General features: G+C 59.9%; 197 protein-coding genes and 17 pseudogenes. 110 read left to right on the forward strand and 104 right to left on the reverse strand.

The annotated features are described in order from the left end of the window. Window positions 1-71: 71 nt before the first annotated feature. Entirely contained in the window at window positions 72-341 is a 270-nt protein-coding gene (locus PQQ52_RS19110; protein WP_408214421.1) for a DUF1488 family protein, read from the reverse strand. 840 nt (window positions 342-1181) lie between these two features. Here PQQ52_RS19110 and PQQ52_RS19115 point away from each other — a divergent pair. Together PQQ52_RS19115 and PQQ52_RS19120 are read left to right on the forward strand one after the other, a co-directional pair. Then, window positions 1182-1463, forward strand: coding sequence for a type II toxin-antitoxin system CcdA family antitoxin (locus tag PQQ52_RS19115; RefSeq protein WP_408214424.1), 282 nt, complete (start codon window positions 1182-1184; stop codon window positions 1461-1463). A gap of 967 nt (window positions 1464-2430) precedes the next feature. Beyond that, window positions 2431-2823, forward strand: coding sequence for a hypothetical protein (locus PQQ52_RS19120; protein WP_408214426.1), 393 nt, complete (start codon window positions 2431-2433; stop codon window positions 2821-2823). An 84-nt stretch (window positions 2824-2907) separates the two neighbouring features. Here PQQ52_RS19120 and PQQ52_RS19125 read toward each other — a convergent pair whose 3' ends face one another. Next, entirely contained in the window at window positions 2908-3294 is a 387-nt protein-coding gene (locus tag PQQ52_RS19125; protein WP_408214429.1) for a hypothetical protein, read from the reverse strand. A gap of 185 nt (window positions 3295-3479) precedes the next feature. On the opposite strand from PQQ52_RS19125, the gene PQQ52_RS19130 reads away from it, so the two are divergent. Next, complete coding sequence (locus tag PQQ52_RS19130) at window positions 3480-4652, forward strand: acyltransferase family protein (RefSeq protein WP_408214431.1); 1173 nt, start codon at window positions 3480-3482, stop codon at window positions 4650-4652. A gap of 11 nt (window positions 4653-4663) precedes the next feature. Here the strand turns inward: PQQ52_RS19130 and PQQ52_RS19135 are convergent, their stop codons facing one another. The 5 genes from PQQ52_RS19135 to PQQ52_RS19155 all read right to left on the reverse strand — a co-directional run bounded on the left by PQQ52_RS19135 (window position 4664) and on the right by PQQ52_RS19155 (window position 11223). Further along, entirely contained in the window at window positions 4664-4879 is a 216-nt protein-coding gene (locus tag PQQ52_RS19135; RefSeq protein ID WP_408214434.1) for a hypothetical protein, read from the reverse strand. Window positions 4880-5173: 294 nt separating this feature from the next. Beyond that, a complete protein-coding gene (locus PQQ52_RS19140; protein ID WP_408214436.1) occupies window positions 5174-8140 on the reverse strand; it encodes a Tn3 family transposase in 2967 nt (988 codons plus the stop codon). Between the two features lie 197 nt (window positions 8141-8337). Continuing rightward, window positions 8338-9210, reverse strand: coding sequence for a DMT family transporter (locus tag PQQ52_RS19145; protein ID WP_408214439.1), 873 nt, complete (start codon window positions 9208-9210; stop codon window positions 8338-8340). Between the two features lie 19 nt (window positions 9211-9229). Continuing rightward, window positions 9230-9733 (reverse strand): methylated-DNA--[protein]-cysteine S-methyltransferase, encoded by a 504-nt coding sequence (locus PQQ52_RS19150; protein WP_408214441.1) that lies wholly within the window; start codon window positions 9731-9733, stop codon window positions 9230-9232. Then, entirely contained in the window at window positions 9730-11223 is a 1494-nt protein-coding gene (locus PQQ52_RS19155; RefSeq protein ID WP_408214444.1) for an AlkA N-terminal domain-containing protein, read from the reverse strand. Before PQQ52_RS19155 ends, PQQ52_RS19150 begins: the two co-directional genes overlap by 4 nt. Window positions 11224-11405: 182 nt before the next feature. Here PQQ52_RS19155 and PQQ52_RS19160 point away from each other — a divergent pair, with 182 nt between their 5' ends. Both PQQ52_RS19160 and PQQ52_RS19165 read left to right on the forward strand, forming a co-directional pair. Then, on the forward strand, window positions 11406-11981 hold the full coding sequence (locus tag PQQ52_RS19160) for a recombinase family protein (protein ID WP_075357336.1): 576 nt from the start codon (window positions 11406-11408) through the stop codon (window positions 11979-11981). 94 nt (window positions 11982-12075) lie between these two features. Then, window positions 12076-12369, forward strand: a pseudogene (locus PQQ52_RS19165) (CcdB family protein); the annotation flags it as partial. Between the two features lie 235 nt (window positions 12370-12604). Here PQQ52_RS19165 and PQQ52_RS19170 read toward each other — a convergent pair. Further along, window positions 12605-13031 (reverse strand): annotated as a pseudogene (locus tag PQQ52_RS19170) (IS6 family transposase); the annotation flags it as partial. Window positions 13032-13383: 352 nt separating this feature from the next. Here PQQ52_RS19170 and PQQ52_RS19175 point away from each other — a divergent pair. The 4 genes and pseudogenes from PQQ52_RS19175 to PQQ52_RS19190 all read left to right on the forward strand — a co-directional run. Further along, a pseudogene (locus PQQ52_RS19175) lies at window positions 13384-13710 on the forward strand (DDE-type integrase/transposase/recombinase); the annotation flags it as partial. An 800-nt stretch (window positions 13711-14510) separates the two neighbouring features. Beyond that, entirely contained in the window at window positions 14511-16208 is a 1698-nt protein-coding gene (locus PQQ52_RS19180) for an OmpA family protein (RefSeq protein ID WP_408214447.1), read from the forward strand. A 27-nt stretch (window positions 16209-16235) separates the two neighbouring features. Continuing rightward, window positions 16236-17825 carry a hypothetical protein gene (locus PQQ52_RS19185; RefSeq protein ID WP_408214449.1) on the forward strand — a complete coding sequence of 530 codons (1590 nt, stop codon included), beginning with the start codon at window positions 16236-16238 and terminating at the stop codon, window positions 17823-17825. Continuing rightward, window positions 17825-18697: a hypothetical protein gene (locus PQQ52_RS19190; protein ID WP_408214452.1), complete on the forward strand. Its 873-nt coding sequence runs from the start codon at window positions 17825-17827 to the stop codon at window positions 18695-18697. Before PQQ52_RS19185 ends, PQQ52_RS19190 begins: the two co-directional genes overlap by 1 nt. Before the next feature lie 666 nt (window positions 18698-19363). Here the strand turns inward: PQQ52_RS19190 and PQQ52_RS19195 are convergent. Then, a complete protein-coding gene (locus PQQ52_RS19195) occupies window positions 19364-20236 on the reverse strand; it encodes a DMT family transporter (RefSeq protein WP_408214455.1) in 873 nt (290 codons plus the stop codon). A 194-nt stretch (window positions 20237-20430) separates the two neighbouring features. Continuing rightward, window positions 20431-21870: a DNA-3-methyladenine glycosylase 2 family protein gene (locus tag PQQ52_RS19200; protein WP_408214458.1), complete on the reverse strand. Its 1440-nt coding sequence runs from the start codon at window positions 21868-21870 to the stop codon at window positions 20431-20433. A gap of 26 nt (window positions 21871-21896) precedes the next feature. Here PQQ52_RS19200 and PQQ52_RS19205 point away from each other — a divergent pair, with 26 nt between their 5' ends. Then, a complete protein-coding gene (locus PQQ52_RS19205) occupies window positions 21897-22115 on the forward strand; it encodes a hypothetical protein (protein ID WP_408214460.1) in 219 nt (72 codons plus the stop codon). A gap of 51 nt (window positions 22116-22166) precedes the next feature. Here the strand turns inward: PQQ52_RS19205 and PQQ52_RS19210 are convergent, their stop codons facing one another. Together PQQ52_RS19210 and PQQ52_RS19215 are read right to left on the reverse strand one after the other, a co-directional pair. After that, window positions 22167-22532: a PhzF family phenazine biosynthesis protein gene (locus tag PQQ52_RS19210; protein WP_408214463.1), complete on the reverse strand. Its 366-nt coding sequence runs from the start codon at window positions 22530-22532 to the stop codon at window positions 22167-22169. A 71-nt stretch (window positions 22533-22603) separates the two neighbouring features. After that, window positions 22604-22993, reverse strand: a pseudogene (locus tag PQQ52_RS19215) (PhzF family phenazine biosynthesis protein); the annotation flags it as partial. On the opposite strand from PQQ52_RS19215, the gene PQQ52_RS19220 reads away from it, so the two are divergent. After that, window positions 22955-23335, forward strand: coding sequence for a hypothetical protein (locus PQQ52_RS19220; protein WP_408214935.1), 381 nt, complete (start codon window positions 22955-22957; stop codon window positions 23333-23335). The pseudogene PQQ52_RS19215 and the gene PQQ52_RS19220 overlap by 39 nt on opposite strands. A gap of 276 nt (window positions 23336-23611) precedes the next feature. On the opposite strand, the gene PQQ52_RS19225 is transcribed toward PQQ52_RS19220, so the two are convergent. The 4 genes and pseudogenes from PQQ52_RS19225 to PQQ52_RS19240 all read right to left on the reverse strand — a co-directional run bounded on the left by PQQ52_RS19225 (window position 23612) and on the right by PQQ52_RS19240 (window position 25676). Beyond that, on the reverse strand, window positions 23612-23926 hold the full coding sequence (locus PQQ52_RS19225; RefSeq protein WP_408214464.1) for a hypothetical protein: 315 nt from the start codon (window positions 23924-23926) through the stop codon (window positions 23612-23614). A 132-nt stretch (window positions 23927-24058) separates the two neighbouring features. Then, window positions 24059-24217 carry a hypothetical protein gene (locus PQQ52_RS19230; protein WP_408214466.1) on the reverse strand — a complete coding sequence of 53 codons (159 nt, stop codon included), beginning with the start codon at window positions 24215-24217 and terminating at the stop codon, window positions 24059-24061. 39 nt (window positions 24218-24256) lie between these two features. Beyond that, window positions 24257-24964: pseudogene (locus PQQ52_RS19235) on the reverse strand (SDR family NAD(P)-dependent oxidoreductase). Window positions 24965-25109: 145 nt separating this feature from the next. Then, window positions 25110-25676, reverse strand: coding sequence for a phasin family protein (locus PQQ52_RS19240; protein ID WP_408214468.1), 567 nt, complete (start codon window positions 25674-25676; stop codon window positions 25110-25112). 304 nt (window positions 25677-25980) lie between these two features. Between PQQ52_RS19240 and PQQ52_RS19245 the strand changes: the two genes are divergently transcribed. Both PQQ52_RS19245 and PQQ52_RS19250 read left to right on the forward strand, forming a co-directional pair. Continuing rightward, window positions 25981-26145: a hypothetical protein gene (locus PQQ52_RS19245; RefSeq protein ID WP_408214470.1), complete on the forward strand. Its 165-nt coding sequence runs from the start codon at window positions 25981-25983 to the stop codon at window positions 26143-26145. 463 nt (window positions 26146-26608) lie between these two features. Beyond that, window positions 26609-26797, forward strand: a pseudogene (locus tag PQQ52_RS19250) (cold-shock protein); the annotation flags it as partial. Window positions 26798-26925: 128 nt separating this feature from the next. Here the strand turns inward: PQQ52_RS19250 and PQQ52_RS19255 are convergent. Continuing rightward, window positions 26926-27171 carry a hypothetical protein gene (locus PQQ52_RS19255; protein WP_408214473.1) on the reverse strand — a complete coding sequence of 82 codons (246 nt, stop codon included), beginning with the start codon at window positions 27169-27171 and terminating at the stop codon, window positions 26926-26928. A 391-nt stretch (window positions 27172-27562) separates the two neighbouring features. Then, window positions 27563-27962: pseudogene (locus tag PQQ52_RS19260) on the reverse strand (integration host factor subunit alpha). A 1086-nt stretch (window positions 27963-29048) separates the two neighbouring features. Here PQQ52_RS19260 and PQQ52_RS19265 point away from each other — a divergent pair. The 4 genes from PQQ52_RS19265 to PQQ52_RS19280 all read left to right on the forward strand — a co-directional run bounded on the left by PQQ52_RS19265 (window position 29049) and on the right by PQQ52_RS19280 (window position 30315). Then, entirely contained in the window at window positions 29049-29234 is a 186-nt protein-coding gene (locus PQQ52_RS19265) for a hypothetical protein (RefSeq protein ID WP_408214475.1), read from the forward strand. An 81-nt stretch (window positions 29235-29315) separates the two neighbouring features. Beyond that, window positions 29316-29750, forward strand: coding sequence for a universal stress protein (locus PQQ52_RS19270; protein ID WP_408214478.1), 435 nt, complete (start codon window positions 29316-29318; stop codon window positions 29748-29750). Between the two features lie 31 nt (window positions 29751-29781). Then, window positions 29782-30057: a hypothetical protein gene (locus PQQ52_RS19275; RefSeq protein ID WP_408214480.1), complete on the forward strand. Its 276-nt coding sequence runs from the start codon at window positions 29782-29784 to the stop codon at window positions 30055-30057. A 108-nt stretch (window positions 30058-30165) separates the two neighbouring features. Further along, window positions 30166-30315: a hypothetical protein gene (locus PQQ52_RS19280; protein ID WP_408214482.1), complete on the forward strand. Its 150-nt coding sequence runs from the start codon at window positions 30166-30168 to the stop codon at window positions 30313-30315. Here PQQ52_RS19280 and PQQ52_RS19285 read toward each other — a convergent pair. The 18 genes and pseudogenes from PQQ52_RS19285 to PQQ52_RS19370 all read right to left on the reverse strand — a co-directional run bounded on the left by PQQ52_RS19285 (window position 30300) and on the right by PQQ52_RS19370 (window position 50781). Beyond that, window positions 30300-30509, reverse strand: coding sequence for a hypothetical protein (locus tag PQQ52_RS19285; RefSeq protein WP_408214485.1), 210 nt, complete (start codon window positions 30507-30509; stop codon window positions 30300-30302). The genes PQQ52_RS19280 and PQQ52_RS19285 overlap by 16 nt on opposite strands. 540 nt (window positions 30510-31049) lie before the next feature. Then, window positions 31050-31400 (reverse strand): hypothetical protein, encoded by a 351-nt coding sequence (locus PQQ52_RS19290; RefSeq protein ID WP_408214488.1) that lies wholly within the window; start codon window positions 31398-31400, stop codon window positions 31050-31052. Between the two features lie 116 nt (window positions 31401-31516). Next, window positions 31517-32658: pseudogene (locus PQQ52_RS19295) on the reverse strand (sensor histidine kinase). 234 nt (window positions 32659-32892) lie between these two features. After that, entirely contained in the window at window positions 32893-33186 is a 294-nt protein-coding gene (locus PQQ52_RS19300) for a hypothetical protein (RefSeq protein ID WP_408214491.1), read from the reverse strand. A 40-nt stretch (window positions 33187-33226) separates the two neighbouring features. Then, window positions 33227-33532 (reverse strand): rolling circle replication-associated protein, encoded by a 306-nt coding sequence (locus tag PQQ52_RS19305; RefSeq protein WP_408214492.1) that lies wholly within the window; start codon window positions 33530-33532, stop codon window positions 33227-33229. A gap of 309 nt (window positions 33533-33841) precedes the next feature. After that, a complete protein-coding gene (locus PQQ52_RS19310) occupies window positions 33842-34384 on the reverse strand; it encodes a hypothetical protein (protein WP_408214494.1) in 543 nt (180 codons plus the stop codon). Window positions 34385-35083: 699 nt separating this feature from the next. Next, window positions 35084-35422, reverse strand: coding sequence for a DUF3579 domain-containing protein (locus tag PQQ52_RS19315; protein ID WP_408214497.1), 339 nt, complete (start codon window positions 35420-35422; stop codon window positions 35084-35086). Then, window positions 35419-37044: a methyl-accepting chemotaxis protein gene (locus tag PQQ52_RS19320; RefSeq protein WP_408214499.1), complete on the reverse strand. Its 1626-nt coding sequence runs from the start codon at window positions 37042-37044 to the stop codon at window positions 35419-35421. The genes PQQ52_RS19315 and PQQ52_RS19320 overlap by 4 nt, the downstream gene beginning before the upstream one ends. Before the next feature lie 113 nt (window positions 37045-37157). Further along, a complete protein-coding gene (locus PQQ52_RS19325; RefSeq protein ID WP_408214502.1) occupies window positions 37158-38288 on the reverse strand; it encodes a porin in 1131 nt (376 codons plus the stop codon). Between the two features lie 224 nt (window positions 38289-38512). Continuing rightward, the gene (locus tag PQQ52_RS19330; protein ID WP_408214505.1) at window positions 38513-39187 is read right to left on the reverse strand and encodes a response regulator; all 675 of its coding nucleotides are present in this window, start codon (window positions 39185-39187) and stop codon (window positions 38513-38515) included. A gap of 417 nt (window positions 39188-39604) precedes the next feature. Continuing rightward, complete coding sequence (locus PQQ52_RS19335; protein WP_408214508.1) at window positions 39605-40465, reverse strand: ABC transporter permease; 861 nt, start codon at window positions 40463-40465, stop codon at window positions 39605-39607. 40 nt (window positions 40466-40505) lie between these two features. Next, complete coding sequence (locus tag PQQ52_RS19340; protein WP_408214510.1) at window positions 40506-41303, reverse strand: ABC transporter ATP-binding protein; 798 nt, start codon at window positions 41301-41303, stop codon at window positions 40506-40508. Between the two features lie 99 nt (window positions 41304-41402). Beyond that, entirely contained in the window at window positions 41403-42416 is a 1014-nt protein-coding gene (locus PQQ52_RS19345) for an ABC transporter substrate-binding protein (RefSeq protein ID WP_408214513.1), read from the reverse strand. A gap of 2112 nt (window positions 42417-44528) precedes the next feature. Beyond that, a complete protein-coding gene (locus PQQ52_RS19350; protein WP_408214515.1) occupies window positions 44529-44765 on the reverse strand; it encodes a hypothetical protein in 237 nt (78 codons plus the stop codon). Between the two features lie 1286 nt (window positions 44766-46051). Then, entirely contained in the window at window positions 46052-46339 is a 288-nt protein-coding gene (locus PQQ52_RS19355) for a hypothetical protein (protein ID WP_408214518.1), read from the reverse strand. A 562-nt stretch (window positions 46340-46901) separates the two neighbouring features. Then, window positions 46902-47609: a phosphate signaling complex protein PhoU gene (gene phoU, locus PQQ52_RS19360; RefSeq protein WP_408214521.1), complete on the reverse strand. Its 708-nt coding sequence runs from the start codon at window positions 47607-47609 to the stop codon at window positions 46902-46904. Between the two features lie 1121 nt (window positions 47610-48730). Then, complete coding sequence (locus PQQ52_RS19365) at window positions 48731-50122, reverse strand: ATP-binding protein (RefSeq protein ID WP_408214523.1); 1392 nt, start codon at window positions 50120-50122, stop codon at window positions 48731-48733. After that, the gene (locus PQQ52_RS19370) at window positions 50119-50781 is read right to left on the reverse strand and encodes a response regulator (RefSeq protein ID WP_408214526.1); all 663 of its coding nucleotides are present in this window, start codon (window positions 50779-50781) and stop codon (window positions 50119-50121) included. The genes PQQ52_RS19365 and PQQ52_RS19370 overlap by 4 nt, the downstream gene beginning before the upstream one ends. Before the next feature lie 1052 nt (window positions 50782-51833). Between PQQ52_RS19370 and PQQ52_RS19375 the strand changes: the two genes are divergently transcribed. Both PQQ52_RS19375 and PQQ52_RS19380 read left to right on the forward strand, forming a co-directional pair. Next, entirely contained in the window at window positions 51834-52130 is a 297-nt protein-coding gene (locus PQQ52_RS19375) for a DUF4148 domain-containing protein (RefSeq protein WP_408214529.1), read from the forward strand. Window positions 52131-53704: 1574 nt separating this feature from the next. After that, window positions 53705-54028 (forward strand): DUF4148 domain-containing protein, encoded by a 324-nt coding sequence (locus tag PQQ52_RS19380; protein WP_408214532.1) that lies wholly within the window; start codon window positions 53705-53707, stop codon window positions 54026-54028. Window positions 54029-54869: 841 nt separating this feature from the next. Here the strand turns inward: PQQ52_RS19380 and PQQ52_RS19385 are convergent. From PQQ52_RS19385 to PQQ52_RS19465, 17 genes and pseudogenes are all read right to left on the reverse strand, one after another. Next, entirely contained in the window at window positions 54870-55601 is a 732-nt protein-coding gene (locus PQQ52_RS19385; protein WP_408214535.1) for a hypothetical protein, read from the reverse strand. Window positions 55602-55902: 301 nt separating this feature from the next. Beyond that, on the reverse strand, window positions 55903-56367 hold the full coding sequence (locus PQQ52_RS19390) for a helix-turn-helix domain-containing protein (protein ID WP_408214537.1): 465 nt from the start codon (window positions 56365-56367) through the stop codon (window positions 55903-55905). Window positions 56368-56897: 530 nt separating this feature from the next. Then, on the reverse strand, window positions 56898-57215 hold the full coding sequence (locus PQQ52_RS19395; RefSeq protein WP_408214540.1) for a P-II family nitrogen regulator: 318 nt from the start codon (window positions 57213-57215) through the stop codon (window positions 56898-56900). 43 nt (window positions 57216-57258) lie between these two features. Further along, window positions 57259-57825: a PCYCGC motif-containing (lipo)protein gene (locus PQQ52_RS19400; protein ID WP_408214543.1), complete on the reverse strand. Its 567-nt coding sequence runs from the start codon at window positions 57823-57825 to the stop codon at window positions 57259-57261. Window positions 57826-57855: 30 nt separating this feature from the next. Then, window positions 57856-58011, reverse strand: coding sequence for a hypothetical protein (locus PQQ52_RS19405; RefSeq protein ID WP_408214546.1), 156 nt, complete (start codon window positions 58009-58011; stop codon window positions 57856-57858). 91 nt (window positions 58012-58102) lie between these two features. Beyond that, window positions 58103-58330 (reverse strand): DUF2933 domain-containing protein, encoded by a 228-nt coding sequence (locus PQQ52_RS19410; protein ID WP_408214548.1) that lies wholly within the window; start codon window positions 58328-58330, stop codon window positions 58103-58105. A 54-nt stretch (window positions 58331-58384) separates the two neighbouring features. Next, a complete protein-coding gene (locus tag PQQ52_RS19415) occupies window positions 58385-58699 on the reverse strand; it encodes a hypothetical protein (protein WP_408214550.1) in 315 nt (104 codons plus the stop codon). A gap of 558 nt (window positions 58700-59257) precedes the next feature. Continuing rightward, the gene (gene dsbD / locus PQQ52_RS19420; protein WP_408214552.1) at window positions 59258-61027 is read right to left on the reverse strand and encodes a protein-disulfide reductase DsbD; all 1770 of its coding nucleotides are present in this window, start codon (window positions 61025-61027) and stop codon (window positions 59258-59260) included. Between the two features lie 886 nt (window positions 61028-61913). Continuing rightward, window positions 61914-62048: pseudogene (locus PQQ52_RS19425) on the reverse strand (DUF4148 domain-containing protein); the annotation flags it as partial. A 12-nt stretch (window positions 62049-62060) separates the two neighbouring features. Then, a complete protein-coding gene (locus PQQ52_RS19430) occupies window positions 62061-62234 on the reverse strand; it encodes a hypothetical protein (RefSeq protein WP_408214555.1) in 174 nt (57 codons plus the stop codon). Between the two features lie 331 nt (window positions 62235-62565). Further along, on the reverse strand, window positions 62566-63507 hold the full coding sequence (locus tag PQQ52_RS19435; protein WP_408214557.1) for a CopD family protein: 942 nt from the start codon (window positions 63505-63507) through the stop codon (window positions 62566-62568). After that, window positions 63507-63881, reverse strand: a complete 375-nt coding sequence (gene copC / locus PQQ52_RS19440) for a copper homeostasis periplasmic binding protein CopC (RefSeq protein WP_408214560.1) — start codon at window positions 63879-63881, stop codon at window positions 63507-63509. Before copC ends, PQQ52_RS19435 begins: the two co-directional genes overlap by 1 nt. Before the next feature lie 67 nt (window positions 63882-63948). Next, window positions 63949-64296 carry a copper-binding protein gene (locus PQQ52_RS19445; RefSeq protein WP_408214912.1) on the reverse strand — a complete coding sequence of 116 codons (348 nt, stop codon included), beginning with the start codon at window positions 64294-64296 and terminating at the stop codon, window positions 63949-63951. A 66-nt stretch (window positions 64297-64362) separates the two neighbouring features. After that, window positions 64363-65655: pseudogene (locus PQQ52_RS19450) on the reverse strand (multicopper oxidase domain-containing protein); the annotation flags it as partial. 1 nt (window position 65656) lies between these two features. Continuing rightward, window positions 65657-67090 carry a TolC family protein gene (locus PQQ52_RS19455; protein ID WP_408214563.1) on the reverse strand — a complete coding sequence of 478 codons (1434 nt, stop codon included), beginning with the start codon at window positions 67088-67090 and terminating at the stop codon, window positions 65657-65659. Further along, a complete protein-coding gene (locus PQQ52_RS19460; protein WP_408214566.1) occupies window positions 67087-67389 on the reverse strand; it encodes a hypothetical protein in 303 nt (100 codons plus the stop codon). The genes PQQ52_RS19455 and PQQ52_RS19460 overlap by 4 nt, the downstream gene beginning before the upstream one ends. 89 nt (window positions 67390-67478) lie before the next feature. Then, the gene (locus PQQ52_RS19465) at window positions 67479-67880 is read right to left on the reverse strand and encodes a DUF2946 family protein (protein ID WP_408214569.1); all 402 of its coding nucleotides are present in this window, start codon (window positions 67878-67880) and stop codon (window positions 67479-67481) included. A gap of 284 nt (window positions 67881-68164) precedes the next feature. Here PQQ52_RS19465 and PQQ52_RS19470 point away from each other — a divergent pair, with 284 nt between their 5' ends. From PQQ52_RS19470 to copM, 6 genes are all read left to right on the forward strand, one after another. After that, entirely contained in the window at window positions 68165-68836 is a 672-nt protein-coding gene (locus tag PQQ52_RS19470; protein ID WP_408214571.1) for a heavy metal response regulator transcription factor, read from the forward strand. After that, window positions 68833-70230, forward strand: coding sequence for a heavy metal sensor histidine kinase (locus tag PQQ52_RS19475; RefSeq protein WP_408214574.1), 1398 nt, complete (start codon window positions 68833-68835; stop codon window positions 70228-70230). Before PQQ52_RS19470 ends, PQQ52_RS19475 begins: the two co-directional genes overlap by 4 nt. A gap of 105 nt (window positions 70231-70335) precedes the next feature. Next, on the forward strand, window positions 70336-70533 hold the full coding sequence (locus PQQ52_RS19480) for a heavy-metal-associated domain-containing protein (protein WP_408214577.1): 198 nt from the start codon (window positions 70336-70338) through the stop codon (window positions 70531-70533). Between the two features lie 27 nt (window positions 70534-70560). Beyond that, window positions 70561-71523: a YVTN family beta-propeller repeat protein gene (locus tag PQQ52_RS19485; protein WP_408214580.1), complete on the forward strand. Its 963-nt coding sequence runs from the start codon at window positions 70561-70563 to the stop codon at window positions 71521-71523. 23 nt (window positions 71524-71546) lie between these two features. Further along, complete coding sequence (locus PQQ52_RS19490) at window positions 71547-72755, forward strand: permease (protein ID WP_408214583.1); 1209 nt, start codon at window positions 71547-71549, stop codon at window positions 72753-72755. Between the two features lie 23 nt (window positions 72756-72778). Continuing rightward, window positions 72779-73174 (forward strand): CopM family metallochaperone, encoded by a 396-nt coding sequence (gene copM, locus PQQ52_RS19495; RefSeq protein WP_408214585.1) that lies wholly within the window; start codon window positions 72779-72781, stop codon window positions 73172-73174. A 353-nt stretch (window positions 73175-73527) separates the two neighbouring features. Here the strand turns inward: copM and PQQ52_RS19500 are convergent, their stop codons facing one another. Genes PQQ52_RS19500 through PQQ52_RS19510 form a run of 3 tightly spaced genes read right to left on the reverse strand, consistent with a single transcriptional unit; the run spans window position 73528 to window position 75312 of the window. Next, a complete protein-coding gene (locus PQQ52_RS19500) occupies window positions 73528-73743 on the reverse strand; it encodes a DUF1289 domain-containing protein (RefSeq protein WP_408214588.1) in 216 nt (71 codons plus the stop codon). Between the two features lie 3 nt (window positions 73744-73746). Continuing rightward, entirely contained in the window at window positions 73747-75024 is a 1278-nt protein-coding gene (gene dmeF / locus PQQ52_RS19505) for a CDF family Co(II)/Ni(II) efflux transporter DmeF (protein ID WP_408214915.1), read from the reverse strand. A gap of 12 nt (window positions 75025-75036) precedes the next feature. Next, window positions 75037-75312 carry a metal/formaldehyde-sensitive transcriptional repressor gene (locus PQQ52_RS19510; RefSeq protein WP_408214590.1) on the reverse strand — a complete coding sequence of 92 codons (276 nt, stop codon included), beginning with the start codon at window positions 75310-75312 and terminating at the stop codon, window positions 75037-75039. 146 nt (window positions 75313-75458) lie between these two features. Here PQQ52_RS19510 and PQQ52_RS19515 point away from each other — a divergent pair, with 146 nt between their 5' ends. The 4 genes from PQQ52_RS19515 (at window position 75459) to PQQ52_RS19530 (ending at window position 77863) form a co-directional block, all read left to right on the forward strand. Continuing rightward, entirely contained in the window at window positions 75459-76520 is a 1062-nt protein-coding gene (locus tag PQQ52_RS19515; RefSeq protein WP_408214917.1) for a DMT family transporter, read from the forward strand. Window positions 76521-76624: 104 nt separating this feature from the next. Further along, window positions 76625-77242 carry a class I SAM-dependent methyltransferase gene (locus PQQ52_RS19520; protein ID WP_408214593.1) on the forward strand — a complete coding sequence of 206 codons (618 nt, stop codon included), beginning with the start codon at window positions 76625-76627 and terminating at the stop codon, window positions 77240-77242. 280 nt (window positions 77243-77522) lie between these two features. Continuing rightward, a complete protein-coding gene (locus PQQ52_RS19525) occupies window positions 77523-77618 on the forward strand; it encodes an ABC transporter ATP-binding protein C-terminal domain-containing protein (RefSeq protein WP_408214595.1) in 96 nt (31 codons plus the stop codon). After that, entirely contained in the window at window positions 77615-77863 is a 249-nt protein-coding gene (locus tag PQQ52_RS19530; RefSeq protein WP_408214598.1) for an ATP-binding cassette domain-containing protein, read from the forward strand. Before PQQ52_RS19525 ends, PQQ52_RS19530 begins: the two co-directional genes overlap by 4 nt. A 408-nt stretch (window positions 77864-78271) precedes the next feature. Here PQQ52_RS19530 and PQQ52_RS19535 read toward each other — a convergent pair whose 3' ends face one another. Next, window positions 78272-78667: a hypothetical protein gene (locus PQQ52_RS19535; protein WP_408214600.1), complete on the reverse strand. Its 396-nt coding sequence runs from the start codon at window positions 78665-78667 to the stop codon at window positions 78272-78274. Between the two features lie 1209 nt (window positions 78668-79876). Here PQQ52_RS19535 and PQQ52_RS19540 point away from each other — a divergent pair. Both PQQ52_RS19540 and PQQ52_RS19545 read left to right on the forward strand, forming a co-directional pair. Next, entirely contained in the window at window positions 79877-80122 is a 246-nt protein-coding gene (locus PQQ52_RS19540; RefSeq protein WP_408214603.1) for a plastocyanin/azurin family copper-binding protein, read from the forward strand. 1323 nt (window positions 80123-81445) lie between these two features. Further along, a complete protein-coding gene (locus tag PQQ52_RS19545) occupies window positions 81446-82369 on the forward strand; it encodes a class I SAM-dependent methyltransferase (RefSeq protein WP_408214606.1) in 924 nt (307 codons plus the stop codon). A 1840-nt stretch (window positions 82370-84209) separates the two neighbouring features. On the opposite strand, the gene PQQ52_RS19550 is transcribed toward PQQ52_RS19545, so the two are convergent. The 3 genes from PQQ52_RS19550 to PQQ52_RS19560 all read right to left on the reverse strand — a co-directional run bounded on the left by PQQ52_RS19550 (window position 84210) and on the right by PQQ52_RS19560 (window position 89418). Next, on the reverse strand, window positions 84210-84428 hold the full coding sequence (locus PQQ52_RS19550; RefSeq protein ID WP_408214609.1) for a hypothetical protein: 219 nt from the start codon (window positions 84426-84428) through the stop codon (window positions 84210-84212). 440 nt (window positions 84429-84868) lie between these two features. After that, a complete protein-coding gene (locus tag PQQ52_RS19555) occupies window positions 84869-85417 on the reverse strand; it encodes a cytochrome b (RefSeq protein ID WP_408214612.1) in 549 nt (182 codons plus the stop codon). Between the two features lie 2291 nt (window positions 85418-87708). Then, window positions 87709-89418: an ArnT family glycosyltransferase gene (locus PQQ52_RS19560; RefSeq protein ID WP_408214614.1), complete on the reverse strand. Its 1710-nt coding sequence runs from the start codon at window positions 89416-89418 to the stop codon at window positions 87709-87711. Window positions 89419-90321: 903 nt separating this feature from the next. Here PQQ52_RS19560 and PQQ52_RS19565 point away from each other — a divergent pair. The 14 genes from PQQ52_RS19565 to PQQ52_RS19630 all read left to right on the forward strand — a co-directional run bounded on the left by PQQ52_RS19565 (window position 90322) and on the right by PQQ52_RS19630 (window position 107620). After that, window positions 90322-91215, forward strand: a complete 894-nt coding sequence (locus PQQ52_RS19565; protein ID WP_408214616.1) for a LysR family transcriptional regulator — start codon at window positions 90322-90324, stop codon at window positions 91213-91215. A gap of 638 nt (window positions 91216-91853) precedes the next feature. Then, on the forward strand, window positions 91854-93023 hold the full coding sequence (locus PQQ52_RS19570; RefSeq protein ID WP_408214619.1) for a porin: 1170 nt from the start codon (window positions 91854-91856) through the stop codon (window positions 93021-93023). A 410-nt stretch (window positions 93024-93433) separates the two neighbouring features. Next, entirely contained in the window at window positions 93434-93745 is a 312-nt protein-coding gene (locus PQQ52_RS19575; protein ID WP_408214622.1) for a hypothetical protein, read from the forward strand. 611 nt (window positions 93746-94356) lie between these two features. Beyond that, complete coding sequence (locus tag PQQ52_RS19580) at window positions 94357-95046, forward strand: response regulator transcription factor (protein WP_408214625.1); 690 nt, start codon at window positions 94357-94359, stop codon at window positions 95044-95046. Beyond that, a complete protein-coding gene (locus PQQ52_RS19585; protein WP_408214628.1) occupies window positions 95030-96337 on the forward strand; it encodes a sensor histidine kinase in 1308 nt (435 codons plus the stop codon). Before PQQ52_RS19580 ends, PQQ52_RS19585 begins: the two co-directional genes overlap by 17 nt. A gap of 101 nt (window positions 96338-96438) precedes the next feature. Next, on the forward strand, window positions 96439-96726 hold the full coding sequence (locus tag PQQ52_RS19590) for a DUF4148 domain-containing protein (RefSeq protein ID WP_408214631.1): 288 nt from the start codon (window positions 96439-96441) through the stop codon (window positions 96724-96726). A gap of 358 nt (window positions 96727-97084) precedes the next feature. Next, on the forward strand, window positions 97085-98476 hold the full coding sequence (locus PQQ52_RS19595; RefSeq protein WP_408214634.1) for a TolC family protein: 1392 nt from the start codon (window positions 97085-97087) through the stop codon (window positions 98474-98476). Beyond that, window positions 98473-99537: an efflux RND transporter periplasmic adaptor subunit gene (locus PQQ52_RS19600; RefSeq protein ID WP_408214637.1), complete on the forward strand. Its 1065-nt coding sequence runs from the start codon at window positions 98473-98475 to the stop codon at window positions 99535-99537. The genes PQQ52_RS19595 and PQQ52_RS19600 overlap by 4 nt, the downstream gene beginning before the upstream one ends. A gap of 42 nt (window positions 99538-99579) precedes the next feature. Then, window positions 99580-102699, forward strand: coding sequence for an efflux RND transporter permease subunit (locus PQQ52_RS19605; protein ID WP_408214639.1), 3120 nt, complete (start codon window positions 99580-99582; stop codon window positions 102697-102699). Window positions 102700-102782: 83 nt separating this feature from the next. Continuing rightward, window positions 102783-103082, forward strand: coding sequence for a hypothetical protein (locus tag PQQ52_RS19610; RefSeq protein WP_408214642.1), 300 nt, complete (start codon window positions 102783-102785; stop codon window positions 103080-103082). A gap of 268 nt (window positions 103083-103350) precedes the next feature. Further along, a complete protein-coding gene (locus PQQ52_RS19615; RefSeq protein WP_408214645.1) occupies window positions 103351-105381 on the forward strand; it encodes a bifunctional DedA family/phosphatase PAP2 family protein in 2031 nt (676 codons plus the stop codon). Window positions 105382-105420: 39 nt separating this feature from the next. Then, window positions 105421-106023 (forward strand): phosphatase PAP2 family protein, encoded by a 603-nt coding sequence (locus PQQ52_RS19620; protein ID WP_408214648.1) that lies wholly within the window; start codon window positions 105421-105423, stop codon window positions 106021-106023. A gap of 17 nt (window positions 106024-106040) precedes the next feature. Further along, window positions 106041-106418, forward strand: a complete 378-nt coding sequence (locus PQQ52_RS19625) for an HAD family hydrolase (RefSeq protein ID WP_408214651.1) — start codon at window positions 106041-106043, stop codon at window positions 106416-106418. Beyond that, window positions 106415-107620, forward strand: coding sequence for an MFS transporter (locus tag PQQ52_RS19630; RefSeq protein ID WP_408214654.1), 1206 nt, complete (start codon window positions 106415-106417; stop codon window positions 107618-107620). Before PQQ52_RS19625 ends, PQQ52_RS19630 begins: the two co-directional genes overlap by 4 nt. A 631-nt stretch (window positions 107621-108251) precedes the next feature. On the opposite strand, the gene PQQ52_RS19635 is transcribed toward PQQ52_RS19630, so the two are convergent. After that, window positions 108252-108557: a PepSY domain-containing protein gene (locus tag PQQ52_RS19635; protein ID WP_408214657.1), complete on the reverse strand. Its 306-nt coding sequence runs from the start codon at window positions 108555-108557 to the stop codon at window positions 108252-108254. A gap of 204 nt (window positions 108558-108761) precedes the next feature. Here PQQ52_RS19635 and PQQ52_RS19640 point away from each other — a divergent pair, with 204 nt between their 5' ends. From PQQ52_RS19640 to PQQ52_RS19660, 5 genes are all read left to right on the forward strand, one after another. Beyond that, complete coding sequence (locus PQQ52_RS19640) at window positions 108762-109088, forward strand: DUF4148 domain-containing protein (RefSeq protein ID WP_408214659.1); 327 nt, start codon at window positions 108762-108764, stop codon at window positions 109086-109088. A gap of 195 nt (window positions 109089-109283) precedes the next feature. Beyond that, window positions 109284-110060 (forward strand): COG4705 family protein, encoded by a 777-nt coding sequence (locus tag PQQ52_RS19645; RefSeq protein WP_408214662.1) that lies wholly within the window; start codon window positions 109284-109286, stop codon window positions 110058-110060. Window positions 110061-110091: 31 nt separating this feature from the next. Beyond that, on the forward strand, window positions 110092-110838 hold the full coding sequence (locus tag PQQ52_RS19650) for a COG4705 family protein (RefSeq protein ID WP_408214665.1): 747 nt from the start codon (window positions 110092-110094) through the stop codon (window positions 110836-110838). A 21-nt stretch (window positions 110839-110859) separates the two neighbouring features. Next, window positions 110860-111525 carry a response regulator transcription factor gene (locus PQQ52_RS19655; RefSeq protein WP_408214667.1) on the forward strand — a complete coding sequence of 222 codons (666 nt, stop codon included), beginning with the start codon at window positions 110860-110862 and terminating at the stop codon, window positions 111523-111525. Next, the gene (locus PQQ52_RS19660; RefSeq protein WP_408214670.1) at window positions 111501-112883 is read left to right on the forward strand and encodes an ATP-binding protein; all 1383 of its coding nucleotides are present in this window, start codon (window positions 111501-111503) and stop codon (window positions 112881-112883) included. The genes PQQ52_RS19655 and PQQ52_RS19660 overlap by 25 nt, the downstream gene beginning before the upstream one ends. Before the next feature lie 834 nt (window positions 112884-113717). On the opposite strand, the gene PQQ52_RS19665 is transcribed toward PQQ52_RS19660, so the two are convergent. The 7 genes and pseudogenes from PQQ52_RS19665 to PQQ52_RS19695 all read right to left on the reverse strand — a co-directional run bounded on the left by PQQ52_RS19665 (window position 113718) and on the right by PQQ52_RS19695 (window position 121288). Then, complete coding sequence (locus tag PQQ52_RS19665; protein WP_408214673.1) at window positions 113718-114866, reverse strand: porin; 1149 nt, start codon at window positions 114864-114866, stop codon at window positions 113718-113720. Between the two features lie 201 nt (window positions 114867-115067). Next, a pseudogene (locus tag PQQ52_RS19670) lies at window positions 115068-115415 on the reverse strand (IS66 family transposase); the annotation flags it as partial. Between the two features lie 70 nt (window positions 115416-115485). Continuing rightward, window positions 115486-116013: pseudogene (locus PQQ52_RS19675) on the reverse strand (transposase); the annotation flags it as partial. Window positions 116014-116218: 205 nt separating this feature from the next. Next, window positions 116219-116731 carry a peptidoglycan-associated lipoprotein Pal gene (pal, locus tag PQQ52_RS19680; protein ID WP_408214676.1) on the reverse strand — a complete coding sequence of 171 codons (513 nt, stop codon included), beginning with the start codon at window positions 116729-116731 and terminating at the stop codon, window positions 116219-116221. A gap of 88 nt (window positions 116732-116819) precedes the next feature. Continuing rightward, window positions 116820-117131, reverse strand: coding sequence for a hypothetical protein (locus tag PQQ52_RS19685; RefSeq protein ID WP_408214679.1), 312 nt, complete (start codon window positions 117129-117131; stop codon window positions 116820-116822). Between the two features lie 594 nt (window positions 117132-117725). After that, window positions 117726-118697, reverse strand: a complete 972-nt coding sequence (locus PQQ52_RS19690) for a S1C family serine protease (protein WP_408214682.1) — start codon at window positions 118695-118697, stop codon at window positions 117726-117728. Window positions 118698-119767: 1070 nt separating this feature from the next. Then, complete coding sequence (locus PQQ52_RS19695) at window positions 119768-121288, reverse strand: sensor domain-containing diguanylate cyclase (RefSeq protein WP_408214685.1); 1521 nt, start codon at window positions 121286-121288, stop codon at window positions 119768-119770. 1412 nt (window positions 121289-122700) lie between these two features. Here PQQ52_RS19695 and pstS point away from each other — a divergent pair. Continuing rightward, on the forward strand, window positions 122701-123732 hold the full coding sequence (gene pstS / locus PQQ52_RS19700; protein ID WP_408214688.1) for a phosphate ABC transporter substrate-binding protein PstS: 1032 nt from the start codon (window positions 122701-122703) through the stop codon (window positions 123730-123732). Window positions 123733-126054: 2322 nt separating this feature from the next. Here the strand turns inward: pstS and PQQ52_RS19705 are convergent. Next, complete coding sequence (locus PQQ52_RS19705; RefSeq protein WP_408214691.1) at window positions 126055-126747, reverse strand: VIT1/CCC1 transporter family protein; 693 nt, start codon at window positions 126745-126747, stop codon at window positions 126055-126057. Window positions 126748-127207: 460 nt separating this feature from the next. Here PQQ52_RS19705 and PQQ52_RS19710 point away from each other — a divergent pair, with 460 nt between their 5' ends. Then, on the forward strand, window positions 127208-128554 hold the full coding sequence (locus tag PQQ52_RS19710; protein WP_408214694.1) for a PQQ-dependent sugar dehydrogenase: 1347 nt from the start codon (window positions 127208-127210) through the stop codon (window positions 128552-128554). A gap of 1686 nt (window positions 128555-130240) precedes the next feature. Here the strand turns inward: PQQ52_RS19710 and PQQ52_RS19715 are convergent. The 8 genes from PQQ52_RS19715 to PQQ52_RS19750 all read right to left on the reverse strand — a co-directional run bounded on the left by PQQ52_RS19715 (window position 130241) and on the right by PQQ52_RS19750 (window position 137095). Beyond that, a complete protein-coding gene (locus tag PQQ52_RS19715) occupies window positions 130241-130681 on the reverse strand; it encodes an SET domain-containing protein (protein ID WP_408214697.1) in 441 nt (146 codons plus the stop codon). Window positions 130682-130838: 157 nt separating this feature from the next. After that, window positions 130839-131045 carry a hypothetical protein gene (locus PQQ52_RS19720; protein ID WP_408214700.1) on the reverse strand — a complete coding sequence of 69 codons (207 nt, stop codon included), beginning with the start codon at window positions 131043-131045 and terminating at the stop codon, window positions 130839-130841. Between the two features lie 202 nt (window positions 131046-131247). Beyond that, window positions 131248-131526 carry an HU family DNA-binding protein gene (locus tag PQQ52_RS19725; protein ID WP_408214703.1) on the reverse strand — a complete coding sequence of 93 codons (279 nt, stop codon included), beginning with the start codon at window positions 131524-131526 and terminating at the stop codon, window positions 131248-131250. A 1277-nt stretch (window positions 131527-132803) separates the two neighbouring features. Beyond that, complete coding sequence (locus PQQ52_RS19730) at window positions 132804-132965, reverse strand: hypothetical protein (RefSeq protein WP_408214706.1); 162 nt, start codon at window positions 132963-132965, stop codon at window positions 132804-132806. A 22-nt stretch (window positions 132966-132987) separates the two neighbouring features. Further along, window positions 132988-136230: an LPD7 domain-containing protein gene (locus PQQ52_RS19735; RefSeq protein ID WP_408214709.1), complete on the reverse strand. Its 3243-nt coding sequence runs from the start codon at window positions 136228-136230 to the stop codon at window positions 132988-132990. Between the two features lie 3 nt (window positions 136231-136233). Beyond that, window positions 136234-136461 carry a hypothetical protein gene (locus PQQ52_RS19740; protein ID WP_408214712.1) on the reverse strand — a complete coding sequence of 76 codons (228 nt, stop codon included), beginning with the start codon at window positions 136459-136461 and terminating at the stop codon, window positions 136234-136236. An 11-nt stretch (window positions 136462-136472) separates the two neighbouring features. Continuing rightward, complete coding sequence (locus tag PQQ52_RS19745; RefSeq protein ID WP_408214715.1) at window positions 136473-136838, reverse strand: plasmid mobilization protein; 366 nt, start codon at window positions 136836-136838, stop codon at window positions 136473-136475. After that, the gene (locus PQQ52_RS19750; RefSeq protein ID WP_408214718.1) at window positions 136838-137095 is read right to left on the reverse strand and encodes a hypothetical protein; all 258 of its coding nucleotides are present in this window, start codon (window positions 137093-137095) and stop codon (window positions 136838-136840) included. The genes PQQ52_RS19745 and PQQ52_RS19750 overlap by 1 nt, the downstream gene beginning before the upstream one ends. A 328-nt stretch (window positions 137096-137423) precedes the next feature. Between PQQ52_RS19750 and PQQ52_RS19755 the strand changes: the two genes are divergently transcribed. Next, complete coding sequence (locus PQQ52_RS19755; protein WP_408214721.1) at window positions 137424-137933, forward strand: hypothetical protein; 510 nt, start codon at window positions 137424-137426, stop codon at window positions 137931-137933. A gap of 332 nt (window positions 137934-138265) precedes the next feature. On the opposite strand, the gene PQQ52_RS19760 is transcribed toward PQQ52_RS19755, so the two are convergent. Then, window positions 138266-140338 (reverse strand): ParB/RepB/Spo0J family partition protein, encoded by a 2073-nt coding sequence (locus PQQ52_RS19760; protein WP_408214724.1) that lies wholly within the window; start codon window positions 140336-140338, stop codon window positions 138266-138268. 209 nt (window positions 140339-140547) lie between these two features. On the opposite strand from PQQ52_RS19760, the gene PQQ52_RS19765 reads away from it, so the two are divergent. The 6 genes from PQQ52_RS19765 to PQQ52_RS19790 all read left to right on the forward strand — a co-directional run bounded on the left by PQQ52_RS19765 (window position 140548) and on the right by PQQ52_RS19790 (window position 142793). Further along, window positions 140548-140961, forward strand: coding sequence for an antirestriction protein (locus tag PQQ52_RS19765; RefSeq protein WP_408214727.1), 414 nt, complete (start codon window positions 140548-140550; stop codon window positions 140959-140961). A 56-nt stretch (window positions 140962-141017) separates the two neighbouring features. After that, the gene (locus tag PQQ52_RS19770) at window positions 141018-141326 is read left to right on the forward strand and encodes a hypothetical protein (RefSeq protein WP_408214730.1); all 309 of its coding nucleotides are present in this window, start codon (window positions 141018-141020) and stop codon (window positions 141324-141326) included. Then, window positions 141323-141517 (forward strand): hypothetical protein, encoded by a 195-nt coding sequence (locus tag PQQ52_RS19775; RefSeq protein ID WP_408214732.1) that lies wholly within the window; start codon window positions 141323-141325, stop codon window positions 141515-141517. Before PQQ52_RS19770 ends, PQQ52_RS19775 begins: the two co-directional genes overlap by 4 nt. 67 nt (window positions 141518-141584) lie before the next feature. Beyond that, window positions 141585-141812, forward strand: a complete 228-nt coding sequence (locus PQQ52_RS19780; protein WP_408214735.1) for a DUF3717 domain-containing protein — start codon at window positions 141585-141587, stop codon at window positions 141810-141812. 301 nt (window positions 141813-142113) lie between these two features. Further along, window positions 142114-142425, forward strand: coding sequence for an XRE family transcriptional regulator (locus PQQ52_RS19785; protein ID WP_408214738.1), 312 nt, complete (start codon window positions 142114-142116; stop codon window positions 142423-142425). Between the two features lie 116 nt (window positions 142426-142541). Then, a complete protein-coding gene (locus PQQ52_RS19790) occupies window positions 142542-142793 on the forward strand; it encodes a hypothetical protein (protein WP_408214740.1) in 252 nt (83 codons plus the stop codon). A 54-nt stretch (window positions 142794-142847) separates the two neighbouring features. Here PQQ52_RS19790 and PQQ52_RS19795 read toward each other — a convergent pair whose 3' ends face one another. The 8 genes from PQQ52_RS19795 to PQQ52_RS19830 form a co-directional block, all read right to left on the reverse strand. Next, window positions 142848-143327, reverse strand: a complete 480-nt coding sequence (locus tag PQQ52_RS19795; protein ID WP_408214743.1) for a hypothetical protein — start codon at window positions 143325-143327, stop codon at window positions 142848-142850. 192 nt (window positions 143328-143519) lie between these two features. Beyond that, window positions 143520-143837 (reverse strand): type II toxin-antitoxin system RelE/ParE family toxin, encoded by a 318-nt coding sequence (locus PQQ52_RS19800; protein WP_408214746.1) that lies wholly within the window; start codon window positions 143835-143837, stop codon window positions 143520-143522. Next, window positions 143834-144109 carry a type II toxin-antitoxin system ParD family antitoxin gene (locus PQQ52_RS19805; RefSeq protein WP_408214749.1) on the reverse strand — a complete coding sequence of 92 codons (276 nt, stop codon included), beginning with the start codon at window positions 144107-144109 and terminating at the stop codon, window positions 143834-143836. The genes PQQ52_RS19800 and PQQ52_RS19805 overlap by 4 nt, the downstream gene beginning before the upstream one ends. A 211-nt stretch (window positions 144110-144320) precedes the next feature. Next, window positions 144321-145541, reverse strand: a complete 1221-nt coding sequence (locus tag PQQ52_RS19810) for a Replication protein O (RefSeq protein WP_408214756.1) — start codon at window positions 145539-145541, stop codon at window positions 144321-144323. Between the two features lie 343 nt (window positions 145542-145884). Next, on the reverse strand, window positions 145885-146859 hold the full coding sequence (locus tag PQQ52_RS19815; protein ID WP_408214759.1) for a ParB/RepB/Spo0J family partition protein: 975 nt from the start codon (window positions 146857-146859) through the stop codon (window positions 145885-145887). Window positions 146860-146861: 2 nt separating this feature from the next. After that, window positions 146862-148043, reverse strand: coding sequence for an AAA family ATPase (locus PQQ52_RS19820; protein WP_408214762.1), 1182 nt, complete (start codon window positions 148041-148043; stop codon window positions 146862-146864). 227 nt (window positions 148044-148270) lie between these two features. Beyond that, the gene (locus PQQ52_RS19825; RefSeq protein ID WP_408214765.1) at window positions 148271-150193 is read right to left on the reverse strand and encodes a site-specific integrase; all 1923 of its coding nucleotides are present in this window, start codon (window positions 150191-150193) and stop codon (window positions 148271-148273) included. A gap of 13 nt (window positions 150194-150206) precedes the next feature. Then, complete coding sequence (locus PQQ52_RS19830; protein WP_408214768.1) at window positions 150207-151028, reverse strand: hypothetical protein; 822 nt, start codon at window positions 151026-151028, stop codon at window positions 150207-150209. A gap of 336 nt (window positions 151029-151364) precedes the next feature. Here PQQ52_RS19830 and PQQ52_RS19835 point away from each other — a divergent pair, with 336 nt between their 5' ends. The 3 genes from PQQ52_RS19835 (at window position 151365) to PQQ52_RS19845 (ending at window position 154767) form a co-directional block, all read left to right on the forward strand. Further along, the gene (locus tag PQQ52_RS19835) at window positions 151365-151643 is read left to right on the forward strand and encodes an HU family DNA-binding protein (protein ID WP_408214771.1); all 279 of its coding nucleotides are present in this window, start codon (window positions 151365-151367) and stop codon (window positions 151641-151643) included. After that, the gene (locus PQQ52_RS19840) at window positions 151640-152797 is read left to right on the forward strand and encodes a PDDEXK nuclease domain-containing protein (RefSeq protein WP_408214773.1); all 1158 of its coding nucleotides are present in this window, start codon (window positions 151640-151642) and stop codon (window positions 152795-152797) included. The genes PQQ52_RS19835 and PQQ52_RS19840 overlap by 4 nt, the downstream gene beginning before the upstream one ends. A gap of 539 nt (window positions 152798-153336) precedes the next feature. Further along, window positions 153337-154767 carry a sensor domain-containing diguanylate cyclase gene (locus tag PQQ52_RS19845; protein ID WP_408214920.1) on the forward strand — a complete coding sequence of 477 codons (1431 nt, stop codon included), beginning with the start codon at window positions 153337-153339 and terminating at the stop codon, window positions 154765-154767. A gap of 176 nt (window positions 154768-154943) precedes the next feature. Here PQQ52_RS19845 and PQQ52_RS19850 read toward each other — a convergent pair whose 3' ends face one another. Further along, on the reverse strand, window positions 154944-156215 hold the full coding sequence (locus PQQ52_RS19850; protein ID WP_408214776.1) for a helix-turn-helix domain-containing protein: 1272 nt from the start codon (window positions 156213-156215) through the stop codon (window positions 154944-154946). Window positions 156216-156948: 733 nt separating this feature from the next. On the opposite strand from PQQ52_RS19850, the gene PQQ52_RS19855 reads away from it, so the two are divergent. Then, window positions 156949-157251, forward strand: coding sequence for a transposase (locus PQQ52_RS19855; RefSeq protein WP_408214779.1), 303 nt, complete (start codon window positions 156949-156951; stop codon window positions 157249-157251). Window positions 157252-157849: 598 nt separating this feature from the next. On the opposite strand, the gene PQQ52_RS19860 is transcribed toward PQQ52_RS19855, so the two are convergent. The 5 genes from PQQ52_RS19860 to PQQ52_RS19880 all read right to left on the reverse strand — a co-directional run bounded on the left by PQQ52_RS19860 (window position 157850) and on the right by PQQ52_RS19880 (window position 165666). Then, window positions 157850-159145, reverse strand: a complete 1296-nt coding sequence (locus PQQ52_RS19860; RefSeq protein ID WP_408214781.1) for an NRAMP family divalent metal transporter — start codon at window positions 159143-159145, stop codon at window positions 157850-157852. 786 nt (window positions 159146-159931) lie between these two features. After that, window positions 159932-160375, reverse strand: a complete 444-nt coding sequence (locus PQQ52_RS19865; RefSeq protein ID WP_408214784.1) for a response regulator — start codon at window positions 160373-160375, stop codon at window positions 159932-159934. 145 nt (window positions 160376-160520) lie between these two features. Further along, window positions 160521-162503 (reverse strand): PAS domain-containing hybrid sensor histidine kinase/response regulator, encoded by a 1983-nt coding sequence (locus PQQ52_RS19870; RefSeq protein WP_408214922.1) that lies wholly within the window; start codon window positions 162501-162503, stop codon window positions 160521-160523. 12 nt (window positions 162504-162515) lie between these two features. Continuing rightward, complete coding sequence (locus PQQ52_RS19875; protein WP_408214787.1) at window positions 162516-163055, reverse strand: methanogen output domain 1-containing protein; 540 nt, start codon at window positions 163053-163055, stop codon at window positions 162516-162518. Window positions 163056-163416: 361 nt separating this feature from the next. Next, window positions 163417-165666, reverse strand: coding sequence for an ATP-binding protein (locus PQQ52_RS19880; protein ID WP_408214789.1), 2250 nt, complete (start codon window positions 165664-165666; stop codon window positions 163417-163419). Window positions 165667-167530: 1864 nt separating this feature from the next. Here PQQ52_RS19880 and PQQ52_RS19885 point away from each other — a divergent pair. The 7 genes and pseudogenes from PQQ52_RS19885 to PQQ52_RS19915 all read left to right on the forward strand — a co-directional run bounded on the left by PQQ52_RS19885 (window position 167531) and on the right by PQQ52_RS19915 (window position 175372). Then, complete coding sequence (locus tag PQQ52_RS19885; protein ID WP_408214791.1) at window positions 167531-169378, forward strand: thiamine pyrophosphate-requiring protein; 1848 nt, start codon at window positions 167531-167533, stop codon at window positions 169376-169378. A gap of 103 nt (window positions 169379-169481) precedes the next feature. Beyond that, a pseudogene (locus tag PQQ52_RS19890) lies at window positions 169482-169895 on the forward strand (GMC oxidoreductase); the annotation flags it as partial. Continuing rightward, window positions 169880-170905 carry a cytochrome c oxidase subunit II gene (gene coxB / locus PQQ52_RS19895; RefSeq protein ID WP_408214794.1) on the forward strand — a complete coding sequence of 342 codons (1026 nt, stop codon included), beginning with the start codon at window positions 169880-169882 and terminating at the stop codon, window positions 170903-170905. The pseudogene PQQ52_RS19890 and the gene coxB, both read left to right, overlap by 16 nt. Window positions 170906-170931: 26 nt before the next feature. Next, complete coding sequence (gene ctaD, locus PQQ52_RS19900) at window positions 170932-172923, forward strand: cytochrome c oxidase subunit I (protein WP_408214797.1); 1992 nt, start codon at window positions 170932-170934, stop codon at window positions 172921-172923. Next, on the forward strand, window positions 172916-173515 hold the full coding sequence (locus tag PQQ52_RS19905) for a cytochrome c oxidase subunit 3 (RefSeq protein WP_408214799.1): 600 nt from the start codon (window positions 172916-172918) through the stop codon (window positions 173513-173515). The genes ctaD and PQQ52_RS19905 overlap by 8 nt, the downstream gene beginning before the upstream one ends. 10 nt (window positions 173516-173525) lie before the next feature. Further along, complete coding sequence (locus PQQ52_RS19910) at window positions 173526-174026, forward strand: hypothetical protein (RefSeq protein ID WP_408214802.1); 501 nt, start codon at window positions 173526-173528, stop codon at window positions 174024-174026. Between the two features lie 5 nt (window positions 174027-174031). Continuing rightward, on the forward strand, window positions 174032-175372 hold the full coding sequence (locus tag PQQ52_RS19915; protein WP_408214925.1) for a c-type cytochrome: 1341 nt from the start codon (window positions 174032-174034) through the stop codon (window positions 175370-175372). Between the two features lie 81 nt (window positions 175373-175453). Here the strand turns inward: PQQ52_RS19915 and PQQ52_RS19920 are convergent, their stop codons facing one another. After that, the gene (locus PQQ52_RS19920) at window positions 175454-175981 is read right to left on the reverse strand and encodes a CinA family protein (RefSeq protein ID WP_408214805.1); all 528 of its coding nucleotides are present in this window, start codon (window positions 175979-175981) and stop codon (window positions 175454-175456) included. Window positions 175982-176334: 353 nt separating this feature from the next. Between PQQ52_RS19920 and PQQ52_RS19925 the strand changes: the two genes are divergently transcribed. Further along, a complete protein-coding gene (locus PQQ52_RS19925) occupies window positions 176335-178641 on the forward strand; it encodes an FdhF/YdeP family oxidoreductase (protein WP_408214808.1) in 2307 nt (768 codons plus the stop codon). A gap of 57 nt (window positions 178642-178698) precedes the next feature. Here the strand turns inward: PQQ52_RS19925 and PQQ52_RS19930 are convergent, their stop codons facing one another. Continuing rightward, the gene (locus PQQ52_RS19930) at window positions 178699-179286 is read right to left on the reverse strand and encodes a hemerythrin domain-containing protein (RefSeq protein WP_408214810.1); all 588 of its coding nucleotides are present in this window, start codon (window positions 179284-179286) and stop codon (window positions 178699-178701) included. A 710-nt stretch (window positions 179287-179996) separates the two neighbouring features. On the opposite strand from PQQ52_RS19930, the gene PQQ52_RS19935 reads away from it, so the two are divergent. The 5 genes from PQQ52_RS19935 (at window position 179997) to PQQ52_RS19955 (ending at window position 187808) form a co-directional block, all read left to right on the forward strand. Then, entirely contained in the window at window positions 179997-184160 is a 4164-nt protein-coding gene (locus PQQ52_RS19935) for a CheR family methyltransferase (protein WP_408214813.1), read from the forward strand. A 465-nt stretch (window positions 184161-184625) separates the two neighbouring features. Next, complete coding sequence (locus tag PQQ52_RS19940; protein WP_408214816.1) at window positions 184626-184922, forward strand: hypothetical protein; 297 nt, start codon at window positions 184626-184628, stop codon at window positions 184920-184922. A gap of 95 nt (window positions 184923-185017) precedes the next feature. Then, entirely contained in the window at window positions 185018-185533 is a 516-nt protein-coding gene (locus tag PQQ52_RS19945) for a hypothetical protein (RefSeq protein WP_408214818.1), read from the forward strand. Window positions 185534-185571: 38 nt separating this feature from the next. After that, window positions 185572-186474 carry an SDR family oxidoreductase gene (locus tag PQQ52_RS19950; RefSeq protein ID WP_408214821.1) on the forward strand — a complete coding sequence of 301 codons (903 nt, stop codon included), beginning with the start codon at window positions 185572-185574 and terminating at the stop codon, window positions 186472-186474. A gap of 83 nt (window positions 186475-186557) precedes the next feature. Further along, on the forward strand, window positions 186558-187808 hold the full coding sequence (locus tag PQQ52_RS19955) for a phosphatidylserine decarboxylase family protein (RefSeq protein ID WP_408214823.1): 1251 nt from the start codon (window positions 186558-186560) through the stop codon (window positions 187806-187808). Between the two features lie 111 nt (window positions 187809-187919). Here the strand turns inward: PQQ52_RS19955 and PQQ52_RS19960 are convergent, their stop codons facing one another. Next, window positions 187920-188426 carry a DUF421 domain-containing protein gene (locus tag PQQ52_RS19960; protein ID WP_408214826.1) on the reverse strand — a complete coding sequence of 169 codons (507 nt, stop codon included), beginning with the start codon at window positions 188424-188426 and terminating at the stop codon, window positions 187920-187922. A 251-nt stretch (window positions 188427-188677) separates the two neighbouring features. Then, window positions 188678-189271, reverse strand: a complete 594-nt coding sequence (locus tag PQQ52_RS19965; RefSeq protein WP_408214829.1) for a ParB-like protein — start codon at window positions 189269-189271, stop codon at window positions 188678-188680. 269 nt (window positions 189272-189540) lie between these two features. On the opposite strand from PQQ52_RS19965, the gene PQQ52_RS19970 reads away from it, so the two are divergent. The 3 genes and pseudogenes from PQQ52_RS19970 to PQQ52_RS19980 form a co-directional block, all read left to right on the forward strand. Further along, entirely contained in the window at window positions 189541-190035 is a 495-nt protein-coding gene (locus PQQ52_RS19970; RefSeq protein ID WP_408214832.1) for a YciE/YciF ferroxidase family protein, read from the forward strand. 402 nt (window positions 190036-190437) lie between these two features. Next, window positions 190438-190859: pseudogene (locus PQQ52_RS19975) on the forward strand (Hsp20/alpha crystallin family protein). Window positions 190860-190883: 24 nt separating this feature from the next. Continuing rightward, window positions 190884-191063: pseudogene (locus PQQ52_RS19980) on the forward strand (Hsp20/alpha crystallin family protein); the annotation flags it as partial. 184 nt (window positions 191064-191247) lie between these two features. Here the strand turns inward: PQQ52_RS19980 and PQQ52_RS19985 are convergent. The 5 genes and pseudogenes from PQQ52_RS19985 to imuA form a co-directional block, all read right to left on the reverse strand. Then, complete coding sequence (locus PQQ52_RS19985; RefSeq protein WP_408214927.1) at window positions 191248-191646, reverse strand: helix-turn-helix domain-containing protein; 399 nt, start codon at window positions 191644-191646, stop codon at window positions 191248-191250. 101 nt (window positions 191647-191747) lie between these two features. Beyond that, window positions 191748-192733 (reverse strand): annotated as a pseudogene (locus tag PQQ52_RS19990) (SOS response-associated peptidase family protein). Between the two features lie 46 nt (window positions 192734-192779). Continuing rightward, entirely contained in the window at window positions 192780-195923 is a 3144-nt protein-coding gene (locus tag PQQ52_RS19995; RefSeq protein ID WP_408214835.1) for an error-prone DNA polymerase, read from the reverse strand. A gap of 6 nt (window positions 195924-195929) precedes the next feature. Beyond that, window positions 195930-197399, reverse strand: coding sequence for a Y-family DNA polymerase (locus PQQ52_RS20000; RefSeq protein WP_408214837.1), 1470 nt, complete (start codon window positions 197397-197399; stop codon window positions 195930-195932). Then, entirely contained in the window at window positions 197320-198036 is a 717-nt protein-coding gene (gene imuA, locus PQQ52_RS20005) for a translesion DNA synthesis-associated protein ImuA (RefSeq protein WP_408214839.1), read from the reverse strand. The genes PQQ52_RS20000 and imuA overlap by 80 nt, the downstream gene beginning before the upstream one ends. 272 nt (window positions 198037-198308) lie before the next feature. On the opposite strand from imuA, the gene PQQ52_RS20010 reads away from it, so the two are divergent. The 4 genes from PQQ52_RS20010 (at window position 198309) to pxpA (ending at window position 203920) form a co-directional block, all read left to right on the forward strand. Then, window positions 198309-200612, forward strand: a complete 2304-nt coding sequence (locus PQQ52_RS20010) for a bifunctional diguanylate cyclase/phosphodiesterase (RefSeq protein WP_408214841.1) — start codon at window positions 198309-198311, stop codon at window positions 200610-200612. A 6-nt stretch (window positions 200613-200618) separates the two neighbouring features. Beyond that, window positions 200619-201656: a helix-turn-helix transcriptional regulator gene (locus tag PQQ52_RS20015; protein ID WP_408214843.1), complete on the forward strand. Its 1038-nt coding sequence runs from the start codon at window positions 200619-200621 to the stop codon at window positions 201654-201656. Between the two features lie 176 nt (window positions 201657-201832). Further along, on the forward strand, window positions 201833-202903 hold the full coding sequence (gene dctP, locus PQQ52_RS20020) for a TRAP transporter substrate-binding protein DctP (protein ID WP_408214846.1): 1071 nt from the start codon (window positions 201833-201835) through the stop codon (window positions 202901-202903). A 237-nt stretch (window positions 202904-203140) separates the two neighbouring features. Then, on the forward strand, window positions 203141-203920 hold the full coding sequence (gene pxpA / locus PQQ52_RS20025) for a 5-oxoprolinase subunit PxpA (protein WP_408214849.1): 780 nt from the start codon (window positions 203141-203143) through the stop codon (window positions 203918-203920). 8 nt (window positions 203921-203928) lie between these two features. On the opposite strand, the gene PQQ52_RS20030 is transcribed toward pxpA, so the two are convergent. Continuing rightward, window positions 203929-204327: a helix-turn-helix domain-containing protein gene (locus PQQ52_RS20030; protein ID WP_408214851.1), complete on the reverse strand. Its 399-nt coding sequence runs from the start codon at window positions 204325-204327 to the stop codon at window positions 203929-203931. Window positions 204328-204415: 88 nt separating this feature from the next. On the opposite strand from PQQ52_RS20030, the gene PQQ52_RS20035 reads away from it, so the two are divergent. The 22 genes from PQQ52_RS20035 to PQQ52_RS20140 all read left to right on the forward strand — a co-directional run bounded on the left by PQQ52_RS20035 (window position 204416) and on the right by PQQ52_RS20140 (window position 222260). Beyond that, window positions 204416-204664 carry a DNA-binding protein gene (locus PQQ52_RS20035; RefSeq protein WP_408214853.1) on the forward strand — a complete coding sequence of 83 codons (249 nt, stop codon included), beginning with the start codon at window positions 204416-204418 and terminating at the stop codon, window positions 204662-204664. 163 nt (window positions 204665-204827) lie between these two features. Beyond that, the gene (locus PQQ52_RS20040; RefSeq protein WP_408214855.1) at window positions 204828-205487 is read left to right on the forward strand and encodes a lytic transglycosylase domain-containing protein; all 660 of its coding nucleotides are present in this window, start codon (window positions 204828-204830) and stop codon (window positions 205485-205487) included. Between the two features lie 152 nt (window positions 205488-205639). Next, window positions 205640-205903 (forward strand): hypothetical protein, encoded by a 264-nt coding sequence (locus PQQ52_RS20045; protein ID WP_408214857.1) that lies wholly within the window; start codon window positions 205640-205642, stop codon window positions 205901-205903. 7 nt (window positions 205904-205910) lie between these two features. After that, the gene (locus PQQ52_RS20050; protein ID WP_408214859.1) at window positions 205911-206348 is read left to right on the forward strand and encodes a VirB3 family type IV secretion system protein; all 438 of its coding nucleotides are present in this window, start codon (window positions 205911-205913) and stop codon (window positions 206346-206348) included. Then, window positions 206348-208918 carry a VirB4 family type IV secretion system protein gene (locus tag PQQ52_RS20055; RefSeq protein ID WP_408214861.1) on the forward strand — a complete coding sequence of 857 codons (2571 nt, stop codon included), beginning with the start codon at window positions 206348-206350 and terminating at the stop codon, window positions 208916-208918. Before PQQ52_RS20050 ends, PQQ52_RS20055 begins: the two co-directional genes overlap by 1 nt. Before the next feature lie 25 nt (window positions 208919-208943). Further along, entirely contained in the window at window positions 208944-209717 is a 774-nt protein-coding gene (locus PQQ52_RS20060) for a TrbJ/VirB5 family protein (RefSeq protein WP_408214863.1), read from the forward strand. Next, the gene (locus PQQ52_RS20065) at window positions 209707-209952 is read left to right on the forward strand and encodes a hypothetical protein (protein WP_097397545.1); all 246 of its coding nucleotides are present in this window, start codon (window positions 209707-209709) and stop codon (window positions 209950-209952) included. The genes PQQ52_RS20060 and PQQ52_RS20065 overlap by 11 nt, the downstream gene beginning before the upstream one ends. A gap of 69 nt (window positions 209953-210021) precedes the next feature. Continuing rightward, window positions 210022-210894: a TrbL/VirB6 family protein gene (locus PQQ52_RS20070; RefSeq protein WP_408214930.1), complete on the forward strand. Its 873-nt coding sequence runs from the start codon at window positions 210022-210024 to the stop codon at window positions 210892-210894. 301 nt (window positions 210895-211195) lie between these two features. After that, complete coding sequence (locus tag PQQ52_RS20075) at window positions 211196-212029, forward strand: VirB8 family type IV secretion system protein (RefSeq protein WP_408214866.1); 834 nt, start codon at window positions 211196-211198, stop codon at window positions 212027-212029. Further along, window positions 212026-212937 (forward strand): TrbG/VirB9 family P-type conjugative transfer protein, encoded by a 912-nt coding sequence (locus tag PQQ52_RS20080; RefSeq protein WP_500862400.1) that lies wholly within the window; start codon window positions 212026-212028, stop codon window positions 212935-212937. The genes PQQ52_RS20075 and PQQ52_RS20080 overlap by 4 nt, the downstream gene beginning before the upstream one ends. 18 nt (window positions 212938-212955) lie before the next feature. Next, on the forward strand, window positions 212956-214299 hold the full coding sequence (locus PQQ52_RS20085) for a TraB/TrbI/VirB10 family type IV secretion system protein (RefSeq protein WP_408214868.1): 1344 nt from the start codon (window positions 212956-212958) through the stop codon (window positions 214297-214299). Window positions 214300-214310: 11 nt separating this feature from the next. Continuing rightward, complete coding sequence (locus PQQ52_RS20090; protein ID WP_408214870.1) at window positions 214311-214970, forward strand: hypothetical protein; 660 nt, start codon at window positions 214311-214313, stop codon at window positions 214968-214970. Between the two features lie 54 nt (window positions 214971-215024). Further along, the gene (gene virB11, locus PQQ52_RS20095) at window positions 215025-216065 is read left to right on the forward strand and encodes a P-type DNA transfer ATPase VirB11 (RefSeq protein WP_408214873.1); all 1041 of its coding nucleotides are present in this window, start codon (window positions 215025-215027) and stop codon (window positions 216063-216065) included. Further along, on the forward strand, window positions 216062-216325 hold the full coding sequence (locus PQQ52_RS20100; RefSeq protein ID WP_408214876.1) for a hypothetical protein: 264 nt from the start codon (window positions 216062-216064) through the stop codon (window positions 216323-216325). Before virB11 ends, PQQ52_RS20100 begins: the two co-directional genes overlap by 4 nt. Then, the gene (locus PQQ52_RS20105; protein ID WP_408214878.1) at window positions 216322-216549 is read left to right on the forward strand and encodes a DUF3717 domain-containing protein; all 228 of its coding nucleotides are present in this window, start codon (window positions 216322-216324) and stop codon (window positions 216547-216549) included. Before PQQ52_RS20100 ends, PQQ52_RS20105 begins: the two co-directional genes overlap by 4 nt. After that, window positions 216546-216836, forward strand: coding sequence for a hypothetical protein (locus PQQ52_RS20110; RefSeq protein WP_408214881.1), 291 nt, complete (start codon window positions 216546-216548; stop codon window positions 216834-216836). The genes PQQ52_RS20105 and PQQ52_RS20110 overlap by 4 nt, the downstream gene beginning before the upstream one ends. Window positions 216837-216892: 56 nt before the next feature. Continuing rightward, a complete protein-coding gene (locus PQQ52_RS20115) occupies window positions 216893-217249 on the forward strand; it encodes a hypothetical protein (protein WP_408214884.1) in 357 nt (118 codons plus the stop codon). Window positions 217250-217251: 2 nt separating this feature from the next. Then, window positions 217252-219033: a type IV secretory system conjugative DNA transfer family protein gene (locus PQQ52_RS20120; RefSeq protein ID WP_408214887.1), complete on the forward strand. Its 1782-nt coding sequence runs from the start codon at window positions 217252-217254 to the stop codon at window positions 219031-219033. Then, entirely contained in the window at window positions 219030-220694 is a 1665-nt protein-coding gene (locus PQQ52_RS20125; protein ID WP_408214890.1) for an LPD7 domain-containing protein, read from the forward strand. The genes PQQ52_RS20120 and PQQ52_RS20125 overlap by 4 nt, the downstream gene beginning before the upstream one ends. Window positions 220695-220770: 76 nt before the next feature. Continuing rightward, complete coding sequence (gene stbB, locus PQQ52_RS20130; protein WP_408214893.1) at window positions 220771-221481, forward strand: StbB family protein; 711 nt, start codon at window positions 220771-220773, stop codon at window positions 221479-221481. Then, window positions 221481-221933, forward strand: a complete 453-nt coding sequence (locus tag PQQ52_RS20135) for a hypothetical protein (RefSeq protein ID WP_408214895.1) — start codon at window positions 221481-221483, stop codon at window positions 221931-221933. Before stbB ends, PQQ52_RS20135 begins: the two co-directional genes overlap by 1 nt. A 12-nt stretch (window positions 221934-221945) precedes the next feature. Further along, window positions 221946-222260 (forward strand): TrbM/KikA/MpfK family conjugal transfer protein, encoded by a 315-nt coding sequence (locus tag PQQ52_RS20140; protein ID WP_408214897.1) that lies wholly within the window; start codon window positions 221946-221948, stop codon window positions 222258-222260. 294 nt (window positions 222261-222554) lie between these two features. On the opposite strand, the gene PQQ52_RS20145 is transcribed toward PQQ52_RS20140, so the two are convergent. Further along, on the reverse strand, window positions 222555-223418 hold the full coding sequence (locus PQQ52_RS20145; RefSeq protein ID WP_408214899.1) for a class I SAM-dependent methyltransferase: 864 nt from the start codon (window positions 223416-223418) through the stop codon (window positions 222555-222557). Between the two features lie 95 nt (window positions 223419-223513). Next, window positions 223514-224407: an NAD(P)/FAD-dependent oxidoreductase gene (locus PQQ52_RS20150; protein ID WP_408177958.1), complete on the reverse strand. Its 894-nt coding sequence runs from the start codon at window positions 224405-224407 to the stop codon at window positions 223514-223516. 260 nt (window positions 224408-224667) lie between these two features. Between PQQ52_RS20150 and PQQ52_RS20155 the strand changes: the two genes are divergently transcribed. The 5 genes and pseudogenes from PQQ52_RS20155 to PQQ52_RS20175 all read left to right on the forward strand — a co-directional run bounded on the left by PQQ52_RS20155 (window position 224668) and on the right by PQQ52_RS20175 (window position 227136). Then, a complete protein-coding gene (locus PQQ52_RS20155; protein ID WP_408214901.1) occupies window positions 224668-225300 on the forward strand; it encodes a TetR/AcrR family transcriptional regulator in 633 nt (210 codons plus the stop codon). Further along, window positions 225299-225408, forward strand: a pseudogene (locus PQQ52_RS20160) (IS5/IS1182 family transposase); the annotation flags it as partial. The gene PQQ52_RS20155 and the pseudogene PQQ52_RS20160, both read left to right, overlap by 2 nt. A 323-nt stretch (window positions 225409-225731) precedes the next feature. Continuing rightward, window positions 225732-226190, forward strand: coding sequence for a zinc-finger-containing protein (locus tag PQQ52_RS20165; RefSeq protein WP_408214903.1), 459 nt, complete (start codon window positions 225732-225734; stop codon window positions 226188-226190). Between the two features lie 44 nt (window positions 226191-226234). After that, complete coding sequence (locus tag PQQ52_RS20170; protein ID WP_408214906.1) at window positions 226235-226576, forward strand: hypothetical protein; 342 nt, start codon at window positions 226235-226237, stop codon at window positions 226574-226576. A gap of 182 nt (window positions 226577-226758) precedes the next feature. Then, window positions 226759-227136, forward strand: coding sequence for a hypothetical protein (locus PQQ52_RS20175; RefSeq protein ID WP_408214909.1), 378 nt, complete (start codon window positions 226759-226761; stop codon window positions 227134-227136). The last annotated feature ends 137 nt before the right edge of the window (window positions 227137-227273 follow it).

Genomic DNA, 227273 nt, shown 5'->3' on the forward strand with positions numbered 1-227273 from the left:
TGAACGGTCGTGCTTTTTGTGTGTATCAGAGACGCATCGCGACGCGACAGTCATCGTCAGCCAACGGTCGGTTACAGGGTCACGAAGTCGTTCACGGTCAGCCGCAGCGATTCGTCGGGCCGCGCAAGTAACTTTCTTTGTGCGACTGCGACGATGCGGTTGCGACCGCTTTCGAATGTCTTGAGTGTGCGTGCCGCGTCGGCGTCAGGCGGCAGCCAGAAGTGTCTTTCGAGTGCATCGCGTGCAACCGCGGCTTCGACCTCGCGCCCGCGGATCGACAGCACGAAAACCACAACGCGTCCGTCCGGCGACACGGCGGCCGCGCGATCAAGAACTTCCATGAAGCACCTCGACGATATTATTGGCGGCCTTTGTATTTGTACTGCGCCGCGCAGCAATTAATTTACCAGAAGTTGAAAGCCGGACGATCGTCAATGACACAACGATTCAACCTCACGAGGTATCCGCTATTAATCGCCACGCGACGTGCCTGCTCATTAATTTTTTCAGGTGGCCACGTGTTGTAGGTGGTTTCGTGTCTTGTGGTGTACGTAGTCGGGACAGATGGTTGGTTGCGTATTCGAAATCAACGTACCTCCTGATGGTGAGCTTTTCCGGGAGTCAACGTAAGCCACGATCTGGGGCATAGGTCGGCACCGCAGCGCGAAAACACCAATAAGGATGAGCGGGATTCAGCAGACAGAGGACTATTTTAACTAGATAGATAACTAAAAACTGATCACTTTAATTATGTAAAGTGCGAGACTTGGTCGATATGGTGCCGTTGCCGAGTCGGCGGTTTGAATAAATTTGTTCCCGTTTTTTGCAGAAACTGGTTCCTAGCCTCTAGACGTGAGACAAGCGCCGCGTGATACCGCGATCCCAGCCTCCCCGTCTGTCACGGCACGGGTACCCTCAAACGGGAGCGCTTTTATCGGTATTCAATTCGGCGCTGCATTGAGGCCTCCGGAAAAGCCACAAAATCGCCTCAAGCGCTGGTTTGGGGACAACTTGCTGCAAAGTGTCTTGAAGCAAACTTGTTCCCGGTACGTCTGCCAGCTGTAATTCGACTGGCCACGTGCGAGAATAAATTACGTGAGCCGACGGCTATTTCGGCCGCCGCTCCGCCTACGCACGGATGTGCGATACTATGCGCATGTTTATGCGCATAGGAATTGCACATGATTTCCGCACAAATTCGACAGACTGGCGAACCTCCCCTGTCACAACCGCCACGGAAAGCTACCCGCAAGCCTACAAACGTGTCTTTGCCAACCGATCTTCTTGACCGCGCGAAACAGTTGGACGTCAACATCTCGCGCGCCAGCGAACGGGGCCTGCGCGAGGAAGTTCACGAGGCTGAAGCGCGCGCGTGGGCAGCCCAGCACGCGGACTTCGTTGCCGAGCTGAACGCCCGCATCGAACACGACGGCCTGCCGCTCGACGAATACCGGATGTTCTGATGGCCCGTTTTGATCTGTACAGGGGTCGTTTCAGAATTCGGAAAAAATCGTACGCTAAGAGTTGGCCGGGGCCGTAGCGGCCTGAACTTGCCTGTGCCGACTTTAGCGTTGTTGCGCCACAGATAATCGTCGGTCAGGTTGATGTGTGCCCAGCTGTTGAAGTTTGCAAATTCCGCTAATGATGTCCTTTGATGCGCTAATCGTGCCATTGATTCTGCTAGCGCAGCTGTTCTACCACAACACGAACTCGCTGCCCGCACGACTGACTAAACGCAGGACGACGCCGCGCTGACCAACATCTACATAAGGGGGATGTTGAAGGCCGTCGAAGTGACACACAAAGTGCCATACAGTATGGCGCTTTTGATCTGTGCAGTAAGATGGGCACCTTCCGAAGATAAGGAAAAGACCTCTGGTATTTGTACTTGCTGCCGCCTTAGGCGAATGCACCTATTGCGCTCCTGTACAACCGCATTAGCCGAATCAGCGGACACGCCAAACGCGTTAGCAAAATCAACGGACATCCGAGCGTGCGTGCGTTGCTGAAGCGCAACGCCTAGAAAGGTATGCAAAACCGCCGCCATACCTTATTTCGCGGGGCCAAACTACAGCCTTACATTAGCGTAATCTATGGACACGATTAGCAGTTTCAAAGGACTTCAACACCAGCCCAGCGGCGACATGCAGTAACGTGTCAACCACCAAGTGTCCGTGACCGCGCAAGGCGCCGGTAGCGCGCTCCAGATGGACGACAGCCCGCATGGGTCGAGACACGCGCTGCGTGGTTCGATGCCGCCCGCGGTCGCAAGCGTCAGCGCCGCGAGCACGGTTGCGGCACAACAGCCCGCCCCCGAAGCAACGCGCAGGGGGAACGCCTAGACTGATGCACAGGTTTATCCACAAAAACTGTGGATAAGTTCGCGCCGTGGATTCACGTTGGATAGCGGCCTTTTTTTTGGAGGCCATTATGTTCAACGAGCAATCAACTGGTTCCGGAATTTTGTTCAAGGTCAGTAAAGACGTGCTGCTTGCGTCATCTGATTCGTGGGTCGGCAGCCTGCACACCGACTCACATATCGTTGTCGCATCGGCAACCGCGATATTCGGCAATGACCAACGTTTCACGGGTTTTCGATTGACGCTTGGCACGACCGACCACATCGGCCGTGGTTTGGGCTATTCCGCCGAAATCCGGCCGATAGGCCCGTTGTTCAGAGCTGCGCGGGCAGATCGCACATTCGAGAATCCGGACATGGATCAAGTGCTACAGGTGTCGGCTGTTTATGCGACCAACAGCGATGGGACGAGTAGGCTCGATGTTTCGATCGAGCCGATCGTGCGAGCTAGTGAAGCTGCGTGAATAGAGGGAGAGGCTTTTTGGCCGCTACAGAAGGGGAAAGACTTCGGCCTTTCCCCTTTTTTAAGAGTTTCGAAAGTCGAGCCGTTATCGCTTGCCGTCTGGGTGTATCACGAACGTTTCCGTGCGCGGACCATGCCATTTCGTGACTTCCGCGTCGATCATCAGACTGGACGATTTCAGGATTGTGCTCACCACTACATACAGTCGATCGGGATCGGGGCCGTACATATATAAATAGCCATCATTGCCGTCGATGTGGAATTCGGTCTCACCAAGTTCGCCAACACGTGCACGCTTTATCGCGCTTTCCAGCCGCTGTTCCAGGCTGCGAATTCGCGGCCGGTCCTTGGGGTAATAATCGAAATGGACCATCATTACCGGTCCCGGTGGCCTCTGTGGTTGTTCCGAAGCTGCGCTGCCTGCGAGCAAAACCATGCATAGGAACGTGACGAATACTTTTCTTCTCAGCATGGGTGCGATATCGTCTGCGAAATGAAGAACAATTGTGGACGATGTAAACAGTCCCGTCGAGCGTCCCTTTGCGGTCGCACTCGTGCCGACGATGTGGGTGCGTCTGCTGAGGCAGCCATCCGCTCGCGGGACGCATTGCTGCAGGTGCTACGGGCGCTTGCCAACGCGACGCCGGGACAAGCGGCATGAGCGCCGGCCCGCGTAATCCGCGGATCGATGCACTGCGCGGCGTGTCGATCCTGCTCGTCCTGCTGCATCACTTCAACATCGCTTACACACTGAGGGACACGGCCGTCGCGCGCACATTCGGCTGGGACGCCGTGCATGCCGTGGTCCGCAACGGCAACTACGGCGTCACGATGTTTTTCGTCATCTCGGGCTACCTGATCACGTCAAACGCGCGGCACCGATGGGGCTGTCTCGGTGCAATCGACGTGCGCACTTTCTATGTGTCGCGCATCGCGCGCATCATGCCATGCCTGTTTCTGCTACTCGTCCTCGTCAACGGGCTTGCTGCAGCCAGCGTGCCGATGTTCAGCAATCATGCGCCGCTCGGCGTGCCTGTGTCGTTTTGGCTCGTCAATCTGGCGTCGCTGACTTTCTGGATGAACGTGCTGATCGGCACATACGGCTGGGTCAATTACGCGCTTGGCGTGCTGTGGTCGCTGTCGGTCGAAGAGGTGTTCTACCTGTCGTTTCCACTGCTTTGCATCGCCCTGCGCCGCGAAGGGCGACTGCTCGCGTTCTGGGCGATCGTCGTCGCGATCGGCCCTGTATATCGTGCGACGCATTCAGGCGACGAAGGCGGATTTCTCTACGCGTACTTTGCATGTTTCGACGGAATCGCGATTGGTTGCTGTACGGCACTCCTGGCTGACCGGCCTCTGTGGCGCGCACTTACGGTGCGCACCGCGCAATGGCTGACGGTCGCCGGAATGACGGTTCTCTATCTTGTGTGGGCCATCGCGCAAAGCCATGTTTTCGGGGTAACCTGCATCGCGCTCGGCACCGCCGTGCTGCTGATCGGCGCGCACGCCAATGGTGCTCGCGGCAGCGCTCGGATACTGGCGCCGCTACGCTGGAGCGGCAAACTCAGCTACGAGCTTTATCTGTTCCATCTCGTTGTGCTCGGCGGGCTTCGCACGCTGTATCCGCCATCGGCGGCGCACGGGAATGAGAAACTTCTGTTGCTGGGCGTTTATCTGGTGCTGTCGGCTGCCGTGAGCACACTGATCGCGCGAGGCTATGCGACGCCTCTTAATCGCTTCGTTAAACGGCATTGGCTACGCGCCTCGGTGCGGGCTCCGGACGAACGCCGTCAGGCCAGGCCCCGAAACACGTCAGACTCGTCCAGTTGAGGTACGCGCGATCAGTCAAGGATCGAGCCGTAGCGGTCGATGATTCGGCCGAGCCGCTGACGCAGGCGCGTGAGCCTAGTTATGCGGTTGGCTCTGTCGCGTGTATTGTCCGATCCGGCTTCGATGAGCGTGATGAGGTGAAGCAGCTCCGCTGCCGCCTCACGCACTTTTTCCTGCCATCGGCGAGCGTCGCGGGCTGCGTCGCGCCGGCGTTTCGGCGGATTCATCGGTGCATCGGTGAGACGCCCGATAGCTCGGCACGCCTGCGCCTCGCTTCGTCGGCGGACTTAAAGTTGCCGTGCTCTGCGGCGGCCTGTTGCAATAGCCACACAGATTTCGCTCTGATGATGTGATTGGTGATGGTCCAGCCCGCCGCGTGAACGAATTCGTACGGGTTCGGTGCGTTGCCATCCATCAATATCTATTCCGCATGCTTTCTTGCCATTCATGGCTACCTGCAACCGTGATCGTGGTGATTATCATGTCAACGGGGTCTTCTCGGAATTCGGAAAAATCGTACGCTAAGGGTTAGCCAAGGGCCGTAGTGGTCTGAACTTGCCTGTTCCGACCTTGGCGCTGTTACGCCACAGATAATCGCCGGTCAAGTTGATGTGCTCCCAGCCCAGCGGCGACAGGTATTGCAGTAGCGCGTCGTCCACCAAGTGTCCGTGGCCGCGCAAGGCACCGGTAGCGCGCTCCAGATAGACGGTATTCCACAGCACGATGGCTGCGGTCACCAGATTGAGACCGCTGGCCCTGTAGCGCTGCTGCTCAAAGCTGCGATCACGGATTTCACCCAGGCGGTAGAAGAACACCGCCCTGGCTAGCGCGTTGCGGGCCTCGCCCTTATTCAGGCCGGCATGAACGCGGCGGCGCAGTTCCACGCTTTGCAGCCAGTCCAGGATGAACAACGTTCGCTCGATGCGGCCCAGCTCACGCAGAGCAACGGCCAGACCGTTTTGACGTGGATAGCTGCCGAGCTTGCGCAGCATCAGCGAGGCAGTCACCGTACCCTGCTTGATCGAGGTGGCCAGTCGAAGAATTTCGTCCCAATGGGCGCGAATGTGCTTGGTGTTCAGCGTGCCGCCGATCATGGGTTTTAGGGCGTCGTAGGTTTCGTCACCCTTCGGGAGGTACAGCTTGGTGTCGCCAAGGTCACGGATACGCGGCGCGAAGCGGAAGCCCAACAGGTGCATCAGGGCGAAAACATGGTCCGTGAAGCCCGCTGTGTCCGTGTAGTGCTCTTCGATCCGCAAGTCTGACTCGTGATACAGCAGACCGTCGAGCACGTAGGTCGAATCCCGAATGCCGACGTTGACGACCTTGCCGCTGAACGGCGCGTACTGATCGGAGATGTGCGTGTAGAACATCCGCCCCGGCTCGCCACCGTACTTCGGGTTAATGTGCCCGGTACTTTGGGCCTTGCCACCTGCCTTAAAGCGTTGGCCGTCCGATGATGACGTGGTGCCGTCGCCCCAGTTCCCGGCGAAGGGTTGGCGGAATTGGGCATTGACTAGCTCGGCGAGCGCTGTCGAGTAGGTTTCGTCCCGAATGTGCCAAGCTTGCAGCCACGATAGCTTGGCGTAGGTCGTGCCGGGGCACGACTCGGCCATCTTCGTCAGACCGAGGTTTATCCCGTCGGCAAGGATTGTCGTCAGCAGCAGTGTCTTATCCTTCGCAGTATCGTTGGTCTTGAGATGTGTGAAGTGCCGGGTGAAGCCCGTCCACTCATCAACCTCCATCAACAGCTCGGTGATCTTGACGTGCGGCAACAGCGCGGCCGACTGGTCGATCAGTGCTTGGGCGGCATCGGGCACGGCCGCGTCCAGCGGCGTGATTTTCAGTCCGGACGCCGTGATGAACGCGTCCGGCAGATCGTTGGCCGCCGCCATACGGTTAACTGTTGCGAGCTGCTGTTCCAGCAGCGACAGCCGCTCGTCCAGGTACTGGTCGCAGTCTGTGGGCACTGCCAGCGGTAATTCGCTGGTCAGTTTCAGGTAGGCGAATTTTTCGGCGGGCACGAGGTATTCGTCGAAATCCTTGAATTGGCGCGAGCCTTGTACCCAAATGTCACCCGAGCGTAGCGCATTCTTCAGCTCCGACAGTGCGCACAACTCGTAGTAACGCCGGTCGATGCCTTCGTTGGTGAGAACCAGTTTTGCCCAGCGCGGTTTGACGAATTCGGTCGGCGCGTCGGCAGGCACCTTCCGGGTGTTGTCGGTGTTCATGCCACGCAGCAAGTCGATGGCATCGAGCACGCCCTTCGCGGCAGGTGCCGCGCGTAGCGTAAGCACGGCCAGGAATTCCGGCGCATAACGGCGCAAAGTGGCGTAGCTTTCGCCGATGCGGTGCAGGAAATCGAAGCCTTCAGGCTGTGCAAGCTTCTGCGCCTCGCTGACGCTGGCGGCAAACGTCTCCCAGGGGAGCACGGACTCGATGGCCGCGAAAGGATCGCCACCGCTCTGCTTGGCATCGAGCAAGGCTTGGCCAATCCGTCCGTACAGGCGCACCTTGTCATTAATCGCCTTGCCCGAGGACTGGAACTGCTGCTGATGCTTATTTTTAGCGGCATTGAACAACTTTCCGATGATCCGGTCGTGCAGGTCAATGATTTCGTCGGTGACAGTGGCCATACCTTCGATAGCCAGCGCCACCAGCGTGGCATAGCGCCGCTGCGACTCGAACTTGGCCAGGTCCGCGGGCGTCATCTGTCCGCCCTCGCGGGCGATTTTGAGCAGGCGGTTTTGGTGTACCTGCCGGTCAATGCCGGCAGGTAGGTCGAGTGCTTGCAAGGTCTTGAGACGCTCAATGTGTTCGAGCATGTGGCGCGAGTTCGGTTTGGTGGGCGATTGGCGCAGCCAGGCCAGCCATGTCGTCTTGCTACCGTCCTTGCGTTTCAGCAAGTCGGCCAACCGCTGACGGTGAACGTCCGACAAGGGATCGGTTAAAACCGCGTAGATGCGCCGGTTGGCGCGCGTGATGGCCTCGGCGCATACGCGTTCAACGACATCCAATGCCGGGACGATGACGTGTTGCGCGCGCAGGGAATCCATCGCGTGCCCCGCGAGCACAAAACCTTTGTCGGTCTTTAAGGCGATTTCAGTCAACGCATGCACAGTTCGCCGAAATTGGGCCAGGCCGAACGGCATCAAGCCCAGGTAAGTACGCAGTTCGCGCAGATGTTCGCGCCGGGTTTCTTCTCGCTGGGCGTACTGCAGCCAGGATGCCGGGTCGATGCGCAGTTGCGTAGCGACCCACAGTAATAGCGACGACGGCACGACAGCATCGGTCGCCAATCCTTGTCCCGGGTAGCGAAGCAAGCAGAGCTGGATGGCGAAGCCCAGGCGATTCGGATTGCCGCGTCGCTGCCCGATCAACGATTGATCGGAATCGCTGAAGGTGTAATACCTGATCAATCCGTCTTCGGTGTCCGGCACGGCAAGTAAGTTATCGCGTTCCGTGACGGACAGGATAGAGCGGCGCGGCATGAGAGATCCCCGTAAGCGAGACTGCGATGTAGTGTCACTGAGAGTCTCCGCATCTCGAAACGACGCGATGCGTTAGAAAGTTCTCTTCACCCGCACAGGCAATGTGCCTTACGCCGATAAGGAACGGAATCGGGACCCAGCAGTTCGCCGCTCCGTTGCGGCAGTCATGTCATGCAATGCAGCGACCGAATGTTTGCTTAAGCCCTTTGGAATAGTCGCCACGATATTTTTCCACTCGTGATCGCCGTGCCGAGCAGCACAATCGCACCTCCTGCAAACATCATCGGCGTAATCTTTTCGCCCAAGAAGGCAGCGCCCCAAATTATCCCGAAAACGGGAATCAGAAAAGTTACTGACGCTGCATACGCAGCTCCGACGTTTTCCACGAGGCGGAAAAATAGTACATACGCAAAGCCGGTGCAGACAATTCCAAGTGCTGCGACGCACCCCCATGTCGACACCGAGATCGAGCGCGCTGGCCACAGCCATAGTGCCAGCGGCATCAGTACAAGCGAGGCGAAGAACTGGCTCCCGAAGGCGACCACGAACGGTTGCACTCCGGCCAGATGACGCTTGGAGTAGTTCACCGCGAACCCGTAGAACAGCGTGGCGACGAGCGCGGCCCCAATTGCCAACGGCACGCCCGATATACCCGCAACGAGGGTGTCACGCACCAACACGACAACGCCCAGAAAGCCGATCAGCATGCCGAAAATCTGCTGCCTTCCCATCGCCACTTGAAATCCGATGCTGGCAATCAGCGCAGCCCACAATGGGGTTGTCGCGTTCAGGACCGAATCCAATCCGGCGTTCACTGATAAGGTCGAATAGGCCAAAAGGCAAAACGGTATCGCCGAATTGGTGACACCGACGACCAATAGATGACCGACCTTGGCTCTGAATTGCCCGCGTGCCGCAGCCGATCGCATAATCGGTAGCAGTACGAGCGCCGCAATCCCGACGCGCAGCGCGATCAGTGGAATTGGGCCGAGTTCCGGTGTGGCGACGCGCATAAATAAAAACGATGCGCCCCATACTGCGGCCAGAGTAATCAGTTCAATGACGTTCATAAGAGTCGACTTTGTTTTGTCAGTGAGATGTAACGTGGAGGAAGCCACGACGTTCCATTGCGAGCAGTGCCTGTTTGCGTTCAATGCCGCCGGCATAGCCCGTTAGATCGCCCGTAGATGAGATAACGCGGTGGCATGGCACGATGATCGATATCGGGTTTTCACCATTGGCGCTTCCGATAGCGCGAGCTGCGCCGCTCGCTAGACCTATCCGCTGGGCTATCGCTCCATAGGAAGCGATCGTCCCGTAGGGAATCGCCGATAACTCTTGCCAGACGAGCCGCTGGAAAGCCGTTCCTCGAAGATAGAACGGCACCGTGAACACCCGGCGATCACCCGAAAAAAACTCGGCTAACTGCTCTCTAGCCTGTTGAATGACTGCGGGCAGGCGCTGGTGAGCAGTGACAACGGAAAGGGTTGGAAAATGCTTCTGACCAACGAAGAACAAGCCAGTTAGAAAATCATCTTCAGCACGCAAAACTATTTCGCCGAGTGGACTTGAAGCGCGATAGCAGGGGATCATTTGCGACTCTCTTCAGATTGCCTCCAGACGTGGAGCGTCGCGTATGCGCGCCAGGGTTCCCAACGGGCAGCGTGCTGTTTCAGCTTGGATGAATCGGGTTGGGCGAGTTGCCGTTTCAAAACTGCATCACCGTCCGGAAAAGCGTTGGGCCATGCAAGCGCCCGCATCGCGATGTATTGAACGGTCCATTCCCCGACGCCGCGAATTTTACGCAGCATCGAAAGCGTCTCCTCAAGCGGCGCCATAGGCTCTAGAACGATGCGCCGTGCTGCTACTCCCTGGGCGATGGAAATGATTGCTTCCGCTCGAATGCCCGTCATTCCGACGCTGACTAGCGCCGATGTCGGCAATTGGGCCAACGTAGCTGCGGACGGAAATGTTGTGGCAAGGCCATCCGGTGCTTCGGCGATCGCAGTTCCATAACGAGCTGCGATTCGAGACAAAATCGCCCGTGCGTGCGCGACCGAAATCTGCTGTCCGACGACCGCCCGCACGGCAATTTCGAACCCGTCGAATGCGCCTGGAACGCGCATTCCCGGTAGTTCTGCGGCAAGGTCACCGAGCTGTGCATCAATGAGGTCTGGCCTGGCACCTAGATCAAACAGCCGATTTATTCTGCCGAGGACCTGTCCAATGACCGGGGCAAGGTTCATTGGAACGGTCACCTCAACCGAGTGTCGCTCCGGAACGTTTTTCACGCTGATCCAGGCAGCAATCCGGCCTTTGCTGTGTTCAACCTCTACCGTGCGGCTGTACACCTCAGCGGCCAAGTGCTCGACACCGGAAATTTGACGTTGCGATAGGAAATCCAGTACCCCCGACCACGAGAATGGTGGTCGATATCCCAGTAAGAATGACAAGTTTTCACTGGCCGAGACGCTAGCTCCCTTCCTCAATCGAAGGGGGTTAAATCCATACCGCTTTAAAAATAGATCGTTGAACCGTCTGACGCTTCCGAATCCGGCGGTGAATGCAACGGTAGCGAGAGGAAGCGCTGTATCGGTCAGCAACCGCTTCGCCAAAAGGAGGCGTTGCGTTTGAGCGAACTCAACCATGGATACGCCATATTCGGTGGCGAAGATGCGTCGTAGATGCCGTTCAGTGACGCCGACTCGGTTCGCCAGGTCTTCGAGGGTCGATTCGTTTAAAAACCCGTCGCTAATCAGCGATGCGGTTGCCTTTGCCAGTCGACTAGAAACATCCAGCACGCCGTTCCCCGGAGCCAGTTCTGGTCGGCATCGCATGCAGGGGCGAAAGCCCGCTTTTTCGGCCGCCGCAGTCGATGGAAAAAACGAACAGTTCTGCGGCTTAGGCGGCCGCACGGGACAGACAACCCGACAGTAAATGCCCGTGGACGACACGGCCACGAAAAACCAACCGTCGAAACGGCGATCCCGCGAAAGCAAAGTCTGATAGCACGTGTCGGGATCTAAGTTCATGCCTCGAACTTTAAACGAACTGTCGCTTGGATTCTGGCCAAATTCGGACATGAGTATTTCGCGTCTGCTGCTCGCAGTGCCGTTCGCGAGCACCCTTGTCTCCGGCTTGCATGTCGCATAACTTGTAAAACTCGCGACATTTTTTGGATGCCCATCCCATAAGACTTTTGCATGTCGCTTATCTTTGTCGCGAGTGTTAGAATTTCTGCGACATATATTGCGACAGGTGCAACATGGTCAAGAAGATCGAAATTGGGCCGCTGATCGGCTATGCCCGAGTGTCCACCCAAGGCCAAGATCTCGCCCAGCAGCGAGGCACATTACGCGAGGCCGGCTGCACAAGGATCTTCGAAGAAAAGGTCAGTGGCGCGAAACGCGACAGGCCCGAGCTTGGCCGTCTACTTGAGCATCTCCGCGCCGGCGACGTGGTGACGGTCACCCGCCTTGATCGGTTGGCCCGGTCTACGCGCGACCTGCTGGACATCGCGGAACGTATCAAGGACGCCGGGGCGGGTCTGCGATCGCTGGCTGAACCGTGGGCTGACACGACCACTCCGGCCGGTCGCATGGTCCTCACCGTGTTCGCCGGTATGGCGGATTTCGAGCGATCCCTGATCGTGGAACGTACCAGCGCCGGACGGGTTGCCGCCAAAGCGCGCGGCGTACGCTTTGGCCCAACTCCAACACTTGATGCCGGACGTATCGTCCACGCGCGCCAGCTTATCGAGCAAGACGGAAAGCCTGTAGCTGAGGTTGCCCGCCTGCTTGGTGTCCATCGAGCCACGCTTTATCGGGCGCTCGAACGATGACGAGAAAGCATTGAACGGACGAGCGACCAGCCACACCGGCAACTGCTAGCGTACGATTTTTTCCGAATTCTGAGACGACCCCTACAACAACCCGTCATCCCGGTCCAGGGCGAAGTCGCCGTACCTCCTCGATGTACAGAGCGATCATCTCGACGGTCTGATCTCGCGGGTCGTTGTTCCGCTGACACGCGTGGCTGGCAATTACACACCCGGCAAAATCGCACAGGATCTGGCTCCGATCATCGAGATCGGTGGCGAGAAGTTCATATTGGAAACCCCATTCCTCGGCGCGATGAGAAGCAGTGAGCTTGGTCCCTCTACCGGAACACTCAAATCCGAACAGAACCGGGTTCTGGCCGCACTCGATCGTTTGTTCGGCGCTTACTGAGTAGTCTTGGCCGGAAATTACACCGGTCATACCTACTGCGCACATCAACTGCCGGAATTGGACTGACGATCATCCATAGTTGTCACCATTGTCCGAGAGGTGATGAGCGCGGCGGTTGTCCAGTTCGAGGAAGCAAAGCGGCGATAAGAAATTCAAAGCCCGGCCTGATCCGCTGGGCTTTTTCGCATCTACCGCCTGGCCATCCTTAACACTTCGTCACCCCTGATCGTCTTATGCTTGACGGATAGCTGCGCAACTGATCCGTGACGATCTTGCGCGGCACCGGGCTCGAACGCAGCACATGCTTGAAGAACCGTTTGGCTGCGGCTTTGTCGCGCCGCTTTTGTAGCAGGATGTCGAGTTCGGCACCATGCTCGTCTACCGCACGCCATAACAGATACGGCTCGCCTCGTAGCGTAACGAACATCTCGTCGAGGTGCCATGTGCTACCGGGCTTGCGCCGCGCAGCCTTCACCCGATGAGCCAAACCCTCGCCGCACTTGCCGCACCAACAGCGGATTGTCTCGATGACCCCGCGCTCGAAGAGTAGTTCCTCGATGTCGCGCAAGCTCAACTGAAAGCGAAAAATGCCAGCGCACAGCGCAACTGATGACCTCGGCTGGGAAACGATGACCGTGATACAGCGATTTCGATTTCTTCATCGCGCCATTTTCAGCGACCGCCCCAATAACCTGACACCCATTAGCGGGCCGAAATCAAGGGGCAAACTCATCCATTGCGAGGTGTGGTGGTGATGCTTTGTGAGATCACCACCACACCTCGCAATGCCTCTTCAACCGCTACCACGCTCCTTGCGGATTCGAATCGCGGCCAGGTTTTCGTTCGGTTGGCTGCGATCTGGATTGCGCCAGACACCCATCGGGATCAAGCAGGTGCGATACCACCGGCAACTGCCCTGGCGGCCTGCGCCGCCCCAGAAAACCGTCGGTTCCAGACTGTGACCTGACATTGGCAAAAGCCATGGCTATCTCACACGAGGTGAGCGCCAGCCCTGATCAGTTACGCAGCTATCTGGCGGCAAAAGCCCAGATTCCGCAGCTTACGAACGTGAAGCACGTATTCGTCAAAGCGGCCGCCCGGCTGAACAACCGCGCGGAGAATAGCCACCAACCGACACGTGAGCGCGAGCGTCGAATGCGCGGCTTTCGCGACCCGAAACGCACGCAGAAATTTCTCTCGTGCTACGGACCGATCCGGCAACATTTCGCTCTCAAGCGGCATTTGCTGCGCGCTTCACTCTATCGCAAACAACTCGCTACGCGATTCGTCGCGTGGTGCGACATCACCGAAATCGCCCAAAATCCGTCCTACGTCTTGTGAGGATACTCTTCCTGCCGTCTTTCCTCCTCAGCCTCGACGAGTTGACAAAGCCATTTTGAGCCATCGCGTCGATCGAGTTTTGAGCCGGGGTGGAAACCGGTCTGAATCAGGACCGGCTGTGAATAAGTGTATGGGTTTCCGGAGTGTTTGTTTTCCTTCGTGTGCGGTTCCATTGGGCGGCAAGCGATGATCAGATTGATCCGTTCGCGCTCGCACCGTCGGCTCTGCGCGCTGCTTAACGCTATCCGTCCTCGTTGGGTGTATCGAGCCAACTCCATACAGCGTGCTCTGCAATTCGGAGTCCCCGTGGATCTGGTCGCCCGTTACGCCGTCTGTCAGACGGATATCGCTGCCCGGTCGGCTTTGACGATGACCGACGTCTCGCTGATCCCGACGCCGAGCTGAAGGACGTCCTCGCTGCCGGGGCCCTCATCCATCTCATTGATCTCCAGATGCCCCTATCGATGCGCCACGTGCGACATCTGCTCAGACGAAGGTGAGATGCCAGCGCGCGGCTAAATCAAGTAGCAAGTCCGCGCATTCGCTCAGATTTCTTGCCGTAGGCAACCGGCCTCAACTTCTGCTCGTTGTTCGTCCGAACGACTGGCGCGACGACCCATTTACGGGTGGCCGGCAGGAAACATTATTTCTGTCGCCTGTGTAAATAGCGCGCTAAAGATATAAATATTCGTGCCGTTAACCAGATTTCGTGCACCAAAATCAAACAAGCGGTTCCGGTCTTCGGCCTGCCAATCGGTCAACCAGATAAGACTGGCCGTCGAATCTCAATAAGGACTTGAATGACGATTCGTAGCCCCATCGTGTTTGGCGTGGTTTTATGCGTCTCGGGATGTGCGATCAATCCACAAACCGGTCAACCTGAAGTCGCCGCCCCGGTTAAGTCCCAGTTCAACAGTATTTTCAATAGTGACGACCCGTGTTCGAACAACGACCGCAATATTGGCATTGCGGTTGGTGCGGTGGCCGGTGGCGTCGTCGGGTATCTCACTCGTGGTGCCAAAGGCGCCGCTGCTGGCGTGGTACTGGGAGCCGGCGGTGGTTTTCTCGTCGGTCACGCGCTGGACACGCGCCGCTGCGAGCTGTACAGGATCGCGCAGGCGAATGGCCTGAAATTAGCCTCAGCACCTATCACCCAAGGCAAATCAGGCGCTCCTGGCTCGGCTGACAAGCCTACAACGGTGGGGCTTGACGTTCAGCTTGAGAACAAAACAGATGAGTTCGTTGCAGGCACCGCAGAGCTGACGCCGCAGGCACACAAGTATCTCGCCGAGATCGCGAATCAATATACTCCGAAGACGCTACTGGCCGCCTTGCCGGCGAACGCGACGCCTGAACAGCGAGTACAGGCGGGCGGACGGAAGGTGCTGATCGTCGGCCATACCGACGAAAGCGACGCATCACGCGGCGCCGATCCCTCGACGCTTTCGCAACAACGTGCGAAGGCGGTCGCCAAGGTATTCGTGGATCAGGGTGTTCCAGTGCAGAACATCTTCTATCAAGGTGCAGGCGATACGTTGCCGATAGCGTCGAACGCCACGGACCAGGGTCGACAAGAAAACCAGCGAGTGCAGATCGTCGACGTCCCCACAGAAGCCGACCTGCAGCAATTTCTGTCGCAACGCACCGCCGACCCGGCCAACTACCGTTTTGCCAGCGCGGTTGCGACCGTCAGCGACAAGGTGGCCGCAAATGACAGCAACAGCGCTGTCCGTACCGCCACCCAGGATCGTCCAGTGCGGCACAAGCAACAGCTTCAGACCCGTCAAAAAACGGCAACTGATGACGCGGAGAAAACCGCAAGTGCGAGCAGCAACAATAGCGACAGGGACGCAGAAACGATCCCGGCACCTATCGCACGCACTGAGGTGTCTCCCACCGTCAACTCGCCTCGCGCATCCGCGTCCGCCGGCAAGATCGGACCAGGCTACGATTTCGGCGGTAATCTCACATCAGGGGGAGGTATTCCGGTGCGACTCGGTTCCGCTCCGGCAAAATCATCGTTTAGCCTGATCAGTAGCGCGAATGCGAATGCGCCGATGACGCTCAACTCGTGCTTGGGTGACCGTCCGCACAACGCATCGGCCGTGCGCAACCTGGCCACAGACCAGGTGCTGAACGTTCGCGACTACCTGCCCGGCTTTTACGGCGCACCGTGGGCGGCAGGACTTAACGGCAACCTGGTCGCGCTGCTCAATGTTCGCGTGCCGAGTGACGCCGGTAGTCCCGTACCCCAGCCCGAACTCAAGATCTACAAGGACTACGCTGGCAATGTAACCCAGAAGCCGTCCTATTCCTCGCGTGTTCCCGTAAATGTATATCGGGGTAGCGATGCCACACTCTATCGCGTATTTGTCGATGGTCCGATGCGTTGTATGGATCTCATCGTGCCAAACAGCAAGCCGCGCGCTACCGGCAACGTCTACTACACCAACCGGTCGGTCGACTACACCGCGTCGGGCGATTTCGCGCTCCACTAATTCAGATAACGATTCCGAGGGTTCATCGTGCTCACCGATTTCTTCCAGGCGTTTGTCTCCACCATAGCGTGGTCACTGCCGCTCCTGATTGCCGCCATCGTGACCATCTTCTTTGCGTGGAAGCGCTATACAGACGATCTCTGGTGGGCCGACTTCTGGGTTTGCGTGCCATTGGTTGGCAAGATGCGCCGATGGAAACAGCAGACGCATGGCATTGAGAACCTCTCTGCCTGGAAGGATGCAGGTTTGCCACCAGCTGAAGAATCGCTGTGTTCAACCTACATCGACAAGTTGCCGAAGGTTGATCCCGAGGTTTTCTCGCGCGCAAGTGAATATCTGAAGATCACACACCAGAATGGCCGCGCACCGGTGTCTGCCTTCATGATGGCCGCGCTGATCCTGCTGACGATCGCGGAAGCGGCGGGCACAGGGATGCTGATCGCGCCATTTGTTGCAAGCGAAATAACCGGGAACCAGATGGTCTGGATCGGCTACGTAATCGCAACCGTAATGGCCGTCGGACTGCTCGGGCTGACCCACTTCGCTGGCAAGGAAGTGTACAAACGTTCAGCGATCAGAAAGGCGCTTGGTTCTGTGAATGCGACCGTAGAGGGTTACACCGGTCATAAGATAAGCAGCGGCGACGACCAGCAGGTGGACAAAGACGCATCTCCGAAGGTCCGTTTCGGCAGCCGGGTGCTTGAGGGCGCGCATGATCGCGGCAGCCTCGTAGCTCCGATCCTCGCAATCTCGCTGCTAACGCTTCTGCTTATCGGCATCACATGGATGCGAATCAAGGGCCTGCAGATCGAAATGACAAATCACGTCGCCGACCATGGTCAGCTGGCGGCAGGCAGCGGTAGCAATCCGTTCGCGACCGTATCGGGGCTCGATGCATCGACGCCGCTCCCCACCGATGTGACGGATTCGTCGCGCGCCGCGCAGCAGAGTGTTGATCATGAGCTGAGCAGCGAAATGTTCAGCCAAGGCATCGCCGGTGCCATCGTGCTTGCGATCATCTACGTGATCACGCAGGCGCTCGGTTTCTTCCAGGCGTTCGGTAGCTCGTTCATCGGCGATGGCAAGAATGCCTATCACCAGACGCTTGGACACACCAGCTTCCAAAGCTACTTTGCAAAGCACATCAAGCCCGCGCTCGATCGAGGCAATATGCGACTCACGGAACTGCGCGCCCATCTGGGCCGCGAAGTGCCGAAGTACCGTGAGAGTGTGTCGAATATGAGCTGTCTCGATTACTATAATCGCAAGTTGCAGGAAGAGTCGCAGCAAACAATTGTGACTGCGCAGACGCCACGCACAGATAGTGCAGCCCCCTCAGCTCCCGTCCGACTGGCCGAACAATCAACTTTGCCCGCAACCGCCGACTCCGCCACCGGAGCAGCAACTCACCCCCTATTCAATGATGTTTCGCGTATCGCCGAAAGGATCGTCGATGAGTCAGATAAGGATCGCCGCAAGGTAATTCTCGACATTGCTGCGGAGGATTCGGCCGAACGTCGCAATTCGATTCTTGCCGCCGTGCAGGCGCTCAAGACGCGTCGTAAGGCAGCCGCCGAGCAGGCCCGTATGGAAGATGACGTTCTTGGGGATCTGTGATGCACCGCCCCTTTAAAGCATTGCGTTCGTTCGCAGTCGGCACGTGCCTTGCGGCGACGGTCGCATTGCCCGCTCACGCGGGGCTAATAAACGATGTTCCCAGCTGCTATGCCGCCAACAAGATCGCTGCGCCTCAGATTCCCTACGACCAGCTCATCTATGTGCTGATCGACCAGACAGTGCTGCTTGATGCGACTTTACAGAAGTCTGTGCTCGATAACGTTCTAGCAATGTTGAAACCGGGCACGAAGTTCGTCATTGCCGAATTCTCGGCGTTTTCGCAGGGGCACTACCTCAATGTCCTGCATACAGGTGTAATCGAACGCCCTATTCCCGCAAGCGACGAAGGAAATGTCGTGATGAGCCGTCTTAAGGACTTCCGCACCTGCATGCAGCAGCAACTGGTATACGGCCAGAGGCTCGCACTCGGAACGACCTCGCAGGTGCTGAAATCCGGAACATCCAGTCTCGACCAGTCTGACATCATGATGGCGTTGAAGAGCGTGTCGACTGCCGTTGCGCAGGAGAGAGCCACACACAAGCTGGTTTTCGTTGTCACAGACGGACTGGAAAATTCCAGTATGACAAGCTTCTACGCGCGCAACGCGATGCGTCGCATCAATCCAGCCGTTGAACTGAAGAAGGCACAGGACAGTAACATGTTCGGCAATTTCGGCTCAGCACGCGTCTTCATTCTGGGCGCGGGTGTGATGCCGCCTTCCCCCAACGGATCAACGACCGAACGTAATGGCTATCGCGATCCGAAGACGCTGACGGATCTGAAGCAGTTCTGGGACGGATATTTCTCGCACTCGAATGCTCAACTTGTGGAGTTCGGTGCCCCGGCGCTAATTGAGCCGCTGGCCTGGTAGAGTGGAACAACCTTGCGCGCGAAAGTCAGGCGCCGCCGCCACTTCGCAAAATGGGTCCGATTCGGTTTGCTTCGGCAAGATCAGCGGTGATCGGCCTCGCGCATCGCCTTGCAGGCAGCTCACGCAGGCTGACCCACTTCATCGTTCTCACGAAGGTCCTGCCTGTGGTGTCGAGAGATTAGATCATCGCGCGTTGCCCGCGGGCTTCCGCAATGACGTGCACGATGCACGTCCGGTAGCGCAGCAACGCACCGATCGTTCCTGCCCTTCAGACCTGAACAAGGTTCTCATACCAAAAGCTCAACTTCCCTCTCATCTCACGGTGTAACCTCAAGCGGGAACGCTTTCATCGATATTCAATTCGGTGCTGCACTTGGGGCCGGCCAGAAAAGCTACAAAGTCTCCTCAAAAGTTCGTTTGGATAACAACTTTCTGCGAAACCTGCTTGAAGCAAACCTGTTCCCGACGTCTCTGCCAGTCACAATTCGACTGGCCACGCGCAGGAACAAAATTATGCAAACCGACGCGAGTGCCAGACAAACTGCGCCTGCTAAGTCAAGAATTACAACACGGTTCCTAAAAAATCCGGGGGTGACGCTCATTGCGAGGACGCGATCGTCGTTGATCGACCCACAACGGTCCTGCGCCGCCCTCCAGAGCGGACGGTCATGCGCTGCGGGCCAGCATCCACCCGAGCTTTCCGCTCGCCAAAGCTGTTCCGAAGAGCACGATCGCGCATCCAGCGATCATCACCGATGTGATCGCCTCCCCCAGGAAAGCCGCGCCCCAGATCATTCCAAAGATAGGGATAAGAAAAGTGACAGACGCGGCGTATGCGGCACCGACACGCTCAACCAGCCTGAAAAACAACACGTACGCAAAGCCCGTACACACCACGCCGAGTGCTGCGACGCATGCCCAGGTCGACGGCGCGACGGCGTGCCTTGGCCAAAAGAACAGCGCGAGCGGGATCAGCAAGATTGAGGCAAACAGTTGACTGCCAAAAGCGACAACGAACGGATTCACGCCCGCCAGATGACGTTTGGAATAGTTCACCGCAAATCCGTAGAACAGAGTCGCGAGCAGTGCAGCACCAATCGCCAGCGGGAGAGCGCCGGCACCGCCGATGAGGGTGCCCCACGCCAGAATCACGACGCCCGCAAGCCCAAGCATCAACCCGATGGCCTGCCCGCGTCGCATCGATCCTCGGAAACCAGCGACCGCGATTAGTGCAGCCCAGAGTGGGGTCGTCGCGTTCAAGATCGAATCAACGCCCGCGTTCACGTAGAGAGTCGAAAATGCGAGCAGACAAAACGGTACGGCAGAGTTGGTCACGCCCACGACGAACAACGGCCACGCTTTGGATCTAAACTGGCTACGTGCTGTTGCTGATCGAAGCACTGGCGCCAGAACGATTGCCGCAATTGTGACGCGTAGCGCGATTAGAGGGATCGGTCCGAGCTCCGGTGCCGCCACACGCATAAAAAGAAACGATGCACCCCAGATAGCAGCAAGCGCGAGCAGTTCGATTACGTTCATTGAATATGTCGATCCAGTGGTTGAATAGTAATAGGCGCTTGCATCCGTCACTTCTGCAAGGCTGCGAGTGGCGGGTGCACGAATGAGTCGCGCGACAATGCTTCGTCGATCGAGATCGGTGCCGTTAATAATCGCCTCGCCCGGGGCATCCGGGACAGCGTCGCTCTACGGGCCGTGAACTCGGCAGACCGGGATTATTCGCGTTGCGCTTCGTGGCGACGCCAAACGTGCAACGTTGCATAGGCTCGCCACGGCTGCCATCGTTGGGCGTGTTGATTAAGTGCTGGTGCGCTCGAATAGCCTAGCTGCTTCTTCAGTACGGCATCGCCATCGGGGAATGCATTGGGCCATGCCAGCGAGCGCATAGCGATGTACTGGACCGTCCATTCGCCGATTCCCCGGATACTCCTTAGCGAGGCGAGCGTCTCTTCTAGCGGTGCCAACGGTTCCAAAACAATCCGACCCGCGGATACTTCCTTCGCGACGGCAATGATTGCTTCTGCCCGGATGCGTGTGATGCCTGCCTCCTGAAGTGCGGTGACCGGGATGTCGGCGAACACCGTTGCCGAAGGAAACGTCGTCGTCAAGTCGAAGGGGCCTGCGAGCTTCGTCCCAAAACGGCCAGCCATACGCGATAAGATCGTTCGTGCGCTTGGAACGGAGATTTGCTGTCCGACAATAGCGCGCACCGCAATCTCGAAACCATCGAAGGTGCCGGGAACCCGCATACCCGGTAACTCAGCGGCCAGCTCGCCTAGATGCATGTCGATCAGGTCCGGGCGGGCGGAAAGGTCGAACATTCGTCGAACTCGGCCGAGAACCGGTGCGATGACCGGCGTCAGGGATATAGAAACCTTAACGTTGATCGCGTACCGTTGTGGTGCGTGCGTTACGCTGATCCAGCCCGCTAGGTTCTGGCTACCCCGCTTTAGCTCGATGACTCTGGCATAGGAGTTGTCGCCAATTTGCTCAACGCCGTCGATTTGCCGATGCGCGAGAAATGCAAGCACGCCTGACCAGGAAAAAGGCGGCCTGTATCCAAGCGAAAAGGTGATCGTTTCCTGCGGATGAGAGTCGATCTCCTTCCGGAACCGAACTGGATTCAAACCATACTGTTTCAAAAACAGGTCGTTGAACCTCCGGACGCTGCCGAACCCTGCTGTCAATGCCACTGTGGTGACGGGCAAACGCGTGTCAGTCAAGAGGCGCTTTGCTAGCAGCAACCTCTGCGTCTGAGCGAATTCGATCATCGATACGCCGTATTCGGCATCGAAAATCCGGCGGAGGTGCCGGTCGGTAACGCCAATGCGCGCCGCTAGCTCTGCGAGACTTGCGGTGTTTAGAAAACCCTCTTCTATGAGTGTCGCGGCCGCTTGCGCCAGTCGGGCCGACGCATCAAGTAGTCCATTTCCGGGTGCCAACTCCGGACGGCAGCGCAGACAGGGGCGAAACCCAGCTTTCTCAGCCGCTGCCATGTTAGGGAAAAATTTACAGTTCTGCCGCTTTGGGGTCCGGACGGGACAAACCGGTCGACAGTAAATACCCGTCGAAGTGACGCCGACGAAGAACCAGCCATCGAAGCGGCGATCTCGCGAAAGCAATGTCTGATAGCAGGTGTCAGGGTCGAGGTTCATGCTCAAACTTTAGCGGAAACCAGCGCGTGACTCTGGCCAGATTCGGACATGAGTATTCGATCGCCCGTGAGACGGGGCACGGCGTGATGAAGCATCACCGTTTCTTGCCGAGTGGAACGCCGGAGGTCATGACCAGTGTTGACGATCTTGCTCGTACGGGTGAACGGCCGAAAGTGGCCGATCATCGCCTCATGCAGCTGGCATCGACTGTCCGATCTCGCGCAGTCGCGATCGTCGGCACGTGACCCACAAAGGACGCGCAACTTTCTCGATAGCGGAGGCTGGCCGACGATCAATTAAGCGTCGCCCGCGAGTTGAAACACCCCTTCCATAACGCTGACACATTTGCCCCCGACACGGACCCTTGCATGACCCTCATGTGTGTCAACTTTCGCGAATAGAATGCTCGGGCGACCCATGTCCACGCCTTGGGCGACGCACAGCGACAGTTCCGACAAGCCCCGGATCTGAGCAATGAGCGCAGCAGTTGCTGCTGTCGCGCTGCCCGGAGCCGGGTCTTCTGTCATGCGCGGTGTGAACATCCGTGCCTCCAGATCGCAGATAGGTCCTGCTTTGACGCGATCGATATCGCGTGTATAGCCATAGATGGATCCGGCACCGTCAATCGGAAGCAAGCCTTTGAACGCCACGAGATTCGGCACACATCGCCGTAGAGAAGTTCAACGACGAGAAACGGGAGATCGACAGAGGCGACCTGCGGGGCGTGAGCATCCACCCGGACGTCATCAGGGGTGAGTGAGGGACACGCGGCTACCTGGCTTGCGGAGGCATGTGACAGTCGCGCCAACGGTTCAGGCGCAATGAGCTCAGCACCGACTACGGCCCCACCCTCTTTCAGCTGGTTTACGGGAACCAAACCAGCTAACTCTTCGAAGACGAGCAGATCTGGCAACGGATTCCGACCGGATTCCGCCCTTGCCGCGAGCACAAATGCCGTGCCGATGTTCGGGTGTCCGGCGAAGGGTATCTCGCGGCTCGGCGTAAAAATTCTTACCCAAGCAGTATTAGCGGCATCGCGGGGAGGCAACACGAATGTCGTTTCACTGATCAAAAGAGACCGGTCATGTATGAGGATCACTACCAGAAAATTGACTTGCTCCATTCCGTGCTGCTTCACCGTGGCCAGTGCGGGCAGCTGACCTCGGCCTTCACCGTGATCAATGGGGTTGAGGCGAGTCTGAAGGCGGACGGGCTGCTCGGGCCGCTCGAGTCCCTGCGCGTGAATGCCGCGAGAGGTGCGCTGCATCGGCGCATGTTGCGGACGGCGCAGGCTCGTAAGTTGGCTGCGTGTTGCTTCCACCGGCCCATTCGTTTCAGCTTGTTCGCCGAATTCGCGGCCCTTAGAGTTTGTATGCATTACGATGTATCTATACATACATCACAAAAGCGCCCCAAACCCATTGCTGACAGTAAAGTCAGCCAGAAGTCATACCAAAAATGTTGAATTTGGGTATAAGACAGTCCGTGTGGACAAATGATGTCTGACGCGCCGGCGCCCCCAGCCATCCTGCGACTTTGCCGCCGCATGCCTGGTCATCGGCAACAACCGGGCCCGATAACGGCCAACATCCATTTGACCGGCAACAAAACCGCGTTAGTCTGTGTCCGCTGTGGCGTTCTCAGGCGCAGTGGCCACCCTCGGCTTTTGCTGGTCCTTTCGGCTGCAGAATCCACTCTGCCAGGGCCTTGGCGCCCAGGTTCTTTTATAGCGCGTGCAGATCTAGCCGCCACGGCGTGGCGGGGATGTCGGTACGGTGTGCAGAGAAGCCGCGACAACCCATGGCTGGGCGCTCAGCCGCTGGGCGATGTCGGCCAGCGCTGCGGGTGACACCGCCTCGAACGTGACCGTCATTTCGTCGAAGTCGTGCTTCCTGCTGCAATGAACCCGGGCGTGCATCGCCTGCGTGGCGTACTGTCCCAGCGCCTGCCAGACCTGAATGATTCTCAGCTGACCCGACGCAGCGCGCACCGTGATGCGGGGCGCGGCGGCGTCAGCCGGATGTTCGTCTCGATGTGTCATTGCTGTGTTTGCCATGTCAACGCTCGCCCGTCGTTCTGGCACTGGTCTGGGCAGATCCGCGTACCACGCAGGCAGCCGGTGGAACGCAGGAGCATGATGGATGGTGTCTGCCGGACACGAGCCGATGTCTGCATACCGACGATGCTGTTAATTCCGGCGCCGCATCACGTCAAGGCAGTGATGCGGGTCCATCCGTTTGAGGAGCCGCGCCCGGCGATGCTCGCGGCGATAGTGGCCAATGACCAGCGTCGCCGCAATGGCGAGTACCAACACCCCGACGATCATGCCCACCCAGGATTCGATCATGGTGACCTCCTTCTCACGCGTTCGACTGCCCCTGAAGCTTTACTGTAGATGCTGGCCGCCGTTGATCGCAATGTTGGCCCCGGGCACGACCGCCGCGGCTCCCCCGGGTCGCCCGAGACGGCCGACCGCGATGTGCGGAATGATCTTAATATCGAACACGTCCTGCGGCACAGAGGTCACCATCGTCGCGGCGGTGAAGCCCGGTGAGATCGTGTTGACCGTCACACTCTTTTTTGCCACTTCGAGCGCCAGCGACTTCGTGAAGCCGTACATGTCCGCTTTCGCGGCCGCATAGCTGGGTCTGGCCACCGCCCTTGGAGCCTGTCATCGACGACACATTGCTGATGTGGCCTCGGCCGCGCCGACCATGCCGTCGCAGAACGGCTTCGTCATGTCGAACACCGAATCGGGATGGGTCCGGATCATCGCATTCCAGATAATCTCGTCCAGCTTCCTGAAGGTCGCGTCGCGGGTAATGCCCGCGTTGTTGGCGAGCATGTCGACCGCACCGACCTCGCTGCTGATTCGCTGCGCGCCGTGCTGACAGGAGTCGTAGTCGACCATGTCCACCGCATAGGCGTGGAATTGCCGGTCATCCGTGGCCATCTGCGCGAGCCAGCGCTCGACACCCGCATTGTTCGGCGAATGGGTGACCACTACCGTGTAATCCGCGTCATGAAGCTCGACGCTGATGGCTTCGCCAAACCGACCCATTCCGCCCGTCACCAGGGCCAGCCGCTTTGACATGGTTCACTCCTTGTCCAGAGGGGTCAATGGTCAACGATGCTGGATGAGAGCCCCCCACCTCGCGTCGCGTGTCGACCGGGAAGTCGCGCGCGACCGACGTGCATCGTTGTGTCGCGAAGACGAAGACGACCGCCCGCGCCCATAGCTATTTCTTCGCCGCGCGCGACGCCCGCTCGACAGCCTGTTGCGTCGCTTTCGATGCCGCGGCGGACGCCAGACTGAAGTTGCTTTCGGCAACGTCGACCGCCTGCTGCGTGGTGCGCTGGACCGTTTCGTACAGCGTACTGGTGGCCGTGATCGCTGATTTCAGTGCGGTGACGGCGGCTTCCGAGCCGGCTGGCGCACGCTGCGCGACCGTGTCGACCAGCGTCTGTACCTGGCGCTGATGCGTTTCGACCTGCGCCCCGGCGAGCTTCGCCATTTCCGTCTGCGTGGCGGTGATAATCGCGAACACCTGACGGCCGTAAGACTGGATCTTCCCGGTAGTCGGCTGCATCAGAAGGGCGGCCAAGGCGGCCAGATCCTGCGGCTCCCTGACCGACAGCGCCTTGAGCACGTGGTCCTGGCTGCCGGCCAGCGCCGACCGGGTCGCCTGCAGGTTCAGTTCGACCAGCTTCTGACAGCCTTCGAATGCCGTGCGGGTCAGACCGAACAGTGCGTCCAGGCTGGCCTTCTGTATCGCGGCGAATTGCTCGGGTGGCAACAGACTCATGATGAAGCTCCTCAAAATCGATCCGTCGCGCGTCCGGGGGAGCCGGACTTTGAGGTGGCCGCGACGAGCCGGGTTGATCAAAGTCCGGCGAAACCGCTGGACTGCGCAACGAACCTGAACGGACCGGGAAAATCGATGCAGATTGCTGGTCTGGACTGCTAACCACGTGGGTGTGCGCGTCCTTTCAGCGGGCGTCGATGGGACCGTCGGGCATGAATGCAATCGTCTGGACTGGCGGCAGACCGACCCCGGTGGCAGGCGGTAACCGCGCTGGCGCGGATCCTCAGCGGACCCGCGTCACAGCATGAAGAACGGCCTCGCCGTCACGGGTGACGTAAGGCCGTGGTGGACCAGGGGGACCCTGGTCCAGGGCGACGAGCCGGTGCGTGAGCAGCGCGTCAAGATCCGCGTGATCCAGGTTGATCTGATCGGGAGCGTTTCTGACAGCATCGGTGTCGCGTATTCATGAGGGCTTAGCATCTTCGTCTCCTGGCAGGGGTACACCCGGCGCGAAAGCTCGCCCGGTGGCCGTCGCGTTGCGAGCGGCAACGACGCAGGCGATACATCCTCGCTTGCTTACAAATTAATTACTTTACACCAAGAGGAGGCTCCATCGTAATGCGGCTTCGCACGGCAAAGCAACCTCTTCGGCGCATCTTTTTTGAGGCTATTTTGTCTGATTATTTGCCTCCATTCTGGCCATACATAGATGTGGCGGGCGTTTGAATCGGATCATTTCGCAGCCGCAAAACCTTTCTGAATGGACTGTGTTCAGGGTTAACGTTGATCTGGTTTGTTTGAATTTCTGTTTTAATTGCCCCCAGTACACCCTCGTCTCAGCGACAGTTGCGAGCAGGCGGATGCCAGATGAGCGGCGAGACACGTCGCGTGGCCCGGTGTCCGTGCATGGCTGTCGTTTTCAGGAATTCGGGATGGCAACGGAAACGGTGGGAACGGTCAAGTGGTTCAACGAAGCGAAGGGCTTTGGCATCATCGCGCCAGATGACGGCGGCGAGGACCTGTTCGCGCACTTCTCCGAAATCTGCGACGATGGTTTCCGGTTGCTGAAGGACAGCCACAGGGTCAGCCTTGACGTCAGGACGAGGCCGAAAGGCAGGCAGTATCCGGCGTTGAGCCTCCCGCAGGCTGGAGTCCGGCCACTCTTGAGGACGGCGGCCTCGCATCCTTCCATTAATTCCGCGCCGTACACCTCTGACAGAGGGGTAACCGTTTGTAACAGGGTACGACATTAGCGCCTTTTCTCCAGCGTATCGGCAATGCGCTCCAGTTTCTCCAGCAATGCCGATGCCTGTGCGACGGTGGTCCCGGAAGTCGCCTGCTTGGCCAGCAGCTCATTAATCCGGTTTCGCCAGTACCCGGGTTGCAAGACGGGATTTTCGCTGCCCGCTATGCAACCATTTTGTATCAGTCGATCGAGTTCATTAATTATCTTCCGGAGATGAAATAATTCCTGGTGCTCATGGTCAGCGGTCATCTCTCTACTTTCCTGGCGGACTTTCAGTGTTTCGCATTTTTCGTATATCAAGACGTTTACCATAAGCTTACATTGAATGGGTTAAAATTTTGATATTGCGGTGCATCCGAGAAACACCGGATTCCAATGGCCAGATATCATTCAATCGAAATGCCAGCGGGCGTATTGCATTGATTATCTGATCGAAAAGGACGACTGAAACCCGTTCTGACAGGAAGGCCGTCAATAACAGGAATGGAAGAAGCCGTGTACGGGTGTTAACGAATGGGCGATGTGCATTTCACATCCCGTTATGCCGCAGTGCGATCGACGGACGACCAGTCGTTTTCATCTCCTCGCGCGCATTGGCGCGCTGGGGTGGTAGCCGGGTCGTCCGCCGTCCGTCACGATGTCACTGGTTGTCATCGGCATCAACCTGCGTCTTGAGCTTCTGACTGGCATGAAACGTGACGATCCGCCGCGCCGCAATGAGCGCCGTTTCGCCGGTTTTCGGGTTGCGGCCGGGACGCGACCGTTTGTCGCGCAACTGGAAATTGCCGAAGCCGGACAACCGCACGTTTTCGCCACTTTCCAGCGCATCACGCATCACCTCGAAAAAAGCCTCGACCATTTCCTTTGCTTCCCGTCCGTTCAGACCTGCAAGGTCGTACAGCAGCGCGGCAAGGTCGGCCTTCTTGAGCTTCGGTGTGTCAGCGGGCGCTGCAGTATTCGAGGTCGGGATATCGCGCATCATGATCTGGCGCTGCGCCGAAAGAAGACCATCAAATTTCACTCGCATTCATTGAGTCCATCCCGAAAAGGCGGTGCGATCATGATGACGGAGGGAAGGCCTGGCTACCACCCCTGCGCGGCGTTACGCGCGAGCCGGCGAACGTCAGGTCGGCGCAGCCCTTTTCTGGACGCCCATGATGGAGTGCGCGTTGTGTCGTGATCGCGTGCCAGTTGCGGGACCGGGTCACCCGCCGCAGGACGTTGCAGGTTTCGGCTTGCTGGGCATTGGTCAGGACAACGGTCAGGTTGATGTGGCGCCGATAACTTCGGTTGCGCTTCGTATCGCGCACCGACCGTCCGCACAAACGCCCGCAGCCCATGCGCGTGTTGACGCGACGCTGCGAGGAGCCAGTCCAGGGCTCCAACGATGATCCACTCCCCTGCGTGACACGTTGACATGCCGCCCTGACGTATCACTCGACCGGCGGCTCGCCTTCGCCACGTGTCTTGGGTGGCCTGTCTCGCGCGTCGTCACGTTGAGGCATCCTGCTTTTCTCGTTATCGCTGTGCTTCACCGGCTGGGGATGCCGGATTTTTTCGTCGACCTCAGTCATGGCTCTCGTCCCTCGACTTTCCTGCTCGGCCTGCCGCGATCAGGAGTCTCTACTGCGCCGCGGCAAAAACAACGGGGTGGTGGCTTCGCAGGTATTGATTACCTCCCCGACCCGGCTCGGGGGCCGCGGGCGGGATCGTTGCTGAACGGCGGAATCTCTCACGTTGTGATAGTCGGCCGACCTGACGGTTGCGTCAAGACGATCGTTATGCCGGCATCCTGCTGGCTATCGCACGTCCCTTCGTGCGTCGCTGCTCGCATGCTTTACCGGCGGCGAACCTGACGCTCTTCGCAACTGGAGCTGACCCGGGCGAACGACAGGTTACGCAAGACCAGGCTGATTCCGACCGGGCAGGGCCGGAGCGCTGGTCAGATGGCTATATATGTCATGGTGTGATATATAATTGAATCGAAGTTCCGACACCGGGATCCGATGTGGAGCGAAGGTGGCCTTGATGCAGGAAACCTGAACCCGCGACAGCGGTCACCGTGTCACGGCACTGGACATCAAGGCTATAGCGGACACAGTCTCGCGTGACGAAAAGGAGGCGTGATGGTCATCAACAACGACTTTGAAATCGGCTATCTGCTGATTGCATTTGCGCTGCTTGGCATCATCCTGGTTGGCGATCTGCTCAGCGCGCTGCAGTTGCAGCGCTGGCACCCCAGGTTGCTGGGTGCAGCCGTCGGTGCGTTACTTGGCTTCGCACTGATCGGGGCCGTGCCGATGTTCACCTGAACAATCTGGTGGCGAACCGGTTCGACCGCCCGAACAGGCGACACCGGGACGACGCCGCGAAAGACGGCAAAGGAATCCATCATGGCTCCATTCAACCGGATCCTGCTCTGTTACGACGCCACGCCGGAGGGACGGCTCGCGCTGCGCTGCGGCGCGGCACTCGCGCAGCAGCTGCAGGCGGAAACCCATCTGCTCTCCTTCCTGGACAGCACGTACTGGTCGAGCGGATTCGACGTGCTGTCGTCGATCAATTTCGAGGTCGACGAGCTGGCGGCAAAAGAGACGCTGAGCGAGGGTATCGACCGGCTGCAGGCATGGGGCGTAACTGCGACGGGCCACTATTCGACAGGCAATGCGGTTGACCAGATCTGCCGTCTGGCCGATTCATTGAAGGTCGACCTGATCATCATCGGACATCATCCTCACGGTCTTTTTGCGCGCTGGTGGACGGGAGAAAACCACGCCTTGCTGCTCGACCGTGTGTCGTGCGGCGTCCTGTTCGAGGTCGCCGACTGACGGTCATACGTGGATCTGAATCGGGGTGGGCATGATGAACGAGCATTCGTCCGAACACTACAGGGGCTTCCAGATCCCTGCATGTGCGCAGCTTGATCTGGTAGCCAGCGAAGGCCTGGAGCTCGGCGCCATCTACCAGCCGGTGGCCGTGATCCAGCGGCAGGACCATACCGGCGCACACAGGGAGAAGCTCCTGTGCGATCCGAAGCGACGGGTTTTTCCGCGCTCCGGAGATGCCTTGAGAATCGCCACCGCGATGGCGAAGCGCTATATCGACACGACTCTCGCGGGTGTCTGTACCGCGTAACCGGACCGATACCTGGCGACCCCGCTGCACACACCTGTCGGCGCTTTACGGTGCGATCGCCGCAGCGGTGACCGACCGGAGGCTTGCCGGAGACGAAGGGAGATTGCTGTGAATATCGACTTCTACCGGGTGCCGTTCCTGCCCGGGTTGCTTGTTTTGGCCGCGATCGGTCCCGGCCTGTCCGCGCTCTTTCCGGACGAACACCCAACGCGCGGTTCGCAAACGGAACGCCGGGACAGTCGTCACTGGCCGGTGTAACACTGACTTGCGAACCAATCGACGACGGCATCCGGATCGAACGCACAATCATAACGGAGGCGGAAATGATGGATCTTCTGGTACAGCTTGTGGTGGTGGCCGCGGTACTCGCGATGGTGATCCTTCTGGTCGTCGCCCAGGATCGGCCGGTCAATCTGCGTGAGCGGATTCTCCGGCCGGTTGTTCGCCGGCACTGGTGGACCGTATACGCAATGGACATTGACGCTGCCCGCGGCACCCGACGATCGGCGCCTGCGTGCTTACGCCCTGGCCTCCGATGCGGAGAGTGTCGGAAGCAGGGCGACGCTTCAGTCGGGTCATTCGTCCCGTCGACGGAACGCATAAAGCGTGGGCCAGAGGAAGATCACATGCTGGTCCGTGCAAGCATGGCTTTGAAGTGTGGCTCCGATGCGCCACCGTCTGCTGTCCGGACAGCAGCCGTCCGGCCATTTCACCAGCACGAATGGTCCGCTGGATAGCATGTCGAGCGTCGTACGGCCGTACGCGCCGACAACCGTCATGGGAATATCAGCGAAGTAAGGCGTCAAGCCAAGATACGCGTTTATGCTCTGCAGCGCATAAGAGCGTATCTTGGCTTGGCCCCATTAACGACTGGAATTTCGCCTGCGTCCGTTGGGAACGATGCCTCATATGCGCTGCCTGGATCGTGGACCCCAGTAAAACCGTCATTCGAGCTACCGAGAAGCGCGATGTAAGCGAGGGGCCGAGAAGGCCTAGCCTGTCTTCAGCTCGTTTTCACAAGCAGCATGAATGTTCCAAACGCCCGGCGACCGATAGTTCATCCTGCAACTGTCCGTGAATAGTTCGGCAAGACGGGTCGAGTCAGCGAAGTTGGGGAGCTTTACGAAGTCCAGCGCGACTTTCTCCGACAATGCAACAAGGTGTACGCTGTCCAGCCAGTTGGCTTCTGTTCCATTGCCCTTAAGCCAGATACTCAGCACCTCCGCGCACCGATCAGTTCGAAGCCAACTGCCGGTACGCGCTCGCGCGACCAGTTGCCCAACCACCAGATAGCAGAGCGTTTCAGCGCGAGCTTTGTCGTCAAGATTGCTTGAAACAGTCATTTGTCGTCACGTGCCACGCTGATTGAGTGCAGAGTTCACATTCTACGGCCTTGGGTTTCCAACACCTTAATAAACGAATTGAAACGGCGCGAGTCAGCAGCACAAGTTTGTCGCGGTCATGCGGGCTCAGTCATGACTGCTCGTCGAGGCAGGCTAATGGTAACGACACAGCCTTTGCCGGGCACATCGCGTACGCTGATAATACCGGCATTTGCTTCAACGTTGCGCCTCGCGATTGAAAGACCTAGTCCCAGTCCTGTTCTGTCTTCGCCGTTCTGCGTAAATGGCACAAAAATTCTTTCTGCATCACCGGGCGGCAGACCACCGCACTGATCCTTGACATCGATCAGGATGCGATCCGACAACGCGTAGGCTTCCAATGTCACTTCAGTGTGATGGTGTGTGAATTGAAAGGCATTTTTCAGCAGGTTTCCCACTGCCGAATAGAGCTGGTCCCGGTCTCCGCTAATGGCAAGCCGCGTATCGACAGCAGACACTGTCAATGCGCACCCCCGAATCTGGGCCGCAAGGTCAGCGGCATACTTCACGTCCCTATGAAATCAGCGACGGAGAACAGTCCAGATTGCGATGAAGTTCCAGCCGCCGCATGAACCTCGTCAAGAGAATGACTAATCAAATCGCGCAATCCGTCCAGGCTACGCTCCAGAACTGAGCTGGTGGCGCCGGACAGGCTTAGATTTCCGGTTTTTGCTGCTGTAAACGCCAGCGTCGCAGTTTGCAGAAAGTTACGCAGTTCGTGCGCGAAAAACCCGAGCCGTTGATGCATCTCGACGGCCTGACGGTCCGCCATGACAAAATCGCGCTGGTAACTGAATTCAGTGACCGCATCGGCAATGGTATTGTCCAGACACCGGTTGAGGGTTCGAAATTCGTCTATCAGAAATGGAGCATCGCGCTCGAACGCGAGGTCCGTAATGGCCTGGCACAGGTCACCATAGTCGTGAACGACCTGGTCGACCGAGAAGCCGAGCTTCAACAACTCCCGTCCGTGCTCTGCCGCTGACTTACCGATTTCCGACGGGGACGCTCCACCACCCGAGGGGCCAGAAATCTTGCGACTATCCAAGGGCTGGGAGGTCGGCCCGATTCGAAGGGTTCTGATGAGCTGATCCAGGAACAGCGGCACGCCGTTTTGAAGTTGCTGCGCGGTTGCTTCACGCGCTGGCCTCTGCGCTACCTTCGCGCGGCAGCGTTCTATCAACGCATTGCGATTGTTCGCGAGAAAAACGTGCATCATGACACGCCTCCTGGAACCTTACCCCGGCTTTTTTTTACAAAATGCCCCATCGGCATTGCCGGGCGCCGCAGACTCACGCGTTATTTTTCCGCCTACGTATCGCCCACGGTTTCTTTTCAAAAAAGAAGCCGCAACGGCTGCTGCGGTGCTTGGAATCACACACGCGGGCATCAGCCAAACGCCGAGAAATTGTCCTCACATTCCCGATGGTTGTCGGTACGCTAGCGTACAAGTTTACAGTTCACGGGCAGACAGGCAAAAGCGCCCTAGTTCGTGCCTCCAGAAGGTCTGGCACAGGTGAAGGGTCGCGCCGACGCGCTCGGCCGCCGCAAATGCGATCTTGAGCGCTTCTGCCGGATCGTCCGACAGAAGGTGATCGATCGGCATGCGCTCCGGCACCACCTCCACACGGCTTGTCCAATAGCGTTTTTCGTTCATCGCGTGTTCTGAAAAACCCTTCGTGACGTACTTCGCAGGATAGCCAGCCAACTTGTGCCGAAAGCCCTTTTCCTTGAGAGGATTGCACATGCACGTTGCCGTCATCGAAACCGACGATGCAATGCAAGATCTAGCGCAATACCAGGTAGTTTTGCCGACCGTTCACAGCGACATACAAGTGCCAGGCGCCCCGCTGCTGCCTTTCAGTCGCCGCACCGTACCGAAAGCCGCCAACCGCCCCAAGGCGCCGCCATAGCGTGTCGAAGTCACGCTTGAGTCGAATCTCGTCCACCATGTTTTCGCGGTATGTCAGCGTGATCATCCGGTCGGCCTGAGTAGCCTTGCAGCGCAAGCGCACCTGCTGTTTCGCATGCTCCTCCGCATCCATCAAATTGTCTTCAGTGTTTTCCGAGTCGCCACGCTTCGCCTTCGGCATCGCACTCATACGTTGAGCGCCCATGTAGCGATCAAAGTGTGTTGCCGTTATCTCTATCCAGCCGGTCGTCGAAGCCGGTTAGCCACGGCAGGCCAGACCATTCGATTGGCTTGCGAGAAGGAGGCGTGCGACGAACAAGCTATCGATGGTCGGCTGTCTTCGCAGGTCATTCTGAACAGCGCGGGATGCGCCTCGTTGAAAGGCCATCAACCTCGAATGGGCCGACCCGCGCCCTATCCGGTTCCGGGCGATGTTCCGCATCGCACCTGGCAGTCGCCTCGAGCAACGGACCGCGCGAAGCGGCCAGCCTTAGCCTGCGCTCGAGCAAAGGATGGTCGGCGCAGTGTAGGGCGACGGATAGCCGGAATCGGGGCCGCTGAGGACGCGCAGGCGCTGGGTCGCGAGGACGTCGGCTTGCGTTTGCTCGCGGCGGGTGAGAGCAGCGGGCGCGTCGCCGTTCGGCAGAGGTTCGTTGACGCCGCACGTCAGCGTCTTGCCGCCGGCGAGCTGTACCGTCGTTTGATAGGCGTAATCGGGTTGCGCAGCCATGCCGTCGGTCGACCAGAAAGTGACGACACCGAGCAGTGTGCAGGTGAAGTGTCGAATCATCATGATGTGTTCCTTGTTACTCGTCCTCGCCATTTGACATCGGCCGACGCTTTTGAGATACGGCATATCCTGAAACTCTCTTTTTCCGAAAATGCGCTTTCTTGTATGGAAACGCTCATCCAAGATATTCGTCCCTTTCGTGATGCGACACGCGTCGCCGTCCCACCGCGCGCCAAGCGGCACGTAGTAGACGGTAAAGTTCGTTTCTGTTTCGCCGCGCTCAGCGTTCGTGCGAACGGTCACAAGTGCCGCGACCTGCTGTAGGACCAGCGGTTGCCTATCCACACATGCGTAACCGGTACGACGCGGCTGTGACGTTCTGAAGACAACATCGCGCCTCTTGACTGACTGTCCGCCGACGATGCCGCGGAAATCGACATTGGCAGTTCCGCAGGCGCAACATCTGTGAACTGTTAAAAACCTCGTGCGATGAGACGCGCCAAAGCCGCTGCCAAGCCTAGATCTTCAGCTGGGCGCCCGGTTGCTTCCGTCGCGAAAGGGGCACGTTGTCACAAGTGCTGCCTCGGTAGACAGAGACAGGTGCCATGCGGACTGACCCGGGAGTTGTCGAGTCGGTAGGAACGGTAGAAACGTGGCCCCGGTGTTACAGATGGTGATTCAGCGGAATCAACTGATCTAAATGGCGATCCCGGTGCGGTTCGACAGGACAGGTGACGTGTCTGCGGGGTGAGCGGCGATGACGCAAGTTCCGAAGTCACTTCAAGCCGTATTCAGTTACCTCCTCCAGTTCCAGCAAGGAATGCGGCACTTGAGGAAACCGGCGCAAACGCGCCACATTGCCGCCTAAGCGTTCATCGCGCGCCTCTCTGCGTCTGGCCCGACTATGAGTTGGACCGCCAGTCGCCATGGCAGGTCGCCCTGCAGCGGGTTCGACCGATTGTCCGTCCCACGCTGGGCCGCGTCGCCCCGGTTTAGCGCGAATCAGCCGACCGGAGCGGAACCCGACCGGCCAGCCCCGTCGCCGAATGAGAAACAAACCTCAACCGGCAGATCATTGTCTGCGGCAAACCGGGCAACGAAGTCAAAGGCTTCCGGACAGACGCTTCGGAGTTCACCGGACACGATTAGGCATTTCACGCCTTTATCGACGACAGGCATGGCGAAGCGCGTCGAGGCATTATGAATACCTGGCCGACGCTCCCCGACGAACAGGATGATGACGCCCATCAGACGCTCGGCCCAGTCACCTGGCCGGAAGACTGTCCGGTGTCGCGTGAAGCCACTGATCAGATAGTGTTCGTTTCTGTCGGCTACAGTCATGCGCCTACTGTCGACGGGCCGGACGCTATCCAGTTCTGCCGTCCGGGCTCAAAGGCGGACGACTTGTCTGTTTCAGCCAGCCGGAACACGGCCACCGCATGGTCGAGCGCGCGTGCCTGTTCTTCGAGCGCCGCCGCCGCCGCCGCGGCCTGCTCGACCAGTGCGGCGTTCTGCTGGGTCGCGTTATCCATCTGCGTCACGGCGCGATTGATCTGATCGATGCCGCGCGACTGTTCTTCCGAGGCCACACTGATTTCCCTGACGACGGCGGTAACGTTGCGGGCCGCTGTGACGATTTCGGTCATCGTGTCGCCAGCGCGAGCCGCCAGGTCAGCACCGTTCCTCACTTTCGCAACCGAATCGCCGATCAGCTCCCTGATTTCCTTCGCTGCAGCGGCCGACCGTTGCGCGAGCGCGCGGACCTCGCCCGCGACCACTGCGAATCCACGCCCTTCCTCGCCGGCGCGCGCAGCTTCAACGGCTGCATTCAGCGCGAGGATGTTGGTCTGGAACGCGATACCCTCGATCGCGCCAATGATGTCGACAATCCGGTTTGAACTCGATGACATGTCCGCGATCACATCGACAACCTGACCAACGACCTCGCCCCCGCGTGCCGCGACTTCCGACGCGTTTTCGGCGAGCGCGCTGGCCTGCCGCGCGTTGTCCGCGTTTTGCTGGACGGTCGCAGTCAACTCTTCCATGCTCGATGCGGTCTCCTCCAAAGTCGCTGCCTGCTGCTCGGTACGTGTCGACAGATCGCCATTGCCACTCGCGATTTCGCGCGCACCGTGTGTGATCGCCGCCGTCCCGTGCCGCACCTGGCCCACGGCGGCAGCAAGCCCCGCCTGCATTCGCGCAAGCGCAGCCATCAGCCGGCCCATCTCGTTGGCGCGCAGCTTATCGATCGCGCTTGTCAGATCTCCCGCCGCGATACGTTCGAAATGACGAATCACCTGATCAATGGGCCGTACGATCGATGCAATCAACGCGAGACGCGCGAACACGCCCAGCACGATCGCAGCGGTCCCGATCGCGCCGAAGAGCCAGAGCAGCATATGGAAATGCTGTTCCGCTGATGCGAAACTCGCCTTTTGCTGCTCTGCCTGAAAATCCTCCAGCGCGAGCTCGGCGCTCCGGTAATCATTGAAAAGAGTGTCAGGTGCCTGACGCTGCGTCGTGCGAAAAGACATGAAATCGTTCTGGTCAAGCGCCGCAATTTCAGGCGCAAGTGCCTGCTTCATCAATTGCTCGCGCTTCGCTCGCAGCGCGTCGGCCAGCTTCCTCTCGACCTCATTCGAAGGCGGTTGTGCCGAATAAGCAGCCAGTTCACGATCGCTGCCCGTCTGCTCCGCATGCACCCTGGCGAGCACCGCATCGGTCGGTTTTCCCTGTGCGACGAGTGTTTCGTACGCGCCGAGATCGACCCGCACCTGCAGAAGCGCGTCGCTGCTGGCGGTCAGGTGTCGCAGCGACGCCGTTTCCTCTCGATACATCCTGTCGAGCGCCGTGTTGGCCGCCTTGAGTCCCGCGATGGACGTTACGATCACGAGCGTTAGCGCTGCTGTATAACCGGCGATGGTGATGGTCAGCGCGACCCGGATAGTGGTATTTCTGAACATGGCTGCCTTCCTCGACCCGCTGAGCAGAAAAAAAGCGGCAGGTGGATAGATCCGCCGCCGCAAATTGGAGGAAATCGATCAAAAAGATCTACTGCTAGGAGCTGATGCCAGAATCAAAACCGGGTGCGGATACCCGTGGCCACTTCGAGCTGGTTGTTGTGCCCATACGTGGTCGACACCGTATAGCCGCCATGCAGTTTCATGTAGTCGGCGGCCAGGTACACCTCTGTGCGCTTCGAGAGGTGGTAGAAAGCTGACGCGTAGACCGTCTCCTTGTAGCCGTTGTGAACCGTCGTGGCCGTCGTGTCGAACGCACCGGAATTGGCGTTCGGGATGAAGCCGTCGCTGTTGTAGGCGGCGTTCTTCACGTGCATCTGCTGATAGCCGAGTTCATAGTCGAACGGACCCTTTGGCGCGAGCTTGAAGGACACCGTCCACGCATTGTCCTCCCGATCCGGCAGCGCCCCCTGCTTGCCCGTGTAATGGAAGTAGCCGGCGTTGACACGGCCGATGCCGAAACGATAGTCGCCCCCCACCGAGTACGTCTGATCGGTGAAGCCGCCGTTGTTCGTGTGGCTGTAGAAGCCGCCGATGGAGGCCGGGCCAACATTCCAGCCGAGGACGGCCTGATAGCCCGAGCCGTTGGCGAACTGCGTCGAGTTGCTGAACTGATAGCCAGCAGCCGCATAGATGCCGTTGCTGAAGAGCTTGCGCCACTGGATGCCGTTCTCGGAACGCGTGCCAGTCGGGCCAGCCGCGTAGAAGACCATTTGCTTGAAGTTGTTGGAGTTAGTGTAGGCGCCCTCGTTCGGCGAGAACTTCGCGCTAACGTACGGGTCGGCGTAAAGTCCCGAGAAATCCTTCGCAACGGTGTCCTGGAAGCCGGCCGTCACCTGGCCGATCGTAGCGTTCTCGACGCCGACCCAGGAGTCACGGTCGAAGAGCTGACCGGGATCTTCCATGTTGCCGTTAGCGGCGACGAATTCGCTCTCCAACTTGAAAATGATCTTATTGCCGCCACCGATGTCTTCCGCGCCCTTCAGGCCCCAGCGGCTGCCGCTGAACCACGGCTCGCCGGCGTGGCCCATGCCGATCACGTGCTTGCCGGCGGCGTCTGCATTCGTCGTGTAGGCAAGCGCGCTCAAATCGATGAGGCCATAGAGTTGCACGCTTGACTGGGCGTGCGCGCCGCTCGACGCCAGGGCGCCTGCCGCGACGGCCAGGGTTAGGTACTTTTGCTTCAAGGTCATCTCCTCTGATTACTGCGTTGAAATTTTTTTCTGGTTGCCCGCTGCAACTGCGGTCCGAACATCCGAACATCCGAACATCCGGACATCCGGACATCCGGATGACAGTTCCCTTCAGTCAATGAGCGCTATCCTAGTGAGCTCAATCCTTCAGGCAGCTTTCCCGTATCATTCGCACAACTAAGTGACTTTACTGATATACGCTGCTGATTTGGCACCCGCTACACCGCATCCCTGCTGCGCAAAATGTAACCAAGCCCACGCAGCGTCACGATCTGCGCGCTCGACAGCGCCAGGTGCCTGCGCAAACGGTAAATATAGATGTCAATAGCATCCGCGCTCGGCTCGTCGTCGAGACCGAACACGCTGTCCATCAGGGTTGTCTTCGAGACTGTTTTCCCCTGTCTCAGCATCAGGGCTTCGAGGATGGTGTGCTCACGAGCTCGCAACGCCAGCGGCTGGTTTTTATGACGGAAATCACGCGTGTCGGGTATGTACTCCAGATCGCCACAAACAACACAGCCCGACATGGCGCCTGCCTGCCTGCGGATCAGCGCCTTGATCCGCGCCACCAGTTCCCGTGCGTCGAATGGCTTGACGACATAGTCGTCGGCGCCCGCGCTAAAACAGTCGACCTTGTCGTCTGTCGAGCCATACGCTGTCAGGATCACTACCGGCACCTTGTCGCCGCGACGGCGCAGTCGTGCCAGCACTTCCTTGCCGTCCATCCGTGGCAGCTGGATGTCCAGTAGTACCACGTCGTAGCATTGGGCCGCCAGCAGCCTATCCGCGCTTTCGCCGTCGCCGACGCAATCGATCGCGAAGTTTTCACGACGCAGCAGGTTAACAACCCAATGCGCGAGTTCCGCGTTGTCTTCCACGAGCAGCAGCTTCATCGCTTTTCCTCAATTGCGCGACGCGCGCAAGCTAACCGCGGCGAGGGCAAATACGCTCATCTTCCCTGTGCCGGCCCGTCGCCCCAGCGTCAGGCAAGGCAAATCCGTGGACATTTGATGACCCAGGTCAGACGTGCCCCTCATCGGTCGTACCTCGAGTGATCGAACCCACGTGTGTCTCCGCAGGAATACCCGGACCGCTCACTCACCTCACGACCAGGTCGCCCGATGACGACCCGAATGTCTTCACCACCATAGCGACCTCGTCAGGGACAGCGGGTCCTCGTCTGCGTTGGTATCGTCATCCGACGTTCACGCCGACAACAGCTAAGCGACGTGCTTCACCAGACTGGCCGTCTGCGGCATCGTGCCGGCCACGCCCCTTCGTTTTAGCAACGATCCCCCTCCTCCTGAAGCTCAGAATGCCGCAGGCCGCCACTTCAGCAGACGCTTCTCCAGCGCGGTCAGCAGATAGTCGGCCGTGAGCGCGACCACTGCGAGCACGATCATCGCCGCGAACACGCCGCTCGCATTGAATGCGCCTTGCGCTGTCGAAATCAGCAGGCCGATACCCTGCTTCGAACCGAGGAACTCGCCGACTACCGCACCGACCAGCGCGAAACCGAAGCTCACGTGCAGGCTCGCAAGAATCCATGACAGTGCTGATGGGATCACCACTGACGTGGTCAACTGACGCTTCGAGGCGCCGAGAATCTGCGCATTCGCAATCATGTAGCGGTCGGCCTCACGCACGCCCTGGAATGCATTGCCAAACACGACGAAAAACACCATCACGACCGCCAGCGCGACCTTTGAGGCCATGCCTAAACCAAGCGCGATCACGAACACCGATCCCAGCACCACGCGCGGAATCGAGTTCGCAATCTGGATGTAAATGCTGAACACGTCGGAGAGCAGTTTGTTGCGACCCAGCACGACGCCACAGACAATGCCACCGATCGCACCGATGAGAAAGCCGATGGCGGTTTCTTCGAGCGTGACCCAGACCTGCTGCAGCAGTGGGCCCTGCGAGGTGCCGTTGACGAACCAGTCCACGATCTGCGCGAAGATCGCCGAAGGCATTGAGAAAAAGAACGGGTCGATCCATTTATGCCGTCCGCCCATTTCCCATCCACCCAGCACGACGACCAGCACCAGCACCCGCAGAGCAATGATCAGAGCATGCCGCTGGCGCAGCCTGCGTTGTGCGATTTTTTCAACAGTTGCCAGCGACGCGCTATCGAAGCCCGCCTGCAGTGCGTATTCGGGAGTTGCCATGAGTGTTGTTCCGGAGTCAGGTCGTATGAGGCGATCCACGTCAGGCGATCTGCACTTCTTCGCGCAGGTCATGCCAGATATCGCGCGAAATTTCGATGAAGCGCGGCTCGTAGCGAACTTCCGACGTGATCCGCGGGCGCGGCAGATCGATCTCATAGACCTTCTTCAGCGTCGCGGGCCGCGCGCTCAACACGAACACGCGATCAGCCAGCGCGATCGCTTCTTCCAGATCGTGCGTGACGAACACTACCGACCCCGAATTCGCCGACCACAGTTGCAGCAATTCGTCCTGCATCAACGTGCGGGTCTGCATGTCTAGCGCCGAGAACGGCTCGTCCATCAGCAGGATTTCCGGCTTGTTGATAAAGGTTTGCGCGAGTGCCACACGCTTGCGCATGCCGCCTGACAGCTGATGCGGATAATGCTTGCCGAACTTCTCGAGCCCGACGCGACGCAGCCATTCATCGGCCTCGTCGTGCGCGGCCGATTTCGAGCGGCCGCGATAGAGAGGCCCGGCTGCCACGTTATCGAGGACCGAACGCCACGGAAACACCGCATCGGCCTGAAACACGAAGCCGATTCGCGGATCGATGCCGTCTACCTGCGCGCCCATCACGCGCACTTCGCCGGTCGTCGGCTTCAGGAGCCCGGTAATCATGCTGAGCGTGGTCGACTTGCCGCAACCGGTCGGTCCGACGATGGCGACGAACTCGCCCTTCGCGACCGCCATGCTGAAGTCGCGCAACGCAATCGTCGCCTTGCCGTCTGGAGAAATGAAACGGCACGACACCGAGCGGAACTCGATCACCGGCGCGCTCTGAGAAACAACTTGGTTCATCTGTACATCCGTGGAAGTGGCCGGTACCGCGAACGCGGCACCGGAAGCGTAACGAAACCGGCTGCATCAGACACGCAGACGCAACCGGCAGGCGCTGACTTATTTCGCGCCAACGAACTCGTTGGTGTAGGTTTTGGCCAGCTCGATATGTTTGCCCTTGACCGACGGATTGAACGCCGACAACACCTTGAGCACGGTCGCCGGTCCGTCGGCGGGCATCTTGCCGTCCGGCGTGTACATCGGCAGCGAAGCCTTCAGCGCGCTCACGTAAAGCGGTTTGTCCTTCTGATAGTCGTCAGGCATCTTGGCTGCAATTTCTTCCGCGGTATGCGTGTGGATGAACTGCATCGTGCGAACGAACGCGTGCGCGAGCTTCGTTGCTTCAGCCTTGTGCGAATCGGCCCATGCCGCCTGGACGTAGAGGCTCGACGCCGGATAGGTGCCGCCCAACGCCGCCTTCGTGCCTTCGACCGAGCGCATGTCGACGAGCACCTTCGCATCGCCGGACTTCTGCAATGCCGACACGGTTGGCTCGGTCGTCATGCCGGCGTCGATGCGACCTTGCTTGATTGCGGCGATGAAGCTGGCGTCAGCGCCCACCGGCAGCATCGTGTATTCCGTAGACTGGATGCCGTGCTGGCCGGCAAGGTATTGCGTAAGGAAGCTCGTTGAAGAACCGAGGCCAGTCACACCAAGCGTCTTGCCTTTCACGTCGGCCATTGATTTGACCGTGTCAGCCGCCTTGGTCGACACCATTTCGACCTCGCCCGGCACCTGGCCGAACACGACGATCGCCTTGACGTCCTTGCCTTTGGTTTGCAGATCGATCGTATGGTCATAGAAACCGACGACAGCCTGGACCGCGCCGGCCAGCAGTTCGTTTTCGGCATCAACCCCGGCCGGTTGCGACAGAAGCTCGACGTCGAGCCCTTCGTCCTTGAAATAGCCGAGCTGTTCGGTCAGGCGCGCGGGCAGGTAGATCAGTTTCGTGATGCCGCCAACCATGATCGTGATCTTCCCGCTGTCGGCGGCTGTCGCGTGCTGCGACGCAAGGCCGAACAGCAGGCTGGAAGCAATGGCGATCTGGCGCAACGTGCGAAAGCTAGGGGTCATCGATAGTCTCCATTATTGTCCGGCGCGGCGGAATGCCGCCCGTCTGCATCGATGGAGGCGATTCTAGGGGAACGAATCCTTCTGCCGACTTACACCGCGATGGGTTTTTCATACGGGATTTCCATGAGAACCAGACAGGTTGCTATTCAAAAACGTCCCTTCCCGCTTCGATAACCTGCTTCGATAACTTTCAAGGGCGCAACAAACGACTGCGTCCTCGCCGCCGTCCGAAAACTGGCTAAACAACGCTCATTGCAGCGCGACGCGGGTTGTCAAGTTCCGGGTAGGTCAGAAGCTCAAAGTGCGGATCGAAACCGATGGCAAACAGCGGCGCCGCGACTTACCGTCTCCTGGCGTGAAGCGGACTTGCTGCATGACTCCCGAGTCAGGCAACCTCAATGAGCCATCGTACGGGCGTCGACTGACATCGAGTCGTATGGCTCTGTTGGGAAGGGTCGGACGAATGATTTCCGCAGTTAGCGATGTTGGCGATGACAACGCCTTTACGCTTCTGTGACTCGAGTTTTTGTGTCAGCACTTTGCGCCGATGCACCGCTTGATGCGTGGGATCTGTGCTTCAGAGGCGCGCGCGCTTCCCTATTTCGCCGCTAACACTTCGACGTGACAGTGCCGCACCCGTCGTCGCGGCTGCGGGTGAGTAGCGGGGTTAGCAGCGATGACTTCGCAGCGGCACCTAAAGCTTGCAGAAGGTGTCCGGTTTCTACAATCCGCTTCAATCATTCAGAAAGCCCCCGTATCTAACGTGCGGCATCACCCCATATGCGTCGCCAGAGGTTTACTAACCACACGGCAGCAGCGGAGAAACGGTGGGTGGACGGTGCTATTTTCCGGCGATGTGTCGCGTAGCGTCGGGATCACTGCATGGTGCAGGACTGCAACTAGCGTCATTTGTGGAAGCAGCGATGAAAGATACCGAAATGGAGCGATGGCTATTTGCGGCTCTTGTGTATGTCCGTCTTGGTGGTCTGATGTTGAGGGCATGCGTTCGGGCAATGCGCGTCCACTCTTGGTGACATCGTAGCTTCTACAAGGGGCGACTTTCCGGTCTATCTCGGAGGCGTTGGAAGTGCCGGGCACCTTGGTAGCAGGTTCCTCGGTCCGGCTAGTGGTGAAAGCACTTTTCCTTGTGTCTTCCTGGGGGGACCATCGGCGCTGCGACCGGTTTTCAGCGGGGCGTGAAGGACGACCCGTGCATAGCGCGAAGCATTGATCGACCCCTGAGCTGTCGATTGACCGACGTCAGAATGTCATTGCGTGCGGCCATCGACAAATCAGCGGGACGTACGGCAGCGCATCCCATTTTGGTCCTCCGACAAGGTCATGCACGATCGAGGCGCTACGTGCACATCGAATTCTCACGATCGTAGGCGGCGCACACAATCTACTTTTTTCGTCACGATAACGGCAACTGGAATGTCTTCACGCCAGACACTGGGCACCCTTCGATGCACAATTTCTAACACGGGCTACCTGACGGGTGTTGGCGTCCACATGGGCTTCGCATCCGCAGACGATCGGTTGCATGAGCGCCGATGACACCAGCCGGATCCGCGGATCAGACCAAAAGCCTGCGTTCACTGGAACGTTCGTTGCAAAGCAAGTACACACCCTCCAAGGGGCTGCAGCACGCTGAGCGCGATTCCTATGATAGGCCTGAGTTATAACACCCGGCGCTTCCATAAGGCTTGTGCGACTAAACCCCCATGGGGGATTTAGTCGCATCAAGGTATCAATGGCGCGACAGGTCTCTTCTCGCTGCTCGTCGTCACCGCGTCACGGTCATTGGGGATCTGGTCATTGGCATCAGCAGCAATGCTTCCGAATACTTCTGTGCATCGACATCTCAGATCGGTCTTCGAACCTCTCACGGTCCTCAGTTGAGAGTGTATTGCGCAACGCGCAGTTGAACGACCCATGAAAACATCGTGGAATCGTCTATCGTCGATTTTCTTCGCAAACTGTCCCGGGCAACAAACGAAATTCGGCTAAAGCATCCGGGAGGTTGATGAACAGCCACTTTGCGAGTGATGTGCCTGTCTCTTGTGCGTCGACTGTCGCCGATAACCGAAGTCCGAAGTTCAGCCATACTCACTAGCTGATGAATTTGAAATAGGCCACTGCCGAGGCTGCGTCCCGTTTGCCTCGTCGCTGCAGATCTTCGATAAGCAGTTTTTGAAACAGGACGAGTTCCCGATCCCCATACAGATCGCGAAACTCGCCGAGCACTTCGGCGATTGCGTGTTTGCGCGTGTCAGCATTCAGCGTGCTGCTGATGTGTGAGCAACCTCGTGCCAATTCGAGCGCATAAGCTGCTCGAGTATTCGCCATGGCTTCGCCGCCAGTTTTTACCAGAGGCATCAGGTCTCTCAGTTTCTATTTACGCGAAAACGCACCGCAGCAATTGTAGGAACCAGGTAACTGCGCCCAGTCTGCATTTAATTTACGTCAAGGTGCTGAAGGGAAGCTTAAGAAGACGGAAGAATGACCCATCGCCATGTGAGACACATCGTCGGGAACAACCGAAGCGCGAAAAAAGAGCCGGCACGAGGCCGGCTTGAAAGGTCTAGCATCCGAGTGAGCTAGAACCTGAGAGGAGGTGGACCATATGCGTGGCCTTCCAGCGATGCTGAAGGTGTGAATGAAGATCGGATATGACTTGAGGCGCGCATTATTACTTGAAATCGCCTGAAGGAGCTTAAGGCAAGCTTAAGCCATCGGGCGGGCGCGAAAGTCATCGTCGCAACCTCTCTGACATCATTGGCAGCGAGACTTATCGACGACCGGCGTCGCAGGTAGAATCGGCGCACGATACTACCGAGACGATGGTCGCAATGCGCGCAGTCATAGCCGAGAGGCTGGTTGCGACCACATTGCTCGATGACCTGCTCCGGTTGCAAGCGCCGCCAGCTGGGCGACCTTCCAGGGCGTGGCGACATCAGCAGCCGCCCCGCCGCAGCCGGTTAGGCCCTGCACCTTTAGATCGCCGCTCAATTGTCCTAGGATAGAACAATTGAGGCGTCACAGTGAGTTCGCCGAACGACGACAAGGAGCGACATGCCATGCACGCTGATCCCGTGGAATACAAGGCATCGACAATTATGCCTCTCGCCCCGGTGTCCATCCCAGGCTACGCAGCAGCAGCGATAGTCACGCACCGGAACGGCAAACGCGAAACATTTGGCATTCTTGGTTACTTCGCATCCGAGAGCGCGGCATGCAGGTTTGCCATTGAATACGCAAAAGCCCATATCGACGGTCGGCGACGCCCGAAGCCACCGTTTTCGCTTCGGTGAGTCTGCGCCGGCCTTTTGTGCCGTCGAAGTTAGCGCCGCCGGATGGCTCGCGCAAATGCCGGAGAGATTCCGGATGCATAAAAAAAGCCGCAGACATTGCTGCGGCTTGAAACACACACGTCGCGCGAGGGGCGCTGACGTTGATTCCATCCTACACGTCCGCGTTTCTGACGCAATCAGGTATCTCGTCTAAGTATTCGCGAGAGGCCGCATTGCCGCGTCTGCCGTAGAGTGGGCCTGTGCCATCGCAGACGCAGACGCAGACGTTGCGGAATTACTACAGCGCCGGTCGTCCGGCATCAGGATCGTGTATTTGGACATTCATCTGGCCGGCGCCTTCGCCGGAATATCGTCCTGCCGCGTCGATGAATCCGCCTTCGTGCTGGCGAGGTTATCGTCGCGCGCGTCGATCCACTCAATCGCCCATTGGCGCGCAACCTCGATCGCCTCGCCTTCGTTATCGAACCAGGCAAGATTGCGCTCGATGTGCATTTCAGCGTCCGCATCATCGTCAGGCGAGGCCCGGATGATTCGCGCATGTGCGAAGAACTGTCCAAGCGAAAATTCCGGGGTTGCGTCAATGACCCAGCCGCCGTGCTCGTACTTCATGGTTTCCTCCGACACCTGGCTAAATCGAGATTCGAACAGGCAAAGCATGGATTCATCAGGCTGTATTCGCTAAACCTCCAGGGATAAACTGCCGACTTCGGGGCCGACTGCGCGGACAGCACGCTGCCCGTCGACGCCGCGATACCATATTGTTATAGATCATCTGTCGTCGAATTGTGGCCGCGCGGAACAGGGACAGCACTGTGACCAAGGCTATCCTTGATAGCGCGTTAGTGGTTGTTCAACCTAATGACCGGTCTCGTGATCTTGGTCGCAAGTTTCGTCGCAGGCGTACTGTGGGCGCGATTCGGAGCGAGCGCGACGTTTTACGCGGGAGCAGGGTTTTGTTTGCTGACCCTGTGTGCTCCTGCTATTGGCGCAGGATTGCGCCGATGGAGCGTTTTCTAGAAGAATATAGAGGCGAACGTGCGCCGGACCAGGTGGGGTGATGTCGTTACGAGTCTGCGCGCGACATGCGAATTCGATTCGCGCACGTTGTACAGATGTATTCCAGATACTTCGCCAATCAAGAACTGACGCAAGTCTCCTCTTCTGCCAAGCCTCATCTGCCAGAGGCATCGTGACCAAGCTGGTCTCGGTGCACATGGCGAACGTCGGTGCCGCTAACCACATAGACAACCGACTCGGCGATATTGGTCGCGTGGTCACCAATACGCTCGATGGCCTTCGCGATAAACAGGTAATGCAGTCCAGTCGAGATTGTCCGAGGATCTTCCCTCATGTACGTCACGAGTTTGCGCGCGAAGGCTCGAAACTCTTTGTCGATGGCTTCGTCATCTTTGATAACCTGTGCTGCTGCAACGGTATCCATCCGTGCAAATGCATCCAGAGCCCTGCGAAGAATGTGTAAAGCCATTTCGCCGGAAACCTTGATTTCAGAGATATTGATGCTGCGTGCGTTGGTTTCCATAGCAATGTGGCACGTCCGCTTCGCAATCTTCCGGGCCTCGTCACCTGCACGCTCAAGGTTCGTGATGCACTTCGACGTAGCCATCAGGAGTCGCAGGTCACGTGCGGCGGGCTGTCGGCGAGCGATGATGTTGCAAACTTCCTCGTCGATTTCTATTTCCATTTCATTGAGCCGACGTTCGCCCTCGAGGACCTGCTCAACAAGTGGTAAATCGAACGTGTTCATTGTCTCCATAGCGAGCGCAATCTGTGACTCCACAAGGCCGCCCATTTCGAGCAACCGGCTTGAGAGCAGATTGAGGTCGACATCAAATCTTCTCAAATTATACCTTTCCGACATGTTCATTCCTCGGCCGAGGCGGCCGGCGACATAGTCCGCAGTTGCCTGCAGTATCGTATCGGGATCGGAAAATCTGCCCGCTCGAACCAGACTCCACGAACGCGCCGATGCTCACGGACGTCAGTTCATCGAACTCGACGCGTACGATAGCGCTCGCAACCGTACTAGCGTATGCCTGCGTTTAGACATAGGCTACAACGCCGAAGCGCCTAGTACGAAAAAGAAGGCCCGGAATCGCTTCCGGGCCCGAGAAAGGTGGTCATGGCATAGCTCCTTCGGCTCGAAACGTGACTCAGCCGAACGTCGCCAGCGGTGGTAACCACCTGCGTGGTCGCACAATCGAAACAGTCCGACATGCGGGTGTCTCGAACGTCAGGAACGGAATTCTGTTACCGTCCTGTCTCGACGAAACTTAGCATTCTCTCCTTAAGAACAGCTTATGCAACGACGAAACGCACTGAGGGGTCGCGCCTTTCGGCACTGGTCAGAAAGGCACGTCGCATGTAGCCGCCAGTAGCGAGCGTTGACTACCCGGAAATGCGCCGTTGTCCGGAACTGCTAACCCTAGGCACCGCATCGGTCACGAGCACGCTTCTCTCGGCGCAGTGAACGGGTCAGGATACCTGATCTTTTGCGTTGGAATTCTGCGTAAGCGGACGATGGCATCAATTTCCGCGCGGTCGTTAATGTGGGTATTGCGCCTCAAGGCGAAGATTTTAGGCCCATGTCAATTGACAATGCACGTTGCAGGCTTCCCATCGCGGAAATGTACCCTTTCTGGTGTAGCTCATGGCGGACCTGCGTTTGCAACGAAGTTACAGGCAATGCCGCTGTCGTTTAATAGATGCACAGGCGACCGGCTTTCATTCGACTCTCTCCGTTGACTGCCCGACGAACGCTCGAGCCTTTAAAACCGTACCGACCGTATGAACCGACGAGTTCGATACCTACGGGGGCAGTCTGCGGCGAAAGACTTGAGTCGATATGACGCGAGAACAAACGCGGATGGCTTCGCAGTGACAGGAAGGGGGCGGCATAACTGGCAAATCGGGCCTTGGTTACGGCAGACAAACACCGGACGAGCCCGGCATCTGTCGTTCCAGCGTTCATGCGTACGTGCGTCAACTCGGTTCGAGTTGCGCACTTGATGGGCGCGTCCCAGCAGCAGTGCTGTCGGCAGGAGCACGGCGCAATCCGCTTACAGAGACCTTCAGTCCTTGCCCATCCGTTCGATTGCGCACGGAAAACGCGGCGCGATGCTTCGCCGCGACCTTTGCTGCGATGGCTAGCCCCAGCCCGCTGCCCTGCCCGGTAGCATTTCCCGCACGATAGAACCGGTCTAACACGCGTTCAAGGTCGGTTTCCGGTATGCCGGGTCCGTTGTCGACTACCTCCAGCGTTACATGATCATTGTTCGCGCAAAGGCGGACATCGATCTGGCCGCCAGATGAGGTGTACCGAATTGCATTGTCCACGAGATTCGTGACCATCGTGGTAAGGGAAGTCTCATCTCCAACCACGATGGTCGAGCTTTCCATTGCCGCAACGCCGACTCGTTCCAGACCAAGGTCAATTCCCTTGTGTTCTGCAAGAACGGATAGTTCCCCGACTACCTGTGTGGCTACGCGCCGAAGGTCGGCCACGCCAGCGCGCGCGCTCGTCTCGGCGTCTTCCCGGGCAAGCGTCAGCAACTGCTGGACGAGATGGATTGCGCGATTCACCCTGTCTTCCAGTTTGCGAAGCAGGTCCCCGTCGTTCAGTTTCGCGTGGTCCCGTCGTGCAAACTGAATCTGGAGCTTCAGCGCCGTCAACGGAGTTCGAAGTTCATGTGCGGCGTCCGCAACGAAAACGCGCTGCGCATGCAATGCCCTGTCGAGACGTACCAGTAGGTCATTCAATGCCTCAACCAGCGGCTCGATTTCCGTCGGTATGGCATTGGCCATATCGATGGGTGCCAACGTTTCAATCGAACGAGCGGCCAAGGACCTGGAGATGATAGTGACAGGCCGCAACGCCCGCTTCACAACCAGCAGGACCAGGGCGATTTCGAGTGGCAGAATCGCCAATAATGGCCAAAGTGTCCTCGACGCCTGTGTCAATGCCGACTCGTCACGGACGGACATGGGTTGTCCAACCTGAACAAAACGCGAGGCCTGCTGCAAACCGAAAACTCGATAGTGACGCCCACCCACTACGATGGACTGAAATCCCGCGCGCTGGCGTGGCAGCTTTGCGCTTGGGAGGGATTCATAGGTCAGAAGATTCGACGCATCCCAAATCTCGATGACGACGCGGTCATCCTGTAATCCCTCGAAATCGCTGGACTGTTTATTCGCCAATTCTGTATCGGCCACCGACTGCGGCAAAGAGATGGCGACGGAACGCAGTTCATAGTCAAAAAGCTCGTTCGCCTCTTCCAGCGCGCTTCGGAAGATGCCGTATCCCGCAACAGCGCTCATTGCGCCGAGCCCCAGAATCAGGCCAACCAGGAGTTGTGTTCGCACCGACCTCATGCTGTTCCTGCCAGTCGATAGCCGATGCCTCGAATGGTTACAATCTGTTCGGCGCCCAGCTTTTTTCTTAAATTGTGAACGTGCACCTCGATGGTATTGCTCTCTACCTCTTCGTTCCAACCATAGAGTTTCTCCTCCAACTCTGCTTTGCTATATACCTTGCCCGGCTCTTCGATAAGCGCGCGCAATAAACTGAATTCGCGGGAGACCAATGAGATGGTTGCGCCACGAAGCGTGACCTCATGCGCGACCTCATCCAGTGTGAGCGCGCCATGAACATACACGGGGCGCGATTTTCCGGCGCGTCGTCGCAGTAGAGCACGCACCCGAGCCGCCAGCTCATTCAAATCAAACGGCTTGATGAGATAGTCATCCGCACCAGCGTCCAGCCCCGAGATTCGGTCGGTCACAGCGTCCTGCGCAGTCATGATGATGACCGCGGCGCTTCCGCATCTGGCGCGATAGCCTCTCAGAACGCTTAGGCCGTCCTGCTTCGGCAGACCCAGGTCCAGCAGGACAAGGTCATAAACGTCGTTTCCGAGTGCCAGTTCCCCTGCTCTCCCGTCTTCTGCCCAATCGACGGCATGGCCGAGGCCCCTCAATGCGTCAAGAACGCTCTCGGCGATCATGGCGTCGTCTTCGACTATTAGTAAGCGCATGCGTGGTCTCCTCCGCTGAAGAGTGTGCACCACGCGAGCTTAAGGATTTCTTATGCGGACGTCGGGGAGGACAGATGCATCTATCCGCCCAACCACTCCTGAACGCAAAAATTGGCAGGGATTCGACAGCCAGCCTGATATAGGACGCTCAGGCACGGAATCGCGCCTCGCTCCGTCAGATACAACTGCGAGTAGCCTTGCTGCGGTGGGCCGGAAGAGGTTTTCGTTGCAAGCGTGGGGAATCGCGGGTTCGCGCGTATTAGTCTGCACGTAAAGAGCGGCGACGCTCAGCCATTGCGGACGACGATAATGCGTTAGTCCGGATTGGGCCCTTCCAGTTAGTTTTCCAGAGCCACGCCACCGCGAGCGTCGATACAGACCTCATGGGTCGCCTGTCTCGCGCGAATATCGAAGAACTATCGAAGTCCGCTGCCCCGAGCCTCCTTTTCCAGCTTCTCATCCGCGCTGCTTCCCGGATGGGCCTTGAGCGTGATAGCACGCGATTCCGCGATTCCGACAGCGGCATTCGTTTCAATTTGCTGGCCGCAGAATGTCTGCGCATCAACGCTCGCAACAAGTAACCCACACGCCAAACCAATTGCGCAGCGGTTTTGCATCTCAACCTCCATGCTGACTTCGGTTTCAATGCAACGCGGGACTTGTGCTGCTGCAGAAGCCCATGCGGCCAGAACAGCGCGTCGCATGCACTATCGATTCGATAGCGTGCGGGGTATCCGCATACTGCAGCGCCCAGTCCGCGTTAAGGATAAGTTAAGGAAAACTGCCTATTGTGGCTACAAGCATCGCATGAACCGTTGACGCCAACCAAAAACGGGGTTCACGTCAAAAATGATATGTCGCGTTTCCGTCAACTACAGACGACCGACAACGCACCCCGAAAGGTAATGGTTCCGTCGGATCGATCTCCAGATGAAACTGTTCGGTGCTCCACACAAATGTTTGTCATGCTCCGGGCTTTACGAACGCAAGTTAGTTACACAGACAATGACACGTCTTTCGGCCGCATCTGATAATTTATGGAGAAACATGAAATGAAAGTGCTCATGTCTGCCATCATCATCGCTGGATCCGTCGCCATGCCGGCGGTGTCCTTCGCCCAGCAAACGAACGGGCCCCTGACGCGCGCGGAAGTGCGTGCCCAACTCATAACCGCTGAGCGCGAGGGCATGGTGCATCAATCGAATTCCCAATATCCCAAGACAGTTCCCACGTCCGAAAAGGCTGCAACGGCATTCGACATGTCTGAATATGGATCGGCTGTCGGTGGCTCCACGCAAACAGCTACATCGAAGATGGGCGTAAAGCACCCGCTCTATTCTCATCACTGACCGGTAGTTAGCTATGCTTTTGACGTCGATGTTTCTGCCACAGTCAGTGCCGGGAGTCAGAGATTGTGCGGCGCGCCACGAGTCCCGTTGACAGATAGATTCGAGAAATGCGTTCCCCGGCCAGAGACATTGAGCTGACGCGAGGCAGTATGAACACTCGTGTCGAGCACGTCGTCGGTAGCTTCGTCCGCGTCTCCGCACGTCACATTTTGCTTGCCGCTCGAGGACGGGGACCAGAAACTGGGAGTCCCCAAAAAACCAATCTGCCGTGGGCTCGTTTAAGGCTGGCTTAATTCTCGCCTGCGAATATCAACCCTGCTGCCCCCCTGTTGCCCCCCTGTTGAGCCGCCGGAGAACCCGGCGGCGTTTTTTATGCAGACCGCAGACCCTCCCGCCCCGGCGGATGCTACACCTGCCGGCAATAGAGCGCAGCAATCTCAAGTTTCCGGCCTCTGAGCTGTTGTGGGATATTCGCACTCGTAAGACCGCATAGATGTCGGCGGGCACCTCCACAACGTTTGTCGCCAAGTTCGAGATAAGCGAGGTCGAGCTACTGTTTGCCCATCTTCTAAGGGAAGGCGATTCGCCGCGGTAGACGTTGACGGTCTTTCACCTGCGTAGCACTTCGAAAATGGCGCACTGCTACCGAGATCAGAACGACGAACCCCGCGATCGCGTACATTCCAGGGACTTTGATGAAAGCTTCTGTCGCCACAGTGTCGGCGCGGTGCTGGCTCTCAACGCTAACTGATACTCCTCGCAATCGACCGGTCGCCATTGGTGGATTGGTATGTCGGTATGTCGCTCAGCAATCATGGGAGGCATCGCAAATTTTCAGTTTATCGAAGGTGCATGACACGGATGCGAGGCAACACAGACATTGCGCTATCGGATTTGCTGAGGACATGCGATGCAGGGATCAAATTAGGACCACAGCGACCTGCTCGCCTCGCTGCGTGCTGGAGCACCCAATGTTTTGGTGTCCGGGTTTCGTTCTAGTCACAACGACGGTCGCCGGCATCTACGACAACCAGGTAGTGCTCAGGCTGCCAGAGAATCGCGCAACCGCGCTACTGGAGACCTCCTGCTGCTCCCAATTCCAACCATGTGACCGGGAACCCATGCGGCAATGGCTGGTTTCTGGCGTAAGCAGCCCGGCGTACCAAGTGCTCGCAGAACCCTTCGAGGAGGTAGTGTCATTCGCACAGGTGACATCCCAGAGCGGCAAACGGCGCCCCAGTGTGCCAAATTGGAAATAGTCTCGCCCGAAATCCGGAAGTCAATTCACGCCGTTCCATCACCGACGCAGCGACCGCCGCAGCATCCCGCACGTAATCCACCGGGGGCCAGGGGCAACGTCTGGCGTACCGGCATATCCCACTGCCGAGACGACCCATGCAAAGCCGCTCTGTGCGACGCAGTCAAGCGCATAAGATTGCGCAGTCTGCGGCACTAACGCCGTCGCCAGCATCTGAGACTCGCATAATCTCGGCTTAAGCATGCATACCTTATCCTGCACTTACCGGCTGTGAACAGGGCTGTTTGCAACGGAAGTTACTGTGGAGGTACGAATCATGAAATCACTTCAAGCCGTCGCTATGGTTGCCGTGCTGGCGACACCGCTATCCTGCTTTGCTCAGCAGTCGAACTCAACGGTCACCCGGGCACAGGTGCGTGCTGAACTCGTGCAGTTGGAGAAGGCTGGTTACAATCCGGCAAAACGCGACAACGCTAACTATCCCGCCGACATTCAGGCTGCCGAAGCACGCGTCGCGGCAGGAAATTCCCCAATGCAGGCCGCTACTCAAGGCGTGGGCGGAGTCACAAGCGGTGCGGCGCAGTGGGGACAACGCACCTCCGCTCCTACCACTCCGGGGCCACTATACAGACACCACTGATGTGGACCGACTCGTCTGATGGCTGCGTTCAGCGCATGCAGATTCAACGACGAGCCGTGCCCCGCTGGCGGAGCGACTGAAAGTCCGACTCACTGCATGACGGCAACGTTTGCTTTCTTAGGTGCGCGCACAACGTGCTCTGAACACAACGCAGCCCCTGCTTGTAGCAACTGCTTTCATGTAGCGTTCAACAGCGACCACGCCTGCTTGAGAAGTACGTGCGATACGGCAAACTCATTACGTCCAGCCATGGTCAGTGCGGGCATGGCCTGTGCGCACGAACAACGCATCGTCGGACGTTGCGACCACATTCAAACCGAGACCAAGATGGTCGTTGTGGCGAAATAACTCAAACATTTGGCACGCATCGAACCGCAAGTCCTGAGGACCAGCCTTGGCTAGATGCTCGGCGGCGGCTGCCCGTTGTCGAGTGTCCCAGCTCTAGCCATCACAGCTTGCTTTTCGATTTGGAGAAATCCAGACGTGAGGACACTCGCGCTCTTACGAGTTTCAGCACGTTGCGTTAATGCTGGCCGGCATTCAGTAGCATCCAAATCTGCCGCGTCGGCGGCCCGGCAAGAATTCGCGCAAACGCCTCGCTGCACCGAACACAGGTGTAATGCTCCTCTCCTCGCGCACCATTCACCCCGGCGGCGCCGTTAGGGGTGAGGTCTTGGTGCGGAGGCTCAGCCGCCGACTTCCCGTAGGGGTCGGCGCACCGCGCGCAGGGGTGAATCCAAAGGTCCATTCGTCGGTTGCCAATAATTGCGAGCGCTCATGGCAGACAGTTGCCGCCGGCGTCATGCGCGGCGAACCCCCGTGCTGCCACCCGTTAGCCCGCTTAGTTGCAGTTCGTGTTGACCGTGTTACCAAGGCTTGTCGACGCACAGTGGACGCTCGAACTGGTCAGGTGGACAGTCTGCGGCTGGCGCGCGTTGACCGCCGGCATATAGTTGGCCCATGCATTCATGCTGTTGGCAAACCGTTGGCTGGCAAACTGCTGGGCCTGTAGCTGACGCTCCTGGTCCTCCAGCATTCGCGCTTCCCGATATTGTCGACCAGCATCGACCGCCGCCTTTCCAATCGCATACCGGCGCTGTGCAAACTCCCCATACGTGAGCTTTTGCTGGTACAGGCTAACGACGAGTCCGCTGACTTTGGCCTCTGCCTCAGACCCAAAAGCCATTTCCTGCCTGATGAACGCCTCGTCGAGCGGAGTAGCATTCGGCGGTATCGGATTGACGGCGCGCTCGCGCTCGATGCATGCGTCGCGTAGCGTTGCCCACTTTGCAATGAGTGGCCGCTCGACTGCAGTCGGAAACGAATCAAGCGACGCGTATTGAAACGGCGGCGGCGAGTCGAGCTTGCGACCCAATTGAATCTTGTCACGTAAACGGTCTAGGTCGCGCGCGACCATATCGGCCTCACACTGCTTGCGTACTGCTTCATACCGCGCTGCTATCGCATCGTTTTGCGCCTTTGCAGCGTCAGCCGCTTCTTTCCGATGTACGCTACCGCCCCCGTTTGCATACCCCCTTGTTCCCGGCAGACAGTCCGCCCAGGCGATACCCATTGCACAATCCGCAGGGTGATTAGCGAACCCCGGTCCAACGCTACTGCACGCCGCGAGTATCGCAACGGCTGCGGATGTGCCGGCAAGTTTCTTGTTCATTTCACTGAGCCCATGCGCTCGGAGGTCCGCCACCCTGTCTAGCGTCTGCCCCGCGCGGTTTGTCGTTGTCGTCCGGGGATTTTACTATCTGACAGCAGGTCAATCCCACAGTCCGACCGTGGCGGAGCCTCAGCGACTCGCAGCCGGGGTCGGCGATTTAGAGGACGAGGCACCCGCCGAGGGTAGCAATCGCCCGGTCCGGTCAGAAGTCGAGTTGGCCCGCCGTGATACCGAGTGCGGCCGCAATCTTTTCGCGCGAAGACCCGCGCAGCCGCTCTTTTGCTTCCAAGTACGAGTAGGCTGGTTGACTGATACTCATGCGCGCAGCGACTTCAACCTGCTTCAGCCCGAGGTGCTCGCGCCATGCTCTAGACGGACTTGCGCCGTCCACGATTTTGCTCACGACTTCGTGCGGAATCAGGCGACGTTCGGCGCTATGCTCGTCGACGCAGTCGGCGGGATATTCTCGGCCAAGGCGAGCAAGGCCGCGCCATGTGTAGTCCTGCCTGCTAGAAACCTGGCCATCTACATGCCATGCTTTTCCATCCCAGTAGCGCAATACGGAATGCGACTCGATCAACCAGTGGGTCTCGTAAAGGCCTTTCCGCGCAGGCTTCGTCGTGGAAGGGAACCAACCTGTTTTCTTAATGGTTTGACTATCACTCATCAGCCGACCTCCATACACAAACGACTGAAAGCACTTCCCATATGACTGTACAGGCGCAACTACGCCGCCGTACTGTGTTCAACGGATGGCCAGCGTAAAAGCCTAGGCCAATGCAAAGGACACGACTTGAATCAGCGCCGCCGCCCCGTCTTCATCTCTTGCGGTTGACTTCAGTTCATCGAAACGCCTAAACACCATGCATTTAGTGCTGTCGATTAGCGGACCTCGGACGCGACAAACTTCAAGGATGCGCTTGCCGGGTCTATTTCCGCAAACTGCCTACTTGTTGCTACCTGCGTTGGAGCAGCATCTCGCGGGATGTCGAGATTGCCTCACCGTCGGAAGAAGCCTGCCGCCGTCGCTATAAGCAGCCACAGCTCTGACACGGCTGCGTTGCTTTCGCCGCTGCACCAATATCCTTCTCAGCCACCTCTGTCTGGCCTGCCAACCGGCCACATACTGTGTTCCTAGAATTTGCCGCAATGTTAAGGTCAGCGTCACACGGCGGCGAACCGATGTCCGCCATCGAGTCACGGTGTCGCTTCCGCCTGACTGCGAACGCGGAAGAATTTCTCCACCGGAATCACCGCAACGACCCCGTCTCCACCTGCGCCGACACGTGCGATATCCATAATGGTCTTTACGAGAGCGTCGACGTTTTCCGGCTGCGTAAAGACTTCAATCTTGACGTGCTCCGTCGTCCAATCGTCGGCAAAGTAATTCGGATGTACGCCGAAACCCCGCACTTTGGTAACGGTCACACCATGGATGTGAATGGCGCCCAGCTTTCGTTCCAGTCCTTCCACTACATCGAGCCTGACAATGGCAACAACGCATTTCAGTTCCATGTCGTCCTCCTCAGCGGTTGATTGTTGGGGAAACTGAATCCCGCTATCCGTTTGGTCCCCACTTCACGTCCACGGCAGCTTGAATCTTGCCCGCGTCCTGAACTCCGGCTTGTGTCATCTGCCAGGCTATCTCTGCCGTACCCTGGCAAACCGCGCATGTCACTGCCATCTTGTCTTCGAAGCATTGAAGATTGGAGCGATGTATGCCGCGATTTTCACAACCGCACCAGCAATAGAGCTTGTTGAGCGTCGCAGGAATCTGCGTCGCAACCCAGTAGGAATGCCTGACATCCTTATCAGCAAATTGATTCGGGTTCAGGACGTGTGACGCATCCGACCGGCCACTGGATATGATGCGCAACCCATCGGGACGCAACACCCCCACATGCCACGCAGTTTCCGAATGAACCTGCTCCTGCGGACTTACTTTCACGGTTGCGGAACTGAGTAACGGGTGCCGTGCAAAGAACGGCACCAGAACAACAGCCGCAGGTATCGCGAGAACCAGCGCGAACAGCAGCGCCACGAGGCGCCAGCTGGCAGAAGCGAGCACCGGGGAACTGGTCGCGCGCGCCTGATGCTCTTCTTCTTTACCTATCCGATGTTTCATTGCAACTCTCCTTATTTCTCAGGCCAGCGGCTATCGCCACAAACGCATCACCTCACTGCAAGAATGCATACCGTGCATCATGCTTACGTGCATCACAGCCATGCCGACGATACCGAGCACAGCGACGAGACCAATGACGGCGAAAATGACAATGACGACGTTGAGCATTCGAGCGCTCTCGAACATGACTGCCTCCTTCGTATAAGTCGCGGAGCAGCATGATGGGCAGCGATATCGGGCTGCTCCGCGTGACTTCAACGTGACGTGATGAATCAGGTCACGATTTGGGACCTGTCACCGCTTCACTCTGCACGTCCTGCTCGTCGGTACTGGACTTCGTAGCCCGCATCATGAGCAGCATCGAAAGCGGACACACCAGCATGCAGGCCACCAGGATGAAGGGTGCGAGAGACTCTCTGAACTGAGGGAGCGCCCAATATCCAAGAGCGATAACAAGTGCGAGCGCAAGTGCAGTCGTCACCATCGTCTTTGTGTTGCATTTCATGAGTGTTTCCTTTCTGGAATTAGATTGGGTAGTGGTATCGGGAAGAAATCCGCGTCACTTCGATGGAGACGCACCTGCCTGGTCCGAGTACTTGAGCATGATGTCGCCCATCGCCTTCATCATTTCCCCATGCATGCGCATCGCGGTCTTCGGGTCCATGTTCATATTGCTGCCCATCATTGGACAACTGCCCATCATGCCGCCACCCATCCCTCCCATTCCCATACCGCCCATCATGCTGGAGCCGTGTTCTCGCGTTTGCGGTGGGTGACTCGCGTCATTGCCGGTCCCACCGGCAGCCATGGCGACAGTGCTCGTCCCCAACGAGAGTGCCAACAGGGATGTAGTCAATAGTGATTTCGCGTTCATATATCTCTCCGGATTCGGTTAAATCGTGTCACTGAGAAACCGTTGTCGAGGCGCGACCCGATGCGCCCAGCGTTTGCGACACACGTGCGTGCGCAACGACGCGGGGCCGTTCGAGACTCGTCGACGAGGGAACTACAGGGAGCGAGGCGGAGGCGCTGGCAGTTCGGGGATGAACTGAGGCATGAGAATGAGGTTGGTGGCCTGGTAGACGGGCGAGGAAGTCACAACTGCAGTCTTGTACGTCGTGGGTATAACAGCCATGCCGCAGGCGAGACCGCTCAGGCTGCCGTGACATGCGGGCTGGGAACCCATTACGTGCGCTCTTGTATCTTGTGCGCACGACGCCATGCCCGGTGTATGCGGCGCCTTCATTTGCGGCTGCATTGTCGGCGATAACATCTCCGGGCAAAACGCCACCTGCGCGGGGTAGCCGAGCAGCGGCAGCCACGCGATAAGCAGGCAGGCAACGAGTTTGGCCCAGAATTTCATCATTTCAGTATAGGCGGTCCGCGCCGCATCGCCAAAGGACCTCGTGACGCTCGCGCGCTACCCCGTGGGTTACTGGCCCCAACGCTTTAGATGCGCGAGGAACGCGTCAGCACCAACAAAACCGACCAACCGTGCGTCGACCTGCTGATGGCCATTACGGTCATAGAAAATCAAAGCCGGTGGCCCGAAAAGCCCAAAGTGCCTCAACATCTCAACGTCTTCGGGTGTGTTCTTCGTCACATCAATACGCAGCAGTTTCCAGTGGGCGAACTCGCTCTCCACGCGTGCGTCGGTAAAGGTAAATCGCTCCAGTTCCTTGCAGCTGATACACCAGTCAGCGTAGAAATCCACCATGACGGGCTGGCCGCGTGCCGATTCAAGCGCCCGGTCGAGCTCGGCAGTCGACCCTATTGGCTCAAAACGCGCGGCACTGACCGTCTCAGTCTGTGCCCCCCGCGTAACACCGCGCAATGGTTGAAGAACGTCAAAATTCCCCGATGCAACGCCGACCAGTTCGGCAATCGCGGCGACCAGCAGCAGTACACCGATTGCTTTGCCCACGCGAAGCACACAGTGCGCGTTCGGCGGCAGCGGGTCGATGGCGCGCAGCATCATGGCGCAAGCGGCTAGCAGCAAAGCGACCAATGCCATCAGCAGCAAATCCGGCAGTAGCGAATAGACGAACCACAATGCTGCTGCAAGCAGCATGACGCCTAGCGTGTTCTGAACGACAACCATCCAGTGACCGGACCTGGGTAGCACATGCGCGCCGAACGTGCAGACGAGCAGTAGCGGAATGCCTATTCCGATGCCCATCACGTACAAGGCCAGCGCTCCACCGACGACGTCGCGACTGTTGGCGATATACAGCAGCGCACCCGCCAGCGCGGGTGTCGAGCATGGACCGACAATCAGTGCGGAGAGCATACCCATCACGAACACTGGGACAATCCGGCCGCCGGGCAGGCGATTGCTCCACTCGGTAAGCCGGGTCTGCCAGCCCGTTGGCAACTGCAGTCTGAACAGGCCGAACATGCCGAGCGCGAGGACAACCATGAGCAAACCAAAGCCGGCCAGCACCCAGGGCTTTTGCGTTACAGCCACCAACGGGATGCCGATGAGTGCCGCAATGGTGCCGGCGACCGCGTAGGTAACCGCAAGTCCCTGCACATAAGCGACCGACAGCGCGAAGCCGCGCCACACAGTTGGCCGTTGCCGACCTCCGCCGATAACAGCGGTCACAATGGGAATGAGGGGATACATACAAACCGTGCCCGCCATCAACAGACCGGCAAGCAGGAAGCCCAGCAGTTCGGGCACCCCAAGGCCATTCGCCGGTCGCAGATTCAAGCCGAAAACAGTGGGGCTCCGGTTTTCACCGACAACTGGAAACTCGGTCGCACCGGCCGTTGCGTTCCCTTCGTGCCCAATGGGGGTGACGACGCCGTTAGCAGCTATGCGGTAGCTTCGGGTTAACGGCGGGTAGCAGACGCCGAGGTCCGCGCACCCCTGCGACGTGACGGACAGCACGGTGCTCGCCGTGACGGCGCGGGGCAGTGGAATGTAAATTTGCACAGGCCGGTGATAGACCTCGACCATGCCGAATGTCGGGTCGTTTTTCGATTCTGCGGGCGGCATCTGGTCCGGCTTAACGGGCACACCATCCACCGCGAAGCTGAAACGGTCCTGGTACAGGTAGTAGCCAGGTTTCGTGCCGAAGTCGAGCGTTACCTGTTGTGGCCCGCTGACGCTGACCGTCAATGGGAAGGCTTCATTGACGGGTAGCAGGTCAGATTCGTTCACCGCGTAGGCGGGCAGAGACATCAGTACGAACAGCAAACCGAACGCGACGCGCCACACGCGGCTAAGCGTATCCTTCAGACAGAAAATGCCTCGCTGGGCGGCGATTGATGTCGTTCGCATCGCTGGCCTCTATCCATTCAAGCCGGACTACAGGCTCACCACGAGCGGTGAGCCTGCAAGTACAGTATCAGAGCCTCACTGAGATTGCTTTTCCAGCTTCTCGATGGTCAGCGTCCAAGCGACGCCTTCGACACGAACCTTGACCTTGGTTGCCCTCGTGAACCTGCTTGACCGCGGCCAGCGTCCTTTGCCTTGAACGCCATGGTCATCGGCGACAACCCGGGTTCTCCAATGCTCCGTGCTTCAGCGCGAGCATGGCAGTGGCCGGGGCCACTTTCTTGACCGCGGCGTCGGTCAACATGGAACTGGACGAAATCGTCGAGCCCGACAATACATGGACATGTTCATAGCAGCCATGTGATTGCCAGCGAACGCCGGCGTAGCAGTGATAGCTCCGAGAGCGACAGACGCAAAAATCAAATTTCCTCATTGAGTTTCTGTCGTGCCAAGATTTATGCCCAGACGTTATCTCGGTGGACAGTTCAGTGTTTTCACGTGCAGGTTCTGACAGGGATAGGACTTCGGCAGTTGCGGCGATTTGCCCGAGCGTGAATCGGGGGCCGGGTCGCTAGCGCCGGCCGCCTGAATCGGCACAGCGGAACTCGTGCAGCCCGCGAGGACGGCGACAGCCGCCACCACCACCATTGCGATGATGCGTACACAGATTATTGATGGCGTTTGCATCTTCGTAGTACCAGAGAGATTATCACTGCGTTCTCAGTTGAGGCTGACCGGTATGCGCGTCGCCAAACCCACACGCGACGTCGCCGTTATCGGAATAATTGCTTTACTGCTGATTGGCTCATGTCGGAGAGTTGCTCTTCATGCGCGCCCGATTGCGCTCAATCGTCACCTGACTTGGCGGATAATCGGCATGACCAGCAGGGACCAGACCATCGCGTCTCGCCTGAACCAACTCCTGCGCTACCTGCTCTCTGGTTTTTCCTTGCTACTGGGGCTGGATGGTCGGAGCCGTCGCATCGGACGTCGACTGACTAGCGCTGCTCGCGGACGGTAACGTGGTCGAAGCGCTAGATTTAGGGTAATCGTGGTCGGCATCGGCAAGTGCGGACGTGGCGAGCATTGCAGCGATGAGCGCGGCGGCGATAGTTTCGAGCTTCATATACTCCTCCAGAGCGATGCGGAATCGATAAGAGTTGATTCCGAACGGTTTCCATTCTGGAGAGTCGCGTCTGAACGAGCCGTGACGTGGAAATGACTTTTTAGCCATCCGAACGACATGCTCAGAACCATGCATGTTTGATTCAGATCGGGAGTCACAAACACGAATTCCGCCAAAGACGCAGGGGAAATAAAAAAAGGACCCGACGTGCTGTCGGGTCCCGTAAAAGATGACCTTAGCCTGAAGTCAATCGAGGCAGGATTCAGCCTTTATTGACCCTGTGGCGGTGGGCCATCTGCGTGGACGTGAAAGGCAAACGGTACCGAACAGACTACGACGTACCAGGTAGTGGACTGGAGACGAGTACCGCAGCGGCGACCAGTACCCCAGCCATTACCGCCGATTCGATATGCAACACGGCGGCAAAGCGCTTTAGAGGCTTCACGGGTGACGTCGAGGAGGCATTCTTCAACGATGCGAGCAGCTTCGGCATCTCGAAGAAGCGGTTGTGCCCTCCGAGGGCTGCGGCCACGACCACCAGCGCGAGTTTCAACGACAGAATCTGTCCGTAGCCCGATTCCAGAAGGTCGCCTGGCGACCTGACACCGCGCCAGCCGTTATAGGCGCCTGTGGCAAACAGAATAACCAGCGCAAGCGTTGCGGCGTCCGACAAGGACTGGATATACGCAGCGCTATTTACGCGGTCGCTACCCGTAGCGTTGAAAAAACGTGGCGCGACAACGTACGTCGTAACCAGCACAAGCCCCACCCACGCGCTGATGGCGAGCAGATGTACCCAGTCCGCCCACACCGGCAGGCTGAACAAGCCAGCATCGACTGGATGTCCTCCATTGCTGCGCGCCAACGCGACACCGGCCAGGGCCAACCAGATGGCCGGAGAGAACCTGATTGATTTCCCGGCCTGGATAAAAGAAAGAATGACCACGCATAGCATCAGCCCAGCACCAACCAGCCATGCGTGACCAAAGCCAGTCTCCACCAGCATCGAGAGGACAGCGGGTCCCGCCTCGGGAAGTGTGGACTCGCTCATCAACGCACAATGAATCCAGAACGCAAACGTACTGGACAGCAGCGCGCCGACCGACGCGATACGCAAGGCGCTAACAAGCCGCTGGCTCACGCTCGCCTGCCACGACGATGCTCGGCGTGCGAGCCACCGGTCACTGAGCAGTACGCCTACGGCAACCGCAAAGCTAAGGTTTTGCAGCGCAACGAAAGCCAGCCGCAGCATGCCAAGGAGACCGTCGTTCATCACTTCACCTGGAAGGTGTACGTGCCCTTGGTCTTATGGGCATCATGTGTCATGACAGACCACTGCACGGAGTAGGAGCCGGACGACAGCTTCGGGAGAGCTATCGCCAGCACGCGCGGGTTAGAAGCGTCGACCCTGGCCTTTTCCCTGGTCACGGCGGCGCCGTTTGCATCGGACACTTTCACCGTGCTGAAAGTGGACTCAAGGTCTTCGTTGAAAGTAAGCCGCAGTGCGTCCGGTGCTGCATCGAGGGTGCTACCGGCCGCAGGAATGGCGTTTTCGAGCTTGCCGTGTGCGAACGCGGCAGCCGGCACCAGTGCGATGGCGGCCGCCGTAGCCAGTCCCGTGAGCTGCTTGCGAGTAGATGTTTTCATGTTCTTGCGCATCCTGAATAGTCAATCTGGGCGTTGCCTGCGATTGATGGCAACACCCCGAGAATCCTTACTTCTTCTGCAGCTTCGTCACCGTCAGTGCGCCGTCAACTTCTTCGGCCACGAAACCAATCTTGTCGCCGACCTTGACCTGCGAAATCACTGCCGGGTCTTTGACCTTGAACACCATCGTCATGGCGTCCATGCCCAGGTTTTCCAGCGGACCGTGCTTGATGGTCAGCTTTCCGGCTGCGGCGTCGACTTTCTTGATTTCCCCATACGACATGCCAGCCTTTTCACCTGCAGGCTTGGCACTGCTGCCGCTCATATCCATGTTGCCCATTTCGCCAGCCGCATAGGCCGATGCCGAAATTGCCAATGCACAGCCAACCGCAATCGATACAAACAACTTTTTCATCACGCTTTCTCCAGTAGTTAAACGACAAGAACGAGCCGGGTAATGTGTCCGGCGGAATCGAAATCGGCTGTCCGGCAACTCGCCGGTGTATTCGTAGGCAACGGTCCCTTTGGGGTGCTTGAACCAGCCCGGGTCGCGATAGTCCTTGCGCCCCAACCCCTCTCGAACCTTCACGACGGTGAACATGCCGCCCATTTCCAGCGGGCCGAATGGGCCGGTGCCGGTCATCATTGGCAACGTGTTGTCGGGCAGTGGCATCTCCATCTCGCCCATTGAGCCGCCTGTGCTGCCCATCGCCATGTAGTCCGGCACCAGCCTGTTGATCCGTTTCACCAGGTCCTTCTGCGGCACACCGATCAGGTTCGGTACCTGATGACCCATTGCGTTCATGGTGTGGTGGGACTTGTGGCAATGAAACGCCCAGTCGCCAGGACGGTTCGCCGTGAATTCGATGGCACGCATCTGGCCGACGGCGACATCCGCGGTCACCTCGGGCCAGCGGGCGGAAGGCGGGATCCATCCGCCGTCCGTGCCGACCACTTCGAAGTGATAGCCGTGCAGATGGATCGGATGATTGGTCATCGTCAGATTGCCGACGCGGATGCGCACGCGATCGCCAGCCCGTACCGGCAAAGAATCGATGCCTGGAAAAACGCGCGCATTCCACGTCCACATGTTGAAGTCAGTCATCTCGTTCACGCGCGGCGTGAAACTGCCTGGGTCGATGTCATACGCGGACATGATGAACACGAAGTCACGATCCACCCGCATGACGTTCGGGTCTTTCGGATGAACAATGAATGTGCCCATCATTCCCATTGCCATTTGCACCATTTCGTCGGCGTGCGGGTGATACATGAAAGTGCCGTGCTTCTCCAACTGGAACTCGTAGACAAAGGTCTTGCCCGGCGGAATGTGCGGCTGCGTGAGACCGCCGACGCCATCCATACCGCACGGCAGAAGCATGCCGTGCCAGTGAACCGTGGTGTGCTCGGGCAGCTTGTTCGTCACGAAGATGCGAACCTTGTCGCCTTCGACCGCCTCGATGGTCGGCCCCGGCGCCTGACCGTTATAGCCCCAAAGATTCGCGTTCATGCCCGGCGCCATTTCGCGCACCACAGGCTCAGCAATCAGGTGGAATTCCTTCCACCCATTCTTCATACGCCACGGCAGCGACCAGCCGTTCAACGTGGCGACGGGCGTATACGTCCGGCCATTCGGCGGCGCAAGCGGTGCCTGCATCGTGGCCGTGGCCATCGTGGGCGCCTCAGGCAGTGACGCGGCGCCGGCCTTACTGACGAGTGCCGCCCCCAGCAGCGCGGCCCCGGAGCCGCTGAGAAAATTTCGACGAGACACCATGTTATTGACCTTCTGAATCTGTAGACGACGCCGGTTGCGTCGTGGGTGCTGACGGCGCTGAGGCCATTGCGAGCGGCGGGAGACGGCCACCGACAGCCTGCTGCAGGTCGGTCTCCGCGAGCCAGTAGTCCTTCAGCGCGTCGATAGTGCTGTTCACCGCGCCGACCTGGTCACGCGAATCGGACAGCAGCTCGAACACGCTCGCGAGCATGCCGTTGTAGCGAAGCAGCAGTTCGTCCGAAATGGTTTTGCGGATCGGCACGACTTCGTCGCGATAGTGCTTCGCAACGTCGTAATCGGTCACGTAGGCCGAATACGATTCCCGAACCTCTGAGCGCGCGTTAATCGCGGTCTCGGCGACGCGGTTGACCGACTGCATATAAATCGCTTCGGCGCGCGCAACCTTCGAACCACCCCAGTTAAAAATGGGAATCTCGACGCTGATTTCATAGCCCTGTTCGTGGCCGTCGGCGGTCGTGAAATTGTTCTGATACCCGACGTCCAGCGCGTTGATGAAACGCGTCGCCTTGCTGAGACCCAACGAGCTTGCGACACTCTGCGTCTGCAGCTTCGCCGTCTGAATATCCAGCCGGTTCTGCATCGCGAAGCTCTCGAGGTCATTCAGCTCGGGACCGTTCGTGGGCAGGTCTGGCAGGCGTTCGGGAAGCGTGTACTGCGTCCCGGCACCCCACAGGCCCATCGTGCGCGTAAGCTTTTCGCGCGCGGACACAGACTGTTGCCGCGTTCTTGCGAGTTGCGCCACCGCGTCTGCGTAAAACGCCTGCTCGCGAGCGTAGTCGAGCTTGCTGAAGTTGCCGGCCTGCTGCATCCGGAGCGCGAGTTCGGCGCCGGCCTCGGCCGAATCCCTCACCTGTTCCGCGTAAGCGGCAGACTGCTGCGTTGCGACCGCGCCGACATAGGCCCGTCGCGCGTCGGCGGCAACCTTGAGCATCGCGTCTGCCGCCAGAAGCCTGGTCTGCTCGAAGCGGCGACTCTCGACGCGAGTCGCCAGAGGCAGCGTCAGGACGTTCAATAACCCGAGCGTAAAGGTGCGGCTGATGCTCAGGTCGTTGCTCCCGTGCGTCCGACTGAACATGAAACCTGGGTTGGGTAGTCGTCCCGCTTGCACGAGGTCCGCCTCAGAGATGCCGAGTTCGCCGTACGAGGCCTGCAGGCCCCGGTTGTTCAGCAAAGCGATTTGCACGGCGTCGTCCATACCAAGCGGCCTGGAAAGCAGTTCCTGCGTGCGCTTTGCAACCGCGTCCCGGTCTTCGTCGGTCCTCACCAGTACGGCATCTTTCCCAAGACGCTCAGAGGCGGTGGTTGAAACGGTATTGAAGCCACCGTCCTTCGAAAAGGTCGTACAGCCTGCAAGGAAAACCATCGCGCTGGCGACCGCAAGGATGCAGTTGCTCGAAAAGAAATGCCGCGTCATTTCGCCGGCTCCTCGTGTCTGGAGCTGTGTTCGTTATTTTTGGCGTCGGTGCTGCAGCTCCTCATGTTGCCGTGGTCCATCCCTTTCATCCCCGGCGAACTCGTCACGGAACGGTTGAGCTCCTGCCAGCCAGGCGCCTTTTGGTCCCGGTATGGCTGGTAATCCGCGAAGGCGGATAGCACGCTGACCGCCGGCACCGATGCGGCAGCGTCGGTCGGGTCAGGAGATATGGTAGTGGCGTGCACGAGCGCCGGCAACAATGCCGCCGCGCTGAGCAGCGCCGCGATAAACATTCGCATGGATTCTTCTCGTCGTCAGTCACCTGGATGGCCGACATACGGCCATCAGGGCGAAATTGCATATCGCAGCCTGAGGCCGCGACGAAGGGCTAGACGAGAGAGACTCTGGGAGGTCGTTCGATGCCGCTAGTCAGAAACGATGCGACGCTGACCGAGGGAGGGAGTGGAACAGCAAAGTGAGCGGTGCCGGCCGGCGTTGCCACTGCAGGAACGGCAGGTAACGCTACGCCGAAGCAACAGGATGCACACGTCGCGCAAGAGTGCGCATGATGCGCGCCTCCATGCTGATGGCTGTGGTGAGTACCGTCAGCCATCGCCATACCGCGCATATCATGACCGTTAATCGATTCAGGCTCATGTGCGTGTTGCGCGGACGTCATTTCACCCACGAAATGCGATGACTCGCATTTCATGGAGATGGCCGCGAACGACTGAACCGGAAGGCTCAGTATCAGCAGCACGATGACGAAAAGTTTGCGCCAATACGACATGGTTGCGAAGTCTAGCACGCAGATTAAGAAGACTGTAAGGTCAGGAATGTGTCATTGCGTAACCCGCGCTCTCTAAGGGCGCAGTGGCTCGCCGAGTACACGCCTCGAACCTTATCGCCGCGTACGTGACGAAGGGGTGGCCGGAAAATGACCAATTTTTCAGGTTGGCCGAAGATGAAAAAATTGTCATTTCCCCGTCATTTTCGATACACCTTCCCGGCACTACGCTGGGTACACTGATTTAATGTTCATAACCGGCGACGACCACCAGGCCGACCTCTCCCATGCGGATACTGATAGTCGAAGACGAGCCAAAAATGGCTTCTTACCTGCACAAGGGACTGACGGAAGCCAGCTACACGGTCGACATCGCCGATAACGGTAAAGACGGCCTCTTTCTCGCATTGCACGAAAACTTCGACCTGATCGTCCTCGACGTGATGCTTCCGGAACTTGGCGGTTTCGAAGTGCTTAAGCGCCTCAGGGCGCAGAAGCAAACGCCGGTACTGCTACTGACGGCCAGAGACACGGTAGACGACAAGGTTGAGGGGCTTGAGCTCGGCGCTGACGACTACCTGTCAAAACCGTTCGCCTATGCGGAGTTTCTGGCGCGCATTCGCTCGCTGCTAAGACGTGCGCCACGTGGCACTCGCGACGTGCTGACGATTGCTGACCTTGAGGTGGACCTCATCAGGCGCAGGGTTCGGCGAGGTGAGACCCGCATCGACCTTACCGCTCAGGAATTCGCGCTGCTTCAGTTGCTCGCGGAGCGACAAGGTGAGGTCCTGACTCGCACGTTCATCACGTCGCAAATCTGGGATATGAACTTCGACAGCGACACGAACGTGGTCGATGTTGCCGTCAAGCGCGTGCGCGCCAAGATTGATAATTCGTTTGATAAAAAATTGCTGCACACGGTTCGAGGCATGGGTTACGTGCTCGAGGACCGCTCGTGACGACCGGTACGTCCTCGTATTCCCTGCTCAAACGATTGACCCTGGCGTTCTCAACGGTCGCCATCCTGGTCTTCGCGCTGACAGGCGCATTCCTGTACAACGCGCTGTCCACCGAGTTGCAACGGCGTGATGACATCGAAATCAGCGGCAAGCTTAGCCAGTTTCTCCAACTGGCACGAGATACCGGTTCAGCGCAGGCGGTGCGCAATAAGCCCTCCGTGTTCCACGAGGTGCTGCTATCTCACCCCGGCGTCTATCTCGCCATATTCGACCGACAAGGCGCCGTCCTGCTTCAGCATTCGGACAGGCCGTCGGTCGACCTGGCGGCTACGCCAGCTACCCAACTTCCGAACGCACCGTATACCTGTGAGCCGGCTGGCATTGGTCCATCCCGCTGTGTCTTTGCCGATGAAACGTTACCGTCCGGCGATTCGGTTCGCGTATTACTCGTTCGCGCGGCGGCCGACCGCCAATCGTTGCTGGAAAGTTATCGGATAGATATCTGGCTTGCAGTGGCCGTCGGCGCGGCACTGGTCGGGGCGTTGGGCTACGCGGTCGCCCGGCGAGGATTTTCGCCGGTTAGAAGCATTGGGCGCCAAACTTCACGGATAGAAGCTCACAATCTGAGCGAACGGCTCGACATCGAGGGAGGGCCAATCGAGCTTCAGGATATCGCGTTCTCGGTCAATCGCATGCTTGACCGGCTCGAGCGCGCGTTCGTCCGTCTTTCGCAGTTTTCGTCCGACCTGGCGCATGACATGCGCACGCCTCTCGCCAACGTCATCAGTTCATCGCAGGTCACGCTGTCACGTACCCGAACCACCGAAGAGTACGAAGCGCTCATCGACTCCAATATCGAAGAGTGTGAGCGACTACAGCGAATGATTGAAAACATGCTGTTCCTCGCGCGCACAGACAACGCGCAACGGCTCATCAAAGTCGCAGAGTTCGACGCGAAAAGCGAATTGCGCCGGCTCGCGTCCTACTTTCAGGGACTGGCCGAAGAAGCTGGCGTGCAAATCGTTGTAGAAAGGAACGCCCGGATAGCCGCCGATGCGACGTTGTTTAGGCGCGCCGTGAGCAATTTGGTATCAAACGCACTCGACTATGCCTTCGCTGGGTCCTCCGTCGAACTGTCCTCGTTCGAATCGCCGAAGTACGCAGTCATCGAAGTGACAAACCAGGGCCGACCCATCGCGCCTGAGCACATCGACAAGATTTTTGAGCGGTTCTATCGAGTCGACGCGTCGCGGCATGGCTCAGCCAGAAATGCAGGTCTCGGCCTTGCTATCGTGAAATCCATCATGGAACTTCACCGTGGCAAAGTCGACGCCATAAGCGATGGTGAACGGACCACATTTACCTTGTACTTCCCACGCCTTGCCGCTGCCTAGGCTGTGACGGCGGGCAACAGAAGCACATATGTCACGATGGTTCTTGACCTTCCCGCGATGGGAAGGTCCATGCTAAGGGTTCTGATTTGCTACTGGAGGAAAAAAATGGAATTCGAAGTTAAGGACATGTCATGCGGCGGGTGCGCAAGCTCGATTACGCGGGCCGTCACCAACGTCGACCCGGAAGCGAAGCTCGACATCGATGTCACCACCAAAATCGTGAAAATCGATTCAGCGTTGCCACCAGAGCGTCTGGTCGCGGTAATTGAGGCAGCGGGATTTCACCCGACGGTCAACGCGTAATCACATCGTCCCACGGAGATAGCTGAAATGCGGTTCCCTCTTGGCACCTTACTGTTGATGTTCGCGTTTCAGCTTCCCGCTCATGCTGAAAACGTGATTGTGCTGAATTCTGCCGACGCGAGCGTGAGCCTCATTGACGAGTCGACGCAGAAAGTCGTCGATACGTTCCCGGTGGGAAAGGAACCTCACCACCTGATGGCAACGCCGGACAATCAGTCGCTGATTGTCGCGAACTCCGTGGCCAACAATCTCGTCTTTCTTGACCCCAAAACTGGGAAGGTCCAAAGATGGATGGCAGACATCGAAGACCCCTACCAGCTCGGCTTCTCATATGACCGAAAATGGTTTGTGACGAATGGGCTGCGCCTCGACCGCGTGGACATTTACCACTACGACGGAAAGAACTTCACGCTGGCCAAACGTGTGCCACTGGCGACGATGCCAAGCCACATGATTTTTTCTGCTGACAGCAAAATTGTTTTCGTCACGCTGCAGGTCTCGGGTGAAGTTGCCGCGATTGACCTCGCAACCCAGACTGTGCTCTGGAAGATGCCGGTTGGGAAAGCGCCCGCCGGCCTTTGGCTAACGCCAGGTGACAAATATCTACTGATTGGAATGACCGGCGCTGACTATGTGGCCGTCATCGATTGGCGCGCGCGCAAAATCGTGAAGACCATTCATACGGATAAGGGCGCGCATAACTTCCGCTCGCTCGTCGACGGCCAGCACATTCTGGTTTCGAACCGGGTCGGCAACACCATCAGCATCCTGGATGAGAACAATCTGTCCAACGTTGGGACCATCACCGGTCTGCTGCCAGGCCCCGACGACATGGAGCTGACGCCCGACAAGCGATACCTGTGGGTGACCTTCCGGTTCACCCGCTACGTCGGCGTCATCGATATGAAAACGCTGAAGCTCGTCAACACCATCAAGGTCGGAAAGTCCCCTCACGGCATCTACTTCTATAACCGCGCGCCGCTGGCGTAGGAGTTTCCACACAGGAGGTTGCCATGCAGATTGTCACCGCTCTCGGTCATGCGCTGTGGATGGCCTTCACGATGTTGTGGCAGATTTTCTGGGGACTGAGTCTCGGCTTCCTGTTCTCCGCGGTGATTGAAGTCGTGGTCTCGAAGTCCGAGATGTCGAAGCTTCTGCCTGACGCATCGCCTCGCTCGCTGACGGTCGCTAGCCTGCTCGGTGCGGCGTCCTCCTCCTGCTCCTATGCAGCCGTCGCGATGGCCCGCTCCATTGTGCGCAAAGGCGGCGACTTCACGGCCGCCATGGCGTTCCAGTTTGCAGCGACGAATCTTGTGCTTGAACTCGGCGTGCTGATGTGGGTGCTGATTTCCTGGCAGTTCGCCGCCGCTGAGTTCATCGGTGGCCCCATCATGATTGTCGTCCTGGTGCTGCTCTTCCGGTTCTTTCTCAAGGACTCGCTGAAGAGCGAAGCTATCGAGCAGGCGGACAAGGGTATCGCCGGGAGCATGGAAGGTCATGCGGCCATGTCGATGGGCGAACAGCACGGAACATGGAAGCAACACCTTTCGTCCAGAGAGGGATGGATAGCTATCAGCCATAGTTACGTGATGAACTGGGCGATGCTGTGGCGCGACATCGGTATTGGGTTGCTAATCGCTGGCGCGCTCGGCGCCTGGGTGCCGGACAGCTTCTGGCAGAAATTCTTCCTCGTCAGTCATCCGACGGCCGCAATGATTTGGGGTGCATTTGTCGGTCCCCTGATTGCGGTTGCGTCGTTCACCTGCTCCGTTGGAAACGTGCCGCTCGCTGCAGTACTGTGGAACGGCGGCATCAGTTTCGGCGGTGTCGCCTCTTTCATTTTTGGCGACCTCATCATCCTTCCCATCCTCAACATTTACAGAAAGTACTACGGCGGCCCGATGACGGTGTTCCTCGCTGTGACCTTCTATCTTGCGATGGTCTCAGCGGCGCTTGTGGTCGAAGCATTGTTCCAGTCCCTCGGGTGGGTCCCGACGGAACGGCATACGGCAGTTGTCGACGCAGCTATTACCCTCAATTACACAACCGTGCTCGACATCGTTTTCGGTGCAGTCTTCATCGTCCTGACGGTTGTATTTTTCAGGACCGGCGGTCCGGAGATGATGCGCATGATGGAGGGCGGTGAGCACGAACATGGCGCTCATGGGCATCACACTGCACATGACGACGCGCATCACCATCATCACGACCCATCCAACTGATTTCACCTGTAAGGAGCTTCAGCATGAAATACCCACGTTTCCTCAATGTCATCTCTGTCTGTGCTGGCGTGGCCATCTCGGGCGCGTCGTTCACGGCGCATGGGCAGCAGAGTGCGTCCATGCCTGCCATGAATATGTCCGGGTCGACTGCTGGTGATTCGAACCCGTCGACGCAGGCTTTCAAAGAGGGCGGCGAGCAGATGATGAAAAACATGAGTGCTCCCCCCTACACGGGAGATACCGACAAAGACTTCGTCGCTCACATGATTCCCCATCATCAGGGCGCGGTTAGCATGGCTGAGGTCGAGCTGAAATACGGCAAAGACCCCGCGATGAAGCGCTTGGCAAGAAACATCATCAAGGCGCAGAACGAGGAGATTGCCTACATGAAAAGCTGGGAGGCTAAGCATGGCAAGTAACGTCGTGTGACGCGGACAGCTCGCGTGAAGCGGAGAAGACCGGCGCACCTATCCGTTGCGGTCGGGATGAACAGGTGCGTGCGTGCTCGCATCCGAATGCTCGCTGAGGTATCTCTGAATGCCTGAGTTCCGGTCAAGCAATCCGAGCGCGTGCCTCGATTCTGTTTGACGGACAACTCCGGGGTTGCGCCTTTCGGCGACTACGTTTCGTGCTAGAAATGATGCAGCAGCAGAAGTTTCTCGACGTGTGTGCTGGCAGATGGTCCCAATGAACGGGCGCGCCTCTATCGCGCTATGTGTTGCAGAAGCAAGCAGGCGAAGTGGGGCCGCAGCGGCGGCCCCACTTGATGCATCTATCTGTCCGACGCTCTTCGCCCGGCAGATAACTCCGGGGACTCCCGCTGCAGGTTGGCCTGTCGCCGCGCCCGGTCGTTAATGACCTGATGGCGCCGGTGGTCCGTCATCTTCTTCCACCCCCGAATCTCGTCGAGCGTGCGAAAACACCCAACGCACAATTTGGTCTTGCCATCGAAGGCGCACACGTCAATGCATGGGGACTTGATTGCCATGCGTCAGGCCGACGCTGGCGCAGGTTGCACTTCAACGGTGACATGCGACAGCCCTTTGAAGCGCTCGAGCACGGTATGGTAGAAGCGCGAATCCCGCTGTGACTCATTGGTAGCAACCGACACTACGGCGCTCATGTGGCCCGGGCCTACGCGCCATACGTGCAGGTCAACAACCTTGTCGCCCCGGTCCTCGATAGCATGACGCACATTCTCAGCCATGCGTCGGTCGGGATTCATGTCGAGCAAAATCGCGCCCGTGTCGCGCATCAACCCGTAGGACCAGTTCGCAATCACGAGTGCTCCGATAACACCTGCGAGCGGGTCCATCCAGAGCCAGCCAAACGCACGCGCCAGTACCAGGCCAATAATTGCCAGCACGGATACCGCCGCGTCGGCCATCACGTGGATGTAGGCGGAGCGGATGTTGTGGTCCCGGGCAGTTGCGTCAACCGCGTCGTGGCCGTGCTCGTGCTCTTCGAACTCGACCTCGTGCTCGCCGTCCTGCATCCGCACGATGGCTTTGAAAGCGTGTGGTTCAGGAATGTCTTCCCTCGATTCCAGATAGCCGTCGCGGTCTGCAAATGCAAAGACCTGGCGCGCGCCGTCAGGTCGCATCGTCGTCACCGAAGCAGTCGACGCGTCCAGTCGCGAACTGTCTGTTGAAGGCGTAATGCGAAAAACGGGGGGCACGCCATCCTCGAAGATAGAAACGGCAAACACGCCGGACGGAGCAAAAATCTTCTGCGCCTCTTCTTCGTGAGCGTGGTCGTCATGACCATGGCTATGACCGTGACTATGACCATGGCTGTGTCCGTGATGGCCGCCGCTCAGCAGCCATACGCTTGCCAGGTTAACGAGCAGGCCGACTACCGCGATGGGAATCGCTTCGCCGAAGTGGATGGGCACCGGTGACAGGAAACGCGAGATAGCCTCGTAACCAATCAGCAGCGCAATCATCGCAAGCACAATGGCACTTGTGAATCCTGCGAGGTCGCCCAGCTTGCCCGTACCGAACACGAAACGCGAATCGGTGGCGTGCTTGCGGGCATAGGTGTAGGCGAGCGCGGCAATCAGCATGGCACCCGCATGGGTCGACATGTGCAGACCATCAGCGACGAGCGCAAGCGACCCGAACATGCTGCCGCCGACGATTTCAATCAGCATCATGGCGCTGCACAGCGCAATTACGGCCCACGTCTTTCGCTCGTTCTGTTCGTGACCAGCTCCAAGAAAGATGTGGTCATGTCCCGCGCCGAACGCGGCGTTTTTGAAATCATTCATTTCCAACCCTAATCACTTGAAATAGCTGTGAACAACCTCGATGAGTTGTTCGGTCGCACTATCACCGGGCTCCTCGCCGCTTTCCGCGTCGACAAGGTGGTTCCTGATGTGGTCCTCGAGCACAACGGCAAGCAGGCCATTCATCGCCCCTCGGCAACTCGTGATTCGCTGCAGGATGTCAGAACAGCCGTGCTCTTCTTCCAGCGCCCGTTCAATGGCTTCGACTTGCCCCTTGATACGGCGAGCCCTGTTGAGAAGCTTCTGTTTTTCCTGAACGGTGTGACTCATCGCATTCCCCCTATATACCCCTAGGGAGTATATACTTTTTCATAGCTTTTCATAGGGGGATGGGGTATTACCGCCAATCCGCCTTCCGGTATCTTACAAAGCGCCTGAAACACTTTATGAAGCTACTACTCGAAACCCGTCAATTCATGCACGCACGTCACAACGCCGCCTTGACCGCACTCCTTGCCGCCGCGCTATTCGGTGCGACCACGCCGCTTGCCAAGACTCTGCTCGGCTCTCTGTCACCATTTATGGTCGCGGGTCTTTTCTACCTGGGCAGCGGAGTCGGGCTTGCCATCGGAATTCTTTTTCAGCGCCTTCGCCGCACGGCGGGTGAACGGCAGAACGAAAATCGCATTCAGGTTTCGGAGTTGCCCTGGCTTCTTGGCGCCATTGCAGCGGGCGGTGTCGCCGGACCTGCGCTGTTGATGCTGGGCCTTAGCACGACCCCGGCAGCAACCAGTTCCCTACTGCTTAATCTCGAAGGTGTATTTACCGCGGTGATTGCCTGGGTCGTGTTTCGCGAGAACGTCGACCTGCAGATATTTCTCGGTATGGTTGCGATAGTGGCTGGCGGCGTCACACTATCCTGGCAACCCGGCGCAACTGGCGTGCCAGCGGGTGCTTTGCTGGTTGTGGGAGCTTCTGTTGCATGGGCTATCGACAACAACCTGACGCGAAAGGTGTCAACTAACGACGCCATGGTCATTGCCTGCCTGAAAGGGCTGGTCGCCGGTTCCGTGAATCTGGGCATCGCGCTGCTGATGGGGGCGCATCTGCCAGGCGTTGGCAAGATGGCTGCCGCCATGCTAACCGGCTTCGCTGGCTACGGCGTCAGTCTGGTTCTCTTTGTCGTTGCACTGCGCAACCTCGGTACCGCCCGAACCGGAGCGTATTTTTCAGTAGCGCCGATATTCGGGATCGCACTTTCGCTCATTCTGTGGCCAGAACTGCCGTCGCTGCTGTTCTGGGTAGCGACGGCACTCATGGCTCTGGGAATCTGGCTTCATATCCGTGAGCGACATGAACACCCCCATACTCATGAAGTTCTGGATCACAACCACCAACACAGGCACGACGAGCACCATCAACACGCTCACAACTTTGAATGGGATAGTGATGAGCCACACACGCATCCGCACCAGCACGTGCCCATTACTCACACGCACGCGCACTTCCCCGACATTCATCACCGCCATACGCATTGACTGTGCAACGACAATATTGCGTTCAGCCTGAGCCAATGGTCGTGCGGGGCTTCATCAGGTCCCCTATCATGGAACTGCAGACTGTACGGAACCGGGAACGCAGAATGGACAGCAAAGAGCATTGGGAAGAAGTCTATCGCTCCAAGGCATCTGACGCAATTAGCTGGTATCGCCCGCATCTTGAGACTTCGCTACAGCTGATTTGCGGAGTTGCGCCGGACCAGAGCGCTGCCATTATTGATGTGGGCGGGGGTGAATCGACGCTTGCAGATGATTTACTTGTACGCGGATATCGAAACCTGACGGTGCTCGATATGTCCGCCGTTGCTCTCGATGCGACAAAACGTCGGTTGGCTACTCTCGCCGACCAGATAGCGTGGGTCGAATCCGATATTGCGGTGGTTGACCTGCCCGAACATCGATACGACCTGTGGCATGACCGTGCCGTCTTTCACTTCCTGACCGAGTCATCACAACGAAGCGCATACATCCGCGTGCTGAAGAAAGCGCTCAAGCCTGGCGGCCACGTCGTAATTGGTACATTCGGGCCAACCGGTCCAAGCAGATGCAGCGGGCTGGAAGTGAGGCGATACGATGTTCAACGCCTGTCTGATGAAATCGGTGCCGGGTTCGAATTGCTAACGAGCGCGGTTGAAGACCACCGCACGCCCACTGGCTCCAGCCAGCAGTTTCTTTACTGCTGCTTCCAGAAGCAGCAGTAATCGGGTCGGTCAAAATCTCGGCATCGCGCTTTTCCCGCCTCATACCTGTAAGGAATTAACGGAACAGTGGGACCCGCCAGCTCTGCCAGTTACGGCGTTATCCAATTCATGTGCAGCATGAGCCTGACCGAAGCATCGGGGAACACCTGGTGGTGCGATACGCGCAGTACACGCAGCAATCCCCGGGGTTCGGTCTGAGCGTGGCCTTGCCATGCCATGCTCGAATTCGTAAATCCACACCCTGGCTGTCCCTTCCATCTGTCCGATCGAATCACGCACGGTGCTCGACCAGGGCAACCTCCTCGCCGAAGGCTCGCCAGAGGAGATCGCTTCCAATAAGGACGTACAGACCAGCTATCTGGGCAACACAGCGTGAGCGCCGCACTGATCGCCGAAGGGCTGCATACCTACTACGGCAAGCGCCATAACCTGCACGGCGTGAGCCTGACGGTCACGGAGGGGCGTATCACCACATTGCTCGGTCGCAATGGAGTCGGCAAGCCCACGACCTTGCGGACGCTGGTGGGTTTGACACGCGCGCTCCAGCCACGCGTGATGATCTTCGTAGCGGATGCCATCCGCTGGCCAACCCTCCGGATCGCCGCGTGTAGCGTCGGCTAGGTACCAGAGGGGGCGAAGAGTCTTCATCAATCTCAGTTTCGAGAAAAGCAGGACTTCGGCGCAAAGACAGTCGCCGACAACCTGTGCACGTTGCGGTGTGCCACCCGGTGACGAGCGTGGCAGCCGGCCGATCCGGCTTTACGCGATGGGGGACGCTCAAGTCTATCCTCGGCGCGCGCCTTCTCCGCATTGAGCACGCTCTGGACCGGCTTACATATGCAGTTGCCGTCATGCACCAGAACCGACGTCGCATCCGGCTCTCGAGCAACTACTCACGACCACCCAGAAAAACCAAGCGCCGTCATCATCTCGCATGCAAGGTCTCTTGAAGCAATCGGGCTTGAGAGCTTTGCCCCTCATCCCGGATTGTTCACCAGCCGTCAACGCCAGGACGTTTACCGACCTGCCTTAACTGAAGGTCTCTCCTGCGAACCCGGCGAATCGAGCGTGAAGAATAACCAACTGGCGCTGCGGGCAAGTTGCGGAAACCGATACAACACGGTGCCGAGCATCATGAAATATCACATCGTTTCGACCGACGGCAGAAACAAAGGCGTCCCAGGCGACGTACCTCACCGCTCCTACTATGCTTAGTATCAACGCCGCCGCTGAAAGACGAAAAATGGCGGTCTCAAAAAAATGCTCCGGTACACCAAATACCACAATCGCTGTCAATGCAATTAATTGGATCGACATCGCGGCAGCACACGCGGCTATCAAGTGCGCACGGAAAGCACGCACGGTCTCCGGCGCTTTCAGGTTAGGCCACGACATTGCCAACTTGAGCTTCGGTATCGTTCTCATTTCGGTTCGAGCTCCGGCATAACTTAATCAAACCGATTGGCATAAACCATCAAAAACAGACGCTATAACTAAATGATCCGCTTCACTCTACCGCAGTTATCTGAGGGAAACCTGAAGCATTCCAAGGCACGCGGCTTGCCATGTCGTGGGCGCGACCACCTTAAGCGTACTTCAGGTACTGAGGTAGGATCGCCTGTCAGAGCGATGCTGCGGCCAGATCCAGACTTTCCGATATTCCGTGCGTCTGGGAATAACTGTGACGACGGGAGGGGTGGTCCCATTTTGTCTGAACCGAATTTTCGCGATTTAAAGTAGAAGCTACTGGTCTTTGCGCTGCCGTTTTGATCGCAGGCGGCATCGCGAAATAGGTTCTCGTCTGGCGTGCGTCGGACAAACTCGATTGCGGGCGGAGTTGACTGCAACACCGTAGATAGGCTGCGATCGACCGGCTGCATTTCCGTGACCCGCGCCGCTCCCAAAACATCGGCAGCGCGTTCCTGTAGTTACCACTTCCATTATGTCATCTGGTTTGGGTGGACATCGAATTGCTTCGCCAGTGCGGCGATGCTACTCGCGCCGCGAACTGCTGCGCCTTCGTCCTGAATGCCGCTTGAGTGCATCCGTCGGGTTCTCTTCGTCGTCTTTCCGGGTTTCTCTGCCGAAACTATGTCCGGCTCGGAGACCAGCAACCCCACTGAACGCGACGTCCGAATTTGGGAGGCCATGCTTTAACACATCGAAGACGGCTCTTCATCATCACTTAAGCATTGAGCGACACACTAACTACTTCGCAGAAATCGGAGATCGTCCTGAGGTTAAAAACAGCCGAAGCGCAAGTCAATGAATCACTCGTCTGGTTGGAAAGCCAGCCGCCCGGTTCGTGAGCGATCCTGCGTCGCGCTCCGTGCGACTGTGCGCCCACAGTGGCTCCCCGGCATATAACGGGTTACGGTTTTCGACTTGCAGGCCGAGCAAACGGATTCAATCGCGCTGCCTTTTGGGAGAAAAAACATGCATCGTCACTCTTTAGTCCGTAGTCTAGCCACTCTCGGACTGGGATTTACCGCCTCACTAGCGTTCGCCGGAGAGCCGCCCTCTGTGACGGTGAGATTGTCGGACACGGCCGCTGGCAAGATGTTGCTCAGTCTCTCACCACCATCCGTAGGCGCGGGCCCGGTAGAGTTCACAATAAAGAATGAGTCGTCAACTATGAAGCATGAGTTCATGATCGTTCCATGGAAAGGCGAAAAGGATGCGTTGCCTTATGATTCGAAGACCCAGCAGGTTGATGAGAATAAGCTCAAGGCGATGCAGGGAGTCGAGGACTTGCTGCCAGGCCAAGCTGTCACGGTCAGATTTTCCCTCAGCGAAGGGCGCTACGTCGCGTTCTGCAACGAACCGGGCCACTATCGGGATGCAATGAGCGGCGTGTTTTTAGTTAATAGCGCGAGGTAAAGAGGCGCTGATAAATTTGCATTTTGCCTGATGTGACTTTTCGGTGATTACTGAAATTCACTCATAGTCAAGCGCAAGAGGTGAAAGAGTCCGCCTATGCGTTAATCGCTGAGTAGGTCGTCGGGACGTCAAGCGCACTTACACGCTGAGCGCGCGATGCTGCACTCCGCCGTTGAACGAGCAATGCAGATTCGCAAGAAGATCCTTGGAGGAACGTGAATGCCCAAACAGGGGCAATCCTGAGCAGCCGTTGCGAAGCAGGCCACCGCCAGATCGCGCGGCGGCCTGATGGAGTCCATATTGCTATCGATTAGCCTGCTTTCGCCGCTGTCTCTCTGGCGAGCAGTCGCTTCGCCTGTTGATCGCCGGCTCCCGCTTCCTTTGCGGTCTGAACTGAGGTTTCGGTCGCTTCCGCCAAGGCCGCGCGGCCAGCGCTGCTGATGCTGACACGGTAGGAAGCGGGTGGCGTGCCTGAGCCTGCTGGCTTCCCGGACGTCAACGTCGCGTCCGGTGACCCCGTTCCTTTCGCGCGTGACATGGAGGTTGATACTGGAGCCGCTGTTGGGGGCGGCCCTTGATTGATAGACGGAACTGACATTTGAATCTCCCGATTAGAGAACGTCTGTACTGCCGTCAATGTATCGGCCTAAAATCTGCGGGCTTTAGAGGTATATTTTTTACGTTCGGCAACCGTATTAAGGTTGTCTTAAGGATAGCGTGAGTTGAGTTTCTTCAGCGCGACGCTTCACCGGCCCGAGAGGCACGATCGCCGACTATTGCCAAAATCGCGTAATGAATGTCGAAGCGTTGTTCAGGGACGAACGCGCCGACTATGGGTCTTTTGGGGTGGGTGGTATTTTTGTTCCAAATCCGCCGTCTCCGTTTCATTTGCAATACCCCCACTGCTCAGGCAGCCTTAGGGTATTGCGTCGACCGGTTGAATCCAAGAAGGATGACGGCCGCAAAAGGTGAGATAACCACCGGGAAAGGAAAAAAACCGCCGCGGTGCGAGGCTGACAAGTCGGCGAGGACTGACGATGTGATCAACTGACATTGGCCCAACACCGCAACCTCTCGTTGCTTTGAACCACCCGTACGACCTCCACAACTTGTTGCGACGTCAAGCTGAGGCGTCATGTGCAATTATTTTCCCTTCGATGCCCGCTCCTTCAGGCTTGCATAAGGTAATTTGTCTAGATTCGGGCGACACGACAGCAAGTTACTTTTGATATCGTCCGAATGCTCCGTTGCGCGTCCCCGCCGTTGGCCGGCGGGTAACACTGCCTTTTACGGAACGTCCGGATTAAAAGGAATCCACTAGCGATGAATCGCAGCGATTGCACGACGGAAACCGATATGTGGTCTGATTGGCTTCTGCATACCCGGTATGCCGGTGATCCAGATCAGGAGCGTAGCCTCCGGACGGACCTTCAACGTTACGCTGATCGCGTTCTCGACGGCGCCAGGCTTGTCTCTGGCATGACGCTGGCGGACATCGGCGCCGGCGATGGTCTGATCGCATTTCGTGCCATTGAACGCGTCGGTCCGTCCCTGCGCGTGCACCTGACGGACATTTCGGCGCCTCTGCTTCGTCATGCCGACGCACTTGCGATTCAACGCGGCGTTCGGGGCCAATGCACTTTCGTCCATGGTTCCGCCGAAGTACTTAAAGGCATTGATGCTGCCTCCGTCGACGCCGTCACGACTCGAGCCGTTCTCGCTTATGTGCCGGACAAGATCGCCGCTATGCGGGAATTCCACCGGATTCTGAGACCGGGTGGCCGTCTTTCTATTGCTGAACCGATTCTGCGTGACGACGCATTCGAGGCGTCTTCTCTGAAGAAAATCGTCGACGCCCTCCCGCAGGAGTCCGGGGACCAGTTCTTCCACCTCTTGCATCGCTGGAAAGCCGCGCAATTCCCCGATACAGACGAAAGGATTGCTGCGAACCCAATCACAAACTTCGGCGAGCGGGATCTGGTTCGTTTCGCGCTCGATGCAGGCTTCACGGAGGTTCACATGGAATTCCATATAGATGTGGGCCCGTCCGGGGTGGCTTCGTGGGAGATACTACTGGGCACTTCGCCCCACCCTTTGGCTCCTACGCTCGGCACCATTCTATCGGAACAGTTCACAGCGGAAGAGCGACTGTTCTTCGAACAGGTTTTCCGCCCACAAGTCGAAGGGCGCCGGTTAGCCACGGCTGATCGAACCGCATACCTCACCGCGACCAAGCCACAGCTCTGATGTTACTGATCGTTTTCAACACTCCCCAATCTTACGATCCTGTGACTCGTCCCTCAGTGCGCGAAGCGGTTATTCTGGCATCGGCTATTCCAATTCCGAGCATCGATCGGAGGCGCCAGTGTTCCAACATCAGTCCAACGGAACTCATGTTTTGCGCACAAACCGCGACCGGCTCGTTTAGTCAAAACATCAGTGCAATCGACTCGCCAAACGTCCAATCTGAATGAACAACGACAATGCTATTTGTGTCGACGTTCCTGCGCGTTGACTTCCGTTTCCACAAAGCAAGCCGGCCGTTCCCATCATCGAGAAATTACGCCTCGTCATCATACAAAAAGATTCCTCATCTAGACGCAACCTGAACGAGATCTCGGATGGACAAAATATGGATTGCAAGTCACCAGAGAGCTGCCGCGCGACAAAGATTGCGATCGTTTCGATCGCTCGTGCCGCTCAAACGACGAATTCGCACTGGAACCATGAAGTGATTGGCAGGAAAACTAGGCTCAAATGACGAAACTTGTCGCACAAAAAATCGGCAGACAATTCAAACGAACGTGTTCGTCCAAAGGCTTCTATAATTTCAGTCCGGCATGCTAGTCATGACAACCGGTCCGGAGAAATGACAAAGCACACTCCTTTATTCGCGCGGACATTGGAAGGCAGAGGGCGATCGTAGCTGTAAGCCTTCGATGCAGTCGCGGTGGTTTGCGGAAAATGCCGAACACGAGCACCCGACCTCGCACGACCAGAAGTCGCGTAACGTACACGACGTATCGGGCAACGCGACGTGACTATGGGAAAACTGACCGACTTTGAATATGGCCACTTCGTTCGTGTCCAAAATCCGGCCGACAAACGGATAAAGCCAGCGGATTTTCCCGAACCCACGTGCGCCGCGATCGAATTATCTTTTGTGAACGTATCTTTCTTCACAAACATCGTTTTCAGAGGCTTTCCATAAGCTCTGAATCTCCGTGAAGAGTACACTCGGTTCCTGCGCGTGTTCGACCAATCCAGCGTCGCTGGTTTACTAGTCAGGAACCCGCAGCGTCTAGACGCGTGCGAACGGAGCCCTTTGAGGCTGATAGCCCTCGATTGTCACGACCGGCGTTCGGCGCCTCAGGCCCACTGCGTCTGATTGGGATTTATTAGAAGTCTCCCCGGAGCAGGTTTGCGGAACACGTCCCATAGACCCGGTCCGCCCCGTGAGAGTGACGAGAATGACCGATCGAGTGTACAGGTCCAGAAACAATTCACGCTTAAGCCATCGACCGCAACGAGGAATGTCTTGGACTCATTTTCCGATCTCCGTGCACTAGTGCGCCTTTTGTGTATAAGTCCGGTCCTGTCCTGCATCGGTGGCTGGTACTTCTTGAGAGGCGATCGCCTCGTTCAGGCACTTCGAAGGATTCGATCGAACTCGAAACTCCGCTTCGACGTGGCGACACCTGATCGCCGCGGCGTAGCCGATCTCCGCTGTCGCTTACAGCGACGCTCAAGGCGAAAATGATGATCGCCCGAGGAGATCTCCTTTCGGCCAAGCGAATACAGCGCTCATGCGAAACGTGCCAGCAGAATATCGATTGACAGTTCGGAGGAGTGAGAACCAGCCGCAATCAGATTGTGCCGCGGGCGCCAGTGGCATATCGCCTCGACAAGTTTGAACGCATCGAAGGTTCGCGTGGCCCGTAATTCGTTGCTAACGCATTTCCTATCTGTGCGGAGCCGCCCGGTTCTTCCCTGCTTACTGTCACATGGCGACATCGAATTGACGGTCCGACGACCAGTGGAAGCATAGCAATGGCTTTCTGACAGGGGCAGAGGGCGCCCCGCTGGGCTACACGAAAGGTTCATAGAGATCAAAGAATCGCCGGTTGCTGAGGCAGTGAATTGAGCCGTCGGATGAAGTGATCACCCAGTCGCCGGGATGCACGTCGGTCCATCCTTCGGGTGTAGCGATCGACCAGACGCTGTTGCGTTGTTCTACGGCTGGGTGATCTCCCGGCGTAAACCACTGTGTGGCTTCAACAAGCCAGTTACGTTTCTGAAATTTCAAATCGCGCCCTCCGATAGTCGCGTGGGACCGCCCCGCAGAGGGAAGCGACGGCGGCGGAAAAAGGAAACGCAAAGAGACCTGGCTCTGACTTGTCCTTTGGTATGGCGCCGCTACCTCAACGAAGACGTGTGCAACGAGGCAGCCGAATAGATGTCGCGATTCAGCATGTCCGCGGATATCGCATCGGCGGCACTAACGAGATCTTCCCGGCCCGCGGAGCGCGCTTTCATGCAACCGTTGGCCAGACATGCTGTGTGCTATTGACGATTATCGGCAGGGACTGTCTGGCCCATCTCCGGAACTGCATATCAAAACGGTTCGCCCAGTCAATCCGGACCCGACGTTTGATGCGGTCGGCGCTGGCGACGACAACCGGTCACCGCAATAGACTGATCTGGGAACTCACCCCGACGCGCTCGCAGGAGCCGCGTCAAACCCAGCTACAACATGCGTCCGAGCAGACTGTCTCTAAATCCGATCTGATGCACAACGACTGCAAAAATGTGCAGACCAATGAAAATCAAAAGAACGATGGCGCTTGTGCTGTGCCATTCCCCGAGGGCGGCTCCCGTTGAATTAGCCGTTGCCAGTTCAGGTAGCCTCCATATGCCCGCGAGTCTGACGACCCAGCCTCGACCGCTTGCATTTAGCCAGCCGAGCAAAGGAACGAGCAGCATCAGCACATACATCGAGCTGTGAACTGCTACAGCGAGGAACCTGAGGACCATACGCGGTTCGTCCGAACCCGGTGCCTTGCGCATTACGACCCATACAAGTCTTACGGAGAAAATCACTAACAGCGCTGACCCGATTCCAACATGCCACGCGACGAGACCCGAGGGAGTCTTGACTGAGTCGGCATCCGGCATCAACCATCCGATGCTGAATTGCGCAACGAGAAGCAGTGCACAAGACCAATGGAACAACCGCGAAGCCACATCATATCGGGCCGGTGTTCGACGGAAACGTATCGTATCTGGAGTGTACATATGTGCCTGGCATAAGGATGATCCGAGGACTGCACACCGTTCCTTGCTCGAAGGGGCGAACTGAAATGTCAAAGCAGGCTGAACGTGGACCGCGGTGGGTCGTAACACTCCGTCATGGCTGACATGCGGCTCAAACCTCCCGGGCTTCCAAAGTGCGAACGACACCAGAACAGTACGCCCATTCGCCTTAAGCGAGCCTTATGGTTCTTCGAAATAACAGAGTTCCCTGGCCACCCGGCCGCATGGGGGCCATGCGCAACACCCGGATGTCGAATAAGGGTCTCCGTGCATGGCTAACAGCACGGCGTTTTGGCCTTTAACTTCGGTAAATCGAACGCGCGCTCTATCGGACTGCCAGGCAGAATTCCATCTCGATGCGAGGCCGCGTCACATGCCGCCCCTTGGGCGCCACGCAGCAGCATCCTTAGTTGGTGACGATGCGACTCGCCCTTGCAATCCACCGGTTGCTGTCGCGGCCGTTCAATGCGAGGCAAGACTGCCGATTTTTGTCGGCCGTCAGTCCAAGTGCGTCCGCTAACTTTCCCTTTGACACGAAGTTTTCCCATGCGGGATGGCGCGAATCTTTCTCGAAGACGGCCTCCTGACCGTCAAAGCACTCGCGCCTTTCCTCGGCAAGAGGCGGCCAATCGCCCGCGGAATGTGCGCCTTTGGTTAAGGCTCGGTTAAGTACCTGAATGCGATACTGTCGAAGTGTGGCGACGTTGTATCAACCCCCGCCACACTTCCCCTCGGGCCGTCAAAACATCGGCGGCTCCTTTTTCCCGCATCACCTTTACCGGTCCACATGCCGCCATCCTGATGCTGAAAGTCGTATGACAGATAGCTTTGCCAGACGGCCTGATTCGCAACAGAAAGATGGCATGGCCCGTAAACTATCGCGGGCGTACTGACGTGTGCCGCGTTGAAACCGCACTGGATCGCGACGCCACTAGCAGTCACCCGCATGACATCAGCGCCAATTAACATCAAACAGTCAACTTCAGGTGTCTGCTAGCGTGAGCCGAAGGTAAGAGCCGGCACACACATTGCGGTAGCAACGCGGAGGCTCGCGAAAACATCTACATTTATCAGTAGTACCTTCTAATGGTTGCACAGTTTTCTGACTGTTTCGTCTCGAACGAGTGCAGCTTTTGATCGAAGCTGCTTGCCCACCGCAACTCTGTTGTCGATCCCATGGTCGTTCGTCAGCACTCATCATTCCAGTACGAATCCTCCTGCAACGGGCACGATCTCGCATCGCGCGGTAAGATCGACACCGCGCACGCCATTGAGATTCCGAATTACCCCATCGCGCTTTCAACACCCTCGTAGTATGCTGCGGGGCCGCTGCGCGATTTCGGGCGACGTCGTAGCGACGATGACGGCCTGTACCGACCCTAGAATTTCAGCAGGGGCTGAAGCTGGCCCGAACGTGCGATCCTCTTTGGACATCATCCACGGCTACGCCTCTGCGTTCAAAGATGACTATGAATTCTAAGTTCGCCGCTATGACCAGGAATTTACCGTGCCTTATCAGCCTGAGCATCCTGTCCTACGGCACGCGCGGACTCGCCCTGCACCCGCACTTTCACCTGACTTACATGGCAATAACGGCGCTCGGCGTCGTTACAGGTACATTCTTCACGACGGGATGGTCGCCCCGCGACTAATTACTGGGCACCCAAACACGCAAGAAAAACGGACGACCTTCGAAGCCTCCCAACACTCGGAGGACCGGACACGCGACAACGCTGTTTTTTTCCAACGCACGCTCGCGGCCAACGCCCGATTCGATGTAGGCCCGTGCCCCCAGTTCATTGGCTATGGACGATGACGCTCCCGTGGCCTTTCGCAGGATTCAATTGCACGAGTATTGTGAACGACTGCGCCAGTGAACATTAAAGCGGCGAGGCTGGAATCCCAGATCGCTGCGGACGCCAATTCTTCGCTCCCGGAATGGCGCATGCGCTCTGCCAGAAGTTGTATCCCGCCGACTGGAGGACGGCTCATAGCGTGCCCCAGGAAGGCCTGCGTCGGCACCTCGAAAAGTTACTGCCACGCATCGGTGCACGGGTTTCATGTTGGCGCGAGGTTCCTAATTGGGTTGCCAGTACTGCCGCACCTGTCGTGCGCCCGATTTCTCACACGCAAAAATGTCGAGCATTAAAGAAGTACGCCTGTCTGCGACACCCGGAGACATCCGCATCGCTACGCGGTTTGTCTGAGGGGCGGTGACGATGCACCTTGTCAGCGGAAACGGTTTCACAGCGACGCTCATTGGGCGGCGGTGGCTATGCCGGACTGGCGTCAGAACTCCGCGCACCTCGCGGTTGAGAACCATGGATCTGCTTTCCTGCACCAGCTTCGGCAATGCGCCGGTAGAGGATGAACTTCTGCTGCCCGTCTCCGGGGCGCGCGCCGCTCCAGAACGGTTGCCAATAAAGTGACGACGGCGCGTGCGCGGACGGCGTCTGCACAATCAGAACGTTGCAGTCCTCAGCCCCTCGAGTCCCTTGCGGAACTGCCTGACGGCGAGCATACCATGCAAACATGGGGGCTTCAGACTCGCCGAAGCCGTCGGAGGCGACGCATCCTTTCGCCGCCAGGTTGGGCGCCAGTGCGACTGCCGCCTGGTCGAATACCTCCCGATAGCTTTTCGCGGCATCAATCCATGGCAACACAAGTGTTGACATAAGACCCCACCCGAGCGTCATTGCAGCGGCCCAACTCCACACCCCGGACCAGCGACCGCTACGCAAGATGGCAGGCTGCGCTAAAAGCCAGCCCAAGGTCAGCGCAACAGCAGCGGCAAGCGCCAACGGCTGCTTCGCCGGTAACTGATATGACAGCGGCAGCCAGCGAGCGAACGGGGATAGCCAGTGATGTTCCGCGACAGGCGCGCGCATGATCCACCATCCCCCCCATCCCAAACCCAGACATGCGATGGCCACCGCGGACGAGACGGCGACCCAAGCCCGCTGCACAAGCGGCGACAGGTGGCACAGAAAGCTGGCCGCCAGCGGCGCGAGCGCGGGCAACAGCGGCAGAAGATAGAGTTCACGCATTGTCGCGGACAGACCGAGTGTCACGAGACCAACGCTGACGACGAGCGCTGCCACGACCATCCGGGGGTCACGCCAGACGGTCACCCGGAACATCGCCAGCAGAGCTAGCGGTCCAATCGGGAACGCGAAAAACAGCAGCGCTTTCACTGGAGTAAAATACGTATTGTCGGACCCGAGTTCTGGCACTGAAAAACCAAGGAAACGTCCGACGTTGTTATCCCAGAACCAGACGATGAAGAGCGAGCTCGACCGCAGCGCAAGCAGCGATGGCCAGATCGTCATTAGCGGCAGCGCGACCGCCACCGCAGCTCCGAGCAGCAGGATATAGCGGCGCGAACGGGAATAAGGCACGAAAACGGGTACGAGAAGCGAGGCGACGCCGAACACGCCTGGCATCAGCAGTCCCTTCGTCATGAACGTCGCGGCAATGCTGATGCCAAACAGAAGGGAGTCACGCCATCTAGGGTTATCGCTCAGCGCGGTATCACCAACGATACGGATCAACGCATAAAGTGCGCACGCGCTTGCAGCCATCAAACCGATATCAGTGAACAGATCGTGCGAATGCTTTACAAGTCCTATCGTCCCGGCCAGTAACAAGACCGCCCCCACCACTTCCCGGGTAAGCCAACCCGGGTTTCCGGCGATCAGCCGGGCCGTCGCCGCAACAGCAGCAAACGCGATTAGCATGGCCAGTAGTGTTGCAAGCCTGGCGCCGTCTGGCGCCGGCAACCATCCGGAGCTTGCCCGCATGAGGGCGGTAGCGAGCCAGTAGAAGAGCGGCGGCTTCTCCATGAAAGGCACGCCCGCGTTGGTCGGGACAACCCAGTCGCCACTCGATGCCATGTGCTCAATGATGCCGAACGTATAGGTTTCGTCCTGCTTCCAGGGCTCGCGCCCGACGATACCAGGAACCAGATAAAGGACCAGCCACATAAGCCCAAGACAGGCGCGTAGGAATACCTGTGTGTGCCTCGCACGCAGATACCTCGAACTCGTTTCGTGAAGGCAAGTGGGCATCCGACCTATCCATCGCAGTCTTCATTAGCATCACGGTCCGCGCTTTACGCAGTCCACCGGACTCCAACCTTGAAGGATGCCCGACTTCTCCTTATGAAGACCTTAAGGCGATCCGACCAGCGTTTCTGACGGTTAACGGTGAGCCGGCACATCTCGTTAGCGACTGCTCGAACGTTAAGGCCTCCTCGCCGGCGATCAAAGGGATCAGTCGCACTAACGCCAGACTGCTTTATATCGAAGCCCTGTTCACTTCCGTGTGAAGCAAGGCCCACGCTGATAAAGCTCTGAACCGGCCCTGTGGCCGATCGCGCCCAGGCGTGCAGTTCTTTCACTCACGCGAGTCCGCGGTCCACGCCATTTTCAGCATGGCGCGTTGCATGCGCCCTCTGCCTCGCGCTCAATGTATAGAGCGAGATCAACGAGGAACCCGACCCCACTCTTATCGCATTGGTGGGTTTTATTGCAACACCCAGGGTTCTCGCTGCTTTGCAGGGCTAACGGCTTCCATACTTATCGAAGTGGTGTGGCGCGAGCGGCTGGCAGGCCGGACCGGGTCACTGTGGTTTTGAGTTCGCCAGGCCGCTTGACCAGCGGTCCCAGCGACGGAGCTGCGAGCGTCGAGCCCGGGAGCCTGGAAGCATCTGCATCACGGTTAAGCAATCGTTAAGCTGCCGTCACGATAATAATCGCCCACCCAACGCTTGCGGCACCGTCCGAGATCGACCGGAGAAGTAAACGTTCGCGACTCGCGCGGTATATGCGATCGATTCATCACATAAGGCCAGCCTTGGCAATAATTCGATTTCTACGGACGCGGCAATGGACCATCTGACTTCGATGCGCACCTTCATGAAGGTGGCGGAGTGCCTTAATTTTGCCGCGGCGGCAAGGCACCTCGACGTTTCGAACGCAGTGGTCACCCGGCAAGTCGCCATGCTCGAATCGCACCTGAACGCAAAGTTGCTAAACAGGACAACGCGCAGCGTGTCGCTTACCACTGCCGGTCAGGCGTATCTGCGAGGATGCGTCGAGTGGCTCAATGAACTGGAGTCGATGGAAAAGGGCATCATATCTGCTGCCGATGAATCCGTCGGTGCCTTGAAAATTGCGTGTGCAGCGTCGTTCGCCGACGGCGACCTGGCGGACGTGCTGACTGAATTTCATCTCGCCGAACCGCAGGTCCGGTTCGATCTCAGCGTCTTTGAATCGATGCAACGCGTTACCCTCGCGGATTTCGATGTCTGCTTCAGCGTCGAAAGCGGACTGCGCGATTCGGCGATGATATGCCGCAGCCTCGCGGTAACTAGGGACGTCATTGTTGCATCACCGGGCTATGTGGAACGATGTGGTATCCCCGAGCGTCCCGACGACCTGACGCAACACAGTATCCTGGTCGCAGGAGAGATACCGGCTCGTTTCTGGGAATTTGACGATGCCCATGGCGTCAACCGCACGTTATTCAAGCCCGTCCTTCGGGCCGGAAGCGTTCTGGCCGTCAAGCGTGCCGCGCTCTCCGGGCTCGGGATCGCGCGCCTGGCTGAGTCGCTGGTTCAGACAGAACTGGAGAACCGGACTCTTGTTCAGCTACTAGGCCAGTTCCCACTGAAGGGAAATGAGCGGGCAATATGGATGCTTTACCCGGCGCATCGCCATATACCCGCAACCTTGAAGACATTCACTGATTTTGTGGTGTCACGCTCGCGTCGTTACTGAGGCTCGAGCATTTTCCCCGCCATCTGCCGGAAAAACGTCCTTGGCAAACGCGGCTGCCCGTTAACTCTTTCGTGCTTTAGCTGCTACAACCATGACGGGCGTCCGGGATGAGGGGGTTGCACGGTTTCATGCGTGGCCCTGTCTGGTACTGTCGTGGTACAGCCCGGAAGGAAGGCGACCAGGGTGGCAATCACCAAAGCTGCCATAACATGTTTCACGATCGACATCCTGCGGTTTGATACCACAATTTTCGCTCCGCGACCTTAAGCGATCCTTAACTAAATGTCGTAATAACCCGCGTCCTTTGGCGCAACCCTTCAGCGCTCACGCTGCGCTCCGATCTTCAGAATTTACATCGCATGCCGCATCCTCACGTCCGGCTTGGGTTCTCAGTCCGGAGCGGTGCCGGCTGCCTCCGACCGGCCCCCGCCTGTTCGCGTATTTGCTCAGCGTACGGTCGTGATCATTTCGCAACGCCCGGGGAAACACTAGGGCGCGAACATAGACGTCGCAGTATCGGCGTGTAAGCATCATCCCCGCTGTATTGATGACAATTCAGTCGCTCGTATTAACGCTTCAACAAACACAAGCTGTCTGAAAAAAGTTGTCTACTCGAACAACATTTCTGGAGATCTTTGATGAAGAAAAGTCTGATTGCGTTGGCTGCGTCAGCCACATTTGCAGTGCCAGTGTTTGCCCAAAGCAGCGTCACGCTGTATGGGGTGGTCGACGAAGGTTTCAACTACACCAACAATGTAGCCGGGAAGCACGACTATGAACTGCAAAGCGGCTACGCTCAGGGAAGCCGCTGGGGACTCAAAGGCGCCGAAGATCTCGGCGGCGGCACGAAGGCGATATTCCAGCTTGAGAATGGTTTTAACCTGAACAACGGCCGCCTGGGTCAAGGTGGCCTGTTGTTCGGGCGCCAGGCATATGTGGGTATCTCGAATGCCACGTTCGGCACGGTTACGCTCGGCCGTCAATATGACTCCGTCGTCGACTACCTTGCGCAGACAACGGCTAACGGGAACTGGGCCGGTTATCTGTTTTCGCACCCGTTCGACAACGACAATACGGATAACTCTTTCCGGGTTAACAACACAGTCAAATACGCGAGTCCGGATTTCGCCGGATTGCAATTTGGCGGCACGTACAGCTTCAGCAACGCCACCGGCTTCGCTAACAATCGACAGTTCAGCCTGGGTGCGCAGTATGCCAATGGCGGTCTGCTGGTCGCGGCGGCATACCTGAATGCTGACAATCCCGGCCAGTCGTCCGGTGGCGCCATTACGTTGACCGATGCGAATTTCGTGGCTGAACGTCTGCGCATTTTCGGTGGTGGCATCAACTACACGTTTGGTCCCGCGACCGTGGGCTTCGTCTACACGAACACTAACGTCAAGAACCCATCCGCGAACGCTGGCTATCTGTCCAGTTCCGAAACGATCCAGCCCATCACGGGTCCGTTGGCGGGCGGGAAGCTCAACACCCTCAAGTATCAGAACTTCGAAGTCAACGGCAAGTATCAGATCACGCCGGCATTCTTCGTCGGTGCGCAATATGTGTACACGCTCGAAAATTACGACGCGACAACGGGCAGCGTAAAACCGAAAATTCATAGCGTTGGACTAATGGCGGACTACAACATTTCGAAACGCACAGATCTTTACGTTCAGGGCGCGTACCAGAAAGTTGCAGGGAGCCAGACGGGGTCATCGCTCGATCAGGCTTACGTACCGGGCGCCGCCGACCTGTCGTCAAATTCGAAGCAACTTGTCGTGCGCGCGGGAATTCGCCATAAGTTCTAAAGCGCGACAGGAAGGCGACGCGCGTGCATCGCCTCACTAGCGTCGCCGGAGGTAAAAATGAGCGCCCGCGCTTTATTATGCGGGCGCTCCTCCCAGTGATCTGCCATCCAAATTCAGGCGCCGGAGTCAATGTTGATCGTCCAGTTCAATGAAACAAACCAGGCATAGCTTGCCGCGTCAGCAAGCCGGTTCGAAGGTGATGTTTCGTGGAATTCGAGGCGCTATCCCTGATCGCGGGGGTCACGAATAACGTCTGAAAGAACGCGGCCCGAAGGGTCGAGACGAATCAATCGGTGAAACCTGTCCAGAATTTTGGGCATCGGTCATCCAGCGATTGACCAAGCTTAGTTCAGCATGTGTTAAGGAGTCGGGTTAGAAAATGAGTTTTAACGCGGATTGCCGCGCTCTTCGTGGGAGAACTCATCATGCGTATATTTTTCAGAATCACATTCGCCGGCGCACTAGCCGCTGCCGCCCTTGGAAACGCCTTTGGCGCATCCACCGTCCCATATGTGACGACCGTTCACCTGCACGATGGAAAGCAGGTCGTGTGTGCGGTCAATGAGCCCCTGCCGATGCAAGCGGCCGACCGGAGCCAGACGCTGACCACGGGAGAGCTTAACGAAGCGCAAATTGATGCAACGGCGAGATTGCGCCGTCATCCGGGCAACAAGAATCACTACCCCTCCGCCTCGACGGCCCCGCACGTCGCCTGCTCCTAGCCAGTCGCATGGGATTTCCGGGCCGGTCTCCAGGCAGCAGGCCGAGCTCAATGTTATAGCGGCACCCACGTGGCTTCCGAATCACGATGTCCTTGAAGCATCGAGAAAGTGAGTGTCTATGCACCAGGGTCACCATTGGACTGTCTCGATCTCATGGGCTATGCACCTGATGCACTGAACGCGCTCATCCGGATTGGGCGCGCCGTACGCAAGCGCAATATTCGTCGATCGGTCGGGAGCGGCCGAGACTTCGCAGTAGGTAACTCAAGCCCGAGTAAGCGCTGGTGAGTCAAACGCTCACCCGCTAGCCGCGATAACCCGTCATGTTGTCCAATCCATAGAGTCGTTCGGCGAGAGGACCTGGGGAGAACCATTGCGGGGCGACGATGCAGTCGTCCCGGTTCGCCGCCTGTTCGTCATTCGCTTGCAAACCGACGCGGCGTGCGTCTTGAGTCGTCCGCGCCGGTTATGGTAGAAAACGATGTAAGGCCATCGCGAGTGACGTGTGCGCGGGACCGGACGGCTACGAAAAACGCGGGGCACCAAAGATGCGAGTGCATGGCGGTTTACCCTTCAGTCGCTCCATGTAAATCTTCCCGGAGGAGTGCAGAATGAGAATCCTGATCATTGAAGACGATGCAGCGATTGCCGCCAATCTGTACGATTTTCTGGAGAACGCCGGCTATGAGCCCGACCTCGCACGGGACGGAGCGCTGGGACTTCACCTCGCTCTAACACAGCGGTGGGACGCAATTCTGCTCGACCTGTCGCTACCGGCGGTGGACGGCCTGACGATCTGCCGAAAGCTTCGTGTGGAGGCACTTCTCGATACGCCGATCCTGATGCTGACCGCAAGGGATACGCTGGATGACAAGCTCCATGGCTTTGAGCAAGGCGCGGACGACTATCTCGTCAAACCGTTTTCACTCAAGGAAGTGGCCGCACGCCTCGGCGCACTGATCAAGCGCTATAAAGGCCATGTGACACAGGCGATTCTGTGTCGCGCTGACATCCGGTTCGACCCAACGACGCTCGCCGTGGAGCGCGCCGGCCGGCCAATCAGGTTGCCGCCGAAGTGTCTGCATCTGTTGCGCCTCCTGATGCAGGCGCCGAATCGCGTATTCGGTCGCGCGGAACTCGAAACCGAAGTCTGGGGCGAGCAGCTGCCCGACAGCGATACCCTACGCGCGCACATCTATACGCTGCGCCGCGCGCTGACCTCTAGCGGCGAGGACGATCTCATCGAAACGGTCCATGGTCTCGGTTATCGGCTTGTGGTGAGCGATGCTACGGCGCCCTAGCCTACGCTTCAAGGTCGCGCTGGTTTTTTCGGCGCTGACGATCGTGTTGCTCGTGGCCCAGGCTCTTGGTGTGAAGGCGCTCGCCGAAGCACAGGAGGAGCGGCTCATCACCGCGCTGATTGCCGACGACATGGCAAGCGTCTTGAAGAGCTGGCGGTCAGACCCAACGCTTGTGCCGCCTCTGGATCCTCAGATCGACGGTCATGTTTCGACAGGCGGCCGCGTAAGCGTGTCGCTACCCGCTTCGGTAAAAGATCTGCCCAATGGCACCCACGAAATTATCGTGAAAGGTCGTGAAATCCATGTGGCGATTGCGCCGTTCGGCCATGCCCGCGTCTATAGGATTTACGACTTCAGCGCGTACGAACAGCGGTTCAGGCAGGTGATTGACGCACTGATGTTCGGCACTGGAGTGTTTGCACTTCTGGCATTCTGGCTCGCGTTTGCGCTGTCCGGCCTGCTGGTTCGGCAAGTCGCTGGCCTCGCCCATCAGGTAAAGGCGCTAAGGCTTGGGGCATCGAGCGCGCTCGATGCCGGCAGGTACGATGAAGAGGAAGTCGTGGAACTGGTCGACGCGTTCAATGACTATCACGGGCGGATGGCACAGATGATTGAACGGGAGAAAGAGTTCACCGGCAACGTCAGTCACGAATTGCGCACACCACTCACGGCGATCAAAACCAGTTGCGAACTTCTCGACCATGATGCGTTGATTAACGCGAAGTCAAGAGCACGCCTGCGACAGATAGAGCGCGCGGCTGACACCATGATAGACCTGGTCAACGCGCTGCTTCTGCTTGCACGTGAAGAGTCGCCGGCCGACATCGGCCCGGTGCGTCTCGTCAGCGCCATTGAGGACGCGCTTGACCGCATTGCGGACACGCTGCAAGCCAAGGGCCTCCAGACCCGGATCGAGGTCAATCGCGGCCTGCAGGTCGAAGCAAACCGATCCGCGCTGGCGCTCGTGCTATCGAATCTGGTCGACAACGCGGTCCGTTACACCGACAACGGTCACGTCAGCTTCGCCTACGCCAACGGCTGGCTGCGGATCGAAGATACCGGCCGCGGTATCCCGCCGGATGCACTACCACACGTGTTTGAGCGGTTCTACCAAGCGGGCGCAGCACATGCTGCGGCGCCGGGGTTTGGCATTGGCCTGTCGATCGTCAGGAAGATTTGCGACCGCTACGGCTGGTCTATCAAGCTTGACAGCGAGCCAGCCAAAGGCACCTGTGTATCGCTCCGGTTGCCGCCCGCGAACCCGATTTTTGCCGGCTTCACGAAAAGTTGAAGTTTCTTGACGAAAACTTCACAGCACACTGCGTAGCATGGGGTCATCAGCCTTTCCGTGAATCATGGAAAGTAGATCACCCCTCCGTTAAGGAGCTTGTCATGAAATCGCTCATCGTCGCGCTCATTGTCGCGTCAACGGCCATTCTTCCCTCTGTTTCATTTGCTCAGCGAACTCACGAACTCACGCGGGCCGAGGTTCGTGCCCAGCTGGTTGCGGCGGAGCAACAGGGAGTGATCCCCCAGTCCAAAACCCAATATCCAGATCCGGCAAACGTGTCTGGGACGGCTGATAGCACTTCCGGGTACGGAGCACCCGCAGCCGGGAATCAGCAGGCAGGTGCGCCACTCGGGCAATCACTGAGCCACTCGCTCTATGCGCATCACTAAGCTGGGCAGCCCATGCTGCTTCGGCACTGCCGGTGTCAAAGCAGCACGAGCGCGGGCACCATCAACTGCATCGCGACGCGAATTGATGCGGTCGTTGCATGTCGGGTGGGCGAGCATCCGCCGGACCTGCCGCAGGGGCAGTTAACTACCTGAGTGACTCTGTCCGGTTGCGCTGGCGTAACCGTCTGTGCAGGCGGGCAACTACACGTGTGCATCACGGCTACCGCCCGCGACCTGGATTTCCCCAGATTCACAGAGAGTGACCTGCTCTTGACGAAAACTTCACGACCGGTAACGCAGTATCCACATCTGCCCGCCGCGTGATCAAGTGGCCAACAAGAAACCCGTGGATATCGCTATGCGCCGACCGTTGCTGCTCGTGTGCGTCCTGCTGACGGGATGCGCCACCTATCACCCGCAGCCGATCACCCTGACTCACCTGGCCCGCCACTTCGAGGACCGGTCGCTCGCGAGCGACGATTTGCGCACCTACCTCACGCGGCAGGTCGGACACGAAATCGATCCATGGCCGCTGCCGCGCTGGAACCGCGAGATGCTTACCCTCACGGCCTGGTACTACAGCCCGGCGCTCGACATCGTCCGTGCGCAGTGGGGCACCGCAAAGGCGGGCATCGATGTGGCTGGCGCGATTCCTAACCCGGTGTTGCAACTGCCGTTCCAGTACGCAACCCCCAACCCGGGGCCCGGTTCGCCGTTCATCACCGGCCCGGCGCTCGACATTCCGATCGAGACTGCACACAAGCGCGGCTATCGGATAGATCAGGCATCACACCTGTCGGAAGCCGCGCGCCTCGCCATCGGCAACGAGGCGTGGAAGGTGCGCGCTCAGGTGCGTGACGCACTCATTTCGCTTTATGCCGCCCGGCAGCGCACCACCTTCCTGTCGCGCAAGGCCAATGCGCAGCAGCAGATCGTCGCGATGGTGAGGATGCGCCGGTCGGTTGGCGAGAACTCCGGACCGGATGTCGATGCAGCAATGCTCGCAGCCACGCAGGCACAGGCCGAGCTTGCCGCTGCACGCAGTGCCGCGCAGGACGCACTCGCGCAGCTCGCCGCCGCGATCGGCATTCCGGCTGCCGCACTCAACGGAGTGCAGCTCGAGCTGCACCCGTTCGGCACCACCCCGCCTGCACCGCCCACTGCCGACGCGCGACGCGAGGCGGTTTTCCATCGCGCCGACCTGCTCGCGTCGCTCGCCGCGTACGCGGCCGCCGAGTCGGCGTTGCAGCTCGAGGTAGCGAAACAGTATCCGGATATCCATTTCGGCCCGGGGTACACGTACGACACCGGCACCAACAAGATCGCATTCGGACTGGCCGGCATCACGCTCCCGGTCTTCGACCAGAACCAGGGCGGCATCGCACAGGCGCAAGCGGAACGCAAAGAGGCAGCCGCGCGCACGATGGCGCTGCAGGATGCGATTCTCAACGATCTGGACCACGCGCTCGCCCATAACCAGGCGAGGATCGCTGCAGTGCGACTGTCCGCCGAACGCCTCGCAAGCGCGCGCAGGCAACTGGACAGCCAGGCCGCGAGTTTCGCGTCCGGCGCCACCGATCGCCTGACCTTCACACAAGCCAAGGCTGACTATCAGACGAGCGAGATCGCCCATCTGGACGCTGTGGTCGCTGCACAGCAGGCTGCCGGCATGCTCGAAGACGCCATGCAGCGGCCTCTCGAACCGGAAACCGTCAACTCCACCGTGACCGAACAGGAGATATCGCGATGAAACGACCAGCGGTCATCTTTTCCATCGTCTACCTGCTGCTGGCAGCCGATGCCTGCTGGTTCGCCTACCGCACCTTCTACGTCGATGCTTCGCTGCCAGACGCGGCTGCGCAGGTCGCTGCGCAGCCGTCCGTTCAGACGGTGAACGGCGAAACGGTCGTCGTCGTCGCCACCGACGTGCAGCGTGCCAGTCACATCGATGTTGCGCCGCTCGTGGCCATCACCAGCCAGCCCGGGAGCATTGCGTACGCGACGGTCGTCGACCTGCAGCCGCTGTTCGATCTGCGAAATCGCCTCGCGGCCGCGCGGGCCGACTACGAGACGTTGCGTGTACAGTCCGGCAACTCTCGCGCGCAGTTCGAGCGCAGTCGCGTGCTCTTCGACGACGACCGGAACGTCTCACAGAAGAGCCTGCAGGACGCACGCGCTGTCATGCAGGCCGATCAGGCGAAGCTGCAGTCGGCCGAGGCCACACAAGGCGGACTGGATGCGAGCATGCGGCAGCAATTCGGGACAGTGCTCGCCAACGCCGCAATGGCGCCCGCCTCGGACTTTTTCCAGCGGCTGCTCGCTGGCCGCGCGGTCGTGTTGCGCGTGACGCTGCCCGTTGGCTATAGCGGCGCCGCGCCGGCGCACATGACGGTGGATACGCCGGACGGCCAGTCTGCTACCGCTCAAAAGTTATCGGCATCACCGCAGGGCGACCCCGCGATCCAGGGCAACCCGTATTTCTATGAGACGGGCAGCACGCTGCCGGTGGGAACCCACACCGTCGCGCATGTGCCGGCGCCGAATCCCGGCACATCCGGGCTTGTGATTCCCGAACGTGCGGTCGTCTGGTACGGCGGACAAGCATGGGTGTACGTGCGCACTGCAGCCGATCGTTTCATGCGGCGCTACGTACCGGCATCCTCTTCCGGCGAGCAGGGCTTCGTCGTGACTAAAGGGTTTCACGCGGGCGAGAACGTCGTGATGCACGGCGCGCAATTGCTGCTTTCCGAAGAACAGCGGCCTCAGGGCATCGCGACAGCATGCAAGGATCCGCCCGAATGCGATGACTGATCCGTAAGCCTGCTTCATCCAACACGAATTCAACGAGTACTCATGCTCAACGCGATCATCCGGTTTTCGCTGCGTTTTCGCGGCGTCATTTACGTGCTGGCCGTGCTGCTAGCCGGCTATGGCCTCTATACGCTCACGCGCGCGAAGCTTGATGTGTTCCCCGAGTTCGCTCCGCCAATGAGCATCGTGCAGACGGAGGCACCAGGCCTGTCGAGCGAACAGGTCGAGACGCTGGTGACCCAGCCGGTCGAAAATGCGCTCGCGGGCATGGCGGGTCTCCGGTCGATGCGCTCGAAGTCGCTGCAGGGCCTGTCGGCGATCACGGTGGTGTTCGATAGCCATGCGAACCTGCTGCGGGTCCGGCAACTGGTGTCCGAGCGCGTCAACGCGCAGGGCTCGACGTTGCCCGCGGGCGTGCAGCCGCCCAGGCTGCTGCCCCTCACGACCACGACGAGCGTGGTGCTCACCATCGGGCTGACGTCGAAGACACGCTCGCTGATGGATCTGTATGACGTCGCGCAGTGGACAGTTCGTCCGCAACTGTTGAGCGTGCCTGGCGTCGCTGACGCCATCGTGTTCGGCGGCGACACGCGGCAATTGCAGATACAGGTCGATCCGGCCCGGCTGATGCGCTACGGCCTGTCGATCCAGGACGTGACCACTGCGGCCCGGGCATCCACGGGCGTGCGCGGCGCGGGCTTCGTCGAGAGCGCGAACCAGCGCATCGCCATCAATACCGATGGCCAGATCAGAACGCCCGCCGCGCTGGCCGGCGTGGTGCTGCGCTGGAGCAACGGCGCAGCCGTGCGGCTCGGCGACGTCGCGACCGTCACCTGGGGCAGTGCGCCGGCTGTGGGTGCGGCGTCGATCATGGGCAAGCCGGGCGTGATGCTGGTGCTCGAAAGCCAGTACGGCACCAATACGCTGGCTGTCACGCACGACATCGAGAAGACGCTGGCCGCGCTTAAACCGGTGCTGACCCAGCAGGGTGTGGAGCTGACCGCGGATGTATTCCGGCCGGCTAACTTCATTGAGGTGGCGGTCAGTCATCTGCGCACCGCATTGCTGGTCGGCGCGGTGCTCGTCGTTGCGGTGCTGTTCCTGTTCCTGCTCAATATCCGCACTGCGGTCATCTCAGCGGTCGCGATTCCGCTTTCGCTGCTGGTCGCGATCATCGTGCTGAGCTCGTTTGGTGTAAGCCTGAACACGATGACGCTCGGCGGCCTCGCGATCGCGCTCGGCGAGGTGGTCGACGACGCGATCATCGACGTCGAAAATATCTACCGGCGGCTGCGCGAGAACCGCAACCGGCCCGAACCCCTTCCGCCGTTTCGGGTAGTGCTGCGCGCCTCGCTCGAAGTGCGCAGTGCAGTGGTATTCGCCACCTTCATCGTCATGCTGATCTTCCTGCCGGTGCTGACGCTCTCGGGCATCGCCGGCAAGCTGTTCGCGCCGCTTGGCGTCGCCTACATCCTCGCGGTGCTGGCATCGCTCGGCGTCGCGCTCACGCTCACGCCGGCGATGGCGCTCGCGCTGCTGACCCGCGGGCCATTGCCGGCCGGGGAGCCCCGATTCCTGACGTGGCTGAAAACCCGCTACACCGCGATGCTGCTGAGGGTCGAGCAACGGGTGAGAACCGTCATGGTGGTGGTCGCGTTGATGTGCGTTGCCTCCCTGGCTGCACTGTCGTTCATGAACGGCAATTTCATTCCGCAGTTGCGCGAAGGTCACTTCATTGTGCATATGGGTCTTGAACCGGGAACGTCGCTCACCGAGTCGATGCGCATCGGCACCCTGGTTTCGCAGGCGCTGCTGCATATTCCTGGGGTGCGCCTGGTCGCGCAGCGCGCCGGCCGGGCCAATGAAGTGGTCGACCCGGTCGGCGTGCAGTTGAGCGAGTTCGAGGTCGACCTTGAGCCGATGGGCTCGGCGCGGCAGAGCGCAACCCTGCGCCGTATCCAGGAAACGCTCGCGCGCTTTCCCGGCCTCACCACGTCGGTCAATACGTTTCTGGTCGAACGGATCGATGAGACCATTTCGGGCGTAACCGCCCCGGTGGTCGTCAACGTGTTTGGCGACAACCTCGACGTGATTGACCGGAAGGCGCAGGAGATCGCCCGGCTGCTGGGGACGATCCGTGGCGCGGCAAGCGTGCAGGAGGAATCACCTCCGGGCATCCCGGAACTCGACGTCAGACTGAAGCCTGATCAGTTGAGCCGCTGGGGCTTCCGGCCGGTGGAAGTGCTCGACGCAATCCAGAGCGCCTATCAGGGAAGCACGGTTGCACAGACCTATGACGGCAGCCGCGCCTACGACGTCACTGTGATTCTCGCGCCCGAGGCGCGCAGGAATCTTGCCGATGTCGGCGCGTTGATGCTGCGCAATCCGGATGGGCTGTCCGTCCCGCTGCGCGAACTGGCGAGCATCGGCCAGGTCTCGGGCCGCTATCAGATCACGCACGACGGCGGCCGGCGGATGCAAACGGTCTCGGTCAATCTCGGCCGGCGCGCGGTGAGCGATTTCGTCAACGAGGCGCGTGCACGCGTCAGTCGCGAAATTGTCATGCCCAAAGGCACCTACGCAGTGTTCTCGGGCGAAAGCGAGGCACGCGCGCAATCGCAGCACGACCTGCTCGCGTACGGCGCCATGTCGGCCGTCGGCATCGCACTGCTGCTCTTCCTCGCGCTGAAGAGCCGGCGCGGTGTCGTGCTGGTGATGCTGAACCTGCCCTTCGCGCTGGTGGGGGGCGTGCTAAGTGTGCTCGCCACAGGCGGCAACCTGTCACTGGGCAGCATGGTGGGCTTTGTCACCCTGTTCGGCATTTCGTTGCGCAACTCGATCATGCTGATCAGTCACTTCGAGCACCTGGTGCATGTCGAAGGCGTGCCGTGGGGTATCGACACAGCGGTGCGCGGCGCGTCCGAACGGCTGATCCCGATCCTGATGACAGCGCTCGTGACCGCGCTCGCACTGCTGCCGCTCGCGCTCACCAGCGGCGCGGCGGGCAACGAGATCGAGGGGCCGATGGCGATCGTCATTCTCGGCGGCCTCGCCACCTCGACGCTGCTGAATCTGATCGTGCTGCCCACACTCGCGCTGCGCTATGGGCGGTTCGAGCGCGACACGCTGGCGGATCCGGGAGCGCCCATATCGAACGGATAAGGGGTGTTCCAGCGTTTCCCGCGTGACTGGAACGAGAAAGGTCAACAACGCGGGGACAAGTTTCTTGCGTCAGGAGACTCACCATGTCAATCATTCGACAATCCTTCCTCGGCACCTTCGTCATGATCTGTGCTGTGGGTACCGTACTCGCTACCCCACCGGCGAGCTATACCACCAGCGTGCGACTGCACAGTGGCAAGCAGGTCATGTGTGCAGTCAACGAACCAGCAGCCGCACCAGCTGCCGGTGCGCGGACCCTGACCTTGACCGCCAGCGAACGCAACGAAGCAGAGGTTGCGGCGACGGCAATTCTCCGCCGGCAGGCGGGAAACAGGAACGCTTACCCGAGCCCCACGACGGCGCCGCATGTGCAATGCTGGTGAGCAAACCCTTGACCGGAATGCGCTTCATGCGCTGCCGCCGGGCAGCGGGCAAGTACATGGATGCCCTGCGACGTCCATGATGTGGCAACAACCTGACTGACACGGGTTGGCCCGGTCATTGGGATAAAACGAGGTGAAACGGCCACGCGGTGGCCGCCCCGCCAGAATCGTCCTCGTCGTGCTGTCACTATCGGCGGGGACATCTTGCAAGCGGCCGCCTTTCTGGACCCGGCGCCCCTGCCGGGTCCATTTTTTACTTGAGTTACCTATGCACGCATGGCTCAACAGCATTAGCGCTCATCCCTATATCGTGCTGGCGATTGTCTTCGCCGTCGCGTGTGCGGAGTCGCTGGCCGTCGTCGGTACGCTGGTCCCTGCGGGCATCGTAATGTTTGCCGCTGGCGCGCTGATCGGAGCCGGCGCGCTGAACGCGTGGATGACGCTCGCCATCGCCGCACTCGGCGCGGTAGCGGGCGACGGGATCAGCTATGAAGTCGGTCACCGGTATCACCGCGAAGTGCGAACGTGGTGGGTGGCGAAGGTTCACGAAGCGGCCTGGGAGCGTGGCGAGCATTTTGTTGAACGCCATGGCGGGAAGAGTATCGTGCTGGCGCGCTTCTTCGCGCCCGTGCGCGCGATTGTCCCGCTGGTCGTCGGCGCGGCGCATATGCCGCGGCGCAGATTTTATCCGATCAATATCGCTTCCGCGTTGGCATGGTCACCTGCGCATATCGGCCCCGGGATCGTGTTCGGCGCGTCGGCGCAACTTGCTGCAGCGGTCAGCGGACGTCTGGCCGTGATGCTGCTCCTGCTGGCGGCACTCCTCTGGCTGGTCGCCGGGCTGACGCGCCTGGCCGTCCGGCGCGGCGTGCCGCTGGTCGGGACCGCGTCCCAACGGGTGGTACGACGTTTAAGTCGCCGGCATCCGCGGCTGGCGGGCCGCTTATCGCGCATCATCGATCCCGGCAAGCCCGAGTCGCAGACACTCCTGATACTGACGCTGCTTTTCATCGGCAGTGTGTGGCTGTTTCTTGGCATCCTGCAGGATGTGGTCGCGCACGATCCGCTGGTTCGCGCCGACACCGTTATCTACAGCTTCCTGCAGACGCTGCGCACGGCGCCGACCGATTACGTAATGGCCGTCGTGATTCAGTCGAGCACCTACGGGGTGGGGCTGGCGGTGGCCGCTGCCGTCCTGATCTGGCTCATCGTGCGACGATGCTGGCGCACGGCAGGCTACTGGATTCTGGCGGTGGGCGTTGCAGGCGCGGTAAGCCCCGCGATCGAACCCGGGAGCGGTTATGCGCGACCCTTCACCTGGCAGCCAGGGATGGTCCATGTTCCGCTACCCAGCGGCGATGCCACGTTCAACCTGCTCGTGTATGGATTTCTTGGCTGGCTGCTGGTGCGCCAGCAACGGTTGCTCTGGCGGGGCGTGGTCGTTGCCGTCGTCGCCGTCTGGCTGGTCATGACCGGATTTGCCCGCCTGTATCTCGGAGAGAACTGGCTGGCCGACATGCTGGGCGGCTGGAGCCTGGGGCTCGCGTGGTTTGCGGTACTTGCCGGCGCATACACATACTGGCAGGTGCACGACAACGTGCAGCCAGGTCTGCTGAGCTGCATTGCTATTGGAATGCTCGCCGTTTTTGGCCCCTGGACGAACCCTGAAGGATTTCACGCCGATCTCGCGCGGTACGACCCCAGAACGCAACCGGTCACGCTCACGATCAGCCAGTGGATGGACGGTGGCTGGCGCGCGCTGCCGCAACGTCGCACCGAACTGAGCGGCGATGAGGAGGAATATCTGCCGTTGCAATGGGCCGACGACGATGGCGCGATCGCGCGTTACCTCGAACCGACCGGCTGGCGTGCCGCCCCGGCATGGTCAGCGCAGTCCGCATTGCTGTGGCTGTCGCCCGGAACATCGCTGGCTGCCCTGCCTGTGCTGCCGAAACTCTCGGAAGGCAAAAGCAACGGGCTGACCTTCCTGAAGTTCGATTCCCAGCGGCCGCTGAGCCGGCTGGTGCTACGGCTCTGGCGATCGCGATATCAATTGATGACCCGCGACGGGGTCGGTGACGCGGCCGATGAGCCGATCTGGTACGGCGCGCTATATCAGGAAACGTTTCAGCAACCGTGGCACCTCGTCACGGTGGGCACTCCCACGACCTGGCCTGATGCGCCCACTATTCGCCAACTGTTGCCGGCCAGCGTGCAGAAGTTGAGCCCTTCGGCAATCGAGAACGGATCAGTCCGATACGCGGTGCTGATCCTGCCGGCTGTGCCGACGGCACCATGATGGATTTTTCTCGACAACCTTCTCGATAATTTCACTGCAATGGATACCCTAGAAGCCTTCAACCAGGCGCTGTTTCTCGCGATCAACGGCACGCTGGCGACGCCTGTATGGCTAGTCGACATCGCATTGCTGATCGCCAATTACGTGATCTATCTGGTTCCGCTGCTGCTGGCCGGCATGTGGCTGTGGGGCAGTGACGCGCAACGCAGTCTTGCCATCCGGGCGTGTCTCGTGGCGATGCTCGGCGTCGGCGCGAACCAACTGTTCGGGCTGGTGTGGCAGCATCCGCGGCCGTTCATGATCGGTCTCGGTCACACGTTTTTGCCGCACGCGCCGGACTCTTCGTTTCCGAGCGACCATGCTACTGTGTTCGCCGGCATCGTCCTGACGCTGCTGCTGGGGCGTGCGCACTGGCTGGGCGTCCTCACGTTGCTGGCCGGAGTCCCGGTCGCCTGGGCCCGGGTCTTTCTCGGTGTTCACTTCCCGCTGGACATGCTCGGCGCGGTCGTAGTGGCCTGTGTGGCTTACTTTCTGGTCGCGCCATTCTGGGATCTCGGCGGCGCTGCCGTAACGCGGTGGGCGATTGCGCTGTACCGCAAACTCCTCGCGCGGCCGATCGACCTCGGCTGGCTGCGCCGCTGACTATTACGCACCAACCGATGCCGCGCGATCAGATCGTCGCCACCTTCGATTTCGACGGCACCAGCACGACCTCGGACATTCTGCGTGACTTCGTGCATTACACAGTCGGTCGCGCCCAGTTTGCCGTTGTGGCCATGCGCGTGTCGCCGTGGCTCATTGGCCTGCTGGCAGGCGTGTGCGACCGGGGCTTCGCCAAAGCTCGTCTTCTTGCTGCGACGCTTAGCGACATGACGCAATGCGAGCTTGAGGACGCGGCGCAGCAGTACACCGCTCAGGGACTGCAGGCCCGGATCCACCCTGAAATGGCCGCGAGAATTCAGGACGACACGCACGGTCCGACGGCCAGCAGGCAACGTTGTGCCGCAATCGGACACCCTCCCCCTGACAACCTATGACCTCCGACACGCCTGCTGTCACGAAAATCGCCATTCCCCCCACGGTCTGGACGCTCGGCTTCGTGAGCCTCTTCATGGACGTTTCGTCCGAACTCGTGCACGCATTGTTACCGGTGTTTCTCGTGACCACCATGGGCATGAGCGTGACCGCGCTGGGCGTGCTCGAAGGCGCGGCGGAGGCAACGGCTCTCATCGTGAAGGTGTTTTCCGGACCGTTCAGCGACTGGCTCGGGCGGCGCAAGGGGCTGCTGTTGCTCGGCTACGGACTGGCGGCGTTGACGAAACCGCTGTTCCCGCTCGCGAGCACACCCGCATGGGTGATAACGGCGCGCCTGCTCGATCGCGTCGGCAAGGGCATCCGCGGCGCACCACGCGATGCGCTGGTAGCAGACGTTGCACCCCCGGAAATCGTCGGCGCGTGCTTTGGATTGCGTCAGTCGATGGATACGGTCGGCGCGTTCATTGGGCCCGCGCTCGCCATCGTGCTGATGTTCTGGTTTGCCGACCATATTCGCACCGTGTTGTGGTTCGCGGTTGCGCCAGCCGTCATCGCAATCGGCCTGATCACGTTCGGCATCGACGAATCGGGCCGTGCGCCGGCACGTCGTACGTTCCGCTCGCCGTTGCACTGGCGCGCGTTGCGCGAATTCCCGTCGGCCTACTGGCTGATTGTCGGCATCGGCGCCACCTTCACGCTGGCGCGCTTCAGCGAAGCGTTTCTCGTGTTGCGCGCGCAGCAGACCGGTCTGGATATCGCATGGATTCCCGGCGTAATGGTTGTGATGAGCCTCACCTATTCGCTGTCCGCATATCCGGTTGGCAAGCTCTCGGACCTTCTGGATCGCCGTCTGCTGCTGGCGCTCGGCATGGTGCTGCTGATCGCGGCCGATCTGGTGCTCGGCATGGGCAAGTCGGTCGTGTCGGTGTTCATAGGCGCGGCGGTGTGGGGCCTGCACATGGGTTTCACGCAGGGCATGCTCGCCGCAATGGTGTCCGAGACAGCACCCTCGACGCTGCGCGGGACCGCGTTCGGCATCTTCAACCTGGCCTGCGGTCTGTGCATGTTACTCGCCAGCGCGCTGGCCGGCTGGCTATGGGACCGCTTTGGCGCCTCAACGACCTTCCTAGCCGGCGCAGCGCTCGTCGCGATGCCGCTGCTGCTGTGCTGGCATGCGCCGCAACAGGCGCCTCCTCGCGCCTGACGGACTATCGCTGGAAAATTTCGCGACCACCTTTTCGCAACTAAGCAAACCGTACTCTGAGCGCACGCTCTGCCCCTCTCAATGGAACCCTGATGGCATTTGCGTGGAAAGCCGACACCGCGACGCTGACCGCAAACACAGAACGGCCGAGACCCTGCCAGCCATCCAGCCTTCACTGGGAAGGGAGAGTTCGCAGAAGAAACTGTTTTTTCTGCCGCAGTGTCGAACGCGTGAGAGGCGCGGATCAATCAGTTCGCAGTAGCCGCTTTCGGACGCACGTCGCTCGGCCACTCAGTTCATGCCAGATATGTGACGACGAATCGGAAAGAAATTAGAACCGCCCCTGACGGACATTGGGCAACTACCTACCGCTCCTGACAAAGACGATCAGCGACGTAAGCTGAACGCTTCAGGTTCCGCGATTGCGCCCCGGCATCACAGTCAGCGACGACAGGACTGGACACAATAGCAATCGACAATGGGGCGTACGCGTCGCTTCTATCGCGGCGAATCCTGTTCCGCTAATGACCCGTTGTGCGTTCGTAAAAGTGTGCCCGGATGCGCCCTGATCGGTAACCCTCGTCCGCGCGAGCGCCCACACCGATCGCGGCAGTGTCATGATCGGTCCATTTCAGTCCGGGTTCGGTCCTTCCGCGCTGTTTTCGAGGACCGACCCCGTTTGCGCGTCCACCCCGACTTCCTGCGTGCCCCGTTTCGTCGCAATGTCGAACGAGTAACGCAGCCCACTACCTCCCGCTTCCTTTTCAAGCTCTTCGTCGGTGATCTTCCCTGGATGGGCCTTGAGAGCAGACTCCCGCGCCTGCTTCAGGCTGATCTTCGCATCCTTCGAATACTCCTGACCGGTGAAGGCGTGTGCCGCGATACTCGTGGCGAGCAGAGCTACCGCGGCCAGACCAAAGTAATAACCCTTTTTCATGTCGAACTCCAATGTTGGTTTGCCACGATTCATGCTGGCACGTGTCAAGTTAAGAGAACCTGAACCGGCGAGAATTCGGGAAATACATGAACGTCGGCAGAGATTGCAGGCAGCTAAGTTCCACCTAAGTCAGCCTCCCTAGACTGGGTTCACGGTCGCGGCGAAAGCCGCCCCAGAAAGCCAACTATTTTCGAAGGAGCAGCCATGAAACCGTTAATCCGTTCAATCATCACAGTTGCCGCGCTGACGGCTCCCGTCATCGCCTTCGCTCAACAGTCAACCGGCCCGGTTACCCGGGCACAGGTGCGCGCCGATCTGGTCCAGATGGAAAAGGCTGGCTACAATCCCGCCAGGCGCGATGATGCAACCTATCCTGCTGACATTCAGGCGGCTGAGGCCCGCGTTGCCGCTAAACGAGTTGCAATGCCGATGTCCGACACGGGTATGGGCACGGAACCCACGAGCGCGTCTCAATCCGGCAGGCGTAACCACACCGGAGCCGCGTGGTCGAATCTTTATGCTCACCACTGACGGAGCCTCGTGGTGCAGGTCGTGAGCGCGATCCGAAGTTCACGCAGGCTGGAAACCGCCGTGTGCTCCTCGGCTCCTAACCGACCGGCAGGAAAGCTCTATTGCTCGCGCGAGCGAACGAATCATTGCGTAGTGCAACTAGCGCGGCAAAGGTGATCGCGGCGCCCGCTCGAACTCCTCCAATAAGAAACGTCCATGAATCCAAGCTCGCACCCGACCGTCAAGTGGCTAAACAAGGTCCCGGAGATCACACTCGTCTTCTGGATAATTAAAATGATGTCCACGACGGTCGGTGAAACGGCAGCCGATTACCTGAGCATCAACCTGAAGCTTGGCCTGGCGGGAACATCGATCATCATGGCGTGCCTGCTCGCGGGCAGCCTGTTTTTCCAGATTCGCGCGAAACGGTATGTGGCAGCCTTATACTGGCTCTGCGTCGTCTGCATAAGCGTGTTCGGTACGCTGGTTACCGACAACCTTTCCGACACCCTCGCGGTCCCGCTCGCAGTTTCAACTGTGGCCTTCGGAGTTGCACTTGTGACCGTCTTTGCGATCTGGTACGCGCAAGAACGGACGCTCTCTATCCACGCAGTCGATACCCGTGGTCGCGAATATTTCTATTGGACTGCTATCCTGCTCACGTTTGCGCTCGGCACAGCTGCCGGCGACTGGGTCGCACAGGGTCTGGGTACCGGCTACGCCAATGCGGCCCTGCTCTTTGGCTCCATGATCCTCACCGTTGCCCTGGTACGCCGAGTGTTCAAGGCAAACGCCGTGCTTTGTTTCTGGCTGGCATACATCCTGACGCGACCGTTCGGTGCGGCATGCGGTGATCTGCTGGCACAGCCGGTAACCAGCGGCGGCTTGGGTCTCGGAACGACGATGACGAGTATCATCTTCCTCTCGACCATTGCATGCCTGATCGCTTGCCTGTCCATTTGCAGATACCCATTGGGAGAAGAACGTGTCTGATTCGCCAATACACCGCCCGTTAGATCGCAGCATGGACGACGCTCTAGTTAAAGTTCCAGAAGTTACGCTGCTGTTCTGGATATTGAAGATTGCTGCGACCACTCTCGGCGAGACCGGTGGCGATGCCGTTTCGATGTCGATGAATCTCGGCTATCTCGTTGGAACGCTTATCTTTGCTGTTGTCTTTCTGGCCGCCGTAACCGCGCAAATGCGATCCAGATCCTTCCAGCCTCCTCTGTACTGGGTAACGATTATCGCGAGTACCACGGTCGGCACCACCCTGGCTGACTTTGCTGATCGGTCTCTCGGCATCGGTTATGCGGGAGGGGCGTCGCTTCTGCTGGCCCTACTGTGCGTCTCGCTGATTGTCTGGTATCGCGCGATGGGCTCCATCTCGGTTTCGTCGATTGGATCACCAAAGGCTGAACTGTTCTATTGGATAACCATCATGTTTTCACAGACGCTCGGCACTGCACTGGGAGACTGGACGGCCGACACGGCAGGTCTTGGTTACACCGGTGGCGCCCTCGTTTTCGCCGCCCTGCTCGCTCTCGTCGTCGCTGCATATTTCTGGACCAGGGTATCGCGCACGATGCTCTTCTGGATCGCATTCGTTCTGACCCGGCCGTTGGGGGCAGTTGTCGGCGACTTTCTCGACAAACCGGTGAACGCCGGCGGTCTCGCTTTGAGCCGCTATTCCGCTTCCGTCGCGTTATTGGCGTTCATCGCCGGCAGCATCTTTTTGTTCAGGCAGCGCGCTGCGGCCAGATCCCATTGATAGGCAGTTCGCGGGGTAACTATGAGGGTACTGCTGCTGGAAGACGATCCGATGATCGGCGAAGCCATTGAGGGGGCGTTGAAGGATGCTTCGTATGCGGCCGACTGGGTAAAAAGCGGTACCGAGGGTCTGACGGCGCTCCAAACCCATCACTATGATCTGGTGTTGCTCGACCTTGGACTTCCTGGAACTAACGGGATGCAGGTTCTTAAGGCGATTCGCGGTAGCGCCAATGCTGTTCCCCTGCTCATTATCACCGCGCGGGACGGACTTGAGGACCGGCTTCAGGGTCTCGATGAAGGGGCTGATGACTATGTTCTGAAGCCATTCGAGATCGCGGAACTCCTTGCCCGCATGCGCGCAGTGCTACGTCGCCGGAATGGCAATGCGTTGCCGTCCCTCACCAACGGGACGGTGACGCTTAATCTGGCAACCCGCGAGGCATCCGTTCGAAACGGCCAACCCCTGCAATTGTCGAATCGCGAATTTGCATTGCTCCGTGCCCTCCTGATCCGTCCAGGCGCTATCCTTTCACGAGCGGAACTGGAGGAGAGAATCTATGGCTGGGGTGAAGAAGTTGAGAGCAACGCGGTCGAATACCTGATCCATATCTTGCGACGAAAACTCGGCAACGATCTGATCCGCAATATCAGGGGGGCCGGATGGATGGTTTCGCATTCCGACTGAAGCATTCGGTCCGGTTTCGCATCTCGCTCTGGTTGTGTGTGGCGATCTTTGCGGTCGCGACCATTGCGGGCATCTCGGCCTTCGTTTCAGCGTTCGATGAAGCTCATGAGCTTCAGGATGATGTCTTGCGGCAAGTCGCAACCCTTCTCGGTCAGACACACGTTTCCCTTGGTGACACCATCGGTGCGTTCCATTCGACTGGCGGCGGCGAAGAGTCGCGCGTTATCGTCCAGTACTTCACCAACCACCATTCCGGCGAAGCGGGAGATGGCGATACCCGGCTCCTAGATATCCCCCAGAACATCGCTGACGGCATCTATACGATGAGCTTTGGCGGCGAATCGTTTCGCGTGCTGATTCATACCTTGGCTGCGGGCCGTCGCGTTGCAGTAGCACAGGAGACCGGACTGCGCGATGAGGTTGCAACAGCCAGCGCATTTCGCACCGTGACGCCGTTCCTTGTGCTGGTACCAATACTTTTGATCATCGTCGCCCAGCTGGTCAAGCGCATGTTTTCACCAATTGCGTCACTGGCAACCGACGTTGACGCACGGAAAGAGCAGGATCTGTATCCGCTCAGTCAGAAGGACATTCCAGTTGAGGTGCGTCCGTTCGTCACCGCAATCAACAAGTTGCTCGCCCGCGTCGGGCAGTCGATGGAAACCCAAAAACGCTTTATTGCGGATGCGGCGCATGAGCTGCGCTCACCGTTGACCGCTTTTTCCCTTCAGGCGGAGCGTCTCGCGCAGATTCCGATGTCGCCCCAGGCATCGGAACGCCTTGCTGACCTGCGCCGTGGAATTGAACGTGGGCGTTCGCAACTCGACCAGCTATTAACACTGGCGAGGATCCAGTCGGCCCCTGCGTACAGCTCCTCGTCTGTATCGGTTCTGCACGTGTATCGTCGCGTGCTGGAAGATCTGATGCCATTGGCGGAGGCGAAGCGAATCGATATCGGGATTGAGAGTGGCGACGACGCGCAGATTAGCGCGAATGAAATCGAAATCAGAACGCTTGTGAAAAATCTGGTCGACAACGCGATCCGGTATACCCCGGAGAGTGGCCGGGTTGATCTTTCTGTGAAGATCAATGGGAAACATGTCCGACTCGCGGTAACGGATTCTGGGCCGGGCATCGCTCCTGCGGAGCGCGCGCAGGTGTTTGAACCTTTCTATCGCGTGCTCGGCAGCAATCAGGAGGGTTCGGGCCTAGGACTCCGTATTGTCAAAACGATCGCCGACCGACTTGGCTGGGACGTTGAACTATCGTATTCAGACAAGACTTTGCGGTCGGGACTCTGTGTGACGGTCGACATCTGCCTTGAATCCGACCGTCAGTCGGGGGGAGCAGAGCAATAAGGCGGCAAACGAAGTGCAACGGCCACCGCCCCCCTGCGGGGTATTGCCTCGCAAACCACGGCGCCATCCAGACACATTGTCTACCAAATCTACTTGGACAAAAGAAAGACGGCCACCGGGGCCCGCTTTCATTGTCTGCACGTGACTCCAGCAAATCGCTCGATGACCTGCCGCACCGATGCGTGACCTGAGTCCAACCCCCGATTTCCCCAGTGCTCGAGCACCGGGCATTTTGTTTTTTAAAGGAACCGGACACGATGTCGCTAGTGCGACTCCGCTCGCGAGACGTCGTATCTGGTCGACCGATAATCTGGCGGTGTCGGTCGAGCGGCTCGTGGAAAAACACCACGACCCCTTTAGGTGCGCGCTGACTGAACTCCAGATTCCCAGAACCCAGCCGGTGCGTTTCCCGTGACGAGAGCAATGGGAGGGGCATGCGCTCACCGGGAATTCACGCCACAAGTTGAACTCGCCGTCGCTTGGCGCCGACGATGCCCGACTGGAGTCGGTGGTTCCCTTATGCAACGATTACGTGGTGTGGGTGCGTCACTCTTCGAAGGCTCGCACATGCAGACTGGCTTGCCACCGCAGCCATGGCATCGATTGGGCCGCGCAAGGCAAATGGGCTTGATTCTTGGAACTTTCCTGGAATGTCCTATTGCGATTGCCGGCTGAACGGCAAGTCGCGCCAGAGGGCTTTCCCGCGTCGCGGGGGACAATTGCCGGAGCGAGTCCCACGGACGGTCGTCCGCCTGGGACCGCCTGCCAGCTACAGAAGAGCACGTACCGGTGTCCGGTGCGTGCTTTTCTTTGCTCCGCTGAGAATGCGATCGCTTAGAACCGATGGGTCATAGCTACGCGGTATACCATCTGGTTGCTGCTGGATGACTGGCTCGGCGAACCGACAATGTTCGCAACGTCGAAGTCCTGACCAGTCTTGCCGTCGGCGTGCTGATACGCGCCTTGCACATACACCGACGTGCGCGCGCTCAGGTCATAGTCAAGCATCAGCGAGACCTGGTTCCAGTTAGGCTGAGAATTCCCGGTCACGGTCGCCACGTGAGCACGCGTGTAAGCGTAGGCTGCCCCCAGCCAGAAATCATGCAGAAAGAAATATTGCCCATTCACTTCGAAGTTGTCGAATTTCCATGATTTTTGAGAACCAGCGGCCGGCTGATTGGTAAAGTATGCGTTGCTGGTCGGATCGTAGACGTCGACATGCGAATAGGCGAATGCGATGGTCGCCTTATCTCCGAACTTGTAGGACACGCCTGCGTCAATATTTTGTTGCGACTTACCCGCGAACACCACGGTCGCACTGGGCGCAGCGCCCCCTGCGGTCAGACCTCCGTTGTTGGTCTTCAAGTAAGCGACAGCGGCGGCCAGCGGGCCCATCTGGTACTGGGCAGCGGCGCTATAAACACGGTTCTGTGCAAAGCCGCCTGCCTGGTTGCTGAATCCGTACATCGCCTCACCGCTAAACCCCGCGAACGTCGGCGACACGTACTTTACCGAATTCTGGATGCGATAATCCCAGTCGGCGTTGTCGTTGTCGAAAGGGTGTGATCCCAGATCGCCCTCCCAATTACCTGCAGCAGTGAATCCGCTCCACATGTCAACGGTTGGATCGTATTGACGGCCCATCGTTAGGGTACCGTAGTGATCGGATGACAGTCCGACAAAGGCTTGGCGACCGAACAGCAGGCCACCTTGCCCGAGCGCGCCATTATTGGTATTGAAGCCATTCTCCAATTGAAATAACGCCTTCAGCCCCCCACCGAGGTCCTCAGTGCCTTTCAAGCCCCAGCGGCTGCCGACTGTATCCCCGCTGACCATTTGGTATCCGTGATGGCCTCCCGCGTTGGTGGTGAAGTCAAAGCCCTCATCAATGAGACCATAGAGGGTCACCGAATTCTGCGCTTGCGCCTGCACGCTGACGCCGAGAGCGCTGACCGAAAGTGCTGCGACAATTATTCGCTTCATAACATATTCTCCGAGTCGGGGGAGCCAAGTACATGAGGTAATTACAATGTTGCCGCGATGAGCATAGCCAGACGAAAATTGGTGAACATTAAGGAACACTTAACCGTTGTCAAATACTGACGCATGAAATTCGCTTGATTGAATCGACGATACAAGGTAAGCATCCGGTGAGGGTACCGTTGAGATATATCGGTCGGTAGCAGGTGTCCAGCGATGTGGTAGCAAGTGGGCGGTGCCCTCGGTCCGATGGATGGGTAACCGTGTGAGAACAGCTTTTAGATAGGCCTACCGATCGAGGTCGCTCAGCTGCGGCGAGCGGATGAGGCTCATGAACGCGGCAGCATGTTGGCCCCTGCGAATTGAATCCGTGAACAACCAATTCGACCGTCCGAGCTCCCACGGATGAATCTGGTTTCTCAGTCAATTTTTGTCGATCAGCACCCGCCCGTCGACAAGATAGCGCGTAAGCGCCACTCATCGCCTGAGACTGTAGTCGAGAGCTTTAGCAATCGCAGAGCCCTTGCAGACGAGCTTGCGCTGGCTGGCCATCCGGGCGTACGGCCGCATCGGCGATCATGTTGGCTCGGTCCTGACGAGTGACAGGTGGCGCGCGCAGATCGCCAGGCGACATGTCGTCTTCGTCTGCACATGCCTTCGGCACAAAACTCTTATGCCCGGTCCATGCCTGAATCAACGTGCCGTCGACGCTAAAATACTCTCCAACAAGACGCCACGCTCGCGCGCGGCCTCGACTGTCTCGTCAAAGAGAAACACCAGCACGTCGTGTTCGAGCAACCGGTCGCGGTTCTTGCTGAATGTCGAGTGGTCCCACACGGTTTTGTCCATCGCGGACCGACGAACCAGCGGAACAACAAGTTGTAGGAAATCTGTTCCATCAGCATGCGCTCGCTGCGAATTGAGTACAGCACCTGCAGCAAAAAAAGAACTCGCACCAGCTTCCCCGGGGCGACGCTCGGCCGACCTCCTTTCGCCTCAGCCTCGTACATCCGCGCGAACATCTCGTCCTCGCGTCTAAGCCCGTCATGAGCCAGGAGCGAATCGGACGCAAGGGTTCGTCCTTCGGCACAAAATCGTTCAGCGTCAACACCATGGACATCGACTCCATAAAACCATCTGGCGCACGCATCCCTTCCATCTCGCTCTCATTGACGACATTAGTTCAAAGTTTGGGTCTTTGTCACGCTCGACCGCTGCACGAGGTATTTCAACGGCCTGCTTGAGCAATGGAGGGGCCGCAATGCGAGTCGCAAGCCCCAATTCCGTTCGCAAAACTGCAGTCGCTGCAATTGTAGAGAAATAGGGACCCGGTCCGACTCACCACGCATCACAAATTACTGATGGTACGCCAAATCCGCACGGCGGTTTTGGGCCCACGCCGCTTCGTCGTGTCCGGTTGCGACCGGCTTTTCCTTTCCGAAACTGATCGCCTCGAGTTGCGAATTGGGAACACCAAACAGAACCAGCTCACGGCGAACCGCCTCGGAACGCTTCTGACCAAGTGCCAGGTTGTATTCGCTCGTACCGCGTTCATCTGTATTGCCCTGAATGCGCACGTGGCGTTGTGGATGACTCATCAGATATTGTGCGTGCAGCTTCAAGAGCGATTCATATTCGGGCTTGATGGTATAGTCGTCGAAGTCGAAGTAGACGCTGCGTTTAGCGAGTGGACTGTTCGGGTCATTCAGCGGGTCGACACCGACCTGCGCGACGCCGTTCGGGTTTGTTTGTGCGCCGCCACCGGTACCAGTTGCGTTGGCGCCGTGGTCGAACTTGACGCCCGAGTGACATGCGGTTAGCCCCCCGACGATCAGAACCGCGAGCAGCTTAGGAATTTTCGACGTCATTTGGTCTCTCCTTATGCAGTTTAGAACACTGCCATCGATAGCGAATCATCACGACGATCGCCTCTCCAAATAGTCAACGGCCCGGCAATTATTTGTCGTTGTCACGCTCGTGAAGGAAAAATCGGCCGCCACGCAAATACTCGAACCGCCGTCGGCCACGCGGCATGCCATCTCTCCAAGCCGGGTAATACGCTGGCCCATGAACTATGGGAGGGAGTCGATATGCCACCAGCGGAAAGTCATTTTCGGCGACCGACATCTCGCTCGCAACGGATGTCGTGCTCACCTCGATCGGATTGAGCATCGCGATGTCGAAGCCACCCTCCGGATGAGCACTTGCTCGCGCCATCATGCATACAGCCGACAAGACAATGAGGAAAACGAACGGACTGTATTTCATGGTTTTTTCTCTCCAATCCGCCGACCCGGCAACGGTATCGACCGGAACTGCAGAAGTCCGTTGCCAATTGCTGGACAAGATCCCCGACATTCAATGCGGGAATAATCTCGCCGTAACGTTGAGAACGCCAATTGCTGCAGCCAGTGCGGCTACCACGACAGGGAGCACGAGAACGATAACCCACAGGCTCTTTACCACTCGTATCTCCCAATTCGTCGGACGAGCAAGCCTGGATGAACGGCGCATTGTCGCCAGGGCGATGCCCGTACCTCGCCGCGCGTGAGCTGTTTCGGCATGAACCTCTCTATTGTGACGCACTTCCACTGCCGACATGGCCCACGCAAGTTGTGCGCTTCCAGCGAGCATGAGAGCTGCGGCACTCAACCGTAATATTGAACGTTGCTTCATCTCGACCTCCGTCGAACACATCGAAACACAGCAGCATCCGGCGCGGGTACACCGATCCTAAGTCAATTCCCACGAAAATCGGACGACCATCACGCTGAACCAGCAGCGCAACGGTGCAGAGTTCATCACGCAACTGGGCCGGCGTTGACACCGGTTACTGGCCACCCGCGAGATAATGTCCCCCGGCTAAATGACAGACAGCGCTGCAGGGCCGATGCTCCGCTCGACGCGGACACCGCTACTCACACCAGCCTTGCGTACCGCTTCGGATGCCAGACTCCGCAGCGTTAAGCCAATCTGGCCGACCGTAGTCTGAGCGGGGACGTCCGACACCAGCGAGTAGCCCTGCATGGCGCCCAACATGACCGAAGCCTCATGGCTCCCATGGTCCCGCCAAAACTCCACACGCACCACAGAACCCGGACGCAAGTGGGCCACGGCCATCGGCAATTGCGTCGAGTCGTTGATTGTCACTCCGTTCAGTTGCAGGATGACGTCGCCCACGCGCAAGCCCGATTTGGCTGATGGACCATTCTCATCGACTGAACTGATGAGCGCGCCAACCGGTTTTGCCATCCCAAAGGACCGCGCGAGCGGTGCGGTGACTTCCTGAACGCTCAAGCCCAGACGGCCGTGTTCAACTCTCCCGTGGAGCTGCAGTTGATGCTCGACTCTCATTGCAAAGTCAATCGGAATCGCAAAGGATAGTCCTTGAAAACTGAGATGAACGGGCGCCTCGATGCCAATGACATCACCGTTCAAATCGAACAGTGGCCCACCAGAATCGCCAGCGTCCAAGGTTAGATCCGTCTGAATTAGCGGGGCATATGTTTCATCCGGGACAAGTCGTCCCTTGCTGCTAATGATGCCGGCAGTGGCCGTGTTCTCAAAACCGTATGGCGAACCGATAGAAACGACCCATTGGCCAACCTCCGCATCGGACGGGGCCCCGATTCTGACGGTCGGGAGGCCATGCGCATCGATTTTCAGCAGCGCGATGTCGCTCGGCGGGTCGATACCCACGACCGAGGCCTTGAACTCGCGACGGTCGTTCAGCTTGACTCTGACTTGCGATGCGCCTGCGATCACCTGGGCGCCGGTAAGGATGTATCCATCCGGGGTGATGATGAAACCAGAGCCGAGGGTTCCCGATGACAATATGCCTCCACTGGGCCGGTCGGGTGAGAATTGTCTGAAGAACTGGACGAATGGGTCGTGCTCGTTCGACGCGGGCGGCCAAAGAGGCGTCAGATTGGCGACAGGCCTCCCATGAGCTGTGCTGATATTGACCACCGCTGGCCCATTCTGCCGCACAATATCCGCAAAGTCCGTCACAATTCCGGTCGACGGGAGATGCTGCGTCGTCGGCGCGTTGCGGGAGAGTGTCGCTGACGAAGGGTATGTCGACCGGGTAACGCAGCCCGCGGACGAAGCCGCCACGAGACACGCCGCGAGCAACGCACGCATCAGATTTCTGGTTCGCATAGCATCGCTCCAGGCGACGTGGAAATGACCGCCGTGAAGAGCGTTTGCGCGAGAGCCTCGCGTTCATTCAAACCCACGATAATTCCAGCGTAGGTCGGCAAACTTAAGAGATACTTAAAACGCCAGCAGGCTTTCCGACACAAAGTCGGCGGCATAGTCGACCCGGATAAGTCCATCGTGTACAGCAGCGGTCCGAGTGACTTTATGGCCGTCAAATTAGTACATCCGTACGTGCAAGCCCGAGATAGTCCATTGCCTGTCGGGCAGGCAGCCAGCACTCACCGCGGTCACCGGCAGCGGAAGACCTCTGGACGTCACTGTTGTCTATCGTGATAAATATACGCAACAACGCGTGCCGGGCGAATAAATGACAAATAGAAGTCCGCGTTCAGACGAGGCAATAGCGCTTGAAGGTGTCGTTGACGCCGCACGCGAAGTACACGCAGCGCCAATAGCACTCGAATCGAGCTTCCGGAGAAAGGAATTGAGAAGCCATCGACCTTGCAGCTCGCGCGGTTCGTGGTCGCCATGGAATTGCGAGACGCGCGTGAGGCATCTCGACGAGGTGGCTTCTGGCGGCCAACGGTCGGCAAGCTGACCGCCCTGCTCCCGGGTCATGTCGCACGAAGCCGACCGCTCCTGAGCCATTCTCCAGTTGGACAGGCTGACCGCCCGGTCAAGGCGATTTGTCTTTCGATTTACGAGCACGCGTCGGCAAAACACAGTGCGGTCTCGATAGTTGTTCAATTCGTCCAGCCCTGGGACGACTGAGCACTTATGGTGCTGCCCTTCTCTGTCTCAGCTGGATAGCTGGCTACTCGATTCCTGCCGCCATTCTTCGCTTCATACATCGCCGCATCGGACGCATTCACCAGTGATCTCAAAGTCGGAAACCGTTGGTCCACGGCGCAGGCGACCCCGATGCTCACACTCAGAAGCTGATGCGTGCTGGCGACATGCCGGAGTTCCAGCGCTCTTACCGATACAAGAATCTTTTCCGCAATACGCGCTGCACCGCCGCTATCCGTATCGGGGAGAAGCACAGTAAATTCCTCGCCACCGTAGCGGCCTGCGATGTCGCCCGGGCGTCTGATGCTTTGACTAATGCCGTGTGCGACTGCAATCAGGGCGTCATCACCCGCCGAGTGTCCGTACAAATCGTTGAACCCCTTGAAGTGGTCAACGTCGATTAGAAGCATCGACAACGGGTAACCGGTTCGCTGGGCGCGACGCCACTCGGTCTGCGCCATTTCCTCGAAGGTACGACGGTTGTGTAGTCCCGTAAGGCCATCGGTCCGTGCGAGCACCCGAAGCTCCTCTTCGAATGCAAGACGACGTTTCCACTGCTGCGAGAACGATAAGGCGAAACCGACAATCATCACGTCGAGTGCGGCCATCAGTGAACCTACGGTCCAGGCGCGACTGCGCCACTCGGCATAAATGTCTTCGGTCGCAAGCGCAACATCGAGAATTAGCGGGAATCCGCTAATATGCCTATATGTGTACCAGCGCTTTACTCCATCGAGAGTGGCCGTACCAAAGAATGCGCCATCCGATGTTTGCGCGAAACGCGTGTAGTTCGCGGTCCCCAACAAACTCCGGCCGGTGATTTTCTGGTCATACGGCCGCCTCATGAGCATTGTCCCGTCATCAAGCATTAACGACATCGAACCGCCGGAGCCAAGATTCATGCCATCAAATAAACGACGGAAATAGTCGAGCTGGAGTGTGCCGACCACGACGCCGGCAAAGCTTCCATCGGGATGAGCGAGTCTGCGGCTGAGCGCGATGGAGTCTCCTCCTTCACCGAGGCGTGGGATGAAAGGGTGGCTGACGTATAGCCCAACGTCAGGGGACGTGCGATGGACTTTGAAGTAATCACGGTCCGCGATGTTAGCGCGACGAGCTGGAATGGACCTCGAGTCAATGACAACGTTGCCGGATTCGTCCACAACCAGGAGAGCGCCCAAATCCTTGGCGGACGCTGCACGGTCAAAAAGCACTTTTTGCCTCATGAGCGGTGGAAGTTTGTTGACTCCAGGCTCCTGGAGCCCGTCAATGACCGCCTGAAGAGACAGGTCGTAGATTTCCAGGTTTCGAGATGTGTCCCGCTCGACGATTAGCGATAGGTTGGTAGCAGCCTCCTGAGCTCGGCGCAGCGCATCCTGGCGCATTTCCACCAGGACTAGGGCTGAAATCAGGAATATGGCGACCGAAACAAACAGGCTAACGCCAATCAGGAGGTTCGGCCGCCGCAGCGCCATTTTTTCTCTCTTCTAAAGGTTCTGGGTGTTCCGGGCTCGTCACTGCGTCCCTGCGCGATTGCCGCAACTGTCCAATTCAGGTCAATAATGGAAATTATACGATCGTGCCGACGGTGTCCCAATAATCACCGAAGCATAACTGCTACGGACACAAGACCATCTGTTGAGAAGGAGCTGGTTCAAGCGCTTCTTCCCGGGTTTAACCGCCGACACGGATTATGTGATGCCAGGAAAACCTAAAGGAAGCGCTTGCGCCGAACGCCGCCGATTCACACCGGAATTCGGCACGTTATGACAGACGAGGCTCCCATTTCAACTGCTGCAATGTGTGCGTGTTGCTTCAACGGTGTCGTTGGTCATCTTTTTGGAGCTGCAGCGATTTCCGGTACTAATAGTCCGGTGGCCATGGTCGTTAAAAGCTCCCGAAAGCCGGTGAGCAGGATGCTGTGGAACCGAGGAAGCTCCCGAATCAAATCTTATCGCCTGTGTCGAAAAGCGTCCCAGCACTCGCTATGGTCCATCCGACGGAGAAGCCGCTTGCGGACATGCTCACGTCGATAGTGTCCTGCGACCAACAACGCGGCAATTGCCAGCACTGCTATGCCCATGAAGGTTCCTGTGAGTTCCGTCATTATGCCTCCTCGTTAACCTGTGTCGCTTTCATGCGACGTACAGCCTGGACGTCGCATGAAAGCTGAAGCATGGCCGACTGAACGGCACGTTAGTCCATGGCAGAGCACGCCTCAAGCGCCCTGTTCTCCACCGATCATCGCGATTCCCTCCAGTACATCCCGCCCACTGGCCGCCAACGTCTTGAAGTGCTCGGTAGTCTGCGCTGCGCTGATCTGCTTCGCCTGAACCAGAATGCTTTCAAGGCTTACCAGCGCCCCGGTAACAGGATCGGAGGCGGGACATGCGTTACCACCATTCCTCTACCTTTTGTCGGCAAAAGAATCCACAGGTCACCATCACCAAAGCTCCCGATATATACGGGCCTAATTCTTGTCTTTCCATGATCATTGGGAATTTTTATCTTTTCCGGAATGGTTTTTTCGTAACTATCACACCTCGCGCGTGTCGTCATCGAAACGAAAGATGAAAGAGTTCGCAAGCTCGCAGCATCGCCTGCGTACCAACCGGCAAGTTGCAGCAAAAGAAGAGCATTCTTCAGGATAGTTCGAATCTTGCACTACGCCTAGCAGTTACACACATGAACAGACAGGCCGTCGACATTTCGGTAACCCAAACCATAGCGCGCCGAAGAATTCCACATGCATTCGATATCAGCCTGGCAGCCGGCTCACCAGGGCGTGGTGACTCCACGTTTCGAGCGCGAGCGCCCCGTCACATCTTTGACATCAGCAAGGTCTAACGTGGGCGACCTTTTCCAACAACTACACGCTGGAGCACATATGAGACTTATGCAAACCGCGATTGCCGGCCTGACTGGCGCACTCTTCGTCGTCGCGGCTCACGCTACCGACATTACCGGAGCAGGCAGCACGTTCGCCGCGCCTATCTACGCCAAATGGGCAGACGCCTTCCAGAAGGCCAACGGCGGCAAGGTCAACTTTCAGGGTATTGGCTCCTCGGGCGGCATCAAACAAATTATCGCCAAGACGGTCGACTTTGCCGGATCGGACGCCCCTTTGAAGGACGACGAGCTGGCGAAAGACGGCTTGTTTCAGTTTCCGACCGTGGTGGGCGGTGTGGTGCCAGTGGTAAATCTGCCGGGCATCAAGCCGGGCGAGTTGACTCTATCTGGCGAAGTGCTCGGCGACATGTACCTGGGCAAGATCAAGAAGTGGAATGACCCGGCCATCGCCGCTTTGAACCCCAAAGTGAGGCTCCCCGACACAGGTATCGCTATTGTCCGTCGTGCCGACGGCTCGGGCACGAGCTTCATCTGGACGCACTATTTGTCGCAAGTCAATCCGGAGTGGAAGAGCAAGGTTGGGGAAGGCACGACCGTGAGCTGGCCGACGGGTACGGGCGGCAAGGGTAACGACGGAGTGGCCGCTTTCGTCCAGCGCCTCCCTGGCGCCCTTGGCTATGTCGAGTGGGCATACGTGAAGCAGAACCACATGGTCTACACGGCAATGAAAAACGCAGCTGGTGCTGTGGTCCAGCCAGAGACGGAAACGTTCAAGGCCGCCGCTGCCGGCGCCAACTGGTCGAAGTCGTTCTACCAGATCCTGACGAATGAACCGGGCAAGGATGCGTGGCCTGTCGTCGGCGCAACCTTTGTCCTGCTGCACACGGCACAGGACAAACCGGACGAAGGTAAGGAAACCTTGAAATTCTTCGACTGGGCATTCAAGAACGGAGACCAGGCTGCTCAGGACCTGGATTACATTTCCCTGCCGAAATCAGTTGTTACCGAAATTCGCTCGCAATGGAGCGCAAAGGTGAAAGACGGCGCTGGCAAGTCAATCGCTGAATAAGTCTTGGAGGCATCAAGCGCGCTCCCTCGCGGAGCGCGCGATATCGTCACGCCGGGCAGCACATTATCGCAAAGAAACCCCTCCAACGTCATCTGTCGTCGTGCTCGCCGCGCTTTTCGTTGTCAGTATCTCTTGCTCGAATTGCCGCGAAGCCCGAGACTGAGCGCCATCACAACAAGTGGCGCCAGAAAGTACCACGAGAACTTCGAATCCACGGCACCCTCCACTGCCGATCTTCACTGCTCAACGTGCAAGCCCACACTGCCATTGTAGAAGCCGTGTTGCGTAGCAGTTAGCCCGTAAACTGATGCATTGCAGCAGGAGTCCTACCACAGCGCTCTGCTTCTCATGCGACATGAGCCTGTGTGCCTCCGAGAGATCTCGGCCGCTATTCGTGCGGCCGCTACTTTAGTAGCGCTATACTGCGCCGACATAAAACTGCGCTTCATGCACGCCCGATTATCGAGCGTGGATCCGTGCGACGCGCGGACGCGGGCGGCAGAGCATAGCGACAGGGGACGCGTCCACGTTTCCAACAACATAGATGAATGGCGTAACTTCCGCTGCACCGGCGGAGTGGCTATGCCGGTGGAGGAGCGAAACAATGCGTTCAACAACTGAGTTTCCCGTGAGAGCCCTCGCAAGTCTTGCCAGCCTCGGCATCCTGACGTACGGCACGCGTGAACTCGCATCGCACCAGCATTTGCATATCGCCTATCTGGCGCTCACGGCCCTCGGAGTAGTTACAGGGGCTCTTTTCTCGTCCACGCGGACTCCAAAAGCATAGACGGCCAGGTTTACCGACAATCGTGACTAGACCAGCAACAACTGATGTTTCGGTGCGCGTCGAAATTTCGACTTCATGCCGCTTGGACATGGGCCCTCGCATTGCCACCGCCGAACATGTGGCGCAGCGCAGTTCGACTTCGGAGGAGTGATGCTGCAGGCGGATTCGCTCTGACGGGCTCGGCCGGCTCCAGGTCGGTAAAGATCTCTCTTGACAGCCTCCCGCTTCCACTCCATTTATGCCCTGCACAGTCCCAAGCCAATGCTTCACCGGGAGGCTTTGCCAGTTTGCTGATTACCCTCCGCGCTTCATATCCGACCACTCGACGTTGCACCGAGTTTAAGTCTTGCTTAAGCGCGATCGAGTAGATTGCAGCAAGCTTGTCGACGACCGCGTCGCCATAGGTCTCAATAGTTCGCATGGACACTCAATCGACGCCCGCACAGTCGCCGCTACATTCAGGCTAAAAGCAAAAGAATCCAATGCAGTTACAGGCAGTTGCAATCAACAGATGTCAAGGACGGCTAGTCGACCCTCCACCCTTACTCAGGGCCGACTTTGGGACCCGGAGCTCCGCCGGGTCCGTTTTTTCCCCACTACCGGGCGCTGTCTGCGACAGCGATAATCCATCCAGTCAATCATGATGGAAAGCCTGCCATCTACTGCCGGCGACAGTTCGCTGCCAGTCGGTGTCGTTATTAAATCATTGTCACGCGGTCTCGCTATATTCCGTCATAGCGTACAAGGGGCATAACCACCTTCCTCTTTCGTCAAATCGCGTGTTGACCGAACTCCATGTGCGTAACAGTTATTGAGGCACATCATGAAAAAGCTTCTTAGCCACCATGAGATTGCGATGTTGTTTGTCCTGGTCAGCGCGCCTGGACAGGTGGCACTCGCAGACCCCGATGTAGTGACCCTCCGACAAGAACAATTGGTCGAAATCGTGTCCACAACATCCGAGAACACCGAATTCCGATTGACATCGGAGGGTACCGAGCTATTACGGCGCCTAGGGCTGGCGAGGACGTGACAGACTGGTCGCCAAAACCGGGACGAGCGGCACATAGCACTGCTCGACCGAGTTGCCGCGCGCGCGTCGAACGAGGTATCGACCTTGACTGACCGCGAACGGGGAAGAATTTCCCGTCGGCATGACTGCAACGACACCGTCGCCGGCAGTGCAAGCATGGGCAATATTCTTGCCTGACGCGAAAGGATCTGGCGGCAGCCAAAGGTCAGAACGAAAAGTACGGCTCTAGTCTTGTCAGGCTTACAGAAGACAACGACATTTAATGGTTCCCAAGTTCGTCGTCGCCTTTCGGCAGGCGCCGACATTCGTAGAGAAACATTGAACATCCCAGGTCAACCTGAAGCGGTCAGCCATCCGGCCGCATCGAAAGTCGGCTCGTGGCCGCACTCTGCCTCTCGCACAGTCTGTGCTCAGCTAAGAGCCTCCGAGCGGCACACCCTTCCCCAACGTCCAGGCATCCTAAGACTGTTTCAAATGACACTGCGTCGATACAGATCACGGTTCAATTCGTACCGAATATTGCACCGACCGCCGATGCCAGACCCATCGACAGAGCACTCCAGAAGGCAACCCGCAATATGCCCGGACCAACCTTCGCACCGCCGACGCGCGCGGCAAGTCCGCCGAGAATTGCGAGTGAAGCGAGCGCCGTCACCGCGATGCCCGCTGCCACCCATTTCTGAGGTGCGAGTGCAGCGACAATCAGCGGCAAAGCCGCCCCCGCCGAGAAGCTGCAGGCAGAGGCAAGTGCGGCCTGCAATGGCTTCGCGGTGGTGACTTCCGAAATACCCAGTTCGTCGCGAGCGTGTGCCCCGAGCGCGTCGTGTGCCATCAAGGCCTGCGCGACCTGTTTGGCAAGCGCCATGTCGAGACCACGTCGCACATAGATTCCCGCCAACTCCCGTTGTTCGCGCGCACCGTCCGCATCAAGTTCCGCCTTCTCTTCGGCGAGCGCGGCCTTTTCCGTATCCGCCTGTGACGAAACTGATACGTACTCGCCAGTTGCCATGGACATCGCACCGGCTACCAGTCCAGCCAGGCCGGTCAGCACAAGATGGCTATGTTCAGCGTGTGCCGATGCGACGCCGACTATCAGACTCGCCGTCGAGATGATGCCATCGTTCGCGCCGAGTACCGCGGCGCGTAGCCAGCCAATTGTGTTGATGCGATGACGTTCTTCATGTCCCTTGCGCATCTATGCCGGACCTCGATCGTTTCGATTTGCATGGATTTGGCGCGACGGTGCTGCTCGGGGCAACATCCACTACAAGACAGGGTCTCTCAGAACCGAGCGATAGAACAATGCGTCGCCGACATGCAGAACAAACGGTGCGAAACACAGCCAGGCGAGAAAGCCGTTGACATCGGCTATTTCGTGGTCGAACGTCAAGCGCGAAGCGCACGTTGCCTACATGAAATGATGCTAACGACCTCACCTTAAGGAAACCTGATGCTCCGCACGGAGCCATCCGGCTGCCCAACTCCACTATCGACCGTCTGCTACGGTCTCAGGGCTATCGCGCCAACGATATGGTTGCGAGCTTGCGCCCGATGCAACCCGCAGAGGTTTGCGCATCGCGCAATCATTTTCACAGGCAGGCTTCTTGCTGCTCTTCTCCAGCGTCATTGACTAACACTGATCGCTGAAAACAAATATGCGCCTGCTAAATCGTCTGGCTGCTTCAATGGTTTTGCCGCTCGCCGCCTGCGCGATCGGACCATCAAGTTCAAGCGATACCGGTTTCGGCGCCTCGCCCGCCATGCCGACTCCAGAGTCGATGTTGATTCCCATGGTCAACATTGCGCCCGTTCAGGCGCGCCCCGCTGGTTTCATGCCCATCGCTCCCAACGGTTTTGCCGTCACCGAGTTCGCCGGCGGCCTAGCGCACCCGCGCTGGCTTTACACGTTGCCTAACGGTGACGTACTGGTGGCGGAAAGTGATGCCCCCAAGGAGCACGACGAAGGAAGTGGCCTATTCGGCTGGATCAGACGGCAGGTCATGAAGCGCGCCGGCGCAGGTGTGACGAGTCCCGATCGCATCATGCTACTACGCGACGCGAGCGGCAATGGCATCGCCCAGATGCAATCCGTGTTTATCCGCGGTCTGCACTCGCCGTTCGGGATGGCCCTCATTGGCAATAAACTCTACGTTGCCGATACGGACGCCCTGCTGCGTTTCGACTACGCTACGGGCGCCACGAAGATCACCAGCCCGGGAGTTAAAGTTGCCGATTTGCCAGCCGGCCCGATCAATCATCACTGGACAAAAAATATCCTCGCAGACCATTCAGGCAGGCATCTATACATCACGGTGGGATCAAACAGCAACGCGGGAGAGAACGGCGTCGACGCCGAACAAGGCCGTGCACGGATCCTTGAGTTTGACGTGGACACGGGTCGCTTGCGGCCCTATGCGACAGGATTGCGCAATGCCAATGGACTCTCGTGGCAGCCGGACAGCGGCGCGTTGTGGACGACCGTTAACGAGCGGGACGACCTCGGTAACAACCTTGTACCGGATTACATGACAGCATTGAAAGATGGAGCGTTCTATGGCTTTCCGTACAGCTATTACGGCCAGCACGTCGACACGCGCGTTACACCTCAACGCCCCGACCTGGTCGCAACGGCCATCGCACCGGACTATGCCCTCGGCAATCATACGGCTTCGCTAGGTCTTGTCTTTTACGACCAGACGTTGTTCCCAACGCACTATCGGGGCGGCGCATTTGTCGGCCAGCATGGATCATGGAACCGCAAGCCGCGCACCGGCTATAAAGTGGTGTTCGTACCATTTGTCGACGGAAAGCCTGCTGGCGCCCCCGAGGATTTCCTGAGCGGCTTTCTGACGACCGACGGCCATGCCGTGGGACGACCTGTTGGCGTCGCGCTGGATGCGCGCGGGGCCTTGCTGGTGGCAGACGACGTAGGTAACGCTGTCTGGCGAGTCGCGCCGCGTAGCACTATCAACTCGGCGCACATTTTGCCGGCCGGCCAATGATTTGGCACTCAGGTTCATTCTGCCTGAAGCCCGGAAGTCTGGACTTCTCAGGCCGACGGCACAAATCGCTCCGCCGACGCTGGCGACAGGTGTCGGAGATCGTTAATTTGGGAGGGGACAGAAATTGGGGGAGCGCGGCGTTTTGCCCTAAGCTACCTTCGCCACCCGTTCAGCGAGGTGACGGATGGATATGCACTGGACGATTTACCTGCAGCGGGACGGTGCCGACGAAAATGTGCCGTTGGCCAGGTTTCAGCGCCCGCTCGAAGGAGCGACCCCGGCTGACTTCGGATTGTCGATGTCTGAGGCAAGAAGCCTCCTTTCCAGTCTTCAACAAGTGGTGGCTCAAGACCAGATCCGCGCCTACGACGCTCGTCGACGTCTGCGTGAACAGCATTGCACTCTGATACAACCCCACTCCGTGTTGCATAGGTGATATTGGGGGCGTCTCAGAATTCGGAAAAAATCGTACGCTAGCAGTTGCCCGAGTGGCTGGTCGTTCGTCCGTTCTTCAATCCCTTCTGAGGAAGCCATGTCTACCCCCAATACGCAGGAAGGACGCGCTAGCAGCATTAGAGAACATGAAATCGACGCTAGCAACGTTAGTGGACAACGTGTCACTCAGTCGTTGTATCGCTACAACAACGCAAAATCGTTGGATTTTCCACTTTTCGGTCGGTATGTATGACGTTTTACGACAAATTCGGCGCTAGCAGTTTCGTTGACACGGCTAGCGGCAATTGTGAGCACCAACATCAGGATTCGGAATTTAGAGCTCGATAGCAGATCAACGAAGAGGAGAACGTGGAGATGCGGGTGTCGGCTTCGCTCAGTCAAGCGGTTTTGCAATTGAGTATTAGCGATCGGCGGCTTTGGCCGACACTTCCCGCCACCGCGTCAGCGCGAACGACCGCTTGACCTCGGGAACCGCCGTTGAGACCTGGCTAGTCCCACTGGCCGAAGAGGGTCGACAAGAGGCGGTCGTGCCTGCCTGGCAGCGGCCGTTCACGAACCCGGCGATGAGGTCATGGGAGCCGAGATCGTGGTTACAACTGCGCATGCTGACCGCGCCGTTACGCGCCCAATCCGCTAGGAATCCACACAAAAATTTCATCGCGACGGCGAGCCGACCTGCCGCCTTCTGGAGCAGGCGGTTACGCGCTTTTTTGACCTTTGCCAGAAGCGCTCACGAAAACAGTGGCAAAGATTCGACGGCGGTTTGGCGCCGACGTCGCGGGGACGGGGATCGACCGGGCCGCGCAGCAGTCTTCCCGCTAGCCGAACCTAGCCGCCGGTTCAGATCCGACAGCGCCAGACAGACGGTCGTGCGCGCGGGCTTCCCCGCCAATGCCAGTTCAAGCTGGTCCAGCAGTTCCGGAAGACTCACTCCCCCTGTTCTCTTTCGTGCGAACGTCCGCTTCTGCATAAGGCCACTCCCTTATCGCTGTCGACATGCGCGCTGGCACCGACGTCACCACCAATCGTCAAGCTCCAGCGACATCTGTTTCCTCGTGCTTGCGCCAGGAGCACCGTCGGACACATTTCCCTGTGGCAACGGTGGCATCAGCACATCGAGATGGAAAACCACATGCACGCCGAGCCGGACAAATCCATCATTCTCCCGCTTCGAGCCCTCGGCGCTTTTCGGGATCGTGACACTGCCGACGGGCTCTCCCGCCCCGCTGTTCACGCCACGTCAGCCAGCATCGAGTGACGACAGTCCGCCGTGGCGCACCGGCATGCGTACTGCGCCCGAACCTCTTCATCCAGCGAATCGTCGGTGGCCAGCAGATACTCAATAAACAGTTCTTCACCGGCCCCGATCGGCCGGAGCGTGTGGATGAAGATGCGCCCGACGTCCTCGATGGTCTCGCAGTTGGGCGCGCACGCGTGATTGAGCCAGCGCGCACTATTGCCGCCGCGGCTCCCGTCGATCACCCGCCCATCCGACAGTCCGAACAGAAACGTATGTCCTTCGACGCCTTCACGCCGGTGACGGCGCACCGCACTTCGCCACGAGGTGATTTCACCTTTGTACTCAAGCACGCGCTCGCCCGCCGCGAGCGCATGCATGGCGAACACGCCTTTGCCGTGAACTGAAGACCGCCGAACAATCACGCGCCGCATACTCTTTCCTTCCCGATGTCAGCGCCAGTATATGAGCAGCAAATTTCCGCATCCAGTGGGATGAGCACGATGGGGCACGTCGAAACTGGAGAGTCGAGGTATTTGATCCGCAGGCATCCCGGAATGACCGACCAATCACCCACGAAGAGAGCCAGCTTCAGAAAGGCTGATTGCCCAGCTCACACAGGCTGACCCACTTCACCGTGCTCACGAAGGTCCTGCCTGCGGTGTCGAGCGATTCGATCATCGCGCGCTGCCCACGCGCTTCCGCGACGACGCGCACGATGCGCGTCCGATCGCGCAACAGCGCACCGATGGGTGGACACAGGGCTTCCCGCCTCATCCGCGATCTTTTCTTTTCCATACGGCTATCTATAGAGACATGCAGCGAATCGCAGGGGCCGCGGTACATCGCGGCATCTCGCACTGATGCTACCAGGCCGGCTGGCCGAGGTCCAGGCCTCGCCCGATCACCCCGTGCCGCTGCTGCCGCCGGCACCTGTAGCGACTACCCTGCCGGCCGCCGCGCCATCGGCAGAAATCCGGCCGACGGCTTGTGTCCGGTCTCAGCCGCCGTTCACTGCGTCCTTGAACGCCTTGCCCGCCGTGAACTTCACCGTCTTCGCAGCCGGGATCTGGATCTCAGCGCCGGTTGCCGGATTGCGACCGATCCGCGCGGCGCGCGCGCCCGTCGAAAACGACCCGAACCCGACCAGTTGCACCGTGCCGCCCTTCGTCACTTCGCCGGTGATCGCCGCGATCACAGCGTCGAGTGCCTCGCCGGTTGCCGCCTTGCTCCCGCCCGTCTTCGCGGCGACCGCGTCCACCAGTTCCTGCTTGTTCATCGCTATTTCCTCTCTGTGGTTGTGAATGTCGCCACCCTACCCGATCCCCGCATCTTTGCGCAATTGGCCGGCGGCCGGACTGATCCGCGATTACAGGCACTGAACGCATGTCACAGGCGTGAGCGGTGCATGACGCCGCCGTTAAACCGTGCCTGCACACCGGGTCGCATCCTTGTGCTGTCGATCGTCCGTATCCGCGGGATGGATTTGATAGGCGGGCGGGTGCCGACCGCGCCCGAGACATACCCGCGTGCCAATGCGGTGGGGGGTGCGCCACGGCTCTGGTTGATGGCGACCTCTGACGAACGGCCGCTGCCAGTCGGCGCCCCTCTCCGCTCCGGGCCCTGCGTCCTGTCCGGCTGCCGTGCCGCATCGCGACCGTGAGGGTGTGCGGACGTCGGCTACCCGTTCGGCGCGCGGCTGAGCCCTGACTCCGCCGGATTTACTGACGGGATGACGCCATGCGACCGCCAGTGTCCGAAGACGAAGGGGTAGATAGCCCCAATTCATACCCTCCCCCATTGACCGGAACTGCCATTCGAGGGGTTTGAGCACGGTGCCGCTTTGCGAAGGGCGTCCATCTAGGATAGGAATCAGGTCCCATGCCTCGATCATCGGAGCGCTTTCGCGCAAACATGGATTGGGCGCCACGACCGCGAAGGCTACCTCGAAGGGCAAAGCAAATAGGTCGCATCATTTTCAATGCTGATAAGTCGTATTAGCTGCGTTGCGTTTAATGATCCGGCGGGCCGCCGACCGCTCCGGACGCGCAAAGTCGAAAATATCGCGTCCCCTTGCAACCATGCACATCGGCGACAACGCCGGTTGCCTCCGAAGGCAGATTGAGGCAGAACTCCAGACGGACAAAGCCTCTGGATTATCTGGTCAACCGTGGCCGGTACATTGCAGACCATCTGCGACGGGACGTGAACGATGAAATCTTCCGGCGCCGACCGCAAGCTGTGCTGGTAGGTGACTTGATAGTCCATGCTATGGGTGTTCAGCCCTCTTCTGCTCGTGCCCTGCGTTCTGACCAACTTCTGCGCCATATCACTGGCGATCCCGTAGGACGAATGCCGGCCGGCTAAGCGTTGGCGAGGCAGCGTGGCTTTGAATGCGCGGTGGCCAGTCGAGGCGATTCATTTCCTTTCGGTCGTCCAATGCGCGCAAACGAAGGTTCGGAAACTGAAATTATCCGACCCTTCACATTTCCCCCTCATTCAAAAATCCGGGCTCGTCACGGTTTGCTCATGCCATTAGCCACCAAGGCACTATTATCAAATAATCCTCAGGTTGCGAATTGGACCAATCGACGGGGACCGTTCGAGAATCAGTTTTGTGATGAACTCGAGCAACAAGGCCCGAGGCACGGGCGTGACCGCAACCGCAACCGCAACCGCAACCGGGCCGTCGCGGTCGATGTGTGCAAGCTGGTTCATTTTCTTCTCTCAGTTTGATGATTCATCGGTCAATATGTGGCCCACTGTCGGGTGCATCGGGATCAGCAGGCGATGCCGCATCCTGGTCTGGATTGGACGGATCTTCCGGAGTGGGTGGCGGCGGATGGCGCACGGCATCGCGCAGTTCGTCGCGCTCCCATGCGTCGCGCTCACGCTGCGCTGCCCGACGTTCCAGCGCCTCGGCATCGAGCTCCGCAAGCCGGACCTGCCGGATACTCTCCAAGTGCGGCTGACCGAACACGATGCGCATGCGAGTGTCGGCTGCTACGCGCGCGGCGGTTGCCTGGAACGCCTCAGGTCCGGACAGCGACAGCGTGCTGCCGAACTTCTGCTGCGCGAAGCGCAGCGCAATCTCGACCGCCTCGCGCTCGCTATCCCACAGGCGCAATGTGCGACCCTCGTCGACGAGGAACGCCACGCCGTCCTTCCGGTAGTCGACCTCGCCACTGGCCCGCACCTCGTACGTGATCGACGGGCCGGCGTAGATGATCTCGTTGCGATCGTGCGCTGCCGGTCGCTCCACAGCACGCGACGGCGCACTGAAAATGACCGCGCGTTCATCGTCTGCACGTTTCGTCCGCAGGCGGATCTGCTGCATCCGGCGCAACTCACGTAGCGCCCGTTCGTCGCCTTTCTGAGCGCGCTCCTGCAGGAAGTCACGATACTGCTCGGTCAACGGCCGGCTTGCGGCGCCCTTCAGCGCATCCCGCTCTTTCGCGATCTGCACACGCAGCGCGGCCTCTGCCTCAAGGCGCGCAACACGTGCTGCGGACAGCTGCTCGCGGCGCTGCGCGCCTGACAGGTCCATGCGCGGGCGTTCAATGAGCGCGCTGCGGGCACTGTAGAACTCAGATTTGACCGCCTTTCGCCGCTCACTCTCATGATCGGCCTGCGCATCCCACGCGCGACGTAGCTCGTTCCGGTATGCCGATCGCCATTGCTGGAACTCGCCCCATAGGTCCCGTTCAGGCGTACGCCTAGGTGCATGCTCCGGATCACGTCCTGTCTGTGCACGATAGGTCTCGCGCAGCAGCTGCGCAGCATCCTCCCATGACAGGTTCATCTCTTTGGTGAGGAAGTCAGACACATTCAGATTGCGCGAGCCGGTCTGGATTCTGTCACTGCCGTCCGCGCCTTTACCGATCGAATACTTTTCGACGATCAGTCCGTGCGTATGCGCGAGCACAGCCAGCAACCGGCCCGCGTCTAGCGTCGCGCGGATCTCGGTGAACTCATCCCGCTCCCGCGCACGTCGCGCCGTGCGAGCCTCGGACAGGTCGCGCGCAAACTGATCGCGAACGGTATCGGCTGCCCGGCCCGTCGACGCGCGCGCTCTCGCATTGAAATCGACCGACGCTGCGTCCGGCGGCGGCGTATCAGTTGGCCGGATCTCGAACGGCAGCGATTCGATCGCATCGAACGATTGCACATCCGCGAGGCTGCGGATTTCTTCACGCGGCCCGAGCCCTGCGGGCAGGCGACCGCCGGTCAGATTAAAAGGGTCGCGTGAGCCGAACGGCCCTCCCGCCCGCATGAACTTCTCGGCACCGGTGCGCGTGAGACGCGTCCGCCCCGCCTCATCTGCCTGGTCCCACGCGACAAACATGCGATCGACCATCACTTTCCACTCCGGCTCGCCGTCGGACCCGTCAACGGCATCGCGAGCGCCGGACGATTGCCAGCGCCCCTCCCTCTCGTCGTAACTTCCGCCGCGTTCGAAGTCGCGGCCGGCACCTTCGCGCCATCGCGGCCGCGGCACCGAAATGCCTAGCTGTTCTCTTCCCGCTCGCTCGCGATCGCCAGACCATCGCAATGCGTCAATTCGTTCGGCTTGCTGGTTTCCCAGCTCCAGTAGTGCATCAGGCGGCAGAAGCACTTGACGTCGCGCGGCGTCGCCATCCACACCGCGGCTGGGCATGCCATGCACACGGTGGGCGGATTGGGACGGCGCGCCGGATCGATCGAAGCGAGCGTCAAAGTCGTGATCCGCTCCGGCTCGCCATCGCCCCGTGATTTCGCGGTGCGCGCGTTCGAGCTCGTTCCACCATTGCTGCGACTGCCCTGCCCTTTCCGGCTCCCGCCCGGCGCCGCGCTCCCGCGCCCGCCCTCCCGCTCCGGCGGCCCCCAGCCGGCTCCAATCTCGCCAGTGTCCGGATCGATCGTGGAGCTGTTGTCTTCGCTCTCGTGTGCGCTCATTGAACCCTCCTGTTGCATCGTAGAACCGCTGTTCGCGGTGATCGAGAATGCGCCGCTGCTCCGCCGGCGACGCTGCCTGATACGTCTTGTAAAAACTGCTGCCGCTGTTCAGATACTTGATCTCGCGCGCGCGAGTGTCGTGCCACGTCTTGAGCGAATCGAGATAGATCTGCGGCGTATCGCGCGATACGCCTGGCTCGACATACTGCGCATGCACATTTGATTCGAGCGCTTCACGCTTGGCCGTAGCATCGAGCTCGATGAATTCACGCGAGAACACAAACTCCTTCAGGTTCACACCCTTCGCGGCACCGGTCGGTTTGACGTTCTCGTACTCCGACCCCCTGCCGGCATTGCGCGTGCGCGTCTCGCCGTACTCCGTAAGCAACGCCCTGAAGTCGTCGTCATACCGCGTAACGTCACGTGTCATCACCGCCTCGAGGATCGAGGCCTTCAGTTCGCGGTTAGCGCCCTCGAATACGTCGCCCTTGTACCGGCTGATCATCTCGGACGCGTCGGTGAACTGCACACGCCGGTTGTCTTTCGGACTCGCGAGTCCGTACTTCGCGTTGATGTGCTCCTGAAAGGCCTCGAGGTAGCGCTCGTTATGGTCAACCTTCCCGAACGGATCGAGCCGTCGGCCTGTCACAAGATTCATTTCCGGAATCACGATATGCACGTGCACCTTGCGCTCGACAGGCTCCCCCGTCTTGCGGTCCGCATAGCTCTTGATCCGCGGCACATGCGCTTCAGCGTAGAAGTTGTATTCGTCCCGACGGTACGCGGCAAACGCAAACGCCTCGAACTCCCGAACAATCTCACCTAACAGCTCGTGGTCAACCTCGTCTTCCTTGAATGACAGCGTGACATGCAGGTAGCGCTCGGCGTCCGTGTCGATCGACTGGATGATGTCGTTCGTCAGATCGAGATCGCCGGCAAGGATCACGCGCTCATCCATCTCGTCGCGCTCCATCTCGCGACCCTGCTTCTGGCCCTTCTCCAGATAGTCCTTGATCCCGTCGTGATAGCCGCGTACGCGTATGAGCATCGCCTACCCCTGCGCCTTGCGCTCGGCAAGCCAGCGCTGCGCCCCTTCGATTCGGAACAGTAGCGTGCTGTGCACGATCGACGGCAACAGATGGCCGGCAGCGGAGACCGACGCCCGGGCGCTGTCGCAGTCCGGCTGCGTCAGCGTATGCGCACCGTCATGGTCGCGATCGAAGTGCAGCTTCGTCTCCAGCTCGATCACCGCCATGATGGCCGCCTGCTTTTGATCCATTCCCATCGCTATCAGTCGACCTTGTTCAGGGTTGCCCTGAGGTACTGCCCGATCAGCTGCAGCTGCGTGAGCAACTGCTCGTAAGTCGCTTCCGAAAGCTTCCCGCGAACGTGTTCGGAGTTCGCGCGGTGGGCAATCTGGTTCAGGTTGTTACTGGTCTTGTTGAAGATGTACAGCAGCCGCTTGCGGTCCCCACTGGCCACCGGCCGCGCGATCACCTGCGTACGGTTGGTCAGCACCGCCTGCCGGAAGAATTCCGATTGCGTCATCCCGCTTTGCGCCACCTTTGCAAGGTACGCATCGCGATCCGCATCCGACAGACGGAACGCGATCGGCTTGCCCAGCCCTGCCCCGTCATTGCTCTTCTGCCGTGGCATTACCAGAGCCCCGTCGAACGACTACGGTCGATCTCGGCGCCGACCATCGCGAAGGACCTGCCGTCGTCATCGATGGGATGCGCGCGAAACTTGTATTCCGGCCACCGCAACTCGCACTCGCGCAGCGCGCGCATCGCCTGGTCACCCGTCATTGGCCACGTGTAGCCTGCCCACGGCAGATAACGCGGCTCGCTGCCGCGCTCGTCGGCACGCGGCCCCACTACAAGCTGGATCACCCATTCGCTACTCGGAATCATCGCTGGACCTCCGTATTCGCTACATATTCATTACGCATACCAGGCAGTGCTTAGTGTCGGTAACGGAGCTGCCGACACGCTGACGCGGCAATAGACCGCGTCGGGGTTTCAAAGGGGGCCGCCCCTTTGGCACGAAATATTTTACGGAACGCGTAGCGTTACGTAAACATATTCGACGTGCCTCGCCACGACATCAAGATTAGCAAAGAGCGCTCAAAAGATGCTGATCGGCTTCGGTTGAACTGCATGAGGGCCGCAGATAGAATGTACACAGGATGCACTTTCCCTATTTTGGATGCAACAGGACTTCATAAAGGATGCGATCTGTATGGCCCTCGACGATTTCGCCCGCCGCGTGGAGCAATTACACGACAACGCGCACGAACGGTCCCAGACCGCCCGCCTCCAGATCTACTTCCCCATCATCGATCAGTCGCTGAAGAACGGCCTGTCCCTCGCCTCGATCCTGCGCGAATTGCACGCGGAGGGCTTTACGTTCCGCATCACCGGCCTCAAGTCCGCGCTTTACCGCATCCGGAAAAAACGCACCGCGACCGCGCCGACCGGCAGTATCGGTGGCACACGTGCGCCCCATGCCATTGATACGCCGGTACACGACGACAACGCCCGTTCGTCAGGAATCGCCGGAGCGCAAGCCCCAGCCGGTGACAAACTCCGAAAAGGCAGGAAAACGATGGAACAGCTACGGGCGGAAAACCCAACCATGCCCAAAATCCAGTTGAACAAGTTGTACGCGCAACAGTATGACCAGCCTCAGGTGACCAGTGCAGACATTGAAGAACTCAAACGCAAATACCCCCAGAAACCCAAGCCCTGAGCCGTATCGCCCCGCCGCTGCGCGCCGGGTCGGCCCGCACCCCACGCGTCCCGCGCGGGTCCCCAGGGGCCTCGATACGGGCGCGCAGGCGCGCGCCAATCCGTCAGGCAGTCGCGACGCGCAGTAGACGGCTTGCAAAAAAGGGCGGCATTCAGGCATGCGCGGACACGCCGTTAATACAGGCAGTCGGTTGATCGCCCGATCCGTCGGCGTGTGTTTGCGCAGCCAGGCCGTGACCGGCCTCGGCTGCCTTTTTGCTCCACCACTCGCAGAACGCAACAAGCCGCCCAGGCCTGCGCCCGGACGGCTTCATGGGTAATAACTACAGTCGCTTAGGCGGCTTCGGCTAGCCCTTCGTCGTCGCCAGCTTCGTGCCTGTCTTCACCAGTCATGTCATCCGGATCGTCGCCCGCGTAGTGTGCTTCGTCGTCGGCCTCACCGTCATCATCCGCCCACGCATACGACCGGAATTCCGGCACTGCACGGTTCGCGAGCACTTCAGGCAGCCAGCCCGACTCGGCCATCCGCACTTCGGCGGCCGCCGCCGCAGCATCCTTCTTCATGCCTTGCACTTCGGCTGCGGCCTGCGGTGATATGTGCTCGCGCAGCACGTCCGCGATGCGCGATTTCGACACGTGGTCGAAATAGCTCGCGCGCGTGGGCTTCCAGTAGTACGACAGGTCCACGCTCAGCACGTCGGCAAGGCTGTTGACGGCGTGTGCGCGGTCGGATCCATCGATACCATCGACGGTGGCCGCCACGCAGAACGCAAACAGGTTCGACTGGATGTCTGAACCCTGGTCGAGCAGCCACGGCAGCAGTGCATCGGCGCGCGCCGGAAGCATGCGCATCCACTTCGCGCGTTCGGCCTCGATCTCCTTCCACGCCACGCTGTCGGCCATGTCGTCGGCGTGCTTCACCAGTGCACCGCGCGATGTGCGCAGGTCAACCTCGATCGCGTGCTCCGGATACTGCCGTTCGTAGTGCTCGTCGAATACGACCGGAATCATGCGGCTCATCAGCACTGCAAGCGCGACATTCGGATGCCTCGCCAGTTCGGCCTGGATCGCCGCTGTGCGGTGCGCCGTGAGTCGTCGGCACAGCTTTTCGCTGTGCAGCGGCGTCACATGCGCAGGCTTGCTGGATTGCCCTGTTGCCGTTACCGGCATGGCATCGTCGCCGATTGCTGCCGCCCTGTCCTCGGGCCGGATCAGGCCGCGCTCGATGGTCACGAAGCCATCGTCATCGAGATAGACGAACGCCCCTGCCCGCTGCATGTCCTCTGGTGCGAACATTTCGAAGCGTTCGGCGTACTGGTCGACCGCGTGAGTGGCAACGTCAACAGCCGTATTCAGACGGTCGTGTCGTGCCTCATCTTCCTCGCCGTCCTCGTCGTAATACGCGTTCAGTTTCATGTGCGCCGCGTCGCGCTGCGCGACCAGTGCAGCAAGCTCGGCCTTTTCGTCCTTCTTCAGCTTGCGCGTGGTTGAATGCACACGGCCATAGCGGATCAGTTCGTTAGCGTCGCCACGCGTGCGCGTCTCTACCCATGACCAGCCCTCGGATTGAACGGTTTGCGAAACCTCGATGAGCCGGTCGGTCGCGAGTCGGTGCAGCAGATCGGCATCCGCAATATAACCGGCGTTCTGGTCGTCGGAAAACAGGTCCCGCATCACGTACCCACCAGCGGCCTCGTAAGCGTCCAGCCCGACAAACTTCGCGAGCGGATTCTCGCTGGCATCAAGTTCCGCTTTCGTCAGCGCTGCGCGCAGTTCCGATGGTCGGCGTTGCCAGGCATTTGGGGCATTGTTCCACACGCGTTCCTGCGTCGCGTGATCGTCGGCCAGTGCCAGCACCTTCGCCTGCTCATAGTCGAGCCGGTCATCACGCAGCAGGTCAAGCAGCACGGGCGCGAGGTTTGCGATTTTCAGTGCGCGGCGCACGACCATTTCCGGCACCTTGAACAGCGCCGCAATATGCGCAACGCTTTTGCCTTCCTCGGTGAGCAGCCGGAACGCAACGCATTCGTCCGCGATATGCATGTCTTCACGTTCACGGTTCTCGATCAGCGACGCAGCGACCGCCTCGCCTTCGCTAACGATAAGAACTGGCACTGGCTCATCCTTCGTAATGCGTCCCTGCGCAAACAGCAGATCGAGCGCGGCTTCGCGGCGCTGGCCTGCACATACTCCGAGCTTTGGAAGTTTCGAGCGACCTTTGATCTCGTGCACAACGAGATTTTGCAGGATGCCTTTCGCCGCGATGGTTTCGGCCAGAGGCTCGATGCCCGTGGGGGGCTTCCTGCGTACGTTCAACGGCGAGCGTACAAGCCTCGAATACGCCACGTACTCGATCCGACCACCCTTCGTATTGCCTTCGTTTAGCGTTTCAACCTGCCTTGTCATGTGGATTTCTCCAGAAAAGCAGCCTCGGCGGAATGCCTGGCCACACAAATAGTATAGGCTGTATTGTCCTTAATATAAAGAAGAAAATCAGGAAATATTTCAGTATTAACATTAAAATTATGCGCAATCGTGGTTGCGTAATTAGGCTGTATTGTCCTATACTGTTTGTGTGGCCAGGCATTCCGCCGAGGCTGAAACAGGAGGTTCAAATGTCGTGTATTGGAAATCAGGTTAGCTCTGCCGTTGTTCCAGACGAATTGCGTCTCAATGTCCTGCCCCGTTTCCTTGGTCGCCATTACCTGACTGGCGAATCGCTCGTCTACGACTGGGCCGCGCGCCTGTGCCGCAACTACAACGGCGGTTTGTGGCACTTCTTCACGCTGTCCAATGGTGGTTTCTATATGGCTCCGGCTGACTCGGGCCGCGTGCACGTACGTTGGCACCTGAACGGCTATAGCGACATGATGGGCGCGGACGCGTTCGGCATCGTCGTCACGCTGTTTGCGCTCTGCCACCTCGCGGAAAAAACGCTCGACGACGCCATCATTGAGCGCTATCGCCAGTTGCGCGAATTCGCTAGGCAACACGTAGAGGCCGCCAACATCCTGCGCGCCATCGACTGATAAACGGACCCGGCCTGTCTACTGCGGCGGGCCGGGTCGTGCTGGAGACAATGCAAATGGATACCCTGAACATGCGTCCTTCATGGCTGACTTCCCTGCTGCCCCTGCTCGCCGTCTGGCAGTATGGCGACCGCTCCATCGCGCGCAGCGAGCTTTTCCGGATGGCCCTGTCGGCGGATGCGGCGGCAAATGCAGCCGTTGCGCTGGAGCGCATTGCTAACATGCGCGACCGTGACGGCAATGCAGTCGAGATGCATCGCGACGAGCTTCGCGCGATCGCGCGTCGCGCACTCGCGGAGATTGAACGCGTGCCGCCGAGCACCCCGCTCACGATGGCTGTGGAACGGCTGGAGAGCGTTGGATGAGGATCGTCTGCAGACGTGGTGCCGAACTGGTGAGCGGCGATGTGCTGCGCACGTGGTTCGGCAACCAGACCATTCTTGAGATGCGGCCTTATACCGGACCGTTCGAATTTATCTGCAGCATCGCCCGGTTCCCGGCCGCCGAAATGTCGATCGTGCGCGATAGCCTGTATGACGTGATGTTGCCTGGCTGATTACCGACAACCGGACTCCTGCGCGAAGTCAGTGCCGGAGTCCGATGTATTGATTTGGAGGCTCTTTATGAAGACTTTTCTGACCGTCGCCGAGATCGAGCAGGCGATCAACTATTGGTGTGCACGCCAGGCTTCTGGCGAAGATGGTGCACTGTGCAGGAAGGCCCGTCTGCTGGCCGACATCTACGGCCAGATGATCTATGAACGCATGCAGGTCATCGATGTATCCCGGCTTTCCGCTGAGCAGGTAGACGCGGTTAATATCGCGCTCAACCAGCGGGAACTACCGTTATGAGGTGCGTGAGTGACGCCACGCAGCGCCGGCCGCCGCCTGAACTGTGTGTGAAGCGAGGCCGCCCCTCCTTTCTGCAAGCCAGATCCGCGATAATCACGGATGTATCGCGCGCGCCGCGCGCCCGGATCGAGGCGCCTGGGGACCCGCGCCGGTAGGCGTGGGGTGCGCGCCGGCGCGGCGCAGTAGCGCCGGGACGATCCGGCTCGGGCGCAAGTGCACCGCTGGTCGGGGTCGTCAAGCGCCCGGCGGGCGCGTGAATTCCCCGCGGCGCAGCCGTGGGGACTAACTACATGGATCTGGAATGACGGTGAAAGATACTTATCTCGCGATCAGACGCGAATGTTTTCAACCTGGTATCTATTGGGCGGTTCCGACCGGTGCGGAGATACAGGAAATCCTGCGTCAGGCTGGGCTTACCGATCGGGCCGCCGCCGCCTTTCTTGGTTTAAAGGACAAGAGCGGCCGGCACATCCGGCGCTGGACTAGCCAGGAGAACGAGATTCCGTATTCTGCATGGGCGCTGCTGTGTCACGCAGCTGGGCACGGGATTATCTGGGAAGTCGACGCGTCAGACATGCGTACGACCTCGGCGCAGCCGCAGAATGAGAATTGAATGTGTGCTTAGGCTATGGCGTTTTCGATTACGCCCTTACCACTTGCACTGAGCCTAATCCCGCTTCCCAGTGGGGCGATCGCTTTTGGCCTTCTGAACGCAGACAAGGATACGACATGACCACGAAGCAAGACGCGAAGGCTAAGGTAAATGCTGCCATAAAGAGGTGCGAGGCCGCCGAAAAGGCCTGGCAAGATGCGTACACCGCCTTGTCTGGCTCGGTAAGCACGAATGGCTATGGCATTCATCACAACCGTTACGAACTGCGCGACAAATTACTCCTGGCGCAGGCTTACATCCAGGAGTCACTTCGGGCCCTGGATGGCATCGACTGGCCGACGGATGCCGAATACGACAGTGCCGATTGAGGAGAACGCAGAACCCTACAGCGAGCTCTTGTTTGGTGTGGGTCTGGACAGACTTCAGCTAGGAGACAAACGCTGCCTGTCGAGGAATCTGTCCGGGCGATTGCTCGCGTCGATCAGCACTTCAAGTCGTGTCTGCTGTAGCTGCCTATCGTGTTCGTTAGTGATCCGTACCAGAAGCTCGATCGCCAGACGACTGCACGTCCAGTTGCCAGTCTCTGTGCCGCGACCAGCTATTTCCACGATCACGCTCTCACCCTCCTCCACCGCGACACGCTCAAGCGACCCGTGGCCGGCCTCTGTGAGAAAGCGGGTGAGCAATACCATTGTGAACAGGCGCCGTATCAGTACGGCATGGCCACTCTTCGCCGCCTCGAGCGCGATACGGTAGTTCAGAATCAGTGCGTCGGCATCTGCGCGAGGCATTGACAGAAACAGCGTCTTCGTGCGGCGGCGCAGCGATAGATAGCGTGGCTCCCGCCGTGCGGCTTTTCTTTCCGGGTATGAGAGAAACGGTTCCTTCGGGATCTGTTGCATCCACCCGGCGCCTGCGCATGATCGAACGATGCGATTCCGGACAGGACATCAACCTCTCCAACGCTAGCGCAACTCGCCGACACTGAAACGCCCTACCCCCCGTTCGCTCAGTGCAGCTAAGTCAGTCCGCCGAAATATCTTGAGCGATCGCTGCGGCAGATGCTGGATTGGTTGGCCACAATCAGCCATCAGTCAGTGTTCGTCGGGTTCCTCCAGGAACCGCGCATCATAGTCTTGGCCACCGTAGTAAACGCCGAGAACGGATACTGTATCGCCAGTCACCCGGTACGCGATCACGGCACGCTTGCGGTAATGCGTCACTCGGAGGCCCGCGAGCAGATCATCACGAGGCACGCCTCGCTCCGGGAAGCTGGCCAGCGCGACGCAGAATGTTACGATCGCGTCGACGTAGCGCGCAGCCGTCTCAGGTGCGCCGGCCGCGGCGATGTATGTCTCGATCGCATCAAGCTGGTCTCTCGCCTCAGGGGCAAACTGCACACGGTACGTCATGCCGGGTTTGTGACGCCGCGTTTGCGGCGTAGATGTGCGCGTACCTCTTCGACCGTCAGCGCGCGCCCGGGATCGGCTTCCAGCGCGGCGGCCGCCGGCAAGACCTGATCCTGCAGCCAGGCCTCCACAGCACGATCTCGCGCGGCGAGCGTGCGCAGCCCGTCCCGGATCACCTCGCTTTCGGACGCGTATTCGCCGCTCGCGACCTTCGCGCGAACGAGCTCGGCCATCTCCTTCGGTAACGTAATGCTCAACTGCTGGGTGGTGCGCATGACGGCCCCCTATAATTCGATAGGATTTAATCCTACTCGCTGCGTGCAGATCTGGCAATGACTTGAATCCGACCGTGTCAGGCTGTGAGCCTATGCGCATAGTACGGACGGTTCTCTTGGCCATCGAAGCTACATGATACGGCGTGGGCTAACTCATCGCTCTGCTTGGCCGTGCTGTATCGCCTGCGGCCATCAACTAGTCCAGCGCCGCTCAGCTCGGAGACAGTCCTGGCCTTGCTGCTCTGAGGACGTTTTTGAGCTGGGCGAGATGGGCACCGACGTGCGCCGTCAACTCGCGTGTGGGCAACGCCTGGGTAGCGGCAGCGACGAGCGGCGGGCGCTGACTCATTTGGGCGTGGCGGCAAGCGGCGAAGCGTTCTTCGTCGTCCGGGGTCGCAGAGCGGATTCTGCCAGCCTCAAGCGCGCCGACAAAAGCCGGTTCCCATGCCCCGGCGGCGACCCGCGGGGTTGCCTCACGGAAGTCGTGAACGGTCATCGATTCGCCACTCTCCCCTACCACAATCCGGCGCTCGCCATTGCCATCAAAGAACACGCTGCCCGCGCAGCGCATCAAGGTCTCTTTCACGACCGTGGCCTCGAGCTGTTCGCGTCTTGCATTGTCGGCTGCTGCCCGTTTCGTCTGGACCTGATACCGGAAATCAGTGGTGCTGCCGAGCAGAGATCGGAGATAGCAAATTGGGCGGTTGGCTCGCTTCAGATGCTGCCATGTGGCTTCAACGACATCGGAAAGAAGCTTGCCGTGCTGACGAGCTTCTTTCATGAGTTTGAAAATCAGGAATTCTCGAAAACCCAGGGACCGCAGGCGCTGAAGATCGCTAGGGAGCTGGCCCGGTTGTCTCTTTTGAAAAGAACCAGGGGAAAGATCCTTATATATAGCTCCGTCTGCCACGCTGGCAGACGGAGGGTTCGAAGGAACGGCCGCGGATGCCTCGGCACGCATTCCTGCGTTGGATTCGATAACCGGTTGAACGGGTGCAGCGAGTCCGAGGAGCTGGGCTGCCCGCTCCGTCAGGTGTAGATAGGCGCGGCCGAACAGGCCTGCTTCCCCATAGCGTTTCTGCGGTGCCCGTTGGATGAGGCCGGCTGCCTGCAGGTCGTCAAGGCTGCGATAGAAGGTTCGCATGGACTGCATGGCGCGGCCGGTGAGCAATTCACGTCGCGCAAAGATCGCGGCGTAGGGGCGACTTGCGTCGACAGTACGCGCGAGGGCGGCAAGCACGGCGCGGGAACGTGCTGGCAGACCCTGCAGGTTCGCCGCACGATGCGCTGCCCGGAAGATCACCCAGGGCAGATTGGTGGCGTCGCAGGAGTACTCGACGTGGGCTTGCGAATCGTTCTCTGCTGCGGATGTTTCTGTTGCTAGAGGATGAACGTCACCCTCGCAGGCAACGAAGCGTTGCGCGATAGACATAACTACCCGTCCATTTGGAAAAATGGATTGTGGATACTTGACTGTCGTTCGCTTTTCGCTACACTTCGAGGTGTTGAGTCCTTACCCGATTAGCCGTCGGGGAAGTGCAGCGCAAGGGCGAGCGACAGCAAGCCCAATATTCAAAAGCCTTCGGTTCCAGCCGAAGGCTTTTGTCTTTACAGCGCTTGTTTATGTGCCATCCAAGGCTCCAAGTTTGTTCGTTGGTCGTAAGTGCTTGTTTTTTAAGAAGTTCCCAAAGGGAACCGCAGCAGTCACAGTAGTCACTCCGCTTTGCCAGTTGGCTAAGTTGCTGATTGGAAACGAGTTCCCATTGGGAACCGCCCTACTCGCGCTGTTTCAGCCTAGATTCAATGAACCCCTGAATCTCCTTGGCCCAGACATCAGCCTGCTCAACCTCGACTGCCAATTTGACGCCGATTACGCCTTTACGGGCGGTTATCTCGCAAAAGCGCTTCTTTCCAACCTTCACAACAAGTGGCTCCGCATAGCTAGGCGCGGCGGTCGTCTCTTTCGCAGTGGCCAATTTGACTGCGTTCTCTTGGGTGAACTCGCCGTCTTCAACAAGGCGACGAACCGCGGCAACGACGGCTACCACTTTCCCTGCCCCCGCTGCTTTTGCAAGCTTTGCTGCCGCGTGACTACCGAGTCGCTCGGGCCTTGCAGAAAGAATCTCCTTCGCCTCATCGGGAAGCCCCTCGAAAGCAAAGATCCGGCTCATGTGGGACTTGGCGAGCCCCGCTGCCTCAGCGAGGTCCTGCCGGGTCAGTTCGGTGCCATCCTGGAGTCTTTTGAAATTCCAGTACTTTTCGAAGTCCGATAGTGACGGAGAGAGCAGGTTGGAAAAGAACGCGACTTTTTCGACCTGAGAAGGATCGATGTCGAGCACCGTCGCCTCAATTTCATCCCTATCCAGTTCGCGATAGATGGCAACCCGGTTATTGCCGGCTACGATGTCCCAATCGCCATCAGGGCGTAGTTCGACGCTGACGGGGGTAGACAATGGGTAGCTTTGCAGATTCGCCTTCAATTCGCCGTACTGCTCGTCGGTCAGCTTTCTGCGTCTCCCCGGGACCTCGTGTAGTTTCGAGACCGGAAGTTTTACCTTTGCTGCGCCTTGAAGCGCTGCCTTTAGACGCTCGATCTCTTCACGTTGAGCGGCGGCGGTTGCCTGCAGATGCATAAGTTGTCCCGGGGCGGTCCGTGGCGTGCCAGGCGTGGTGGCAATCGCGCGTGCCTGATCAGCTTCGGTCAACTGGATGTTCGCGGCCTTCTTTGCTTGATCCTTTATCCAGGACATTCTCAGACTCCTCTCGACCACATGGCGCTAACTTTGTCGTCGACACGGTCCACTAACTGGTCGACCGGGTTACGGATGCGGCGAAGCGTCTCGGCGCCTCCTTCGTAGCTGGCAAGGTCGTAAATCGTTGAAAAACGCATGTTTGTATTGCGTGCTAAATCGGTCTCGGGGATTTCCACAGGGATCACGCGAGAGCCATAAATTTGGGAAATCCAGGCCTGCAAAACCTGTGCGGCCGCCTTCGGAGTTGATCTCGTAACGAGAACATCGACGAAGTCAAACTCCTTGGTGCGCTCGTCACCAAAGGCCTTCATGCCATTGATAAGGTCGGCGAAAAGGTGCCAGAACTGGACCATCGAGGCGAAAGACAGCATGTCGGGCACCACCGGGACGATCACGCCATCGGATGCGAACACCGCATTGATCGTCAGATAGCTCAGAGTCGGTGCGGTATCGATGATGATGTAGTCGTACTCATCCTTGAGGCTGGCTAATCCGTCGTGAAGAACCTGCTCGAACCGAACCCCGTGATCCGACCCTGAGGCTCGTGCAGGCAGCATGAATTCGGCGTTAAAGAGCTCGGTCGACGACGGGATGATGTCCAGATTCGGCCAATACGTCGGTGCCGGAAGTGTCCGCATGTCAAAAGGCCGATCATCGAGATACGCCTCGATGAGAGGCATGATTGTCTGTGACGAGTCGACCTCGGCGTGTGGATTGATACCGTAAAGCGTGGTCGCGCTGCCCTGCGGATCAAGGTCGATGTGCAGCACACGGCGACCTCTTCTCATCGAGAGGCCTTGGGCGAGGAGGGTAGACGTAGTGGTCTTCGTTACGCCCCCCTTGAAGTTGGCGACGGACAAAACCTTGCCCGGCCCTTGACGTTCGGTGGGCTTCAGTTCAGCCTTGATCCACTGGATGGTCTCGGCAACGGTGAAGGAACGAGGAGCGCCGGGTCGACTCTGGCTGCCCTCCGGCAGTTCGCCCTTTTTCAGCACGTAGGCCATCCGCTGCTTATCGATTCCGCACATTTCCTGAACCCGCACGGAAGTAATCAGCGGCGGCTCTTTGCGCGGAAACGGCTCGAGCATCTCATCCCGAATCTTCTGGAGCATCACATCAGAGAGCTGTGCGAGGCGCATAAGGTCGTCGGCGGTCGTCTTTCCGGGATGAGCGAGATTCATGTCCATTTGGTTTTTTACCGTTCGCGGTGATTGGACCGATTGGGCAATATTGGACCGCCACGGTCGAATTGATGTGGAGATTAGCGGCCTGGCGTAGTAAACGCAAGTTAACTTTTTCGGGGACAGTAGGCCGGAGAGGCGCGTCGCGCCTGGATTAGGCGTGAAATGCTGAGAATTTACGCGAGGAGTTTAGAGCGGAAAGGGGTCAAACCTGACTTTTTGACCTGCTACTCGCGTGTTGTCCGCAATGCTTCCGTAAAGAACGCATCCATCGCGCGGAACCGTCGTGCGTTGTCGGTTTTCACATAGACCGTGGTCGTCTGGAGGCTGGCGTGGCCGAGATTGGCCTGCACGTCACGCAGATCCGCGCCGGCGTCGAGCGCGTGATTGGAGTGGGTGTGCCGCAGCCAGTGCGTGCTGGCCCTCTGCAAATCCCGGGCGGCACCTTCGTAGCGCGCATCCAGCTGCGCCGCTGCGCGCCGGAAAATCCCCTTATAGACCTGACCCAGGCCGTCCGCGCTGAGCGCCGCGCCCGTGCGCGCGTGCCATACGAGCGGCGTGCCAGGCGGACTGGCTTGGGGATCGGCCGGCAGGCCGCGCGCGGTGAGACTCTCCCTCAGCATCCCCATCAGCGCATGGGGGAGCGGTACTGTGCGCACAACACCGCCTTTGCCCCAGACCGTGAGCTGCCAGGCGTCGTCGAGCGTGCCGTCCAGTCCCTTGCGGGTGAGCGCCCCGGTGGTCGCGGCGGCCAGCTCCGCGCGGCGCAGTCCGGTGGCGTAGGCGAGCAGCAGCGCGAACCGGTCACGCACTTCAGCCACGCTGTAGCGCGTGCGGCTGCTGGCCTGCAGCACGAACCGCCACTGCGCGTGCGTGAGGGTGCGGCCGGCCACGTCGATGGCGGCCGGTGCCGCGACGGGCCGCAGGCCGCCGAACGGGTTCGCGGCCAGATACTGCTGGCCGACGAGCCAGCTGCACATCGAGCGCAGGATCAGGCGCGCGGTTTCGCGGCTGCGGGCCGACAGGCCGCCGGCGAACGGGCGCCAGTCGGGGTGGAAACGCTCGACGCGGCCGCGGCCGATCCAGCGCGCGGCGGGCTCCGGGTCGGCCAGGAACTGGTCGACGTATTCGGTACAGTCCAGGGTGTTCAGCGAGGACAATGGTTTGCCCCGGGCGACGATCGCCCACAGCAGCAGGCGCTCCGCCTCCCGCCGGTAGGCGCGGGCGGTGTGGGGGCTGGCCCGGTAGGTGGCCAGCCACGCGTGGATGGCCTTCAGGTCCGTATTGACGGTCGCCTGATGGCGGGGGAGCGGGGCGCGGTTCAGGCCCTGCGAGCCGTCGAGCCCGGTGGGCAGGCGAAACTCCTGCAGCGCCTCGAGCGGCACCACGTCGGGGACGCCCGGGCGCGTGCCGGCGCCGCCCGCGTGGGCAAGGGCAGGGTGGTCGGGGGTGAGCTGCCGGCGCGGGATGAGCGCCCGCGGCGAGAGTTCCTGTAGCGATGCCGCGTGCAGCGACAGCCAGCTCAGGATGCGCTGCGCGCCCTTCGGCCCCAGGCGTGGCACGCCCGCGTACCACCGGTGTCCGCGTCGCCCGATCAGCGCGAGCAGGTCCGCCAGGGTTGACAGGCCCGCGGCGGCCAGGCGCTCGGCCACCGCGGGCTCGAACCAGCCGTCGACCGGGTGATCCGGCGCCGGCTCCTGAACGAGCGCCTGTTCCATGCGGGCGAGCGCGGCGGCCTGGCGCTGGCGCAGGCGCGCGTTGCGGGCGAGTTTACGGTCGAGAGTCGGCGAGGGCGGCGGCGGAAAATCCCCCCGATACAGCGCGAGGAGCTCCGCTTCGCCGTAGACCCCGTCCGGATCCACCTGCGCGCGGTAGACCTCGAGTGTCGGCACGTCGTCGCGGCCGTGCAGCTCGGCGAGCGGGATGCTGCCGGGTCGCAGGCGCAGCAGGTGAGCCGCCTCGATATCGCGCGCGCGGCGTGCAGCAACAGCGAGCGTGTCGCGGAGCGTGGTGACCAGCCGCCGCGTGACCCGCACGTCGGTGCCCGGTTCCCCATAAACGGTATGCAGCCCCTCGAAAGTTGCCCCTTCGAGGTAGCCACGGTAAAGCGCAAAGTGCTGCCGCGTCAGACGGGGCGTGCGAGATTTCATGCTCGGTCCGGCGTCAGGCTTGCGCCGGCGTCGTCGCACCGGCGGGCGGCGGCTGCACGAGCAGTTCACCGGTCGTAATCAGGCGGGCAGAGCGCCGATCGAGGGCATTGGGGTGCAGCTTCATCCTCAGGCGGTGCACCCAGCGCGGCCAGCGCGAAAACACGAAGCGGTCAAGAAAGTAGGCGGCCAGCGTCGCGTGCTCGACGCACAGGAGCCAGTCGTCGAAGAGCTGTAGATCGCCCGGGGCGGTCCTGGTGACCTTCGGCGACTGGTCGAACGGGGCGTTCAGGAGGGCAGCAAACGTCGCTTGCTGGGCTGCGATTCCGTCTTCGAATGCCCGGTGAACCATTTCGCATTGGAACAGGTGGCTGTACAGGCGCGCGTCGATGTCCGAGAGCTGGCCGATCACGGGGCCGTGCAGCGCGAGCATGAGCGGCCGGCGCGACTCACGTAGCCGGTTGATGGCTGCGTTGTGGCGATACGCATCGGCCAGGTTGGGCTGGGAGCCCAGCCAGTGCGCCATGCCTCCGCCGGCGGCCGCAAGCTGCTGCACGTCAGGTAAGACCATGCCGGCTGCGATGCGCTGCTCGCGGCTACGCACCATGACCGCAACGATCAGGGCGCCGGCGATGCCCATCAGGCCGCCGATGCCGTTCCCGGCGAGCGTCTGCCAGTGATCGATATGGCGGATGAGCGGTTCGAGCCAGCCCCCGGGTGCGGCCGCCGGCACGGGCACGGGCAGGCAAATGCGGGCAGCGTGGGCCGTCAGTTCGTAGAGCATCGCGCTCATTTTTCCTTCCCCGTTGTCGGTCGTCGCGAAACTGCGAATGGACATCCGGCGCAATCGCTTGCCGGGCGTGGCTTTCGAGGAAGTGTAGCGGAGCACCGGAAATCTGACGAGTAAAACCTTCACACCTGATAATAGCTGTTATCAGATGTGACGATTTTTCTGCGTGGCGCTTTCCGGTCGTCGCCCGATGACGGGCGATAGGTTCGCGATTGATCTGCCGTGCCAGGGCGCTTCTGACCGACCCTGACGGCGCGTGGCGAAGTCAATGCACCTGAAGTGGATCCGGTTGCCGCAGAACCGGACCACCCGCCGGTCGTGATTGCGCGAAGGCGCGCCGATCGGGTAGGGTGGGCGACATCCAAACACAACGAGGAGGCGGCAATGAACAAGCAGGAACTGGTGGATGCAGTCGCGGCGCTAACCGATGAAAGCAAGGCCGTGACGGGCGAGATGATCGACGCAGTGATCGCTGCGATCACGGGCGCGGTGACGAAGGGCGATACCGTCCAGCTGATCGGCTTCGGCTCATTTTCCACGGGTGCGCGCGCCGCACGGCTCGGCCGCAATCCGGCGACCGGCGCCGAAATCCAGATTCCCGCGGCGAAGACCGTCAAGTTCACGGCGGGCAAGGCGTTCAAGGATGCCGTCAACGCGTCATGACGAAGATGGCAATCGCGCCCGGCGACTACGCCGGGCTGCACAAGGAAGTGGTCAGTGTCGTCGAATCGGCGCGACGCACGGCGGCACGCAACGTCAATGCCGTGATGACCGCCGCCTACTGGGAGATCGGGCGGCGGATCGTCGCCAGCGAGCAAGGCGGGCAGGCGCGCGCCGGCTACGGACAGGCGCTGGTCGCCCGGCTCGCTGACGACCTGACGCGCCGTTTCGGACGCGGATTCGGCCGGGCGAATCTGGCCAGCATGCGCGCGTTTTATTCCGCCTGGCCGGCGGAGGAGATTTTCCAGACAGTGTCTGGAAAATCGGCAGCTGCCGGAAATGTCCAGACCCTGTCTGGAAAATCGCTGCCGGCGAAAGACGTTGCCGACGCCACGGCAACAGCGCCCGATTACATGGCGCTCGCCTCCCGTTTTACGTTGCCGTGGTCCGCCTATGTGCGCCTGCTTTCAGTGAAGACGGCGGCCGCGCGCGCTTTCTATGAAACAGAGGCGTTGCGCGAAGGCTGGTCGGTGCGCCAGCTCGACCGCCAGATCGGTAGCCAGCTTTACGAGCGGCTGGCGCTGTCGCGCAACAAGGCGGCCCTGCTCAGGAAAGCCGCTGATGCCCAGCCGGGTGATCTCCTCACGCCGGAGGAGGCGATTCGCGACCCGTTCGTCCTCGAGTTTCTCGACATCAAGGACGAGTACTCGGAGTCGGATCTTGAGGAGGCGCTGATCCGGCATCTGGCGGATTTCCTGCTGGAGCTCGGCGACGACTTCGCTTTCGTCGGCCGGCAGCGCCGCCTGAGAATCGACGACACGTGGTTCAGGGTCGATCTGGTGTTTTTCCATCGACGTCTGAGATGCCTGGTCATCATCGATCTCAAGGTCGGTCGCTTCAGCTATGCGGACGCCGGGCAGATGCATCTCTATCTGAACTACGCGCGCGAGCACTGGATGAAGCCTGGGGAGAATCCACCTGTCGGTCTGATCCTGTGCGCCGAAAAAGGTGCAGCCGAAGCACACTACGCGCTGGACAACCTGCCGAACACGATTCTTGCGGCGGAATACCAGACGGTGTTGCCCGATGAGGCGATGATCGTGCAGGAGCTGGAGCGCACGACAGCGGAACTGGAGCGGCGTACCGGGGCTGCGTAAGGTTCGGTCCCGATGCCCGACAGATTGCCGTCATCGGAAGGCGAGGCCGCGAGCCGATACCACATCATCATGCGGAAAGGGTGACGCGTTGTCATATCTGCCAGTTTAGGGGGCAACTCAAGAAGCGGAAATGCAGGGACGGTCCATCCGCTTTCATCGGGTGGATACTGAAGCCCCCGAAACCTGGATCTTGAGATGACCCTGGGTAGCAGAGTGATGAGGCAAAGCACGACATCACCTGTGGTGCTCCCCACGGGTGCCGATGCGGTTCAAGAAAGCAGATAAATTGCCGACAAGACAGTGGTGTTCCGTTAAAATTTCCGGCGCTTCCAGTGGCCGAATCTGGAATGGCCGCTCAGCGCCTGCGGATCGGCGCAAGACTTTCCGCCCCGGTCTGCATCGCGGACATGCCGCCCGATTTTCATGAAGGCTTCGAAAGTATGGTGGAGACCGTAACACCCCCCCTCCGAAGGCTTCTCTCCTTCGCCGACCGGCTGTGGCGCGGTCAGCTGGCGCCACTGGTGATTATTTGTGGCGGGATGCTCGTCGCGCTGGTCATGATCTCCTTATGTGCGACGGTACTGTATCAGGGACGCGTCGACGCCATGGACCGTGCCCGTGAAACGTCGGGCAACCTCGCGCTGATCGCCGAGCGGGACATCGAGCGCAATTTCGAGCTGTACGCGCTATCCCTGCAGGCGGTCGTTGACGGGATGCGCGATCCTGACGTGCTGGCGCTACCGCCGCGCCTGCGCCGGCAGGTGCTGTTCGATCGGGCGGCGACCGCCAAATACCTGGGCTCGATGCTGGTGCTGGACGCATCGGGCAACATCGTTGTTGACTCCGCCAGCGACGTGCCGCGCCAGGGCAACTTCTCGGATCGCCCGTACTTCACCGCGCAGCGCGACAACCCGAATGCTGGCCTCTATATCAGCGATCCCTTTCAGTCGCGGCTGCGCAACGGCTCACCCAGCATTGCGCTGAGCCGGCGGCTTTCGCATCCGGACGGCTCGTTTGCCGGCATCGTCCTGATCGCCGTCAATCTCGAGTATTTCCACACCCTCTTTGCCGGACTGTCACTCGGACCTCATGGGGCCGTGTCCCTGATCGGGAGTGACGGCATCATGATCATGCGTCAGCCGTATGACCTGCGCACCATCGGGCGCGATATCAGCAGGGCCAGCACGTTCCGGTATTTCCGGTCGGCGCCGGAAGGAAGCTTCTCTGACACTGCGTCAATCGATGGCGTGCGCCGCCTGTACCTGTTCAGGAATTTCGCGGATCTGCCGCTGATCATCATGGTGGCCGAAGCCGAGCAGGATATCTATGCGGCCTGGCGCAAGCGCACGTTGACGATCGGCTCGCTGATGGTTGCATTCGGGCTGGGGTTTGTCGCACTGTCGTTCCTGCTGGGTGCCCAGCTCCGGCGGCGGATGCGCGCGGAATCGGAACTGCAACTGCTCGCCAGAACGGACGGTCTGACGGGTCTCAATAACCGCCGAACCCTGGGCGAAATCCTCGATCAGGAGTGGCGCCGGGCCCGCCGCACGCGCAGCATGTTTTCCTTGCTATTCGTTGATATCGACCGGTTCAAGGCCTACAACGACACGTACGGTCACCAGGCCGGCGACGATGCACTGGCCGCCGTCGCACGCTGTATCGGCGGCAACATCCGGCGGCCCGCGGATAGTGCGGCGCGTTACGGTGGGGAGGAGTTTGTGGTTGTGCTGCCGGACACTCCGCCTGCGGGCGCTGCGCAGATTGCCGAGCAGATCCGCAAGGCAATCAGCGAACTGGCGATCGAGCATGCAGGCAGCGAATACGGACGTGTTACAGCCAGCATTGGCACAGCCAGCTGGGCGCCCGAGCAGGATGACGACGTGACCGCCGTCATCAAGGCCGCTGATGAGGCGCTGTACAACGCCAAGGCCACCGGCCGGAACAAGGTTTCACCGTTCTCCCGGGCATGACCGGGCTCCCGCCACTAAATGCGGACAAGACGACGACCGCCCCAGGTCGAGTCACTTCAGCCGCCTGTAGGCCGGGTTCGTCGGGTCAGAGCTTGTCGTAAAGCAGACAGCCGACAAATGGCGTCGCTCCACCACAAACGCACGCGTTCCCGTTAAGCAGTATCAGGATGAATTGATCAGTTACGCCGCCTTGTAAGCAGGTCTGCCACGCCGGCGCGGGTGGCAATTTCCCAGATATATCCTCGGGAATAATCGACACCCACCCGTCGATGAAGTACGGTGCGCAAACGGCCGTTCGTCCAGTGATCAGCGTCTATGCCGTGCACTCGCGGCGACTCCTTGACTGTTGCGGCAATCCACGCCAGCGTTTCATCATTGATCGTCAGGCGCTTCTTCTCCGTGCGCTGCTTCGGTGGTCGCATCCTGTGCTCCAGTCCGAGCTTACTGACGAGGCTCCTGACATGTCCGCTTGAGTGGTGGACCGCAAATCGCTCCTTGATCAGTCTTTGAACATCTCCGTTTCTCCAGAGTTCGGACTCGTATCCGTGGGCCATGGGGCCACGCTCCAATGCCGCCCGTAACCAGTCAAGAGCCTCGGGGCCAAGTGCCGCGTCCGGCCCCGATGACCTGAGCCGTTCAACAGCCTCAACTCCGTCGGCAACTACCATTGATCTGTATTTCGTAATCGTCCGCTCGCTGATGTTGAGCGCTTTTGCGACGCGGTCAGCACTCTCTCCATCCAGAAGCATTTTTGCAGCAATCTTTCGGCGCTCGGCGTAGACGTCGTTTTGCGGCTTCTGAGCGGTCGCACGAGGCGGATTTTCTGACGGTGAATAAGTGAGGCGGTAGGCGAGGCCATAACCCCGAACGAGGTAGCCAACATGCGAAGCTGAAAACTGGACCCCGAAGCACCGAAAGATCAGTTCGCGCAGTTGGCTTATGGTCCAGGTCGGCCCTGGATGGCCGTGAAGGCCAGGTGAGTGCTTGATCGCGCTAACAAGCCAGCTTTGCGAAGCATCATCCAGTCGCGGGCTATTCCCGAGGATACGAAGGCGCGCGAGGGCTTCAGGTCCGCCCCGTTCTATCAGGTGCTTGTATTTGCTCACGGTCGGAAGACTCAGCCGGGCCTTCCTGGATACGTCGCTAATACCTTCGCCATTCAACAGGAGTTCCGCGGCGAGAGCTCTACGGCGCGCGAGCGGGACGTCGTCAATGTGTTTGCCCATCCGTCCCTTGCGGAAGTGGTTGTGGTTTCGATTGGCATGGCTCTGGCGCGACGGCGCTGCTCGGGGCAACATCCGCGGCAACACCTGCCCGCTCAGAACAAAGCGATGGAACAACGCTGCGCCGACATGCAGACCAATCAATGCGAAAAGCACCCCTGTGAGGACGCCGTGCACGTCGGCCAGTTCGTTGCTGAACGTCGAGCCCGGAGCGTACGTTGCCATCACTTAATAATGCTAACGACGTCACATTAAGGAAACCTGATGCCCCGCACGGGACCATTCGGTTGCACTTTTTGCTGCTTCTCTAACTTCGTTGACTAACGCCTATCGCTGAGAACAAACATGCGCCTGCGCGTCCGGACCATCAAGGGCAAGCGATGTCGGCCTCGGCGCTTCGCCCGCCATGCCGGCTCCAGAATCAATGTTGATTCCAATGGTCAATATCGCGCCCGTTGGGTCGAGGGCGGAATCGCGCGCTTACATAGGCAGCGCGAGTCTGGCGGAAGGGGATCGGCGAAGACGGGACGATGCACAACCGAGGAATGGCTCCCCCGTCCAGCCGTCGCGACCTCCGCTATTTCGACATTATCGTATACGGCGCCATGTGCGGGAAAAGGTTTAAATGCTGGCCCTCCTTGGGCATAAAGGTAATGCCGGCGCATGGAAATCGGCCCAACAATTTTTGCTCCAATGGGCCGCCGCCCGGCCTCTTGACTGTGAAATGGTCTGAAAGGTACAGTCGACGTGCAGGGCACGGTTGTACCTGCAGAAACCTGAGATATCGTCCAAAGGTGCGCGCGTCGTTGCGGCGCGGTGACCCAGTTTTGTGGGAGCAAGGGCCGTAACCCGATTCCGGGCGCGGCTGGACATGGCCAATGCCACTTCACTCCTCCAGGAGGGCGGTAACCAGTCAGCCGGCAAAAGTTAGCCAGAAATTTTTTATCGCCATTAATCCGTGATCGAAATTCCTCTGACAGACGCCGACTGGGAACGCGTCAAACACCTGTTTTCCGACTCCGGCGCACGAACATCGCGAGGCCCCGGCCGTCCTCGTCGCGACGTCCGCGGCATTGTCGATGCCATTCTGTGGATCGAGCAGACGGAGGAGAAGTGGCATCGCCTGCCATCGATATTCCCGCCGGCGCAGACCTGCTACCCGAGATATACCGCCTGGAGAAAGCTGGGAATTATCCAGCTCGCCGTGGATATTCTGACGATTTCGGCACCTGCGGTGACCTTTGCTCGAGACCTGTACTGATTGTCCTCGGCCGCAGCCCTGGTCCGGTTGTGCCGCCATGATCAGGGATAACCGGGTGTTAGCCATGACGCGACGCAGACGAGCATATGCGGGTAGCGCTCCATGCGCAGGCGTCGACGCGACTTGCCTGTCGTCCAGCCTCACGGTTTCCAGCACGATTGTGCAAGCTGCATCTGAAAGACCCTATGGGGATGGCGTGCCAACAGTTCCGCAAGACCTGCGCCCAACCCGATCATTCGTTGACACGCAAACGGGAACAGCGGGCGAGTTCCGTATCCAGCTGCCGGTGCCGGTGCCGGTGCCGGTGCCGGTGCCGGTGCCGGTGCCGGTGCCGGTGCCGGTGCCGGTGCCGTTTCGTTTGGTCTGGTGCAGGGTGTGCGGGCGCAGTCGTCCCGTGCATTCAGCACCAAGGCAATGCTGCAAATCGCGGTTAACCTGCGCGATACCGCGCGGTGGACCCGAAGCCGAGCGGACCGCAGGAAGCCCCGCTGATTGTTTCGTGTTTTTCAGGATTGAATCGTCGCCTCACCGAAGCGGTCGTCGGACGGCACTTCGGCAGACGAGCAACGCTTCAGTGGCGCCTGCACCGGTCGCGCGTTCAGGACGCAAGCATGAACCAGAACATGGCAAATGTGGCCGCCGCCATCGCAGTCGTTGCAGTCCAGCCCGTCACGCGCAGGCGCGCTGAAATGATGAAGCTGGCCATGATCTTCGGATTCACCGCCATGAACATGATCAGTCCCATGATCGGGACGGAAACCACTCCGTTGATGACCGCGCTCCAGTAAAGCGCCTTGATAGGATCGATCCTTGTAAAGCCGATTGCGAGACCGACCAGCGTAGACAGGACGATGATGCCGTAGAACCGTTTTGCCAACTGCGGTTTGAGGGCGAGACTGTTTCGCCAGTTGAACGTGCCTGCCATTGCATAGGCTGCCGATCCCGCGAGCACTGGCAACGCAAGCAGGCCCGTACCGACGATTCCCAGACTGAACAGGGTAAAGGCGAACTTGCCTGCGATGGGTTTCAGTGCAGCCGCTGCCTGCGCCGACGTCTGTATGTCAGTCACACCGTGCGCGTTCAAGATCGCGGCAGTCGTCAGGATAATGAAAAAGGCGACGAGGTTTGAAAATCCCATCCCGATCCAGGTGTCCATCCGGATGCGGCGCAGGCTGGCCGGCCCTTGTCCAGGGGCTTTTTTCAGCGCACGCTGGCCTGTTTCGGCGCGCATCTCTTCCACCTCCTGCGAAGCCTGCCAGAAGAACAGATACGGACTGATGGTCGTACCCAGTATCGCAACGACAGTCGTGGCGTAATCGCTTTTCCAGGACAGGCGCGGAACAAAGGTTCGTACCAGTACGGTCTGCCACGGAATGTGGACGACAAACACCGTGGCCACATAGGCGAACAGCGCGAGCGTCAGCCACTTCAGTACGCGCACATAGCTGCGATAGGGAATGAAGATCTGCAGCAGTACGGACACCGCTGCAAGCGCGACCGTGTAAACGCGCGTCGGACCGCCGAGTACGAGATTGATTGCAGCACCCATTGCCGTGAGGTCGGCCGCGATGTTGATCGTGTTGGCGACCAGGAGGAGGACGACAGAGCTGTAGAGCAGCCAGGCGGGATAGTGGCGCCGGATGTTGGTTGCCAGGCCGTGACCGCTCACTCGTCCCAGTCGCGCACTGACAATCTGGATGGCAACCATCAGCGGATAGGTGAGGATGACCGTCCACAGCATGTTGAAACCGAACTGCGCGCCCGCCTGCGAGTATGTTGCAATTCCGCTGGGGTCATCATCCGCAGCGCCGGTAATCAGCCCTGGACCGAGCTTTTCGAGCCACGACTCGACCTCAGGATCTGGTTTGTCCGACGGGTTGCTGTCGATGTCCATCTTCGGCCCCTGTGGTAAGAGCGTGTGAATATCGCGCGCGGAGTTAAGCTCCCGTGCGCTTCAGGTCGATAGGACTGCAAATGCCGCAAGGCGCCGGCAGGCTATCCGTTGGGTCCCCAGTCCTCACGACCGACCGACGGCGAGCATTGTTTCTCATGGGGCCTGCCTGTTGTCCCGCCTGATTGCTGATCGCGCAAGGCCGAAAGACTCACCCAGGCAGAACAACCCTGTCAATGCTGCCGTTCTTTTTACCGCTTCGCCTGGTCGGTGCCGATTTGCCATACCCCTCCATCAGGTCAGCGTGCCTTGACGACAAGCAATCCACACGCCACGCGGACCTGGGCGAGGCGTTTCGCACCGATGGCGCCTCGGACCGAAGGGTTGATTCCCTCGCGGGTGTGCGGGTAGCCGGCCCACGGGTGTGCGATTAGCCGGCCCACGGATCTGCCAGGGAACATCATCGGTCCCCGGCGATGTCGTGCGTCTCGTTGGGGTCCCTCCGGGTTGCCGGCGAAGCGCGCTTGACCACGCGCCGGAAAAGACGGACATACACATCTGTTTTGCGTCTGCCGAGCGCGTTGAGAAGGCGACGCTGTTCCGGGCCCGTGCATCCGGCGGCGGCAGATACATCGATTTGATCACGTCGTATCACTGTCAGACATTGTGCTGTCGGCGCGGCGGCGGATTATCTGCGGGCGGACAGGCGGCTACGGCCCGTTCCTTCCGTGGTCCCGGATCCGGGGCGAATGACGAAGGCTAGCGACGCCGCGCCGTCTGGGACGGGTCTCAGTGCCTCGCCTCCAGACTTAACTGCTCGAGCAATCGCACGAGATGCGGCGGGTCGGCTGGCTTGCAGCAGATCGCGTCGAAGCCGCTGGCGCGAATCCGCTCGTAATCGCGCTCAGCCTGCGCGGTATAAGCGATAAGCACGGTCTGGCCGAGCCCGCCAATGGTACGCAGGGTGGTCGCAACAGAGAGCCCCGACAGATCTGGCATTGCGATATCCAGCACAATACTGTGAGGGTGCCATGTTGCAGCGATCCGCAACGCGTCGCAGCCGCCGTAGGCCACGCGTGCGTCAATATCGACTGCGCATAGGTAGGCACAAACGGCGTCAGCGCCGTCAATATAGTCGTCAACCACCAGTACACGCTGCCGCTGCGGTGCGCGGCAACTACGACGGTCCGTCCAGATCTCGCAGGCTGGACGATGGCGGTAAATTTCGGGCACGGGTGTCTCCTGGAGGGAAGGTCGTTGCCGTCTGGCACCTCGCGTTATGCGGACCCCGCCGCAAGCGCCGTTCCAACCCGATTCCGTCCGCGGCCCCACGTCGATTCTGTGCGCGCCCGGCGCCAGCGATCCGGCGCAGAAAGGGTTAGCCGCCCTTCGATACGACGGCAGCCAGGAGGGTTTCCAGCATTCCGAGTTCGACTGGCTTTGTAAGATGGCCATCGAAGCCCGCCTCCGCGCTCTGTTGCCGGGCGGTTGCGTCGCCATAGCCAGTGACCGCAACAAGGACCATCCGGTGTGCGTCGGGAAGCGCGCGGATGGCGCGCGCCAGTTCATAGCCATTCGTGCCTGGAAGGCCGATGTCCAGTAACGCAACGCGTGGCCGGGCGGCAGCGATGACATCGAGCGCTCCCTGCGCGTCATGGGCAACATGGGCCCGATGGCCCCACATTTCCAGGATTTCAGCCAGCGTCTGCGCCGCATCGACATTGTCGTCAACGACGAGCACCGGCAGCGACGCGGGTGCATCCGATGGGCTGGCTGAGTCCGGGGCTGCCGGTTCCGGAACGTTCCCTGCCCGGAAGAGCGGCAGCGTGATCCGGAATTCGCTGCCGCGCCCGGGGCCCTCGCTGTGGGCGGTGATGAGGCCACCATGCAATGCGACGATGGAGCGCACGATGGTCAGACCGATACCAAGGCCCCCCTCACTGCGATCAAGCGTGTTCTCGCCCTGCACGAACAGATCGAAGATCTCCGGCAACAGGGTGGGCTCGATACCCGCGCCGGTGTCGACGACGCGCACGTGAGCTGCATCGCCGCCATATTCGCCCGAGATGCTAACGGTACCGCCCGGCTCCGTGAATTTGGCTGCGTTCGTCAGGAGGTTTGAGAACACCTGCACCAGCCGCGTAAGGTCGCCGTCAACGACGACGTCCGGCGGCACGGGGGCGACCGACAAGGTCAGTTCCCGCGCCTCGAAGCCAGGACGGACCATTTCAACGGCCTGCTCCACTGCGGCCACAAGGGGAAAAGGATGTTTTCGCAGTTCAATCGCCCCGCGTGTCAACCGGGAAACGTCCAGCAGGTCATCAACGAGGCGGACCATGTGGGAAATCTGACGGTTCATCATGCCCGCCAGACGGGTCACTTCCGCTAACGAGCCGTATTTGTGCTCGATGAGATGAATTCCCGTCTTTAGCGGCGCGAGCGGATTGCGCAGCTCGTGCGCGAGCATGGAGAGGAATTCGTCCTTGCGGCGGTCCGCCTCCATGAGGCGCTGCGTCTTCTGGGCGATCTCCTTCTCGAGAGCGTGGCGCTCGCTGATGTCGTGGAAAACGAGCACGACGCCGAGCATCACCCCACGGGCATCCAGGATCGGTGCGCCCGAATCGTCGATCGGCAGCTCTGTGCCGTCCGCGCGTATCAGGACCGTATGGTTTGCGAGGCCGACGGTTCCACCAAACCGTATCACCTGGGCGACCGGACTTTCAACTTTCTGGCGGGTCTCTTCGTTGACGATGACAAACACGTCGTCCAGGTGCCGCCCCTGTGCCTGCTCCTGCAACCAGCCCGTCATATTTTCGGCCATAGCATTCATGAACGTGACTCGCCCCGCAGAGTCGGTTGCAATGACGGCGTCCCCGATGCTGGACAGCGTCACCCTGAAGCGTTCAGTGGCCGCCCGCAGTGCTTCCTCAGCGGCACGGCGCCTCGTGATCTCGCGTGAAAGCTGTTCAATCCGCTCGTTGAGCAGTACGAAACGGCTCGACGCGGCTTCGCGCAGCGTCAGCCGCAGGAGCACCAGCGCAGGCGATTCATCGGACCGTGGGCGAAAGACGGACGCCTCGCAGCGGCAGGCCGTCGTCTCGCCGGTCTGACGCACGACCGTCAGGCCGCCTGGAAGGGCGGCCTTGCTTCGGGAGCCGGCCCGGATGAGGGACGTCACCGCCGCCGGCTGGTCGCGCACGAGCGCGGCCAGCATGCTTTCCCGAAGATCTGTCTTGCACCGGCCAAAAAGACGGCAGGCAGCCTCATTAACCGCCCGCACTATTCCGTCGGCACCCACAAGGATCAGGGCATCGGGAAGGAGGTCGGCTAGGTCGGCAAAACCGTCTACGGCTGTCGGCATCTTCAATCCGGATCAGCTCCTGAAATATTCCCGGCCGACAGCGGACTCTGCTTCGGCAGACGGCTTCAGGTACACGACGACCCGGCATTGACCATGCCCTTCGGCAATCGTTTCTTTAAGCGTCACTTTCGCATAGTCAAGATTTTCTGCGGCGATAACGCCGAACACGTTCGAAGTCATCATGCACATCGCCGGGCGCCCGATGACTTTCTCGGCGAACGGACAGTTGTGGTTGCCGAAGACAATTTTGTCGTCGTCCTCCTCGATTACGTAGAACGTGCCCTGGATGCGACGCTTCAGATCGACCAGCACGTCACTGACCTGTTGTCGTGACAGTTGGGAGACGTGCAGGGCGGCCTTGTAACTTTCATTGATCTGGTCGCCCACGCGCTGTCCGACGACGCTTACGAAGCCCGACGCTTCCTCCAGGCCCACGACATCCTGCAGGGTTCCTGCGAGTTCCCGGATCAGCGTCCGGAGGAAAACATCCCGTTCCAGCGGAATATCGAGGGCAGCAACTTCAGGGGGCGTGCGGGTAACTGATTCAGTCATGCCTGTCTCCAATATAAATCCTGCTATCTGACTGCTGCCTCCCGCCGCGTCTGAATCCCTACGGCCAGGGGCAGCGCGCCTTATTTCTTACCCGCTGCGTTGTAACGGACGGGGGCGCAGGGTGTTCCGGGCCCGGACACGCGAGCGCCGCTCGTTGCCGACCGGCTCCAGCGATAGCGCCAAATGGGGCCGCGAAATCAGGCACCGTCCGCGGACCGCCAGGCTCCTCAGGGGCGACGCCGATCATCGTTGACCTGCATAGGCGCGACGAGCGACACATTACAACGATGGACGCGATTCATGCCTGCGATCCTCGTACCCGCTACCCGCTAAACACTACCGCAAATCGGCTGACAATCCTTCACAACTTTGGGCCTTCAACCGGCACGCCACTGATAACGTCGAGAAGGTCCGCGGGCCTGAGGGGTTTTACGAAATGGTGATCGAAGCCGGCCGCATGGCTGCGTTCATGGTCTGTCTTCTGGCCGTAGCCCGTCAGCGCGACAAGCACGCACGGAGAACTGCCCGGATCAGCTCGCAACTGTCGGGCAAGTTCGTAGCCGTCCATAAGAGGCAGTCCGATGTCGAGCACCGCAACGTCAGGCCGAAAAACGTGCGCCTCCGTCAGGGCTGCTACCGGGTCGTAGGCGGTCCTGACCAAATGGCCGTAGGTTCGGAGCAATTCCGCAAGCGCATCTGCCGCATCGACGTTATCGTCAACGAGCAGAATGCGATGTTGCTGCTGACGACCGTCGCGCTGCCCGGAGGGCATGGCTGCCGGCGGTGCTCCAGAAATCGGGACGGCGGCTGCCGCTTCGCCGGTGACCAGGTCCAACGGTGCGCGAGGCAGTACGATCGTGAACTGGCTGCCACACCCGGGCCCGTCGCTAGCCGCTTCGACGTGTCCCCCGTGCAGTTTCATGAAGTTCTTCACGAGCGCCAGGCCTATGCCGAGGCCGCCTTCGGCGCGATCGATGGTCTGCTGTCCCTGGTAGAACGTGTCAAAGACGTGAGGCAGAACGTCCGGCGGAATGCCGACGCCGCTGTCGCACACGCGTATCCGTAGGTTGGCGGCGTCAATGCTCGTAGCGCTTACGGTGATCTGGCCGCCCGCTTCTGTATATTTTCCGGCGTTGACCAGCAGATTGGCTACAACCTGCGCGAGCCTCATCGGATCGCCGACGCACGTGAGCGTTGGATCTATCGCTACGGTCAACCGGTGACGGCGTTGTCCCATGAGTCCGCTCGTCATCTCTACGGCCTTCGTCACGACTTCTCGCAGGTCAACCAGGCGCCTGTCCAGATCAACGTTGCCGCGGGTGATGCGGGATACATCGAGCAGATCGTCCACGAGTCGCACCAGATGATCTACGTGGCGCTGTATGATTGCCCGCTCACGCATGGTTGAGCTACTGTCGCGCAGGCCCATCAGTTCGAGTGCGGTGACGATGGGGGCAAGCGGGTTGCGCAGCTCGTGTCCGAGCATGGCCAGAAACTCGTCCTTGGCGCGGTTAGCCTTTTCCAGTTCTGCAAGCAGGACTTCCCGGTCAGCGCGGGACTTTTCCAGCGTCTCCCGGGCGCGGACATATCCTGTGACCTCAACCGCACTGACGATTGCACCTTCGATCCTGCCCGAGGATGCACGTAACGGTTCGAAGTGAAGGGTATGCACCCGCATCGAGATGGTGCCGTCGATGTCTCTCGCCATCGTCCGATATTCCTCGTGCACGACGGGCAGGCCATGCGTCAATACCTGCCCGAGCGCAGCTGCAATCGGACCGTCGCGCTCGTCCGGAAATACATCAAGGTACGGGCGGCCGATCAGGTCGTCGCGGCCCGTCATGTCGAGATAGCGCGGGTTCGCAAGCTGGAACCTGTGGTCCTCTCCGAGGAGCAGCGCCGACGCGACGGGCGAGGTCATCAGCATGGCGTCGCGCTGCTGCTCTGCCGTCTTTCGCCGCGCCATCTCGTCTTCGAGAGATCTTGCGCGCTGCTCGGCCAGTGCGAGCCTCAGGTGTAGTTCCTGATTGTCAGCGTCGCGCAGTGCAACGCTGGGTAACACACGCTGATGCGCGTGACAGATGTGCCGGAATAGCTGAGTGTCCTCGGCGCGGGGAAACGCACTGCCGGGGTATGCGCAAAAAAGTGCAAACCTGTAGCGTTCGCCGAGCCGGTTCCACAGCTGCTCAAGACGCAGTGCCGCTTCGCCCAGCCCCTGGTCGCATAGCACGGCGACCATTTCTCCGAATGCATGCAGCGGCTGGCCGGCCTGCGCAGCATTTGCGACGACGGCTCCTACCGTCGCGGCGAACAGCGCCTCGTCTGGCCAGCCGTCAACCATGAAGCCGTCGAGCGTAGCCTGCGCGTCGAGGAGCGTGACCGCATCCCCAAGTCTGCGTTGCGTCTGTTGTACTCGACGCGCATCAAGCCACGACGTCAGCGCCGCGAGATGCTGCGCGGTTGCGATTGCGATAGCACTACCGCCGGTACTCAACGCGCGTAGCAGAAACGTTCCCACCTCGTCCGCCAGGCCGGCGTCGGATTCGTAGAACTGGACGAAATGATCGCAATCGTGAGCCACACCGGGAGAAAGGTCGTTGCTAGTGAGCATCTTCGAGTGCCAGGTAGAAATTTCACGACAAAAAAGCGATTCGCGGTGTAATGCGGACACAGAATGCCGTAACGGCAGCGACGCTACTCACCCGAGCCACGCGATCGACACTCGTAGCATCAACAATCGGCACCTTCTGGCACCGCCTGACGACATAAATCTGGTAATGAGCAAGGCGTGTGCCCGGACGTTCGTGGCTGCCGGGTGACCGACACTCACGCGGGCGAAGCCGCCGTGAACGCAGTCCCTTCGTGAGACGGAGATGCCTTCTCGTCCCGAAGGGCGTGCCCGGACGACCGAACTCATGGGATGTGCGGAACTCTGGTGCTATGGCGAGTCCGTCCAGATTCGGCCACCTGGACGTCCAGTATGGCGCCTCGCCGGTCCCGTAGGTACACCTGCACTTCGATGTTTGTAAAACGGTCGAGCGGAGTTTGCGCAGGGCGACGCACCGACTGTGCTGCATCCCGTAGGGCATAGCCGGCCGATACTGTTTAAAAAAAGTCGCTTGAACCGCGAATAGGTGTTCTGAACCACATTGATCGCTGGGAGTACATCGTCAATGATGTCTCAGTTGGGTGCCGCGCACGACAAGCTTTTGAACTCATTCGACCGGGAAAATCATGTGCCTCGCCCGCGTCTGCTGTAAGGCATCGATCAGGTTCCCGATCTGGCTGATCTTCAGCAGCGTGTCGCGCCGCTCTACAGCCCGATTGGCCGACCATCGATTGATCCAGAAGTCGTGTCACGCGCTGATTGCCGTGCCGCGAGGGGCATTCGCGGTTCCGACGTCATCAACATCAACTTCGGGCACGGTCCCGCGTGACAGGTCTACATGAACGACCCGCCCTCGCGGATCGTCCTGCGATCGCTGCCAGGCTTGCCTTTGATTCATGATCTGGTCGTCGACGTTACGTGCTTGCGGACCCGCGCCGGATCTTTCGTTGCCGCACCATTCGAACTGCACCGACATCCGCCCGAAAAATCTGGCCACGATGCGATCCGCCAGATCCGATCGATGCCGGCGCGTCGCGCGGTATCGTGCCAGGTACGCCTATTCCCCATGTGGCAGCAGCGAACACCAGACTAACTGCCGCATTGCGAGGTAGGCCGGACAGAGCGGGCGAGGTTTCGACACTCAGCCGTCGGTGTCCACAGTGGATGCGTCGTGGCGCGGCTGATGCGACCGGACATGTGCCGTGGGTGGGGCATCCGCCCGCTTTCCTGTCCAGTATCCAGACGTCAATGTTCCGCAGGCCCCGGGCGGAGGGTTTGGTCTTCCCTTTGTTGCAGGCGGTCCATGGGCTCCAGCCCGATGCGCCTAGGGAGACGCTTTACATCGACCCCGAACGGCCTGCTTGCCCGGCCGAACGATCTGAAGCTCAGCGATTTGCGCGTCGGCAGGCAGGTCTTCAATATTCACTTCTTGCCGACTGACGACACGACGCAGTTCGACGTTCTGCGGGGGGACCCGGCCTGGATCGCGCGGCGCGAAGTGAAGGTGCTGAGCGACCTACCGAAAGATAATCCGCAAGGGCCTAGCCGTCCCCTGAGGCGGCCGATAGCAAGGCGGCGCAAGCCGGTTCGCTCAACGCCCGCAATGTGGAAGTTGCATTGTTCGAGTCTTTTACACGGCAATTGCAAAATGGGCCGACCTGTTACGCCATTGAAAATCGGCTGAGGCAGTCCTGCGCTGTTGCGCGGCGGCATCCGACATGCAGAGGGGAGGCACGCGGGCAAGGTTTTTGCGGCACGGCACGTCGTGACATCAGTTTCATACCGAAAGCGCAGATCAGGACGCGCGACGCAGATGTGAGCAAACAACCGCCTGCCAGTCGGCCCCAGGCAGACCAGGAGAACGAAGATGAGTCAGACCGTCAGCGATTTTCTTGTCGAGCGCCTGCATCAATGGGGTATCAGGCGCATCTACGGCTATCCAGGGGATGGCATCAACGGCATCCTGGGCGCTTTGAATCGGGCCGACGGAAAGATCGAGTTCATTCAGGTCCGGCACGAAGAAATGGCCGCCTTCATGGCCTCGGCGCATGCGAAATTCACCGGGGAACTTGGTGTATGTCTTGCGACCTCGGGTCCCGGCGCTTCGCACCTCGTCACCGGCCTGTACGACGCGCGGATGGATCACATGCCGGTGCTTGCCATCGCCGGCCAGCAGGCGCGCGCGTCGCTCGGCGGTCACTATCAGCAGGAAATCGATCTGCCTTCGCTGTTCAAGGATGTTGCCGGCGCGTTCGTGCAGCAGGCGAGCGTGCCGGCGCAGGTGCGGCATCTGGTCGACCGCGCGATCCGCATCGCGTTATCCGAACGACGCGTAACCGCAATTGTGCTACCTAACGATCTCCAGGACGTGGCTTATCAGGACCCGCCAGGCCAGCACGGCACGGTTCATTCGGGTATTGGCTACTCGGCACCCAAGGTCGTGCCGAAGGATGACGACCTGCGTCGCGCGGCCGGCGTGCTGAATGCGGGCGAAAAGATTGCGATTCTGGTCGGCGCGGGCGCCTTGCACGCCACCGACGAAGTCATCGCGATCGCGGACAAACTCGGCGCCGGCGTGGCGAAGGCACTCCTCGGCAAGGCGGCACTGCCCGACGAGCTCCCGTGGGTCACGGGCTCCATCGGCATGCTCGGCACCAGGCCGAGCTGGAACATGATGACGGAGTGCGACACCTTGCTGATGATCGGTTCCGGTTTCCCCTACTCGGAATTCCTGCCAAAAGAAGGCCAGGCGCGCGGCGTGCAGATCGACCTGAAGGCGGACATGCTGAGCCTGCGCTATCCGATGGAGGTCAATCTGGTCGGCGACAGCGTCGATACTTTGAAGGCGCTCCTGCCGCTGCTGCAGGAAAAAACCGACCGTGCATGGCGCAGGAAGATCGAAGGCTGGGTCGGCGAGTGGTGGAAGACGCTCGAAGCGCGAGCGATGGCAAAAGCCGAAACCAACGTGAACCCGCAGCGCGTGATGTGGGAACTCTTCCCACGTCTGCCCGAACGCGCAATCATCACGAGTGACTCGGGTTCGTGCGCAAACTGGTATGCGCGTGATCTCAAGATTCGTCGCGGCATGATGTGTTCGTTATCCGGCGGCCTCGCGTCGATGGGCGCGGCAGTGCCGTACGCGATCGCCGCGAAGTTCGCCTATCCGGACCGACCGGTGATCGCGCTCGTCGGCGACGGCGCCATGCAGATGAACAACATGGCCGAACTGATCACGGTTTCGAAGTACTGGAAGCAATGGTCGAGTCCGCACTGGATCTGCATGGTGCTGAACAATGAGGATCTGAATCAGGTGACGTGGGAACAGCGCGTGATGGAAGGCGACCCGAAGTTCGATGCATCGCAGCAGATTCCCAATGTGCCGTATCACAAGTTTGCAGAACTGATTGGACTGAAGGGCATTTACGTCAACGATCCCGAGGGCCTCGGCGCGGGCTGGGACGAAGCGCTCGCAGCGGACCGCCCCGTGGTGCTCGAAGTGAAGTCGGACCCCAACGTGCCGCCGTTACCGCCGCACATCTCATTGAAGGAAGCCAGGGCCTTCGCGGAAACGCTCATCAAGGGCGACCCTCAGGAAGGCGGCATGCTGATGGGGGCGATGAAGCAGGTTCTCAGCGCCGTGCTTCCGCACGGCCACAGGGATCACGACAAGGATCACGACAAGCATCACGACCAGTCCGAACGGAAGAAGGACTGAGGCAATGTCCTCCTGTTCAACCGCCGCGCCGCTTGCTCGGATACGGCCACTGGCGTACACCATCCCATCCGACAGGCATGAGGTCGACGGCACCATCGCGTGGATGCCGCAGGAGCGGAACCGCGTCACCCTCGCTGAAGGAAATGGTCGGTACGGACTGCCGACCGCCCGCGTCACCTATTCGCTGTGGGACAACGGCAGGCGCCTCGTGCGACACGCGCTCGACTTTGCCGGCCAACACCTGCGGGCCGCGGGCGCACGCGGGATCTGGAATCAGGACAACGATACCTGCGATCTGAACGGCACCGCGCGGAGGGGCGATGATCCGCGTACGAGTGTGGTCAACGGAGATTGCCGCAGTCGGGACATCCCGAATCTGTGGATCTGCGATGGTTCGGTGTTTCCGACCGTAGGCGGTGTCAATCCGTCGCTGACGATTCCGCCGATCGCCTACCGGACCGCAGATCGTATCGAAGCGCTCGCCGCGCGCGGGAAGCTGTCGTGCGTCTCGCGCTGATCCAAGGCGAATGCAGGATTGCGCTTTTAGCGGCGCTCCTCTCGCCGCCGCTGGCGCAAGCCGACGCGCCGCTCGAATATTTCCTGCATTCCGCCGGACCCGCGGCGACGCCCACGATGCATCTTGGCTGGGGCCTGACTGCGATGTGCGTCGCGGTTGTCGCCATCATTGCTGTCCTGCTGGCGGGCGCGCTTGGGCGGCGTCGTCCCGCGGCCACGCCGCGCGCGCTGGGCAGGGAGGAGGGCGGAATGGGGTGGATCTACATCGGCGTCGGCGTGTCGACCCTGGCATTGCTGGTGTCGCTCTTCTACACGCTCGTCACGTTGCAGGCGGTCGCGCAACCTTCGCCCGCACCGGGGCTGAGCATCTCCGTCACGGCGTACGACTGGTGGTGGAAGGTCGATTACGGCGACGACTCCGATCCGGCTCATCATTTCGTGACAGCCAACGAGATTCACATCCCGGTGGGTGTGCCGGTCAGGATCGGACTCAAAAGTGCGGACGTGATTCACGCGTTCTGGGTACCGCGTCTTGCCGGTAAGACCCAGGCGATTCCGGGGCAGGTCAACACGCAATGGATCCAGGCGGATGCGCCAGGTGTCTATCGTGGTCAATGCACACAGTTTTGCGGCGCCCAGCATGCACACATGGCGTTCGACGTCGTCGCGCAGCCGCAGGCGGATTTCGATGCCTGGCGCGACGCGCAGATTCGTCAGGCGGCGCCCCCGGCTGACGGCCAGGTGCGAACCGGACAGAAGATTTTCATGGATCGCTGCGCCGGCTGCCATACGGTACGGGGCAGCGACGCTGCCGGTGTGCAGGCGCCGGACCTCACGCATGTGGGCTCGCGCCGGCAGCTTGCCGCGGGCACATTGACGAATACCGCTGATCACGTGCTCGACTGGGTCCAGCACGCACAACGGATCAAACCGGATTCGCTGATGCCCAGCTTTACGCTGAACGGGCAGGATGCCGCTGCGCTCTCCGCCTATCTCGCGGCGCTCCACTAGCGCAACGCTACCCGACAAGGAAGAACATGGCCGACCTCGCACCCAATCCGCCCGACCTGCGACTCGCACGCCGGGCGGAAATCGGCCGCATGCCGCAAGGTTCGGAGCGCGAGCAGCGTCTGCGCGAACTATGGGAAAGCGAACCTGGATGGCGCGGCTGGCTCTCGACCGTGGACCATAAGTGGATCGGCATGCGCTACATCGTGACCGCGTTTATCTTTCTGATCGCGGGCGGTATCGAGGCGCTCGTCATGCGCGTACAGCTTGCACGGCCGAACTCACATCTGCTGTCGCCGGAGCAGTACAACCAGCTCTTCACGATGCACGGCATCACGATGATTTTCCTGTACGCGCTGCCGGTCCTGTCGGGGTTTTCGAACTATCTGTGGCCACTCGTGCTCGGCGCGCGCGACATGGCATTTCCGCGCCTTAACGCACTTTCGTTCTGGGTCTTCCTCTTCGCGGGCGTCTTTCTCTATGCGAGCTTTCCTCTAGGTCAGGCACCCGACGCCGGCTGGTTCAATTATGTGCCCCTCTCGAGTCTCGAATACAACACCGGGCCGAACGTTGACGTCTACGCGCTCGGCATGGTGCTGCTCGGTGTCTCGACGACGGTTGGATCCGTCAACTTCGTCGTCACGCTGCTGCGCATGCGCGCACCCGGCATGTCGATCGACCGGTTGCCAATCCTGGTGTGGGGCACGCTGACTGCGTCTGCGGCTAACCTGGTGGCGGTGCCGTCGGTCAGCCTGGCGTTTCTCATGTTGTGGCTCGACCGGCAGGTCGGCACGCACTTCTTCGATGTCGCCAATGGCGGCCGACCGATGTTATGGCAGCACATGTTCTGGATATTCGCCCATCCGTGGGTGTACGTGGTGGTGTTGCCGGCGATGGGCATCGTGTCCGATGCGCTACCAACTTTTTGCCGCCGGCCGCTCGTAGGCTATACGCCCGTCGCGATCTCCACTGTCGCAACGATGATGATCGGCTTCGTGGTCTGGATTCACCACATGTTCGCGACAGGGATTGCGCCACTCGCGCTGGCGTTCTTTGGCGCCGCCAGCACGCTCATCTCGATCCCGAGCGCGGTTGCCACCTTCGCGTGGATTGCAACGATCTGGCTTGGACGTCCGGTCTACCGCGTACCGTTCCTGTTTTTCGCGGGCTTTGTGCTGATGTTCGTGATTGGCGGCGTTTCCGGTGTCATGACAGCCGCCGTGCCATTCGACTGGCAGCTCACCGACACCTATTTTGTCGTTGCGCACCTGCACTACGTGCTGCTCGGCATCAACGTATTTCCCGTGCTGGGTGGCATCTATTACTGGTTTCCCAAGTTCACCGGCCGGATGACCAGTGAGCGGCTGGGCAGGCTCTCGTTCTGGGTCACCTTTATGGGCTTTAACGTCGGCTTTTTCCCGATGCACATTTCGGGCCTGCTGGGCATGCCGCGCCGGATCTATACCTACCCGGCGAATATGGGATGGGATACGACCAATATGGTAACTACGATCGGCTCGTTCGTGTTCGCCCTTGGCATTCTCATTTTTCTGATCGACGTGGCAGTGAGCCTGCGGCGGGGCAAGCCGGCCGGCGACAACCCCTGGGACGGCGCGTCACTCGAATGGTCGGTATCGTCGCCGCCCCCGCCCTACAATTTCGCCGTCGTGCCATTCGTGGCGAGCCGCAATCCGCTGTGGGAAGACCGGATCGGGGAGGGCGCTCACTCAAGGCTCGATGAAGGGTTCGTGCTGGACCATGGCCGCGAGGCGTTGGGCACGACGTCGCTCGATGCGAAACCCGACATCATCCTCAGGATGCCGGCCGACTCCTATGCCCCGTTCCTGCTCGGTCTGTTCAGTGCGCTGCTGTTCGTCGCCATGCTGCTGCACGCATGGATCTTCGCGGGATTCATGGTGGCGGCATGCGGCGCGGCGATACTGCTATGGCTATGGCCCGAGCGCTTGCTGATACAGCGGGAGCCGGAGCCCGTGCAGGATGTGGGAGCCGGCCATGAGTGAGCTGACCGATAGCGACCTGATCCTTCCGGTCGGCAGCGCGGGCAAGTTATCGAGCGGCTGGTGGGGCATGATGGCGACGGTCGCCACCGAAGCGTCGCTATTCGGCTATCTGATCTTTTCGTATCTGTACCTTGGCTCGCAGACCGAATTGCACTGGCCGCCCGAAGGACTGCCGAAGATCGGCATCGGGGCGCTCAATACCTGCGTGCTGCTCTCGAGTAGCGTGTTCGTGTGGCTGTGCGAGCGCATGGTGCGTCGACGCAGGATCCGCTGGGCGGTTGCGTCGATGGCGTTTGCGATTGTGCTGGGGATCGTTTTCGTCGGCATTCAGATGAAGGAGTGGCATGACCATCCGTACGGTATCGCGACGCATCTGTACGGGTCGCTGTACTTCACGATCACCGGCTTTCACGTGATTCACGTGCTCGTCGGACTCGTCGTGCTGGCATGCCTGTTGACCTGGACGGCGCTGGGTTATTTCGACGAAAAGCGTTGCGCTGCGCTGAGAATCGGCGGCCTGTACTGGCATTTTGTCGATGTTGTGTGGCTCTTTCTTTTCACGACGCTGTACGTCACGCCTTTTCTCTTCTAGGAGAGCGACGATGTTAGCTGCAGCGATTTATCAGAAAGCGCCCGATGGGCCAGCCCCGGCGGCAGCGCGTCCGGCCTCCGCCAACAAGCCCGGGTGGCTGAGTCCATATCGACGGCGCGGCGGGGCGCTGATGATGCTGTTCGGCCTGTTGGGCGCGGCAGCAGCATGGATCCTGCAGACGGAAATCGGCGAGACGCTGGCGGCCCAGGCGTGTTTCCCGCATCGAACTGCGCTTGCAGCGCCTCAATGGTCGTGGCTGATGTCGGCGCTAGACGTGATGAGTATCGTCGCGCTGCTGATCGGCGCCGCGGGCGTCTCGGTTGCGTGGCTAGGCTGGCGCATGACGCGCGCCGCACGCCCGGATCCCGCTTTGCCGGTTTCCGATACAGGTGTGGGACGAACGCGCTTTCTCGCAATGGCGGGTCTCATGCTCAGTTTGCTCTTTCTCGTCGGGCTCGTCGCGACCGGATTGGCGGTCCTGCTCGTCTCGCCGTGCAGCGCGTGGCGATGACCGAGATGAACCGGATCTCGCCGCGGGCCGTTTGCGCCATCTTCGTCGTCACGATGACGGCGATCGTGCTGGGCGTGTCTGCGCACGCCTTCGCGCAGACAGGTTCCCGTGATGCCAGTACAACCGCTGCGCTGACGGACCCGGCGCTGATTTCGCGCGGCGAATATCTCGCGAAGCTCGGCGACTGCGCCGGTTGCCATACCGCGCCGAAGCAGGGCGCGCCGTTTGCCGGTGGCCTCGCGATGGGCTCGCCCTTCGGCACAATCTATTCGACCAACATCACACCGGACCCGCAAACCGGCATAGGCCGTTACAGCTATGCGGACTTTGAGCACGCGCTGCGCGACGGCGTGGCACCCGGCGGCAAGCGGCTCTACCCGGCCATGCCGTACGCGTCGTTCACGAAGATCAGCGACGCGGACATGCAGGCGCTGTACGCGTACTTCCTGCATGGCGTGCAACCGGTCAGCAACCGGCCGCCTGAAACGAAACTGCCGTTCCCGTTCAGCCAGCGCTGGGGCCTTTTCTTCTGGGATTTCGCATTCGTACGGCACGCTCGCTTCACCCCGGACGACAGGCTTGACGTGCAATGGAACCGGGGCGCCTATATCGTCCAGTCGCTCGGCCACTGCGGCGCGTGCCATACGCCGCGTGGCCCCGGCTTTGAGGAGCGCGGCTACGACGAGTCGTCGAGGCTGTACCTGACGGGTGGCACCAACGATCACTGGTTCGCGCCGAACCTGACAGGCGATCCGGGTTCGGGGCTTGGGCGCCTGTCGCAACGCGACATCGCTTCCTTCCTCAAATCCGGTCACGGCGTCGATGTGCACGTGGTAACGTTTGGCAGCATGGTGCAGGTGGTCGAGGACAGCGCTCAATATTTCAACGACGATGATCTGGATGCGATCGCGCACTATCTGAAGAGCCTCCCTGCGCGCGAAGCGTCGGGTGCCTTCACCCCGAACTCCCAAAGGGCGCAGGAAACGGCTGTGTCGCTGAAGACCGGCGACGTCGAACGTCCTGGAGCCGGACTCTATCTATCGTTCTGCGCGAAGTGTCATCAGGCCGACGGGTACGGCGAATCACAAAAATTCCCGGCGCTTGCGGGCAATCCTGTAGTACTTGCGCCCGACACGTCGTCGCTGATCCGGCTTATGCTGGAGGGCGGCAGTAGTCCGCAGACGCTGAACGGTCCGGCACATCGCAAGATGCCGGCGTTCGCGAATCAGTTCACCGACACCGAGATCGCCCGTGTGCTGAGCTTTGTGCGCACGACCTGGGGTAACGCAGCAGCGCCGGTTACGACCCGCGACGTCTCGGTGCTACGCGGCAAGCTCGGGAAATGAATTCAGCGCGATATTCGTCACAGTCAAAAAAGCTATCCGCACAGGTGGGGCAGAAATGAAAACGAACAGAAATGGCACGGTTCATGTCCGGTGCCTCACCCAGGTGCGCCACGTGGCGGCAACTTCGTTGAAGTAATATTCAATACGCGACAAGGCATACAGGGCAGCGGCCGAACGGACATCGTTTCTGCTGCCCGCGAAGCGCCGCGGTTCGGCGAATGTCCGTATCCCCTGCCGCCGCGTGCGGAACGCCCAGGCGAAGCATTGCGTTCCTGGAGGTGGCCCGCCTTCCGTGCCAGACTCTGCCAGTCCGGTATTGGACACGACAATGTCCGCGCAGCAGCCCTCCTGCCTGAGCGCGCCTTCGGCCATTTCACGCGCAACCTCTTGGCTGGTAAGACCGAACCGCTTCATGGTCGACAGCTTGACGCCGAGGAAGCCAGCCTTGCCCGATGGGGAATAACTGACAAAGCCAACGTCTAGGCAAGCACCACTTCCCGGGACGCTGGCGAGATAAGACGCGATCTGACCAGCGGTGCACGATTCGGCTGTGGCCAGCTTGAGACCTCGCGAAGAAAGGAACGACACGACTTGCATAGGAAGATTCATAGCAATATCCCCGACGAGCAACGGAAACGAACTTCACTACCTTGCGGAACAGCAAGGAATGATCCTCGAGAGCCACGGTTCACCTCTTCCGGGTTGCGGCGTCTCGCCGCTTTCACGCGGCATCTGACAGCGACGAAACCGCACAGGTATGCAAGGCGACGCTCACGGAGCATTGCTCCGGCGCCTGGTGTCTGATGCCACTGGCAACACGGGCACACACGGCGGCGGAAATGTCTCGACGGCCCGCCTTTCTGCGGCTCCGGTGCACTGCCCACAGTCAGGCGCTGATATGACCAGATCGGTAGGTATGCTTTGTGCGTGTCACTTCTACTCGCGTTCCCTGGGAGACAGTGATGAACAAAAAGGACGCTGCACGATCGTACCCGTACGCATCCGGAGGTTGGGGGTCGTTGAAGGCGGTGACGACGATTCTGGCCCAGGAGCATGTCGGCGCGAAGACCCGCGCGGTGCTCGCAAAGCAGAATAAAGCCGACGGCTTCATGTGCGTCAGCTGTTCGTGGGCGAAGCCAGCGGACCCGCATGTCTTCGAGTTCTGCGAAAGCGGCGCGAAGGCAACGGCGTGGGACCTGACGTCCAGGCGGATGACGCCGGAGTTCTTCCGGTTGCATACCGTGAAGGAGCTATTGTCCTGGCATGACCACGACCTGGAAGAAGCGGGCCGGCTCACTGCCCCGTTGCGCTACGACCGCGTCACCGATAAATACGTTGAAGTCGACTGGCAGCAGGCGTTCGATGAGATCGGCCGCGAACTGAACGGCCTCGACCCGGACAGTGTGGTGTTCTATGCTTCTGGCCGCGCGTCACTCGAGACATCGTACATGTATCAGCTTTTCGCGCGCATGTACGGCACGAACAATCTTGCCGACAGTTCGAATATGTGCCACGAAAGCACCAGCGTCGGACTGAAGGAAGCGATCGGGGTGGGCGTAGGGACCATTACGCTCGATGACTTCGAGAAGACGGATCTGATGTTTTTTTTCGGCCAGAACGTCGGCACCAACAGTCCACGCATGCTTCATCAGTTACAGGGCGCGCGCAAACGCGGCGTACCGATTATCACTTTCAATCCCCTTCGGGAGCCCGGGCTTATACGGTTCGCGAATCCCCAGTCACCCGCGCAGATGCTCACACCGGCGAGCACGCAGATCAGTACGCAGTATCACCAGGTGAAGACCGGCGGCGACACCGCGGCAATTCTCGGCATCTGCAAGGCCGTGATTGCAGCCGACGATCGGGCCGTCGAGCAAGGCGGGCCGCGCACCGTTGACGTCGCTTTCATCCGCGATCACACGGCCGGCTACGCTGCGTTTGCAAACTTTGCACGCGACGCATCATGGACGGACATCGAGAATGTGAGCGGGCTGACACGCGAGGCGTTAGAAGCAGCGGCCGACGAGTACATGAAGGCAGAAGCAGTGATGATCCATTACGGTATGGGGCTGACCCAGCACCGGCTCGGCGTCCAGAACGTCCGTATGGTGTGCAACCTGCTCTTTCTGCGAGGCAATATTGGCAAGCCCGGTGCCGGGCCTTCGCCCGTGCGCGGGCACTCCAACGTGCAGGGGCAGCGTACCGTTGGCATCACGGAGAAGCCCGAGCTGGCGCCGCTCGATAGGCTCGCCAGCCAGTTCTCTTTTGCGCCGCCGCGCACGAAAGGCCTCAATACCGTGGAGGCGTTCGAGGCAATGATAAAAGGAGAAGTCAGGGCCGTTTTCAATCTGGGTGGCAATCTCGTGCGTTCCGTGCCTGACAGGAATCGGATCGAACCCGCATGGCAGCATCTGCATTTTAACGTAAATGTCGCAACCAAGCTGAACCGCAGCCATCTCATACACGGTGAAATCTCTTACATCCTGCCGTGCCTGAGCCGCATCGAGATCGACCGGCAGAAAAGCGGCGATCAGGCGGTTTCGGTGGAAGACAGCACGGCATGCATGCACGGTTCTCGCGGCGTGGCCGAGCCTGCCAGTGAGCGAATCCGCTCTGAACCTTTTATCCTCGCGGGCATCGCCAAGGCGACGCTGGGAAGCCGGTTCGCGATCGATTGGGATGCGTGGCGCGACGACTATTCTGTCGTGCGTGATGAAATCGCAAAAACGTACCCCGAGATATTCCACGATTTCAATCAGCGCATGTGGACGCCTGGTGGTTTTCCAAAGCCTCTACCTGCGCGGGAGCGGCATTGGAAAACGAAGAGCGGCAAAGCCGAATTCCTTGTGCCCAAAGACCTGGGCGAGGATCCCGATATGCCCGCGCAGGGAAAAGACGTGCTACGGCTCATGACGTTGCGCTCGGACAGCCAGTTCAATACGACCATTTACAGCCTGGACGACCGTTTTCGTGGTGTCAAAGGAAACCGGATGGTCATATTGATGAACAGGGAAGATATCGCTGCGAGCAACCTTTCAGAGGGCGACCGGGTCGGTCTGCAAACTATTGCGGATGACGGCGTTGAGCGGCGTGTCAATGGTCTCACCGTCATGGCGTACGACATTCCCCGGGGCTGCGTTGCCGGCTACTATCCGGAATGCAATCCGCTACTGCCGCTATGGCACTGCGCAGAGGAGAGCAAGGTGCCTGCGGCGAAGTCCATTCCGGTACGGATCATCGACAAGCCGGCCCGGCAGCCGGCTGTGTGAAGGAGACCCGTCGCGGTGAATTGTTCGCCTGTTCGCCTGTTCGCCTTTCATCGCTTTTTAGCCGGCGACGCGCCTTCTGGTCTCCTTCGGCAGGCAATGCCTGATCCCCAGCACCAGCAACGATCCGAGCAGGATCGTAGCGACCGGGAAGGTGCCGGCCGTGTTCACGGCGAGCTCGCGCGGACGCTCGCCGATCAGTTGAAGATGGCGCCTTGTCATCCGCGCGCCCAGGGCGCGCAACTCACTTTTCAATGCGCGCTCCGCTGCGGGCAGCAGGACCGTTTCTTCGTCGGCAATGTGATGCATGACCTCGCGCATCAGTTGCTGAAACAGGCCATCGTAGGCCGCGTCTTCAGGGCCCGTCGCGCGCAGCCTGCCGATCGTGGCGCGCATTTCGTCATGTTCGGGGCGGCTTTTATCGAGCGTTTCGTCTTCGCTGAGTACGCCGGCCAACGCCGGGTAGAAAACTTCTTCCTCCAGCTGCGCGTGAATCTCCAGCGCGGCGCAGGCCGACTTGACAATGGCGCGCTTGCGCCACCACGGGCTATCCGCGTGATAGCGATGGAATGCGGCGAGCACATGCATGTGGTCCAGCCGGATCATTGAGGTCACAGTGGGCGACAGCGATGAACTGATATCAGGCATGGCGGTTCTCCAGAAGAGGCACCGTTCTCCGTCGCATCATACGTACCCGATGTCCGGCGGCCGGCACTCGCGGTTGGGGTATCGGCGCATTTTGCGTTCCTGCGCATTCCACTGAGGCAAATTGGTTGCCTGCGCCCATACGAACCCCGGGACAGATCTGCGCTGGTCCTGCCGCGTGGCCATAACGCAATGAGAGGCAGGGCCTGCCGGTTCGCTTTCGCGGTGATCTCTGGAAACGCATACCCCCGCCGGCGCTGTCACCGCCGATGCCAGTGCCAATCTTGACTGGTGCGAGGCGCGCAATTCCCGAGGAACCACCGTAGCCAGCATCGCATGGCCGGGCAACGGCCGTGTCAGGATCGGGTCGGCTCTCCCTGCTGATTGGCGTCCACGGTCGCTAGCACGCAGCCCGATGCCCGACGCCGAGCCCACGAACTCCGGAGGGCCCGTGCACCGTGACCGTTTGTCGGCTCATCAAGAAAATGGGCGCGACGGCTCATGCATTTCTGCATCCGCATACAATCCCACTTATTACCGACTGCGTCTGGCGCGGCAAAAATTCCGGCAACCCTTGCGTACTTGCACCTGATCACTGTGTCCAGGCGCGGCTTCTGCTTTCCTGTCCATGCAGGCCGGTGTACGCTGGACGATCCATGCCGTCGTCTCACGGCAAACCGGGCCCGTTATCCCCGGACTCTTCATAGCTGCCCATGACCACTACAACATCCTCAGACCCTGGCTCCGGACAATCCGGCGCTACGGCTACGCCCGCCGCTTCACTGGCGTTTCCGGTGGTAGGCATCGGCGCTTCCGCGGGCGGCATCCAGGCGCTTCTTCGTCTCTTCGAGCAGATGCCCGCAGACAGTGGCATGGCATTCGTCATTGTGTTGCATCTTTCCCCGAAGTACGAAAGTCGTGCTGATCAGGTGCTGCAGCGCGTAACTTCAATGCCCGTCATGCAGGTTCGCGAGCCGACGCACATCGAAAAAAACAGCGTCTATCTGATCTCCCCATCGAATGACCTGTCCATGTTTGATGGCTATCTCCGGGTGACGCCGGCGGAGCGCCCGTCGGGCAGGCCGGTGGCCATCGACCGGTTCTTTCGAAGCCTTGCGAACGCACATGGCGCTCGCGCCATAAGCGTAATCCTCTCCGGCACGGGCAGTGATGGGACCGCCGGGATCGGCCGGATCAAGGAGTGTGGCGGCGTCACGCTGGCTCAGAGTCCGGACGACGCCGAGTACGGCGAGATGCCACAAAACGCCATTGCCACCGGGCTGATAGACATGTCGCTGCCGGTCGTCGATCTTCCGCAAAAACTGATCGAACTGTGGAGCAATGCACAGGTGATCCAGCTACCGGCGGTTGAAGGGGCGCCGCCCGTCGCTGCGGTCCCGCCGAGTGAAAACGCTGTCGCGACAGCCGAAAATGCGTTACAGGAGATCCTCAAGGCACTGCGGATTCACAGCGGGCATGACTTCCGTCACTACAAGCGCGCAACGGTGTTGCGGCGCATCGAACGACGCCTGCAGGTCAATGCGCTTCCCGATCTGCCTTCGTACCTCCTTTTTCTGGAACGAAATCCCGACGAAAACAAGGCGTTGCTACGGGACATGCTGATTGGCGTCACGAATTTTTTCCGCGATCGTGAAGCATTCGAAGCGCTGGAGCGGGAGGTCGTACCCAGGATCTTTGAAGCCAGAAACGAAGAAGAACAGGTTCGCGCCTGGGTTGCCGGGTGCTCGACGGGCGAAGAGGCCTATTCGCTCGCCATGCTGTTGTGCGAACGGCTGGCCGAAGAGAACCATCAGTCCGGCATTCAGGTATTCGCCACCGACATTGACGAACGCGCCATCGAGTCAGCGCGATCCGGCCGCTATCTCGAGTCCATCCTGACCGATGTGCCGCCCGCCCGGCTGCGGCAGTTTTTCGCTCACACCCGAGGGTTTTACGTTGTCAGCAAGGCGCTCAGGGAAAAGGTCCTCTTTGCTGCGCACAACATCCTGCGTGACCCGCCATTTTCCCAGCTTGACCTCGTGACATGCCGCAACCTGCTCATCTATCTTGACCGCGATGTTCAGCGGCAGGTCCTGCAGACTTTCCATTTCGCCTTGCGCCCTGGCGGATACCTTTTCCTTGGGAGCTCCGAGTCAGCGGAGATAGCGCAGGACCTGTTTGCGCCCGTCGACAAGAAGAACCGCATTTACCGCGCGAAACCTGCCACGCACCGAACGCGAGTGACACCCCGACTAACGTCAGCGGGGAAGATGCCGCACACATCCTACGCCGACGTCGCGCGGCCGTTACCTAGGCCGGCAAGCTTTTCGTTTGCGCCGTTGCATCAGCGGGTGATCGAACATTTCTCCCCGCCAAGCATTCTCGTCGACCGGGACGCTGAGATCCTGCACATGTCCGAACACGTCGGGCGCTTTCTGCGTTACGTCGGCGGCGAGCCATCGCACAATCTGCTCACCGTCGTGAATCCTGATCTGCGCCTCGAGCTGAGAACCGCGCTCTATCAGGCGCTACAGCATGGCAATAGTGTCGAGGTCAAACGGGTCCGGTTCTCGCGGGGCGACACCGTGTCCTATGTCAGTCTCTCTGTCCATCCATTCCACGACGAGGCAGCCGGCGGCGATGTGGTCGCCATCTTCTTCGACGAATTTCACGAATCCGAGATGGTGGGCTCACCCGATCCGGCTCGCAACCCTGGTGAGGACCGGGTCGTATCCCACCTCGAAGCCGAGCTGATCCGAACGAAAGAACTTCTGCAATCCAACGTCGAACAGTCGAATCTGTCGACCCAGGAACTGAAAGCATCGAACGAGGAATTGCAGGCAATCAACGAGGAAATGCGCTCGGCAACGGAAGAGCTCGAAACCAGCAAGGAAGAGCTACAGTCGATCAATGAGGAACTGGTCACCGTGAACGCCGAGCTTCAGACGAAGGTCGAAGACGAAGCGAGGGCAAACGACGACCTTCAGAATCTTATTGTGTCGAGTGGCATCGCGACGATCTTCGTGGATCGGGCCATGCGGATCAAGCGCTTTACCGCGCCTGCAGTGAATATCTTCAGCCTGATCGAGACTGATATTGGCCGGCCATTGCTGGACCTCCGGCATCGCCTGAACTATCCGGAACTGGCACAGGATGCGGCCGCTGCGTTCGAGACACTCAAGCTGACGGAACGGGAAGTCAGCACAAACGATGGAGAGTGGTTCATTGCGCGACTGCTGCCGTACCGGACACTCGATGACCGCATTGAGGGCGCGGTGCTGACCCTGATCGATGTTAGCGCGCGGCGCCACGCGGAAGACGCGGCGCGAGCCAGCGAAGAGCGATTGAAGTTCGCCGCGCTCACGACAAACGATTACGCGATCATCGTGCAGGACCTGGACGGCGTGATAATGAGCTGGAACAGAGGGGCGCAGAGCGTGTTCGGCTATGAGGAAGCGGAAGCGATCGGAAAGCCGATTGATCTGATCTTTGCGGAGGCGGACCGGGAACAGGGCGTGCCACTGGCTGAGAGACAGAAGGCCAGAAGTGCGGGCCGTGCCGAGGATGAACGGTGGCATGTGCGCAAGGATGGCAGGCGAATCTACTGCAGTGGCGTCACCACCGCGATCGATACAGACGGCTTCAGGGGCTACGCCAAAATCGCGCGGGATCTGACGGACCGGAAGAGTGCGGAAAGTCGCCAGGCCAATCAGCTCGAACTGGAACGGCGGGTTCGGGCACGCGCCGTCTCGGCGAACCGGCAAAAGGACGAATTCTTTGCGGTGCTGTCGCATGAACTCAAGAACCCGCTGAACCTCATACACGTGAAGGCGGAGATGCTGACGCGCGCACCGGAACTTCGGGCGATCCCGCTGGTTCGGGACGCAACCGATGTGATTCTCCGGGCGGTGGTTGGCCAGGCAAAAATCATTGACGATCTGCTTGACCTGTCCCGGGCGCGAACCGGCAAACTCGCGCTGCATCTGGTATCCGTCGACGTTTCGGCAATCGTGCGCACGGTGGTCGACGCTAGCGCGTCTGACGCGGCTGCCAGCGGCGTTACCGTATCCGTTTCAGGCATGGACAGCCCTGTTCAGATACAGGCTGACCCGGTCCGTCTGGAACAGATCTTCTGGAACATCATCCGCAATGCGCTGAAGTTCACTCCGGCGGGCGGCCGGGTAGACGTGACTCTTTTGCCTGAAGACGGATTCGTGTGTGTGCAGGTTGAAGATACAGGACAGGGAATCGCACCTGATTTTCTTCCCCGCGTCTTTGATATGTTCAGCCAGGGCCGTACCGGTCCCGCCCGGGAACACAGCGGCCTGGGCATCGGGCTTTCGCTGGTGAAGCAACTGGTGGAAATGCACGGCGGGCAGATCCACGCGCATTCCGATGGCGTCGGGCGGGGCGCGACGTTCTCCGTGAGACTGCCCGAAATCGCCACCTCGTTGCCTGCGGAACATGCCCACATTGAGGTTGATGGGAGCGTCCTGAAGGATTTGCGAGTGCTGCTTGTTGACGATTCTGCCGACGCACTGAACGCCTTCCGAACGCTGCTGGAAATGGAAGGCGCGAAAGTGCGTGCCGAACTCAGCGGGAAGGCGGCGCTCGCCGCAGCAGCCGAAGCCCCATTTGATCTGATCCTGTCCGATATCGGCATGCCGGGAATGAGCGGCTATGAACTCATTGCGGAACTCCGGAAGCTATCCCAGACGGCGACCATACCAGCAATCGCTTTAACCGGATTTGGACGCGAAAAAGATGTGACGGAAGCACTGCAAGCCGGCTTCGACGCACACGTTGGCAAACCGGTATCGCTGGCCGCCTTGCTTGCGGCGATCGGGCAATCGCGTTTGGTTCGCGGCGACACCTAGAGTCGCTCGAGCCATCTGCAACATCATACGGTCCTTCGTCGGTGGTTTCGGGATTGCCGCTTTGTGGACGTCTCCGCCTGACGGCGCCCGGCGGAACGACCCGTTTGGGGCGTCGATATTTTTTTCAAAAATAGCAAAACTTTTTTACAGAACGCGGCGCCTGCAGTCCGATGCTGGCGCAGTAGTTTCACCTATCGGGACCGTCCTGCCTGGCAGAAGCCGCAACCGGCGGGCGCGGGAACGCAAGTGGCTTCGTTAGCCGCGGTGTATATGTAGAATGGCCCGTCATTTGCTCTGATGAAGATCGTTGTTTGATCGCCGAAGGGTTAGTGGCCTTGGCGCTGGTCCATGACGGCCTCTGCCCGACTGCAGAAACAAAGCCCTGCGAACTTGACCGAGGAAGAGCATTTAGCGAACACGGTCGGATGATTCCATGGTTGGTTTTTCAAATCGCAATAGGCCGGTATGGAGGTGATCATGAAATGCGGGTACCTTGGGTGGAACATTGATGCAACCCCGGAATTCTCCTGTGGGAAATTCTTCGCACGCGCGCGACTGGTGCGCGTGTCCGCAGACGAGGATGTAGACGGCGAAATGCACATCGAGCGCAATCTTTCGTGGTTCGATACTGAGGAAGAGGCGATCGAGGTTGCGCAACAATGGGCGTTTATGTGGATATGCGATCGCAACGGTAGCTTCGCTGGCAGTCAGTTCCAACCGCCGACGAACCTAACGGGCATTTCGGCCCAAACGCCAGCCTGATGAAGCGCAGGGTAAGTCATGTCGCAGAAAGTTACTCGTGTAGCCTATGATCTGTCGGGTTCGAATTAGTCCAGACGCCTGTACACATCAGCGTGATGAGCCGCCCATCAAACACCCGGCCCATTATGCTGGGCGCCCGCGACATCGCTGATAGGCGAACGACAGTTAATCTTTTATTCGACATTCGCTCGCTCGACAAAATCGTCAAGCGTGCCATGGTTATCCCGCGTCGCCGTCCTCCGGCTTACTGCTCGGTTACGCGCGGAAAACGCGCTCGGGCAGCCGTGGAATCAGCGTTCGGTTTGGCGTGGAATACGCAGGCGCAAAAGACAGATGACGACCGGACGCGCTCACGGGCCCGCCGGATGAGGAAAGGCTGGGATGTGGAACGTCCGTTGTTCATCGTTGCCACCTGGGCATTCATGGCGATTCATGAACTGCGGTTTGGATTCCGCATGGCTACTGTACCCATCGTCATGGACGGGTATGGTCCAGCCAGGCTGGCCGGTCAATTGCGGCCCGGGTGCCCCGTCGCAACGTCTGTGTGTAATGCCGACATCGGCGAGGAATGCGAATTGCGAATGCTCCTATTTTCCGCCTGCCCGCTGTAGTCCAGCGGCGGCGATGAGTCCTTAACCGGAGAGGGAAAATGGGCAAAACCTTCGATCAGTTCACGATGCAGGATCCGACGACACAGTATCCGCAGCCGGAATTCGAAAAGCAGCCGCAGCCGGCGCCTGGCCTCGCCAGAGACATGAAGCCGAAGCCGGACCATGGAGAAACAAGCTACAAGGGTTTTGGCCGGTTGGCCGGGCGTCGGGCGCTCATCACCGGCGCTGACAGCGGCATCGGCCGGGCCGTGGCGATCGCTTTTGCAAGGGAAGGCGCGGATCTCGTCCTCAACTACCTACCCAGTGAAGAAGCGGACGCGCAGGAAGTTTTGCAACTGGCGACGAAGGAGGGCCGTAAGGTCCTTGCCATTCCGGGTGATGTCGGAAATGAAGAATTTTGCAAAAGTCTCGTTGATCAAACTGTCGGGGGGCTTGGCGGGATAGATATTCTGGTCAACGTGGCTGGCAAACAGCACGCGGTTGAGAACATCGCAGACCTCACTACCGAGCAGTTCGAGGCGACCTTCCGTACCAACGTCTTCGCGATGTTCTGGCTGTGTAAGGCGGCGCTGCCGCATATGCCGCCTGGCGCCACGATCATCAATACGAGTTCCATCCAGAGTTACCAGCCCAGCCCGATTCTGCTCGACTACGCGTCGACGAAGGCCGCAATCACCGCGTTTACGCACGGGCTCGCCAAACAGGTTGCCGGAAAAGGCATCCGCGTCAACGCTGTTGCGCCCGGGCCCGTATGGACGCCGTTGCAGCCCAGCGGGGGGCAGCCGCAGGAGAAAGTCATGCGCTTCGGAGCCGAGGTTCCAATGAAGCGTCCCGGTCAGCCCGCGGAACTCGCGCCGATCTATGTGCTGCTCGCATCGCAGGAATCCAGCTTTGTGACCGGCGAGATTTACGGTGTCACGGGCGGGAACCATCTGCCTTGAGCTGCTTCCGATAGCGAACACGAGACGGCCTTGGACGCCCCTCGCCAATTCTTTGCGTTGCGCAACACACGGGAGAACAGGTGATGGCAACCGGATCAGACACGATGATCGACGAACGACGGCGGCTGGGGGGCTGGCTACCCTCCAGAGAGGCGGCGCTCGCCACATTCAGAAAGAATCTCGCCGCGCGTGCCCGCGAGCGCGCCGGCGGGGCGCCGCGGGCGAGCGTTGTCCAGGAACTCGCGGCGCTTGTCAATGACGATCCTGTGCTTCGCATGGATCTCGCGCGGGCCATTGATGACGCGTCGTCCGCCGGCTATGAGCTCGGCTATTCAACGATCGACGAGTTGATGCTGTTAGTCGACTATGTGATGACGTATGCGCCGCCGTTCAGCGAGTCCAGCCTCATCATCTGTCCATTGAACGCGTTGCTCGACTGGCCGATGTGTATGCCCTCCGGATATTCGCTCTTCCGGGACCCTGCGTTCAACGCCCAACTGAAGCGCGTGCTGGGCGTCTGGTGTGGATTCCTGAGCGGCCCTTATTCGCGTAGTCACCTGAATACTGCATCGCCCGACGGATGGTTCTGCCCCGAAGCAGTCAAGAAAATTGGCATGCCGGATTTCGAGTGTGATCCGCAACAGCCATTTTGGGGCTTCGCGTCGTGGAATGACTTTTTTACGCGCCGGTTTCTGCCCGACGCACGACCGGTCGCTTCTCCGGCTGACGACAAGACTATCATCAGCGCCTGCGAGGCGTCGCCCTATAACGTCCAGCAGGACGTCAGACTTCACGATCGCTTCTGGATCAAATCGCAACCGTACTCATTGCAGGACATGTTCACGGCGTGTCAACGCGATCTCGCGCAACGGTTCGTGGGGGGCTCGGTCTATCAGGCGTTTCTCAGTGCCTACAACTATCATCGCTGGCATGCGCCCGTCAGCGGCACCATATCAAAGGCATATCACATCGATGGCACCTACTACTCCGATGCGGAGTCGGAAGGTATCGACCCGGGCGGATTGAACGATTCGCAGGGCTACATCACCGCCATTGCCACGCGCGCGGTGATTGTCATCGACTGCGATGACCCAAAGGTCGGCCAGGTCGGCTGCGTATTTGTCGGGATGGCAGAGGTTTCATCATGCGTAATCGAGGCGTTGCCAGGGCAGCGCGTCAGGAAGGGTGAAGAAATTGGCTATTTCCAGTTTGGCGGCTCGACCTGCTGTCTGGTTTTCGAACCGGGCGTGATCAAAAGCTTCGTAGCACAAGCTCCATTTCGCGATGGGACGCCACCGCTCAAGCTCAACACTCACGTCGCGATGGCGCGATAGGGCGACGGCCCGGCGCGAACCGGTGGGGCTTGCGGTTCGACGCTAACATCCCGCAAGGAAGCGCCGACAAAGCCTGCGCATCACTGTAGACACCTTCCTTCGCGCTGGGCGTCACCGCCGACGCTCTGGGTCGGACTTGCGAATCAGGCTGACTTCCCCATTGCGCTCGAGAATAGCGGCGTGGACATCATCGAGGTCTAAAGAATGAAGCTCCTGTCGTGCTGTTTCCAGTACGTCCGCCCGCGTGATGAGCGCTGCAGACATCTGATCGTCGTTGAAATGCCCATCGCGGTAGACCTCTCTCTCGACACCGACCACCAGCGATTCCAACGACCGCGACCGGACGCATACCCATCCAAGCGCGCGATGCATCAGCACGATGACCAGCGATGCCACGAGCGTTGGAATCGCAGGTGACGCACCCACGATAAGGCGGCTGAGTGTCGCGCCGAGCAAAATGGCCACAACGTAGTCGAATGGCGAACGCTGGCCGAAGGAACGTCGGCCCGATATCCGGATGAGAATAAGCGTCGCAACGAACGCGACCGCAGCGCGCATGGCCATCTGCAGGGAATCGAGTTCCTTTCCCTCGCCGAACAATGCAACGATAATGTCCATTTTTCGCCTCCTGTACAGGTTTAGCCCAGCAAGGCCACGGCCTTCATGCCCATCCGTACGTGTTGCTCGAGTCGCCCGTACGTCCCTATGCAAAAGGATTGCGCGGGCACGAGGCGGGGTCCGACGCGGTTGCGAAATTCGTGCTCGTCGCGGAAATGCCAGAAGTTCTATCGTCCGCCAGCATCGATACAGTGCGGGAAATGGATGCAGTACGACGCGTACGCGAGGAAGGGCGGTTAATGCCACGTCTGTTACTTCGCGGGTCCGACGTAGCCTGGTAGTCCCATTGCCACAGCGCTCCTTGCCAGCTTGACTGCTTTTTTTACGAGCGACGCAAACTCGGCATCGCTGGAGGGACACGGAAGAGTGTTCCGGAACAGATCCGCCCATCGAAACTCTTCCAGAGGCACCGTCGTTTTCTCGTACCCGCCTGCGTCGCGCACGGCTGCTGCGAGGCTTCGATATTCGTCGTCGGCGAGGTCCCAGATGTGTCTGGGCATCATTGTGAAGGACACCCGCCGGCCGCGAACATCATACGGATAGGTCCAGCGCTGGTTTTCCAGGGCCAGCCAGAACTCGCCCGATGTCGATGACGACAGGTCTTCCACCAAAACAATCGGGACGGCCTGTATGTCGGCGCGCCAGAGCGCCGTCGCGACATGATGATGGTCGATGGCGAATGGTGTGCCGCCCGGCCCGTATACCACTGGCACCGGCTTTTCAGCGATAGCCATGTCCAGGGCGTGGCCCGAAAGCGATTTGTACACTGCGGTCTTCTGACGTATTTCGCGCAGGCCGTGAGTCATCTGCGTGGGACGAAGGGCGTCGATTTTTACGGTCTTCATAGCTCCTCCAGGTTACGCACAAGCCGGTCAAGAAAAAGAATTGCGCTTCGCACCGGCGGCGCCGACCACGTGCCGCCCATTTGACGACACCACAGAAACGTAGAAGCATGCACTGTGCCGTTCCCGACCGGGGCCTGGTCCGGTGGCAGGCGGCGCCCTTGGGGGAGACGCATGTTGACGGCCGACACGGGCACGCTGTTTGCGCGCTTCGCCGTCAGGTCACTCCCCCGTGGAGGGCCACTTCGAAAACCCGACTCGATGGAGCAGCCATGACTACGAAGACGCTGAAGGATCTGTTCATTCATTCGCTGTCCGACATTTACAGTGCCGAAAAGCAGATGACGAAATCCCTCCCCAGGATGGCACGGGCGTCGACCTCTTCAGGTCTCAGATCGGCATTCGAGCAGCACCTGGAGGAAACGCAAGGCCAGATCGAAAGAATCGACCAGATTGTCGGGACCATGGGAATCAAGCTCAAGCGCATCAAGTGCGTTGCCATGGAGGGGCTGGTCGAGGAAGGCCAGGAGCAGATTGACGAAATTGAAAAGGGCCCCGTCCTCGATACCGCGCTCATCGCTGCTGCCCAGAAGGTGGAGCACTACGAAATCGCATCGTATGGCTCGTTGATTGCTCTCGCGAACCAGTTGGGCGAAACAGCTGCTGTCAAACTTCTGGGCGATACGTTGAAGGAAGAAAAGGCGACCGATGAAAAGCTTTCCCTGCTTGCAGAAGAGAAAGTGGCGGCGGAAGCACTGGGTAAGTAGTTTGATCGTGAAATGGCCAGCGGCCTGCCAATGCCGCTGGCACCGACGGAGCCGCCGCGGTCTATCCTGAAGGCGATAACGCCCGCTTCAGTGAGAACTTCGCGCGCGGCCTTCCACCCATCGCGCTCGCACGCATAACTGTCTGGAATCAAAGTCTAAAATACGCGTAATCCGGACACGCATGCATCGGGAGAATAGGGTCCGGCAGCCGGTTTTCAACACTGCAATTTCACCGTTCCCCGTGGAATTTCTGCTGTCGTGCCTATCGTGGATTTCGCTCGGGCAGACGCGCTGGCGGTATCAGCCGGGGCTGCGTGTTCCGATTTGTTTGCCAGCAGCTGGCAGGCAGACTGGAGCGCGTAGGCCCGTCCGCCTCCGTGCAGGATCAAGGAGGATACGACCGTGAGTGAACGCTATTCCGGAACCGACCTGTTCAGCGAATTCGACCGTCTGCAGCAGCAGATGGCGAGCCTGTTCGGCGGCTTCCCGTCCAGCATCCGCGCCGGCCGCCCCGGCGCCTCCTCGCAGGTCAACATTGGTATGACCGACGACTCGATCGAGATCATCGCGTTTGCGCGCAGCGCTGTAGAACTCGATGTGTCGATCGACAAGGGTCTGCTGACGATCAGCGGCGAGCGCAAGCCTGCGCAGGTCGGCGGCTGTGACGAGACCCGCACCTATGCGCAGGAGCGCTTTGCCGGCGCGTCATCGAACTGCCGCAGAATGCCGACCCGGTCAAGGTGCAGGCGCGCTATACCAACGGCTGCCTGCCGATTACCGTCGGCAAGCGCGAAGCGTCGAAGCCGCGGGCCACCGTCCAGTAGCGCCAGAAATTCGAGGAGCAAGCCGTGAACGACAGGATCCAGGTTGCCGAACGCGACGCGCAACGGGTAGCACGGCGCGAGGGCGAACAGCCGGCACGACGGGTGACGCTGACACCGGCGGTCGGCATTTTTGAGGACAGCCGGGGTATCGCGCTGTGGGCGGACCTACCGGGCGTCACAAAGGACAAACTCGACGTTAAGGTGTCTCTCGAACCTCAACCTGACCTTGCGCTCTGCATAACGCAGCGATACACACAACGTGTTCAGCTCATCAATGTGCCGCTGCAGGTCGTCGTAAATATCGAACTTCTGCACCTCGGAATAGAGGTCGCTGCAATCGCGGTACTCGCGCATGCAGTCGATCAGCGCGGCAAACTCTTCATCGGCCTCACGACTCATCTCGAACCCTGGTATGGACAGATCCATGCTGTGGGCTTCGGCAAGCTGCGCGAGCTGCTTGCCAGTCTGCACCGGCAGCGCCTTGAGCGTGACGTGCTCGCGCTCGAACTTCTCTTTTGCAGTCTGCATTTCCTCGGCCGTTGGGATGGAAAAACGGCTTGTTCAAGGCGTCGATATCTTCGAACCCGAAGGCGCGTGCGATCGCCCGACGCGTGTCGAAACCGGATGTATCGCCCCCTTCGACACGCTGGATTGTCCGCACGCTCAAGCCGGATAGGTCAGCAAGCTGCTCCTGCGACCATTGCCGGGTTTCGCGAAAGAACTTGACCACTACAGCGAGTTCGCCTTCGGTCAGCAGGCGCGGCTGGGTTTGTTCGGTGGTCGGCATCGTGATCTCCAGAAAGTAGACGGGATAATGATGCGACGACGCCTGCAACGACGACACGACAGCGACCCGACATCCGGCCGACAGATCGGCTCGAGAAAAACTCAGGCCGCCATTCGATGTTCGAAGTAAGGACGATGGCGGTCATCGAGAATCGCGTACTGTGCCGCGAGATTGTGTGGATCGGGATTGAGCCACGCGTCAATATGCTCCGGCTTGATGGGGATGATGCAGCGATCGTGGCCGGCTGCGGCAACTTCAGGGGGCGGCTCATCAGTGATGGCGGCGAAGGAGAGCAGATCAGGCTCGCCAGGGCTTTGCCAGTGCGACCACAGGCAGGCGACGAGCATGTCCTGAGCGGGCTGCGGCTTGAACTCCAGGACCACGTTTTCCTCCAGTTCGCCTTCAGCGAGCTCGCGCCCTTCAAGGCGATGTCGCTTCACGTTTTCATAGAACGCATTCGCGACGATAAGTCCGTGCGAATACGCAAAAACTCCCTTCCAGAAGCCTTCAAGGTTGTCAAACCTGGCATTGTATAGTCCGGGATATTTCTTGTCGTAGAACGCAGGCTTGCCAGCCGGGCGACAGTGGTATCGCATGGGCTTGATGACACGCTTGCCGTTTTCCATGATCATGAGCGGAGCATAGTTGCCGGGGAAGATTCGCGAATCTCGGTCTTTCAGTTTGGTGCGCCGGAGATCGTCGAGCCCGCGCAGCGCCGACTCGATCTTGCTGGTCGCGATCCGTTTGCTCTCGGTGGCCGCCTTCGTCGTCTTGCTTTGCAGGCCGCCTTCGTCGTCTTGCTTTGCAGGGCGCGTTCCGCGTCGGCGAGCCGCGCGCGCTGCATGAACAGGTCCTGCTCCAGCCTGGTTGCCTGCTTGCCGTTGAACCGGTCGATCGCCTCCCTGATCCGACGTTCCTCGTCCGTTTGCGGAGCCGAGAACGCGGCGTCCATCGCCTTCGGAATCCTGATGTTGCTGCCCTCGGCGCGTTCCCAGTACAGCTGCGCGAACTCCCGGATGCTCATGTGCGCGCCAAACATCCTGACGTACTTGCGGTAGTCCGCCTGGATCTGGGCTGAATAGCACATGGTGGCTCTCCGTGAAGGAAGGTGCGCCAATATGGTACGCCGGTTCCTAGTGAAAATTTCGCGTCGACGTGACGAGAGAGCCGAGCAGCGGGGACACGTCGACCAGTCGGTGCGCGACGAGGTGGCGCACTTCACCCTCACGCTGCCAGACGCCGTGCACGGCAAGCAGTGACGAGCCGAGCGCTTCGCGTCGCTGCTTTTCGAGCAGGGACGGCCAGATGATGACGTTGACCTGGCCGGTCTCGTCTTCCAGTGTGACGAACATCACACCCTTGGCCGTGCCCGGCCGCTGCCGGACCGTCACGATGCCGCAGGCATGTGCGAGCTGCCCGTTCCGGAATCCGGCCAGCGTCGACGCCGGCAGCAGGCGCTGGGCAAGCAGGCGAGGGCGCAGCAGTTCCAGCGGGTGCCGGCCGAGTGTCAGACCGAGAGTCCGGTAATCGCTTGCGATCTGCTGGCCTTCCGTCATCGGCGCGAGGACCGGCGTCGCGTCGTCATCAGTCGCGCCGCGCAGGAGATCCCGGTCAGGTACCGCTGCGACGGCCTGCCAGAGTGCCGCACGCCGGTCGCCGGCGAGCGAGCGTAACGCGTCGGCCGCCGCGAGCGCCTGCAGGTCCTTGCGATCGAGTTGCGCGCGTCGTGCCAGCTCGGAGACATCGGCAAAGGGCCGAACAGCCCGCGCGAGCTCGATGCGCGCAGCGGCTTCCTCCTTCAGCCCGCGTACCAGCGACATGCCGAGGCGCACCGGCGCGCGAGTCGATCTGCCCTCGACTGCCGAGTCCCAGTTGCTCAGCGTCACGTCGACCGGCAGTACCTTCACGCCGTGGCGCTTCGCATCCTGCACGAGCTGTGAGGGTGAATAGAAACCCATTGGCTGGCTGTTGAGCATGGCCACCAGGAACGCGACCGGTTCATGGTGCTTCAGCCATGCACTCGCGTAGACCAGCAGCGCGAAGCTCGCCGCGTGACTCTCCGGAAAGCCGTATTCGCCGAAGCCCTGGATCTGCGCAAAGATCGCTTCGGCAAACTCGCGGTCGTAGCCGCGCTCGAGCATCCCGTTCACGATGCGGTCGTAGTAGGCTTCGAGTCCACCCTTGCGACGCCATGCGGCCATCGCGCGACGCAGCTGGTCGGCCTCGCCGGCAGTGAATCCGGCTGCGAGCATCGCGACCTGCATCACCTGCTCCTGAAAGATCGGCACCCCGAGCGTGCGCGAGAGCGCCTGCTCCATCTGCGGACTTGGATAGGTGACGGGCTCCAGCCCCTGCCGCCGGCGCAGATAGGGATGCACCATGCCGCCCTGCACCGGGCCCGGGCGTACGATCGCCACCTCGATCACGAGATCGTAAAAGCAGCGCGGCTGCAGGCGGGGCAGCATGCTCATCTGCGCGCGCGATTCGATCTGGAATACGCCGACCGTATCGGCGCGACAGATCATCCCGTAGGTGTCGGGATCTTCGGCAGGAATGTCCTGCAGCTCGAACGGCTCGCCACGCTTTTCTGAAATGATGTCGAGTGCGCGACGGATGGCTGACAGCATGCCGAGTGCGAGCACGTCGATCTTCAACAGGCCAAGCGCCTCGATATCGTCCTTGTCCCACTGGATGATCGAGCGGTCGGCCATCGCGGCGTTCTCGATTGGCACCAGCCTCGACAGCTTGCCGCGGCTGATGACGAAGCCGCCGCTGTGCTGCGACAGATGTCGTGGAAAGCCCACCAGCAGCGCCGCAAAATTTGCCCACTGCATGATCAGCGGAGCCCCGGCGTCGAGGCCCGCCTCGGCGAAGCGGTTGAGCAGATCGCCGCTCGAATCGAACCACTGATGGGCCTTCGCGACGCGATCAACGATTGCCGGATCCACGCCGAGTGCCTTGCCCGATTCGCGCAGCGCGCTGCGTGGGCGGTACGTCGTCACGGCGGCCGTCAGCGCCGCGCGATCGCGCCCGTACTTGCGATAGATGTACTGCACGACTTCCTCGCGGCGCTGGTGCTCGAAATCGACGTCGATGTCAGGCGGCTCACCTCGCTCTTTCGAGATGAACCGCTCGAACAGCATCGACGAGCGCGCAGGATCCACCTCGGTCACGCCAAGAGCAAAGCACACGGCCGAGTTGGCCGCCGAACCGCGCCCCTGGCACAGGATGCCTTCGCTGCGCGCGAACCGGACGATGTCGTAGACCGTCAGAAAGTACGGCTCGTAGCGCAGATCCCCGATCAGCGCGAGCTCGTGCTCGATCTGCTGCTGTACCTGATGCGGGATGCCCGCTGGCCAGCGGCGATGTGCGCCGATGTAGGTCTCCTGTCTCAGGTAGCTGGTCGGCGTATGGCCGGGCGGTACCAGCTCGTCGGGATATTCATAACGCAGCTCGTCGAGCGAAAACGTGCACAGGCGAGCGATTCGCAGCGTCTCTTCGAGCGTGCGCTGCGAATACAGGTTGGCGAGCCGCAGACGCGATCGCAGGTGCTGCTCAGCGTTGGGCGCGAGATCATAGCCGCATCCGGCGACCGGTCTGCCGACCCGGATCGCCGTCAGCACGTCCTGCAGTGGTTTGCGCGAACGCACGTGCATGACGGGCGCGCCGGTCGCGACGACGGGAACGCCGTGACGCGCCGCGACGTGTTCGACAGTGCCACGGTGAATATCGTCCATTGCACGCGCGTGCAATGTCAGTGCGACCCATGCGCGATCGCCGAAGGTCTGGACGAACCACTCGACCTGCGTATCCAGCCTGTCTTCATCGGCGGGGTAGTCCGGTGACAGGATCGCGACGCACCCGGGCAGTCCCCGCAGGTGTCCAAAGGGCTTCTCCGGGTGCGCGAGATCCAGCGGCGCGAGCCGGTAACTGCCCTTGTGTGCGCGCATGCGGCCGAGCGTGATCAGCTCGGAGAGGTTGCCGTAGCCTTCACGGGTCATCGCCAGTGCGGTGAATGACAGGGCTGGCGAGCCGTCGGCGTTGGTCAGGTGGAAGTGCGACCCGACGATGAAAGGCAGCCCGGCCTTCTTCGCCTCGACGTGCGCGCGCACGACGCCGGCCAGCGAGCATTCATCCGTGACGGCCAGCGCGGCATACCCGAGCTGTGCGGCGCGAGCGGCGAGATCCTCGGCGTGCGATGCGCCGTGCAGAAAGGAAAAGTTGGACGCGCACTGAAGCTCCGCATAGTCGGGCAGTGCGCCGTAGGTCGGCGCCATGGGCGATCACCCGAACAGGCCATGCAGGAACCAGCGCGGCTCGCGTTCCTCGACGGCGCTTACGCGCTCCCGGAAGACCCAGTAGTGCAGCGCATCGTCGGACTCCGCGACAAAATAGTCTCGCGTCACCGGATACCCATCCTGCCAGCCGACCTCGATCCGCTCGCCCGGCGAGACCATGCGCAGCGGCGTGCCGTAGAACGGGCGGTGGCTGCGCATGATGAGCTGCACCGGGTTGTCGAGAAGCCAGGTGGGTCGCGGAAGACCTGGCGGCGGCAACATGGGCCTGACGGTCTCGCCGATGGGAAGCCAGCGTGCGGCGACTTCCGGGCGGTGGTCGGCAACCGGAGCCGCCTTGAGCACGTTCTGCGCGCCGAGCCGGGCGACGAGCAGCTCCATCAGGCGCGCGTGATCCTGCGGCGAGCCGCCGGGCTCCGGAAACAGCGATTCGCTCGGCGCATCCGCTTCGCGGACGTCCTTCGCATCGAGGCGAACGGCAATGACCGGCGCGGCCAGTTCGACGCGGCCCAGCCGTTCTTTCAGCAGGCGCACGAGGTGTTCCTCGCGTGACGTCGGTTCGCCAAGCGCGATTTCGATTGCCGTCGGCGGCACCGCCGCGCGGCCGCGTTCATGCTCGAGCTCAAGTACAAACCGCGCGATCGCCAACTGTCGCGCCGACAGCCAACCGGTCATCTGCAGGATCAGCCGCCGCGCCGCGAACAGCACGGCTTCCGCATGCTCGATCCGGTCGGGCAGCTCGAGTCGCGCGCTGAAGGCGGGGGGCAACTCCAGCCATTCGTACACTTCGGGCGCCGCGCCCGTCGCGCGATCGAGCGCATCCAGCAGCGCCGTGCCGCAGCGCTTCCTGAGGCCTGCGCGGGGCAGTCGCCGAACGTCATCGACCGTTTCGCATCCCAGTCCGTCGAACCATTCGGCGTAGGGGCGCGCAGGCGGCAGGGCAGGTAAGGGCACGCGACGCAGCGTACGGTCGACGGAGCGCAACGTGAGCGCGATGCCAGCCGATGACCGGGCGAAGAGCCACGCGGCCTGCCCCGTCGGGGCAACGGCAAGTGTCGCGGTCACGCCGAACGCGGTCACCGTTTCACCCGCCCGCCGGCGCAGTGGCCGAATGCCGCCGAAGAGGCGCAGGCTCGCCGAGACGTCGGCCAGCACGACCGATTCCTCCGCCAGCACCACGTGGGGGGTGAACTGCAGGAGGGCGAACGCCACGCCACGAACAAGCTCCGCTTCACGGGTGAGATCACGTTCCCGGATGACCGCGTCGGGGACGAGCGTCAACACGCCACCGCGGCGCATGCCGGGCACGATCCCGGCCGAGTGCGCCGCGCGGTCGAGCGCGACAACGCGGTCCTTCTCCAGCACGACAAACCCGGCCTCATTGCGTGGCATCGACCAGCGCGGGAGAAACGACTCGAGGGCGAGGTGCGGCAGATGTACGCCGATCCAGAGTTGCATATCGGCTCAACAGGGCAGGTGAAGGTACGAGAGGAACGAAAACGGGTTCGTCGCGCTGCGGTCCGCGGCGTTTGACGAACGTCACTTCAATACCGCCCCTGGCCGCACGTAGCGCAAGCCGCAGCGGCGCCGGCGACGTCGACTGGGCGGCCGCGAGCGGGCGAAACAGGAACAGCAGGGTGTCCGAGGTCTGCGCGGCCAGATGCAGGCGCCTCAGCGCTTCCTGCCGGACTTCGGCCTGCCAGAAGAGCAGGGCGCCGCGACTGCCGGCACGCAGGATCTGCTCGGCGCCCCACAGCGCATCAGCCGTGCGTGGTGCGCGTAGCACACAGGCCTGTCCTGCGGGAACGCCCAGCCACGCCAGTCCGGCGGGTTGTAGCCGATGCGGCGGCTGCAGCAGGAGCAGGGGGCGGGATCCGACGGTCGCCAGTGCGGGCTGTAGCAGACGCAGTTCCCCGCTGCCCGGCTGCGCTGTGAGCAGTTCGGTGAGCGCGCCCGCGGGCCAGCCACCGCCCGGCAGTTCGGCGGCCAGCGCGGCGTGGCCGCACGACACCACCCGATCGAAGCCGGTGGCCAGTTGCGAGGCGCGCCATAAACCAGGGTGGATTTCTTCGGGGTGACGCGGCAAGGCGCTCATGGGGCAAGAACACTGTATGGATATACAGTTTCTAGTGTAGCGCTTATCTCCAAAAAATGTAAAAGGAGGTGCTCCGGGGGCATGGTCGGTTGCCGGCGAGCCGTTCCTGGCGGGCGCAAGACTATCTTTCGCGACCTGGGAGGGAGCCCAGCGGTGACAGACGTGCGCGGCCGGAAGCGCTTGCCATCACGCTAAGGGGTTCGTACCATGCCTGCATTCGTCATATGGATCGCGATGGCGGTGACTTGGTCCAGCAACGAGGAGGCGCCGCCATGGCGGATGCAAAAAGCGGGCAGATCAGAAGGGGACTCAGGGATTGGATGCTGATACGGCCAGCGCGGTCTGTGGTCTGGATCCCGGTGGGGGCCGTCGCACTTGTCATCGCGATTTGGATTGCTGCCATCGTCCGCATCCAGACGGAGGGCAGGGAGGCGCGGGAAACCGCTGCAGCCGCCACCGCCGAACTGGCGTCGTCGTTTTCCGCGCACATCGCCAAGACCGTGCATGATGCCGATGTCGTCGTGCGCTGGGTCAAGTACGAGTACGAGCATTCTCCGGCCACCTTCAACGTAGCCGCGTACGAACGACAGGGCCTGATTGCGGCCGACACTGCACTGCAAGTCACGATCGTTGGTGCAAATGGCGAGGTGCTGCAAACGACCACACCGGACGCACAACCGGTGAATCTGGCCGACCGGCCGCACTTTATCGCCCATAAAACTAATCCGGATGTTGGCCTCTACATCAGTCAGCCGGTCCTTGGCCGCGTGTCCCACCATTGGACCTTGCAATTCACGCGCCGTCTGAACAACCCCGACGGCTCGTTCGCAGGCGTCGTTGTGGTGTCGGAAGATCCCAACTATCTGACGAACGGGTTTTATAACCTCGACTCCCTTGGCGCTGGCGGCATGCTTGCAGTCACGTCAGACAGTGGCTATCTACTCTCCCGTCTGGCAGGCGGGGAACCCGCTTCACCCACGGGGCCGCCTGCATCGGCTTATCGCGAAATGCTGAATGCCAAGGGTGGGGTGTTCGTTGACCCCGTGGATCAGGTGCATCGCTTCGTGACGTATCGACATTTGACGCAATATCCGGTGGCAGTCCTGGTCGGTCTGGCGGAAAGCAACGCGCTGGCCGGCTATACGCATGCAAGGACGTTGTACATCCTGATGTCCAGTGTCATTACCGTCGTGCTGCTTCTGGCCACCGGGCTGATCACGAAGATGATGGGCGAGCTGCTGGCCGGCAGGGAAGAGATGCGTCACCTCGCGGAAGGAATGCAGACTCTCGCCGAAACCGACCCGTTGACCAGCTTGCCGAATCGCTACCTGTTGACCGAAACCGTGCGGCGGCAGATCGAACGCGACAGTCCGATCGACAGACTGGCGCTGCTTTTTATTGATCTCGACAACTTCAAGCGCATCAACGACGCACTTGGTCACGAAACGGGCGACGAGCTCCTCCAGAATGTGGCGCGACGACTGGCTAAAGTGGCTGGGAAGGAGCGCCTGCTCGCCCGGGTTGGCGGCGATGAATTCGTGCTGGTCGTCGACGGCATGGGCGCATCAGTCAGGGCTCGGAACCTGGCTCAGTCGATCATTGACGCGTTCGAGCTGGCCTTCGGCCTGCGCGGTAACAGTTATGTCATTCGCGTGAGCATCGGCATCGCCGTCTACACGGATGGCGCCGACGCGGAATATGACCTCCTGAGGCAAGCCGATCTGGCAATGTACGCGGCGAAGGGTGAGGGCAAACCCGCAAATATGAGCAAGTGTCGAGTCTACACACCCGACCTGTCGACGCGTGCGATGCGGGATATCGAACGTCAACAGGAATTGCAATACGCCATCCTGAACGGCGAATTCTTCCTCGAATATCAGCCGATCGTTTCCTTGGGTACGGGGGAGATCCGCGGCGTTGAAGCCCTGGCGCGCTGGCGACATCCTGAAAAGGGCACTGTCATGCCGGCGGACTTTATCCCATTCGCAGAGAGCACGGGATTCATCGTGCCAATAGGCGAACTGGTGCTCGAGCAGGCCTGCGCTCAATTCAGCGAATGGCAGGAGAGCGACCCGCGACCGCTCTACCTGTCGGTGAACGTGTCCGCCGCGCAGCTGGTCCACGGAAACTTGATTCGTGTCGTGAATCGTTGCCTCAACCAGTACATGATCGACCCGCATCGGTTGCAGCTGGAGATTACTGAGACCGCCGTACTTGAAGATTCCGCAGCCGTTACGAGGCGGCTGAAAGAGCTACGGCTTTCTGGCGTCAGGGTCGTGCTCGACGACTTCGGCACGGGCTACTCGTCGCTCTTGCAGATCACGAATCTTGCAATTGACGGCGTGAAAATCGACGGCAGTTTCACGCGTGGTGTCCCCGGCGACAAGGCGTCTCTCGCGACCTTTAACAGCATTGCTACGCTTACGCGCGAACTGGGCATCTCCTTAACCGTGGAGGGCGTGGAAACGGAGCAGCAGGCCAGCTGGCTGCGTCGCCTCGGGGACATCGAAGTCCAGGGATTCTATTTCTCACGGCCTGTCGCGCCCGCCGATTTGCGCGTTGGAAAAGCGGCGTAGCGCAACATGCAAAAACCCGTCGTCGACCGCACCGTCGATTTTTCAAGACAGATCCTGTTTGAGGCTGACGTCCAGATTGCGCGCGACCGTGTTGTATTGCGACTGTGGCGGAATTCGGATGCCCTCTGTGTGTTGGAGCGGCGGCTTGTCAGAAGCGATGCTGTTGTATGGACCCAGATTCTTTCGCTCGAGGATGATGACGCGCTAGCCGAGTTCGCCTCGGCCGATCCGTACGGCGATCACCTGCGCGCGCAGTATCAATCTGTCGATCGTGAGCGGCGTGAACAAATCCACCACCAGACTGGCCGGAAAGCACGGAATCGTCCCGTCGCCCCAGTCGAAGAAATTGGTCTAATCGATGCGTGCTCAAACGAAGCTGAACTGATGACGATCGCGGGTGGCGTCGTTAGCCAGCTAGGCGGGGAGTCATACGTCTATCACTGGTTACGGGTGGACGAGAAGACAGGGACGGTCGACGAATACCGCAGCCTGGTTGGTTGTCATCCGGCGTGGTTGCACAAATACATCAGTCGCCTGTGGTACAGGCGCGATCCATTCCTTGATTATGCAAAAAGAAATGCGGCGCCGACGGTTGGTTCCCGCATCGACCTCGCCAACGATGACGATTCCTTGATAAGCCATGCGGTCGAATACGGTTTTCGCAGCAGCTTGGTATGTCCGGCGCATAGCCGTTCAAATGCGTGGGTCGGCGTGCTTCAGGTAAGCAATGAGCAGATGCGGCCGAAGGGTGAGGATGCGCTTTGGAAGCATCGCGTGCTTTTGAGAGCACTTGCCCTGGCGCTACTCGATTGGCATCTCGCAACTCTGCGCCACGAGGCGACAAACCTCTTCAATCTGGATCAACGGGAGCTTGCTGCATTGCGTATGGTTCGCGCTGGCCGCACCGCGCTCAATGTCGCGGATAGTCTCGGTGTTTCGGAAAGAACGGCGTACGCAATCTTCAGGAAGATCAACGAGAAACTGGGTGCGCCTCATATCACCAAGGCTGCCGAGACCGCTGCTGCGAGCGGGTTGATCGAATAGAGAAGGCGCGTAATTTCTCATAACAACCAATCATCGTAACAAACAAGTGAGCGTTTGGGAATGTCAAAACCCAGTTGGTTTTGACATGGTCTTTCTCGATAAAGTACGTTCACCGTGCCTCGATCGCGCCCTGCGATCAAGGGGGTGCGATCGTACTTTATCGACCAAATCTACCGATGATCTGGAACAAATTAGTAAAACTAACGACAGATAGTGCACTTGCCGCAACTCTGGTTTGCGGTGTGATGGCACCTGCGGCGCATGCCGGCCAGACATGGTCAATTGCGACCGAGTATCCGATGGACACTGTGGCTGGTCGTGGTGTCCAGTCGTTTGCCGCAACCTTGTCCCGGGAGACGGGTGGCGCCGTGACCGGCAAGACAGAATTCAAGGCAAAGCACGAGGCATCGGATCTCGTGTCAGCCGTGCTGGATAATCGCCTGCAGGTAGCCGACGTGTTCACCGGATCGCTGGCCCACCTCGACCCGATTTTCGAATTGTCCACATTGCCTTTCGAAGTCCGATCGGTCGACGATTCCCGGCGGCTTGCTTGCCTCGCTGAGCCGGCCTACCGTAACGCGTTGTCCCGCGCCGGACTTCACCTGCTGTTCATTTCGCCGTGGCCGCCCACCGGATTGTGGTCGCGCCAGCCGATAACAACGGCGGCCGACATGACAAGCCTCCGGATCCGCACATACGACACTGCCTCGGCCGCGGTGCTTTCTGGCTTCGGGGCGCAGGCAGCGGCCCTCCCGGTTCAGGACGTCAGGCCGCTGCTGCGCATCGGTGCGCTCGACGGTGTTCTGTCGTCCGGCGATGGCGCGGTAGGGAAATCGCTGCAGGCGGATCTGCCCAACTTTGCCGCGATTCACTACGCGTTCCCGGTGTCGTTTGTCGTCATGAGCCAGGCGCGGTATGAGGCGATTCCGGAACGCTTGAGGCACGCGCTGGATAAAGCAGTCGCTGTAGTGCAACAGGAGCAGTGGGCCGCGCTACCGGCACGCGTTGAGCAGAACTATGCCGAGATGCGACGTGCGGGCGTTACCGTCAACACGTCCATCGACAACACGTTGCACGAACGCCTCTACGAAGTGGGGCAGGCACGTTTGAATGACTGGCTTTCCCGTGTCCCGCCGGATGAGTCCGACATCATCACGCGGTTCCGGTTAAAGGGGGCGCCATCGGCGCAGAACGCATGTCCATTGACCTTGTTAGAGGCCGTGCATTGCGCCCACAAGTTGTCCTGAGTGGCCGTGCGCTCGCAGTGATCGTTGTCATCGCGTACCTGCTGATGTTCGGCGCGAGCATATCGCACATGTCTGCCGGGGAGCGCACAGAGACGCTGCTGCCCTGGAGTGCGCAGTCAGGTACGGTGCTGCGTGTCCAGACTGGCAGCGCCGTGTGTGATTTCAGAAGCGTGGTGAGTGGGGATGGCGCTGTCCGAACAGGCAGCCGTTGTGTAACTGAAAAGCATGAGGCGAACCATGACAGAGAAAACAATTGATCTGAACGTCGACATTGGTGAGGGTTTCGGCCACGACATTGAACTACTTGGCTACGCTACGTCGGTCAACGTCGCATGCGGATGGCATGCTGGCGACCCGCTGACCATGCGACGTGTTACGACAGAGGCAATACGTCGAGGCGTTGCGATCGGTGCGCATCCCAGCTTCCCTGACCGCGAGAATTTCGGTCGGGCGGTCATGACCCTTCCGCCGGATGAAGTGTATGCCGGCGTGCAATACCAGGCCGGTGCGCTCGCCGCGGTTGTGGCGGGGCTGAGTGGCCGTGTCGCGCATGTGAAGCCACACGGGGCCTTATACAACCAGGCTGAGGAGGACGCGGACCTAGCCCGTGCCATTGTGCACGCTGTCCGTGACATGGATCCCGACCTTGCGATATTCGGCCTCGCTGGCGGGCAACTCGTCCGGATTGCGCGCGAAGAAGGGCTGGTCGCGATCGAGGAGGGCTTCGTCGACCGCGCCTACACGCCAGCAGGCGCGCTCGTGCCTCGATCCCAGCCGAACGCGTTGCTCGATAACGACGACGAGGCCTGTGAACAAGCCATCAGCATGGTGCGTGATCGTCGCGTCCGGACATCCGATGGCAGCTGGGTCGCGATTAGCCCGCAGACGCTGTGTCTGCATGGAGACGGATCGCACGCGGTGGCCTTCGCGAGTCAGGTTCGCGCTGCGCTGGCGAAAGCAGGGGTGGCGGTTTCGCCTGCTAACTGTTCCATTGCGCCGACGTGGATCAACGCGTGACGAACTAGTCAGGAGAGGAGGTCGATTGCTTTCTGCGCGACGAGCGGATCGACCCGACCAGTTTCGGATGCAGTCTGATAAACGAGTGCGAACAGCTTGGCTTTTTTTTCAACGTCCATGGAATGCCCAGTGGCGGAGATACTGGCTTCGAGGATGGCGAACACGTTTCGTAGCAATTGCTCATCAACAGCGCCGTAGCGCGGAGCTCGTTTCCCGGCCAGTAAGTACGACACGTCGAAGCCATGCTCGAGCAGGATCATGAGATAGCCAGCGTCCGGATAGCGCTGTTCCTTTTCGTAGGCAGATTGTGTCTTGCGATTAATGCCGGTCCATTCGGAGATGTTTCCCTGAGTAAGTCCGAGCCGGTCACGCTCTTCGGCAAGGCGTACACCAAACGTAGATGGCATATAAATTGGTCTTTTGTGTTGCGAATGGCACAGAAATGTCCCATACTGGTGGCAATTTGTCCTAGCCGACCAGTATACGGGCCACCGCATGGCACTGAAAACATTGGAAGAGGTTCGCGCAGAGTTCGACCGGTGTGGCATCTCCGTTTCGAGCTGGGCCGTAAAACATGGAATCCCCCGCAATATCGTTAACGGTGTGTTGCAAGGGAGACTGAAGGGCAAGCGCGGCCACGCGCACAACGCGGCAGTCTTGCTCGGACTGAAGCAAGGCGTTGTAAATCGTAACGACGAGGCGAGCGAGCCAGATCTTTGCGAGATGCGATGTACCGCCAGATAGGGAAAGGTAGGCTTGGTGGTGAGGGTGTAGAAGCGGTCAGCGTCAATGTTGCGAGCATTGGCGCCGACCTGACCAGTTGTTGAACCTGAGAGGTCGACAATGGCTAAAGCCATTATATCGTTCGGGCACAGCCGGCGACATAACGTGGGCGAAGGGGGAAGTCATGCTTGATTTCAACTCCCTAGCCCAGCAATGCGCGCCAAACGTCCACCCCACCACGCTTCAGGCGGTCGTCAGCACCGAATCGGGCTTCAATCCGTACGCGATCGGCGTCGTTGGTGGCCACCTTGCGCGCCAGCCGCGCGATCGCGCTGAAGCAGTGGCGACGGCAAAGGCGCTCGATGCGCAAGGCATCAATTTCAGCATGGGGCTTGGACAGGTCAACAAGGCCAATCTTGCCCGCTACGGACTGACCTACGAAACAGCCTTCGACCCGTGCGAAAACCTGCGCGCGGGCAGCACCATCCTGCACGACTGCTATCAGCGGGCGGCCGCGGCAATAGGGCAGGGCACACCCGCATTGCGTGCTGCTATCAGCTGTTACTACAGCGGTAATTTCACGCGAGGCGAGGCAGCCGACGCCGGCGGCACCAGTTACGTCCAGCGTGTTGTTGCCAACGCACAGACGGGGGCAGGTGCAACCAGTGTCGTTCCTGCGATTCCCGTGTTGATGGACAATCAGTCCGACAGACCGGCACGGGCTGCCGCGCCCGATGCCAAAACTTCTTCCGCTCGCCGTAGCGGCCCCAAACAACGGCTGGACGCACGGCACCCGTCGTGGGACGCATTCGGCGATTCTGCCTGCGATGACGATTGCAAATGATTTGAGCCGCGACGACGCGGCCTGATCTCAAACATGTGAAAGGAGAAGCCATGTATTGCAATAGAAAGCTCACAACCATTAAATTAGTACAACTGAAAGATGATTCATATCGCATATCGATGCGCCGAATCGCAGCCCATATGCGCTGTGCGATGGCCCTCGGCATCGCAATCGGTCCGGAACTCGCGTTTGCGGGTGGGGGGCTGGACTCAGCAACGCAGGGCGCGACCACCTTCAAGATCTGGCTCTATTCGTTCCTCGGCGTCGTGGCGGCCTGCGTGCTGATGTGGAAAGGGGCGGAGTGCTGGGCCGATCGCGCGCACTGGAGCGAGTTTGTGACGATGTGCGGCAAGGTGGCGGCGGTGGGCTCGGTGGTCGGCGTGCTCGCACCGTATCTGTGGAACATGTTCAGCTGAGCACGCCATGTCGGACGAAAAAACCCGCTACCCCGGCTTCAACGGCCTTGGACGCACGGCGGCCATCTGGGGCGTTCCCTACATGGCGATGCTGGTTGTCGTCGTCGCGTCGATGTTTATCGGCGTGCTGGTTTCATTCTTCGTCGGGCCCGGCGGCCTGCTGTTCGTTTTTCTTGGCTTTCCGGTGCTGCTGTATTTCAAGAACGTATGCGAAACCGATGACCAGGGCCTGCGGATCATGTGGCTGGAATTCCGTTGCCGTTTCTACTTCTGGCGGCTGCGGGTCCGTGCGCGGGTAAATGCCCGGCGGGCCGCCCCGCGCTTCGGCAACACCGCCACGCTCGCGCCATTGCGGTACGGGCGGCAACGCCGCGTCTACCGTGATTTTCTCAAACCGTTGTCCAAGGGTGAGCGCCGGCTGCGCGAGCTCGATCCGGAGGCCTGATGCAGAGCAGACCCGCCGTCTCCAGCGAAATCCTCGGCGCGATCGGCGCCGTGGAAGACTGGATTCCGCAGTACAGGCATCCTGTCACGAAACACGTACAGCACCTTGAGGGCAACCGGTTCATGGTGACGCTGGCCATGCGCGGCGTGCCGTTTGAAGTGCACGAGAATGTCGTGATGGAGCGCATGTTCGATCGTGACACGGAAGCGTACAGCAAGCTGGGTCGCGACCTGGGTGGGCGCCTTGGCTATCACGCAACGTTCGTGCGACAGCGTGTGAGTTTTGACCGCGTGTACCGGTTCAAACAGCGCTTCATGCAGTGGTTCGTAAGCGAGTACATCGGACGACGTTTCGGAGACGAAAAGTTCTTCGAGAACCGCTACTACCTGTCGCTGCTCCTGAAATACGAAGACTTCGATGACGGACTGAAGGAAATCGAATCTCTTGCGAAACAGGCGCTGCTGCAGTTCGGCGAGTATGAAGCCGAGTTGCTTGAAGTGTATGAGCGCAAGCACATGAACGGCACGAAGATGCTGTTCTCACCTTTGTATGGGCTCGTCAGTTATCTCATCAATGGGAAGACCGGTGATCTGCCGGTCGCAGCGGAACCCGGCACCGATGTCATCCCGTCGAGCCATCTGCATTTTGGTTACAACACGCTTGAGATCGCGGGAAGCGACGTGCCGGCGTACCGACGCGTTGCAACCTGCCTCGACCTTCGCAGTTGCCCGGAGAAGCCGGGCTGGGGCCAGCTCGACCCTTTGATCACGTTGAACATGGAATTCACGATTACGCATACGTTCAACTGCATGACGGGCTTCGAGTCAAACCGGACCATCGATTCGGTCATCAACAAGCTGGAGTCGGCCGGTGACAAGGCGAAGCATCAGGTCAAGGAACTACGCGACGCTCAGGGTTACGTGAACACGGGCGAGCTGTCGTTCGGTGAGTATCACGGCGCGGCGGTTATCTACGGCGAAACAGCGAAAGAGGCGCTGGAGAACGCCGACAGGTTTGCGTCGCGCTCACGCAACGAGTGTGGAGTTGAATGGTCGCCCGCGACGGGGTCCGCTCCGTTCACGTACTTCTCGCAGGTCCCGGGCGCTGCTCGAAAACCTCGTCCAAAAGTGCAGTCCTCGCGCAATTTTGCTGCGGTGAACACGTGTCATGACTACTCGTCAGGCAAGGCGGAAGGTAACCCGATCGGCGACGGATCAGCCGTCATCCCGTTTCGCTCGGATTCGGGCGTGTACAACTACAGTTCGCACGCGAGCCGGATGGGGGACATCAACGTTTCGGAGAAGGTGGCCGGCCATTTTGAAGCGAAAGGCACGACGGGCAGCGGGAAGTCTACGGTCATCGTAGCGGCGACTGGCATGCTGTCCCGCTTCGATCCGATGCTGTACGTGCTGGACAAGGGGCGGGGCTGGGAAGTGTTTATCCGCGCGATGGGTGGCGCCTATGTCTATCTGGAGAAAGGCAAGCCGACCGGATGGGCGCCGTTCGAGCTCGCCGACACGCCAGACAATCGCGAATTTCTGTACGGGCTCGTCGAACTGTGCGGCCGCAAGAACGGTGTCGACCACCAGGGCAAACCAATCAAGATCGATCTGACCGCCACGGAGAAGATCCAGTGCCGCAATGCCGCCGACGCCATCATGGGCATCGAGGATGTGCGGCTGCGCCGCTTCAGCCTGTTGCTGGACAGCATTCCGGACGAAGGCGACGACTGCCTGCGTGCGCGGCTGTCGATCTGGTGCAGGTCGGAGAACGGCCGCTTCGGGTGGGTGTTCGATAACCCGCCCAATCTCTCATTGAACATGAGCGAGCAGCGCTGGATTGGCTTCGATGTTGAGGCATTTCTTGTCGAGAACTACGAGCCGTCCGAGCCCGCGTTTGCATACCTGTTCCACCTCAAGAAACTGATGCGTCGCGAAGGCACCCTGATGCAGACCGTGATCGAGGAGTACTGGCTGCCGCTGCGTTTTCGCACGATCCGCGAGCAGATCGAGGAAACGCTCGCCAGCGGGCGCAAGGAAGGGGAATTCATGGGGCTCATCACACAGCAGCCGGAACAGGCGCAACGTGCTGCGGACCTGTTCCCCGCGCTGCGCAGTCTGGTCGCGACGAAGATGTGGCTGGCCGACCCGGCGGCCGAAGAAGAAGCGTATCTGCGTGACGGCATGACCCGCAAGGAGTTCCGGGAGTTCAAAAAGCTCACGCCACAATCGCGCCGCTTCCTCATCAAGCAGGGCAACCAGTCGGCGTTTGCCCATTTCGACCTGTCCGGGCTTGAGGACGCGATTGCAGTGTTCTCTGGTGACCGCGAGAACGTGCTGATCTGTGATGCGGTCCGTGCCGAGGTTGGCGACGATCCGGACGTGTGGTTGCCGGTGTATCTGGAGCGCGTGTTCGAACGCAAGCTGCGCACACGGCTCGCGGCGAAGCACGGCACCGATGAGCGGCTGTGGATCGGGGAACTACAGCGTGGCCTCGAGCGCAAGCGTGCCGAGCTTGCGCAGATTTATCCACCGGTTAATCAGCCGGTTGACGACGAAGTTTTTGCCTGATGTGCTGCAATCCAAGGAGGGAGCGATGAACAGCACCGATGTCTATCCGGCCGTGCGCCGGCCGGTTGACCCAGCGATCCGGAACCTTCGCGAGGCGCGGCGGGCGCGATCAACGCGCGCTGGCATGGGCGTCTTTGCCTATCTGCCGGGATTTACGCTTTGGCCGCGCCGCAGTCTGGTCGCGCTGCTGTGCGCCTGTGCGTTTTCGCAGGCCCACTCGCAGGGCGTGCCGACCATCTCACCGGCGGAGCTCGCGCAACAGATGATGCAGGTCGAGCAGCTGGGGCAGCAGATCCAGAATCAGGAAGACCAGTACCGTGCGCTGACTGGCAACAGCAGTTTCGGCAACATCATGAACGATGCGTCGCTGCGTAACTACCTTCCGGAACAGTGGCAGAACATTTACGACCAGGCGAAGAACGGCGGTCTCTCGGGTATCAGTTCGTCGATGCGGTCGATCGAGCAGCAGGAAAGCATGACCGGCGCCAGCACGCCCGGTCAGCAGCGTTATTACGACACGCTCGCGGCCAACAAGGCGATGAACGAGCAGGCGTACAGCGCGACGATGGCGCGCCTGAACAACATCCAGGCGCTGATGCAGCAGTCCAACATGACGCAGGATCCGGCGCAAAAGGCTGATCTGCAGAACCGGATGGCCGCGGAAGAGGCGATGGTCACAAATGACCAGACGCGCCTGCAGCTCACCGCGCAGTTGCAGAAAACAGAACTGCAGCTTGCCGAACAGCAGCGCGACCGTGAATTCGACAACGCATTCCTGGGGAAAACCAATGGTCAATAAGACACTTCTAGGCTCAATCATCGCTTTGCTGGTCGCGATCGCCGGCTACCTTGGATACCTCGCGTGGGATCGTCACCAGCACAACCTGCAGGAAGAGCAACAGCAGCAGCAGGATCTGAAGTTCGATGCGGCGTTTCTCGGCACGACGCCCGAGAAGCTTGCCGCTGAGCGTAAGGCGAAGGGAATCAACGCTGCAAGCGACGATGCCGAAGCCCGCGCGGCCGGGCTGAAGTAATCCGGCTCGTCCATCAATCACTGACCGAAGCAGGAGATATCCGTGGCAGACGTCCAGCTTTTCACCTCAATGACCAATTCGTTCGACAAGAACGTTTTGAACACGATCTCGACCGGTTCGAGCAACATCATTGCGCTGATCTCGCCATTGATGGCCACCTGCTTCAGCATCTATGTCCTGTTGATTCTCTGGACGTACTGGCAGGGGCGCAACGACGAGCCGATCAACGATTTCCTGATGCGCATGGCAACGTGGGCGCTCATCCTGACCTGCGGGATGAACATCCAGTTCTACAGTGAGTACGTCGTTCCTTTCTTCAACGGTCTTGGCGAGCAGTTGGCTGGCGCGTTGACCAACGGTAGCAACCCGGTATCCGGCCTCGACAACCTGCTCAATGCATACATCAATGCAGCCCAGGCGATCTATGCACAGGCGTCCGGCCTGAAGGTCATTGCGGCCATCTGGACGATCGCGCTGATGATCATTTTCGGCGGCCCATTCATGGCGATAGCGGTTGCGTACATCATTCTGGCGAAGTTTGCGCTTGGGCTTCTGCTCGCACTTGGTCCGTTGTTCATCTCAGCGGCGCTCTTCCCGCCATCGCGACAGTTCTTCTGGAACTGGGTCGGTCAATGCATGAACTACACCCTGCTGGTTGCGCTCTTCGCGGCTGCATGTGCACTCGAAGTCAATTTCGCGATGGGCGTGGTACCGCTGAACGGCTCCCCCTCTATCGCGCAGGTCATTGACCTGGACATCATGGGGCTGGCCTTCTGGGTTATCTCGCTTAACCTGCCGGGTTTGGCTTCGTCTCTCGCGGGCGGTGTCGGTATCTCGACGATGGTGGGCAAGCTGGGTAGCGTCGCGAGATTTGCTGGCTCGCTTGGAAAAATGGGCGGCGGCGGATCGCCGAAGACCGGCGGTAGCTTGAGTGAGGCGTAAAAAATGATCAGGTTATTCAAGACAATCGCACGTTGGTGGCTTGTCGCGGCGGTGGTGGCAACGATCGGCGCGATGGTATCGATCAAGCTGTTTTACTAGATGCCACGCAATACGCCTGTTTTGCTCAATCCAAAGGAGAAACGGAGACCATGAAATCTCCTGTCGCTATTTTACTGATGGCCTTCGCGCTGCAGGCGTGCAGCTCGGCGCCAAAGCCACCCGAGCCGACTGGTCAGTGGGTACCCGTCAATCCACCGTTGGCCCAGCAGTCGGGCCATACGGAACCGAAGTGAGGAACAGGATGGCATCGACTATCAGGCAATGGTTTGCGTCGGGAGCGAACGCGCGCAAACGTAAGGGAAGCCCGACCGGGTCGACCACGCGCGCAGACGCGCCGGTGAGCGGTGTTGAGTCAGGCGAGCGCGATGCAGTCAGCTGGTACCTGAAACAGGCGCAGGCCTTCGAAGAGTCGAAAGTCGAGGCCGCAGAAGAGAAGGCCCGAATCGCCGACCGGCGTTCGGTGCTCATGGGTGTTGTCGCCCTCGCCGCTGTTTCTGGCATGGGGGCTTTAGGACTCCTAAAGCGGCCGAGCCCGCCCGCCGTGCTGCGCGTGAACGACACGACAGGGAAGGTGGATGTGTTGCCGACAACAGCGAACGGACACGTCACGTTTTCCCAGAAGACCGATCGGCATGACCTGCACACCTATGTCGAACTTCGCGAAAGCTACGACTGGGAGACGATTTCGGATACGCACGCCGCAGTGATGTTCATGAGCGACGATCACGAGAAGGAAGCCTATGACGGGCTGGTGCGCGGCCCGGTGGGCCCGCTGAAGCTGTTGAAGGATCAGGCGCGGGTCATCGCACGCGTCGGTTCGATCACTTTCGTGGGCGCTACCGCACAGGTGTTTTTCTCGCGTCAGCTGGTCCCGCTGAATCCCGCAGCGAAACGGCCGGATCCGACGTACTGGATTGCGACGGTCGCATTCGAGCGTGTGAACGTTCCCGAAAAGCAGGATCAGCAGGATATCAACGCGGACGGATTTCGCTGCACGAGCTATGAGGTCACGCGTGACTGGAGCCGCGCGCCCGCAGATGCGTCGTCGCCGGCGGCCACCGGAGGTGCGTCATGAACGCACGACGCCTGGAAGTTTTTGTCCGGCTCGCGACCGTCGCGATGGGCATGGCGGCCGCCGGCCCGCCGGCGCACGCACTGGAGACGCCACGCAGCTGCGGTTCCGACCCGCACATCCAGTGCGCGACCTACGATCCAGACCAGGCCTATCGCGTGGCGACCATGCCGGGGCGTGCGGTGATGATCCAGTTCGAGCCAGGTGAACACATTATCAACAGCGGCGAGGGCATTGGAGACGGAAAGGCGTGGCACATAGCCATCAATGACAGTGGCGCGTTGCTCAAACCGGGTGCGGCGCAGCCGGAAACCAATCTTCTGCTGGTCACCAACCGGCGCACGTATCCGCTGTCACTTGTCGACGTATCGGCCGCTCAGCCAGCGACATGGATACTGCGTTTCGACTATCCGGACACGCGTGCCAAAGCGGCAACCGCGCAGCAGCGCCGTCAGGACGCTGTCAACGCAGCGCTGGGCGGTCAACAGGCTAATGGGCCGGCGATTCCGGAATCGATTGCGAATAACGTGGGTGGTGCGAAAACCGCTCCTCTCGCATCGATTCCCGCGGCCAATATCGAGTACATGATGCGCGGCGATCGTGCACTCGCGCCGACCGCACTGTGGGACGACGGCCGTTTTACGTACTTCAAGTACGCAACCGCGCGTGACCTGCCAACGATTTTCACGAAGCTGCCCGACGGCGGCGAAGCGACAGCGAACTTCCATATGGAGGGCGACACGGTCGTCGTGCACGAAGTGTCGAAGTCGTTTGTCATCCGCTACGGCCAGTCGGTGCTGGGTATTCGCAACGACGGCTATGCGCCAGATGGCCATTACAACCGTGCGGGCTCGTCGGTGCCGGGCAGCGCGCGCATCCAGCGCGATCACGCCGATGCATCGACGAACTGATCAGGGAGTGAACAGGGCATGACTGAACGAAACGAAATGGAACATGCGGCGTCGACCGACGTCGGCCCACAGCCTTCGCTCGACCTGCCGGGGCGCCGGAAGACGCGTGTGGGCAAGCTGCGCCTGGTGCTAGTCGCGCTCGCTGTTATTGCGCTGGGTGCATCTGGCGTCACGATCTATCTGCAGCGGCTCTTCCAGCAGCATCAGGATGCGAAGCAGGCGGTGCTGAACAAACCAAAGGACAGCGGCGCGAGTGACGCCGGTGCGGATCTGGAGACGCAGAAGGATCGTATTAAACACGCGGAAGACGAGCAGGCCCGTGCAGCGTCGGAGGCTGCGGCCGCAGCTGCGGCGAATTCCCGGCTTGCGACGCCGGCCGGCGCGGCATCGCAGACGGGACAGGCGGTGGCCGTGAGCAACCAGCCGCGGCCGCTCACGCCGGCCGAGCGCCGCCTGCAGGGCAGCGTGCTCGTCGCGAGCGGCAATAACGATTCCGGTCAGAGCAAAGATGGTCCCGTGGCATCGAATGAAACCGTCGACGACAGCAATGGCAACACGGCCGGCGGCAACGCTGGAGCGCGTGATCACGATGCCGGGGGTCTGGTAGGTCTGGCGAAGTCGATGGGCCTGTCAGCGCTGCACGGTGGCGGTGCGTCCACCTCAACCAGCAAGCCGGACGCAGGCGACAGCAAGGGCTCGCCGATCGATCAGTCGTTGCAGCCATCGAAGCTGCAGCCGATGCAAGCCTCTTTCAGGCCGAACCGTCACTACCTGCTCAGCCGCAATACGATGATCCGCTGTGGTCAGTCGACGGCGATCCGTACCGACCGGCCGGGCCTGATCGGATGCCCGATCGCGCAGGACGTGTGGTCCGACGATGGCACGACGCTGCTCGTTCGCAAGGGTGCGATTGCGAAGGGCGAGCAGCGCGATGCGGTCCTGCAGGGGCAGGGCGTGATCGGCGCGATCTGGGATGAGATCGACGACGGCGAAGTGCATATTCCGCTGAACTCGCCGGCAACAGATCCGCTTGGCGCTGCGGGTATTCCGGCCTACGTCGACGAGCACTTCTGGTTGCGGTTCAAGGGCGCGCTAATGGTCAGCCTGATTGGCGATTTCGGCCAGGCGCTGGCCAACAAGGCGAGCGGCAGCGGCAACCAGATCACATTCTCGAACAGTTCGAACGCGACGCAGGACGTGGCCGCTGAGACCTTGCGCAGCACGATCAACATCCCGCCGACGGCGTATTCGAACCAGGGCTCGGTAATCAATATCTTTGTCGCGCGTGACATTGACCTGAGCGGCGTGTACGAGAACGTCGACGCGCAGGGCAACCCGGTCGGCCCGAACGGGCAGCAATGAGGAACGGACTCATGAACCTGAAGATCACCTATCCGGACGATTTCCCGCTGCATGGCCTCGATCGCGACATGTTCGAGACGAAGCTGCGCGACGCCCTGCGTTTCTGCTTCTACGGCAACACGATCCTACAGCTGGCCGAGCGGGTCGACGCACGGCGTGCACGCGTGGTTCCAGATGCCTTGCCACTTCGGCAGATCGCCGACGAGCACGCGTTTGATGATTGCATGACTCTCGACGGTTGCCGGATCGATCATATGTCAGCGCCGCTGCGGCGCAACCTGCTGCGTAACGTCGGGGCGCGTTTCGGGTTGACGATTTCGGAGTGGGGCGACAGCGCGTTGCCGTCGCTCGACGAGCCAGCCAATCATGCGGCCAGTCTTGCAACGGAAGCGACCGCAACTAACCGTCAACCAGATCGAGTTCCGGAAATTCAAGATCGCCATGCCTCACGCACATCGCGCGTCCTGCTTGCAGCGGGGCTCTGCGCAGTGGCGATCGGCGGTGCGGCATGGAAATGGACCCGGCCGGCCGCGCCTCTGAGCGCAACCGTGGTTTCCACCTCGCCGGCGCAAACCCTTCGCGAGCTTGCCAGCAGCGTGCCGGACGATCGCCGCCCATATCGCGTGTCAGTGCAGATCGAGCTGCAGGATTCGGGCACCACGCCCCGCTGAAACGGCGCGTCACCTTGAAAGATGGATGTGAGCCTGAACCAGAAAGGAGTGCAGATGAGCGCAGACATAATCGATGTGATCGAGAAGGGCACGATCGCCCGTAGCTTCCTCAAACAGATGGGGATCTCAAACTTTTTTGACGGGAGTCTTACCGAGGTCGCGATCAATCGTCCGGGCGAGATCTGGACCCAGGGCACGCACGGCTGGAAGCGGCACGAAGCCGCGGCCTGCACGTTCGACGCCTGCTCCAAGCTCGCGAATGCCCTGACGGTCATGAAGGGCGGCAAGTTCTGGACGAAAGAACCGATTCATCCAGTCGTGCTGCCGGAGGGCCAGCGCGGGCACGTTCTAATGCAGCCGGCCTGCGAGCAGGACACCATCTCCATCACGATCCGTATTCCTTCGAACGTGCGCTTTACTGTTGACGAATACGACACCAACGGCTGGTTCGAGGGATACCGCGACGTTTCGCCTCGCCGCGAGATGCCAGCCGCGCTTGATCTGCAGCCGTTCGAGATGGAGATGCTCGAGGCGAAGTCGCAGCGCAACGTCACGCGCATGCTCGAGCTTGCCGTCGCCAACCGGTTGAATATTGCGCTAGCCGGCGGCACCGGATCCGGCAAGACGACGCTGAACAAGGCGCTCTCAGACCTCGTGCCGTCCGATGAACGGATCGGCACGATCGAGGACACGCCGGAACTGTCGCTGCCGAACCATCCGAATCGCGTGCACATGTTCTTCAGCGACACGCTGCCGGCGAAGGAACTGGTGCGTTCCACACTGCGCATGAAGTTCGACCGTGTGTTTCTCGCCGAGTGTCGTGGCGACGAAACGTGGGACTACCTGACGCTGCTCAACACGGGCACGCCAGGCGGCATCACGACGGTGCATTGCAACGACGCGCGTTCAGCGCATTCGCGCATCGCGACGCTGGTCAAGCAGAGCGTCGTTGGCCAGACGCTCGACTGGCAATTCATCCTGGACCAGGTGCGCGTAACGGTGGACCTCGTCCTGTTCATGAACCGCGACAAGCGGCTCGCTGAGATCTGGTACGACCCGATCGGCAAGGCGCAGCTGCTGGGTTGTGTCTCATGAGCGCCGATGCCGCGGCGCAGATGATCGAACAGATCGCGATCAGCCTGTGCGGTGCGCTCGCCGTGTTTCTGTCGCAGGACCGGCGTGCGCACTGGCGGCGCTGGGCCTGCATCTTCGGGCTGGCCGCGCAGCCGTTCTGGCTCGACATGGCGTGGCGAGCGCATCAGTACGGCGTGCTCGCGCTGTGTTTTGTTTATGTGGCGTCGTGGGCGCGCGGTTTCACAGCGCACTGGCTCGTCCGCAGGGAGGACAGGGTATGAACTTCGCGATCAGCGATATCGAGGCGGCGATCGAGGGATGGCGCATGCGTTCGTCGTCGGACGAAGCATTTGCTGCCAGCACAGAGGCCCGCGCGCCGGCGCGGCTCTACGGCGCCGTGATCGTGAACGGCTGCGAGGGTGTCGCGGACGCCGGGCCGGACGACGCGCAGCGCGACGCCCTAAGGATCCTGTCCGCCGATCCACCCGGAGAGTTCCCGCAATGAAGACAGATCTTCCGGTTCCCGCGATTGTCGATACCGCGGACGCGAACGATGACGGCCCGTGCAAATGGCGACCGTCCGGCGACTTTGCGCTGGTCCACCCGTCGGGCTGGGCGATCGCACGGTACTCAGTCCATGACGAGTGGCGCTACCTGCTGTGGGAGCCGATCGATCGCTGTACGGCGGGCAAGAGCAACCAGTTCCACGGACCCTTCGATAACGTGCGTGACGCGATGCGCCTGCATCGCGACCTGAGCGCGCATCTGCAACAACAGGAGATGGCCGCATGACAACGCATCTGAAATTTCAGGCCGCTATCGACGCGTCCGCGCACTGAGAATCGACCATGCCAAAACCGCTTCGAATTCTGATCCCCGTCGTGGTCTTCCTGCTGATCCTGTGCGGCTTCGCGTTCCTCGGGCAGTTCGCTGGCGGCCAGCTTTTCGCGAAGATGCAGAAGCTGCCGGCGGGCAGCGCGGGCGTGTTCACGCTGCACGACTACTGGCATGCCTACGGTGACGTGCCTGCTGTGGTGCGCGCGCTCAAGGTGTGCACGCTGCTGTCGGTGGTCATCACCGGCCTGCCAGTGGCGGTGATCACGATAGCGCTCGTGTCGGGCCGCAAGCGCCTCGCGCAGTTTGGCGAGGCCCGGTTCGCAACCCGTAACGACATTGTGAAAGCGGGCCTGCTGGAGAAGAAATAACCATGACGACCTCACAACATCTGTATCCGCCCTTCATTGTCGGTAAGTACAAGGGTGAATACCTGAAGTATTACGGCCAGGATTTCCTGATGACGGCTGCCGGCACCCGCTCCGGCAAGGGCACCTCGCTCGTGATCCCGAATCTTCTCACCTATCCCGATTCCGTCGTCGTTGAGGACATCAAGGAAGAGAACTACCACTATACGTCCGGCTACCGGCGGGCATGCGGTCACGAAACCTATCTGTGGGCGCCGTTCTCGGAAGACGGGCGCTCGCACGCGTACAACCCGCTCGAATACATCGCAGGCCGACCCGCCTATGCGCGCGTGGGCGACGTGATGACGATCGGCGAACACCTGTATCCGTCCAACGTCGACGCGCGCCTGAAGTACTGGAACGACAACGCCCGCAACCTGTTCATCGGGATCGTCCTGTACCTGCTGGAAACGCCCTCGCTGCCGTGCACGTTCGGCGAGGTGCTGCGGCAGGCTTCGGGCAAGGGCAGGGCGATCCGTGAACACATCTCGTCGATCGTCAGCACGCGCGCCGATGCAGCTCATGCGACTGACGGGCTACCGGCGCTCACCTTCGAATGTCTCGATGCGCTGAACCGTTTCCTGTCGCAATCGAAGGAAGCCTTCGCGAACATCGTATCGACGATGACCGCGCCGCTGAACGTCTTTAGCAATCCGGTGGTCGACGCGGCCACCAGTCGCTCGGACTTCGATCTGGCCGATGTGCGCAAAAAGCGCATGTCGATCTATGTGGGCATCAAGCCGGGCGACCTGAAGGCCGGCGCGCTGCTGGTCAATCTCTTTTTCTCGCAGCTGATCGACCTGAACACGCGCGAGCTGCCTGCCGAGAATCCTGAGCTCAAATACCAGTGCGCGCTGATCCTGGACGAGTTTGCAGCGCCCGGCAAGATCGACATCATCGATACGGCCAACCCGTTCATTGCTGGCTACAACCTCCGGCTGATGCTGATCTTTCAGGGCATGTCCCAGATCGAGGATCCGAAGCTGTACGGCAAGCACGGCGCCGAAACGCTGGCGATCAACTGCAAGATGCGCAGCCTGTATGCGCCGCGTACGGTCAAGGAATCGAAAGAGTACTCAGAGATGCTGGGCACCTTCACGCACATGGCGCGCTCACGCAGCCGTAGTCGCGGGCGCAGTTCGTCGACCAGCACCAACGAGTCAGAGCACGGCAGGGCGTTGATGATGCCGCAGGAGCTGCGGGCGCTGAAGCACAACAAACAGATCATCACGATGGAGGGGTGCGAGCCGATCCTGTGCGAGAAGGCGTTTTTCTATGAAGACGCCGAGCTCGTCGACCGGCTGGTGCGGCAGAGCCCTTACCTGCAGGATGTGATGGCGAAGCTGGAGAAGACCAATCGCCGGCGCGCATGGTTCGGTTTCGGTCCAAAGTTTCCCAACGAGGTGCAGATGAAACACGCCGCGTTCGTCGCGCGTGAACTGTGCGCACCCGTGCCAAAGATCGACGTCGAGCAGTGGTGGCAGACGCAGAACGCGGCCCGCCGCGTGCAGCAGGCCGCGGCGGCCGCGGACGCCGCCAGGCAGACGGCCGGTCTGGCGCGTGACGTCCGGGAGCACGAGATCGGCGTACTCGCGCCTGTCCACCTGGCCAACCGTAACAGCATCCGCGCGTCGCTGTTCCAGTTGATGCCTTATCTGCGAGAAGTCCTGCCGGACGCGGCGGCCGCCGTGTCGGCGCAAACCGCAGCACCTCAATCACAGCCTGAACCGCAAGGAGTGACCGTATGAACGAGATCGAATTTCCCGCCGACCGGATCGACTACCGCGAACGCGGCGCGGCAAACGCCGACGATGCGTCGACCATTCGCGCGCGCGTCACGCCGCCGGCGAACGAACCGGACGCGGGCGCCGTGCCCGGCACTCCGGAAACGCCGGTCGATGAAGCAACCGAAGAGCGCCTGAAGAAAATCCGCGCGGCCGACCGGGAGAAGGTCGAGAAGCTTCTCAGGCGCGACCCATTGCCCAACACCGCCACTGACGAGTCGGTGAAGCCGGCCGCCGGCACCGGGAAGCCGCTCGGGAAGAAGGGCGATGGGCAGGAGAACACCATCCGCCCGAAACCGGTTTTCGAGAAGACTGGCTATGACGTGCCGAAGTCGGTCACTAACCAGTATGTCGCGCATGAAGGCAAGTTTCTCGATCGCAAGAGCGAAACGGTGCACTTCGAGGACAAGGGCCGCTCGCTGTCGACGGCCAGCGAGGACCGCGACGTAATCGTGCACATGGTCGAAGTTGCGAAGGCGAAGAACTGGGGTGAGCTGCAGCTTAAGGGCAGCGAAGAGTTCCGTCGGCAGGCGTGGATCGCCGCTGAACTCTCAGGCGTGCCGACGCGTGGTTTCAAACCTGGTGCGCAGGATCGGGCGGTACTGACCGCTGCACGCGAGGCGATGCGCATTGGCGCCGGCGACAAATCCAGTGAGGCGGACAAGGCGCGCACGAATGAGATGGAGGCGGCAGACGCAGCGGGGCAAAAGCAGCCCGCCGCGCCGGAGTCGGCGAAGACGGTCACAACTGGGCGTGATACCGCCGCGCCCCGAGGCGCCCGGACGGCCGCCGCGCAACCATCTGCGGCTGCGCCGGCAAGTCCCGCTCAGGGCACACCAACGCCGGCCGGTGTCACGGAGGGCGTACTGGTGGCACACGGGCCCGCTCCGTTCAACCACGACGACAAGCAGAACGACAGCTACTACGCGACCGTGCGGACAGAGGATGGCGAGCGCACCGTCTGGGGACTGGACATCGAGCGCGCTATCGGCGAAAGCGGCGTGCAGCCCGGCCAGCGGATCGAGCTGGAAAAGGGCGGCAGCAAGACGGTAACAGCGCTGCAGCGCCAGTTCGACGAGAAGGGTACCGAACTCGCTCCGAAGTCCGTCGAGAGCCGGCGCAACGAATGGCTGGTGTTCTCGCCCGATGTGCCGGGCCTGCCCACGCGCGAGCAGCGCGAAGCGCTGGCCAGCGCGCGCCGCGACGCCGATGAGCGCCGACAGATCAATGAGGCGCGCGAGCGGTTCCTGAGCGGGGACTGGAAATACTCGAAGGAGCAGCAGAAGACGCTCGATGAGGTACGCGAGCGCATCAAGGCGCAGGCCGCGCGCGAGGTGCTGCGTGACGAGATCAAGGGTCTGCCGGAGCAGCAGCAGGAGAAGCTGATGGGGGAGTTCGAAAGCGCCGTGGCTGAGGCGCGCGCTGCTAACCGGCCACTGGACGTGCCCATGCCTCAGGTAAGCGAAGCAACGATCGAGGCCGTACGCGAGCAGATCGAGCGGAAGCAGCGAGGCCACGCTCACACAGCACAGCAGACCACCCAACAGGCGACACCGGAACGCGGACAGGACCCGCAGTCGCAGACCGCCGAACACGACGGGCCGACGCTCGAAATGGAACCATAAGGCGGCGGACAACAACGGGCGGCCGCGATCGCCTCGCGACTGTCATCGTCAAATCGAACAACAGGAGCAGATCATCATGAAGATTGCAGTAATCAACTTCTCGGGCAACGTCGGCAAGAGCACTGTTGCGCGACATCTGCTGGCCCCCCGTCTTGACCATGCGCAGGTTATCGCAATTGAATCAATCAACTCGGACGGAACGGAGACCGCCGCGTTGCGCGGCAACCAGTTCGACGAGCTGCAGGACCAGTTGATGACGCTCAGGAACGCCGTAGTCGACATCGGCGCATCGAACGCTGAAGACTTCGTGAGCCTGATGCAGAACTACGACGGTTCTCACGGGGATTTCGACCTGTTCGTCGTGCCGACAGTGCCGGCAATGAAGCAGCAGGTCGACACGATTGCGACGCTCCGGTCGCTTTCGGAAGACATTGGTGTTCCGGCGTCCCGAATCCGTGTTGTGTTCAATATGGTCGATCCGAAGCGAGACATCGAAAAACTCTTCGCGAAGGTGTTCGAGGCTCATGAAGACGACCGGGGTTTCATGTTGTGCACGGACGCGGTGATCTATGAGAATCCGATCTTCGAGAAAATCAAGGGCTTCGACAGATCCATCATCGAGTTGCGCAACGATCCCACGGACTACGTCACGATGAACGCTGACGCGATCGACCAGGGCGAACCAGAAGAGCGGAAGGCCTGGATCCGGCAGATGGTCGCACTGAAACGTCTTGCGAGCCGTGTGACGACAGAACTGGACGCAGTATTCAAGGTCCTGGTGCATTGATGGGCGCTCCGGACGATTCGATCCGTGAGGAGCTGATCGGCGCGGTGCTCGGCGAGCTGTCGCTTTTGCGCCGTGACGTGAAGGATCTGTCCCAGCGGCTCGAGACCACTGGCAAGCAGTTTAAGGATGATGGCGAACTTACGCTGCTGCGCTTCACCTCCCGCTACGAGCGGTTCCTCAACGAGTTCGCAGCATCGAGCACCGATGTGCTGGCCGAAGCGGGGCGGTTTTCGGAGGCCCGCGATCAACTGCTTGGCGAGATCTCGCTCAGGCAGTACGACGAAGCCAACGGGCGAAGCCGCGATCTGCTGCGCGACGTCTTGCGCGAACAACGCGGCCGCAGTCGTGCTATCGGCCGGATCGAACTGGCCGCATGGACCGTGTGCGCCATGCTTGGCTCGGCGGCACTCACGGTCGGAGCCCTTGCGGCGCTGCGTCATCTGACCATCTGACATGGAGATCTCATGAAACGACTGATCGCAATATTAATCTGCGGCGCGATCGCCACCCAGACGGTGGCGCTGGCCGACGACGACAACCCGTCCGCCTGCGGTGCCGTCCTGTGTCTCGCCGGTCTGATCGCCGGTGGCAGTGCCGGCGGGGACTGCAAAAACTATATGACGGGTTATTTTTCCATCGTGAAATTTCATCACGGCCACTTCGATGAGACAGGCACGACGAATGCCCGTAGCGATTTCACGAACCAGTGCAAGAGCGTTGGACCGGATACGAAGAAGGGTGTGAACGACCGGTACGGAAACGTTCAATCTGGTCCGTGACGCATAGCCGCTCTCTCAGGTCCTGCCAATATTTTGCCCTCGGAAGTCAGGACTTTTTACGGTGCGGGCTACGGCCCGCAGTCGACAGCACGCGGTAGCAGGCTTCCGGGTTCGGCCACAAACTGCCGGTCACATGCGCCGCCGGCAGGCCGCTCAGGCGTCGGCTCTGCTTCGCAACCGGCCATCTGATTGTCGCAAGGCGAGCGCTCGTTCAGCGGCCAGAAGGGACATCAGTGTGAGCGGCCAACGACGCCCAGCTCTACCGAGAGGAGGCGTCTCCCCTCTTAATCCCTGTCAGCTTGCCGGATTTCGCGCCATGACGACCCACGCCGCGCCGTTGATCATCACCGACCCCTCGCCGGGGAGGCTCGCGAAGGCGGCACGAACTGCGGCAAAGGCACGGGCGCGGATGTCGTCGGGCTGACCAGCGAGCGCACGCGACAGCGGGCCGACCTCAAGCGTCATCCTCACTGCGTCGTCGATCGCGGCGTCCCGCGTTTCGCCCTCGCCGAACGGGACGGCCGCGTCGAAGGGCGAGATAACGATTTCGGTGAAACCAGCCGCCGTCAGGATGCGCGCCACGTGCTCCCGGTCGCCAAACGAGAACGGTCCGGGCGCTTCGGGATCGGGCAGCGCGCTCGGCGGGACGATGTCCTTGAGCGCGCCCACCGGCAGTCGCATCCAATCGTTCTCGGCCGCACCGCGCCAGCAGACGAAAGCGACCCGGCCGCCCGGCCGGAGCGCGCGTCGCATGTGGGCGAACGCTGCTGTCGGATCGGGGAAAAACATCACGCCGAAACGCGAGAACAGAATGTCGAACGCGCCTTCGGGCAGCTCTGCGCTGCTGGCGTCGGCCACCAGAAACAGGGCCGGCGTATCGTGGCGCGCAAGCGCGCGCGCTCGATCGATCAGCGGTTCGGATATGTCCACGCCCAGCACTTGGCCCTCCGCGCCGACGCGAGCGGCCAGAGTCAGACTCGACGCACCCGCGCCGCAGCCGATGTCCAGCACGCGCTCACCTGTCGCGGGCGCGGCGGCTTCGATCGCGGCCTGGCCGAACACCGCCACCAGAGCGTTAAGCCGGGCCTGGTTGGCGACCCAGCGCTCCCCGTTTTGACCATTCCAGTCACCCACCTGATCAGCACTTTGCTTTGCCATGTCATCTCCTTGACTCGACGATCCGGCTTTCATCGCGTCGATCTACGCCAACCTTTTCGAAGGCGACGACGCAATGAGAGCAGGGATCTCTGCTCTCAAACCACCATCGACTGCTGGGCGACGATACCCGCCATCGCGCCCTGCGATGAAGCCTGGGTGACCGAGGGCAAGAAGGGCGTGGCGAGGTCGCCAGCGGCGTAGATGCCGGGCATGCTGGTTTGGCGGCGCTCGTCGACCTTGAGGACGATGCCCGTGGGGGTGTCGACCGTGGCGAGGCCCAGTGATTCATGCAGGCTTGCGGACGGCTTGTTGCGCGGATGGGCGAACAGGACGTCGACCACGACATTGCGGCGGGTATCGAGATTGACGGTGGTGATATGGCCATTCTGGTGGGCGATCTCGACGATCCGGCCATCGATGAGAGATATGTTGCGGCGCGCCAGATCGGCCTGGATATCGGGCGCAATGTCATGACCATCGGCGAAGACAGTCAACTTGTCGGTCCAATCGCGGAACAGCCTGGCAGACTGGTACGACTGCGGGCTGGACCAGACGAGGCCCCAATGCTGGCCGGCGACTTCAAATCCGTCGCAATAGGGGCAGGGCACGATGGACGTGCCCCAGCTTTCGGCAAAGCCCGGCACATCAGGCATCTGGTCGGCGACGCCATAGCTCAGGATCAAGCGGCGCGCCCTCAGGCTTTCGTGATCGTCAGTAACGACGCAGAAATCGTCGATGGCGCCAGACACGCTCTCTGCCCGGGCATTGACGAGGCTGATCGTTGGATAGCGCGACAGCTGCTGCCGCGCCTCGACCAGGATGTCCAGCGGCGGCTTGTGATCGTGGCCGAGCAGGCCATGCGAGTGGCCGGCAAAGCGGTTGCGCGGCCTGCCGGTATCGAGAACGGTGACCTTGCGGCGGGCACGGCCAAGCTGCAGGGCAGCAGCGAGGCCAGCAAAGCTGCCGCCGATGATGATGACGTCATTCATGGTGATGGGCTCCGTGTTGTGGATGGAAGGTTGGGCTGAGCGTTGGTGTGCAACATCGTCCGGCGATACGCGTTTGAGACAGTCAGCGAGCACGGCTTCGACATTGGTAAGAAAGTTGCCCATGGCTGTATTGACCAGCCCGACAATGCCGCTCGATATCGCCGGTCGGCCCGGGGGAAACCTGCCCTTGGCTTGCACATTTCGATACTTCATGGTATCGTAATTCACGAATTTGAATACTGTCAAGTACTGGAATCGTCGTGACCGAAAATAGCCAGGGCCGGCGCGGCCGGCCCGCCAACGAGGCGCTTCGCCAAACGATCGTCGACGCTGCCTGCGAACTCTTTGTGGAATTGGGGTTTCAATCGACGACCATGGATAAGGTCGCCCAGCGCGCGAAGATATCCAAGCTCAGCATCTATCGGCACTTCGAGAACAAGGAAGCGCTGTTCAGCGCGGCCATGGTGGCCCGCTGCAATCAATTTGCACCGCAGGCCCTTTCTGAAGGCATCGACGGTTCGGCCGAAGATCAGCTCATGGCGGTCGGATCATCCCTGCTTCGCACGCTGTTGAGCCCGGACGTCCGCAGTGTCGAAGCCATGGTTTTGGCCGACAAGACGAATCAAAGGTCGTTAAGCAAGCTCCATTACGAAGCCGGGCCCGCCTATGTCATCGCCCAAATCGAGGCCGTGTTGCGTCAGTTGCACGCGAAAGCGATTCTGAACGTGCCCGATGCTCACCGGTCCGCCCGCTTATTTGGCGCGCTCTTCAAAGGATGCGATCTGCTGCTTATCGCACGCTTCGATGAGGCGAGGGCAATTGACGACAACGAAATCGAGTCCTATTGCCGGTCGGCCGTCGCCATGTTCATCGCCGCGCACGGTGGCATCTAAAGTGCGCTATCGCGGCTTGATGAAGAACACGCAGAGTTGCATACGCTGTTCGCTCTAAGCAATCTGCGGATGACGCGCGAACGACTGATGCGCGAGGCCGCTGCATGAGCGCAAAAGCCGCCCGCGCGGGCAGCCAAGCCGCCTCACCACACGGGTCTAAGCGTCCGTAGAGGCCGATGACTTGTCCCCCCCAGGCGACGGCACGGAACGACCGTTCCACTCCGATACCTGCCCTTAGAACAGAGACTGCTCGACCGACTGCAACGGGTCGACAAGAGGCGGTCGTACCTGCTCGGCCGCGGCCATTCACCGAGCTTGCGCTGGGCGAGGGACGCACGGTCTCAGTTAAAAATGATCGCGACAATCGTACAGCTTTCGCTTCCCGACGATCGCGGATAATGTGATCTGAATTCAGAGAGAAGGAGTGTCCGGTGCGTGTAGGTCGCCCGATCAAGGCATTACCCCAGCCCCTGTGCGATTACTGCGGCGCTCACGCCGCGTTCGTGAAATACGGTGAAGCGTCGTATCCCTACCGCGACGACCACGGCGCGCTCTGGGTCTGCACAGCGTGTCAGGCGTGGATCGGCATCCACTCGCGCAGCACACGGAACGTGCCGCTGGGACGTCTCGCCGACGGCGCGTTGCGCGACGCGAAGAGCCGCCTGCACGACGCGCTCGAGCCACTGGTCTCGGGCAAGGTCAGGCGTGATCACGTCAATCCGTTCGAGGCCCGCGCGAAAGCAATCCGCTGGGTCGCATCTGAACTCGGCTTCGATCCGGTGCCGGCGTCCATCCACAACCTGTCACTCGACCAGTGCGAACAGGCGATCCGGCATGTCGAAGTATTCATCGCACATCGCGGGGCCGCTTCGTCAGAAGGCAACGTTTAAGCAACTTCCGCCCGTGGCCGCTATCCCCGTTCAAGAGATCACCAATGAACCCTGATGTTCAAAACTCTCCATTCGTTCGCAACCCCGACTCGGCACGAGCACGACGTGCCAAAACGATGCTGTTGCCGATGCCGCGCGCTACCGCCGACGAGCTCGCGCTGCGGGTACACCTTGCGCTCGCAACGATGCGGGCCGGTGTCGGCAGCGTGCGTAACGCACAGACCCTTCCCCAGACCATGATCCTGACGGGCTTTATCGCCGAGGCAGGCTACGGCGCGGCCACGTATGAGCAACTCGTCGTCGCGGAAGCCGCCATTTCGGCCGCGTTCGACCGCGGCCGGGAAAGAGGGGCGAATGGCGACTGGATGAGGGCACATCAACCGTAGCCGGGGATCAGGCAGAAATCGGGTCGAACTCGGCCCTTGATTGTCGTCGCGGCCGTATCGCTGATATGGCTTCGCTATAATCAATCGCTTCCCGGCGTCGCAATGTCAAAAAAATGTCTTCCAGGCGAAACAGGTCCCCCGGCCGAGCCCGCAGGCCGCTGACGAAAGCACTTCTATTGCCGATGGATCGGGCCTCCGCGAGTGAACGGTCGCTGTCCTGTCATCTTGCGCTGGTCGCATGCCGCGACGGACATGGCAACAGCCATCTGGTCAATGAACTTATGCGCGCGGTGTACCTGAGCTGGTATCTGCAGCGTGCTGGTTATGGCAACCAACTGGTGGAGCAGTTCAAGATCGCCGAATATGCCGTTGAGAACACCCTGGCGCACGCTCATGAGACGGGAGAGTGGCGGCTCGCGTCCGAGGTAATCAGCGACTTTGAAGCGCTGCTGGCGCTGTATGACGCCCAGCTCGCAAGGGCTCCTCTTCACGAAGTATTCGAAGCGGAGCGGCAGTTGAGGGTTTTTCTGACGGGAACGGACCATTCCCCGATCCCGTAATCGACGTATCGGCAAGCCTTGGCAGATTGCGATTCAGGTGGAGCACTTGCCGAAGAGGTCGTTGCATTATTGATTTCGTCTGCCGATAAATTTCGGATTCCTGTATTTTACATAAAAGAAATTAGCAACATTTGAAC

Source organism: Paraburkholderia sediminicola, from assembly GCF_046030555.1.
Taxonomy (GTDB): domain Bacteria; phylum Pseudomonadota; class Gammaproteobacteria; order Burkholderiales; family Burkholderiaceae; genus Paraburkholderia; species Paraburkholderia sediminicola_E.

Excerpts from the sequence above, each read along its gene's own strand:
- PQQ52_RS20000 (WP_408214837.1), bottom strand. The coding sequence starts at position 197,399 with ATGCAACTCTGGATCGGCGTACATCTGCCGCACCTCGCCCTCGAGTCG.
- PQQ52_RS19535 (WP_408214600.1), bottom strand. The coding sequence starts at position 78,667 with ATGAGAACGATACCGAAGCTCAAGTTGGCAATGTCGTGGCCTAACCTG.
- PQQ52_RS19945 (WP_408214818.1), top strand. The coding sequence starts at position 185,018 with ATGAGCCGCCCATCAAACACCCGGCCCATTATGCTGGGCGCCCGCGAC.
- PQQ52_RS19630 (WP_408214654.1), top strand. The coding sequence starts at position 106,415 with ATGACCTCCGACACGCCTGCTGTCACGAAAATCGCCATTCCCCCCACG.
- PQQ52_RS19835 (WP_408214771.1), top strand. The coding sequence starts at position 151,365 with ATGAACAAGCAGGAACTGGTGGATGCAGTCGCGGCGCTAACCGATGAA.
- PQQ52_RS19905 (WP_408214799.1), top strand. The coding sequence starts at position 172,916 with ATGAGTGAGCTGACCGATAGCGACCTGATCCTTCCGGTCGGCAGCGCG.
- PQQ52_RS19800 (WP_408214746.1), bottom strand. The coding sequence starts at position 143,837 with ATGACGTACCGTGTGCAGTTTGCCCCTGAGGCGAGAGACCAGCTTGAT.
- PQQ52_RS20010 (WP_408214841.1), top strand. The coding sequence starts at position 198,309 with ATGGCGGATGCAAAAAGCGGGCAGATCAGAAGGGGACTCAGGGATTGG.
- PQQ52_RS19995 (WP_408214835.1), bottom strand. The coding sequence starts at position 195,923 with ATGGCGCCGACCTACGGCGCACTGCCCGACTATGCGGAGCTTCAGTGC.
- PQQ52_RS19580 (WP_408214625.1), top strand. The coding sequence starts at position 94,357 with ATGAGAATCCTGATCATTGAAGACGATGCAGCGATTGCCGCCAATCTG.
- phoU (WP_408214521.1), bottom strand. The coding sequence starts at position 47,609 with ATGTCGGAAAGGTATAATTTGAGAAGATTTGATGTCGACCTCAATCTG.
- PQQ52_RS19390 (WP_408214537.1), bottom strand. The coding sequence starts at position 56,367 with ATGAGTGATAGTCAAACCATTAAGAAAACAGGTTGGTTCCCTTCCACG.
- PQQ52_RS19330 (WP_408214505.1), bottom strand. The coding sequence starts at position 39,187 with ATGAAGCTGCTGCTCGTGGAAGACAACGCGGAACTCGCGCATTGGGTT.
- PQQ52_RS19875 (WP_408214787.1), bottom strand. The coding sequence starts at position 163,055 with ATGACTGAATCAGTTACCCGCACGCCCCCTGAAGTTGCTGCCCTCGAT.
- copM (WP_408214585.1), top strand. The coding sequence starts at position 72,779 with ATGAAATACCCACGTTTCCTCAATGTCATCTCTGTCTGTGCTGGCGTG.
- PQQ52_RS19940 (WP_408214816.1), top strand. The coding sequence starts at position 184,626 with ATGGAGGTGATCATGAAATGCGGGTACCTTGGGTGGAACATTGATGCA.
- PQQ52_RS19335 (WP_408214508.1), bottom strand. The coding sequence starts at position 40,465 with ATGGCAACTCCCGAATACGCACTGCAGGCGGGCTTCGATAGCGCGTCG.
- PQQ52_RS20065 (WP_097397545.1), top strand. The coding sequence starts at position 209,707 with ATGGTCAATAAGACACTTCTAGGCTCAATCATCGCTTTGCTGGTCGCG.
- PQQ52_RS19485 (WP_408214580.1), top strand. The coding sequence starts at position 70,561 with ATGCGGTTCCCTCTTGGCACCTTACTGTTGATGTTCGCGTTTCAGCTT.
- PQQ52_RS19155 (WP_408214444.1), bottom strand. The coding sequence starts at position 11,223 with ATGTCCGAATTTGGCCAGAATCCAAGCGACAGTTCGTTTAAAGTTCGA.
- PQQ52_RS20170 (WP_408214906.1), top strand. The coding sequence starts at position 226,235 with ATGAACCCTGATGTTCAAAACTCTCCATTCGTTCGCAACCCCGACTCG.
- PQQ52_RS19820 (WP_408214762.1), bottom strand. The coding sequence starts at position 148,043 with ATGAATCTCGCTCATCCCGGAAAGACGACCGCCGACGACCTTATGCGC.
- PQQ52_RS19265 (WP_408214475.1), top strand. The coding sequence starts at position 29,049 with ATGGTCATCAACAACGACTTTGAAATCGGCTATCTGCTGATTGCATTT.
- PQQ52_RS19510 (WP_408214590.1), bottom strand. The coding sequence starts at position 75,312 with ATGAGTCACACCGTTCAGGAAAAACAGAAGCTTCTCAACAGGGCTCGC.
- PQQ52_RS19195 (WP_408214455.1), bottom strand. The coding sequence starts at position 20,236 with ATGAACGTAATCGAACTGCTCGCGCTTGCTGCTATCTGGGGTGCATCG.
- PQQ52_RS19970 (WP_408214832.1), top strand. The coding sequence starts at position 189,541 with ATGACTACGAAGACGCTGAAGGATCTGTTCATTCATTCGCTGTCCGAC.
- PQQ52_RS19955 (WP_408214823.1), top strand. The coding sequence starts at position 186,558 with ATGGCAACCGGATCAGACACGATGATCGACGAACGACGGCGGCTGGGG.
- imuA (WP_408214839.1), bottom strand. The coding sequence starts at position 198,036 with ATGAGCGCCTTGCCGCGTCACCCCGAAGAAATCCACCCTGGTTTATGG.
- PQQ52_RS19825 (WP_408214765.1), bottom strand. The coding sequence starts at position 150,193 with ATGAAATCTCGCACGCCCCGTCTGACGCGGCAGCACTTTGCGCTTTAC.
- PQQ52_RS20125 (WP_408214890.1), top strand. The coding sequence starts at position 219,030 with ATGAACGAGATCGAATTTCCCGCCGACCGGATCGACTACCGCGAACGC.
- PQQ52_RS19430 (WP_408214555.1), bottom strand. The coding sequence starts at position 62,234 with ATGAAGCTCGAAACTATCGCCGCCGCGCTCATCGCTGCAATGCTCGCC.
- PQQ52_RS19480 (WP_408214577.1), top strand. The coding sequence starts at position 70,336 with ATGGAATTCGAAGTTAAGGACATGTCATGCGGCGGGTGCGCAAGCTCG.
- PQQ52_RS20070 (WP_408214930.1), top strand. The coding sequence starts at position 210,022 with ATGACCAATTCGTTCGACAAGAACGTTTTGAACACGATCTCGACCGGT.
- PQQ52_RS19645 (WP_408214662.1), top strand. The coding sequence starts at position 109,284 with ATGAATCCAAGCTCGCACCCGACCGTCAAGTGGCTAAACAAGGTCCCG.
- PQQ52_RS19470 (WP_408214571.1), top strand. The coding sequence starts at position 68,165 with ATGCGGATACTGATAGTCGAAGACGAGCCAAAAATGGCTTCTTACCTG.
- PQQ52_RS19340 (WP_408214510.1), bottom strand. The coding sequence starts at position 41,303 with ATGAACCAAGTTGTTTCTCAGAGCGCGCCGGTGATCGAGTTCCGCTCG.
- PQQ52_RS19585 (WP_408214628.1), top strand. The coding sequence starts at position 95,030 with ATGCTACGGCGCCCTAGCCTACGCTTCAAGGTCGCGCTGGTTTTTTCG.
- PQQ52_RS19140 (WP_408214436.1), bottom strand. The coding sequence starts at position 8,140 with ATGCCGCGCCGCTCTATCCTGTCCGTCACGGAACGCGATAACTTACTT.
- PQQ52_RS19130 (WP_408214431.1), top strand. The coding sequence starts at position 3,480 with ATGAGCGCCGGCCCGCGTAATCCGCGGATCGATGCACTGCGCGGCGTG.
- PQQ52_RS19695 (WP_408214685.1), bottom strand. The coding sequence starts at position 121,288 with ATGGCGCTGCGGCGGCCGAACCTCCTGATTGGCGTTAGCCTGTTTGTT.
- PQQ52_RS20015 (WP_408214843.1), top strand. The coding sequence starts at position 200,619 with ATGCAAAAACCCGTCGTCGACCGCACCGTCGATTTTTCAAGACAGATC.
- PQQ52_RS20045 (WP_408214857.1), top strand. The coding sequence starts at position 205,640 with ATGGCCCTCGGCATCGCAATCGGTCCGGAACTCGCGTTTGCGGGTGGG.
- PQQ52_RS19815 (WP_408214759.1), bottom strand. The coding sequence starts at position 146,859 with ATGTCCTGGATAAAGGATCAAGCAAAGAAGGCCGCGAACATCCAGTTG.
- PQQ52_RS19540 (WP_408214603.1), top strand. The coding sequence starts at position 79,877 with ATGAAGCATGAGTTCATGATCGTTCCATGGAAAGGCGAAAAGGATGCG.
- PQQ52_RS19190 (WP_408214452.1), top strand. The coding sequence starts at position 17,825 with ATGCACCGCCCCTTTAAAGCATTGCGTTCGTTCGCAGTCGGCACGTGC.
- PQQ52_RS19465 (WP_408214569.1), bottom strand. The coding sequence starts at position 67,880 with ATGTCGTATTGGCGCAAACTTTTCGTCATCGTGCTGCTGATACTGAGC.
- PQQ52_RS19405 (WP_408214546.1), bottom strand. The coding sequence starts at position 58,011 with ATGTTCGAGAGCGCTCGAATGCTCAACGTCGTCATTGTCATTTTCGCC.
- PQQ52_RS19290 (WP_408214488.1), bottom strand. The coding sequence starts at position 31,400 with ATGACTGTTTCAAGCAATCTTGACGACAAAGCTCGCGCTGAAACGCTC.
- PQQ52_RS19735 (WP_408214709.1), bottom strand. The coding sequence starts at position 136,230 with ATGCTCATACGCGTACGCGGCTATCACGACGGGATCAAGGACTATCTG.
- PQQ52_RS19355 (WP_408214518.1), bottom strand. The coding sequence starts at position 46,339 with ATGAAGTACGAGCACGGCGGCTGGGTCATTGACGCAACCCCGGAATTT.
- PQQ52_RS19125 (WP_408214429.1), bottom strand. The coding sequence starts at position 3,294 with ATGCTGAGAAGAAAAGTATTCGTCACGTTCCTATGCATGGTTTTGCTC.
- dctP (WP_408214846.1), top strand. The coding sequence starts at position 201,833 with ATGATCTGGAACAAATTAGTAAAACTAACGACAGATAGTGCACTTGCC.
- PQQ52_RS19220 (WP_408214935.1), top strand. The coding sequence starts at position 22,955 with ATGTATGAGGATCACTACCAGAAAATTGACTTGCTCCATTCCGTGCTG.
- PQQ52_RS19200 (WP_408214458.1), bottom strand. The coding sequence starts at position 21,870 with ATGAACCTCGACCCTGACACCTGCTATCAGACATTGCTTTCGCGAGAT.
- PQQ52_RS19395 (WP_408214540.1), bottom strand. The coding sequence starts at position 57,215 with ATGGAACTGAAATGCGTTGTTGCCATTGTCAGGCTCGATGTAGTGGAA.
- PQQ52_RS19490 (WP_408214583.1), top strand. The coding sequence starts at position 71,547 with ATGCAGATTGTCACCGCTCTCGGTCATGCGCTGTGGATGGCCTTCACG.
- PQQ52_RS19115 (WP_408214424.1), top strand. The coding sequence starts at position 1,182 with ATGATTTCCGCACAAATTCGACAGACTGGCGAACCTCCCCTGTCACAA.
- PQQ52_RS19910 (WP_408214802.1), top strand. The coding sequence starts at position 173,526 with ATGTTAGCTGCAGCGATTTATCAGAAAGCGCCCGATGGGCCAGCCCCG.
- PQQ52_RS20085 (WP_408214868.1), top strand. The coding sequence starts at position 212,956 with ATGACTGAACGAAACGAAATGGAACATGCGGCGTCGACCGACGTCGGC.
- PQQ52_RS19935 (WP_408214813.1), top strand. The coding sequence starts at position 179,997 with ATGACCACTACAACATCCTCAGACCCTGGCTCCGGACAATCCGGCGCT.
- PQQ52_RS19605 (WP_408214639.1), top strand. The coding sequence starts at position 99,580 with ATGCTCAACGCGATCATCCGGTTTTCGCTGCGTTTTCGCGGCGTCATT.
- PQQ52_RS19790 (WP_408214740.1), top strand. The coding sequence starts at position 142,542 with ATGACCACGAAGCAAGACGCGAAGGCTAAGGTAAATGCTGCCATAAAG.
- PQQ52_RS19135 (WP_408214434.1), bottom strand. The coding sequence starts at position 4,879 with ATGAATCCGCCGAAACGCCGGCGCGACGCAGCCCGCGACGCTCGCCGA.
- PQQ52_RS19720 (WP_408214700.1), bottom strand. The coding sequence starts at position 131,045 with ATGGAAAAGAAAAGATCGCGGATGAGGCGGGAAGCCCTGTGTCCACCC.
- PQQ52_RS19180 (WP_408214447.1), top strand. The coding sequence starts at position 14,511 with ATGACGATTCGTAGCCCCATCGTGTTTGGCGTGGTTTTATGCGTCTCG.
- PQQ52_RS20075 (WP_408214866.1), top strand. The coding sequence starts at position 211,196 with ATGGCATCGACTATCAGGCAATGGTTTGCGTCGGGAGCGAACGCGCGC.
- PQQ52_RS19240 (WP_408214468.1), bottom strand. The coding sequence starts at position 25,676 with ATGAGTCTGTTGCCACCCGAGCAATTCGCCGCGATACAGAAGGCCAGC.
- PQQ52_RS19860 (WP_408214781.1), bottom strand. The coding sequence starts at position 159,145 with ATGGACATCGACAGCAACCCGTCGGACAAACCAGATCCTGAGGTCGAG.
- PQQ52_RS19965 (WP_408214829.1), bottom strand. The coding sequence starts at position 189,271 with ATGAAGACCGTAAAAATCGACGCCCTTCGTCCCACGCAGATGACTCAC.
- PQQ52_RS19545 (WP_408214606.1), top strand. The coding sequence starts at position 81,446 with ATGAATCGCAGCGATTGCACGACGGAAACCGATATGTGGTCTGATTGG.
- PQQ52_RS19520 (WP_408214593.1), top strand. The coding sequence starts at position 76,625 with ATGGACAGCAAAGAGCATTGGGAAGAAGTCTATCGCTCCAAGGCATCT.
- PQQ52_RS20175 (WP_408214909.1), top strand. The coding sequence starts at position 226,759 with ATGGATCGGGCCTCCGCGAGTGAACGGTCGCTGTCCTGTCATCTTGCG.
- PQQ52_RS19715 (WP_408214697.1), bottom strand. The coding sequence starts at position 130,681 with ATGCGGCGCGTGATTGTTCGGCGGTCTTCAGTTCACGGCAAAGGCGTG.
- PQQ52_RS19415 (WP_408214550.1), bottom strand. The coding sequence starts at position 58,699 with ATGAACGCGAAATCACTATTGACTACATCCCTGTTGGCACTCTCGTTG.
- PQQ52_RS20090 (WP_408214870.1), top strand. The coding sequence starts at position 214,311 with ATGAACCTGAAGATCACCTATCCGGACGATTTCCCGCTGCATGGCCTC.
- PQQ52_RS20140 (WP_408214897.1), top strand. The coding sequence starts at position 221,946 with ATGAAACGACTGATCGCAATATTAATCTGCGGCGCGATCGCCACCCAG.
- PQQ52_RS20035 (WP_408214853.1), top strand. The coding sequence starts at position 204,416 with ATGGCACTGAAAACATTGGAAGAGGTTCGCGCAGAGTTCGACCGGTGT.
- PQQ52_RS20110 (WP_408214881.1), top strand. The coding sequence starts at position 216,546 with ATGAAGACAGATCTTCCGGTTCCCGCGATTGTCGATACCGCGGACGCG.
- PQQ52_RS20150 (WP_408177958.1), bottom strand. The coding sequence starts at position 224,407 with ATGAATGACGTCATCATCATCGGCGGCAGCTTTGCTGGCCTCGCTGCT.
- PQQ52_RS19830 (WP_408214768.1), bottom strand. The coding sequence starts at position 151,028 with ATGTCCATTCGCAGTTTCGCGACGACCGACAACGGGGAAGGAAAAATG.
- PQQ52_RS19345 (WP_408214513.1), bottom strand. The coding sequence starts at position 42,416 with ATGACCCCTAGCTTTCGCACGTTGCGCCAGATCGCCATTGCTTCCAGC.
- PQQ52_RS19600 (WP_408214637.1), top strand. The coding sequence starts at position 98,473 with ATGAAACGACCAGCGGTCATCTTTTCCATCGTCTACCTGCTGCTGGCA.
- PQQ52_RS20145 (WP_408214899.1), bottom strand. The coding sequence starts at position 223,418 with ATGGCAAAGCAAAGTGCTGATCAGGTGGGTGACTGGAATGGTCAAAAC.
- PQQ52_RS19710 (WP_408214694.1), top strand. The coding sequence starts at position 127,208 with ATGCGCCTGCTAAATCGTCTGGCTGCTTCAATGGTTTTGCCGCTCGCC.
- PQQ52_RS19120 (WP_408214426.1), top strand. The coding sequence starts at position 2,431 with ATGTTCAACGAGCAATCAACTGGTTCCGGAATTTTGTTCAAGGTCAGT.
- PQQ52_RS19795 (WP_408214743.1), bottom strand. The coding sequence starts at position 143,327 with ATGCAACAGATCCCGAAGGAACCGTTTCTCTCATACCCGGAAAGAAAA.
- PQQ52_RS19595 (WP_408214634.1), top strand. The coding sequence starts at position 97,085 with ATGCGCCGACCGTTGCTGCTCGTGTGCGTCCTGCTGACGGGATGCGCC.
- PQQ52_RS19755 (WP_408214721.1), top strand. The coding sequence starts at position 137,424 with ATGGCCCTCGACGATTTCGCCCGCCGCGTGGAGCAATTACACGACAAC.
- PQQ52_RS19805 (WP_408214749.1), bottom strand. The coding sequence starts at position 144,109 with ATGCGCACCACCCAGCAGTTGAGCATTACGTTACCGAAGGAGATGGCC.
- PQQ52_RS19925 (WP_408214808.1), top strand. The coding sequence starts at position 176,335 with ATGAACAAAAAGGACGCTGCACGATCGTACCCGTACGCATCCGGAGGT.
- PQQ52_RS19570 (WP_408214619.1), top strand. The coding sequence starts at position 91,854 with ATGAAGAAAAGTCTGATTGCGTTGGCTGCGTCAGCCACATTTGCAGTG.
- PQQ52_RS19410 (WP_408214548.1), bottom strand. The coding sequence starts at position 58,330 with ATGAAATGCAACACAAAGACGATGGTGACGACTGCACTTGCGCTCGCA.
- PQQ52_RS19245 (WP_408214470.1), top strand. The coding sequence starts at position 25,981 with ATGAAGAACGGCCTCGCCGTCACGGGTGACGTAAGGCCGTGGTGGACC.
- virB11 (WP_408214873.1), top strand. The coding sequence starts at position 215,025 with ATGAGCGCAGACATAATCGATGTGATCGAGAAGGGCACGATCGCCCGT.
- pal (WP_408214676.1), bottom strand. The coding sequence starts at position 116,731 with ATGACGTCGAAAATTCCTAAGCTGCTCGCGGTTCTGATCGTCGGGGGG.
- PQQ52_RS20055 (WP_408214861.1), top strand. The coding sequence starts at position 206,348 with ATGCAGAGCAGACCCGCCGTCTCCAGCGAAATCCTCGGCGCGATCGGC.
- PQQ52_RS19740 (WP_408214712.1), bottom strand. The coding sequence starts at position 136,461 with ATGGATCAAAAGCAGGCGGCCATCATGGCGGTGATCGAGCTGGAGACG.
- PQQ52_RS20050 (WP_408214859.1), top strand. The coding sequence starts at position 205,911 with ATGTCGGACGAAAAAACCCGCTACCCCGGCTTCAACGGCCTTGGACGC.
- PQQ52_RS19590 (WP_408214631.1), top strand. The coding sequence starts at position 96,439 with ATGAAATCGCTCATCGTCGCGCTCATTGTCGCGTCAACGGCCATTCTT.
- PQQ52_RS19150 (WP_408214441.1), bottom strand. The coding sequence starts at position 9,733 with ATGATCCCCTGCTATCGCGCTTCAAGTCCACTCGGCGAAATAGTTTTG.
- PQQ52_RS20100 (WP_408214876.1), top strand. The coding sequence starts at position 216,062 with ATGAGCGCCGATGCCGCGGCGCAGATGATCGAACAGATCGCGATCAGC.
- PQQ52_RS19785 (WP_408214738.1), top strand. The coding sequence starts at position 142,114 with ATGACGGTGAAAGATACTTATCTCGCGATCAGACGCGAATGTTTTCAA.
- PQQ52_RS19160 (WP_075357336.1), top strand. The coding sequence starts at position 11,406 with ATGGTCAAGAAGATCGAAATTGGGCCGCTGATCGGCTATGCCCGAGTG.
- PQQ52_RS19145 (WP_408214439.1), bottom strand. The coding sequence starts at position 9,210 with ATGAACGTCATTGAACTGATTACTCTGGCCGCAGTATGGGGCGCATCG.
- PQQ52_RS19725 (WP_408214703.1), bottom strand. The coding sequence starts at position 131,526 with ATGAACAAGCAGGAACTGGTGGACGCGGTCGCCGCGAAGACGGGCGGG.
- PQQ52_RS19270 (WP_408214478.1), top strand. The coding sequence starts at position 29,316 with ATGGCTCCATTCAACCGGATCCTGCTCTGTTACGACGCCACGCCGGAG.
- PQQ52_RS19620 (WP_408214648.1), top strand. The coding sequence starts at position 105,421 with ATGGATACCCTAGAAGCCTTCAACCAGGCGCTGTTTCTCGCGATCAAC.
- PQQ52_RS19810 (WP_408214756.1), bottom strand. The coding sequence starts at position 145,541 with ATGTCTATCGCGCAACGCTTCGTTGCCTGCGAGGGTGACGTTCATCCT.
- PQQ52_RS19920 (WP_408214805.1), bottom strand. The coding sequence starts at position 175,981 with ATGAATCTTCCTATGCAAGTCGTGTCGTTCCTTTCTTCGCGAGGTCTC.
- PQQ52_RS20105 (WP_408214878.1), top strand. The coding sequence starts at position 216,322 with ATGAACTTCGCGATCAGCGATATCGAGGCGGCGATCGAGGGATGGCGC.
- copC (WP_408214560.1), bottom strand. The coding sequence starts at position 63,881 with ATGAAAACATCTACTCGCAAGCAGCTCACGGGACTGGCTACGGCGGCC.
- PQQ52_RS19655 (WP_408214667.1), top strand. The coding sequence starts at position 110,860 with ATGAGGGTACTGCTGCTGGAAGACGATCCGATGATCGGCGAAGCCATT.
- PQQ52_RS20080 (WP_500862400.1), top strand. The coding sequence starts at position 212,026 with ATGAACGCACGACGCCTGGAAGTTTTTGTCCGGCTCGCGACCGTCGCG.
- PQQ52_RS19845 (WP_408214920.1), top strand. The coding sequence starts at position 153,337 with ATGCTCGTCGCGCTGGTCATGATCTCCTTATGTGCGACGGTACTGTAT.
- PQQ52_RS19560 (WP_408214614.1), bottom strand. The coding sequence starts at position 89,418 with ATGTGGCTGGTCCTTTATCTGGTTCCTGGTATCGTCGGGCGCGAGCCC.
- PQQ52_RS20120 (WP_408214887.1), top strand. The coding sequence starts at position 217,252 with ATGACGACCTCACAACATCTGTATCCGCCCTTCATTGTCGGTAAGTAC.
- pstS (WP_408214688.1), top strand. The coding sequence starts at position 122,701 with ATGAGACTTATGCAAACCGCGATTGCCGGCCTGACTGGCGCACTCTTC.
- PQQ52_RS19730 (WP_408214706.1), bottom strand. The coding sequence starts at position 132,965 with ATGAACCAGCTTGCACACATCGACCGCGACGGCCCGGTTGCGGTTGCG.
- PQQ52_RS20040 (WP_408214855.1), top strand. The coding sequence starts at position 204,828 with ATGCTTGATTTCAACTCCCTAGCCCAGCAATGCGCGCCAAACGTCCAC.
- PQQ52_RS19640 (WP_408214659.1), top strand. The coding sequence starts at position 108,762 with ATGAAACCGTTAATCCGTTCAATCATCACAGTTGCCGCGCTGACGGCT.
- PQQ52_RS19500 (WP_408214588.1), bottom strand. The coding sequence starts at position 73,743 with ATGGCAATCAAGTCCCCATGCATTGACGTGTGCGCCTTCGATGGCAAG.
- PQQ52_RS19315 (WP_408214497.1), bottom strand. The coding sequence starts at position 35,422 with ATGACTGTAGCCGACAGAAACGAACACTATCTGATCAGTGGCTTCACG.
- PQQ52_RS19960 (WP_408214826.1), bottom strand. The coding sequence starts at position 188,426 with ATGGACATTATCGTTGCATTGTTCGGCGAGGGAAAGGAACTCGATTCC.
- PQQ52_RS19880 (WP_408214789.1), bottom strand. The coding sequence starts at position 165,666 with ATGCTCACTAGCAACGACCTTTCTCCCGGTGTGGCTCACGATTGCGAT.
- pxpA (WP_408214849.1), top strand. The coding sequence starts at position 203,141 with ATGACAGAGAAAACAATTGATCTGAACGTCGACATTGGTGAGGGTTTC.
- PQQ52_RS19770 (WP_408214730.1), top strand. The coding sequence starts at position 141,018 with ATGGATACCCTGAACATGCGTCCTTCATGGCTGACTTCCCTGCTGCCC.
- PQQ52_RS19255 (WP_408214473.1), bottom strand. The coding sequence starts at position 27,171 with ATGACCGCTGACCATGAGCACCAGGAATTATTTCATCTCCGGAAGATA.
- PQQ52_RS19445 (WP_408214912.1), bottom strand. The coding sequence starts at position 64,296 with ATGAAAAAGTTGTTTGTATCGATTGCGGTTGGCTGTGCATTGGCAATT.
- PQQ52_RS19375 (WP_408214529.1), top strand. The coding sequence starts at position 51,834 with ATGAAAGTGCTCATGTCTGCCATCATCATCGCTGGATCCGTCGCCATG.
- PQQ52_RS19225 (WP_408214464.1), bottom strand. The coding sequence starts at position 23,926 with ATGGCAAACACAGCAATGACACATCGAGACGAACATCCGGCTGACGCC.
- PQQ52_RS20060 (WP_408214863.1), top strand. The coding sequence starts at position 208,944 with ATGAACAGCACCGATGTCTATCCGGCCGTGCGCCGGCCGGTTGACCCA.
- PQQ52_RS19370 (WP_408214526.1), bottom strand. The coding sequence starts at position 50,781 with ATGCGCTTACTAATAGTCGAAGACGACGCCATGATCGCCGAGAGCGTT.
- PQQ52_RS19760 (WP_408214724.1), bottom strand. The coding sequence starts at position 140,338 with ATGACAAGGCAGGTTGAAACGCTAAACGAAGGCAATACGAAGGGTGGT.
- PQQ52_RS19455 (WP_408214563.1), bottom strand. The coding sequence starts at position 67,090 with ATGACGCGGCATTTCTTTTCGAGCAACTGCATCCTTGCGGTCGCCAGC.
- PQQ52_RS19950 (WP_408214821.1), top strand. The coding sequence starts at position 185,572 with ATGGGCAAAACCTTCGATCAGTTCACGATGCAGGATCCGACGACACAG.
- PQQ52_RS19650 (WP_408214665.1), top strand. The coding sequence starts at position 110,092 with ATGGACGACGCTCTAGTTAAAGTTCCAGAAGTTACGCTGCTGTTCTGG.
- PQQ52_RS19665 (WP_408214673.1), bottom strand. The coding sequence starts at position 114,866 with ATGAAGCGAATAATTGTCGCAGCACTTTCGGTCAGCGCTCTCGGCGTC.
- stbB (WP_408214893.1), top strand. The coding sequence starts at position 220,771 with ATGAAGATTGCAGTAATCAACTTCTCGGGCAACGTCGGCAAGAGCACT.
- PQQ52_RS19765 (WP_408214727.1), top strand. The coding sequence starts at position 140,548 with ATGTCGTGTATTGGAAATCAGGTTAGCTCTGCCGTTGTTCCAGACGAA.
- dmeF (WP_408214915.1), bottom strand. The coding sequence starts at position 75,024 with ATGAATGATTTCAAAAACGCCGCGTTCGGCGCGGGACATGACCACATC.
- PQQ52_RS19515 (WP_408214917.1), top strand. The coding sequence starts at position 75,459 with ATGCACGCACGTCACAACGCCGCCTTGACCGCACTCCTTGCCGCCGCG.
- PQQ52_RS19365 (WP_408214523.1), bottom strand. The coding sequence starts at position 50,122 with ATGAGGTCGGTGCGAACACAACTCCTGGTTGGCCTGATTCTGGGGCTC.
- PQQ52_RS19230 (WP_408214466.1), bottom strand. The coding sequence starts at position 24,217 with ATGATCGAATCCTGGGTGGGCATGATCGTCGGGGTGTTGGTACTCGCC.
- PQQ52_RS19870 (WP_408214922.1), bottom strand. The coding sequence starts at position 162,503 with ATGCCGACAGCCGTAGACGGTTTTGCCGACCTAGCCGACCTCCTTCCC.
- PQQ52_RS19320 (WP_408214499.1), bottom strand. The coding sequence starts at position 37,044 with ATGTTCAGAAATACCACTATCCGGGTCGCGCTGACCATCACCATCGCC.
- PQQ52_RS19885 (WP_408214791.1), top strand. The coding sequence starts at position 167,531 with ATGAGTCAGACCGTCAGCGATTTTCTTGTCGAGCGCCTGCATCAATGG.
- PQQ52_RS19400 (WP_408214543.1), bottom strand. The coding sequence starts at position 57,825 with ATGAAACATCGGATAGGTAAAGAAGAAGAGCATCAGGCGCGCGCGACC.
- PQQ52_RS19610 (WP_408214642.1), top strand. The coding sequence starts at position 102,783 with ATGTCAATCATTCGACAATCCTTCCTCGGCACCTTCGTCATGATCTGT.
- PQQ52_RS19300 (WP_408214491.1), bottom strand. The coding sequence starts at position 33,186 with ATGTGCAATCCTCTCAAGGAAAAGGGCTTTCGGCACAAGTTGGCTGGC.
- PQQ52_RS20135 (WP_408214895.1), top strand. The coding sequence starts at position 221,481 with ATGGGCGCTCCGGACGATTCGATCCGTGAGGAGCTGATCGGCGCGGTG.
- PQQ52_RS19705 (WP_408214691.1), bottom strand. The coding sequence starts at position 126,747 with ATGCGCAAGGGACATGAAGAACGTCATCGCATCAACACAATTGGCTGG.
- PQQ52_RS19625 (WP_408214651.1), top strand. The coding sequence starts at position 106,041 with ATGCCGCGCGATCAGATCGTCGCCACCTTCGATTTCGACGGCACCAGC.
- PQQ52_RS19385 (WP_408214535.1), bottom strand. The coding sequence starts at position 55,601 with ATGGGTATCGCCTGGGCGGACTGTCTGCCGGGAACAAGGGGGTATGCA.
- PQQ52_RS19780 (WP_408214735.1), top strand. The coding sequence starts at position 141,585 with ATGAAGACTTTTCTGACCGTCGCCGAGATCGAGCAGGCGATCAACTAT.
- PQQ52_RS20030 (WP_408214851.1), bottom strand. The coding sequence starts at position 204,327 with ATGCCATCTACGTTTGGTGTACGCCTTGCCGAAGAGCGTGACCGGCTC.
- PQQ52_RS19985 (WP_408214927.1), bottom strand. The coding sequence starts at position 191,646 with ATGCCGACCACCGAACAAACCCAGCCGCGCCTGCTGACCGAAGGCGAA.
- PQQ52_RS19380 (WP_408214532.1), top strand. The coding sequence starts at position 53,705 with ATGAAATCACTTCAAGCCGTCGCTATGGTTGCCGTGCTGGCGACACCG.
- PQQ52_RS19685 (WP_408214679.1), bottom strand. The coding sequence starts at position 117,131 with ATGAAATACAGTCCGTTCGTTTTCCTCATTGTCTTGTCGGCTGTATGC.
- PQQ52_RS19850 (WP_408214776.1), bottom strand. The coding sequence starts at position 156,215 with ATGGCAACGTACGCTCCGGGCTCGACGTTCAGCAACGAACTGGCCGAC.
- PQQ52_RS19750 (WP_408214718.1), bottom strand. The coding sequence starts at position 137,095 with ATGATTCCGAGTAGCGAATGGGTGATCCAGCTTGTAGTGGGGCCGCGT.
- PQQ52_RS20115 (WP_408214884.1), top strand. The coding sequence starts at position 216,893 with ATGCCAAAACCGCTTCGAATTCTGATCCCCGTCGTGGTCTTCCTGCTG.
- PQQ52_RS19555 (WP_408214612.1), bottom strand. The coding sequence starts at position 85,417 with ATGTACACTCCAGATACGATACGTTTCCGTCGAACACCGGCCCGATAT.
- PQQ52_RS19350 (WP_408214515.1), bottom strand. The coding sequence starts at position 44,765 with ATGGCGAATACTCGAGCAGCTTATGCGCTCGAATTGGCACGAGGTTGC.
- PQQ52_RS19275 (WP_408214480.1), top strand. The coding sequence starts at position 29,782 with ATGATGAACGAGCATTCGTCCGAACACTACAGGGGCTTCCAGATCCCT.
- ctaD (WP_408214797.1), top strand. The coding sequence starts at position 170,932 with ATGGCCGACCTCGCACCCAATCCGCCCGACCTGCGACTCGCACGCCGG.
- PQQ52_RS19660 (WP_408214670.1), top strand. The coding sequence starts at position 111,501 with ATGGATGGTTTCGCATTCCGACTGAAGCATTCGGTCCGGTTTCGCATC.
- PQQ52_RS19775 (WP_408214732.1), top strand. The coding sequence starts at position 141,323 with ATGAGGATCGTCTGCAGACGTGGTGCCGAACTGGTGAGCGGCGATGTG.
- PQQ52_RS19435 (WP_408214557.1), bottom strand. The coding sequence starts at position 63,507 with ATGAACGACGGTCTCCTTGGCATGCTGCGGCTGGCTTTCGTTGCGCTG.
- PQQ52_RS19565 (WP_408214616.1), top strand. The coding sequence starts at position 90,322 with ATGGACCATCTGACTTCGATGCGCACCTTCATGAAGGTGGCGGAGTGC.
- PQQ52_RS19915 (WP_408214925.1), top strand. The coding sequence starts at position 174,032 with ATGAACCGGATCTCGCCGCGGGCCGTTTGCGCCATCTTCGTCGTCACG.
- PQQ52_RS19745 (WP_408214715.1), bottom strand. The coding sequence starts at position 136,838 with ATGCCACGGCAGAAGAGCAATGACGGGGCAGGGCTGGGCAAGCCGATC.
- PQQ52_RS19615 (WP_408214645.1), top strand. The coding sequence starts at position 103,351 with ATGCACGCATGGCTCAACAGCATTAGCGCTCATCCCTATATCGTGCTG.
- PQQ52_RS19460 (WP_408214566.1), bottom strand. The coding sequence starts at position 67,389 with ATGCGAATGTTTATCGCGGCGCTGCTCAGCGCGGCGGCATTGTTGCCG.
- PQQ52_RS19635 (WP_408214657.1), bottom strand. The coding sequence starts at position 108,557 with ATGAAAAAGGGTTATTACTTTGGTCTGGCCGCGGTAGCTCTGCTCGCC.
- PQQ52_RS19840 (WP_408214773.1), top strand. The coding sequence starts at position 151,640 with ATGACGAAGATGGCAATCGCGCCCGGCGACTACGCCGGGCTGCACAAG.
- PQQ52_RS19930 (WP_408214810.1), bottom strand. The coding sequence starts at position 179,286 with ATGCCTGATATCAGTTCATCGCTGTCGCCCACTGTGACCTCAATGATC.
- PQQ52_RS19110 (WP_408214421.1), bottom strand. The coding sequence starts at position 341 with ATGGAAGTTCTTGATCGCGCGGCCGCCGTGTCGCCGGACGGACGCGTT.
- PQQ52_RS19305 (WP_408214492.1), bottom strand. The coding sequence starts at position 33,532 with ATGCCGAAGGCGAAGCGTGGCGACTCGGAAAACACTGAAGACAATTTG.